At 61.7% G+C, this 230,686-nt stretch carries 173 protein-coding genes and 5 tRNA genes (2 of these 178 cut by a window edge); 78 read left to right on the top strand and 100 right to left on the bottom strand.

The features are described from left to right. The 3 genes from gyrA to KF691_04930 all read right to left on the bottom strand — a co-directional run. On the bottom strand, nt 1-917 hold the 5' end (the start) of the coding sequence (gyrA, locus tag KF691_04940; GenBank protein MBX3388781.1) for a DNA gyrase subunit A. It extends 1,852 nt beyond the left edge of the window; only the first 917 of its 2,769 coding nucleotides appear in the window; its start codon is at nt 915-917; the stop codon falls past the left edge of the window. 233 nt (nt 918-1,150) lie between these two features. After that, nucleotides 1,151-3,025 carry a hypothetical protein gene (locus tag KF691_04935; GenBank protein MBX3388780.1) on the bottom strand — a complete coding sequence of 625 codons (1,875 nt, stop codon included), beginning with the start codon at nt 3,023-3,025 and terminating at the stop codon, nt 1,151-1,153. A 463-nt stretch (nt 3,026-3,488) separates the two neighbouring features. After that, nucleotides 3,489-5,267: a 30S ribosomal protein S1 gene (locus KF691_04930; protein ID MBX3388779.1), complete on the bottom strand. Its 1,779-nt coding sequence runs from the start codon at nt 5,265-5,267 to the stop codon at nt 3,489-3,491. A 338-nt stretch (nt 5,268-5,605) separates the two neighbouring features. Between KF691_04930 and KF691_04925 the strand changes: the two genes are divergently transcribed. Continuing rightward, nucleotides 5,606-6,352 carry a hypothetical protein gene (locus KF691_04925; GenBank protein ID MBX3388778.1) on the top strand — a complete coding sequence of 249 codons (747 nt, stop codon included), beginning with the start codon at nt 5,606-5,608 and terminating at the stop codon, nt 6,350-6,352. Here the strand turns inward: KF691_04925 and KF691_04920 are convergent. Both KF691_04920 and KF691_04915 read right to left on the bottom strand, forming a co-directional pair. Beyond that, on the bottom strand, nt 6,309-7,001 hold the full coding sequence (locus tag KF691_04920) for a hypothetical protein (protein MBX3388777.1): 693 nt from the start codon (nt 6,999-7,001) through the stop codon (nt 6,309-6,311). The two genes, KF691_04925 and KF691_04920, sit on opposite strands and share 44 nt — an antisense overlap. Further along, on the bottom strand, nt 6,998-7,375 hold the full coding sequence (locus KF691_04915) for a hypothetical protein (GenBank protein ID MBX3388776.1): 378 nt from the start codon (nt 7,373-7,375) through the stop codon (nt 6,998-7,000). Before KF691_04915 ends, KF691_04920 begins: the two co-directional genes overlap by 4 nt. A 232-nt stretch (nt 7,376-7,607) precedes the next feature. Between KF691_04915 and KF691_04910 the strand changes: the two genes are divergently transcribed. Beyond that, nucleotides 7,608-8,966, top strand: a complete 1,359-nt coding sequence (locus KF691_04910; GenBank protein MBX3388775.1) for a Glu/Leu/Phe/Val dehydrogenase — start codon at nt 7,608-7,610, stop codon at nt 8,964-8,966. 91 nt (nt 8,967-9,057) lie between these two features. Beyond that, nucleotides 9,058-10,089 carry a M20/M25/M40 family metallo-hydrolase gene (locus tag KF691_04905; GenBank protein ID MBX3388774.1) on the top strand — a complete coding sequence of 344 codons (1,032 nt, stop codon included), beginning with the start codon at nt 9,058-9,060 and terminating at the stop codon, nt 10,087-10,089. On the opposite strand, the gene KF691_04900 is transcribed toward KF691_04905, so the two are convergent. Continuing rightward, nucleotides 10,086-12,587, bottom strand: a complete 2,502-nt coding sequence (locus KF691_04900; GenBank protein ID MBX3388773.1) for a hypothetical protein — start codon at nt 12,585-12,587, stop codon at nt 10,086-10,088. The two genes, KF691_04905 and KF691_04900, sit on opposite strands and share 4 nt — an antisense overlap. 116 nt (nt 12,588-12,703) lie before the next feature. Continuing rightward, nucleotides 12,704-13,519 (bottom strand): SDR family oxidoreductase, encoded by an 816-nt coding sequence (locus KF691_04895; protein ID MBX3388772.1) that lies wholly within the window; start codon nt 13,517-13,519, stop codon nt 12,704-12,706. A 158-nt stretch (nt 13,520-13,677) separates the two neighbouring features. Between KF691_04895 and KF691_04890 the strand changes: the two genes are divergently transcribed. The 5 genes from KF691_04890 (at nt 13,678) to queF (ending at nt 17,779) form a co-directional block, all read left to right on the top strand. Beyond that, nucleotides 13,678-14,319 (top strand): VCBS repeat-containing protein, encoded by a 642-nt coding sequence (locus KF691_04890; GenBank protein MBX3388771.1) that lies wholly within the window; start codon nt 13,678-13,680, stop codon nt 14,317-14,319. Then, the gene (locus KF691_04885) at nt 14,258-15,157 is read left to right on the top strand and encodes a CRTAC1 family protein (protein ID MBX3388770.1); all 900 of its coding nucleotides are present in this window, start codon (nt 14,258-14,260) and stop codon (nt 15,155-15,157) included. The genes KF691_04890 and KF691_04885 overlap by 62 nt, the downstream gene beginning before the upstream one ends. 73 nt (nt 15,158-15,230) lie before the next feature. Further along, nucleotides 15,231-16,283, top strand: a complete 1,053-nt coding sequence (locus KF691_04880) for a deoxyribonuclease IV (GenBank protein ID MBX3388769.1) — start codon at nt 15,231-15,233, stop codon at nt 16,281-16,283. Beyond that, nucleotides 16,280-17,350 carry a tetratricopeptide repeat protein gene (locus KF691_04875; protein ID MBX3388768.1) on the top strand — a complete coding sequence of 357 codons (1,071 nt, stop codon included), beginning with the start codon at nt 16,280-16,282 and terminating at the stop codon, nt 17,348-17,350. Before KF691_04880 ends, KF691_04875 begins: the two co-directional genes overlap by 4 nt. A gap of 48 nt (nt 17,351-17,398) precedes the next feature. After that, on the top strand, nt 17,399-17,779 hold the full coding sequence (gene queF, locus KF691_04870; protein MBX3388767.1) for a preQ(1) synthase: 381 nt from the start codon (nt 17,399-17,401) through the stop codon (nt 17,777-17,779). A 4-nt stretch (nt 17,780-17,783) separates the two neighbouring features. Here queF and KF691_04865 read toward each other — a convergent pair whose 3' ends face one another. The 6 genes from KF691_04865 to KF691_04840 all read right to left on the bottom strand — a co-directional run bounded on the left by KF691_04865 (nt 17,784) and on the right by KF691_04840 (nt 26,272). Then, nucleotides 17,784-19,073, bottom strand: a complete 1,290-nt coding sequence (locus KF691_04865) for an AI-2E family transporter (protein MBX3388766.1) — start codon at nt 19,071-19,073, stop codon at nt 17,784-17,786. A gap of 45 nt (nt 19,074-19,118) precedes the next feature. Continuing rightward, nucleotides 19,119-19,580, bottom strand: a complete 462-nt coding sequence (locus KF691_04860; GenBank protein ID MBX3388765.1) for a hypothetical protein — start codon at nt 19,578-19,580, stop codon at nt 19,119-19,121. Between the two features lie 62 nt (nt 19,581-19,642). After that, the gene (locus KF691_04855; GenBank protein ID MBX3388764.1) at nt 19,643-20,299 is read right to left on the bottom strand and encodes a DNA-3-methyladenine glycosylase; all 657 of its coding nucleotides are present in this window, start codon (nt 20,297-20,299) and stop codon (nt 19,643-19,645) included. A gap of 8 nt (nt 20,300-20,307) precedes the next feature. Then, the gene (gene ccsA, locus KF691_04850; GenBank protein ID MBX3388763.1) at nt 20,308-22,137 is read right to left on the bottom strand and encodes a cytochrome c biogenesis protein CcsA; all 1,830 of its coding nucleotides are present in this window, start codon (nt 22,135-22,137) and stop codon (nt 20,308-20,310) included. Nucleotides 22,138-22,154: 17 nt separating this feature from the next. Continuing rightward, entirely contained in the window at nt 22,155-24,821 is a 2,667-nt protein-coding gene (locus KF691_04845) for a hypothetical protein (GenBank protein ID MBX3388762.1), read from the bottom strand. A gap of 101 nt (nt 24,822-24,922) precedes the next feature. Then, nucleotides 24,923-26,272 carry an amidohydrolase family protein gene (locus KF691_04840; protein ID MBX3388761.1) on the bottom strand — a complete coding sequence of 450 codons (1,350 nt, stop codon included), beginning with the start codon at nt 26,270-26,272 and terminating at the stop codon, nt 24,923-24,925. Between the two features lie 144 nt (nt 26,273-26,416). Here KF691_04840 and KF691_04835 point away from each other — a divergent pair, with 144 nt between their 5' ends. Both KF691_04835 and KF691_04830 read left to right on the top strand, forming a co-directional pair. Then, nucleotides 26,417-27,310 carry an OmpA family protein gene (locus KF691_04835; protein MBX3388760.1) on the top strand — a complete coding sequence of 298 codons (894 nt, stop codon included), beginning with the start codon at nt 26,417-26,419 and terminating at the stop codon, nt 27,308-27,310. Nucleotides 27,311-27,433: 123 nt separating this feature from the next. Continuing rightward, nucleotides 27,434-28,336, top strand: a complete 903-nt coding sequence (locus KF691_04830; protein MBX3388759.1) for an ABC transporter permease — start codon at nt 27,434-27,436, stop codon at nt 28,334-28,336. Between the two features lie 24 nt (nt 28,337-28,360). Here the strand turns inward: KF691_04830 and KF691_04825 are convergent, their stop codons facing one another. The 13 genes from KF691_04825 to KF691_04765 form a co-directional block, all read right to left on the bottom strand. Then, a complete protein-coding gene (locus tag KF691_04825; protein ID MBX3388758.1) occupies nt 28,361-29,128 on the bottom strand; it encodes a hypothetical protein in 768 nt (255 codons plus the stop codon). Between the two features lie 36 nt (nt 29,129-29,164). Beyond that, complete coding sequence (locus KF691_04820) at nt 29,165-29,929, bottom strand: cytochrome C oxidase subunit IV family protein (GenBank protein MBX3388757.1); 765 nt, start codon at nt 29,927-29,929, stop codon at nt 29,165-29,167. A gap of 88 nt (nt 29,930-30,017) precedes the next feature. After that, nucleotides 30,018-30,818: a cytochrome c oxidase subunit 3 gene (locus KF691_04815; protein ID MBX3388756.1), complete on the bottom strand. Its 801-nt coding sequence runs from the start codon at nt 30,816-30,818 to the stop codon at nt 30,018-30,020. Nucleotides 30,819-30,842: 24 nt separating this feature from the next. After that, nucleotides 30,843-32,546, bottom strand: a complete 1,704-nt coding sequence (locus KF691_04810; protein MBX3388755.1) for a cbb3-type cytochrome c oxidase subunit I — start codon at nt 32,544-32,546, stop codon at nt 30,843-30,845. 181 nt (nt 32,547-32,727) lie between these two features. Next, nucleotides 32,728-33,939, bottom strand: a complete 1,212-nt coding sequence (locus tag KF691_04805; protein ID MBX3388754.1) for a hypothetical protein — start codon at nt 33,937-33,939, stop codon at nt 32,728-32,730. Between the two features lie 21 nt (nt 33,940-33,960). Then, a complete protein-coding gene (locus KF691_04800) occupies nt 33,961-34,998 on the bottom strand; it encodes an SCO family protein (GenBank protein ID MBX3388753.1) in 1,038 nt (345 codons plus the stop codon). Between the two features lie 18 nt (nt 34,999-35,016). Beyond that, on the bottom strand, nt 35,017-35,382 hold the full coding sequence (locus KF691_04795) for a hypothetical protein (protein ID MBX3388752.1): 366 nt from the start codon (nt 35,380-35,382) through the stop codon (nt 35,017-35,019). Between the two features lie 107 nt (nt 35,383-35,489). Then, the gene (locus KF691_04790; protein ID MBX3388751.1) at nt 35,490-36,779 is read right to left on the bottom strand and encodes a hypothetical protein; all 1,290 of its coding nucleotides are present in this window, start codon (nt 36,777-36,779) and stop codon (nt 35,490-35,492) included. Continuing rightward, the gene (locus KF691_04785) at nt 36,776-37,612 is read right to left on the bottom strand and encodes a c-type cytochrome (protein MBX3388750.1); all 837 of its coding nucleotides are present in this window, start codon (nt 37,610-37,612) and stop codon (nt 36,776-36,778) included. Before KF691_04785 ends, KF691_04790 begins: the two co-directional genes overlap by 4 nt. Nucleotides 37,613-37,641: 29 nt before the next feature. Then, the gene (locus KF691_04780; protein ID MBX3388749.1) at nt 37,642-38,211 is read right to left on the bottom strand and encodes a DUF3341 domain-containing protein; all 570 of its coding nucleotides are present in this window, start codon (nt 38,209-38,211) and stop codon (nt 37,642-37,644) included. A gap of 3 nt (nt 38,212-38,214) precedes the next feature. Then, nucleotides 38,215-39,717: a polysulfide reductase NrfD gene (nrfD, locus tag KF691_04775; GenBank protein ID MBX3388748.1), complete on the bottom strand. Its 1,503-nt coding sequence runs from the start codon at nt 39,715-39,717 to the stop codon at nt 38,215-38,217. Nucleotides 39,718-39,776: 59 nt separating this feature from the next. Continuing rightward, complete coding sequence (locus tag KF691_04770) at nt 39,777-43,568, bottom strand: TAT-variant-translocated molybdopterin oxidoreductase (protein ID MBX3388747.1); 3,792 nt, start codon at nt 43,566-43,568, stop codon at nt 39,777-39,779. Between the two features lie 55 nt (nt 43,569-43,623). Beyond that, entirely contained in the window at nt 43,624-44,322 is a 699-nt protein-coding gene (locus KF691_04765; protein MBX3388746.1) for a cytochrome c3 family protein, read from the bottom strand. 191 nt (nt 44,323-44,513) lie between these two features. Here KF691_04765 and KF691_04760 point away from each other — a divergent pair, with 191 nt between their 5' ends. From KF691_04760 to KF691_04745, 4 genes are all read left to right on the top strand, one after another. Beyond that, complete coding sequence (locus tag KF691_04760) at nt 44,514-45,932, top strand: COX15/CtaA family protein (protein ID MBX3388745.1); 1,419 nt, start codon at nt 44,514-44,516, stop codon at nt 45,930-45,932. A gap of 120 nt (nt 45,933-46,052) precedes the next feature. Continuing rightward, entirely contained in the window at nt 46,053-47,669 is a 1,617-nt protein-coding gene (locus KF691_04755; GenBank protein MBX3388744.1) for a DUF1800 domain-containing protein, read from the top strand. A gap of 92 nt (nt 47,670-47,761) precedes the next feature. Then, nucleotides 47,762-49,096: a DUF1501 domain-containing protein gene (locus KF691_04750; GenBank protein ID MBX3388743.1), complete on the top strand. Its 1,335-nt coding sequence runs from the start codon at nt 47,762-47,764 to the stop codon at nt 49,094-49,096. Between the two features lie 82 nt (nt 49,097-49,178). Then, nucleotides 49,179-50,159, top strand: a complete 981-nt coding sequence (locus tag KF691_04745; GenBank protein MBX3388742.1) for a hypothetical protein — start codon at nt 49,179-49,181, stop codon at nt 50,157-50,159. Nucleotides 50,160-50,323: 164 nt separating this feature from the next. Here KF691_04745 and KF691_04740 read toward each other — a convergent pair whose 3' ends face one another. The 5 genes from KF691_04740 to KF691_04720 all read right to left on the bottom strand — a co-directional run bounded on the left by KF691_04740 (nt 50,324) and on the right by KF691_04720 (nt 54,741). Beyond that, complete coding sequence (locus KF691_04740) at nt 50,324-51,457, bottom strand: IS5 family transposase (protein ID MBX3388741.1); 1,134 nt, start codon at nt 51,455-51,457, stop codon at nt 50,324-50,326. Nucleotides 51,458-51,522: 65 nt separating this feature from the next. Continuing rightward, nucleotides 51,523-52,008 (bottom strand): hypothetical protein, encoded by a 486-nt coding sequence (locus KF691_04735; protein ID MBX3388740.1) that lies wholly within the window; start codon nt 52,006-52,008, stop codon nt 51,523-51,525. Between the two features lie 42 nt (nt 52,009-52,050). Further along, a complete protein-coding gene (locus KF691_04730) occupies nt 52,051-53,511 on the bottom strand; it encodes a hypothetical protein (GenBank protein MBX3388739.1) in 1,461 nt (486 codons plus the stop codon). Between the two features lie 66 nt (nt 53,512-53,577). After that, on the bottom strand, nt 53,578-54,219 hold the full coding sequence (locus tag KF691_04725; GenBank protein ID MBX3388738.1) for a superoxide dismutase: 642 nt from the start codon (nt 54,217-54,219) through the stop codon (nt 53,578-53,580). A gap of 99 nt (nt 54,220-54,318) precedes the next feature. After that, a complete protein-coding gene (locus KF691_04720; protein ID MBX3388737.1) occupies nt 54,319-54,741 on the bottom strand; it encodes a hypothetical protein in 423 nt (140 codons plus the stop codon). An 85-nt stretch (nt 54,742-54,826) separates the two neighbouring features. Here KF691_04720 and KF691_04715 point away from each other — a divergent pair, with 85 nt between their 5' ends. The 4 genes from KF691_04715 to KF691_04700 all read left to right on the top strand — a co-directional run bounded on the left by KF691_04715 (nt 54,827) and on the right by KF691_04700 (nt 61,295). After that, on the top strand, nt 54,827-56,041 hold the full coding sequence (locus tag KF691_04715; GenBank protein ID MBX3388736.1) for a sigma-70 family RNA polymerase sigma factor: 1,215 nt from the start codon (nt 54,827-54,829) through the stop codon (nt 56,039-56,041). 369 nt (nt 56,042-56,410) lie between these two features. After that, entirely contained in the window at nt 56,411-57,568 is a 1,158-nt protein-coding gene (locus tag KF691_04710) for a PilT/PilU family type 4a pilus ATPase (protein ID MBX3388735.1), read from the top strand. 121 nt (nt 57,569-57,689) lie between these two features. Beyond that, on the top strand, nt 57,690-59,435 hold the full coding sequence (gene tadA, locus KF691_04705; protein ID MBX3388734.1) for a Flp pilus assembly complex ATPase component TadA: 1,746 nt from the start codon (nt 57,690-57,692) through the stop codon (nt 59,433-59,435). A gap of 24 nt (nt 59,436-59,459) precedes the next feature. Continuing rightward, nucleotides 59,460-61,295, top strand: a complete 1,836-nt coding sequence (locus KF691_04700) for a CvpA family protein (GenBank protein ID MBX3388733.1) — start codon at nt 59,460-59,462, stop codon at nt 61,293-61,295. Nucleotides 61,296-61,378: 83 nt separating this feature from the next. Here the strand turns inward: KF691_04700 and rplI are convergent, their stop codons facing one another. From rplI to mutS, 17 genes are all read right to left on the bottom strand, one after another. After that, entirely contained in the window at nt 61,379-62,086 is a 708-nt protein-coding gene (gene rplI / locus KF691_04695; GenBank protein ID MBX3388732.1) for a 50S ribosomal protein L9, read from the bottom strand. 131 nt (nt 62,087-62,217) lie between these two features. Next, nucleotides 62,218-62,706: a single-stranded DNA-binding protein gene (ssb, locus tag KF691_04690; GenBank protein ID MBX3388731.1), complete on the bottom strand. Its 489-nt coding sequence runs from the start codon at nt 62,704-62,706 to the stop codon at nt 62,218-62,220. Nucleotides 62,707-62,800: 94 nt separating this feature from the next. Further along, entirely contained in the window at nt 62,801-63,235 is a 435-nt protein-coding gene (rpsF, locus tag KF691_04685) for a 30S ribosomal protein S6 (GenBank protein MBX3388730.1), read from the bottom strand. Nucleotides 63,236-63,240: 5 nt separating this feature from the next. Further along, a complete protein-coding gene (pth, locus tag KF691_04680) occupies nt 63,241-63,963 on the bottom strand; it encodes an aminoacyl-tRNA hydrolase (GenBank protein MBX3388729.1) in 723 nt (240 codons plus the stop codon). A gap of 5 nt (nt 63,964-63,968) precedes the next feature. Then, nucleotides 63,969-64,745: a 50S ribosomal protein L25 gene (locus KF691_04675; GenBank protein ID MBX3388728.1), complete on the bottom strand. Its 777-nt coding sequence runs from the start codon at nt 64,743-64,745 to the stop codon at nt 63,969-63,971. Nucleotides 64,746-64,792: 47 nt separating this feature from the next. Further along, nucleotides 64,793-65,776: a ribose-phosphate pyrophosphokinase gene (locus KF691_04670; GenBank protein MBX3388727.1), complete on the bottom strand. Its 984-nt coding sequence runs from the start codon at nt 65,774-65,776 to the stop codon at nt 64,793-64,795. Further along, nucleotides 65,773-66,585, bottom strand: a complete 813-nt coding sequence (locus KF691_04665; GenBank protein MBX3388726.1) for an NTP transferase domain-containing protein — start codon at nt 66,583-66,585, stop codon at nt 65,773-65,775. The genes KF691_04670 and KF691_04665 overlap by 4 nt, the downstream gene beginning before the upstream one ends. 43 nt (nt 66,586-66,628) lie before the next feature. Next, nucleotides 66,629-66,699 (bottom strand) — tRNA-Gln (locus tag KF691_04660). 364 nt (nt 66,700-67,063) lie between these two features. After that, nucleotides 67,064-67,336, bottom strand: a complete 273-nt coding sequence (locus KF691_04655) for a DUF3303 family protein (GenBank protein ID MBX3388725.1) — start codon at nt 67,334-67,336, stop codon at nt 67,064-67,066. 66 nt (nt 67,337-67,402) lie between these two features. Then, complete coding sequence (locus KF691_04650) at nt 67,403-68,536, bottom strand: hypothetical protein (GenBank protein ID MBX3388724.1); 1,134 nt, start codon at nt 68,534-68,536, stop codon at nt 67,403-67,405. Between the two features lie 3 nt (nt 68,537-68,539). After that, nucleotides 68,540-71,806, bottom strand: coding sequence for a DEAD/DEAH box helicase (locus KF691_04645; protein ID MBX3388723.1), 3,267 nt, complete (start codon nt 71,804-71,806; stop codon nt 68,540-68,542). Nucleotides 71,807-71,835: 29 nt separating this feature from the next. Then, a tRNA-Lys gene (locus tag KF691_04640) sits at nt 71,836-71,908 on the bottom strand. A 149-nt stretch (nt 71,909-72,057) separates the two neighbouring features. Then, nucleotides 72,058-73,323, bottom strand: a complete 1,266-nt coding sequence (locus KF691_04635; protein ID MBX3388722.1) for a hypothetical protein — start codon at nt 73,321-73,323, stop codon at nt 72,058-72,060. Between the two features lie 73 nt (nt 73,324-73,396). Continuing rightward, nucleotides 73,397-73,470, bottom strand: a tRNA-Val gene (locus KF691_04630). 30 nt (nt 73,471-73,500) lie between these two features. Then, nucleotides 73,501-74,817, bottom strand: coding sequence for an ABC transporter permease (locus KF691_04625; protein ID MBX3388721.1), 1,317 nt, complete (start codon nt 74,815-74,817; stop codon nt 73,501-73,503). Continuing rightward, nucleotides 74,817-75,674, bottom strand: coding sequence for an ABC transporter ATP-binding protein (locus tag KF691_04620; protein ID MBX3388720.1), 858 nt, complete (start codon nt 75,672-75,674; stop codon nt 74,817-74,819). Before KF691_04620 ends, KF691_04625 begins: the two co-directional genes overlap by 1 nt. A 49-nt stretch (nt 75,675-75,723) precedes the next feature. Next, nucleotides 75,724-78,486, bottom strand: a complete 2,763-nt coding sequence (gene mutS / locus KF691_04615; GenBank protein MBX3388719.1) for a DNA mismatch repair protein MutS — start codon at nt 78,484-78,486, stop codon at nt 75,724-75,726. An 88-nt stretch (nt 78,487-78,574) separates the two neighbouring features. Here mutS and glgP point away from each other — a divergent pair, with 88 nt between their 5' ends. Beyond that, a complete protein-coding gene (gene glgP / locus KF691_04610; GenBank protein MBX3388718.1) occupies nt 78,575-80,293 on the top strand; it encodes an alpha-glucan family phosphorylase in 1,719 nt (572 codons plus the stop codon). 17 nt (nt 80,294-80,310) lie between these two features. Here glgP and KF691_04605 read toward each other — a convergent pair whose 3' ends face one another. The 4 genes from KF691_04605 to KF691_04590 form a co-directional block, all read right to left on the bottom strand. Beyond that, nucleotides 80,311-81,105 carry a hypothetical protein gene (locus KF691_04605; protein ID MBX3388717.1) on the bottom strand — a complete coding sequence of 265 codons (795 nt, stop codon included), beginning with the start codon at nt 81,103-81,105 and terminating at the stop codon, nt 80,311-80,313. 1 nt (nt 81,106) lies between these two features. After that, complete coding sequence (locus KF691_04600) at nt 81,107-83,473, bottom strand: protein kinase (protein MBX3388716.1); 2,367 nt, start codon at nt 83,471-83,473, stop codon at nt 81,107-81,109. Between the two features lie 100 nt (nt 83,474-83,573). After that, on the bottom strand, nt 83,574-84,560 hold the full coding sequence (locus tag KF691_04595; GenBank protein MBX3388715.1) for a DUF58 domain-containing protein: 987 nt from the start codon (nt 84,558-84,560) through the stop codon (nt 83,574-83,576). 51 nt (nt 84,561-84,611) lie between these two features. Then, entirely contained in the window at nt 84,612-85,310 is a 699-nt protein-coding gene (locus KF691_04590; GenBank protein MBX3388714.1) for a 3D domain-containing protein, read from the bottom strand. Nucleotides 85,311-85,698: 388 nt separating this feature from the next. On the opposite strand from KF691_04590, the gene KF691_04585 reads away from it, so the two are divergent. From KF691_04585 to infC, 3 genes are all read left to right on the top strand, one after another. Further along, on the top strand, nt 85,699-86,529 hold the full coding sequence (locus tag KF691_04585; GenBank protein MBX3388713.1) for a zinc metalloprotease HtpX: 831 nt from the start codon (nt 85,699-85,701) through the stop codon (nt 86,527-86,529). 329 nt (nt 86,530-86,858) lie between these two features. Beyond that, a complete protein-coding gene (locus KF691_04580; GenBank protein MBX3388712.1) occupies nt 86,859-88,301 on the top strand; it encodes a serine/threonine protein kinase in 1,443 nt (480 codons plus the stop codon). A gap of 250 nt (nt 88,302-88,551) precedes the next feature. Further along, nucleotides 88,552-89,187 (top strand): translation initiation factor IF-3, encoded by a 636-nt coding sequence (gene infC, locus KF691_04575; protein ID MBX3388711.1) that lies wholly within the window; start codon nt 88,552-88,554, stop codon nt 89,185-89,187. A 71-nt stretch (nt 89,188-89,258) separates the two neighbouring features. Here the strand turns inward: infC and KF691_04570 are convergent, their stop codons facing one another. After that, entirely contained in the window at nt 89,259-90,095 is an 837-nt protein-coding gene (locus tag KF691_04570) for a hypothetical protein (protein ID MBX3388710.1), read from the bottom strand. Nucleotides 90,096-90,251: 156 nt separating this feature from the next. On the opposite strand from KF691_04570, the gene KF691_04565 reads away from it, so the two are divergent. Further along, nucleotides 90,252-90,794, top strand: a complete 543-nt coding sequence (locus KF691_04565; GenBank protein ID MBX3388709.1) for a hypothetical protein — start codon at nt 90,252-90,254, stop codon at nt 90,792-90,794. Between the two features lie 11 nt (nt 90,795-90,805). Here KF691_04565 and KF691_04560 read toward each other — a convergent pair whose 3' ends face one another. The 4 genes from KF691_04560 to KF691_04545 form a co-directional block, all read right to left on the bottom strand. Next, complete coding sequence (locus tag KF691_04560; protein ID MBX3388708.1) at nt 90,806-91,108, bottom strand: hypothetical protein; 303 nt, start codon at nt 91,106-91,108, stop codon at nt 90,806-90,808. Nucleotides 91,109-91,337: 229 nt separating this feature from the next. Then, the gene (locus KF691_04555; GenBank protein ID MBX3388707.1) at nt 91,338-91,964 is read right to left on the bottom strand and encodes a Fe(2+)-trafficking protein; all 627 of its coding nucleotides are present in this window, start codon (nt 91,962-91,964) and stop codon (nt 91,338-91,340) included. Nucleotides 91,965-92,002: 38 nt separating this feature from the next. Next, nucleotides 92,003-92,539, bottom strand: a complete 537-nt coding sequence (locus KF691_04550) for a hypothetical protein (GenBank protein ID MBX3388706.1) — start codon at nt 92,537-92,539, stop codon at nt 92,003-92,005. Between the two features lie 127 nt (nt 92,540-92,666). Next, nucleotides 92,667-93,122, bottom strand: coding sequence for a hypothetical protein (locus KF691_04545; GenBank protein MBX3388705.1), 456 nt, complete (start codon nt 93,120-93,122; stop codon nt 92,667-92,669). On the opposite strand from KF691_04545, the gene KF691_04540 reads away from it, so the two are divergent. Next, the gene (locus KF691_04540) at nt 93,121-94,197 is read left to right on the top strand and encodes a dihydroorotate dehydrogenase (protein ID MBX3388704.1); all 1,077 of its coding nucleotides are present in this window, start codon (nt 93,121-93,123) and stop codon (nt 94,195-94,197) included. The genes KF691_04545 and KF691_04540 overlap by 2 nt on opposite strands. Nucleotides 94,198-94,407: 210 nt before the next feature. Here the strand turns inward: KF691_04540 and KF691_04535 are convergent, their stop codons facing one another. After that, a complete protein-coding gene (locus tag KF691_04535; GenBank protein ID MBX3388703.1) occupies nt 94,408-95,220 on the bottom strand; it encodes a 1-acyl-sn-glycerol-3-phosphate acyltransferase in 813 nt (270 codons plus the stop codon). 147 nt (nt 95,221-95,367) lie between these two features. Between KF691_04535 and KF691_04530 the strand changes: the two genes are divergently transcribed. The 8 genes from KF691_04530 to KF691_04495 all read left to right on the top strand — a co-directional run bounded on the left by KF691_04530 (nt 95,368) and on the right by KF691_04495 (nt 105,914). Beyond that, nucleotides 95,368-96,798 carry a replication-associated recombination protein A gene (locus KF691_04530; GenBank protein MBX3388702.1) on the top strand — a complete coding sequence of 477 codons (1,431 nt, stop codon included), beginning with the start codon at nt 95,368-95,370 and terminating at the stop codon, nt 96,796-96,798. Then, nucleotides 96,795-97,391 carry a 5-formyltetrahydrofolate cyclo-ligase gene (locus KF691_04525; protein MBX3388701.1) on the top strand — a complete coding sequence of 199 codons (597 nt, stop codon included), beginning with the start codon at nt 96,795-96,797 and terminating at the stop codon, nt 97,389-97,391. The genes KF691_04530 and KF691_04525 overlap by 4 nt, the downstream gene beginning before the upstream one ends. A gap of 91 nt (nt 97,392-97,482) precedes the next feature. Further along, the gene (locus tag KF691_04520; GenBank protein ID MBX3388700.1) at nt 97,483-98,823 is read left to right on the top strand and encodes a L,D-transpeptidase family protein; all 1,341 of its coding nucleotides are present in this window, start codon (nt 97,483-97,485) and stop codon (nt 98,821-98,823) included. A gap of 105 nt (nt 98,824-98,928) precedes the next feature. Continuing rightward, nucleotides 98,929-99,819 carry a hypothetical protein gene (locus tag KF691_04515; protein ID MBX3388699.1) on the top strand — a complete coding sequence of 297 codons (891 nt, stop codon included), beginning with the start codon at nt 98,929-98,931 and terminating at the stop codon, nt 99,817-99,819. Nucleotides 99,820-100,046: 227 nt separating this feature from the next. Next, a complete protein-coding gene (locus KF691_04510) occupies nt 100,047-102,842 on the top strand; it encodes a DNA gyrase subunit B (protein ID MBX3388698.1) in 2,796 nt (931 codons plus the stop codon). Nucleotides 102,843-102,973: 131 nt separating this feature from the next. Continuing rightward, complete coding sequence (locus tag KF691_04505; protein ID MBX3388697.1) at nt 102,974-104,137, top strand: PilZ domain-containing protein; 1,164 nt, start codon at nt 102,974-102,976, stop codon at nt 104,135-104,137. Nucleotides 104,138-104,264: 127 nt separating this feature from the next. Next, nucleotides 104,265-105,449, top strand: a complete 1,185-nt coding sequence (locus KF691_04500) for a response regulator (protein ID MBX3388696.1) — start codon at nt 104,265-104,267, stop codon at nt 105,447-105,449. Between the two features lie 39 nt (nt 105,450-105,488). Next, nucleotides 105,489-105,914 carry an EVE domain-containing protein gene (locus tag KF691_04495; protein MBX3388695.1) on the top strand — a complete coding sequence of 142 codons (426 nt, stop codon included), beginning with the start codon at nt 105,489-105,491 and terminating at the stop codon, nt 105,912-105,914. Between the two features lie 80 nt (nt 105,915-105,994). Here KF691_04495 and KF691_04490 read toward each other — a convergent pair. The 4 genes from KF691_04490 to lipA form a co-directional block, all read right to left on the bottom strand. Beyond that, nucleotides 105,995-106,068: transfer RNA gene (locus KF691_04490), tRNA-His, on the bottom strand. Between the two features lie 88 nt (nt 106,069-106,156). Then, the gene (locus KF691_04485) at nt 106,157-106,822 is read right to left on the bottom strand and encodes an HD-GYP domain-containing protein (protein ID MBX3388694.1); all 666 of its coding nucleotides are present in this window, start codon (nt 106,820-106,822) and stop codon (nt 106,157-106,159) included. Then, a complete protein-coding gene (locus KF691_04480; GenBank protein ID MBX3388693.1) occupies nt 106,819-108,000 on the bottom strand; it encodes a serine/threonine-protein phosphatase in 1,182 nt (393 codons plus the stop codon). Before KF691_04480 ends, KF691_04485 begins: the two co-directional genes overlap by 4 nt. A 28-nt stretch (nt 108,001-108,028) precedes the next feature. Then, on the bottom strand, nt 108,029-109,120 hold the full coding sequence (lipA, locus tag KF691_04475; GenBank protein ID MBX3388692.1) for a lipoyl synthase: 1,092 nt from the start codon (nt 109,118-109,120) through the stop codon (nt 108,029-108,031). A gap of 289 nt (nt 109,121-109,409) precedes the next feature. Between lipA and KF691_04470 the strand changes: the two genes are divergently transcribed. The 11 genes from KF691_04470 to KF691_04420 all read left to right on the top strand — a co-directional run bounded on the left by KF691_04470 (nt 109,410) and on the right by KF691_04420 (nt 127,102). After that, nucleotides 109,410-111,218 carry a polysaccharide biosynthesis/export family protein gene (locus tag KF691_04470; GenBank protein ID MBX3388691.1) on the top strand — a complete coding sequence of 603 codons (1,809 nt, stop codon included), beginning with the start codon at nt 109,410-109,412 and terminating at the stop codon, nt 111,216-111,218. Between the two features lie 275 nt (nt 111,219-111,493). Beyond that, the gene (locus tag KF691_04465) at nt 111,494-113,368 is read left to right on the top strand and encodes an exosortase/archaeosortase family protein (protein ID MBX3388690.1); all 1,875 of its coding nucleotides are present in this window, start codon (nt 111,494-111,496) and stop codon (nt 113,366-113,368) included. A 70-nt stretch (nt 113,369-113,438) separates the two neighbouring features. Further along, complete coding sequence (locus KF691_04460) at nt 113,439-118,037, top strand: tetratricopeptide repeat protein (protein ID MBX3388689.1); 4,599 nt, start codon at nt 113,439-113,441, stop codon at nt 118,035-118,037. Nucleotides 118,038-118,211: 174 nt separating this feature from the next. After that, on the top strand, nt 118,212-120,446 hold the full coding sequence (locus KF691_04455) for an AAA family ATPase (protein MBX3388688.1): 2,235 nt from the start codon (nt 118,212-118,214) through the stop codon (nt 120,444-120,446). A gap of 15 nt (nt 120,447-120,461) precedes the next feature. Then, nucleotides 120,462-121,505 (top strand): GDP-mannose 4,6-dehydratase, encoded by a 1,044-nt coding sequence (locus KF691_04450; GenBank protein MBX3388687.1) that lies wholly within the window; start codon nt 120,462-120,464, stop codon nt 121,503-121,505. Nucleotides 121,506-121,555: 50 nt separating this feature from the next. Next, the gene (locus tag KF691_04445; GenBank protein ID MBX3388686.1) at nt 121,556-122,956 is read left to right on the top strand and encodes an undecaprenyl/decaprenyl-phosphate alpha-N-acetylglucosaminyl 1-phosphate transferase; all 1,401 of its coding nucleotides are present in this window, start codon (nt 121,556-121,558) and stop codon (nt 122,954-122,956) included. 57 nt (nt 122,957-123,013) lie between these two features. Next, nucleotides 123,014-123,937, top strand: a complete 924-nt coding sequence (locus KF691_04440; protein MBX3388685.1) for a ParA family protein — start codon at nt 123,014-123,016, stop codon at nt 123,935-123,937. Continuing rightward, entirely contained in the window at nt 123,934-124,299 is a 366-nt protein-coding gene (locus KF691_04435) for a VanZ family protein (protein ID MBX3388684.1), read from the top strand. The genes KF691_04440 and KF691_04435 overlap by 4 nt, the downstream gene beginning before the upstream one ends. Beyond that, the gene (gene murJ, locus KF691_04430; protein MBX3388683.1) at nt 124,296-125,996 is read left to right on the top strand and encodes a murein biosynthesis integral membrane protein MurJ; all 1,701 of its coding nucleotides are present in this window, start codon (nt 124,296-124,298) and stop codon (nt 125,994-125,996) included. Before KF691_04435 ends, murJ begins: the two co-directional genes overlap by 4 nt. 80 nt (nt 125,997-126,076) lie before the next feature. Continuing rightward, nucleotides 126,077-126,277 (top strand): hypothetical protein, encoded by a 201-nt coding sequence (locus KF691_04425; GenBank protein MBX3388682.1) that lies wholly within the window; start codon nt 126,077-126,079, stop codon nt 126,275-126,277. A 3-nt stretch (nt 126,278-126,280) separates the two neighbouring features. After that, nucleotides 126,281-127,102: an SDR family oxidoreductase gene (locus tag KF691_04420; GenBank protein ID MBX3388681.1), complete on the top strand. Its 822-nt coding sequence runs from the start codon at nt 126,281-126,283 to the stop codon at nt 127,100-127,102. A gap of 14 nt (nt 127,103-127,116) precedes the next feature. Here KF691_04420 and ispF read toward each other — a convergent pair whose 3' ends face one another. Beyond that, nucleotides 127,117-127,629, bottom strand: coding sequence for a 2-C-methyl-D-erythritol 2,4-cyclodiphosphate synthase (gene ispF, locus KF691_04415; protein MBX3388680.1), 513 nt, complete (start codon nt 127,627-127,629; stop codon nt 127,117-127,119). 139 nt (nt 127,630-127,768) lie between these two features. Between ispF and KF691_04410 the strand changes: the two genes are divergently transcribed. Beyond that, complete coding sequence (locus KF691_04410; protein MBX3388679.1) at nt 127,769-128,314, top strand: hypothetical protein; 546 nt, start codon at nt 127,769-127,771, stop codon at nt 128,312-128,314. A 15-nt stretch (nt 128,315-128,329) separates the two neighbouring features. On the opposite strand, the gene KF691_04405 is transcribed toward KF691_04410, so the two are convergent. Both KF691_04405 and KF691_04400 read right to left on the bottom strand, forming a co-directional pair. Then, nucleotides 128,330-129,883, bottom strand: a complete 1,554-nt coding sequence (locus KF691_04405) for a hypothetical protein (protein MBX3388678.1) — start codon at nt 129,881-129,883, stop codon at nt 128,330-128,332. Nucleotides 129,884-130,083: 200 nt separating this feature from the next. Further along, a complete protein-coding gene (locus KF691_04400; protein ID MBX3388677.1) occupies nt 130,084-132,507 on the bottom strand; it encodes a UvrD-helicase domain-containing protein in 2,424 nt (807 codons plus the stop codon). 180 nt (nt 132,508-132,687) lie between these two features. Between KF691_04400 and KF691_04395 the strand changes: the two genes are divergently transcribed. Beyond that, nucleotides 132,688-133,533, top strand: a complete 846-nt coding sequence (locus KF691_04395; GenBank protein MBX3388676.1) for a hypothetical protein — start codon at nt 132,688-132,690, stop codon at nt 133,531-133,533. 99 nt (nt 133,534-133,632) lie between these two features. Here the strand turns inward: KF691_04395 and KF691_04390 are convergent, their stop codons facing one another. From KF691_04390 to elbB, 3 genes are all read right to left on the bottom strand, one after another. Continuing rightward, complete coding sequence (locus KF691_04390; GenBank protein ID MBX3388675.1) at nt 133,633-134,340, bottom strand: PEP-CTERM sorting domain-containing protein; 708 nt, start codon at nt 134,338-134,340, stop codon at nt 133,633-133,635. A 248-nt stretch (nt 134,341-134,588) separates the two neighbouring features. After that, complete coding sequence (locus KF691_04385) at nt 134,589-136,523, bottom strand: amino acid permease (protein ID MBX3388674.1); 1,935 nt, start codon at nt 136,521-136,523, stop codon at nt 134,589-134,591. 128 nt (nt 136,524-136,651) lie between these two features. Further along, the gene (gene elbB, locus KF691_04380; protein ID MBX3388673.1) at nt 136,652-137,380 is read right to left on the bottom strand and encodes an isoprenoid biosynthesis glyoxalase ElbB; all 729 of its coding nucleotides are present in this window, start codon (nt 137,378-137,380) and stop codon (nt 136,652-136,654) included. Nucleotides 137,381-137,433: 53 nt separating this feature from the next. Here elbB and KF691_04375 point away from each other — a divergent pair, with 53 nt between their 5' ends. Both KF691_04375 and cydB read left to right on the top strand, forming a co-directional pair. Then, the gene (locus KF691_04375) at nt 137,434-138,921 is read left to right on the top strand and encodes a cytochrome ubiquinol oxidase subunit I (GenBank protein MBX3388672.1); all 1,488 of its coding nucleotides are present in this window, start codon (nt 137,434-137,436) and stop codon (nt 138,919-138,921) included. Beyond that, nucleotides 138,921-139,952 carry a cytochrome d ubiquinol oxidase subunit II gene (gene cydB / locus KF691_04370; GenBank protein MBX3388671.1) on the top strand — a complete coding sequence of 344 codons (1,032 nt, stop codon included), beginning with the start codon at nt 138,921-138,923 and terminating at the stop codon, nt 139,950-139,952. The genes KF691_04375 and cydB overlap by 1 nt, the downstream gene beginning before the upstream one ends. Here the strand turns inward: cydB and KF691_04365 are convergent. The 3 genes from KF691_04365 to KF691_04355 all read right to left on the bottom strand — a co-directional run bounded on the left by KF691_04365 (nt 139,949) and on the right by KF691_04355 (nt 142,873). Continuing rightward, complete coding sequence (locus KF691_04365) at nt 139,949-140,701, bottom strand: 1-acyl-sn-glycerol-3-phosphate acyltransferase (protein ID MBX3388670.1); 753 nt, start codon at nt 140,699-140,701, stop codon at nt 139,949-139,951. The genes cydB and KF691_04365 overlap by 4 nt on opposite strands. Before the next feature lie 30 nt (nt 140,702-140,731). After that, nucleotides 140,732-141,613, bottom strand: a complete 882-nt coding sequence (cmk, locus tag KF691_04360; GenBank protein MBX3388669.1) for a (d)CMP kinase — start codon at nt 141,611-141,613, stop codon at nt 140,732-140,734. A 63-nt stretch (nt 141,614-141,676) separates the two neighbouring features. Continuing rightward, nucleotides 141,677-142,873 carry a hypothetical protein gene (locus KF691_04355; GenBank protein ID MBX3388668.1) on the bottom strand — a complete coding sequence of 399 codons (1,197 nt, stop codon included), beginning with the start codon at nt 142,871-142,873 and terminating at the stop codon, nt 141,677-141,679. 367 nt (nt 142,874-143,240) lie between these two features. On the opposite strand from KF691_04355, the gene gcvH reads away from it, so the two are divergent. The 3 genes from gcvH (at nt 143,241) to KF691_04340 (ending at nt 147,199) form a co-directional block, all read left to right on the top strand. Next, nucleotides 143,241-143,624, top strand: a complete 384-nt coding sequence (gene gcvH, locus KF691_04350; GenBank protein ID MBX3388667.1) for a glycine cleavage system protein GcvH — start codon at nt 143,241-143,243, stop codon at nt 143,622-143,624. Nucleotides 143,625-143,715: 91 nt separating this feature from the next. Then, complete coding sequence (locus tag KF691_04345) at nt 143,716-144,450, top strand: ABC transporter ATP-binding protein (GenBank protein ID MBX3388666.1); 735 nt, start codon at nt 143,716-143,718, stop codon at nt 144,448-144,450. Continuing rightward, nucleotides 144,401-147,199 (top strand): ABC transporter permease, encoded by a 2,799-nt coding sequence (locus KF691_04340; GenBank protein MBX3388665.1) that lies wholly within the window; start codon nt 144,401-144,403, stop codon nt 147,197-147,199. Before KF691_04345 ends, KF691_04340 begins: the two co-directional genes overlap by 50 nt. 1 nt (nt 147,200) lies before the next feature. Here KF691_04340 and KF691_04335 read toward each other — a convergent pair whose 3' ends face one another. Beyond that, nucleotides 147,201-147,803 carry a DnaJ domain-containing protein gene (locus KF691_04335; GenBank protein ID MBX3388664.1) on the bottom strand — a complete coding sequence of 201 codons (603 nt, stop codon included), beginning with the start codon at nt 147,801-147,803 and terminating at the stop codon, nt 147,201-147,203. Nucleotides 147,804-147,850: 47 nt separating this feature from the next. On the opposite strand from KF691_04335, the gene KF691_04330 reads away from it, so the two are divergent. From KF691_04330 to KF691_04305, 6 genes are all read left to right on the top strand, one after another. Beyond that, a complete protein-coding gene (locus KF691_04330) occupies nt 147,851-150,175 on the top strand; it encodes an excinuclease ABC subunit UvrB (protein MBX3388663.1) in 2,325 nt (774 codons plus the stop codon). Nucleotides 150,176-150,215: 40 nt separating this feature from the next. After that, a complete protein-coding gene (locus KF691_04325; GenBank protein MBX3388662.1) occupies nt 150,216-150,485 on the top strand; it encodes a hypothetical protein in 270 nt (89 codons plus the stop codon). Nucleotides 150,486-150,576: 91 nt separating this feature from the next. Beyond that, complete coding sequence (gene uvrA / locus KF691_04320) at nt 150,577-153,939, top strand: excinuclease ABC subunit UvrA (protein MBX3388661.1); 3,363 nt, start codon at nt 150,577-150,579, stop codon at nt 153,937-153,939. 90 nt (nt 153,940-154,029) lie between these two features. Further along, nucleotides 154,030-155,043 carry a hypothetical protein gene (locus KF691_04315; GenBank protein MBX3388660.1) on the top strand — a complete coding sequence of 338 codons (1,014 nt, stop codon included), beginning with the start codon at nt 154,030-154,032 and terminating at the stop codon, nt 155,041-155,043. A gap of 1 nt (nt 155,044) precedes the next feature. Then, complete coding sequence (locus KF691_04310) at nt 155,045-155,590, top strand: sigma-70 family RNA polymerase sigma factor (protein ID MBX3388659.1); 546 nt, start codon at nt 155,045-155,047, stop codon at nt 155,588-155,590. Beyond that, nucleotides 155,587-156,030: a zf-HC2 domain-containing protein gene (locus tag KF691_04305; GenBank protein ID MBX3388658.1), complete on the top strand. Its 444-nt coding sequence runs from the start codon at nt 155,587-155,589 to the stop codon at nt 156,028-156,030. Before KF691_04310 ends, KF691_04305 begins: the two co-directional genes overlap by 4 nt. Nucleotides 156,031-156,073: 43 nt before the next feature. On the opposite strand, the gene KF691_04300 is transcribed toward KF691_04305, so the two are convergent. Beyond that, on the bottom strand, nt 156,074-156,445 hold the full coding sequence (locus KF691_04300) for a hypothetical protein (protein ID MBX3388657.1): 372 nt from the start codon (nt 156,443-156,445) through the stop codon (nt 156,074-156,076). 25 nt (nt 156,446-156,470) lie between these two features. Here KF691_04300 and KF691_04295 point away from each other — a divergent pair, with 25 nt between their 5' ends. The 3 genes from KF691_04295 (at nt 156,471) to KF691_04285 (ending at nt 159,320) form a co-directional block, all read left to right on the top strand. After that, a complete protein-coding gene (locus KF691_04295; protein MBX3388656.1) occupies nt 156,471-157,802 on the top strand; it encodes an ABC transporter permease in 1,332 nt (443 codons plus the stop codon). A gap of 228 nt (nt 157,803-158,030) precedes the next feature. Continuing rightward, nucleotides 158,031-158,810, top strand: a complete 780-nt coding sequence (locus KF691_04290; GenBank protein ID MBX3388655.1) for a GTP cyclohydrolase I FolE2 — start codon at nt 158,031-158,033, stop codon at nt 158,808-158,810. Between the two features lie 84 nt (nt 158,811-158,894). Further along, on the top strand, nt 158,895-159,320 hold the full coding sequence (locus KF691_04285; protein MBX3388654.1) for an acyl-CoA thioesterase: 426 nt from the start codon (nt 158,895-158,897) through the stop codon (nt 159,318-159,320). Nucleotides 159,321-159,357: 37 nt separating this feature from the next. Here KF691_04285 and radA read toward each other — a convergent pair whose 3' ends face one another. After that, a complete protein-coding gene (gene radA / locus KF691_04280) occupies nt 159,358-160,806 on the bottom strand; it encodes a DNA repair protein RadA (GenBank protein ID MBX3388653.1) in 1,449 nt (482 codons plus the stop codon). Nucleotides 160,807-160,997: 191 nt separating this feature from the next. Between radA and KF691_04275 the strand changes: the two genes are divergently transcribed. The 3 genes from KF691_04275 (at nt 160,998) to KF691_04265 (ending at nt 167,570) form a co-directional block, all read left to right on the top strand. Continuing rightward, nucleotides 160,998-165,368 (top strand): hypothetical protein, encoded by a 4,371-nt coding sequence (locus KF691_04275; protein MBX3388652.1) that lies wholly within the window; start codon nt 160,998-161,000, stop codon nt 165,366-165,368. Between the two features lie 115 nt (nt 165,369-165,483). Beyond that, complete coding sequence (locus KF691_04270) at nt 165,484-166,599, top strand: LOG family protein (GenBank protein ID MBX3388651.1); 1,116 nt, start codon at nt 165,484-165,486, stop codon at nt 166,597-166,599. A 122-nt stretch (nt 166,600-166,721) separates the two neighbouring features. Then, nucleotides 166,722-167,570 carry a hypothetical protein gene (locus tag KF691_04265; protein MBX3388650.1) on the top strand — a complete coding sequence of 283 codons (849 nt, stop codon included), beginning with the start codon at nt 166,722-166,724 and terminating at the stop codon, nt 167,568-167,570. 13 nt (nt 167,571-167,583) lie between these two features. Here KF691_04265 and KF691_04260 read toward each other — a convergent pair whose 3' ends face one another. Continuing rightward, nucleotides 167,584-168,459, bottom strand: coding sequence for a hypothetical protein (locus tag KF691_04260; protein MBX3388649.1), 876 nt, complete (start codon nt 168,457-168,459; stop codon nt 167,584-167,586). Nucleotides 168,460-168,579: 120 nt separating this feature from the next. Between KF691_04260 and KF691_04255 the strand changes: the two genes are divergently transcribed. Both KF691_04255 and KF691_04250 read left to right on the top strand, forming a co-directional pair. Next, nucleotides 168,580-169,782, top strand: coding sequence for a hypothetical protein (locus KF691_04255; GenBank protein MBX3388648.1), 1,203 nt, complete (start codon nt 168,580-168,582; stop codon nt 169,780-169,782). Then, a complete protein-coding gene (locus KF691_04250) occupies nt 169,779-170,072 on the top strand; it encodes a hypothetical protein (GenBank protein MBX3388647.1) in 294 nt (97 codons plus the stop codon). The genes KF691_04255 and KF691_04250 overlap by 4 nt, the downstream gene beginning before the upstream one ends. Here KF691_04250 and truB read toward each other — a convergent pair. After that, nucleotides 170,069-170,788, bottom strand: a complete 720-nt coding sequence (gene truB, locus KF691_04245) for a tRNA pseudouridine(55) synthase TruB (protein ID MBX3388646.1) — start codon at nt 170,786-170,788, stop codon at nt 170,069-170,071. The genes KF691_04250 and truB overlap by 4 nt on opposite strands. Then, nucleotides 170,785-172,614 carry a glycosyltransferase family 39 protein gene (locus KF691_04240; GenBank protein MBX3388645.1) on the bottom strand — a complete coding sequence of 610 codons (1,830 nt, stop codon included), beginning with the start codon at nt 172,612-172,614 and terminating at the stop codon, nt 170,785-170,787. Before KF691_04240 ends, truB begins: the two co-directional genes overlap by 4 nt. Nucleotides 172,615-172,672: 58 nt before the next feature. Between KF691_04240 and KF691_04235 the strand changes: the two genes are divergently transcribed. The 3 genes from KF691_04235 (at nt 172,673) to KF691_04225 (ending at nt 174,896) form a co-directional block, all read left to right on the top strand. After that, a complete protein-coding gene (locus tag KF691_04235) occupies nt 172,673-173,458 on the top strand; it encodes a phosphatase PAP2 family protein (GenBank protein ID MBX3388644.1) in 786 nt (261 codons plus the stop codon). A 166-nt stretch (nt 173,459-173,624) separates the two neighbouring features. Further along, a tRNA-Ser gene (locus KF691_04230) sits at nt 173,625-173,711 on the top strand. A 207-nt stretch (nt 173,712-173,918) separates the two neighbouring features. Beyond that, the gene (locus tag KF691_04225) at nt 173,919-174,896 is read left to right on the top strand and encodes a type I restriction enzyme HsdR N-terminal domain-containing protein (GenBank protein ID MBX3388643.1); all 978 of its coding nucleotides are present in this window, start codon (nt 173,919-173,921) and stop codon (nt 174,894-174,896) included. Nucleotides 174,897-174,920: 24 nt separating this feature from the next. On the opposite strand, the gene KF691_04220 is transcribed toward KF691_04225, so the two are convergent. From KF691_04220 to KF691_04210, 3 genes are all read right to left on the bottom strand, one after another. Further along, the gene (locus tag KF691_04220) at nt 174,921-176,660 is read right to left on the bottom strand and encodes a recombinase family protein (protein ID MBX3388642.1); all 1,740 of its coding nucleotides are present in this window, start codon (nt 176,658-176,660) and stop codon (nt 174,921-174,923) included. 65 nt (nt 176,661-176,725) lie between these two features. Then, on the bottom strand, nt 176,726-177,229 hold the full coding sequence (locus KF691_04215) for a DUF2924 domain-containing protein (protein ID MBX3388641.1): 504 nt from the start codon (nt 177,227-177,229) through the stop codon (nt 176,726-176,728). Further along, nucleotides 177,226-177,510 (bottom strand): winged helix-turn-helix domain-containing protein, encoded by a 285-nt coding sequence (locus KF691_04210; protein ID MBX3388640.1) that lies wholly within the window; start codon nt 177,508-177,510, stop codon nt 177,226-177,228. Before KF691_04210 ends, KF691_04215 begins: the two co-directional genes overlap by 4 nt. Before the next feature lie 748 nt (nt 177,511-178,258). Here KF691_04210 and KF691_04205 point away from each other — a divergent pair. From KF691_04205 to KF691_04195, 3 genes are all read left to right on the top strand, one after another. Further along, nucleotides 178,259-180,982, top strand: a complete 2,724-nt coding sequence (locus tag KF691_04205; protein MBX3388639.1) for a DEAD/DEAH box helicase — start codon at nt 178,259-178,261, stop codon at nt 180,980-180,982. A gap of 458 nt (nt 180,983-181,440) precedes the next feature. After that, nucleotides 181,441-182,949: a hypothetical protein gene (locus tag KF691_04200; protein MBX3388638.1), complete on the top strand. Its 1,509-nt coding sequence runs from the start codon at nt 181,441-181,443 to the stop codon at nt 182,947-182,949. An 888-nt stretch (nt 182,950-183,837) separates the two neighbouring features. Beyond that, nucleotides 183,838-187,233 (top strand): putative DNA binding domain-containing protein, encoded by a 3,396-nt coding sequence (locus tag KF691_04195; GenBank protein ID MBX3388637.1) that lies wholly within the window; start codon nt 183,838-183,840, stop codon nt 187,231-187,233. A gap of 67 nt (nt 187,234-187,300) precedes the next feature. On the opposite strand, the gene KF691_04190 is transcribed toward KF691_04195, so the two are convergent. From KF691_04190 to KF691_04175, 4 genes are all read right to left on the bottom strand, one after another. Continuing rightward, nucleotides 187,301-188,200, bottom strand: a complete 900-nt coding sequence (locus KF691_04190) for a ParB N-terminal domain-containing protein (protein ID MBX3388636.1) — start codon at nt 188,198-188,200, stop codon at nt 187,301-187,303. 1 nt (nt 188,201) lies between these two features. Continuing rightward, a complete protein-coding gene (locus KF691_04185; GenBank protein MBX3388635.1) occupies nt 188,202-189,092 on the bottom strand; it encodes a ParB/RepB/Spo0J family partition protein in 891 nt (296 codons plus the stop codon). Next, nucleotides 189,089-190,645 carry a recombinase family protein gene (locus tag KF691_04180; protein MBX3388634.1) on the bottom strand — a complete coding sequence of 519 codons (1,557 nt, stop codon included), beginning with the start codon at nt 190,643-190,645 and terminating at the stop codon, nt 189,089-189,091. The genes KF691_04185 and KF691_04180 overlap by 4 nt, the downstream gene beginning before the upstream one ends. Before the next feature lie 111 nt (nt 190,646-190,756). Beyond that, entirely contained in the window at nt 190,757-191,224 is a 468-nt protein-coding gene (locus KF691_04175; protein ID MBX3388633.1) for a winged helix-turn-helix domain-containing protein, read from the bottom strand. A gap of 458 nt (nt 191,225-191,682) precedes the next feature. On the opposite strand from KF691_04175, the gene KF691_04170 reads away from it, so the two are divergent. Beyond that, nucleotides 191,683-192,834: a DUF91 domain-containing protein gene (locus KF691_04170; protein ID MBX3388632.1), complete on the top strand. Its 1,152-nt coding sequence runs from the start codon at nt 191,683-191,685 to the stop codon at nt 192,832-192,834. Between the two features lie 6 nt (nt 192,835-192,840). Here KF691_04170 and terL read toward each other — a convergent pair whose 3' ends face one another. From terL to KF691_04150, 4 genes are all read right to left on the bottom strand, one after another. After that, the gene (terL, locus tag KF691_04165) at nt 192,841-194,616 is read right to left on the bottom strand and encodes a phage terminase large subunit (GenBank protein ID MBX3388631.1); all 1,776 of its coding nucleotides are present in this window, start codon (nt 194,614-194,616) and stop codon (nt 192,841-192,843) included. 51 nt (nt 194,617-194,667) lie between these two features. Beyond that, nucleotides 194,668-195,405: a hypothetical protein gene (locus KF691_04160; protein MBX3388630.1), complete on the bottom strand. Its 738-nt coding sequence runs from the start codon at nt 195,403-195,405 to the stop codon at nt 194,668-194,670. Then, nucleotides 195,402-196,838 carry a DNA modification methylase gene (locus KF691_04155; GenBank protein MBX3388629.1) on the bottom strand — a complete coding sequence of 479 codons (1,437 nt, stop codon included), beginning with the start codon at nt 196,836-196,838 and terminating at the stop codon, nt 195,402-195,404. The genes KF691_04160 and KF691_04155 overlap by 4 nt, the downstream gene beginning before the upstream one ends. 121 nt (nt 196,839-196,959) lie before the next feature. After that, nucleotides 196,960-197,478 carry a hypothetical protein gene (locus KF691_04150; GenBank protein ID MBX3388628.1) on the bottom strand — a complete coding sequence of 173 codons (519 nt, stop codon included), beginning with the start codon at nt 197,476-197,478 and terminating at the stop codon, nt 196,960-196,962. A 236-nt stretch (nt 197,479-197,714) separates the two neighbouring features. Between KF691_04150 and KF691_04145 the strand changes: the two genes are divergently transcribed. The 3 genes from KF691_04145 (at nt 197,715) to KF691_04135 (ending at nt 201,035) form a co-directional block, all read left to right on the top strand. Beyond that, entirely contained in the window at nt 197,715-199,718 is a 2,004-nt protein-coding gene (locus tag KF691_04145; protein ID MBX3388627.1) for a hypothetical protein, read from the top strand. 124 nt (nt 199,719-199,842) lie between these two features. Then, complete coding sequence (locus KF691_04140; protein ID MBX3388626.1) at nt 199,843-200,262, top strand: hypothetical protein; 420 nt, start codon at nt 199,843-199,845, stop codon at nt 200,260-200,262. Next, nucleotides 200,259-201,035 (top strand): glycosyltransferase family 2 protein, encoded by a 777-nt coding sequence (locus KF691_04135; GenBank protein MBX3388625.1) that lies wholly within the window; start codon nt 200,259-200,261, stop codon nt 201,033-201,035. The genes KF691_04140 and KF691_04135 overlap by 4 nt, the downstream gene beginning before the upstream one ends. A gap of 1,210 nt (nt 201,036-202,245) precedes the next feature. On the opposite strand, the gene KF691_04130 is transcribed toward KF691_04135, so the two are convergent. Both KF691_04130 and KF691_04125 read right to left on the bottom strand, forming a co-directional pair. Next, nucleotides 202,246-202,683 carry a barstar family protein gene (locus KF691_04130; GenBank protein MBX3388624.1) on the bottom strand — a complete coding sequence of 146 codons (438 nt, stop codon included), beginning with the start codon at nt 202,681-202,683 and terminating at the stop codon, nt 202,246-202,248. A 2-nt stretch (nt 202,684-202,685) separates the two neighbouring features. Further along, nucleotides 202,686-212,063 (bottom strand): hypothetical protein, encoded by a 9,378-nt coding sequence (locus KF691_04125; GenBank protein ID MBX3388623.1) that lies wholly within the window; start codon nt 212,061-212,063, stop codon nt 202,686-202,688. A 492-nt stretch (nt 212,064-212,555) separates the two neighbouring features. Between KF691_04125 and KF691_04120 the strand changes: the two genes are divergently transcribed. Continuing rightward, the gene (locus KF691_04120; protein ID MBX3388622.1) at nt 212,556-214,457 is read left to right on the top strand and encodes a hypothetical protein; all 1,902 of its coding nucleotides are present in this window, start codon (nt 212,556-212,558) and stop codon (nt 214,455-214,457) included. Between the two features lie 172 nt (nt 214,458-214,629). Here KF691_04120 and KF691_04115 read toward each other — a convergent pair whose 3' ends face one another. The 3 genes from KF691_04115 to KF691_04105 form a co-directional block, all read right to left on the bottom strand. Beyond that, complete coding sequence (locus KF691_04115) at nt 214,630-215,340, bottom strand: hypothetical protein (GenBank protein MBX3388621.1); 711 nt, start codon at nt 215,338-215,340, stop codon at nt 214,630-214,632. A 223-nt stretch (nt 215,341-215,563) separates the two neighbouring features. Beyond that, on the bottom strand, nt 215,564-216,541 hold the full coding sequence (locus tag KF691_04110) for a hypothetical protein (protein MBX3388620.1): 978 nt from the start codon (nt 216,539-216,541) through the stop codon (nt 215,564-215,566). A gap of 86 nt (nt 216,542-216,627) precedes the next feature. Continuing rightward, nucleotides 216,628-217,575 carry a hypothetical protein gene (locus KF691_04105; GenBank protein MBX3388619.1) on the bottom strand — a complete coding sequence of 316 codons (948 nt, stop codon included), beginning with the start codon at nt 217,573-217,575 and terminating at the stop codon, nt 216,628-216,630. A 207-nt stretch (nt 217,576-217,782) separates the two neighbouring features. Here KF691_04105 and KF691_04100 point away from each other — a divergent pair, with 207 nt between their 5' ends. Further along, nucleotides 217,783-218,373 carry a hypothetical protein gene (locus KF691_04100; GenBank protein ID MBX3388618.1) on the top strand — a complete coding sequence of 197 codons (591 nt, stop codon included), beginning with the start codon at nt 217,783-217,785 and terminating at the stop codon, nt 218,371-218,373. Nucleotides 218,374-219,222: 849 nt separating this feature from the next. On the opposite strand, the gene KF691_04095 is transcribed toward KF691_04100, so the two are convergent. Then, nucleotides 219,223-219,660: a hypothetical protein gene (locus tag KF691_04095; GenBank protein ID MBX3388617.1), complete on the bottom strand. Its 438-nt coding sequence runs from the start codon at nt 219,658-219,660 to the stop codon at nt 219,223-219,225. A 186-nt stretch (nt 219,661-219,846) separates the two neighbouring features. Next, complete coding sequence (locus KF691_04090; GenBank protein ID MBX3388616.1) at nt 219,847-220,518, bottom strand: response regulator transcription factor; 672 nt, start codon at nt 220,516-220,518, stop codon at nt 219,847-219,849. A gap of 340 nt (nt 220,519-220,858) precedes the next feature. Between KF691_04090 and KF691_04085 the strand changes: the two genes are divergently transcribed. After that, nucleotides 220,859-222,742 carry a sodium:proton antiporter gene (locus KF691_04085; protein ID MBX3388615.1) on the top strand — a complete coding sequence of 628 codons (1,884 nt, stop codon included), beginning with the start codon at nt 220,859-220,861 and terminating at the stop codon, nt 222,740-222,742. A gap of 52 nt (nt 222,743-222,794) precedes the next feature. On the opposite strand, the gene KF691_04080 is transcribed toward KF691_04085, so the two are convergent. Continuing rightward, a complete protein-coding gene (locus KF691_04080; GenBank protein ID MBX3388614.1) occupies nt 222,795-223,208 on the bottom strand; it encodes a CoA-binding protein in 414 nt (137 codons plus the stop codon). Between the two features lie 66 nt (nt 223,209-223,274). Here KF691_04080 and KF691_04075 point away from each other — a divergent pair, with 66 nt between their 5' ends. Next, nucleotides 223,275-225,602: a copper-translocating P-type ATPase gene (locus tag KF691_04075; GenBank protein MBX3388613.1), complete on the top strand. Its 2,328-nt coding sequence runs from the start codon at nt 223,275-223,277 to the stop codon at nt 225,600-225,602. Between the two features lie 10 nt (nt 225,603-225,612). Here the strand turns inward: KF691_04075 and KF691_04070 are convergent, their stop codons facing one another. The 4 genes from KF691_04070 to KF691_04055 form a co-directional block, all read right to left on the bottom strand. Beyond that, nucleotides 225,613-229,158, bottom strand: coding sequence for a PD40 domain-containing protein (locus KF691_04070; protein MBX3388612.1), 3,546 nt, complete (start codon nt 229,156-229,158; stop codon nt 225,613-225,615). Nucleotides 229,159-229,370: 212 nt separating this feature from the next. Continuing rightward, nucleotides 229,371-229,784: a biopolymer transporter ExbD gene (locus KF691_04065; protein MBX3388611.1), complete on the bottom strand. Its 414-nt coding sequence runs from the start codon at nt 229,782-229,784 to the stop codon at nt 229,371-229,373. A 3-nt stretch (nt 229,785-229,787) separates the two neighbouring features. Next, nucleotides 229,788-230,525 carry a MotA/TolQ/ExbB proton channel family protein gene (locus KF691_04060; protein MBX3388610.1) on the bottom strand — a complete coding sequence of 246 codons (738 nt, stop codon included), beginning with the start codon at nt 230,523-230,525 and terminating at the stop codon, nt 229,788-229,790. 18 nt (nt 230,526-230,543) lie between these two features. Further along, nucleotides 230,544-230,686 carry the 3' end of a tetratricopeptide repeat protein gene (locus tag KF691_04055; GenBank protein MBX3388609.1) on the bottom strand. It continues 3,007 nt past the right edge of the window, so the window shows 143 of its 3,150 coding nt (coding positions 3,008-3,150); its start codon lies beyond the right edge, outside the window; its stop codon occupies nt 230,544-230,546.

The raw sequence follows: 230,686 nt of genomic DNA, 5'->3' as shown, positions 1-230,686 counted from the left end.
CTGTTGTACGGAATCTCGTCGATGACGATCTGAGAGCGCTCGCTCTTGGAATTCTCGCCCCCCAGGCTCTCGATCCGGCAGGTGCCCCGGACGGTGATGCGCCCTCGCCCGGTGGCGTATGCCTCCAGGATGCCGCGACGACCGAGGATGGTGCCTCCCGTTGGAAAATCCGGCCCTTTGATCCCCGCGCGCACAATTTTGCCCGCGCTGTCGGTCACATCCTGCATCAGCTCGAGCAGCGTGACCTCGGGGTTTTCGAGCACGCGGATGATCGAGTCGAAGACTTCGAGCGGATTCTGAGGCGGCAAGCTGGTCGCCATGCCGACCGCGATGCCGATGCCGCCGTTGATGAGGAGCTGCGGGAACTTGCCCGGGAGCACCATCGGCTCCATCAAGCGGTCGTCGTAGTTGGGCTGAAAATCAACCGTGTCGAAGTCGATGTCAGCGAGCATGTCCACGGCCGCGTGGGTCATGCGCGCTTCGGTGTATCGCATCGCGGCCGGCGGATCGCCGTTGATCGAACCGAAGTTTCCCTGGGGATCGATGAGAGGCACACGCATGCGCCACCTCTGAGCCATTCCGACAAGCGTCGGATACACGACCGCTTCACCGTGCGGGTGATAGTCGCCCGATGTGTTGCCGGCGATCTTGGCGCACTTGAGGTGTTTTTTCCCGGGGCGGAGTTTCAGGTCGTTCATCGCAACGAGAATGCGGCGTTGCGAAGGCTTGAGACCGTCGCGGACATCGGGCAAGGCCCGGTCCATGATCGTGCTCATCGCGTAAGTCAGGTACGAATCCTGCAGCTCGCGCTGGATGTCGAGGTCGACTACGCGGCCACCGAGCACTCCGGCCCCTTCGCCCCCGGCGCCGAGCGCGTCCCCATCCGGACTCCGTGAAGCATTCAGATCGTCGGACATCCATACCTCCGAGAAGGGCCGACGCGATCAAAAGTCGGGCGACCATCATCCCTGAAACCCGTCCAACGGACGGGGAAAAGCCAGCATCTATTCTAGTCAAAACCCCCGAAGAAATCCTGCCGGCAGCGAGCCGAAAACCCCTTGTTTTGTAGAGGTTTTTGACAAAATTTTCGCGCCGCAATTTTCAAGTTTTGCGGGATTGGCATCGGCCCCGTTCGCCCCGCTTCTCCCTGTCAATTCCCGCGCTCGGCGCCGTCGACCGCCTGGCAAATTGCCATGAGCGCAAGCGCGCTCGCCTCGCCGCTCATGCGCTGATCCCACATGGAATTTCGAACACCCCATTCGGCGCGAAGCGGATCGACGAACATGGTTCCGTTGTATTCGTCTCCCATCATCTGGCGCACGAACCTGAGACTCGGAACCAGCCGCACGATCTCGGTGGACCGAGCCAATGCCGGAGTCAATCGCTCGTCATTCAGCATCGCGGCGAGCCCGGCAATGACCCGAAGACTCTGCGCCGACGGAAGCGGCGCGCGAGACCCCGTGAACACGATGCCACCCACAAGGTCCTCGCCATCGGGGCCCGCATCCTGCGCCTTCATCACAAACTTGTACGCCAGGTCGCGCCACTGATCGAGCACGGCGCTCGATGCGATCGGGCCCGAAGGCTCCGTCGCCCGCACCGCCAGAACGATCCATGGCATCGCGGTCGCCAGCTTCTCGACAGGAACGGCGCGATAAATCGCGGTCACACCCTGCTTCGCGAGAGCCGCCATGTCTTGCGATGACTCGACTCCGGCCGCCGCCCAAGCCGCAATCGCCGTGACCGACGGCGATCGGACCGGCCCTTCGAGCACGTTCTTCACTTCTTTGCGGGCGGCGCTCTGCGCTTCCTTGGTCTCGGGTTCATCCGATGCCAAGGCCTGAATCGTCAGCAGAAAAGCGGCGGAAGCAACGGATGAAGTTTCGATCCTGCGATTTGGCTGATCGCGTACCGCCAAGTCCCGAACGATCGCGCGTGCGGAATCTCTCGCACGCTTTGAGACATCCGCGCCGAGCACGCCGCCGTCCGCGGCGCGGGCCAGCGCCAGTCCGATCATCGCTTCCTCGGCGACATCCGCGCGCGCCACGCACGCCCCGGAAATCGGTGAGTAGAGCCCGCTGACCAGCGCACCCTTGTCGTGCACGGACACCCGTGAGAGCAAGTGAGTCGTCAGCCCCTCGGCCCAAATCTTCATTGACGCGGCGGAGACCTCCCGCTCGGGGATCACCCTTCCCTGCCTGTACAGAAACACCGGCGCATCCACCGGTGTAATCTGCGCGAGATGCGACACTTCGAAGCGATAGAAGGTCACTTTGCGATCGCGCATCAACTTGGCGGGATCGCTCGCGCTATCGCTGCGAATCCCCACCGCCGGATCTTCCAGAACATAGGCGGCGCACGCCGCAAGCGCGTCTCCGGGCGACTGCCCGCCCGATCCGACGGAACGCTCCATGCCGTGGCCGAATGTCAGCATCATCGAGGGAAACACGACTCGCAGTTTTTCGTGCTCACCCTGGCCGGCCCTCGCCGCCACGCCGTCGATGCCGGCGGGAATCTCGAGGTCCGTGTCGTCGTACGACGAGGGTTGATAGGGAATCAGCGCGCCGGCCGCCTCGAGTGAGATGCAGATCCGCGATGCATTTTCAGGCTTGCTCTTGCCGCCAAAGAATGCGGATGCGTCTTTCATGGCGTCGCGAGCGGCGCGCTCCAAAGCATCCGGTCCTCCCACTTCCACGCTGCGCCCGACGATGCGTCCGCCGAATCGCAGCGTCAGGCAAACGGCGCCGCTCGAATCTCCGACGATCTTGGTTTCGTCGCTCGGCGTGACTTCCCAAGCGTCGATCCACTTGCGGACTTGCGAGAAAGCGTCCATCATCCGCTGCGGCGATGGCGGCAGCAGCAGTTCGGTGGTGAGCTTCGCGACCTTGCGCTCTTCCCCGTCGGGGTGCTTTGGCAAGACATCCTGCCCGCGAGCCAAAGCACACACGGTCAGGACAGCGAAGATCGCACCGAATCGCTCGAGGCTTGTCGCCCGGCGCAAACAGCCGCCGTTGTGTTGTGGCAACAGCGCATCCGGGCTGAAGCCCGAGAATCTTGAAGTTCCGGAAAAAATGGCCGCTGCGTGCGCCGCCGGAGATTCTCGACGCGTAGAGACCATCCGGCACACCCGTTGCATCAAGTTCAATACGTGCTCCGGCAACGGGGCACTGACATTCAAAAACGTGAAGGGAGTCCGAGAGATGAAGCTTCTTCTTTCCATGACCGATAGCCGCCGCAAGATTTCGCTTTTGTTCATTCTCAGCTTTCTCGCGATGTGCTGAACACTGAAGGCCGGCAGCTTTGCCTCAACCGTCCGCCCGCCCTCCGGCGACAACCCCGCCGCCGCTTTGTGACTTTACCTCCGTCGCACGCCTTGTGTTTCGCGATTCTTCCGTGCGACAAAATGAAAAGCCCCGGTCCAGCGACCGGGGCTTGAGGTTTTTTGCGGCCTTGGGTGGCACGGCTCTCCAGAGCCGTGATCGACTCGCTTACTGGAACTTGATCTTGTCCGTGCCCATGGCGTCGTGGCTGTCCATGCCGCCGCGGGTCGGGGATTCCTTCTTGCTGGACTTCTTGGTCGTTTCCTCTTCGGCGCCGCCGCTGGTGTCGCCCCACTGAGCGCGCTTGAGCGACAGACCGATCTTGCGGTCGGCCTTGTCGACGCGGAGGATCTTGACATCCACCTCATCACCGGCCTTGACGACGTCCTGCGGATTCTCAACCTTGTGGTCGGCGAGCTCGGAGATGTGGAGCAGGCCTTCAAGATCGGACTCGAGTTCGACGAACACGCCGAAGTTGGTGATCTTGGTCACCTTGCCCCGGACGACCATGCCCGGCTTGTAGTGTTCGGGGATGGCGGTGAGCCACGGATCTTCGGTGAGCTGCTTCATGCCAAGACCGACGCGCTGCTTCTCGCGATCGACCTCGAGAACGACGCACTTGACGGTGTCGCCCTTCTTGAGCACTTCGTTCGGGTGCGTGACCTTCTTGGTCCACGACATGTCGCTGATGTGAAGCAGGCCGTCGATGCCCGGCTCGATCTCGACGAACGCGCCGTAGTTGGCGAGATTACGAACCTTGCCCTCGATGATCGTGCCCGCCGGATACTTCTCGCCGACGAGCTCCCAGGGGTTGACCTCGGTCTGCTTCATACCGAGGCTGATCTCCTGCTTGTCCTTGTTGATCTCGAGGACAACGACCTCGACTTCCTGGTTCGGGGCCACGATCTCGCTCGGGTGGTTGATCCGGCGGGTCCACGACATCTCGCTGATGTGGACAAGGCCTTCGATGCCGTCCTCGAGCCGCACGAACGCGCCGTACGACATGAGGTTGACGACCGCGCCCTTGATGCGGCTGTTGACCGGATACTTCTTCTCGATCTCTTCCCACGGCGAAGCCTCGCGCTGCTTCATTCCCAGCGCAATCTTCTCTTTCTCGCGGTCGATATTGAGAATTTTGACTTCGACCTTCTGGCCGACCTTCACCATCTCGCTCGGGTGATTGATACGGCCCCACGACATATCGGTGATGTGAAGCAGGCCGTCGATGCCGCCGAGATCCACGAACGCACCGAAGTCGGCGATGTTCTTGACTTCGCCGGTGATAATGTCACCTTCCTTGAGGGTGTCCATCAGGCGCTTCTTCGCCTGGTCGCGCTCTTCTTCGATGAGCTTGCGACGGCTGATGACGATGTTGCGGCGCTCGGTATCGATCTTGAGGATGCTGGCGCGGACCTTGCGGCCGATGTAGTCGCCCACATCGCCGGGGCGGCGCACATCAACCTGCGAGGCGGGGAGGAACACGTTCACGCCGCCGATGTCAACGAGCAGACCGCCCTTGATCTTGCGGGTGACGGCGCCTTCGACCACGTCGCCTTCCTTTGTGGTGTCGAGCAGCTTCTGCCAGGCCATCATGCGATCGGCCTTGCGCTTGCTCAGCTCGATCAGCCCGCCCTCGCCTTCGAGATTCTCAAGCAGCACCTCGAACGTGTCGCCGATCTTCAGCGACTCGAGGTTCTCGAACTCGATCTTGGGAACAAGACCTTCGCTCTTGAGGCCGACTTCGATGACGACATCGTCGCCCGCGAAGCCGATCACCTTGCCCTTGATCAGCTTGCCCGCGGCAAGTCCTTCGATCTGGTCGCTCAGGAACGAGTCCATGTACCCGGACTGTCCGACGGCGGCCTTTTGGCCGTACGCCTCGCGGAACAGCGCTTCCGCCTCCGAGTCAGCCACTTTGAGCGACGCGATCAGGTTTTCATCAATCATGTTTTCTCTTGGTTCCTCGCGGAGCCCGCGTCGCGCCGGTCGAAGCGCACGCGTCGGCACCGAAACCGCAGCCCGGAGAGCCCGCTGAGCGAGCCGTTCGGACCTCGGTCTGCCCCCTCTCGCGGAGAGGAACGGGGGCGGTGAGGGTTCGGCGTCCTGCTGAACTACCGGCTGCCGCGAACATCGCGGCTATCCCGGTGTCGGTCGACCAACCGACAGGGCGAAAGTTTAGGCCGCCTTCGAGTTGAAGACCGAACGGAAGCCCATCTTCACAAAAACCCAAAGATGCCCCGAACGAGCGGCAAACCGCTCGATCTGTTCCCGAGTACATTCACGCAATGGGCCATTCATCTCCGGCAGCGATGCGCTGGACGCCGCAAGGTCGCGTGCTCGTCTTCTTGCTTTCCGCCACTTCGATCTGGTGCCTGCTTTCCGATTTCTACGGCATCATGTCCATGCGCAGCTTCGCGCTCTGGATCATGACGCCGGCGTCGCTCGCGCTCGTCACGCTCGGATTGATTGATTGGCGAGCCTGGAAATCGTCCGCGTCCGAGGAGACCTCATCAACCATGACGGTGACCGCGCCCGGCGCCGGTTCGCTTGCCCGAGCGCTCGTCATCGGTGCGGCAGCGGGCTTTGTCGCGGCGATCGCATACGACATTTTCCGCTTGCCCTTTGTCTTCTCGAAGGCTTGGGGACTCGAAGCGGTCGTGCCGCAGATGAATCTGTTCAAGGTTTTTCCGCGATTCGGCGCGATGCTTCTCGCGCAGCCGCTCGAGCAGGATTCGTACACGCTCGGCACGCACTTGCTCGGCTGGGCGTATCACTTTTCGAACGGCATGACCTTCGGCATCATGTTCATCGCCATGATCGGCGACACTTCTCGCCGCGGCATGGCGTTCACCATCATCGCCGGAGTTGTCATGGCAACAGCCCTCGAAGCCGGGATGCTCTTCAGCCCCTACACCAAGTTCTTCGGGATCCACCTGACCGCAACATTCGTCGTGGTGACGCTCACGGCGCACCTCATCTTCGGCGCAGTCATGGGTTGGGTGACGAAGCAGTGGCAGCCACACCTGGGGTGACTCGTTTCGGATACCACAGGTTTGCCTTGCTCCATTCATCTCGGGCGCGCTGCATCGACATCGGGTGTCCACACTCCGGGCACTGAACCATGTGCTCGCCGATCGGATACAGGCATGCCACGCACACCGCCCCATCATGCTCGAACAGTGCACGCTGAGCGAACCTGACCTTCAATGAGCGCCAGGCGGCCGCCACGAAGAGCAAGAATGCCCCCGAGCATCCCGTGATCAAGAGCCATTTTCCAGACATGACCATCCGACCGAAAAACAACCACAGTGTGAAACAGACGAGCGCGACGTAGTTGACCGCTTGCGCTCTCGCCAGGCAAACGATCCGTCCGGGCGCGGGTTCTGGGTATTCATCAATTGCCAGCCAGCCCAGTTTCTTGCGACAACCACGGCAACGCCTGCTCCGCTCGAAATTGGTCGCCCCGCATGCGCCGCACGCGCACAATCTCTCGGCGGCACCGAAGCGATACGCCAACCAAACGTACCCGGCCAATGCAAATCCCACGGCGAGAACGGCAGTCAAGCCGAAAGCCGGCTTGGGCTCCAACAAAAACAACGAGCCGATCGCCACGATCGCGCCGAACACCAGATAGTGAACGTAGCGATCAATTGGCTTGTGCATGATGCCGCTTTGCTTCACGTCGCCCCTGCCCCCAGCCGCAGCAACACCTGATCCATGTTGTGATCAAACCCCCCTCGCGTCATGACTTCATCCGCCCCTGCCGCCTGAGCCGCCGAGAGCGCATCCCTCGCTACATGCGGCCCGAACGCCAGCACGCGAACATTTCTTTGCCCCTCCGCCACTTCGCCTCTTTGCCCCTTCACTTTCGCAACCATTTGCAACGCCGTCTCCGCGACATCCAGGTCCACAATCAGTGCTTTCACGTCGCTGTCCGCGAGCCTGGCTTCGAGCATTTCCATGGTGCGAACCGGGCGGCACGGAAGCCCAAGCGCATCGGCGGTCGCCTTGATCTTGCTTGCCCAGAGCAGGTCTGCCGCGAGGTAGAGAATCATCACGGAATGAAAGGCCGGTGGCCCAGCGCGCCCGAGCATTTGGAAGCGCTTTCAGTGGGGAAATGCGCAGTGTTTTCAGCGTTGCCGCGCTCTCCAAACCTCCCTCGACAGTGGCCTCCCGCCTCCACTACTATTCAGGCCCGGCCCAGCGGACGCCGTGGGGGTCGCCCGGGCAATCAGTCAGCTCGATGTGCCGACCGCTCCTCCGCCGATTCACCTTGCGGATATATCTATGACCACCCTTGCCAAGCCTCCAGCGACCCCGATGCAAAAACCGAAGAACGTCCCGCCCGCGAGTTACAACTCTCCGATCTTCGATGAGCTTGGCTTTCCGACCGATCCGCACAACCTGTATCGCCAGACCGTCGGCGCGATGCTCTACGCCGCGGAGCTGATGGGTCTGCCCCATCGCGTACAGATCATCCTCGCGCAGCCCAAGACCGAGATCATGGTCCACTTCCCCGTGAAGATGGACGACGGTCACTACCGGCTCTTCAAGGGCTACCGCGTTCAGCACAACAACGCGCTCGGTCCGTACAAGGGCGGTCTCCGCTTCCACCAGGACGTTCATCTCGACGACGTGAAGTCGCTTGCCTTTCTCATGACCATGAAGTGTTCGCTTGTCGGCGTCCCCTTCGGTGGCGGCAAGGGCGGCGTCAAAGTCGACCCGCGTAAGCACAGCAACGCAGAGATGGAGCGCATCGTCCGTCGCTTCACCACCGCCATCGCTCACGGCATCGGACCGGATTACGACATTCCCGCGCCCGACGTCGGATCCAACGCGCAGCACATGGCCTGGATCGCCGACACCTACTCCTTCCTCGCCGACGTCGGTGGCAAGGATCCGTCCGCCGTCATCACCGGAAAGCCGGTGGAATACGGCGGCTCGCTCGGTCGCGAAAAAGCGACCGGACAGGGCGTCGTCGACACGCTGATCGAGATGCTCCCCGAGCTCAATCTCAAGCCCGAGCAGTGCACCTTCAGCGTGCTGGGCTTCGGCAACGTCGGCTCGTGGTCCGGCAAGATCTTCCAGGACAAGGGCGCGAAGATGATCGCGGTTGCCGATCACACCGGCTTCCTGAAGAACGACAAGGGCATCGACGCCCACGATCTCGCCACGTACGTGCAGAAGAAGGGCGGCGTTGGCGGCTACCCGAACGCCACCGCCGTCAGCAAGGAAGAGTTCTACAAGACCAAGGTCGATGTGTTCATCCCCGCCGCACTCGAGCAGATGATCCAGGAAGACGAGGCGAAACTCATCGACGCGATTGTCATCGCCGAAGGCGCCAACGCCCCCACCACCCCGGGCGGCGAGCGCATCCTCACCGAACGCGGCATCGAGGTCCTTCCCGCCATTCTCTGCAACGCCGGCGGCGTCACCGTCTCCTATTTCGAATGGGTCCAGAACAAGACCTATCAGTCCTGGGATCTCGAACACGTCGATCGCGAACTCAACAAGCACATGGTCAAGGCCGCGTCCAAGACCCGCGACGCCCGGCGCAAGTACAACTGCGATCTCCGCTCCGCGGCGTACATCGCGGCATGCGAGCGCCTGAATCAGGCCTACGCCGCCCGCGGCATCTTCCCGTAATCCGTTTCTGCGATCGCTTCACAAGCCCCGCCCCATGCGGGGCTTTTTCTTGCGCCCCGTGCCGCACGCACCTTCAGTATTCTCACGAAACATGCCCCGACCCCGTCTTCAAAAAGTACTCAAAGTTGTCTTGGTGTGCGCCGCGGTCGCGTTTGCGTCGCTCTTCGGGCTGGCAATCTACGGCTACGCCGCGATGATCCGCATGCCCGGTGCTTCCTTTTCGGGTTCGCTTCCGGCTCCGACCGAATCGCAGCGCCAACTCGCGGCCGAACTCCGTGCGACCGTCACGCATCTGGCTTCCGATGTCGGCAAGCGCAGCATCTATCACCCCAAGGAACTCGCCGAAGCGGCGCTCTATCTCAAGCAGCGACTGGAATCTCTCGGTTACACCGTCGTCGATCACTCCTTCCCTTCCAAGGGAATCCTCACGCCCAACCTGGAAGCAACGCTGAAGGGCACTTCGCACCCGGATGAAGTCATCGTTGTCGGCGCACACTACGACACGACGCAGCGTTCCCCCGGCGCCGACGACAACGCGAGCGGCTGCGCCGCTGTTCTGGCCCTCGCGAAGGCCTTCGCGGGCAAGCCCCAACCCCGCACCATCCGCTTCGTCTTCTTTCCCAACGAAGAACTCCCGACCGGCGGCACCCCTGACATGGGAAGCTGGATCTACGCGGAAAAGTGCAAAGCCGCCGGCGACAACATCGTCGCCATGCTCAGCCTCGAATCGATCGGCTACTACACCGACGCCCCGAATTCACAGAAATACCCGCCGCCGCTCTCGAGCCTCTACCCCAGCACCGGCAACTTCGTTGCCTTTGTCTCCCGCTATCACGATCGCGCGCTGGTGAAACAATGCGTCCGCGCGTTCCGCGAGTCCACGCAATTCCCAAGCGAGGGCGCCGCGCTCCCAGAACTCATCCGCGATATCGGCCGCTCCGATCACTACGCCTTCTGGCGATGCGGCTATCCGGCACTCATGGTCACCGACACCGCAAACTTCCGCAACCCCAACTACCACCGTGCGAGCGATACGCCGGACACCATCGACTTCGATCGGTTTGCGCGAGTGACCGAAGGGCTAGTCAAAACTATCGAAAGAATCGCCCGTAATAGCAGCTAGCGATTCATGGTTGGTGACGCTTCCAGCGCACGGCTCGTTTCAATGCCCTTGCCCGATTCTAGTCGCTTGCGCAATTCCTGAAGCTGCTTCACACTTAATTTGTCCTTTGTCTCAGTACTCAGGTCGGCATTGAAAGCTTGGACGAATATTTGCCAGTCAAGATCGTCCACAACGCCGTCGTGGTTGTAGTCACAGCTGCAGCCGATTGGCATTTCCAACTCGTCGCATAGCAAAATGTCGTACGCGCTAGAAAAAACATCGAAGTCCGCCATGGTGACAATTCCGTCACCGTCAAGATCAACCGGTGAGAACACGATTCTCACGGGCTCGGATGCCCATGAGTCACAAAAGCTGGCAAACGTAGCTCGTACCCATCGCACGCCCCACGAGGGCCAGTGCGCTCCAACTCGCAAATGCGATGCGTTCGTTCCCCGCGCTTCTGCTTCAAAACTATCACCCAGATTGCTCACTCCCTCACTGAGCACACTCCAGGGCCCGTCGGAAGAAACGGCCCATTGCCATTCAATTTTGCCGGAGACATCTGAACGCGGCTCGACGAACGCTGATGCGAATCGCAATGCATTGGCGATGTCACCTGAAGATTGCGCGACCAGGCCGAAATGCTCACAAGGTTCTCGATACTCCCAGAGTTGTCCGTCGGTGTCCGCACCGCCTCCGAACAACACGAGTGAACGACGTTGATGGTCGAAAACCATCGCGGACCTAGCCTTTGCCGGAGAAGCAACCGGCACCGCTTCCCAGTATGAACCGTTCCATTGCCAAGTGTCTCCAATCGGTCCACTTCCATCGCGTCCGCCAGAAAGGATGACGGAGCCGCGACCGATATCGAAGGACATCGAGGCGCCGCTTCGAGGTGAGGGGCCTTCCGATGTGCGTATGGTCCAGACGGATCCATTCCAAGTCCACGTGTCTCCAAGAAACGCCGTGAGATTTTCTCCACCGAATAGCACGACCTCACCCCGCAATTCATCGAAAGCCATCGACGCAGCGCGGCGCGCCGAGGGGCCTGCGGTGGCGACGCGGGTCCAACTCGTCCCATTCCATTTCCACGTGTCGCCCTGCAGCGAACTGCCACTCGGCGTCCCCGATCCGCCGAATAGCAACACATACTGGTGAGCAGGGTCAAACGCCATCGCATGGCTCTGCCGGGAAGAAGGTCCGGTCGTCGCTCGCCTTGTCCAAACACCGTCTCCCAACTCATATGTGTCGCCCAAGACAGCGGTCGCCGTTCGGCCCCCAAACAAGACGAGTACTCCCCGGAGGTCATCGAACGCCATCGCATGGGCGGCGCGGGTCGAAACCGATCCAAAGAACGGCCTGCTCCAAAGCAGTCCTTCTTTTGCGAGGCTGTCGTTTTGGAATGTTCCGCTGTCATCCAAGCCCCCGTGGACCACGAGTCGATTCCGCCAGGAGTCGTATGCCGCGGCGAACTGCGTTCGCGGGTCGATAGCTCCGGATCGGACCTGTGTCCAATCCATGCTGGGCGATCTCTCCGACATGACGGAAAGCGCATAGCACTTTTTTTCGCCGCTGGGGACCACAGAAACTGAGCGACCGAAGTCGTAGATCATTTGAGATCGCACCGGCGGGGGGGGGCCAGCTCGCTGATTCCGCCATCGGACGCCATCCCATTCCCACGAATCGGTCGATGTGCCCGATTGGCCGACGAAGAGAATCACCGACCGATCGCGATCAAAGCAGAGCGGCGCGTCGCTTCTGGGCCCAGGTCCAGTTGTGGCTGCAAGCTTCCACCCACTTGGACCGTAGATCCAAGTTTCGGCGGAATTGCCGAGCGCTGTTAATCCGCCATACAGCACGGCGGCACCGTGCCGCGGGTCGAACGCGAAACCCGCCCCACTCCTTGCACTTGGAGCAACTGGCGTCACCATCTGTTTCCAAGAGTTACCGTCAAACTCCCACGTATCGCCAAAGTAATTGGAACTGACAGTTTCACCGCCAAACAGAACGATCACGTCCCGACAAGAGTCATATGTCAAGGCGTGGCGGTGGCGTCCTGAAGGACCTCCCTCGGAAAGCCACTCCCATGACCGCTCTTTCCAGACCCAAGTATCTTGTAGATACGCACCGACAACGACAGCGCCGGGCCCCGAACCCCCGACAGCACTCCCACCAAACAGAACTGACCTCCCTCGTCGTTCGTCAAAGGCCATCGCAGTGTTCCAACGTGGACTCGGACCCGCCCCTTCGAAAGGAATCCACCGGCCGCCGTCCCATTCCCACGTATCCGACCGCAGGTTGTAGCATCCCGTAATCCCGCCAAAAAGAACGGTGACCCCTCTTTTCTGGTCATACACAACGCCAGCGCCTTCTCTCGCGATCGGCGTGGGAACGCTGCTCCAATTGGGTTGTTGTGCGAGCACTTGCACGAATAAGAAAAGTTGCGCAACCGTGACGATGGTGCAATTCCAGCGTGCCGATCTGCAAATTCCGCGAACGCAAGAGCGAATGGTGCGCATGGTTCAGAGCATACCGGTAATTGGTTGTCTTACCAATCCGTGTTATCGGTCGCCGAATGCCTTTGCGCCTTAAAGATGCACGATTGGAAATGCCGCGGCGAACGGTTACTCCCAGGTTACGGATACTCCTGCCGCGTCGGCCTGATCAACACATCGCTGACATGCACATGCGCCGGCTGGCTCACGGCAAACACAATCATCCGCGCGACGTCGGCTGGGCTGAGCATCGGCCCAAATTTCTCCACCATCTGCTTGTACCAATCCGGTGAATACCCCGCGACCGACTGAAACTCGCTCGTCACAAACGCGGGCTCGACAAGTGTCACTCGAATCCCCTTCGGCCCGAGTTCGCGCCGCGTTCCCTCCGCGAGCGTCTGCACCGCCGCCTTCGTGCACGAATAGAAACTCGAGAACGGCGAGACGTGCCTCCCCACCACCGATCCGAGGATCACAATGTCCCGCGGCCGATCCAGCCACTTGCCATCGTGACGGATATCTTTCTCCGCGACCGATTCGAGCAGCCGCTTTCCCGCCGCACGGATCATCCGCGCCGCCGCCGAAATGTTCGTTCGGATCAGATCGTCCCACTGTTTCTCGTCCGATGTGATCGCCGTCCCGCCCAGCCCGCGCCCCGCGTTGATCACGATCAGGTCCGCCTCGCGCTTGGGAGAAATCTCTCCCTTCCCGCCCCCGAACTCATCGCGCGCCAGATCCAGCATCCCCCGGATGACCGCCTCATCCGCACAATCGCCGGCGGCGATTGCAACATCCTCTTCCCCAAGCTCGCGCTGCAGCGCGGCCAGCTTCTCTTTCCGTCGCGCGTTCAGCACGACCGGACACCCGGCCTCCACAAGCGCCCGCGCAGTCGCCTCGCCGATTCCCGACGACGCGCCCGTCACCACCGCGATCCGATTCTTCAGCAATTCAGCCATTGTCGATGGTAGTAAACCGCCGCAGAACTTTGCCATTTCACGCTCATCTTCCGCTGCTCCCCGCGAAACCTCCTCGAGCCGAGCCGGTTCAATGTCGCGGACGGTCTCAAAGTCGTCTTGGTCTCTCGATCGCTCACTTCACATGGGAGCAAGGGGTCATGGTTCAGAAACGGTTTCTTGCCGCGGCAGTTCTTCTTTCCGTCTGCGGCACTGCGCGCGGACAGATCTCGCTCACGTCCGTCGATGCCGGGCATCTCACGTCCGACCACAAAAGCAACGGCGGCGTCAGCATGCTCGATTTCGACGGCGACGGGAACATCGACATCCTGGTCACCGCCGGGTACGACGTCTCCAAAAAGCCCGAGCGCCAAGCCAGCCGTCTCTACTGGGGCGACGGCAAGGGCCGCTTCACCCTCGATGAAAACAACGCCCTCACCGATGCGATCACCTACGGCAGCGGAAGCACCTGGGCCGATTTCGACAACGACGGAATCCTCGATGTCGCCGTTTCGTGCCAACTCAACGCGGGCTGCGTGCTCGCCCGCGGCACTGGAAACCGCGGCTTCGAAATCCTCGACACCTCACCAGTCCACACCGACAAGGGGAACTCGTTCTCTTCCGTCTTCGCCGACATCGATTCGGACGGCGCGCTCGATCTCCTGATCTGCAACAATGCCTATTCGCGCCCCGACGTCAGCTTCTTCTACAAGGGTGACGGCAAAGGTGGATTCCACCCGCGTGACCGGAGAATTCGCGGAACTGAAGTCCTCGACCGGGGGCGCCTACTTCGGCGATTTTGATGGCGACGGCAAGCCCGATTTGTTCATGCCCAACAACAGCGGCAAGCCCGCATTCTTCCGCAACTCGGGCGATTGGAAGCTCGCGCCGAGCACGATCTCCGGGCTCGAACTGAATCCGTTTCCCGTCTCCGGCTCGTGCTGGGTCGATTTCAACAACGACGGCATGCTCGATCTCTCCATGGCGTGTGCGCAAGGTGGAAACGCGCTTCTCTTCAAAAACGTTGGCGGCAGCCTTGAACCCGCGCCGCTCGGCGATGCCGCGCTCTTCTCCACCAACGCCGGCCTCATCCAGTGGGCCGATCTCGATAACGACGGCGACCTTGATTGCATTGTTCCGAATTGGGGCGCCGGTTCGTTTGTTTACGAGAACCTCGGCGACGGCACGTTTCGCCGCGTCTCGGTCCCGGGCTTCACCGATCGCGTGTTTTACACGAGTTCCTGCGCCGTCGCCGACTACGACAACGACGGAAAACTCGATGTGCTCCTGGGTCAATGGCCCGTGCGCCCCGGCGATGGCGAACTCACGCAGCTCTTCCACAACGACAGCACGCAAAGCTCCAATTGGATCAAGGTGAAACTCAAGGGCAACGCTTCCAATCGCGCAGCGATCGGCGCACGCATCACCGCCCGCGCCGGCATCCGCGGCACACAGGTAAGTCAACTTCGCGAGGTCAACGCCGGGAGCGGTTTCCGCAGTCAGTCCGATCTGGTGCAGCACTTTGGTCTGGGAGACGCAGCAAAGGTGACGGAGATCGAGGTGCGCTGGCCTTCGGGAAGGGTCCAAACCATCAGGAATCAGCCGGCAAATCAGGTTGTAGAGATCATCGAGCCTTCCTGAAGGGGGAGATCGATGTCGCGCTCAGAGGTTGGGCACGCCGCTCCTCATCGGCCTCTGCACCTAACCTCTGTTCTTGTTCGGTTCCCATCTCTCCATTTCGGGCTCCATGCATCAGGCGCTGCTCGAAGCCGAGCGCTATGGCATGGACACGGTTCAGGTCTTCACCAAAAACCAGCAGCAGTGGAAGACCAAACCCCTCGAAGCGGACGCAATCAAGAACTGGCTCACCGAACTCAAGCGACTCGGTTGGCGGGACCGCGTCGTCAGCCACGCCGGCTATCTCTCCAACCTCGCGAGCCCGGACAATGAACTCTGGGAAAAGTCCGTCGATCTCATGACTATTGAGATCGAGCGCTGCGAGACGCTCGAGATCCCCATCCTCGTACACCATCCGGGCGCGTACACGACCTCTTCCGCCGCTCAAGGCATCGATCGAATCGCCCGTGCGTATCAGGAACTCTTCAATCGCACGAAAGGATTCCGCACGATCGTCTGTCTCGAAGGAACCGTCGGGGCCGGTTCGCAGCTCGGAGGCACCTTCGAAGAACTCTCCCAGATCCGTGCCGCGGCAATCGAACGATCCGCACCTCCCGAGCGCATCGGCTACTGCCTCGACACCTGCCACCTGCACGCCGCGGGCTATGACATGAGCACTCGTGCTTCCGCCGACGCTGCCATCGAGCAATTCGACAGGATTTGCGGGCTCGCCAACCTTCGCGCCATGCACCTGAACGACTCCAAGGGCAAAGTCGGCTCAAAGCTCGACCGGCACGAGCACCTCGGCCGCGGCACGATCGGCGGCGAACCCACCCCCGTCGGCCTTTCCGCCTCAGGTTTTGCTTCGTTCGTGAACCACTCCAAACTCGCCCGCGTACCCATGATCCTCGAAACCCCCAAGGGAGAGGATGAGAAGGGGCGTTCATGGGATGCAATCAATCTTGCACTACTGCGGTGCTTACGGTCCGGTCAGACCGTTCTCGGGCCGATGAAGGCCGGACCGTCCCGCACGCGCCCCCGAAATAAAAAAACTCTAATCCAAACAAAGTCCGTCAAATCAAGGTCCATATCAAGGTCCATATCAAGGTCCAGAAACCCCCTGAAAAAAGCCGATCCAAGGAAGCCATGACGCCAGGCAACTTCAATCTCTACCACCGGGCCTTCACTCGAATCGTTCTTGCGGGAACCGCCGCGGCATTGACTGGCTGTTCTTCGGGCGGGGGCAGCGCTTCTGGACCCGCAACCAATCAGTCTGAGGCTTCAACATCCGGTCCTATCACAGACATTCCCGACTCCGGCCCGAAGACGCGTGATGCGATTGCATTGGCCTCGTTGCAGAGAGCGGAGGCCCTGGCCAAGTCCGGTATGACGCGTCCGGCCCTCGTCGAATTCGAACGGGCGATTGAAAACAACCCCAGCCTGCCCCAGGCCTACATCGGCGCCGCCGAGATTTATCGCGGACAGGGCGATTATGAATCAGCCTCGGTGCGATACCGGCAGGCCGCGGATCTCATGCCTCAGAATTTCGAGCCCCGCTACAACGAGGGCTTGATGCTCCAGCTTCTGCACCGGCTAACCGAAGCCGTGCGCGCCTACCTCAAGGCGCTTGAAATCAAGCCAAACGATTTCGACGCGAACCTGAACATTGCCACTGCCTATCTCGAAATGAACGAGCCCGGCAGCGGCCTGCCCTACGCCCAGCGCGCCGTGCAGATCAATCCGCGCAGCGGCCCGGCCCACGCCAACCTCGGCTCGATCTACGGCGCACTCAACCGCCACCAGGATGCGGTCAACGAATACCGCCAGGCGCTCGAGCAGGTCGAACTCTCTCCCCCGCTGCTCCTCAACCTTGCCAACAGCCTCGGCAAAGTCGGCCGCTATGACGAGATGGTCAACACGCTGAATCAGGTCATCAAGATTCAGCCTTCCGCCGCGGCATACGAACGCATGGGCTACGCCGAGTTCAAGCTCTACAAGTACGACGAAGCGCTCAAGTACTTCCGCACGTCGGTGGAAATCGATCCAAACTACGCCCCCGGTCACACCGGTGTCGGCGTCTGCCTGCTGAACGAATACGAGTTTTCCAAGCGCCAGAACGATTCGCTCAGGTCCGAGGCGCTCTCCCACCTGCGCACCAGCGTGCAGCTCGATCCGCGCCAGACGCAGGTCATCGACATCATCAATCGCTACCGGTAGTCGGCCGCGGCGAAGTTCGAACAACCGCTGCGCATATCCTCCTGTGATATGCCCGATTCCAAGCTTCTCGAAGCCTTTCAGACCCCTGCCGAATCGCCCTTCGTCATCGAACATGTGAACGAGGAGTTCACGAGCGTCTGCCCCGTCACCGGTCATCCCGATTTCGGCTCGATCACCCTGGTCTATGAGCCCAAGGGCGCCAAATCCGGCGGCACCTGCGTCGAGCTCAAAAGCCTCAAGCTCTACTACCAGTCCTTTCGCAACGAAGGCATCTACTACGAAGCCGTCACCAACAAGATCCGTGACGATCTCGCGGCACTCATGAAGCCCGCGTGGCTGCTTATCCGCACCGATTGGCGCGGCAGGGGCGGCATCCGCTCGCGCATCTTCGCGACGCAAGGCGACGTGCCCAAGCACTGGCTCCGCTGATCCGCTACCGCTTTTCCTCGATCGGGAGGAAGTCGGTCGCGCTTCCCGACGCCCACGCCTTGAAGCGCGGCCAGAACACTTCACGCAGCAGGATCTTGATGCACGCCGCCAGCGGGATCGCGATCAACAGTCCATAGACGCCCATCAACGCGCCGCCCGCAAACGAGGCGAAAACGATCGTCGGAGTCGCCATCCCCGTCGTGTTCCCCTGAATCGTCGGTGTCAGCACGTAGTCGTCGATGAGCTGGCACGACATGTACACGATGATGGGACCGAGCACGATCCACCACCACGTGGACTGCCAGTGCACCGAACTCGGGTCGATCGCCATCGCGATGATGACGATCGGGATCATGAGGGCGTGCACATAAGGCACAATAAAGAGCGCCCCGACCAGCGGCCCGAAAACCAGCGGCGCCGGCGCGCCGATGATCCAGTAGCCGACGGTCGCCCACACGCCCACGATCGCGCAGATGATGATGCGCCCGCGCACGAATCCCGCGATCACCTGATCCATCTTGTGAACCAGGTCGATCACTTTCCACTTTCGCTTCTCGGGGATCAGGCTCTCCCAGAACGCGAGGACTTCTCCCCAGCCGGTACAGAAGAAGTAGAAGAAAAAGGCCGTCAGCGCCGCGCCGAAGACCACGTAAACGAACGAGCGGAGAAAACTCGCCGCGACCGCGAAAACGCTGACGCTGGTCAGCGCCGCCTGCTTGCCGATCTCCTTGGAATTGTCACGCAGCCAGACGAGAACCGATTGGACGAGCCCCGCCGCCTCCGATTCGTGCCCCGAATCCTTGGCTTCGAGGCGCTTCTTGTTCTCCGCAACGAGGAAATCCCTGATCCTGCCCCAGCCCTCGGCGTGCACCCGCTGGTTGAGCTGCTCGTCGTCGGGCGCTTCGACCGAACGCATGAGCAGATCGACATTGCGGGTCGTGGTTTCCGCGAAGCGAACGCCCTGCACGACGGCGAACGTGGCGCCGAGCACGGTCGGCACCACGATGAGAAGCACCGCAAAAAAAACGATCAGGAGAGCGCCGCCCCGACGCGAAGCCATCTTCTTGCGGACCATCCACGCGACCAGCGGCTCGAACAGGTACGCGAGCAGGAGCGCGAGGAGAATCGGGACGGTCACGACGCTCGCCAGATACCCGAGGTACACGACCCCCAGGATCATCAGCACCAGCAGCACGTCGCGCACAGGCTGGATCTGCCAGAGCCGCATCGACTTCCAGTCAGGAGCCGCTGAATCCGGTGCGTCCTTGGCCGATTTTCCGGCGGGTTCATTCACGCTCAAAGACTACCCGGTTTCGGCACGCCACGCGCGAAGCGGCGGTCAATCCCGCGCGACCTCGTGCACGGTCCGAAAGGCCTCGTGGAAATCGAAGACCTGCTCGAAGTCTTCCGGAGAATCATCTTCGGTCTTTCGCATCAGTCCCGCATCGACCATCGCAAAAACAATCTTTCCGAAGTCTTCCGTGCCCTTGATGTTCCAGCGGTGCAGCACAGTCCGCGCCAGAAGCCCGTACCGCTGCAACGCGTAATTCCGCAATCCCAGGCACAGCTGCCGCCCGTTGATGTGTCGGCTCTCTTCCGTCGGAGCCAATTCCTTCGAGTCGTCGCGCAATCCGTGAATCGACTGCACCGTGTGCGAAAGGCCCTCGCTGACAAAGTGGAACGCCTCGGGCGGATAGGGCGCGAGGCTCTTGAGCAGATTCCAGTCAACCTTCAGTGGGTGCGCTTCCTCGCCGGCCTTGGCAGGGGACTTCTTCGGTGAATTCGGCACAGATTCGGACACGTGGTCGCTCCCGGGTGCGAATGGCCGCAACGGCCCTCGCACTTCATTTGATTCGGCAAACTCTACGCCGGTTTGCGATTCTTTGATCCATTTCGATTGCCGGAAACCAAACGCATACCGTCCGGGGGCTTGCTGATATAGACGTTTCCACGCTCCGTCCAGCGCAACAGCCGTTTGGCCCACGCGCCGGCCGAATCGATCCCGACTCGTCTGGAGCGCTCGCTCTTTCTCTGGCCGGCCTCCGCCCGTTCCAGCCATAGCTCGTCGCTCGTGCACAGATCCACGCCATTCAGCCTTCGATCGATCCCGAGCGCTTGGCAAAGCCTTCCCGGCCCGGCGCACAGCAATCGCACCGATTCAACCCCCCGGTTTTTTCTCATGGTTTCGAGCGAATCCGTGTCCGGTTCGAGGGCGCGAAGCAGCACCGCCTGCGGCACTCCCTCCTCCGCGCACACGATGTTCATGCAGAAGTGCATCCCGTACGTGAAGTACACGTACGACGTGCCCGCCTTGGCGTACATCGCTTCGTTCCGCGCCGTCCGCCTCCCGCCGAACGCATGACTCGCACGATCCTCGGACCCGATGTACGCCTCGACTTCCACGATGATCCCGGAGAGCCGCGTTCCGTCGGCAAGCCGGTGCACCAGGCGCGTGCCGATCAGGTCCGGTGCAAGGACAACCGATTCGCGAGCAAAAAAAGATCTTGGAAGGCGCGCCACGTTCGATTTCACGCGTACGCGTGCAGGCCGGGCAATAACAGATTTACGCCGAAGTAGGTCCACAACATGACGAAGAAACCCACCACGCTCAACCACGCCGTGACGAGCCCCTTGTTCTTCCCCGTCGTAAGCCGCACATGGATCACGATGAGATACACAATCCAGGTGATCAGCGCCCAGGTTTCCTTCGGATCAAACGCCCACCACCGTCCCCACGAGTGATCCGCCCACCAGGCGCCGAGCAGAATGCCCACGCCGAGCGTCCAGAACGCCAGTTGCAGCACCGTCATCTGCGCCGTGTCGAGTTCATCGAGCGTCTTCTGCCGCGCGGGGGAGAACTCCGGCGCGGACTCCTGCACGGTAATCGTCGGTCCGTTCGCTGATCCGAGCGCGACCTGCGCGACCACGGTCGCGCCCGAAGCGCCGCGGAACTTCGCCGCGTAGTGCGTCACGAGATAGAACGAACTGACGATAAACCCAAGCGAAATCAGCCCGTAACTCACGAGCACCGTGGTGACGTGGTACTTGAGCAAGATGCTCGTGTTCAAAATCGCCGCTTCCCGCTCGATGCTCTGACCCGGGATCGCAGTCTGGGTCGCCGTGATCAACACCAAAAACCCGACCCCCGCCGCCGCGGCACCGAACAAGTATTGCCGCTTGAACACCAGGATCACAAACCCCACAATCGCCGCGAAGAGCGACAGCCCGGTCATCGACTCGAACTGATTCTGGATGGCAAACCGCTCTGCGATGATGCATCGAGTGATGAATCCGAACGCGTGCATCCCGATCGCCACGACAAGCGTGGCGATTCCAAAGTTGATCAGCCACCGGCGCCCCGTTCCGAAACCCAGAACGAGCGTGAGAAACGAGAGGAAGTACGCCCACATGCCCCATTCGAACGCTCCCGACCTGTTGTACGCCAATTCGAGCGAGCGGCGCGAAGTGGGATACTGCGCCGGGTTGATCTTCGGCAATTCCGAGGCAAGCGTCGCGATCGCGGCATTTGCCTTCGCCGCATCGCGATCGCGCCATGCCTGGCCAAGGCTCGCCGCCGCGGCGCGGACCGGACTCGATGGCGGCAGTTGCGAAACGTGCAGCCACGGCTTCTCAGCCGAATCGGGCGCGACCAGCATCATGTTCGCCTTGCTGAGCCGCCACATCTCGAGCTGCTGATCGAGCCTGTTCAGCGCCTCGCGATACGGCGCTTCGGCCGAATACTCCTCCGCGATCTTGACGCCGAAATCGTTCACCATCCGGGGGCTGATGCGCTGCAGCTTCAACCACCGTTCGGCAACCGCTTCGTCTTTCGGGAATGCCGCTTCGAGAAACGCCCGCCGCAGCGGCAGATAGTCGACCGCGAGCAGTGGCTTGTCGTAGTAGTACGCCGGATCGATGATCAGGTCGAGCAGCGTGAAGATCGGGTCGTATGAAAGCTTCTTTCCCGCGCCGCTCGGCAAGCCCGAAGAATCGACCTTCGCCCCATCGGTCGCAACCACATCGAAATAGCTCCTCTTCCCCGTCAGCTTGAGCACCGTTTCGCGAGCCAGGGTGTCGAAGATCTTCACTCGCCCATCGTGCCAGACCGCGAGCGAACGCAGCGGTTCGAGATCGAGCTTCGATGCAAACGCGTGGTTGTCCGCGATACTCGGCGAGTGTCCGATCGGCTTTGCCTCACCGAACGCGCTCGGCAACTCCGCCGCCTCGCGCGCGATCGGTTCCGCGGCAGGGTGCGCGTTCCCGTCCGGCGCGGTCTGCGCGCTCGCGGTTCGCGCCCCGCACGCCATCGCGGCGCACACGATCAAGGCCGGCCACACGAAGCGAATGACTCGATGCATACGACACCTCTCGCGCACTACGACGCGGCGGATTCAACCGCCGCCGGCTGCTTGCGCACGACGACAACGGTCGGCGCAACCTTGCGACCCGGCGGCACATATTCGCCCTTTGCGATCAATTCCTGGATCTGCCGCTTCTCGCGACGCACCAGATACGGCTTCAGATAGAACGCCCACGGAATTCCCAACCCCATCAGGATTCCCCCGAGCGCGATGATGTGAATCCCGGGATTGTTCCCGACCTGCAAAATCGTGAATCGCGCGCGCGGTGCCGTGATCATCCCGGCGTCCGCCAGCTTCTGCGATTCGCGCCACCCCTCCTGATCCCACGCCGCCTGGCTCATCTTGAATTGGTTCGGATCGAGACCGGTCGCCAGCCGCAGCACCGTATTCGCGATCCACGGTCGGGAATCCGACCAGAGGAACGGCGCCGTCAGCGGCTCGTTCAGGCTGCACGAATGAACGAACGGCATAAAGGTCGACTCCCCGCGCGGTTCGACCTGAATGACCGACTCAAAGTCCCTCGGCGCGCCGCGGTGGTCGTACGCGATCATCTTGAAATCGACGAGCCGCACCGCGAAGTCCCTGAAAACATGACGCAACCGGCCGAACGCGAGTTCGATCTGGCGCCCATCGGGCAGATCGATCCGCTTCGTCGCGCCTTTTTCGGTGCCGATGTATTTCTGGAACGGAAGCCAGACCACGGTGCTCCACGACTTGTCCAGTTGTTTGCCGGCGATCGGCGCCATCGGCGCGAGCGAAACTTCGACGGCAAGCAGCGCTTTATCGTGCGTGCCGACCTGGCGCTTGTCCTGATCTTCTTCAGCAACGGGAACCGGCCTATCCGAGCGCACCGCGTGCGCCCAGCGCTGATCGACTTTCAGGCTCAGATTCGGAAAGAACTCTTTGAGCATCCCGTCCGCAGGAAGATCATCGATGATGCTGACCTTGCCGCCCCGCTGGCGGATGATCGCGCGCGTCTTGGGATCGCCCTTTTCATCGATGCGCTCGTCGAAATACACCTGCACCAAGTTCGCATCGACATATGCGATCCGGATCCCCGGGTCCGCGTCTTTGCGATTCGGTCTCCCGTCCGGCTTGGGAGTGTTCATGATGTCCTGATTCAGTTCGGAGAAACGGTGATACACGTAGCGTGTATACCCGTCTCCATTCGGAGGCTGAACCCGCACCACCGCGACACTGCTCGTCGCGCCCTTGTGCGATTCGGTCACGATCGGAAACGGCGGCTCCGGTGTGAGTTGCTCGACCGTCAACTTGTACCCGCCGATCGAGAACTGTGAACCGACCTGCACGGGAACCACTTTCCGAAGCGGCGCTTCCGCCGGCGTCGCCGAAGGAATCTCGACGATCAGCGCGTGCTCTGTATCCGGCGGCAATTGCACCGACAAATCGCTCCACCGCTGATCGCTCATCCCCGCATCGGGCCCGAGGGTGTACTCGATGCCGAGCACGTCGTTCGCCGCGAGCCGACGCGCCGGCAGGTTCGGAAGGAAATTGAACGAGAACACCGGCTTCTCATTCTTTTTCCCGTCCGCATCCGGCAGGGCGCTGTACAGAAAAACCGAGCGCAGCGGATTGAAGCGAAATCCATCGCGAAAAGAAGTGAGCGAGGCGGGATCAACCTTGCGCCAATCTTCCGCGCTCTCCGCATACGCGCCATATCCGACAACACGAAACTTGATGTCCGCATCGACGATCGCGCTCTGCGGATCCGCCGGCGAATCCGGCACCGCGATGTCGAGCGCCGGCAGCGAGGGCTGCAACTCCCACGGCTTGCGCCGACCCGAAATTTCGAGGATCGATTCGCCTCCGAAAGCCGAAAGGTTGTAGTTGTTGTAGCGCGGCACGCCCTCGATCGGACGCTGGTCGAATCCATCGCCGCCCCAGCTGCGGATCTGCTGAACGTAGAGCGCGACGCGGGTGGAATCGAAGAAGGAATTGACGACCGGACCCGGCGCGGATTTTCCGGGCTCGGACGGGATCGGCTGGCCGGCGAGCAGCAGCGTGTCGCCTTCGCGCTTCAGACCGTTGTAGTAGACGCTGCCCAGCGCGATGAGCACGATACCGGAGTGCACCGTGAGCACACCGATGTTCTTCACATTGAACTCGATTCGCCTGAGCGTTGCGACCACCATGTTCAGCACGAACAGCACGAGGATCACGCGCAGCGGCCACCACCCGTAGAACTCGAGCTCCGACATTTCCATACCCGGAAGCCGGCGGAGCGTGATCGCCTTGTTCGCCTCGATGAATTCCGCGAAGAAGCGCAACCCCGAGCGCGTCACCGGGTCGTAGTGAAGAATCGGCCAGAGCCAACGATACCAAATGAGCGCACCAAGCGCGATCGCGCCGATCACGGCGACCGTCGTCGCGAAGAAGCGCGGCGCGGGGCGAGTTATTGAGGCGCAAACCGGCAGCACGAGCGCTGCACAAAGAATCGCGATCACGGTGATGAGCGTCGCGCCGTAAAAAACCTGAGTAAGCCCGAGCACGAGAATTCCAACCGGAACACTGGCGAGGATTCCGTAACAGGCAACGAGAACCAGAAGCACCACGGCGAGCGGGATCGAAGAGAACGCGCGCAGGAGTGCTTTGGCGGGCCACGCCCAGAAGGGGAAAAACTGATCGTCCCATGCGAGACTTCGTCGCCACTTTGCGCTCATGGAGAACCCTTGCCGCGCATCGGAATCGCGGCCCGAAAGTTTAGGTTTGCGGGGCCCGAATTGTGCGGAAATCGCCGCAAAATCGATGCGAATTCTCTTATCTAGATCACACGCACAATCGAGGATTCTGGAGCGAGCGCCAGCTTCCAGAGATTGCGAGGATCAAGACCCGATTCGCCGACACGGAGTGCGCAGAATCCGGCGATCTCACCACCCCGATTCAGCGTGAAGCGCGAAGGCTCCAGGCCGAGCGCGATCGCCCCGCGCACGGTGAGCATCTCGAGCAGAAGTCCCGGATCGCAGCCGTCGCGCTCAAATAACAACTTCGCATCATCGAGCGGAGAGATTCGGGCCGATGCTCCGGCGGCGTGAGACTCCGGAAGATTGATGATCGAATCGGTTCCGAGGCAGACGTTGATGCCGCACTCGAGCAACCGGCGGTAGCGATGCGGTCCGAAGACTTCGGGAGCATCAAAAAAATCTGACGCGCGCGGGCAGTAGGCGACGTGAATCGGCGCGACTCGATTCGCCGCAGCGAGCAATTCCACATCGTCGTCGGAAAGATCATTCAGGTGGACAAGAAGCATCGGGCTCGCGCGATCCTGAAGAACCGGCGCGAGGTGCGCGACGGGAGAATTGCCCTTCCCGAATTCTTCGAGCAGCGCCGGGTTCCAGAGCCCGAGCGATTCGAGCAACCGGCGCTGCGGGCCCGATGCACGCGCCACAAACTCGCGCTCCTCCGGCGATTCGGCGAGATGCGTCGCGATCGGCAGGCGATCTCTCGCGGCGCGGGCGATCGCATGCCGGTAACCGGCGCGCTGAACCGAATACGGCGCGTGCGGCTGCAAGCCGACCCGCACACGACCGGGCGGCATCGCCGATGCTTTGGCGATGACACCGTCGGCTCGTTCGAGAGCACGCGGGACGGAATCGCCCATCGCGAAGAACTCAACGAACGACACGCCGGCCAGGCCCGAATCGCGGAGCGCGTGAAAGGGCTGGATCGACGCTGCGCCCTGCACGGCACCGGCGATATCCCCCACCGCGGCAACCCCGCCCGCGATCGAAAGCCGGGCGCCCGTCAGAATTGATTCCCGAATCGCCTGGGATTCATCGAGCCGGCTGCTCCGGACCAGATCGACGAATGCCGCGAACCCTGAGCGCGGCTTCGGACCGATGTGCGTCAGGTCGAGATGGGTGTGGGCGTTGACGAACCGTGGCGTGATCACGGAGTCGGCGAGGTTGATCCGGATAGCGCGTGCCGCGGCCGGGTGAAGGTCAATCCGGGGGGGCGCATCCGCGGCGAGAAGGCGGATGCCGGCCGTTGAAACCTCAAAGAGCAGCGAAGCCGGAGCGAGGGCAAGAGGCCGGGGACCGGCGTCAACTGCGCCCGCGGCATCAAGACGGTAAGTACCGGGGGCGAGCGAGTTTGGGATACCCGTTGGATTCATGACAAGCGAGCGCGACTTCCGATACAAAAGGCCGGCGCGGCGAGCCCGTGCCCGGCGAAACAGGATACGATCGCGCAGGACAACTGCCCGGCGTCCAGTCGCTTGACGCAGCGCGTGGGCAATCAATCACGGAGCGATTCTCGAATGTCACTTTTCAGCGGAATCCAGCGCGGTTTTTTGACGGCCCTTCTCGGGCTCGCTTGCCTGACGGCCGGGCTCGGTGGCTGCGTCAATCAGGGCGAATACGACCGCCTGTACGAGACCAATCGCGGGCTGACCGATCGCAACGCGACCCTGCAGCGTGAGCGCGACGATGCGCTCGCGGCGCGGGACCTGACACGCCAGCAACTGGCCAAGACCGAGGCGGCACTTGCCGCTTTGCAGGCCCAGAATGACGAACTGATGCGTCGCATGCGCGAATCCGGCCTTTCGCTAGCCGATCTCGAGGCCCGCTTGAAGGGTCTCTCGGTGGCGATGCTCGATGCCGACACCGACTCGCTGCTCCGCCAGCTCGCCGCCCAATACCCGGATCTGCTCCTGTACGACGACGCTCGCGGCATGCTCCGGTTCGCGTCGGACTTGACCTTTGCTTCGGGTTCGGACGCGATCCAGCCCCAGGCCCAAGCGGCCATCGCGGCCCTCGCCGGCATCCTGAAGAACCCTGTTACGGCAAAGTATGAAGTGATCGTCGTCGGCCATACCGACGCGCAGCGCATCAGCGCCAACACGGCCAAGCGCTTCCCCACAAACGTGCACCTGTCGGCGGGACGCGCGATCAGCGTTCGTTCGGCGCTCGCGAACGACGGCGTCGTTCCGGGCAAGATGCAGGTCGCGGGCTGGGGCGAATTCCGCCCGGCCGTGCCAAATACCCCCAGCGGCAACACCCCCCAGAATCGGCGCGTTGAGATTTACCTGATGCTTCCGAAGAACCCGGCGGACATCACCACGATGAACGAATCGATTCCGATGGATTCGAGCCAGTCGGTGACGCCCGACCGCTCGAGCCCGCCGCCCCGAGCGCCCGACATCAACAAGTAACCGGAATCACCCGGTTCGCGTCATTCGCGACTTCTGGACTCTCAAAACAGACCCCCGCCCCGCACCTGCGGGGCGTTTTCTTTTCCTGCCGGCCGATCACTCTCGCCACTACGCTTGGCGTCGATGAGCGATCCTTCCCTCCAGAGCACGAGCGAATCTTCGACGGTCGGTGTGATCGGCCTCGTCGCCTCGGTCGGTGAGGCGGTGCGGGAAGCGCTCTCTGTGTCGGGCGCCTGGCTGGTGTCGCTGGTTGTCGGCGCGGCCGATTTTTCTCGATTCTGCGGCGCGGTGCTCATGGGCCTTCCGCACTTGCGAACCTGGGCGCGGCGCGACCGGCTCATGCCTCAATTGTTCTTCGTCGGCACAACGTCGATCCCCGTTTTGGCTCTGACCGGCGCGTTCATCGGGATGACGCTTGCGTTCGAGGGATATCCGCAGTTTCGAGCGATCGGCCAGGAAGGCCGCCTGGGCGGAGTCATCAACATCTCGGTGGTGAAGCAGCTCGGGCCGGTGCTCGCCGGAGTCATGCTCGCCGGGCGAGTCGGTTGTTCGCTTGCCGCGGCGCTCGGCTCGATGCGCGTCACCGAGCAGCTCGACGCGATGCGGGCGATGGCGAGCGACCCGATCCGGGTGCTGGTTGTTCCACGCGTTGTCGCGTGCGTGGTGATGATCCCGGCGCTGACGGTCGTGTCGAATCTGTGCGGAGTGCTGGGCGGCCTTCTCGTCACGATCTACTTCTACGGCGCAGACAGGGAGCAGTACTTCTATTACAGTCAGCTGCTTGTGAACTGGTACGAAATCGCGCAGGGGCTCGTCAAGAGCCTGTTCTTCGGCGCCGCGATGGGCATGATCGCCTGCTACAAAGGATTCAATTGCCGTCCGGGAGCCGAGGGTGTTGGCCGGGCGACCACCGAGGCGTTCGTCGCGAGTTTTCTTGCGATCATCCTGCTCGGGCTGGTCATGGCGAAAGTCGGGAACGATATCGGGCAGATCATTTACGGCGGCAGCACGAGCGTTTTCCGTTAGCGCGGAAGATGCGATGCGCTCTCCTCAAACCGCGGCTTTCGAATCGCGCTTCCGACGCGGTGCCGCAATGATTGCGAGCGATGCGAGCAGGATCATCGTGCACCATGCCGCGGCGGGAAGTGTCCACCCGGTTGCGTTGAGCGCATCCATCGTGAAGCGGTTGTTGGGACGCTGGGTCTGCGGCGTCACGGAAGCGGCTGCCTGGAACTGCCAGGTGTCGGGGGGGAGTTGGCCGGGCTTGGGTTCACGATCGGGCTTGCCGGACGGATATGTGTAGCGCTCGTGGATGAGTTTTCCGTTGTCAAACTCGTAGAAGTCGTACGCCCAGCCGGACTTCCAGACGTCCTGCCATTTGCCGGGCTCGGCGCCCTGCATTGGCGAACGCGTGACGATCGCAAGGCGCTCGGGTACTTCGCCGGCGCGCACTTTTTCTTCGAGCATCGGGCCCGTCATGTGGCGAGCTTCGGCGAAGAGCAGCACTCGGAACCAGTCGTTGTGCGCGACGAGATCGGGGAGGTGCGGATTGCCGGGAACCGCCACGCGGAGCCGCAGATTCTCCTGCCCGTACTCGACGTTCACAAACCAATTGGGCGTGCCCGGGTTGATGTCGGTGATGTGGACCGGAACACCCTTGAACTCGAAGTCCCGCTTCACGATCTCTTTGAAGAAGTAGACCTTGCGTTCCTGGAGATTGTGCTCCGCGACGCGTCTCGCCATCGTGTAGACGCTGAGCGCAAGACCGCCGGCGGACAGAACAGCGACCGCGAGCGCGATGCGGCGCGCCAAGTTCACGAGTACTGCTCCTTTCCTGCTGACGTCCTTTGCGAATCAGTGCTGCACGGGCTCGGCAGCCTTGGGCTCGTGTTTTTCGGGCTCGGCGTGACCGGCCGGGGCGTGATCGCCCGCGCCGTGGGCGCCGTGCTCATCGTGCGCGACAGGCGCTTCGGCGCTGAAGAGACCGGCGGTAATGCCGGGACGGTTGATCGAGATGTTGCCGGAAGAGTTCGGAACGATATTCGCGTGCTTGTGCGGGTGCGCGAGGATCGACTTCATCCAGTTGTACTTGTCCACACCGACCTCGGCGATCTTGCGCTCGCGCCAGAACACCACGGGCGCCTGGTTGATGATCGGCGCATCCTTGCCCCATCCGGCGTGAATGCCGCCTATCCCGCCGGCTTCGACCTGGTGCGCCTTGATCGGGTTGATCATGCCGCGGGTGCCGAGATCGAGGAGCGTGAAGAAAAGGAAGAGCGCGAACGCGAGGAGACAGAACAGAAAGACGACGGTGTTGATAGGGTTGCTGTACCTGAGCAGCATGAAGAACATCAGCACGAGCGTGGCCTTGACCGTGGCAATGCTCATCGCCACGATGACGTTGACCCAGCGGGGCAGTTCGTAATGCAGCGCGGATTCGATCCATTTCTCGGCCTGGGCCGCGCCGACCGTGAGCGCCGTGAAGGCGAGCAGGATCACCAGGATCGACTTGAGCGTCATGCCCGAAACGATGTGGTGCGAGTGCTTGGTGTACGCGCCCATGCCGTGCGGATCGAGTTCGTCGAACACTTCGGGGGCGGCTGCGTGCGGGGTGCTCATGCGTCGGTCTCGATTGGAAGGAGTGTCGTGAGCGGACGGAAGGGGTGCGATGGGCTTGGGTGAACAGGCAGACTATCGCGCGCTGGCGTTAGTGGATCAGATACAGCAGAGGGAAGAGGAAGATCCAGATCAGATCGACGAGGTGCCAGTAAAGGCCGGTGTTCTCGACCATGGTGTAGTGGCCGGGGCCGTACGCACGGAAGAACAGAGCGCGCCGGAAACACCACGCGATCAGAGTCATCCCGATCACGACGTGGAGCGCGTGAATGCCGGTGGCGCAGTAGTAAATGCTCCACCAGAGCGGCTCCCAGGCGTCCTCGGAGAACGCGTAGGAGAAGAACTGGCCCGGCGCCTTGCCGCCGTAGCCGGCGACGTGATGGAAGAGACCGCCGAGGGCCTTGCCGTCGACGAGTTCTTTATAGTGTGAGAGTGCCGGATCGAACGCGATGAACCATCCCGAGAGTTTGGGTGTGTACTCGAAGGTGAACTTGATCGCCAGGAACGCCAAGCCGCAGACGAACGTGGTGGCCAGCAGCCACCTGCCCTCGCGCTGACGGTCGAGCTGGAAAGCGCGGATCGACGCTGCCATCGTGTAGGAAGAGATCAGCAGCACAACGGTGTTGAGCGCGCCCCAGCGCCAGTCGAGGTACGACGACCCATTGACGAACGCCTCGGGGAACTTGAAGCGCATGACCGTGTAGCCGCAGAAGAGCCCGGCGAACAGCAGCACTTCCGTCGCGAGAAAGAGCCAGAAGCCCAGCGTGCACGCATCGAACTCTTCATCCGCCGTGCGCCAGTGGTGTCCGGGCAGATACCGCTTCCAGAGAGGCTCGGTACTGCCCTGCACATCTGCGCCCAGCGGATTGGATCTTGAATCGAGTGTGGTCATGCCTGTTTCTCGTGTGGAACCGGGTCAGTGCGCGTTGGCGGGAAGATTCGGGAGGGGATAGTCCTTCGAGCTCCAGTGCGGCGGCACGGTGGTCTCGAAGTCGTACGGTCCGTGCGTCACGATCGGCTCGTGATCGAAGTTGTGCTCGCTCGGCGGGCTGGCGGCCTCCCACTCCAGCGTCAGACCACCCCACGGGTTCGCGGGCGCCTTGCGACCGGCGACCAGCGAGTGGATGAACACGAAGAGGTGGATCAGGAAGCCCAGGAGCAGAACATACGATCCGACCGTGGACCACACGTGCAGCGTGTGGTATTCATCGACGTAGCTCGCGTATCGACGCGGCATGCCCTGCGTTCCGAGGAAGAACTGCGTGAAGAACGTCAGGTTGAAGCCGACAAAGACGGTCCAGGCGCCGACGTTGGCCCAGAACTGGTTGTACATCTTGCCGAACATCTTCGGCCACCAGTGGTGCAGCCCGGCGACGAAGGTGATGATCGTGCCGCCCATCATGACGTAGTGGAAGTGCGCGACGACGAAGTACGAATCGTGCAGGTGGAGGTCGGTCGCCAGTGCGCCGAGGGGCAGGCCGGTGAGCCCGCCGATCGAGAAGAGGAAGAGGAACATCAGCGCGTAAAGCATCGGCGTCGTGAGAGCGATCGAGCCCTTGTAGAGGGTCGCGATCCAGTTGAACACCTTGACGGCCGTCGGAATCGCGACGAGGAAGGTGAGCGCGGAGAAGACGGTGGCGCCGAGTTCGCCGGAGCTGGCGAACATGTGGTGGCCCCAGACCAGGAAGCTGACGAGCGCCACGCCCAGCGACGCGAACGCGACCGCGCGGTACCCGAAGATCTTCTTGTGGGAGTGGACCGGGATGATTTCGCTGATCACGCCGAAGGCGGGCAGGATCATCACGTATACCACCGGGTGGCTGTAGAACCAGAAGAAGTGCTGGTAGAGGACCGGGTCGCCGCCGAGCGACGGATCGAAGATGCCGATCCTGAACATGCGTTCGAAGCAGAGCAGGAGCAGCGTGATTCCGATCACGGGGGTCGCGAGGACCTGGATGATGCTCGTCGAGTACATGGCCCAGATGAACAGGGGCATGTCGAACCAGCCCATGCCGGGCGCCCGCAGCTTGTGCACGGTCACGATGAAGTTCAGGCCGGTCAAAATCGAGCTGAACCCGAGGATGAACGCGCCGAGCACCATCAGCACGACGTTCGCGTGATCGGGATCGGTGGTCGTCGAATACGGCGTGTAGAACGTCCAGCCGGTGTCCACGCCACCGAGAATGATGGAGCAAACCGCAAAGATCGAACCCGTCACGTAGATGTACCAGCTGAGCAGGTTCAGCCTGGGGAAGGCGACGTCCTTGGCGCCCAGCATCAGCGGGATGAAAAAGTTTCCGAGCGAGGCGGGGATGCTCGGGATAATCACCATGAAGACCATGATCGCGCCGTGCAACGTGAACGCGCGGTTGTAGAGCTGGTTGCCGTAATCGACCGAGCCGAGTTTGTTCTCGTCCTTGGGCGGGAGCCATCGCGCAAGGGTTTGGCCGACGATCTCGGTCTTCATGACCGGCTTTCCGTCGGCATCGACGAGCGGTTTGCCTTGCGCGTCCACGGCCTGCACCGTGATCGTGCGCACAGGGTCGAGCAGCTCTGTCCGAACCGCGATCGCCGCGAGCCCTCCCAGGAAGAACATGAACAAAACCGCGACAAGGTACATCACGCCGATCTTCTTGTGATCGACGGTGGTCGCCCAGTCCCACACGGTCGCGAAGAACCCGCCCTTGGGCGTGAGGTAACTCCCCTCGTGGTGGTGGCCGTGGCCCCCGCTCCCTCCGAGTTCGTGTGCTCTGGAATTGTCAATGGTCGTCATAACGTGCCTCGATTCTGATCCCGGCTGCTTACTTCTTCTCGGTGGCGGGTGCTTCGCTCTTGGTCGCGTCGGGCGTTGCCTGAGCGGGAGCGTGCTTGCTGATGCTTCTCATGAACGCGAAGAGGCCCTGCAGGCGGCGCTCGTCGATCTGCGCCGTGGTGTAGATGGGCATGTTGGACGGGTAGCCGTCGACGATCTTTGCCTGCGGCGTGTAGATCGACTCGCGGATGTAGTTGTCGTCGGCCAGGACCGAACCTTGGTTCGTCGGCTGCTGGCTTCCGTAGAGGTCCTTCCAGGTGGGTGCGGCACCCTTGCTGCCGTCGAGCGTGTGGCACGCGCTGCAGCCCTGCGACTGGTAAACGAGCTTGCCGATTTCCTCGGGCGTTTTGCCCTCGATGTTCCACTCCTCGACCTTGGCGAGGTAGTAAGCCATTGGAACCACGCGGATGATGCCGAGCATTTCAGAATGCTGGTCGCCGCAGTATTCGGCGCAGAAGATGAAGTGATCGACGTAGCGGACTTTCTCGCCCTGGGCCGTCACGATGTCGTTGCCCGTGGAGTCCCGCAGCGTGTTCGATTCCGCATCGGGCCCCTTGGCCTGGAACCAGTAGGTCGTGTAGCGGTTGGGGAAGACGTCGAACTTCACGCGGAAGTCGGGCACCCAGAAGGAGTGCATGACGTCCTGGCTGATCATGTTGAGATGAACCGGCACGTCGGCGGGCATGTAGAAGATCGGCACGGGCCGCGCCCCGGGCGAACCGTTCTCGCCGCCGAACTGGGTGCTGTCCGGGCCGATGAGCGTGCGCTCCGGGCTGGATGCGCCGTTCGGGTAGGTCACCGTCCAGTCCCACTTCTTGGCGGTCAGCGTCATCTGGAGCGCATCGCCGGGAGCGACAAGCTTGTCGATGTACACGTGAAAGCCTTCAAGAAAGATGTAGAACAGGAAGAAGCACGGGATGATCGTCCAGATGAGCTCCAGCGGCGTGTTGTGCGAGGGGCTGTACGGCGCGGGGACCCCGGGGCGGCGCCGATACTTCACCACGCAATAGACCATGATCGCCATCAGGAAGATGAACCAGCCGACGCCGATCCAGAAGATCTCCATGAAGAGCTTGTCGGTGAGCTTGGCGTTCTCGTTGACGCCGAAATTCTGAAAGAACCATCGCCAGCCGTTCGCCCACAGCCCTTGCGGGCTTTCGGCGAGCGTGGTGGTCCAGCTGTTTGTCAATGTCTTCAGCACACCGTCACTCCGTAGTCATACTCAGGAAGAGAAGGAAGTCCCTTGCGCCGGGCCGGAGCCGGGCGCGCGAAGCTCCTCTCCGCCGTTCTCAACGATTCGATTGTCCTGAACCGCCCGCCCTTCGCTCCCCGGTTGCGGGCGCTTGCGACGCGCGCGATCGATGAACATCAGCCCCGCGATCAGCGAGCCGACCGCCACGATCGAGACGATCGCGCCGAATTTCATGACGCGCATCGCCTGCAGCGTGTACGCGCCCGCCTTCGGGTCGTACATAAAGCACCAGCTCATCATCAATTCGCTGACACCCTTGGCGATCTTCCCGTCCGATGCTTCGAGCAGCGCCAGCTTCATCTGTTCGGCCAACGCCTTGTCATCGCCCAGGAAGGGCGACAGGTACCGGGAAATCCTCCCGTCGGGCGTGAGAATCATGAAGACCGACGAGTGGGCAAACTGGCCGTTGTCCGCCACCCGATACTTGAATCCGAGCGCGTTGGCGAGTTCGCGGTTTGCGGCGGCCGTCCCGACAAAGAAATTCCAGTTGTCGGCCACCAGCGGATTCATCTTTCCGTTGTCGCCGAGACCTTCCGGGTAGTTGCCGAGAACGTACGACTCCTTCACCTGCATCGCCCGCTTGGCCGTCTCGGTCGAATCGAAACTGAAGTAGGCGACCTTGAAGTCCTTGCCGATTTTGTAGTCGAGCCGGCGAAACGCGCCGGCGAGCTTATCCATCGTTGCGCTGCACACAACCGGGCAGTCGTAATACACCAGCGTGACGAGCACCGGCCGGTGTTTGCCGCCGGAAGCCGCCGTGCCTTTTTCGAGATCGAACAGATCACCGAGCCGGACCTCTTTGCCTTCGGCGCTCGTGAAGCGCAATTCCATCGGAACGAATGCGCCGACCTTCTGGTCGGTGTCGAGCCCGGACGTCGTCGCGCCGGTCGCGGGCGCCACGCCGGACTTTGAGGGGTCGTAGGTCCGCGCGATCTGCGCGGAGGCGCCGCCCGCGATGATCGCGGTGGCGGACACAAGGGCGAGAAGCTGGTGACGCTGTGCGAACACCGAATTCGTTCCAGAAAACTACCGTTGCTGATACCGCTTGACGACCCGATCGATCGCGCGATCGACCGGGATTCGAACCGTCTTGGTCGCCGGATCAACAACGCCGAACGTCGAAAGATCCGTTTCCATCTGGCTCTTCATCACGTTGTAGAGCTGGGCGCCGCCGATCGTCTCGACTCGTGCTTCCTGCACCTGGCGCACGGTGACGTTGAAGTAGAGGACCGTGACGAGAATGAAGACCGCGGTAAAACCGAAGATCACGAGCAGCACCACAAACGTGTTGGTGGTGTTGACGGTCGCGGCGTGCTCGTGCTGCGGAATGCCCTCAGCCAGCGTGTGGTGATGCCACGCGTCAGCGTGTCCGTGTGGTTCGTGGCTCGACATAGAAAAACCTCGCTGCCAGACGTCCAAATGCAATTACTGCCAAACCGGAAAAACTGCTGTCAAACGGAATATTCTAGCCCCAATGGGGTTTCGTAGGAGTTGAAAGACTAGATGTAGTTCTTGTGGGAGATCGCCTCGGGAAGCCTCGGATCACGAAGCGGGATCAAAGCCAAAGACGCCACGCGGCGACTCAGGAAGAAGCCGAGCAGACCGACCATGCCGAGCACCGCGCACAGATCGATCCAGATGCCGCTCAGGGGCGACAGAGCCATGGTTTCGCTCGTTCGCGTCGTGACCATGGGGCGGACGATGTAGAACATGTCGGTGAAGTGGATGAACAGCATCCAGATGGCGACCAACGCGAGTGCCGTGGGCGAACGCTTCACGCCGCGGAAGAGCAGGATGAGGAACGGCACAACAAAGTGTCCGATGGCGAGCAGGAAGAAGACGTATTGCCAGCCGTCGCGCTTGCGGACGAAATACCAGGCCGTTTCTTCGGGAACGTTTGAGTACCAGATGAGGAAGTACTGGCTGAAGGCGATGTAGGCCCAGAACACCGTGAAGGTGAACATGAGCTTGCCGACGTCGTGCAGGTGCTCGGAGGTCACGAGTCCCTCGAGCTTGCCGGCGCGTCGCAGGGGAACGACGATCAGCACGAGGGCCGCGACGCCGCTGAAGGCGGCGGAGGCAAAGTAGTAGACGCCCCACATGGTGCTGAAGAAGCGGAAGTCCATCGACATCAGGAGATCGAACGCGGCAAACGCGGTCGTCAGTGCAAAGGCGAGCATGCCCCAGGCGCTCGTGAAACGAGCCTTGTTGGAGAGCCACTTGTCGCCGTTCTCGTCCTGCTTGCGCGAAAAGCCCGAGAGCTGCATCGCGATGATCGTCCAGACGACGAAGTAGAGTGCGAGGCGGACGAGGAAAAACGTGTTGTTGAGATAGGAATGCTTTTCCTCAAGAATGATGTTGCTCTTGTATTTCTGGCTCATCCAGAGATAGAGCGTGCCATCGCCGAGGAACATGTCGTAGAGCGGGACGATCGACGCGACGATGAGCATCACGGGCGCGAGAACCATGAGGTTCTCGAGTTGGCGGCGCAGGGTGACGGACCATCCCGCGGCAAACAAGTGCATGGCGAGGGTGAAGAACATGCCGCCGAGGCAGATTGCGAGGCAACCCATCGCGGCCATCTGAAGACTGGCGAGCGCGTGAAGCTTGCCTCCCGACATGAATCCGCTGCCGATCGCCGCGCCAAGACCGACAACGGCGACGATGACGAAGAGCGTGGAGAGGCTGCCGCCGCCGCTCATGCGGACGTTGCTGTCGCGCAGCAGATGGTCGTACGAATGATCGTCGTGGAGCACGGTCTCGTGCTCGTGTGCTGCGATGGAACTCACTTGCCACCTCCCTGAGGTTGCGGTGTCGGTTGCTCGGCGGGCGCGGCCGGTGGTGCTGCCGGAGCGAAAGCAGGAATCGCGGCAGCGCGGAGCTTTTCTTCGAGGGCGGGGCGCTCGGATTCGGGAACGTCCGAGAGCGGCACGGCGCGCGATTCCTGGAGCGTTCGGAAGTAGGCGACCACGGCCCACGCCTGCATCTCGTCGAGTGCGTGTCCGTAGGGCGGCATTTTCTGTTCGCCGTTGGTCGTCACGCCGTAGCGCACCGTGTGGAAGATGTAGCCGTCTTTGCCGGTGTACTGCTTCACGTCCTTGTACTTGTCATCGAAGAAATTGGGGAGTGCGTAGGACCAGGCCTGACCGACCATGCCCTTCCCCGAGCCGTCGAATCCGTGGCAGACCGAGCAGTAGATGTTGAACTTGGTTTGTCCGAGCTTGATGAAATCGGGGGTGACCGCGATCGAGGCGGGGATTCTGTCGACGTAGTTGACCGTGCCGTCGGCGTTCATGCCCTTGGTGCCGAAGTACACCTCTTCGCCGTCGCGAAGGAGGGCGACGCGCTGTTCCGCCCACGGCTTGCCCCACGACTGATCGCCCGTGATATCCACGCGCCCGAATGCGACGACGTTCGCGGGTGTTTCACGCATCGTGCGCTTGTTCGCGTAGAACGGGGTCTCGGCCTGCGGTGCCCACTTGGGCTGATCGTCCATGTCGGGGAAGAACTGATGCGGAGGCTTCTCGCTCCGGTCCCCCCGGCAGCCCTGCGCGCCGAGCGCGGCGAGCACTCCCGCGGCGATCGCGAGCGTGCTTCCGGTGATTTTCAGATCGTTGTTCATGTTCATCCGTTGCTCGGTGGATTCGTGAGTCAGTCACCTTCGACCAGATCGATGTTTTTGCCGCCCAGACGTTCGAGCATCGCACGAGTCTGATCCGGATCAAACTTGTCGTCGGCGCTCTCGATGCAGATCGCCAGCGTGTCGTCGCTGCAGGAAAGGAAGCGCTCCTTCCTGAGGAGCGGGTGGTTGTGCCGGGGCAGACCGTTGAACGCGAGCATGCAGATCAGCGCCGAGAAGGCGGTGAAGAGGATGCCGAGTTCGAAGGTGATCGGAACGAAGGGCTCCCATGGGCCGTAGGGTTTTCCCTGAACGACGAGCTGGTAGTTCACGCCGCTCATCCAATACTGCATCAGGAAGCCGAGACCGGCGCCGGCAAGACCGATCAGTGCACAGGCAAGCGGAAGCTTCGTGCGCTTCTGACCCATCGCCTCATCGATGCCGTGAATCGGAAATGGCGCGTACACATCCCACTGCGAGTATCCGGCGTCTCGCACTTTCTCGGCGGCGTGGTAGATATCCGCCGGCGTCGCGAACTCCGCAATCACGCCGTACACGTTTTCGCCGCTCTCGGTGACATAAACCTTGCGTTGCTTCGCCATGGCTTAGTGACCGTCCTTTCCGTGACCGTGTCCACCTTCGGGGTGATGATGCGGACTGGCTTGAGGCAGAACCGCCTTGACTTCGGCCATCGCGAAGACAGGCAGGAAACGGAGGAACAGGAGGAAGAGGGTCAGGAATATGCCGCACGAGCCGACGAAGATGCCGATGTCCACGGCGGTCGGCCAGAACATGCTCCACTCGCCCGGCAGGAACGCGCGGTGAAGGCTCGTGACGATGATCACGAAGCGCTCGAACCACATGCCGATCGTCACGAAGATCGAGACGATGAACACGATGAGCGCACTCTGGCGGCAGAACCGGATCCAGAAGACCTGCGGGCTGACGACGTTGCAAAAGATCATCGTCCAGTACGCCCACGCGTAGGGCCCGCGTGCGCGGACGTTGGTGAACAGGAACGATTCGTACTCGTTCCCGCTGTACCAGGCGATGAAGAATTCCATCGAATAGGCAAAACCGACGATCATGCCGGTCGCCAGGAGCACCTTCGCCATGTTCTCGATATGGCGGAGCGTGATCAGGTCCTTCATGTTGGGGAAGAGCTCACGCGCCGGGATCAGGAGCAGGAGCACCATCGCGAAGCCGCCGAAGATGGCGCCAGCAACGAAATAGGGCGGGAAGATCGTCGTGTGCCAGCCGGGCAGGATCGACGTGGCGAAGTCGAACGAAACGATCGAGTGCACGCTCAACACCAGCGGGGTGCTGATGCCCGCGAGCACAAGATACGCGACTTCGTACCGATGCCAGTGGCGGCTGCTGAAGCGCCACCCCATCGCGAGGAACCCGTACACGTACGCGCGGATTGTGTCGGTCCGCAGCGGCAGGAAGGGAAGCACGCGCGGACCCTCGCCGTTGCGGCGGAGGCGCAAGTCGGCCCGATCGCGGAGCGTCGCGAAATCGGGGATCATGCCCATATACCAGAACAGCAGGGAAACCGTGCCGTATGTGCTGACAGCGAACACGTCCCACAAAAGCGGGCTCTTGAAGTTCGGCCAGATGGCGTTGCTGTTGGGGATCGGCAGGAGGAACCACGCCATCCACTGGCGGCCGATGTGGATGCCGGGGAATGTCGCGGCGCAGATAACCGCGAAGATGGTCATCGCTTCGGCGCTGCGGTTGACCGCCGTGCGCCACTTCTGCTTGAGCAGGCACAAGATCGCCGAGATCAGCGTTCCGGCGTGACCGATACCGATCCAGAAGACGAAGTTGGTGATATCCCAGGCCCAGTCGACCTGGTTGTTGAGACCCCACGCGCCGATGCCGGTGATGATCAGGTAGAGGATGAAGAGCGCACCGATCTGCGCGATGGTGAAGGTCATGCCAAAGACCGGCAGCCACCACTTTCCGGGCGGCTTCTCGGCGTAGCCGCACACGATCTCCGTGATGTCGTGGAACGAGCGGTTGTTGAGAACCAGCGGTGCGCGGACCGCCGGATCATCCACAAGCGATCCATCGCCCGTGCCGGGCGGCACGGGATACGTCGGCAGTTCGCCGCTTGCGAGCCCGGCCAATCGGCGGGCGGCAGCTTCATCGGGATGCAGTGTCGTCACGCGTGACCTCCGCCGCTCAGCACGCTCAGGCTGAGCGCGTAGCCCTTGTCTTCAGATTTCCGGCGGCGATCGAAGAAGGCGTGCTCCTTCGAGCCGGCCGGGGTTTCGTGTTCCGGAGATCCGTGTCCGCCCTCGTGGCCCGCATCGTGCGAACCGTGGAACGGGTGATCCCAGGCGTTCTTGCGCGTCGCATCGACGAGCGCCGGATTCGGGTTGTTCACCCGAAGCAGATGGCTCGTGCGCGGGCGTGTGTTCAGGTAGCCGAGCAGAAGGTACGAACGCCGGCTGCGGCGCGAGTGATGGACGCGGCTCCCCTTGCGCTTGTGGCCTTCGGCATCGGTGTATTCCGTATTGATATCCAGGATGTCGCCGAAGATGATCGAATCGCTCGGGCATGCCTGCTGGCAGGCGACCTGCATGAAACCATCCGGCACGAACTGCAGATCCTGCAAACGCACCTCGATCTTGGCCGAATTGGTGCGCTGGATGCAGTAGGTGCACTTCTCCATGATGCCGCGCATGCGCGTCGTCACGTTGGGGTTCTTCTGCATGCGCGTGATCTGATCGAGCTTGTCGCGCAGGCGGGGCGGGATCAGGTTGGGGTTGATCTTGTTGTGCTCGCCGGAGCCCGTGATGCCGCCACGATCGGGCGCGATCGAATCGATGAGTTCCTGACCAATGTATCCGCCGTTGAACTTGGTGAGGCCGTACTCAAAGAAGTTGAAGCGGCGCACCTTGTACGGGCAGTTGTTGGCGCAGTAGCGCGTGCCGATGCAGCGGTTGTAGGTCATGAAGTTGTGACCCTCATTGCCGTGCACCGTCGCGTTCACCGGGCACACCGTTTCGCACGGCGCGTTCTCGCACTGCACGCACGCCACGGGCTGGTGAAGCATGAACTCGGGCGCGTTGTAGTCGAGTTGGCCCGGATTGGCGTGATCGAAATACGAACCGGCGAAATAGCGATCGACGCGGATCCAGTGCATCTCGCGGCCCTTGGCCACTTCTTTCTTGCCGACCACGGGGATGTTGTTTTCCGCCTGGCAGGCGATCGTGCACGCGCCGCAGCCCGTGCAGGTCGAGAGGTCGATCGTCATCCCCCACTGGTGACGGAGCGCGTAGTCCGGAGGCTGGGGCTTGTCGCTGCGCAGCTTGTCGGGCCAGCCGGGGACTTTGAGATATCCAGGATCGTTCGGATCGACTTCCGCCGCGGAACGCGTGAACGGGTTGATGTAGATCGAGTTGTTGGGCGGCGTGTGCGCGAGGTCCCCGAGCTGCTCGGCGAAGTTGAGCTTGCCCGTGCTGTTGTCGGCGTAAATCGAGTCGTTGTCGGGAACACTCTTGCCGCCGAACTTCTGATATGTCGGCAGATCGACCGCCCGCACGAGCGCCGTACGACCTTCGAGGCTCCAGTGCATCTGCGTGCTGGCGATCGGATGCATCTCGCCGGTGTCTTTGCAGGTGACCGAAGCAAGCCAGTTGCCCGAGTCGCCTCGGATCTGGCCGATGTCGAAACCGACGCCGTCGGCAACAAGACCGCCCTTGCGCCGGCCGTAACCGTTCATGAACAACACCGTGTCGTCGGCGACGCCCGGCAGAATCCACACGACGCACTTCACAGTGCGACCGTTGAACGAGAACTCGGCGACGTGACCCGCCGGGTACTTCTGCTTGGTATACATCGTTTCCGGATCGGTGACAGTCGCGCTGGCCGGAAGAACGCCGAGGCGATCGGCCGTCTTCGGGCTCATCACCGCCGGATTGTCCCAGACCACGGCCGTGCCGTGCTGCGGGAGCTCCTGCAGCCAGGACACGTTGGTGTTGCGGCCGTCGAACATCCAGCTCGTGCGGATCACTGCTTCGAGCGCGCCGCTCGCGGGCTGCTCGATCCTGAATCCGTTCCACGATGTCGCGACGCCCGCAACATCCACCTTCGGAGTCGCGGGCTTGTAGCCCGTGCCGGCGAGCACGCCGTCGTGCAGCGCACGCTTCCACGCCTTTTCGAAATCGCCTCCCGCTTTGACGCTGAGCGCCGATTTCCACGTGCGACGCACGAGCTCGAATCCATCGCGTGGCGTGCCGTCTTCGCGCAGGTCGCCGCTGATAAACGCGAGGAACTCGATCTCGCTCATCGGCGCCTGACCGGAACGATGGCCGTCGGCATCGACCGCCGCGTAGAGCGGAGAAATCATCGGCTGCACCGGCGCGATCACGCCGTCGGTCGAGATCGTGTCGCCCCAGGACTCGAGATAGTGGCAACCGTTGAGATTCCACGTCGCAATCTCGCTCGTTTCGGTCAGTTCGACCGAGAGCGAAACCGCGCCCTCGAGCTTCGAGAAGGCTTCAGTGAAAGCCTTCGAATCGGGCGCGGTGTACGCCGGATTGGCCCCGACGCAGAGCACGCTCTCGTACTTCCCCGCCTTCATCGCTTGCGTCAGCGCGATCATCGCGGCACGCGAGTCGGAAGCGGCCTCCTCCGACATCGGGTTGTACGCGATGCACGTGCAGCCGAGCGCCGAGTTGATCGCGTGGGCGATCGCGTGTGCCGGAGCGGGCAGGTGCGCACCGACGAGAACCATCGTGCCGCCCTTTTTCCCGTGATCGAGCAGGTCCTTGGCGGCTTCTTCGATGAAACGTCGTTCTGAATCGGAAATCGGAACGACTGAAGCGCCGGCGAGGGCGTCGGCCGCGCTGTTGAATGCGCCGCCGGTCTTCGGCAGCACGAATTTGGATAGTTCGACGAGACACGCGAGCACCTTGCTCGGGGTCGCACGAATCCGGTGATCGGCCTGCGCGCCGGTGAGGCAGAATCCGCTCTCGATCATGTAGAGGCGGCTCATCTCGTCGGTCAGCTCTTCAACGCGGCGCGTCGAAGCGAAGTCGCGCGCGTGCACCAGCGCGCGTCCGTCGCCGGTGAGGAAGTCGCGATCGAACGAAACGATGACCTTCGCCTTGGTGAAGTCGATCGCGTCGCACATCGGCGCGCCGAACGCGGCCTTCGAACCCTGTGCCGGTCCGAGATTCTCCGTCGAGTCGTACGCGATCCAAGTCGCCTTGGGCCACTTCTTCAGGATTGAATCACGGATTGAATCACGCGTCGGGCTCGAAACCTTGTCAACGACGATCGCGAGTCCCGCGCCCTGCGTCTTGTCGAACCTGGGGAAGTACTCCTTGCCCCACTTCACAAAGTCGTCCCACGTTGCGACAAGATGCTCGCCCGCGCCGTTATTCCGCTTGCGATTGAAGAAGACCGGCTCTTTGAGGCGGTCGGGGTCGTACAGCGAGAGCACGCTCGCCTGCGCCGCGACGCTGCTGCGCCCGCGGTTGATCGGATGGAGAGGATTTCCCTCGATCTTCGTCGGCCTGCCCTCGTGTGTCTCGACAAGAAGCCCTTCGGCGCCCCCACCCGGCAGCGGCATGCTCGTCGCGTAATACAGCGGCTTACCGGGGATCACATCCTCCGGCGGATGCTGGGAGTAGGGCAGAATCTTGTGATCGGGGCGGCGGCAACCCGGAAGCGTCGCGGCACCGGCGAGCGCGAACGAAGCGCCCATGATCTTCATGAACGTACGGCGCGTTCCGCTCAGGAAGTCCGTCACTCCAGCCGGGAATTCCCGCTCGAGAAAATCGCGGAACTCGCCGGTGTCCGCCACTTCATCGAGGCTGCGCCAAGCGGCCCGTCCGTTGACGGACGTGAGCAGGTTCCGCCGCTCGCGCGACAACTCCTGCTTTCCCTTCTTCTGCTTGGGCCCTTCTTTGGCGGTCGAAGGGCATTGATCGGACTTGCTCATGCGAGGTCCTTGTGACTTCGCGCGGCTGCGTGCCCCGCGCGTTTCGCGAATCAAACTAGTAGTGGCAAGCGCCGCAGCCCTGCGGGGGCTGGCGCGTCAAAGAGTGAACGACATCGCCCGACGTCGGCTGCTGCGTGGAACTCGAGCCGCCGCCGAGCCCTCGATTCTCGAGGAATTTTTCGACCCAGACCAACTGCGTGACACGATCTTTCGGCACCAGCCGGGAGTCCGGATCGCGATGGCAATCAAGACACCAGCTCATCGAGAGCGGCTGCACCTGGTGCACGACCGGCATCGCCGTGATCTGTCCGTGACACGAAAAGCACGAAACTCCCGCGGCAAGGTGCGCATTGTGCGGGAAGTTTCGAACATAGTCCGGCAGCTTGTGAATGCGGCGCCACTCGATCGACTGGTCCTTCGCGTAAGCCTCTCGGACCAGTTGCACGCGCTGCGTTCTCCACGCCGCGAGCCGCTGCTCCGCGTGACATCCGTAGCATGTCGCAACGTTCGGAACGTTGGCTTCCGCGGAGACTTCAACTTTGGTGTGGCAGTAGCGACAGTCCATTCCGAGTCGGCCGGCGTGGAGCTGGTGGCTGAACGCTTCGACCGGCTGGATAGGTTGGTATCCGACGACCCAGAATTTGGGTGTCGCGTAGTACCAGAATCCGCCGATCGCAGTCGCGAGCAGGCCGGCGCCGGCGACCGCTGCGGCGGTTGGGAACGCGTTAAACCATTTGGGAAATAGGACTGACAACTCGTGTCCTCCCACAAATTGGGCTTGTGATAACGATCGCGGGGGAAAAACCTGAACCAAGACCTACCAGCGTAGAATCGTCCTGACCGGCTCTTTTCCGGTAGAACAGCAATTTCTTCGCATTCATCGCGCCTGGTCAAGTCAGGTCCGTTCGGATTGTTTAGTTGAGACTCAGTCTCACTGGAGCATCGATGAACGCCCTTCGCACTTTCCTGCGGCCGAACATTCTGACCGACGCGTTTATTGCCACCGTCGTCGTCTGGTGGACGTGGTTTGTCACGCACCTGCCCTGGTTGGGAATTTCCGAGCAAGTCTCGGTGCCAGCAATACTTGCGGCCTGGCTGCTTGCCCTCATCGTCTGCGCCCGGGTCTTTGGCAGAGAAGGAAGAACCTTGGGCGAGGCAATAGCCGCCTCGGCCGGTGCCGGGTTTTTGAGCGCGCTCCTCGGGTTATTCATCTTGGGCTCGAAATTGGTGGAGCAACCCGTCGCGGGCGCGATGGAACAGGCGTCCCTCAAACCCGGTGCGCTGCTCATGGCGGCCGGCTTTCTCGTTCTCGGAGCGACTCTCGGCTTGGTGGGCGGAGCAATCGGCAAACTGCTCAGTCGGCCGCGGCATCGCGCGATCGATTCTGAAGCAATCCGCCGTCGCTGGCTCGGTCGATTCGGACTCGTGGCGGCGATCGCCGTCGTGCCGCTGCTGATCGTGGGAGGCTTGGTTACGAGCAGCAACTCGGGCATGGCGGTGCCCGACTGGCCCAACACCTATGGCAGCAACATGTTCCTCTATCCGATCGGTCCGCGCGCGGCGCCGTCCGTTTATCTCGAGCACAGCCACCGCTTGTTCGGCGCGCTGATCGGGCTCACGGCGATCGCGCTGTGCGCGCTCGTGTTTTTGCATGAGAAGCGTCCATTTGTGAAGGTGCTTTCGCTTGTTCTCCTGGCGCTCGTGATTTCACAGGGAATACTGGGCGGAATCCGCGTTTTGCAGGGCAGTGTCGAAGCATCGCAGGACGCCAAGTGGTCGCGCGTTTTCCATGGCATTCTCGCCCAGGTCGTATTCTGCCTGTTCGTCGCCATGGCTGTTTTTCTGAGTCCGCTCTACCAGCGAGCCAAGAGCGCCGTCTCGGCAGGAACACTCCGACTCGGCCACACCGGCGTGAAGCCGCGGACGTTTCGGATTTTTTCCGCCGCCGCGATGCACTCGACCATTCTCCAGCTTGTCTTCGGCGCGATCTACCGGCACACCCGTTCGGCGCACGCGCTGTGGACGCACATGGGTTTTTCCGTCCTGGTTGTCATCTTCGTATTGCTGGCGGCGTTTGCGGCCGGCGGCATGCGGACTTCCGATGCGCCGGTTCAGAAGTTCGTGCGCCGGATCGGGTTGCTCGCCGCGGCGTGCGTCGGGCTGCAGTTCCTTCTCGGTTGGCTGACTTTTTACCTGGGCGGAGCCGGGCTGCGGCCGGAATCGATTCCCGAGGTGCTCTTGCGCACATCACATCAAGCAAACGGCGCCTTGTTGCTTGCCATCACGACCATCATGATGCTGTCCGGAAGGGCGCTTTCTCCAAAAGCGGGCAGAGCGCCGGTCGGTTCGGTGGTCGCGGCCTGAACAGCGACCGTTCGATTGATGCGCTGTTATCAGGCCCGCACATGGCCGACACACCCCTGGTGAACCCCGCAATCGGTTCTGGACCGATGCGTTAGGCTGGAGAGGCCCGAGGGAATTCGCATGCCCGATGCACCCAAATCCACAGGCTCAACCGCGGACGATCGTCCCGCAAGGTCACCTTCTGCGGAAGTGCGCTCGCCTTCCAGACCCACGGAAAAGACGATGACCGGTTCGATGTCGCCGATCGCCCCGCGGGATTTCGGGTATGAACAGGCCCGCCATCTCCTTTGGCGCGCGGGGTTCGGCGGGACCCCGGCGCAGATCCAGACTCTTGCGAGCTGGGGACCGACGAAAGCCGTCGAGTACGTGATTGATCCGGCCAACGCGCCGAGCGATACGCCTCGGTCCGATCTCTTCGATCGCAACATACTGCGCGAGCCAACCGCCGAAGAGCGCAAGGCGCAGCAGCAGGCGCGCCAGAAGCAGGATGAGGACGCCCTCGCGAAGATTCGCGTCGAGCAGCAGCGTCGCCAGGGGCAAGATCGCCAGCAGATCGGCGAGGTGCAGCGCTGGTGGCTCAAACGCATGATCGAGACACCCCGGCCGCTCGAGGAGCGCATGGTGCTCTTCTGGCACGGACACTTTGCGACCAGCTATCGCAACATCGAGAACAGTTACCACATGTACTTGCAGAACCAGTTGTTCCGCAAGCACGCGACGGGCAATTTCGGCGACCTTCTCTACGGTGTCATCCGCGATCCGGCGATGCTGAAGTATCTGAACAACGACACGAGCCGCAAGGGCAAGGCGAACGAGAATCTCGCGCGCGAAATCATGGAGTTGTTCAGCCTGGGTATCGGTGGCTACAGCGAGAACGACATCAAAGAAGGAGCGCGCGCGCTCACCGGCTACACCTTCAAAGACGACGAGTTCGTCTACCAGAAGAACAACCACGACGGGGGCGTGAAGACAATTCTGGGTCGAACGGGCACGTTCGATGGCGACGCCTTTGTGAGGATTATTCTCGAGCAGCCCGGAGTTTCGCGCTTCGTCACGCGCAAGCTCTACAGCTTCTTCTGCGCCGAACTGCCGCCGCTCGAGCGCGCGAAGTACGAGGATCTTCCGGCGCCCCAGCAGCAGGCGCTCCGCGATCTCGCTTCCACCTTCGCTTCTTCTCGCTACGAGATCAAGCCGGTTTTGAAGCGGCTCTTCCTGAGCCAGCACTTCTACGACCCGAAGAACATGAACGAGCAGATCAAGGGACCCACGCAGCTCGTGGTCGGCGCGGTCCGTTCGCTCGACACGCCGGTGCGTGATCTCTCGATCCTGAACGATGCGCTCGATCTGATGGGCCAGAATCTGCTTTTCCCGCCGAGCGTGAAGGGATGGGACGGCGGGCGCTCGTGGATCAACACCAGCACGATGTTCGTGCGCCAGAACATCATGGCGTTCCTGCTGACCGGCAAGAAGCCGCGCGGCTACGACGCCAACGCCGACGAAATGAAGTTCGATCCCATGCCGCTGCTCTCAGAGATGGCCAAGGCCAGCCCGGGAAGCGAAAAAGACCCGACCGCGGTATCCGACTACTTGCTGCGGCTAACCATCGGAAACGCGCCGGCACAATCGAAGGAAGCGCTCGAGTCGCTCGCCTCCAAGACCGGCGGCAGCGTCACCCGCGAACTCGTGATCGGTTACCTCCTGTTGATTACCGCGATGCCGGAGTATCAGCTGTGTTGAAATGACCAAAGGGCCAAATGGAACGGGCCGATTCGGACGTTTCTGATTTGGCGCTTTGGCTCTGTGGCCCTTTGGCTCTTTGGAGAATTGACGTGGACCTGCACAACTCACACGCCTTCACCCGCCGCAAGTTCCTGTACGGCGGTCTTACGCTCGCTTCGACCGCGTGGACGATCCCGGCGTTCTTGGGTTCATCCGCGGACGCGATGGCGGGGATGCTCGCCGATGGGCTTTCGAGCACGCCGGGCGTCAACGAAGATCGCATCCTCGTCGTCGTCCAACTCGGCGGCGGCAACGACGGTCTGAACACAGTCGTCCCCTACGGGATGGACGCGTACTACAAAGCTCGCGCGGGCATCGGCATCAAGCCCAACGAAGCGCTCAAACTCTCCGGCGCAGAAGGCGTGGGTTTGCACGCGCGCATGACCGCGCTCAAAGACCTCTACGACAACGGGCTTGCGACCGTCGTGCAGGGCGTTGGATACCCGAACCCCGATCGCTCGCACTTCAAGAGCATGGATATCTGGCAGACCGCCGAGCGCGACGCGACCGGCGACGGCTGGCTCGGACGCTACATCGACAGCGAGTGCTGCGGCTACGGCAAGGGCGAGAGCGGCAAGCCCGACGGCAGCAAGAAACCCGCGGTCGCGATCGAGCCCCCGATCGCAATCGGACGAACAGCGCCGCTCGCTCTGCAGGGGCGTGCAACCAAGCCCGTCAGTTTCGAATCCGCCGATCTTTTCCGCTGGTCGGGCGAAGACATCCACGAGGCGCTGCGCGAGCCATACCACGAACTGAACCGGCGCGGTGTCTCGGCGGAATCGTCCGGCGATACCAACGCCGATTTCCTGATGCGCACCGCGCTCGATGCACAGATCAGCAGCGACAAGATCCGAAAGGCGGTCGCGCAGAAGAGCCTCGTGACGTATCCGGGCAACGAACTCGGCCGCCAGTTGCAGATGGTCGGCGCGATGATCCGCGCGGGGCTCAAGACGCGCGTGTATTACGTCACGCTTGGCGGCTTCGACACGCACAGCGGCCAGGGCGGCGCGCAGGGTCGTCACGGCAATCTGCTCGCGAACTTCTCCGATTCGATCAAGGCTTTCTACGCCGATCTCAAGGCGCAGGGCAACGACTCGCGCGTGCTCACCATGAGCTTCAGCGAGTTTGGCAGGCGTGTCGCGCAGAACGCCAGCGGCGGCACCGATCACGGAACCGCGGCGCCCATGTTCCTCTTCGGCCCGATGGTGCGCTCCGGCGTCATTGGAAATCATCCCTCGCTGACCGACCTCGATCAGGGCGACCTCAAGTATCTCATCGACTTCCGGAGCGTGTACGCGGGCGTGCTCGAGCAGTGGCTGCAGGCGGACAGCAAGAAGGTGCTGGGCGGGACGTACAAGCCGGTGGTGGTTTTGAAAAACGCGTAGCGAACGGCTGCTTTCAAGAAGATTTCATGCGGCTTCCGTCACCGCCATCGATACACTCGCGCGCGGCAACGGGAGTCACTCCATGAACAGATGGATCGTCTTCGGCGCTGCGACTGGCTTCGTGTTCGGTTTGGCGGCGCTTGCCGCACCGGATGGATTCGCGTCGCAGGTGCAGGCGAGCGCTCCCTCGCTCTGGTACCGATTCAATGAGTCGCCGAGTTCGACGACGATCGTCAACCACGGCTCGCTCGGAGCGCCGTACAACGCGACGCCGTTCAGCGGCGTTTTGCTCAACCAACCGACCGCCTCGGGAGATTCCGGCGTCGGCTTCAATGCCGCGACGCAGCCGTACATCGAGTCGAATTCAACTGTTCCCGCGGCCCTTCTCGGCAACCCGACGTTTTCAGTCGAGGCGATCGTTCGCATGGACGGACTCGCTTCGACCTGGGCGCCGATGCTGTTCTGGGGTGGCAACACGACCGGGACAAGCGCCTGGTTTTCCCTCCGCAACAACGACTGGGACATTCTCTACGCCGGCTTCTACAACACCGGGCTTCGCACCGTGCAGCGGATTCAAAAGAACACGTGGTATCACCTCGTGTGGACGCGAAACTCTGCGGGCGGAATCAACGATTCGATGACGGGAACGGCGTACTACATCAACGGCAACCCTGTCGCGATGACTCAGGACGAGCTTCTGCTGGGCCCACTGGTTCCGGCGATTACTTCCAGCAAGTTCCGCATTCAGAAAGCCGGCAACTTCACTCGATTTTTCTCGGGAACGCTCGATGAGCTGGCCCTCTATCAGCGTGTACTCTCACCTTCCGAAGTGCTCTCGCATGCCTCGGCCGTGGGTTGCCCCAACTGCACGGGCGACCTGAATCACGATTGCCTCGTAGAAGACTCGGACTTTGTGATTTTCGCGGCGGCGTACAACCTCCTTGTGTGTGACGATCCCGCGATGCCCGAGGGTTGCCCGTCGGATTTCAATCACGACGGCACTGTGGACGACTCGGACTTCGTCTTGTTCATCGGCGCGTACAACACGTTGTTGTGCGAGTAGCAATTCGTCGTTTGACGGTCTTGGCAATGACGCCCCCCCGGGGCTTCAAGATGGACCTTGTCAGCCGCGAATCGCGCTAGCAGGCTGTTGAACAACGGCCGATTGCCGGCGATTTGAGCACTTCCCCGGCGGCATCGTTCCTGCTGGCTGGTTTCCCGCACCGCTCACGCCGCCAGCAGCTTCCGCATCCGCACCAGGTTGTACGCCGCGGCGGCGAGCTCGAAGCACTGCCCGATCTTCTCGCGTCCCACGTGCCTGGCCCGTCTCATCCCCGCCACCGTCTTGACCCATCCGAAGAACTCCTCCACCAGTTTTCTTCGTCGCTGGCTCTTCTTGAACGCGGCGCTCCGTCGTTCGCCGCGGACGAACCATCTCGCCCAGGTTCCCTCGTCCGCACGCGTGCTCGCCCAGTCGATCTTCCCCTCCTTGATCGCCACGTGCGGCCGGATCCAGCGCTCCTCGAGCGCCAGCAGGAACGCCCCCGCGTCGTACCCCTTGTCCGCACCCAGCGTGGATGGACGCACCCCGTGCCGGCACTCGACATGATCGAGCATCGCCAGCGCGCCGGCACGCTCGGCCGTGCCGTTGGCTTCATCCACCCGCACGCTCATCACCAGCCCGTGCCGGTTCTCGGTGAGCGCATGGCCCGAGTGACAGAGGAACGCTCCCACCCCATTCCCCTTCTTGTAGAGCTTCGCCTCCGGGTCGGTCGTGCTGGCGTGCGTCGCGTTGGTCCGCCGCTCGCCCTTGAAGTCCCCCGATGGGTTGCGTCCCGATGGTCCATCGTCGTCTTTGTCCGACGCCTCGCGTTCGATCCTCTTCAGGCTCTTGAGCGAGGCGTGGCTCTGGATGAGCGAGCCGTCCACCGTGAAGTGCTCGTCGCTGGTCAATCCCGCATCGATCGCCTGCTTCACCACATGCTCGAAGAACTTCCTCGTGATGCCGTGCTCGGCCAGCCGGTCGCGGTTGTGCGTGAAGACCGAGTGGTCGAACACTTCGTCCGATGGCTGCAAATCCAGGAACCAGCGGAAGAGGAGGTCGGTCTTCAGACGCCTGCACAGCTCGCGTTCGGACCGGATGGTGTAGAGACACTGCAGCAGGAGCGCCTTGAGCAGCGTCTCGGGCGGGATGCCCGGCCGCCCGAGGCTGCTGTACGCCGCGGCAAACGTGCGGGTCATCTCCGCGAGCGCCGCGTCCACCATCCGCTTGATCGGCCGCAGCGGATGGCCAGTCTCGATCAAATCTTCGACGTTGAACGTGTGGTAGATCGCCGCCTGCCGACCGGGTGTGCCCTTCATGCCCTCATCTTCGCACGCCGGAAACTTCCGGTTGCGCGGGCTTTGCGGGATTCTTCAACAGCCTGCTAGGCCAGCAATTCTTCTGCTTTTAGTCCCTGCGCCGCGAGATCGGTTCGATGCCCGCATTCCGGACAGAGAACTTCTCCGTTCTCCACAATCAGCCCGAGCAGTGAGTATTGGCAGTTGAGACAGCGCGCGGCGACTATCTGCGTCGAAACGGCCCACCTCAGCCACCGATCGCGGATGTACAGCCCGCAAAGCAATGTTGCGAACACGCACACCCCAACCGCCATCGCGTGCCAAACGTCGAAACTGTTCGATCGAATTTGAACGGCGCGATTCGGGAACAGAACGCTCCGGAGCAGGAAATTCTCGCCGACAAGCAGCGCGATGAGGAGCGTTATGCAGAAAGCCACACCGACAATTGTGTAGAACACGCGCGAAACCCAGAATTTTTCAGAGGCGAACCGAATGAAGTCAACGCATTGGCGATCGTCGAACCGATCCAATTCGGGAAAGGCTCGATAGACCTTGTTCCAGTGAATCCGCACCCGATGCTGTACGAGCGGGCTATCAGGGAGTTCCGATTGAAACTACTTGGCTGGCGGGAACAAGAACTGCAATGCATCCGGCAGCCGGTTCGCCCACGCCGTTTCGTTGTGCACGGCGTCGGGCTGCACCATCACCTTGCTGGCCTGCAGCCCCGAGTGCGTGCTGATGAACGCCTGGAGCGCAATCGCCGACTGCACGTACGCGACGTTGTCCGGGTCGGTCGCGGGCTCCTTTTCGAGTTCGCGGGTGCCGACGCCCACGAACGCGCGCTTCGGCCAGTGCTGCAGTTGCTTGAGCCAGGTATTCCACGCATCGGGGTTCCCCGCGCGCAGAGCCGGACTCTCGAGCAGCGCGAGCCCGAACAGCTCCGGGTGCTGATTGATCGCTTCGAGAGCGATCACCGCGCCGAGCGAGCTGCCCCCCACGCCGACGCGCGACGGATCGGATTCGACCGCAAATAAACTCTGCACCCGCGGAACGACTTCATCCGCAAGCCACGCGATGAACTCGCTGGCGCCCGGCTCGACATTCGGGAGCGCCTTCACCGGCATGTACTCGCGGATTCGCGCGGCGCCCGCGTTCGGAATCCCGACGATCACCAGCGGCTCGATCTTTCCCGCCTTGATCATTTCGCTCGCCGTCTCGTCGACGCGCCATTCATCCGGCACGCCCGAGTGTTTCTGGAACAGGTTCTGTCCGTCGAAGAGGTAGAGAACCGGAAACTTCTTGCCGGCCTTCACGCCCGCCTCGTATCCCGGCGGCAACCACACCGTCAACTCGCGCTGCGCGTTGGCCTGCCCGAACGGCGCGCCCGCGACCTGCATACGCCTGTAGTCGCCCGTGATCTGCTTGGGCGCGTAGGAATCGTTCGCGTCCTCGGGCTTCTTGTAATCCGGCTTCTGGTCGCCCCATCTGGGAACGGTGAATTCGATCACCGGCTTCTCGCCGGGCGCAAGCTTGCTCGCATCGACCAAGGGCAACGCACGGTTTGTCGGGGGCGTCAGATCTTCCTTGAGTTCCTCGAGCTCCCAACTGCCGCGCGTGAACTTGAAGTTGAATTCGCTCCCGCCCGTCCACTTCGGAAACTCGATGCGCCATCGCATGTCGCTCTGCGGAGTCAATTTGAACTTGGTGTCGCCCGCCGACCAGCCGTTGAACGTGCCCGCGATGTAGATCGGGCTGGTGAGGCTTGCAAGTTTCGAAGGGTCATCCACGACGATGACGAACCCCTGGGGCAGGCTCTCGGGCTTCACCATGTCCGCCGCGGCTTCGTTCGCCTTCGCCTCTGCTGCCGCCTCGCGCGTCTCGCCCGTCGCTTTGTGGCCCGCGATCAACTCGCCGATGGCGTTGGCACCGCCCGTCGTGCCCGCGCCCGCCCCGACCCGCGGCACGTGCGCGATCTGTTTGTCGGGATTGGCAACCCCGAGGGCGAAGTAGTACATGAGCGACGCAACGGCGATGATGGGTGTCATGAGGAAGATCGTGAGGAGAAAGCGCTTCATGAGACTTCGCTGCCGAACAACACTTGCGCGACAGCACGGGCCGACATCCTATTGACCCTTCGGCGACTACTTGCCGCCGGCCTTCGTGTAGTTCTCAGCCACCTTCGCCCAGTTCACCACGTTCCACCACGCGGCCATGTAATCCGGGCGCTTGTTCTGGTACTTGAGGTAGTACGCGTGCTCCCACACGTCGAGCCCGAGGATGGGCGTGCCGTCACAGCCCGCGATCGCCTTGCCCATCTGCGGGTTGTCCTGATTCGGCGTCGAGCAGACTTCCAGCTTCCCGCCTGGCATGACACAGAGCCACGCCCAACCGGAGCCGAAGCGCTTCGCACCGGCATCCTGGAATTTCTCTTTGAACGCGCTGAACGAGCCGAACGCGCTGGTGATTGCCGCGGCGAGCGCGCCAGTGGGCTCACCGCCGCCGCCTTTGCCCGCCGGCGCCATGACTTGCCAGAACAGCGAGTGATTCACGTGGCCGCCGGCGTTGTTGCGCACCGCGCCGCGCTTGTCTTCCGGGATGTCTCCGAGCGACTTGATCACGGCGACCGGGTCCATGTCGGCGAACTTGGTGCCTTCGAGTGCCTTGTTCGCGTTATCCACGTACGCCTTGTGGTGCTTGCTGTGATGGATTTCCATGGTCATGGCATCGATGTGGGGTTCGAGAGCGCTTTTGTCGAAGGGCAAAGCGGGAAGGGTGAATGGCATCATGAAACTCCAGAGATTTGCGGATGGTTGAAGTGACGTTGTAGCCACTCTTGTGCCCCGCGGCCCTGCGATAAACGGGTTTTAATACCAAACTAATGCCTAATTTGATTTTACATGTGGATAACATGTCGCATCGCTTGGCAGCGGGCCGAAATTCCTGTAAAATCGGGGTTCCTGCGGCGAAAGCGTGCGGGATCCGGCGGGGATATCGCCGGAACCGGGAAAGAACAGGGAAGCAGAAACCGCATTGGGGCGGGGCGGCAGCGTCGGGGCGTTTTCAAAGGCGTGACGTTTCACGGCGAAGCTCAAGCGAGCGATGCTCGCGAGGGTGTGTGTGTCGGGCGACATTGAACGGGCTCCGGCTTCTCGAAAGAGGAACTTCGGAGAGTTTTGAGGCGTATACAGGGCACTGGCGCGCTGAACAAAGGCGTCATTGTTCTGTGAATTCCGAGAACTCGCGATTTTGGCGGGAACTCGGCGGTCGCGAGCGGAATCCGAAGACTGTGTCGTCTTCGGATTCATGAGGGATGGATGCAAGCCCGGGAGCAGTTGGACCCGGATGGAAACAAGGACGGCCCACGGGCCTCCGTGGGTTAGGAAGGTTGCCATGAAGCAGCTTGGAGAAAAAAGGAGCGTCGGGCCGCTGGAGCAGGTCCGGCGACGCAACCGGGCAGGTGTTTCGGTCGCCGCGACGGCACCGGAAGCACCCAAGGCCGGCAAGCGCGCGGCCAAAGTGGTCGATGCGCTCGCGAAGCCCGCGAGCAAGGCGGTGGTGCGCAAGCGTTTGAGCACCGAGGACGAGCGCCTCCTGGCGACGATCCTTTCGGTCGAGCAGGATTTCATCGACAGCCCCGTCTTCTACGAAGAGGGCGCGTTCGGCAAGATCTACGACGAGGCTCCGGATATCCAGAAGCCCGACACCACCTGGTACCACCCGGTGATGGACGACTTGTCCAGCACGTCGCGCACGCGCACCGTCAAGAGTGCGCAGCAGGTCATCCTCACCGGCGCCGAAGAGCGCGTGCTCTTCCATCAGTTCAACTACGCGCGTTACCGCGTGTGGAAGCTGCAGCAGGAAGTGTGGACCCGCGCTTCGCGTCTGCCCAGCCCCGAGCAGGCCGACGAGATCCTTCGTTGGCACCGCAAGAGCGAGCGCATCCGCGAGCAGATCGCCGAAACGAACCTCGCTCTGGTGCTCGCAATGGCCAAGCGCACACGCATGAGCGAAGTGGACTTCGCCGACCTCGTCAGCGAAGGCAACATGGCTCTGCTCCGCGCCGTCGACAAATTCGATGCGGGGCGTGGCTACAAGTTCAGCACGTACGCCTGCCGCGCCATCCTCAAGGCGTTCAGCCGGCAGGGCATGAAGCTGAGCAAGTACCGCCAGCGATTCCCGACGGACTTTGACCCCAAGCTCGAGAAGTCCAACTTCCTCGAGACAAAGCGGTTCACGTTCGAGAAGGACGCTGCGGAAGAGGTCAAGCGCATCGTCATGGAGAACCGCGCGGAGCTCACCGACGTGGAGCGCACGGTGATCGAGCATCGCTTCGGGCTTGAGCACAAGACCGAGGACGAGAAGCCCATGACCCTTGAACAGGTTGGGCAGATCATCGGCGTCACGAAGGAACGCGTGCGCCAGATCCAGAACAAGGCCATGGAGAAGATCAAGCGCCAGCTCGAGATCAACTTCCTGGGTATGAAGCCGACCGAACTTCCACCCTTGGAAGGCGAGCAGGCCTCGGGAGAGGGCGCGATCGCGGCTCCGCTTTCGCTGGAAGCGGCGGAGCTCAAGTACGCGTTCATGCAGGCTTCGCAAAACTGACCTGCGGCACCGGCCCGTACAGAGTTTTCACACGCCCCGGAGGAATCCGGGGTGTTTTCTTTGCTTGCGCCGCATGGAGCGCGGCGCGCAAGCGATTTCTTCGGAATCGCCGCTTTTTGCAACACCGCGCCCGCCGGAAGCGAATCGAAGCCGTTGGCGGGGGCGGGGAGTCAGTCGAAACCACCGGCTATTTGTGTCGTCCCGCGCCTTCTCGTGGGCGGGCGATGGAGGTATTCTTTGAGCGGCACAACTTCGCACGCGTCGGCTCGCGGGTCCAACGTTCCCGGAAGGGAAGAGGGCTCGCGCCCGAAGGGAGACGGCGGGTCTCACCTTTCGGCCGGCGCCGCTTCACCGGGGAGTCCTTCGCCCATGACCCTTTCCACCGACACCGTGACCGATTCCTCACCAACCGGTCACATCGCTTCGATGCCCGATCAGAAACACGATCCGCACGCGACGCGCTTCGGCAAGTTTCTCCAGGCCGCGATCAAGCTCGAAGCCTCCGACCTGATCATGAAGTCCGATCAGGTGCCGAAGCTTCGCCTCCGCGGCGCGCTCAAGCCGCTCGATTGCGAGCCGGTCTCGCGCGAGGAATTCTGGGAGATCGCAAAGCACATTCTCGACGAGGAGCAGATCGCCGACCTGCACAAGTTCGGCTCGGTCGACTTCGCGTACGACTACGACGCGAAGAACCGATTCCGCGTGAACCTGTTCCAGGCTCGCGGCAAGCTGTCGGTCGCTGCCCGACTCATTACGAGCAAGATCCGCAAATTCGAGGATCTCTATCTGCCGCCGATCATGGCGGAGGTCTCGATGCAGCCCCAGGGCATCGTGCTCCTGTGCGGCGTGACCGGATCGGGCAAATCCACCACGATCGCGTCGATGCTCGACTATGTGAACGAGCGCAAGAGCGTCCACATCGTCACGATCGAAGACCCGATCGAATACATCTTCGAAGACAAGAAAGCGACGATCAACCAGCGCGAGATCGGGCTCGATTGCCTGGATTTCAAGATTGCGCTGCGTGCGCTCGTGCGCGAAAATCCGGACATCGTGCTGGTCGGCGAAATGCGAGACCAGGAAACTTTTGAAGCCGCCCTGCACGCCGCCGAGACCGGACACCTGGTGTTCGGGACGATCCACGCTTCGAGTACGACGCAGACGTTCAGCCGCATCTACGGGCTCTTCGAACAGGAAGAGGTCGATGCGGTGCGCCGAATCCTCGCGTATCAGATGCGGGCGTTTGTTTATCAAAAGCTTCTGCCGACACTCCACCCGGAAATCGCCCGCATCCCGGCGCTCGAGATTCTGGTGAACAACGGCGTCGTCCGAAAGTTCATTCTGGAGGCTCGCGAGGGCGAACTTCGTGAGTACCTCAAGAGCGTGGAAGCCGAGCAGCAGGGGATGGTCGATTTCAACCGTTCGCTGGTGAAGCTGGTCGAGCAGGAATACATCCACCTCCGGGTTGCTCAGGAAACCAGCCCGAACGTCGACGAACTCAACATGATGTTGAAGAAGCTCAAGTGACGGGTTCGAGCAGCGGGCAATTCGTCCCGGCGCGTGTTATCCTTGTCCTCCCCCGACGGTCGCCGTCGATCGGCGGGTACTTTCCGGGTTTCCGGCGGCAAACCGCCGGACGGAGGCCTGCATGGGCTTTGAGACGAACGCTTTGATTCTGACGCTTGCAGACGCCCTCACGCTCGTGAGCTGGTGGAAGCCGGTGCTGTTTCTGTTTCCCCTGCTCGCATGGGCGTGGGCGGTTTCAACCGTGTGCGACAAGCACGCGGCACGCTTTTATCTTGAGCGGGAGATGTGGAACTACATCCACTGCGCCGCGGCGCTCCTGGCGCTCCTCGCCGTGATGTTCATGCCCTCGCTGGGAGAGGGCGGTTCGCTGACGTGGCTCGTCAGTTTCGTTGTGTTCAGCCTCATTCTCGCCAGCAGCGTCGTGGCGTACGTCGTCGTCGCGAACCGCGACGAACGTGTGCCCGAAGGCGGCAAAGTCTCCTTCGAACTTTCCAAGATCGCCAGCCTCACCGAGGGAATGGGGAAAAAGAAAGTCAAAGGGAAGGCGGGTACGTCGGTTCTCACGTTCCGCAGGATCGACAAGTCGGCGGTGGACATCCCCGCGACCGACTCGCCGGATTTCGAGGTCAGGCTGGCGGGCGAAGCGATTGTGATGAAGGCGCTCGATATCCGTTCGGCGCGCATCGAAATCGTGCCGGGCTCGAAAGAGTCGTACCAGACCGTTTTCAATGTGGACGGGGTCAAAGTGCCGGGCGAGACGATGCCCGCGGCGGCGGGGATCAAACTGATCGATTTCTGGAAATCCGCCGCGAAGCTCGATGTCGCGGACCGTCGCAAGAAACAGTCCGCCGATCTCACCGTGGAGCGCGGCGCGACGAAGAACAAGCTTCACATCGAAACCTCGGGCGGGCAATCGGGCCAGAAACTCACGATTCTGATCGATCCCGAAGCGCAGGTGCGCAAGACTCCGGAGCAGATCGGATGGACACCTGAGCAGATCGAGATCGTGCGCGCCTGGTCCACCACGCGCGGCGGCGTCGTCTTGCTCAGCGCCCCGCCGCAAGGCGGGCTCACGACCGCGTTGTACACGGTCATGAAAATGCACGACGCGTATACCAACAACGTGCAGACGGTGGAAATTGAAATCGAGGACGCGCTCGAGGGCATCCGGCAGAACAAATGGGACGCGATGTCGGAAGGCCCCGACTACGCAACGCTCGTGCGCTCGATTCTGCGGCGCGACCCCGACATTGTCGGCGTCGCGAGCGTCCCCGACCCGCAGACGGCGAAGGAGATCGTCAAGGCCGATCCCGACAAGTGCCGCGTCTACGCGGGGCTGAACGCGGACAGCGCCATCGGCGCGATTCAGACGTGGGTTCGGCTGATCGGCGACGCCGACGTCGCGGCGAAGACGATTCAGGGGGTCATGTCGGAGAAGCTGCTCCGCAAACTGTGCATCAACTGCAAGCAGGCGTACCAGCCGTCGCCCGACGTGCTCAAGAAACTCGGCCTTCCGCCGGACAGGGTGAAGCAGTTGTTCAAAAAGGGCGGCGAGGTTCTGGTGAAGAACAAGCCGGAGACGTGCCCTGTCTGTCAGGGATCGGGCTATCTGCAGCGCGACGGCGCGTTCGAGGTCTTCAACATCGACGAATCGGCGCGGGAAATGATCCGCTCTCAGAACTGGGCGGGGCTCAAAGCCGAATTGCGCAAGGGCGGCCTGCCTTCGATACAACAGGCCGCACTGCGAAAAGCCATCGACGGCGTCACGAGCGTCGAAGAGGTGCTTCGCATCACCGCCGACGGCACCAAATCCGCGGCTCCCGGTGCGCAGCCGGCGACCAAGCAACCCGCCAAACCCAAGGCCTGATCTGATCCGTTCGGAGGTTTTCGCATGATCATGAATGTTCTCGCCATCGCGATTCTCGGGGGCGTCGCCTACGCCTGGGGCGCCCGAGGCGGTTTTTCCTCGCTGCTGAATTGCATGTGCGTCGTGTTCGCGGGCGCAATCGCCTTCGGGCTGTGGGAGCCGATCGCGACGTGGCTGATCGGCTCGGCGGGAACCCGCGGCATGAGTTCGCTGCTCGCGGACATCGCGTGGGGCGCAGGACTCGCGATCCCGTTCTTCCTTGCTTTGCTCGTCTTCCGGGCGGTCACGGATTCACTCATCAGGAAGAATCTGAAATTCTCGCCCACCAGCGACTGGATCGTGGGCTCTCTCTTCGGCGTCGTTTCCGGGGTGATCGTGTCGGGCATCTGTGTTCTCACGCTTTCGGGAATGCGGATCGGCTCCAGCGCTTGGGGCTATGAAGCAATCTCGAGCGACGCCGCAGGCAACGTCCAGCGCGGCTCGTCGCTTTGGGTGCCGACCGATCGGCTGACGAGCGGTCTCTACTCACGCCTCAGCCGCGGCTCGTTTTCAAGCCCGGAGCCGCTGGCGGTTTGGAATCCGGATCCGGCGGTCTTTGAAGCGAGCGCGCGCGCGAGTTACCTGGACGGAACGGCGCGAACTTCGCTCGAGCGGAAAGACTTCGACATCATCGGCCGGTACGTGCTCGATCCGGCGAAGTTGAAGGCGCCCGAAGCATCGCCCAAGACTGGAGCGGCCCCACAGGGAGACGCCAACGACCTGCGGGCTGACGGCTTCGATCGCACACCCCAAGGTGTCAAACTGTTTAACGGCGAAGCCCCAGGCAAAGATGCGAAGCTGCACGGTGTGATCGTCAAGTTCCGCGCGGGAGCCAAGGAGCGAACCAGCGGACAGGTCATCATCGGCAACGGGCAGGTTTATCTTCTGACCGAGGACAGCGCGGGCGAGACGCACTTTGTGTTTCCTAATGCCGTGGTCAGCAAGGCCGAAGCGGGCAAAACCGCCATCGCACGCTTCCGATACGACGCAAAGGGGACATTCCTCGCCTCGCTCGGGGGTGATTCGGAATCGAACTGGGCCTTTGAATTCATGGTGCCCGCGGACCAGACCCCGATTGCGATCGTCGTGAAGGGAACGCGCGTGCGCTTCGATCCTGCCGACGAGAAGCTCAAGCCTGTGGAATTCGAAAGCCGCCAGAAGCGCGATTCGCTGATCGCCGCCGGCCAGCTCACTTCGGGCAAGTCTCAGAAGCCTCTGGATGAGAGCAAAGCGGTCACTGTCACTCTGGGAGGGACCGACCCGAATTCCACCGGCGTTTCTCCGACCAATCAGATCGGGCTGGTTCTGCAGGATGGCACCCTCGGATCGAGCATCACGGTCACAAACGGACGAATCGTCAGCGGCACAACTTTGCTCTCACCGAAGGACACGCAGAACCGAGGCGTGGATCAGAACCTCCGCGTCGATCGATTCGCACCGCCCGATCAGGTCGCGCTTCTCATGGTTGACGCGGGATACGAGCGGGGCGAGGCAGGGTTGACCGGCTCTGCGGCGCGCGAGGCAGCGATCGACACTTCGGTTCCCGCGTCGCCGTTCGTGATTGATTCCAATGGCATCCGCTACGACGCGGTTGGATTCGTTTATCAGGATCCGCAGGAAGTGCGAATCCGCTACATCATCGGTGAGCCAATCCAGTCGGTGTCGGGCGACTTGCCCAGCGTTTCTCGCAGCCGCCCGGATCAGAAACTCAAGCTCATCTTCGCACCAAGCAAGGGAACCGAAATCGTCGGCTGGGGAGTCGGCAATAAGCTGATCGCCAAGTTCATTCCGCCGGTCAAAATGGATATTGAGCAGCGCTAAGAGTCGCGTTGAAAACCTGATGTGAAAAAAAGGCCCCCGATGCCGGGGGCCTTTTCATTGCACAAACTGTTTGAACCCCCGGCTTACTTGGCCTTCGCGGCCTTCTTTCCTTCTTTCGCTTCGACCTTGGCGGGCTTGGCAGCCTCCGCTTTCGGCGCCTTCTCGCTGCTCCCGAATCCGGTCTTGGGCTTTTCGGCCTTGGCGTCGTCGCCGGCTTCGTCCTTCTTGCCCTTCTTCTTTCCTTCGGGCTTGGATTCGACCGCCGCGGCGTCGGCCGGCGTCGCGTGCGCCGATGCTGCGGCCTCGCTGGGCTGGTCTTTCTTCAGGTCGAGCGGGCGATCCGACACAACCCAGAGCTTGATGGTTGCGTCCAGATCGCTGTCGAGTTTGATGTGAACGTCGTAGCTGTCGATGCGCTTGATCGACTGCGTGAGCCGGACGTCGCGCGGCTTGACCGCGTGCCCCATCTTGTTGAGCTCGCCCGAGATGTCCTGCTGCGAGATCGCCCCGTACAGGATGCCCTGATCGTTGCAGGATCGCGTGAGATGCACCTCGACGCCCTCGAGCTTCTCGCTAAGCGCTTCGCGCTGCTTGCGCTGTTCCGCGAGCATTTTTTCCGCCTCGGCCCGCTTGGCGGAGAGCGCTTTGATCTTCTCTTCGCTCGGCTGAGTCGCAAGATTGCGAGGGAGAAGGAAGTTCCGGGCGTAGCCGGTACGCACGTTCACCACATCGCCCACGATGCCGAGGGCTTCAACGTTGTCTGTCAGAAGAAGTTTGACGTTCTTGTTCATGCCGCTGTCCTTTCGCCCGGTGACCCGGGTGGAGTTAGGAGCAGGACGCGACAACAAGCCGGAACTGCCCCAACGCGAAATCTGAAATTGTCATGCCCGGTTCGGGCCGAATGCCGCGCCGGGCCTGAATACTAGAACGGAATGTCGTCGTCGCCCATCGGCGCTGCATTCTGCGCCGGCCGGCCGGGAGCTCGGGTGTTCACTTGCGGCTGACTGTCGTCATCCGAGTACGACGCACTCCCACCCCCACCACCCCCACCACCCCCACCACCCCCGCTCGCTTTGCTGTCCACGAATTGGAAGCTCTCGACGACGACCTTCAGCTTTGATTGCTTCTTGCCCGTGTCCTTGTCGTCCCACTGATCAAGCTTCAAGCGACCTTCGATAAACACAGGGCGGCCTTTCGAGAGGTACTTCGCCATGATTTCCGCGGTTTTCCCCCAGGCTTCGCAGTCGATGAAGGTGACCTCCTCGCGCTTCTCGCCGCTCGCGGTCGTGTAGTTTCGGTTCACCGCGAGGCCGACGTTGGCGACCTGCGATCCGCTGCCTCCGACGGCGCGAAGCTCGACATTGCGCGTCAGATTCCCCATCAACAAAACTCGGTTGTAGCTTCCAGCCATGTGATTACTCCCCGTTTCCGTGCGGAGCCCGCACGGGCCGTTTGGATCATACTAGGATTCGGCCCGATCCGCAAGCCCGATTCGGGCGGCAGAATTAGGCAGGTTCGCCTTCCGCTGCGGCAGCGACCGGCTCAGCAGTCGGCTCGGAAGTCTGCGGCTTTTCGGCCCGCATCTTGGCTTCGAGTTCGAGCTCGCGCCGGCCATCGGCGGCCTGCATCTGCTCGACGGTCATGTGGTCGGCGCGGATGAGCAAGTGACGCAGGAGCTTTTCCGAGAGATTGCAATCGCGATCGAAGCCGAGCATCGACTCGTTGGGAGCCTTGAAGTACACGAGGATGTACGTGCCGCGCTTCTGGCCGGCGATCTCGTAGGCAAGACGGCGATCATCCCACTTGCGCATCGCGATGATCTCGGCCTGCGCGCGCTGGAAGATCTCGTTGAGGTGGGCCACGCAACCCGCGAGGTCCGCCGCGGTCGACTGGCCGAACAGGAACATGGCTTCGTACTGATAGATTCGCTTGCCGGGCATGTGAGTCACTCCACTTTCTGAGATGAGGCCTGTGATGAGGCTGGTGATGGGTTCTGATTTGAGGCCGCGCCCGGCGCGGGTTTCGCGCCGTCGGGGCCGACTTTGCCTGCCTGTCGCGCGCGGTGCGCCTCGGCGTTTCCGTTGAATTCGTTCATTGCCGCCGCGAGGCCGCGCCGAACGAAAGTTTCCGATGCCTTGGCGGCACGATCGAAGGCCGGTTGCATGTCCGACCACTCGTCATCCGCGAACTTGGAGAGGACGTAGTCCGCCTGATCCCAATTCGCGGGCTTCCCGCCGGAAGGACGCTCGCCGACACCGACACGGACGCGTGGGTAGAGACCGTTGCCGAGCGCCTGGTCGATGCTGGAGAGCCCGTTGTGCCCGCCCGTTCCACCCGCTTCGCGGATGCGGATCGACCCTACCGGGAGGTAGAAATCGTCGACAACCACAAGCAGATCGGTCGCGGGTTGAAGCTTGAAGAAGCGAATCGCCTCGCTCACCGCTCGTCCGGAAAGGTTCATGAAGGTCATGGGCTTCATGAACACGCATTTTTCCGAACCGATGTCGGCCTCCACGGTCATCGCCTGGAATCGCGATTTGGGAATCGCGCCCCCCCCCACACCCTTGGCGTGCGTGTCGGCAAGGCGGTCCAAGACCACGAACCCGGCGTTGTGCCGCGTTTTGGCGTATTCGGGACCGGGATTGCCGAGGCCGACGATGAGCTTCATGTCGATTACTTCTTGGGTGCTCCAGCGGCGGGCTTGGCGTCCTTGGCAGGAGCAGCAGCCTTCGCACCGGCGGCAGCGGGCGCAGCGCCCTTGGCGGGTGCAGCACCCTTGGCAGCGGCAGCGCCTTCTTCGCCCTCGGCCTTCTTGGCAGTAAGGACCTCGGGCTCCGCCGGTCCGCCTTCGGCGGCGGTCGCTTCGCCGACAACGATTTCCTGCTGGATCACGATCTGCGCGACGATCGCGTGCGAGTCGGTGATCATCTTGATGCTCTCGCTGGGCAGCTTGACCTGCGAGGCGCTGATCTGCTGATCGACATCGAGTTCGTCGATGCGGACTTCCAGGAACTCGGGCAGCTCGGTGACCAAACATTCGACAACGACTTCGTTTGTCGGGTGCATCAGGATCGCGCCGGCGGTCTTGAGTCCTTTCGCCTCACCGATGAGGTGGATCGGAACACGGGTGCGGATGCGCTCGTTGAGATCAACGCGGGCAAAGTCGGCGTGAACGATGTTCGTGCCGAGGTGATCGAACTGGAGATCCTTGAGCAGGACGACCTGGCCGCCGTCCTTCTCCTTCGAGCCGTCGAAGCCGAGGCGGAAGATCTTCTCGCCCTTGGTGAAGTGGCTGATTGCTTCTTTGAAGTCGAGGGTGATCGCGACAGGGTCCTGCTTGTGTCCGTAAACAATGGCCGGCAATTGGCCGCTTGAACGGATGCGCTGGCAGTAGCGGCTTCCGGTCTTGTCGCGATTCTGGGCTTTGAGGAGGGGGGCTTTCTGGAGCATTTCTCGATCCTTTCTGATCTATCGCACTGGTCCTGCTTGTGTTTGGTTTATCTCTTGGTTCCGGCGTTCTTCTGGAAGAGCGCGGAAACCGACTGGTTGTTGTGAATCCGGTTGATCGCCTCGCCCAGCAGTTTGCTGACGCAGAGTTCGACCAGTTTTCCCTTGAGCGCATCGCTTCGATCGACTTGCGAGATGGTGTTCGTCACCACCACCTTTGAAATCTGATCGGACGAGAGGCGCTCGATCGCTGGGCCGACGAGCACGCCGTGGGTTGCGGCGGCGATCACCTGCTTGGCGCCGCGGCTCATCACGAGCTTGGCCGCTTCGATTACCGTGCCCGCGGTCGAGATCATGTCGTCGAACATCAGCACCGTCTTGCCTTCGACCGAACCGATGAGGTTGCCGGTGACGACGGTCGAGCCGCTGAGGCGGCGCTTGTTGATGATCGCGAGATCGCCGCCGAGCAGGTTGGCCATTCCTTCGGACACTTTGACATTGCCGACGTCGGGGCTCACGAGGCAAAGGTCGCCCAGTTCCTTGCGGATTCCGGCGAAATATTCGAGGAAGACCGGCGTCGCGGAAAGGTGATCGACCGGCAGGTCGAAGAAGCCCTGGATCTGCGCCGCGTGAAGATCGACCGCGAGCACGCGATCGGCTCCCGCCGCGGTGATGAGATTCGCGACGAGCTTCGCGGTGATCGGGACGCGGCCCTCGTCCTTGCGGTCCTGTCGGGCGTATCCGAAATACGGCGTGACGACAGTGACGCGTGCCGCGGAAGCGCGCCGCAAACAGTCGACGAAGGTCAGCAGCTCCATCAGGTTGTCGTTGACAGGAGCGCACGTCGAGATGACGACGTAGCAGTCGCGTCCGCGGACATCTTCTTCGAGCTTGACGAGCAACTCTCCGTCGGGGAAGACCACTGTGTGCGACGCGCCCAGATCCATCTTGAGATGGGCGCACATGCGCTCGGCGAGCACGCGGCTGGAGCGGCCCGCGAAAATCTTGAGATCGCCGTTCGCGCCGTGATTCATCGATGTGCTCCACTCGCGAGGGGTTGCGTCGGCTGTGACGGCTTGATCGCGGGGCGGCTGCGATAGATCGCGTCCACTTTCGCGAGGTCTTCAAGCGTGTTGATGCTGAGGACGTCTTCGGGCGGCACGGCCTCGATGACTTCGACGGTCTTCACTTCGTTGAGCAAAAGGCTCAGCGTGTCGGTCAGATAGAACTCGCCGCTGACTGGGTTGCGCGTCACACCTTTGAGCGCCCGGAAAAGATCGGCGGTGTTGAAGCAGTAGTACGACGGGTTGACTTCCTTGATCGCGAGCTGCTCGGGCGTGCAGTTCTTCTGCTCGACGATCGCCTTGAAGCGGCCGTCGCTGTCACGCCAGATGCGCCCGTAACCGGTTGCATCGTCGAGCACTGCGGTGGCGAGCGTCGCGCTCGCGTGCTTTTCGCGATGGCGCTTCAGGACTTTTTCGAGGGTCGCGAGGCGGATGAGCGGGCCGTCGCCGCAGAGCACAAACGTGTCGCCGGGATACCCAGCGCTCTTGAAAATCTCTTCGGCGCACTGCACGGCGTGGCCCGTACCAAACTGCGGCTCCTGCACCGCGAATTCAATGTCGTAACCCTTGAGCGCCGCACGCACGTCTTCCTGTTTGTATCCGACCACGGCGACGATGCGCTTGCAGCCCGCCGCGAGGCACGCATCCACAACGGCGCACACCATGGGCCGTCCGCCCACAGGATGCACGACCTTGGGCAGATCGCTCTTCATCCGCGTGCCTTTTCCGGCGGCGAGGATGATGGCGGAAGGAGCGGAGTTGTTGGATGAATTGCTCATCGTTGTGCTGGCAGCGCCCGAAGCGCAAGCCCGAAAAGGGAAGCTGGGCGACAAGGATTCGAACCTTGACAAACAGAACCAAAATCTGCTGTGCTACCGTTACACCATCGCCCAGAAATTCGCTTGCTGCGGTCTGGTGGTGTGACTCCCGACAAAGACTCCTTGCATGCTCACCGGCTCGTTTGAGCCGGAGACGACCAGCGGACGGACCATTCGCGGTCCCGTCCCCGGCGAGAAAATCGCAAGGTGCGGAAGCCGCGGCAACATTGCCCGAAGCGAGCTTCGGGTCGGGAGCTGGACTTTCCATCAGCCGCGATGGGAAAGCCCCGAACCGCGCCTCGGCCTTGTTCCGGTTTCCCGGCTGGCGTCCGTCACGGTCGGCTCCAAAGTGAGGAGAAGTCTAGGGAGCGCGGCCCATCTGGGTCCAACCCCCGAAGCAGATTGAAGTCCAGTTCGGGTCCGGTCAGGCCGGCCCAGATCAGGCCGTGGATTCCTTTGTTTTCCAGTACTCGGCCGACGTCACGACCGGGATGACCTCGAAATCGACGAGATCGGACCAATGGCCGATCCACTCGTCAATCTGGGCCCGGCTCGGAGACTCCATGACCTGGAAGCACTTGCCGCTGGCGGGTTCGAGCCAACTTCCGTGATACTTGACGCCGTCCGGCATCATCCTGCCCCGAGACTTGAATCGCGCCCCCACTTCGTCTGCCTTGCCGGACTTGAAGAGCTCGAGGACCATGAAGAGCATCGGGCAGCTACGGTGCCTGTCAATGCGGAGTTCGACCGGCCCGCATTCGCAATCCAAGACCGACGCTCAGGGTTGTTCGCCCGATTGATCCGCGGCAGCGGATAGCGGCTGCCCGCGCTCTTCGCGGATCGCGGCCTCACTGATCACTTCGTAGCAGGAAGCCAAGAGCCCGACGAGCGGGAAGGCCGAAGGCGCATCGCCGCCGCTTTTGGCGGCGCCCGTCAAAGGACTCGGGCCGAGTCGGCGAAGAAGTGGATGACTCACAGGCGGCGGTTCGATCGGGGCTTCGAGCTCCTGAACACCCGCGGGCAATTCCCAGAAGTCGCGCGTCGCCTCGAACTCAACTTGTCCGGCGTCGGACACTCCCGGCACTCGTCCTGCATAGACCGACGGATTGGTCTTCGAAGAATTCGCGATTGCGCGGCTGTGACGCAATCGCTCGAGCAACTCCTGGCCGTCGAGCCCGCGGAGTTTGAACATCACGAACGGATCGCCCGAAAGTCTCTGCGCAAGGAGATACGCGGCGCATGCGCCGTGCTTGCACCAGAGGACCGGGCCCGGGGCTTCGCCCGCGGCTTTCTTTGCGTTTCGTGCGCGGTCGTCGGCCTGAAAATCGGCGCACGTGCACGAGAAAGTCACTTCCGATGCCTCGGTCGGAAACAACTTCAAGCCGAGAGGAACAAAGACATCTTCGATGTTGGAAGGCAGATCTCCCGCGAGCAACTTTGCCGCGTAGACCGCCTGATCGGTCATGACGCCGACTACCTTTTCCCACTGCTCAGCGCTCAGCGGTTCGATATGCAACTTTGCCTGATAGGGACGCTCGGCGCGGCCCTGCACGCTCGCAACAAGCGACGCGGGCTCGACGATAAGAGTCTTGGTTTGTCCGAGCGACGCGTACTCGAGTCCATCGACGGCGCGCTTTCCGGGCGCTGCCTGCTCGATGATGCGCACCCAGCGCTGCGCCGCCCAACTCTCGGACCAGAGAGAAGCCTGCTCGGCACTTGTGATCTTGATTCCGCCGCGCACGCGACGAGGTTTCAAGGGAAGCGGCTTGGGCGCGCGGGTGAACGGCTGCGGACGAGGCGTCTGCAGCGACGGCGGCACGCCCGGGCGAAGTGGCTGGCCGGGCGTCACGGGCGCGCCGGGTGAGGCGGGGCGCTGCGGCGGCGTCGATCCGGAGTTGGGGACTGTGGACATCGGTTACACCTCGTCCACAATGGCGTCGTTGCGGAGCGTCAGAAGCTCGCGCAGCTGCGATGTATCGAGTTCGGTGAGCCAGCGCTCCCCCGACCCGATGATGTTCTCGGCCAATTCGGTCTTGGATTCGATCATCTGATCGATGCGCTCCTCAAGCGTGCCACGGACCACGAATTTGTGCACCTGCACGGTGCGTGTCTGACCGATGCGGTACGCCCGGTCGGTCGCCTGGTTCTCGACTGCGGGGTTCCACCAGCGATCAAAGTGAAAAACATGGCTCGCGGCGGTGAGATTGAGGCCGACGCCGCCGGCCTTGAGGCTGATAAGCAGGATCGGGTTCTTGCCGTCGGCGCGCTGGAAATCTTCGACAATCTGTACGCGGTCCTTCTGCGTCGTGCCGCCGTGCAGGAAGAGCACCTCGCGGTCGAGGTGATGACGCAGCATCGCGCTGAGCAGGTTGCCCATCTGGCGGAACTGGGTGAAGACGATCGCCTGATCGCCCTCCGCCAGCACTTCGTCGAGCATCTCGATGAGGCGAATGCACTTGCCGCTGCGGTCCATCGCAGGCGGTTTGAGGCTTCCGTCTTGCCAGTCCTTGAGAAGCTGAGTCGGGTGATTGCAGATCTGCTTAAGTTTGATGAGCGCCGAGAGAACCAGACCGCGGCGCTGGATGCCCTCGCTCCGCTCGACTTCGGTGAGCATGCGCTGCACGCACTGCTCGTAAAGCGTCGCCTGCTCGCTGGTGAGCGGGCAGTATTCCTTGCTCTCGACTTTTTCCGGCAAATCAGCGACAACAGTCGGATCGCTCTTGAGGCGTCGGAGAATGAACGGCCGCACGAGCCCCTTGAGTTGCTCGAGCTTGGCGCGGTCTCGGTAGCGTTCGATCCCGACGGCGAAGCGCTGCCGGAAACTCCCCGCGGAGCCAAGATACCCGGGGTTCAGAAAGTCCATGATCGACCACAGCTCGCTCAAGCGGTTTTCGACCGGCGTGCCCGTCAGTGCGACGCGCCGATCCGCGGCAATCGATCGAACGGCCTGACTCTGCTTCGCGCCCGGGTTCTTGATGTACTGCGCTTCGTCGAGCACGAGTCGCCCCCACTGCACCTTGCCGAGCAGCTCCTTGTCGCGGTGCGCGAGCGAATAGGTCGTGATCACCATGTCGCTGGCGCGTGCCTTCTCGACAAACGCTTCTTCGTTCAGCCGATCGGCGCCGTGATGGGTGAGCACGGTCAGTTCGGGGCAGAACCGCGCGGTCTCGTGCATCCAGTTTCCGACGACCGACATGGGCACAACCAGCAGCGTCGGCTGCATGACGGGTCGGGGCGAACCCGGAGGCGCCGCGGCGATCGCCGCGTTCATCTGCTCGCGCTCGAACGCCATGAGCGCGAGCAACTGAATTGTTTTTCCCAAACCCATGTCATCGGCCAGGCAAAGGCCCAGGCCGATACGCTCGAGAAACGCCATCCACGAAACGCCTCGAACCTGATATGGGCGGAGCGTGCCATGAAAGCGCTCGGGCGGTTTGATGGTTTCGAGCTGGCGCGTCGCGGCCTCGGCGTTCATGAGCGCCGCGACCCAGCCGGTCGCTTCGAGGCCGGTGATCTGGACGCCCGTCTCGCGCGGATCGCTGCCGTAGGCGATGCGGAGCGCATCGGCGACTTTCATCTCGCCGCCCGGATTCTCGCGCACGAACTTGATCGCGCTCTGTACATCCTCGGGGCGCACCTCGATCCAGCGGCCATTGACCTTGACCAGCGGGCTCTTGCGGGAAGCCAGCTTCTCGAATTCCGAAAGCGAGAGGGTGGTATCCCCGAGCGCGATCTCCCAGCGGTATCGAACCAGCGCTCCCATTCCCAGAGTCGGAGCGGAGGCGGTGCTCGACGTCCCCGAACTCTGGCCCATCACTTCGGACATCGAATCGCTGTCGAGACGGAGGCGAACACCGAGTTTGGCGAGAGGTGAATCCCACCAATCGGGCGTCTGGACGCCGAAACCCTGTTCCTGAAGCACGGGCGCGAATTCGCGGAGAAACTGATACGCCTGTCGCGTCGAGAGTTCGACGCTTACCGGCTCGGAGTCTTCGAGCGCTTTTTCCAGGCGGTTGTAGATCCGGCTCGCTCGGCCGAGTTCACCCAGCAGGAGTTCCTGAGGCGAATCGATGCGTTTCCCCTCGATCGTCATCGAGTCACTGGTCAGCGCCCACAGATCCGTCGCATCGACGACGAGCGCCGGGCGATCGACGCTCTGCACGTGGAACGTGAGCGCCCACTGCGCATCGTCCTCGCCTTCCTCGGGGATCGGCTCGTTGAGCTTGAGCATCAACCGCCACGCCGAACTGGCTCCGCGTTCTTCAAGTCCACCGATCCACTGACGCACACGGCGCGCGAGCTCCTGGCCCCGGACATTCGTCGCCGGAACGGAGTTACTCCCCGCAAGAAGAGCCTGCAGCCACGCCACGTGAAGGTCGGTCGAAGCGTCTTTCTCGCCGACCGACGAATAGAAGTCTTCGCGCGTCAGCGTGGCGCGGCACTGCGCATCGAGCACGCGCCACAGAAAATCCTCCACGATCGGCCAAGGCTGGTGATCGAACGAATCGACACCGGCTCGCGCGATCGCCGGCATGCCGCGCACGAGCGCCGCGACCCGCTCGGCGGTTTTTTCATCGCTCAGCCAGGGCTGCCAGAGTCCTCGGAAATCTCCGGCGCCGCCGATACCGTGCTGTGAAACCATCGGAACAAACCGCTGCTGCGCCAGCAGACTGCGCACAAGCCGCGTCGCGGCACCGAAGAACACCACCGATGCGCCGATGAGATCTGTCTTCTCGCCGTTCGCCGTTCCGTTTTCTCGCGGCGTTTCGTCCAGCAGCGAATCGAGCGCAACCGGCGCGAGCAGCGGGCTGACCGCAATCGACGGCACGGCGATGGTCTCGAGCTTGAGCAGGCCCTCGGCGCGATGCCCCATGGCGCGTGCCAGATGTGAGCTGGGCTGAACACTTCCGGCAAAGCTCGGGAGGGCGAGTTTGATGACCGATGCCGGAACGGCCTCCTCAGCGAACGCCGATCCAAGGCGCGAGCGGATTGCACTCAGATCGAGCGCGAGCGGATGCCCCCCTGTGACACCTTGAGAAAGACTGGAAATCTTTTCGCCGTCTTCGCCCCAGATGTGAAGCATCGGGCCGGCGGAGGCCTCCGTTTGTCCTGCCGTCCATGCCGCGTGAAATACGTGGAGCAACCCTTCTCCTTCCGACGCCGCGCGAGCGAGTCGAAGCACATCCGTGTCGCGCTCCTTCGTCGGAGCAATGAGGGCGCAGGGACTCGAACCCTGGACCTACGGCTTAAAAGGCCGCTGCTCTACCAACTGAGCTACGCCCTCGATTGATTCGGGGTAAGTTTCCCCGCCTGTCCCGATGGAACCTGCGCGGCAATGCCGTACGTGTCCGGTTCGGGGCCAAGAGGTAATGGTACGCGTCAGCCCGCGAATTGGGAATTGCGGCGGATCAGAAAACCGGCAAATGCGGCCCGCTACCGGGCCTGCCGCGTCGCCGGGAGCAAGGAAAAAAGCATCTCGGCGTTCCTGGCGCTCGCTCCCTTGTTGGCGAGCACCGCTTCGCGGGTACATTTAGAAAGTTGTTCCCGATCGTTTGGGTCGCCCAGGAGACCCGCGAGCACACGGGAAAGATCACCGGGCTGAACGATCCGAATGGCTCCCGCACGATCGAGCGTTTGGACGACGTTCTGAAAATCTCCGTAGCGCGGGCCGATGACCAGCGGTTTGCCCAGCGCCGCGGGCTCGAGCGGATCGGACCCGAAGAGATTGAAGAACGAGCGCCCGATGACGACGACATCAGCGAGAGAATACGCGAGACGGAGTTCTCCGATAGTGTCAAGGAGGAACCGGTCGCGACCCGGCGCGGGAGGCTTGCTGTTCTTCGTCGCGGAGCGTCGCACGCAATTCGGGAGCGCCGCAGCGGCTTCGTCGAAACGCTCGGGTTTGCGAGGCGCGCAAAGCAATTGCGCTCCGCCCGGGCACGCGTGATGGAGCAGTTCTTCTTCCCCCGGCCCGGTGCTTCCCGCGACGATGAGCGGACGGTTGCGATCGATCCCGAATTCGGCCGCGAGTTTCTCGGCGCCTGGAATCGGCGCGCCCGGAGTCTCGGGCACCGCCGCGGCGTCCCACTTCATCGTACCGGTGACGCGAATGCGATCCTGCGGCACGCCCATCTGCGAAAATCGTGCCGCGTAATCTTCGTCCTGCACGGCAACCTGCGCGAGGCGAGAGAATGTCGGACCGATCACTGGCTTGAGCTTGCGATACCCCTTGAAAGATCGCTCGCTCAGGCGACCGTTGATGACGGCGACTGGGATATGCCGCCTCGTGCATTCCTTGATGAAGTTCGGCCAGACCTCGAGTTCGACGAGCGCGACCGCATCGGGGCGGACCGCATCGAGAAAGCGCCGGACGCTCGAAGACAAATCGATCGGATATCGGAGCACCGTCGCGTACTTGGAAAAGAGTTCCTTCGCGCGGGCGAGACCCGTGTCGGTCCCGACCGTCACAACGATGTCGACGCCCGCTCCGTTCGAAGAAGCAGTGAGCAACGGAAGCAAGTGGCGAAGCGCGTTCACTTCACCGACCGAAACCGCGTGAATCATCAAGCGCGGCAGCTTCTTCGGAGGAAGCGATTCAACATGGCCGAACCGCTCTTTCCAACCGGAGCGCTGCTTGCGCAATAGCCACGGAGACGCGATTGCCCCGCCGGTGATGTAAAAGAGATCGATCGCGTTCACTTTGGCGACACAGGAGCAGTTCTAGTGCCCGGCTTTTCTAGCGCCCGATGCCTAGTGCCGAGTGCCTCATCAATGGGCAGGCAGGGACTCGAACCCTGGACCTCTCGCGTGTAAAGCGAATGCTCTAGCCAACTGAGCTACCCGCCCGAACGGACAAGTTTACGTCGGGCCGATCCGCTATTCCCGCATCGCCCTGCGGAAGAACAGCGATCCGAGCACAAAGCCGCCAATGGCGACGCCGGCGAGCACGATCAGAGGCAAAGTCATTCCTTCCAGGCCCGTGCCGCGCCACGTCGCACACTCGATCGCATCAACCGACCACTTGAACGGGCTCGCCATACTCACCGGCTTCATGAACGCCGGCATGAAAAACACCGGCAACGTGCCGCCCCCGATCAGCGCCATGATCAGGATCACGCTGCGGCCGAAGCCCGCAGAACCCTCGCCCGAGCGCCCGAGCACGGCAAGGAACATCATCACGCCCACGAACGCGCACGCCGAAAAGACGGTCGCGAGCACGAGCAGCGGCGGATTGGGCAGCGCCACGTGAAAGAACATCGCGAAAATCCCGATCAGCAGCCACTGCACGAGCATGCACGACCAGAAACCGGCGATCGCCTTCCCCCCGATGATGTGCCAGCGCGTGAGCGGTGCGCAGCGCAGCCGCAGGAGCGTGCCGCGCTGCCGATCGCGCGCGAGCGTCGAAACAAACGCGGTCACGCAGCCCATGAGCCCCCACACGATCCCCTGAGGCAGCGACACCTCGTACGCGTTCGTCGGTAGATTGCGCTGCCTCCGAATGTCCTTGATGTCCAACTGCATCGGGCTGAAACCGGACATCGAATTCTCGCTGATGGCGGGCTTGCCGTCCTCACCGGGCTTGTTCGCATCGTTCACGAACGTCTCGACGTTCTGAAAGAGCGTCCCGAACATGAGCTTGCGCGAGAGATCGACGTCCTTCGACTTCGCGATCATGTCGCGCGCCTGCTGCAATTGCTTTTTCAAGCGATCGAGCTGCGAGAACGACTTTGCCATCATCATGAAGCTCTGTTCCATGAGCCTTCCCTGCAACAGCCCGTTCTCGCCCGATTTGGATGGGTCGATCAGCACCGGAACTTCCGGCCCCTTGCCGCTGGCAAACAGATTCTCAAACCCCTTCTCGAATCCCTGAGGCACGACGACACAAGCGGACACCTTTCCCTCGCGGACAAGCTTCTCACCAGCTATCTCCGAGTCCGCGAGCGTGACGTTGAACCCATCCATCTTCTGAAGATTGCTGACGAAGTCCGAGGCGAGCGCCCCCTTGTCGAGCTGCGCCACAGCGATCTCGATTTTCCCTTTCTTCGCATCGCCGCCGAAAACCAGCCCGAAAAAGATCGCAAAGATGATTGGAAACACGAACGTGAAGAACGCCGCGGCACGATCGCGCAGCAAGAGTCTCACGTCGGTCCACGCGATCGCCCACATCGCTTTGATTCCGGCGGTCACGCCCATCAGTCGCGCAGGCTCCTTCCCGTCAGATTCAGAAAGACGCTTTCAAGATTTGGCCGTTCGATGTGGATGCCGGTCACCGGCTCCGCCGCCGGCGCGCCCGCGAGCACGCCGGAAATTTCACGCAGCGGCGCATCGGTCTCGATCTGCTCGTGCTTGTCCGAGCGCTCGATGCGGACGATGCTCCGTCCCCCGTGCGCGCAGACAAGCTCATCCACGGCGCCGACGCAGAGCAATTTTCCTTTATCGATAATCCCCACGCGGTCGCAGAGTTTCTGCGCCTCTTCCATGTAGTGCGTGGTGTAGATGATCGTCTTGCCTGCTCGCGCCAGCTCACGCACGGTATCGAGAATGTTGTTGCGGCTCTGCGGATCGACTCCGGCGGTCGGCTCATCAAGGAGCAGAATCGGCGGTTCGTGAATCAGTGCCGCGGCAAGGTTGAGCCGCCGCTTCATGCCGCCGGAGTACGTTCCGGCCCGATCGGTTGCTCGAGGCAGCAAGCCGACCAGATCGAGCACGCGATGAACGCGATCACTCAGTTGGGGCCCGCCAAGCCCGTAGAGCCGGCCGAACACCGACAAGTTCTCCGCGCCCGAGAGTTCGTCATAGATCGCGAGCGACTGCGGCGCGACGCCCAGGTGAGCACGCGCGCTTTCCTGCGTGGGCGAACCCGCACCCTCGATCTCGACGCTTCCGGAATCGGGGGTGATCAAACCGACGCACATGCCGATCGTCGTGCTCTTGCCGGCGCCGTTGGGACCGAGCAACCCGAAGACTTCACCCCTTCGCACTTCGAGCGAAACATCGTCGACGGCGATCAGATTGCCGTACGACTTTCGGAGATTGGTGAGCCGGAGCACGCCGGATTATCGCACGCTCGGCACAACGCGGATACGTTTTCGCGCCGGATCACTTGCTCGCCGAGGTTTTTTCGACCGACTGCTGAAGCCGCCGGAGCGCATCAAACGCCTGCATCGGGCTCATCGAATCGAGCTTCAACTCGCGGAGTTCGCCGACGGCCGGATGATGCAGATACTCGGTGAAAAGCGCGAGCTGTCCGTTCGAGGCGGAAGCAGAAACGGCCCCCTTCGCGCTCGCCATCGTTTCGCCCAGCCCGTGATGCACGGCGAAACTCGCCAGAACCTCCCGCGCACGCCCCACCACCGACTGAGGCAGGCCCGCCAGCCTCGCGACGTGGATGCCGTAGGACTGATCGGTCTTTCCGGGCAGGATTCGATGAAGGAAGATGATCTGCGTCTCTCCGCCCGGGCTCGAATCCGAATCGAGCGGCCACTCGCGCACCGCCACGTGCAGATTGCGGATCCGCCCGGACATGCCCAGATCATCGCGTTCCGCCAGGTCGGTCAGTTCGTGGTAGTGCGTCGCGAAGAGGGTGCGGCAGCCCTTGTTTCCAAGGAATTCGGTGATCGCCCACGCGAGCGAAAGGCCGTCGAGCGTGCTCGTGCCGCGCCCGATTTCGTCCAGAATGACAAGCGACTTCGGTGTCGCGTGATGCAGAATGTTCGCCGTCTCCGTCATCTCGACCATGAAGGTCGATTGGCCGGCGTGGAGCGCGTCGTCGGCGCCGATGCGTGTGAAGATCCGATCGCAGAGTCCGATCGTCGCACGTGCCGCCGGCACGAAGCTGCCCGCGTGCGCGAGCAGCGTGATCAGGGCGACCTGCCGGATGAACGTGCTCTTGCCCGCCATGTTCGGCCCAGTGATGAGCGCCATCGCCGGCGCTTCGGCGGCGCCGATCTCGACGTCGTTGGGAACAAAGTCGCGCCCGAGCGAGCGCTCCAGCACCGGATGCCGCCCGTCGTGGATTACCAGCGTGCCTTCATCGCTCATTTCGGGGCGCACCCACCCGGCGCGCACCGCATGTTCCGCAAAGCCGAGCAAGACATCGACTTCCGCGATCGCGTCGGCGTATACGGCAAGTGCGGCGAGCTTCGCGGCGACCGACGCGCACATCGAGTCAAACAATTCCCGCTCGCGCGCGAGCGCTCTCGTTTCGGCCGTGCTCACCTTGCGCTCGAATTCGTGCAGCTCGGGCGTGATGTAGCGCTCGGCGTTCTTCAGCGTCTGCTTTCGAGTGAACGCGGCGGGCGCCTGCTTGGCCTGCGATGTCGTCAACTCGATGTAGTATCCGAAGATTTTGTTGTATCCGACTTTGAGGCCGGGGAGCGAGTGCTCGCGGAGCAAGCGTTCCTGATACTCGACCAGCCACGTGCCCGCATCCTTCTGAAGCGAGCGTGCCTCATCAAGCTCCGCATCGACACCGTCTTTGATAAGCCCGCCTTCGCGCAGGTGCCCCGGAACTTCATCGTTGCAACTCGCGACGATTTGCTTCCCGATTTGAGCAAGCACTTCCCCAACCCGCGCGAGTGAGTCGGCGCTCTGGGCAAGTGCCGGCACCGAGCTGATCCGTTCCAGCGCCGCCGGACCGCGGCAGATCCCTTTCGCGAGCGCGACCAGATCCCGAGGCGTCGCACGCGCGAGCGCCACCCGCCCCGCGATCCGCGCGACGTCGGGCTGTTCCGAAAGCAATTCACGAAGTTCGCCGCTCAGCCGTCGATCTTCGCACAATGCCGCCACGGCGCCGTGCCTTTTCTCGATCACTTCGCGCCGGCACGCCGGGCGGCACAGCCACTCTCGCAGCAGGCGTTTGCCCATCGCCGTGCGGCAAACGCCTCCTGATGGTCCGGTGAGAAACACGCCAAGCAAGGAACCTTCGAGCCCGCCCTCGGAACCCCCGGGCGCCGCGCGGATGACACGCTCGATCTCGAGCGCTCGCAAGCTCACCGCATCCACAATCATCGAGTCGCCCGGCAGATCCAGCGTCGGCGGACGCAGGTGAGAAAGCGTGCCCCGGCCCGTTGATTGCTTTCCATCCTCTGCGCCGGGTGTCTGCGTTTCCAGTAGATACCGAAGAATCGCGCCCGCCGCGCAGACCGCCGGATCGTCATCGCGGACTCCGTAACCCGCGAGAGACTTCACTTTGAAGTGACCGGTGATTGCGCCCCGAGCCTCTTCCATGCGGAACTGCCACGAAGGCCGCGGCGTGCCGCTGATTCCAAGCGCCGCCAGACACTGCTTCACGCGCGGCGGAATCGCTCCGTCGGCGGTCGCCGCGTAGAGCAACTCGCGCACGCTCCGCCGCATGAGTTCGTCGATGATCGCAGCGCCGCCCGCCTGGCCGCTCGCGTGCACAAGACTGAATTGGCCGGTGGATGCATCCACAACGGCGATCGCGGCATCCGAATCGTCTCCGCTCCCGACAAAGAAAATCGACGCGAGTTTGATCGCGGCGCCGTCGTCGAGCAGCGGCCCGTCCACGAGCGTTCCCGGCGTCAGCACGCGCGTCACGTCGCGCTGGATCACGCCCTTGGCGTTTTCCGCGAGTTCCGTTTGCTCGCAGACCGCGACGCGAAACCCCTTGTCGATCAACTTCTTGAGATACGTCTCAAGCTGATGATGAGGCACGCCCGCCATCGGCACACCCGCGGTCCGCTGCGTCAGCGTGAGCCCGATCGCCTTGCTCACGGCAACCGCATCATCGTCGAACATCTCGTAGAAATCGCCGATGCGAAACAACAAAACACAGCCTTCGTGCCGCTTCTTGAAGCGGTAATACTGCTGCATCGCGGGCGTTTCACGAGGGTCGGGCATACGTCGGGATGGTCCGGGTTTCCGAGCATACGCGATCGCGTCGGCCCGGCGAAGCGGTACACTTCGCCCTTTCCGGCACGGAGGCCACATGCCAGAGACAGCTCGCGTCGCGTATTTTTCGATGGAAGTCGGGGTCGACCCCAAGGTTCCGACCTATTCCGGAGGCCTCGGAGTCCTCGCCGGGGATCTGCTCCGGTCCGCCGCTGATCTCGCCCTGCCGGTCGTGGGAATCACACTCCTGCATCGGGCCGGCTACTTCGATCAGACCATTGACTCGACCGGCGTGCAGAGGGAAGCTCCCGTTCGCTGGAATCCCGCCGATCGATTGGAACTCCAGCAGCCGCGTGTGGTTGTGAAGCTCAACGGGCGCAAGGTCACGGTGCAGGCCTGGAAGTACACCGTCAAGCCGACTCACCCCAAAGGGGCGGAAATTCCGGTCTATTTTCTCGACACCGATGTGCCGGACAACGAGCCCGAAGATCGGCAAATCACCGACGCGCTCTACGGCGGCGATCAACGCCACCGCCTCACGCAGGAAGGGCTGCTCGGAATCGCCGGGATCTACATGCTCAGGGCGCTCGGGTGCGCCGACATCCAAACCTACCACATGAACGAAGGGCACGGCGCGCTCGTCACCGTTGAACTGCTCGCGGAGTATTCGTACAAGCGAAAGACAACTCCCGCCGACCCGGAAGTGATCGCCGCGACCAGGAGGGCGTGCGCGTTCACCACACACACACCCGTCGCGGCGGGCCACGACCAATTCCCCCTCGATATGGTCTTCGAAGTGCTCGGCGAACAGTCGGCGATTCACGAGGGAGCTCCGTACGTCCAGAATCACCAACTGAACATGACGCGCCTTGCGCTCTACTACAGCCGCTTTACCAGCGCGGTCGCGCGCCGGCACGCCGAAGTCAGCCGCGAGATGTTCCCGGGCGCCCGAATCGATTACGTCACCAACGGGATCCACGCCCCGACATGGGCCTCGCCCGAGATTCAGGCGATTCTCGACAAGCATTGCCCCGACTGGCGCGCCGACTACCGGGCCATCCGCCGCGCGCTCTTCGCTCCCGACGACGCAATCGCTTCGGCGCACGCCGCGGCAAAGCGCCGACTCATCGAACTCGTGAATAGGCAGACCGGCGCGAAAATGAAGGAAGATGTCTTCACCATCGGCTTTGCGCGACGTGCAACCGGGTATAAGCGCGCCGACCTCCTCGTTTCCGACCTCGATCGCCTTCGGTTCATTGTGTCGAAGGCCGGAGCGATCCAGATCATTTATGCGGGCAAAGCGCATCCAAAGGATTTCCAGGGAAAGGAAATCATCCAGCGGATCGTCGAGCGCCTGCGAGAACTCGCCCCCGGAATCCAGGGCGTTTTCATCCAAAACTACGACATCACGCTTGCCAAGCATCTCGTCAGCGGAGTCGATCTCTGGCTGAACAATCCCGTCATTCCGCTCGAGGCGTCGGGGACCAGCGGCATGAAGGCGGCGCTCAACGGCGTACCGAGCCTCTCGACCGCCGATGGATGGTGGCTCGAGGGCTGTGTCGAAGGCGTCACCGGATGGACCATCGGCCGCGATTCATTCGAGGTGAACGCTGTGGCACACGCGGCGACTCCTCCCGAAGAAGACGCGGCTTCGATCTACAAACACCTCGAAAACGATATCCTTCCGATGTACTACCACGATCGCGCGATGTGGACACAGGTGATGCGACATGCCATCGCGCTCAACGGCAGCCAGTTCAACAGCAATCGGCCTATGAGCGAGTACGCGGAGCTGGCGTATCGACTCGGCAAGTAAGTCCGGAGCTTGCGCGATTACGGCGTTTGCTGGAGTATCCAGTTGGCGTAGGCCAACAAGTCATCGCAGGCAGCGCTGTTTTCCAGTACCCCTTGCGCCGGCAGCGTCGCATCATTTTGGTAGCGAACGCAGTCGCCAACTGCAAAAGCCCTCGGGCGCTGATTCGATTCCGGGAAGAAAACCTCCACCGGGTTTTCCGCATCAGCAGCGATGACCTTCAGCAGCCAACTCGTCGAAGTGGCCTCGATGGCGAAGGTGGTTCCGGCCGACGCGACCGTCGCTTTTTTGACGCCGATGATCGGAGCGGTGCCGTTGAGGACCGCCGTTCCTTCGTCGGGCATCACCAAGCCCATCTCGTTCGTGTCTTCATCGAGCGGCTTGGGCTGCTCTTCCGGGATCGATTTCGGCTTGGCCTCGTAGGGGCGCTTCAGCATACGAGGACGAGGATTGAAATTCACCAAATTCCCGTTGCTCTGCCGTCCTGTCACTCGCACGAAGTACTGCGACGAAGGCTGGTTTTTCGCGGTCCGATTCGCCTTGAAACGGGTGACCTGGCGCTGGTACCCGGGATCTTCTCCGCGCGTAACTTTGGATATCCAGTAGCTCCCGTCCGGCGTGATGCTGACGACGCCGTCGGGGCTCTCCGCGGTCCACGCGCCGGTGTTGAAGCTCGGGTCAACGTGTTCGGGAGCTTCGGCGTTCTGCGCCTGCGCACTCGCCACTTCGCAGCTCCAGAGCGCCGCCCCCGCTGCCGCCAGGGCCAGCCCACCGAGCAGCGCGCGACCCAAAGCCACGTGTTTCCCGCTTTCCATGTCAACTACTCCTCAGCAGGCCGCGCGTAGACCGACGCCGATCATGCGTCACCATCAGCGCAAACCCGCAGCCCAACCACCCGGCCGCGATCCCGGGAAGAGGATTCCAATAGATCCCTCCCGTTCGCAACATCAAAACGCTAACACATATGGCGATCAGCGTCAATGTTCCAATCAGCACAATCGCGCGCCATGTGCTCGAAAACCAGAAGCCGGCGCACGCGCCCACAAGCGCCAGGCCCGCTCCGACGAGCCACACAACGCTCGTGTTCGGAATATCGATCATCTTTTCGCGCAACAATTGCTGGATCGTCGCCGCGTTCGTCCAGACGCCGGGCACGCTCAGCCCCTTCGGAGATTCCTGGATATCGCCACCGGCGTCTGAAGCGTTCCCGATCACCGCGAGCCGCCCCGAAAACTCGCGTTGCAGATCGCCGTCCGACATCGCGAAAAACTTCTGCATCGAAATCGTGCAATCTTCGAGCGCGCCGATCGGGAGCGGCACGATCGTTGCCGGTATGACATCTCCGATCTCGATCCCGCGCGCCGGATCCGCAACGTCGGGGTGCTGTAGCCCCGAGAATCGCAGCCGATCCGGCGAGCGCAGGGTCGCGCGTCTCTGGGTCCCCGGTTTGAAGTAGCGAACCTCCGCGATGTCATCCCGAATCGCGATGGCGACTTCTGCCGCGGGTTCCCGCCACGCCGCGAACCCCAGCAGAGAGAACCCGGGAACGATTTCCTTTTCCGGGCGCACAAGGGCCAGATCCATCGCCCAATGCTCGCCAACAAATCCGCCTGTCGGGGGAGCGGACCACGCCGAAGCCGCGAATTCGGGCGCGATCGCCACCTCGCCCTCATCCGAAAAAGACCACGACGGGCTCGCAAGCACGACACCGACGCCCTTGTTTCTCAGTTCGTGAATCGACTCGAGCAGCGGCTTGTCAAACGGAGTTGGACGCAGAAACATCACGTCGATCGCTACCGCACGAGGAGTGCTCGCCGCCAGTTTCTTCAAGACTTCGGCATGGAGGAGCCGCACAGACTTGATGTCGCCGTTCGAGACCCCTTCGACGTGCTGCCGGGTCGCGATCGCTTCAAAGTCGGTCTCGTTGTCGATCGCGATCACGCGGACATCCCGGAGCGACGGCAGCATTCCCTCCGCCGGCGCCGCCTTCACCACCAGGTTCGAATACCACCGCGCGACCCCCGACCAGTTGCTGATTGCGGGGAACACCAGAAACATCGAGATGAGAAGCGCCCCACCGACGCACATCGCAAACGCCGCGAGCGGCTGGCGTGCCGAGAATCTCCCGATCGCCCTGCGCGCCAGCTCCAATCTTCCGATCCGGGTGGCCCGGATCGGGTCGCCCGAGAGAAACGCCTCCAGATCCGCTCGCAACTCTCCGATTGACTGGTAACGCTCGAGCGGCGCCTTCTGCAGGCACTTGAGAATGATCGTTTCGAGATCGCCCTGCAATCGCCGATCCAGCGTCCGCGGCAGCGCGGGTGTCGTCTCGAACAGCGCGCGCTCGAGATTCTGGCGATCCAGCCCGCGCGGCACCGCCAGCGGCAGCCTTCCGGTGCACAACTGATAGAGAATCACACCGATCGAATAAACGTCCGACCGGTTGTCAACCTGGCCGTGGCCGAGTTGTTCCGGCGCCATGTAGCTCGGCGTGCCGACGATTTGACCGTGCGAAGTGATCGTCCGCGAGCCGTCGCCCAGGAGCTTGGCGATTCCAAAGTCGATGATCTTGATCCGCGACCCGTCTTCGGCCGGCTCGCCTTGGTTCGGATTCACGAGAATGTTCGATGGCTTTAGATCTCGGTGCACCACACCCGCATCGTGCGCGTGCTCGAGCGCTCCGCACACTTCGATCATCACCCGCAGCTTTGTCTCGAGATCAACGTCGGATCGCTCGGCGAATTCTTGGAGCGTGACGCTCCCGACCACCAGCTCCATCGAGAGAAACGGAACAATCGATGCGTCGTGCCCGTCCGGACGGTACACCCCGGTATCAAAGACCTGAGCGATCCCGGGATGCCGCAGCCTTGCAAGCGCCCTCGCCTCCGCTTCGAAGCGCGCGAGCGCTTCGTTGCTCACCGCGCCGGGCTGCATGAGCTTGAGAGCGACGCGCCGTTGGAGCGCCTCCTGCTCGGCCTCATACACCAAGCCCATTCCGCCCGCGCCGATCAGGCGGATAATCCGATAGCCCGCGATCTGGACCGGCATCATGAAGGGCACGTGGGCGCGCGCCGCCGAAGGAGCGAACTCCGATGGCGCCTGCGGCACCGGCGAGTCGATCGGCGAGGTCGGGGCCTCGCCCTCGGTTCTCCGGGTCGGGTTGTTCGCTTCGGACTGATCCACGGCGCCCCCTGTCCGAACACTCTACAGGGAATCCGGATTCGCCGCCGACCGACGCTTTTCATTCGCGGATGAATCCTCTCGGCACATGCAATCAAGCTTTTCAGCGCATCATCCCGCCCCGCCGAAGCGAATCGATCACCAACCGATCGATCGGTGTATCTGTCGGCACGAGAAAGTGCGCGACGCCGCGCGAGCGACACGCCCCTCGACAATCGGCCACGAACCGGGCAAACTTCTCGCGATAGCGTGCGATCGCCGCAGGAGAAACTGTCACCTCGAGGCCGCGCGCCGATTCGATGTCGGTCAATCGAAGATCGCCAGTCAGCCCGAGCGTGGCGCCCTGCGTCGGATCGATCTCAGATGGTGATAAAACCTGCAGGCAATACGCATCGAGCGCGCCATATTCCGCGGCACCGAGGGAGGCAATCCCGCCCGCGATTCCGTCTGGGGCCAGCAAATCCGAAATCAGAACGACGATGCCCCGCCCCGCGAGTCGCGCCGCGATAGCGCGGATGTCCGCGTTGAAGTCCGGCGCCCGCGTGGCCGATCCGGCTTTCAGCGATTCGATCAGGAACTCCGAAATCCGACGCAGACTGGTACGCCCCCGAACCGGCCGAATCCCGTGTCTGGGTGCGGCGCCGCCAAACGTCGCGACCGACACTCTGTTGTTCTTGACCAGTCCGACATAGGCGAGCGCCATCGCCAAACGGTGCGTGTAGAGCGCCTTGCTCGGAATCTCTGCCTCACCGGCTCGTGGCGGCTCCGCACCGGCGCCCATCGAGGCCGACGCGTCGAGAATCAGATGCAGCGCGAGATCTTCCTCTTCGCGAAAGAGCTTGATGATCAGCCGCTCGAATCGCCCGTAGATGTTCCAGTCGACGTGCCGCAGGTCATCGCCCGCGACATAAGGGCGAAAATCATCGAACTCAACGCTCCGACCCCGTCGCTTGCTCCGACGCTCGCCCGGCAACTTCCCCGCAAACACCCGGCGGCTGAAGATGTCCAAGCGGTCGATCTTCGCGGCCAAACCGGGAGGAAGCAATTCCTCGAGATTGCGGGGCGGCGAGATCGCGGGCGTGATCAGCACGCCGCAACCCTACGCGAACCATCGCAACAAATTCGGCAGGTACAAATCCGCTTATCGCTTCTTTCGCGGATTCTCGCGAGGAAGCCCGTCCGCGTAGTCCCACACCGTCACCTTGATCTTGCGCACGCCCCACTTGCGAGCCTCTTCGTGGGTGGGAAACAGCACGTCGAGCCTGTTGCCCTTGATCGCACCGCCGCAATCGAGGACCGGCACCACATTCCCGGCGTCGTATCCCGGGATCGTGAGGAGCGCTCCGTACGGCAGCAGCTTCGGATCGGCCGCGACGAGCTTGGTGCCGTTCGTCGAAACGTGGTGCAGCGTGGCGGTCATGCCATCGGCAAATGAACCGCACGAACGCCCGTCCGGGCTGTACGCCGTCACGACCATCTCGATCGTCCGGGCCGCGCGGACCGGGCGGCCGTCAAAAAAACGCGTGCCCGCAGGGAAAATCTTGGTGGCCGGATGAGCCTCGGCGCGCCGATCCGTCGCACGATCGTCGGAAACTTGATTTTTTTGGGGCGACTCCGCGCGCTGCTGGGACGGGAGCGGGCCCGAAGGTGCGTCCGCGTTGATCACTTCGATCGCGGCGAGCGGCTGCGCCGAGCGAGCTTCCTTCGCCAGCACCGCCGAATACGCGGTCAGTCCAAGCAACGAAACCGCGGCAGCCGCCGAAATCCCAAACCGCAGCGCAATTCGCCAACCCTGTACGCGCCAAGGAGATAGCGTCCGGACATCCGTTCGAGTCTTCACTTCTTCGATTCCTTGGGGCATCCAGCCCCAGACCGTTGTCGCGCGCTCCACGCGACCCGCGGATGTCCGTCGAAACTCGTGAGTGGTCACAAGCCTCGCCGCAGCAGGTTGAAGGATACCCCACCTTCAATTTCGATGCGAATAGTTACCGGACGTGACGCAAAGTCGGAGTGACGACCGATCGAATGCACCGGTACGGTCGTTCCAACCGTCAAATTGGCAGCGTTTTGTTAGGAAAACCCTCCGCGGAGGGCATCTCCGAGTCGCCGCCACACCGGAAAATCACTTCAGGCCCGCTGGCGGCTTCGCCCGAGAACCGGCGAAATGGCAAGCCGTATGCACAGTGTCATAACACGCGCACGAGAAGTGCGCGAGCAGGAGGCATGACTTGGTTCGATTCGCCAACAACTTCAAGACTGCGGTTCTTCTCGGCGGGTTGATGGGGCTCTTTCTGTTTGTGGGTAGTTTCTACGGGCAGCAGGGACTCACGATCGCGCTGATCTTCGGCCTGATCACGAATTTCGGCGCATGGTTCTTTTCGGACAAGATCGCGATCGCTTCGATGCAGGGGAGGGAAGTCACGCGCGAGAATGGAGGCGAGCTCTATCCCATGGTGGAAGATCTCAGCCGTCGAGCCGGGCTGCCGATGCCCCGCGTGTACATCTGCCCGCACGACGCGCCCAACGCATTCGCGACCGGGCGAAGCCCGAGCAAAGCCGCCGTCGCGGTCACCCAGGGCGCGCTGCAGCTGCTCAATCGCGATGAACTGGCGGGCGTGATCGGACACGAACTGGCGCACATCAAGAACCGCGATACGCTCACAAGCACCATTGCGGCAACGATTTCTGGTGTTCTCGCGTTTGTGGCGCAGTGGGGTTTTCTGCTCGGCGGACGAGGCCGGGAAGGAACCAACCCGCTGCTTGCGTTCCTTGCCATCATTCTCGCCGCCGTCGGCGCTGCGCTCATCAAGGCGATGATCAGCCGGAGCCGCGAGTTCGTCGCCGACCACGATGGCGCGCTGATCGCCGGCTCGCCGCGCGGTCTGATCGCGGCACTCCAAAAGCTCGATGCGTACAGCCAGCGGATCCCGATGCGGAATCCCAACCCGGCGCAGAACAGCATGTTCATCGTCGAGCCGCTCGTCGGCAATTCGCTCCTCAATCTCTTTGCAAGCCATCCTCCGACCGAAGCGCGAGTTGCCGCCTTGTCCCGGATGTAACGGCCCGCAAGGAACCACTGAAAAGGCCACCGACCCGGGGTCCGCCGCCGGAAACCGAACGCTCTCCGATTGCGTATGGCATCAATAGAGAGGCCCGAGGACGCCTCTTCATCGTGGCGGAATGGTCGCAGCTTTTTGCCCCGGCGCGATGGGCGGAGTCTCGCGACATGATGTCGAATTTTGATCCAAATCGCAGGGAACCGGCAGGTCGGCCAATTCCCGCTATTCTTCCGGCCGATAACCCGGTTATTCGCCGAGAAACGTTGAGCCGGGATGCGTTGACTACGAATGGTCATGCGGCGACCTCGAATGGACATGGACGACATTCTGTGACCGACAATTCCGGTTCCATCCCTCTCAAGCCCGACGCGGGAGATACCAACCCGCTTAGCGGCAGCCGCGCCGGCTCGTCCGGCGACACCGCGCGTATGGGCTCCAAGGCAGGTGATCCCGGGGCGACCCCTCACTTGGTCGCGAAAGACCCAGGCCCGGCGCCGTCCGTGCAGTCGATCGAGAGCGACCTCCAGGAAGTTGCCAAGGGCGGCACAAATGTCGACACGCTCGTGGCGCGCATGGTCGTCGATGCGGGACTCGCGACTTCCGAAGAAGTCGAGCACTGTCTCGCGATGGTGCGCCAGAACCAGTCGGAAGAGCAGAACCAGGCGTCGCTCATGCACGTGCTGGTCAACAACCGCTACGCGACGGAGCGCCAGCTCGCGCGTCTCAAGCAGCAGCTCGAAGCCGAGCGGAGCGGACAGAAGATCGCCGGCTACAAGTTCCTCGGCAAGCTCGGCGCGGGCGCGATGGCGACTGTGCACAAGGCCAAGCAGCTCAGCCTCGATCGTGTCGTCGCGATCAAGATCCTGCCCCGCAAGTTCAGCAGCAACCCGCAGTTCATCGAGCGCTTTTACGCCGAGGGCCGCGCCGCGGCGGCGCTCAATCACCCGAACATCGTTCAGGCCTACGACGTCGGCAAGTCGGGCGAGTTCCACTACTTCGTCATGGAGTTTGTCGACGGGCGCACCGTGTTCGACGACATCGTCAAGCACAAGCGCTACCCCGAGGGCGAAGCGATCGATGTCATCATCCAGATCGCCGAGGCGCTCCAGCACGCGCACGAAAAAGGCCTGATCCACCGCGACGTCAAGCCCAAGAACATCATGATCACGCGCGAGGGCGTCGCGAAACTGGCCGACATGGGCCTCGCCCGCGCGATGAACGACAAAGAAATGGCCGAGGCCGAAGCGGGCAAAGCGTTCGGCACGCCGTACTACATCAGCCCCGAGCAGATCCGGGGCGAAGTGAACATCACCGCCGCGGCGGACATCTATTCGCTCGGCGCCACGCTCTATCACATGGTCGCGGGAACCGTGCCGTTCGACGGCAAGAACCCGTCGGCCGTGATGCACAAACATCTGAAGTCCGAGCTCGTTCCGCCCGACCACGTGAACCCCAAACTCAGCGCGGGCATCTCCGAGATCATCGAGATGATGATGGCCAAGGACCCGCGCACACGGTACAAGTCGTGCAAGGATCTGCTCATCGATCTGCGCGCGGTGCGACGCAAGGAGTCGCCTCCGCTGGCGCACAAGGATGTCCTGCCGCAGGAAGACATCTCGGCGCTCGTCGAAGCCGAGCACGCGGCCGAAGCGTTCATCCCCCAAGATCGCATGTCGGCGCGCCGGACGCCGAACCCGTATCTGGTGCTCGGGCTCATCGTCAGCCTCGTCGTGAGTGTGGGCTTCAACATCATTTTGCTCATGCGCGGATGAGCCGATTTCTCCCTGAAATACCGCTCATTTCGCGCAATCCGGACGTTCGGACGTTGCTTCCGAGGCCGTGATCTGTTAGGATTCCGGGCCAGAGGAAGTTGCGTTTGTTTTTTTAGAAGCGGCGTGCAAGATCGGGAGTGTTTCCCGGTTGTCAGCACGACCGGCGCCAACTTTACCAGGAGGGTTTCCCATCGCATTCGGTCGATTCAGTCGCGACAGCGGTCCGGTCATCCGGACACGTGTGAATTTCATGATCCGCTTCTCGCCCATCCGCGTGATCGGGCCGGAAGAAGAGCAGTTGGGAGTACTCGAAACTCCTGATGCGCTCAAACGAGCGCAGGAACTCGGGCTCGACCTCGTCGAGATCTCGCCCGATGCACGCCCGCCGGTGTGCAAAATCATGGACTATGGCAAGTACAAGTACGAGCTTTCGCAGAAAGCTCGGAAGACGCGGGCCGCATCCAAGTCCACCGAAATGAAGGAAGTGCGCCTCGGCCGCTCGGTCAAGATCGGCGAGCACGATATTCAGATCCGCATCGAGCAAAGCCGGCGTTTCCTGATCGACGGCCACAAGGTGATGGTGACGCAGAAGTTCAAGGGTCGCGAGATCGCTCACCGCGACCTCGGCCTTCAGAATCTGCGCCAGGTTGCCGATGCGCTCGCCGACGTGTGCAAGATCGAACAGACGCCGCGCTGGATGGGCAAGCAGGCGAGCATCATCGTCGCGCCCGATCGCGTAAAGATCGATGCGCTCAAGCGCAAGCTCGAGAAGGAAAAGGCCGCGGCGATCGCACGCGGTGAAAAAGTCAAAGAAGAAAAGAGCATGGAAGAACTCGAAGCCCAGGTCGCGGCACAGAACGCGCAGGACGATCACGACGAAGATTGAGTTTGCTTCGCAATCAGCACAAGAAAAAGCCCCGGACTCGGGGCTTTTTCGTTTCTCAGAGTATGAGTCGCTTACGAGCCGCCCCCGCCGCGACGGCCACCGCCCGGTCCGCCGCGGCCAGCGCCCGGCATCGCCTCTTCGAGCTTGGTGAGCTGCTCCTTGTTGAGGATCGGCTTCATCGCATCGATGAGTTTCTGCCGTCCCTCTTGTGCCGCGGCACGCATGCCCTCGCGGTCCGGCTGGCCGCCCTCGGCATCGCGGTTCGCCTGCATTTCACGCATCTTCGCCTGCGCCGCGGCATTCGAAATCGCGTATTCCTCGATCGCGTTCAGACCAGTCTGGTTTGCCGCGGACTCGAGCTTGAAGGTCGAGAACACATCGACGACGCTGTCCCACTGGCGGCTGAAGAGACCGAGCGAAGGCATGACCTTGGCGGTCGCATCGGCGCCGATCGCCGTCGTGAGCGCCTGCTGAAGTTTCTCGCGTTCGGAAGCGTTCACTTCTTCAATCTTCTTCATCATGTCGCGCATCATCTCGGGGTTCGGCCCCTCGTCGCGCGCCTTCTGCATCATCTCTTCGCGCGTCTTGTCGCCGATCGCGCGCTGGCTTTCACGCGCCGCGACGTACGCCGCCACCGTCGCTTTGGTCTGTTCGGCGTTGAGTCCGACACGGGAAGCAACGCCGGTCGCTTCCGCGTTCCATGCCGCCGCCGCACGCTCCGGGCTCAGCTGGCGCGCGCCCATGCCACCCATTCCGCCCCCACCCTGACGCGGGCCACCCTCGCCGGGTCCGCGTTGGCCGGGCCCGCGCTGACCGGGGCCTTGCTCGGGTTTCTGATCCTGCGCCAGCGCGCCCATCGAGAGCACGCTCGCCGCGATGCCGCATACGACCATCCTGCCGTACTTCATTGATTCTCTCCGTAGAGGATTTTCCATCACTTCGACCCACCAAGAACGCGGGGACCGAACCAGTATTGCAGATCGAGCGCTGTAGGTGGCCGGCCCCGGGGGTAGACTGGCAGCCTTTTTACACTCGCGCCCCCGCCACGCCCTTCTGGAGGTTCCATGCTTTCGATCGCGACTGCCGTTTGCCTTTCGCTCGCCTCGCTCGCCGGTCCTGGCGATTCATCCGTTTCACTCGCCCGCGCCGAGCAGCCGGCGCAGGAGGGTCAGCGCCCCCGTCAACCGGGAGGACCGGAAGGGCGGCCTCAAGGCGAGCGCCGGATCAGCGTCGAGGGCGCCATGAAGATCATGGGCCGAAACCTCGAAAGGCTCGAGCCGCAGATCGGCGATGTCTCGAAGAAAGACGAAAACCTGACGCTGATCAACGAGATGGAGCGGGGATGCATCATCGCAAAGGGTCTTCCCGTGCCGAACGATATTTTGGCGAAGGCGGCAGATGACGCGGCGAAGGAAAAAATGAAACGCGACTACCGCACCGACCTGCTTTCGGTGCTGAAGACACTGATCAGCCTCGAAGAGGCGGTCGCCGCGGGAAAGACCGAAGAAGCAAAGTCGCTGCTGCAGGAAGCGATCAAGCAAGGCAATCTCGGACACCAAGCGCTTGGTGTCAACGATGAAAAAGATGATCCGTTTGCGCCCAAGTAGTTCGCGACGGTCTACTCGAATTCATCCTCTGAGTCTTCGCTCGGCGCACCGTTCTGCAATAGAAGCCTCCACGCTTCTGCCGCGGCGGGTCCGCGCTCGGTGAACGTGCCGCTTTCGGCCTTCTTGATGATCGCCTCGATCTCGGCGCGGCTGAACATCCAGTTCAGGCCGCCGTGGCCAGGACCGCGCACGCGCGATGCCTTGCGGATCGCATCGAACGTCTTCGAGGAGATGTCCGCGGCATCGAGCAACTGCTGCTTGCTGAACGCTTCAGGATCGTGGTCGTTGGGGCGATGAGATTGGCCGCGGCGCATGGGCGAAGCGTATGAGCGAGTCGGGGCGGGACGTCGGGGAATGGAGAGAACGCGGAGTGCGCCGAGTGAGCGGAGTGGCGCGGAGGGAAAGGCGAGAATGGCATAAACAACGCGATGGAGGTCGGAACAGAGGACGACGTTCAGGTACGAGCACCCGAACTCATTTCTGAGTTCCGACTCCGCGAACCTCCGCCAACTCTGCGTGCTCCGCGTTCTCTTCGCTTTGGGCTTACGCCTTTGCCGCCAACTCACGCAGCAGCGCCTCGTCGATCCCGAGATACTCGCGCATGTGCTGGTCGTACGTCTCGGCGTGATCGTCGCGTGAGAGATCCAGCCGGAGTTCGTTGATGACTTTGGTTCCCTGACCGATCCACTCGCGCCAGGTTTCGGCCGAGATGTTCTCGAAGATCCAGTTCCCGACCGGCCCCTTGAACGGCGGGCGCGGGAGTTTGCTGCCCGGGCGACCGGTTCTCTTACACACGAACGTGCCTTCGGGCATCGCGGCTTCGGCCTTCGCGCCCGCGACTTCCGGCGGCGTTTCGCCGAGCTGCTTGAGCAAGTCGCCGATAGCTTTCTTCGGCATGAAGTCGCCGCGCTGCGCCGCGACGGTGTAGCCCTCTTTCAGGACTTCGGTCGCGAGCGGCTTGTCATTGCAGGCGATGAACTCGGCGCCGGCGAGCTGATAGGCCTTTGACATGTCCTTGTTGATTCGGAAACAGCGGACGTAGCTCTCGGCGGCGTCGCGGTGACGACCTGCCTGGGCGTAGGCGTTGCCGAGGGAGTAGTGCGCCATGTCGTTGGTCGGATCGGCCTGGACCATGTTCTCGAACTGGGCGATGCGCTGGGCGATGTCCATACCGGAGGGTACGCGCGACGCGGCAATGCATTCGCCCATCACTTGGTCGCTTCACGCCAGATCAGAGCGATCACCATGAAGGGAAACATCAAAGCAAACGCTGTCACTCCCGCAGCGAAACCGTTCTCAAGTACTGCCGCGGTCGTCCATGCGATCCGCCTGCCGCGGGGGACGCGCTCGCCGATGCGATTCCACGTCCGCGCGGCGCCCGTAATGGAAGCCGCGACGACTCCGATGACGCCCGCACCAAAAACAAAGAGTGGGATCCCAGCGGCATATTCGCCCCGCAAACCGAACATGGTCGACATGGCCAAGGTTTGCGGGATAGCGACGCACAGAACGGGAACGCGCCAAAAAAAGACCTTGGGAATCAGGCAATCCTCAGACCGAACTGATTTGCCGCACTCGGGGCAGACAACTGGATCGCCGTCGCGCTTGAACTGCTCGCGCAGGTCGTATCCGCAATGTGGACAGACTCGTTCGCTCACCGGAGTCTGATGATACGTTTTCGTCGCGACGAACTTGTTGTTCACAACTTCAGTTGCTTTCGTCGCGATGGCGACCCGCCTGGGCATAGGCGTTGCCGAGTGAAGGCTGCTCCATGTCGATGAGCAGACGGACCTAACCCATGTTTTCGGATTGGGTGATCCGAGGCAAGACCTCCCGGCCTCGAGGCACCGCATAGACAAAGACCATTTGGATTCACGAAGCCAAGATCAATGCCACGATACCCACGGTTGCCGCCACCATACAGATTGCCCACACAAGCATCGAGCGAAAGGCGACCGCCCGACAGAAGCTGGACCAATAGCCCGGGCGCGACCGATACTCGCGCATTCGGAGAAAACTCATGGTCGCGATGAGAAACATCGGACCGAGAAACGCAACGAACACTCCGAACGGCGAGTCCATCACCGAGGGGATCAACCACGCAACGATGCCAATCGCAGCGGCAAGCCCGACCGGAGCCAGGATGTCGCTCCGTCGAACGCGCAAGACGAGATGACGGGGCTTCAGAAGGTTGCGTGCCGTCGACCGAAGTCCGCACTCGGGACAGACAACAAGATCGCCGCCGCGATCGACGAGCGCGGTCAACCCATACTGGCAAACCGGACACGTCACCTCGCGCACGGAGTCATGATACGGTTGGTCGTCCATGAGCAAACCAATCGCAATTTCAATCGCGATCGCAGGGATGGAATTGCGATCGCCCCTCGTCCTCGCCGCCGGCACCTGCGGCTATGTCGATGAACTTGCGGAAGTAACGGACCTCTCCCCGACGGGCGGTATTGGCGCGATCGTGACGAAGTCGATCACGCGCGAGCCGCGCGAAGGGAACGCGACATGGCGGATCATCGAGCACCGCGCGGGCATGATGAACGCGATCGGACTGGCGAATGTGGGGCTTGAGCGGTTCAAGAGCGAGATCGTGCCGAGGATTGAAGAGTTTGCGGGAGTTTCAGCTGGCGGAAGACACTCCCTTCCCCCAACCCCCTCCCTCAGGGAGGGGGCTTCGGAAAAGCCGATCATCATCGGGTCGATTTCGGGGTTCAGCGTGGATGACTACGTCGCGGTCGCGGCGGCGATGGATGAAGTTGCCGCGATTCCGGCGGTCGAAGTGAACGTCAGTTGCCCGAACGTCAAGCACGGGTGCGAATTCGGTGCGGAGCCCGGGCTGCTGCGCGAGTTGATCTCCGCGATTCGTCCGGTGCTGAAGAAGACGCGGCTGTTCGTCAAGATTTCTCCGGCTGTGATGGGATATGCGACGAAAAGAGAGTCCGGCGTCGTCGCGATCTGCCGCGGAGCGATCGAGAGCGGCGCGGGACCTGCGGGCCCGAATCAGCGGCCGGGCGCCGACGCGATGGTGATTGCGAACACGGTTCCGGCGATGACAATCGACGTGCGCACGCGCGAGCCGCGGCTGTCGAACGTCACGGGAGGCTTGAGCGGGCCCGCGATTCACCCGATCGCGGTGAAGCTGGTGCACGATGCGTACCGCGGCATCTGCAAACAGACTCAGACTCCGATCGTGGGGCTTGGCGGCGTGATGAATTGGGAGGATGCCGCGGAATTTGTGCTGGCCGGCGCGAGCGCGATCGGCATCGGCACGGCTCTATTTGTGGACCCACGCGCGCCCAAGAAGATCGCGCAGGGATTGAGCAGGTGGGTCTCGGATCAGGGAGCAACGAATATTTCCGAGTTGGTCGGCGCGGTGAAATTACCGGCGCGCTAGTCCGCGTTCGCCGAATCTCGCACAGAGCGCCGGACCCGACGATTGGAATTTCACCACAGAGTCACAGAGGACACAAAGAACAAAGAAGAAGGGTGAAATCCAGAGCGGTGATCAGAGCGGCGACGGGCACCAAATTGACGGCCAGAATTCGCAGATCGCTCTGCGGCGAACACCTGATTTCGCAGCGATGGCACGGATGATCCAGCAGATTCATGCCGCGTTTCGGGCGGAGCGGACTTCGGATACCGGGACCGTGGCCGTGCTGATGCCATCGCATGTGCCGGCCTTTGAGGTTCGTTCCGGTTTGGGTCCGCGCGGATTCAAAGGCCAGCCCGACCACTCTTCATAGCGGCGCTGCAGGTCCTGAACAATCTCGCTCGCGCTCAGCCCAGATTTTGAATAGTCGATGATCGGGAACGCACGGACTCGCGCCCGCCCGAAGCGCCACAGGCTCGCCCACGCCGGTTCGACCTGTGGTGTTCCTTCGATCAGGATCGGCAACACGCGCGCGCCGGTTTTCTTGACGAGCAGGCCGACACCCGGCTGGAATGGCATGATCTGGCGCGCCGGCCGCTCGAGCCCGCCCTCGGGGAAGATGCCCAGAACGCCACCGGAAACGACGTGGCGCATCGCTTCGCGGATCGCAGTCGTGTCGCGCGCACCGAGATCGACGCCGATCACATTCGCCCACTCCCAGAACCACTGCAGACTCTCGATTTGCATCGAGCGCGCCATGATCCAGCGGATCTCGAAGCGGCAAAGGCTCTGAAGAATCGGAATATCCGCGCCCGCGGTGTGATTGGAAACCACGATGAGCGGACCCGCGTGGATCTGGTTCGGAATGTATTGACGCCCCTCCACCCGCACCCGCTGAACGACTCGAGCGTACAGGCGCATAAGGCCAACGAGCAGACCTGCCATCGGATCGCGGCGGTCATTTTGCAGCAGCGTGGCGCTTCCCCAGGCGAGAAGGCCGAGCACCGCCGCGACGAGAATGCAGAACCAGATCAGTGTGAAGGCCACGTGAAGCGATGCTAGCCTTTGCAAACTTGCGTTGTCGAGTGGCGGCAGCGAACAGTTTTGAATGGTCTGCAGATGTTTGGGTGCGGACGCGGGGGTGTACACTCGCGCGCTGCAGGATTTCGCAGCGAACGAAAGGATCGGTTCGCGATGGATCGCGGCGATTTATGGGCAGGACAGCGCGAGCAGAGCCGCCGGGCAGTTGAGCCCCTTGCGGTGCGGATGCGCCCTCGCACGCTCGAAGAATTCGCCGGGCAGCAGCACATCCTGGGACCGGGCAAGCTTCTCCGGCGCATGCTCGAGGCCGACGTCATTACGTCGCTCATCCTCCACGGTCCTCCCGGAACGGGCAAAACCACGCTCGCGGAACTGATCGCGCAGTTCACCAAGCGCCACTTCGAGCGCGAGAACGCCTCGAGCGTCGGCGTGAAACGAATCCGCGAGATTCTCGACGAAGCGGCGATCCGCCTCGAACGCAGCGGCCGGCGCACCGTCCTGTTTCTCGATGAGATCCACCGCTTTACCAAGCCGCAGCAGGATGTGCTCCTCGCCGATGTCGAGCGCGGCATTCTCACGCTCGTCGGCGCGACCACCGAGAACCCGCTCTTTGCCGTGAACAGCGCGCTCGTCAGCCGCAGCACGCTCTTCAGGCTCGAGCCGCTCACCGAGGACGACATCGTGGGCGTGCTCCGGCGCGCGATCGCCGACCCGGAGCGCGGCTACGGCAAACTCGAACTCCGCGTGGACGATGAGGCGCTGCGAGTCTGGGCGACCAAGTGCGACGGCGATGCGAGGCGGGCTTTGACCGCGCTGGAAGTGGCGGTTGTTTCAGAAGGTGCCAAGGTGTCAAGGTTTCAAGGTGTCGAGGGGCAGGTTTCCGTTCCCTTGTCACCCCGACACCTTGACACCTCGACACCTCTCCGAATCGACCGTGCCGCCGCCGAGGACAGCATCCAGCAAAAGGCCGCGGTCTACGACGGCACGGGCGACGAGCACTACAACACCATCAGCGCGTTCATCAAGAGCGTGCGGGGAAGCGATCCGGACGCCGCGATCTACTGGCTTGCGCGGATGCTCGATGCCGGAGAAGACCCGCGATTCATCGCACGCCGCCTTGCGATCCTCGCGAGCGAAGACATCGGCAACGCCGATCCGCGCGGCATCATGGTGGCGCAGAGCGCGTGGGAACTGCTCGAACGCATCGGCATGCCCGAAGGGCGCATCATCCTCGCGCAGGCGACGACCTATCTCGCGCTCGCGCCCAAGAGCAACGCGAGTTATGTCGCGATCGATGAAGCGCTCGCAGATGTGAAGGAAGGTCGCACGATCGCAGTGCCGGTGCACCTGCGCGATGGGAATGCCGCGCCGCCGGCGCCCGGCGCCGGCCCCGCAAACGGGACCGGCTATCGCTACAGCCACGCCGATTCGGGCGCGATCAACGATCAGGATTACCTGGGCGTCGAGAAGATTTACTACCGCCCCACCGATCGCGGGCTGGAGAAGGCGCTCGGAGACCGACTCGAAGAGCTCCGGCGCCTTCGGCGCGAAGGCCGCCTCCCCCGGCGCGAGGGAGAGTCATGACCGGCGAACTCGTCGCGGAAAAGCAGGCGGCACGCGCCGAACTCCGCGCCCTGTGGCGAGCCTTGCCCGCACATGAACTCGCATCGGTTTCCGATGGCGTCGTACGCCAACTCCAAAGCCTCCCAGAATGGAAAGCAGCGACGCGAATCCTGCTTTATTCCCCGATGCCGGTAGAGATCGATATTTCCACGCTTGCAACCGAGGCGCTCCACGCCACCAAAACAGTCTGCGTGCCTCGAACCGATTGGAGCGCCGGTCTGCTACACCCGGTCGTGGTCACAGACTGGAGCGATGCCGACCGCGGCAAGCGGGACCCTTCGCGCCCTTTGGTGCCGGTGCCGGTGGAGAGTGCCGAGAGGCTCGACCCGCGTTCGCTCGATCTGGTCATCGTCCCCGGCCTGGGATTTGACACCCGGGGGAATCGCCTCGGGAGGGGAGCGGGTTTCTATGATCGATTCCTGCTGGAGAATTCACTGGGTGCAAGGGCCTGCGGCCTGATCCCCGAACGCATGCTCCGGCAGAAGATTCCCGCCGGCGCGATGGATGCGCCGGTTTCGATGATCGTGACCGAATCACGCGTAATCCGGATTTGACCGTCCTGATTGTGCCGGAGCGGCCTCGCGAGTCGATAGTGGCCTGATTCCGCGGGCTCTTCCGCGCGGTGTGTGTGCATGGAGGTTGTACATGGCTCTTCCGTCTCAAACCGAGCGTCAAACCGAAATCGGTCGTTCATATGTGTACAGCCGCCGCACCCAGACCGCGGCCAATGGCACCCGGCTCGTTCTGATCATCGCCGCAACCCTTGTGCTCGCCGCGGGCGTTGTTTGGGGGATGCTGACCGTCGTCACCCGCCGCTCTTCGACCGGCACACTCCCGTCCGGTGACGGCAAGTCCGACGTCGCACGCTCCGTAACCCCGTCCAAACCCGCATCCTCCCCGTCGCTCGCGGCCCTGACGCCTTCGAACGATCCGGCCCACTCTCCGAAAGACCTCACTCCGGCGGGCGTCTCGAATCAGACGCCACTGCGGACCGATGCGCCGATCGTTCCACCGGGCGCGTCTTCGACCACTCCCGGCGCTTCGACATCGCCTGTCGTCATTCCGTCTTCCACGCCGACGCTCGATCCGTCGGGGCGACCGACGCCAGTGGACGTCACCCGGCCCGATCTCTCTCCCGATCCGGCACCGACGAAGTCAACCGTGACCGCTCCGGAACAGAACACGTCGCTCGCACCGACCGGCAGCACCAGCGAAGTTGCGGAGCAGATACAGGCGGCCGAACAGCGTGCCGCGGCGGGCGACTTGGTCCAGGCGCGCGCTCTTTTCAACAAGGCGCTGCACAATCCCAACGCCGTGCGCGAAGACCAGGAGCGCATCCGCCAGAAGATGACGGCCATCAACGCCGATCTGCTCTTTTCCTCCAAGGTTTTTCCGGGCGACCCGATGACCGAGACCTATATCGTGAAGGGCGGCGACAACCTGATCAAGATCACGCGGAACCGTGAGGTGGCGACCGACTGGCGCCTCATCGAACGCATCAACGGGATCAAGGGCAACACGCTCCGCATCGGCCAGAAACTCAAACTCGTGCGCGGGCCCTTCCATGCGATCGTCCACAAGGGGGACTACAGGCTCGATCTCTTCCAAGGCTCACCCGATGTTCCCGACTCGTGGACGTACATCCGCTCGTTCAAGGTCGGGCTTGGTACAGGCAACAGCACACCGATCGGCAACTTTGTGGTAAAGCCGCGCAGCAAGCTGGTGAACCCGTACTGGGTAAACCCGCAGACCGGGCAAAAGTTCAGCGCCGACGATCCCAAGAACCCGATCGGCGAATACTGGATGGGGATTGAGGGCGTCGGCGACAGCAAGACGATCACCGGTTACGGCCTCCACGGCACGATCGAGCCGGACTCGATCGGGCAGCAGAAGTCGATGGGTTGCGTGCGACTGGGCGACGATGACATCAAGCTGCTCTACGAGATGCTGGTCGAACAGATCAGCGATGTGAAGATCGTGCCGTAGTTCGCTCGGCGAATACATCTTTTCGTGCTGGGCCGGGATTCGCTCGACGACGTACGCGCATGGTAAACTGAAGCGTCGATTCCCAAGAACTCCGGGAGGATCGCGATGGCCCTGTTCCGAAAAAGCGGCGAGTTACTCAAACAGAGCTTCGCAGTCCTTCGCCAGGACAAGCAGCTGCTCATCTTCCCGATTCTGAGCACCATCGCCTGTGTCGCGGTCCTGATTTCCTTCGCGGCGCCGTTCTTGTTTGCCGCGATCGCGGGTGACTTCGCGCAGCGTCACGAGCAGCGGGAGATCAGCGCCGGCATGAAAGCGATCGGCTTCGGGCTCACGTTCCTTTTCTACTTCATCAACTACACAATCGTCGTGTTCTTCAACACCGCTCTGGTTTCGTGCGCCATGGAGCGGTTCAACGGGCGGGCGTCGACGGTTTCAGACGGGCTTCGCGCCGCGGTTTCGCTGCTGCCGCAGATTCTCGGCTGGGCTTTGCTCTCGGCAACGGTGGGAACCATCCTTCGCGCGATCGAGGAACGCGTCGGTTTCGTGGGCAAGTTGATCACGGCGCTGGTCGGCGCCGCGTGGAGCATCGCGACGTACTTCGTGGTTCCGGTGCTCGTTGTCGAGAAAGTCGGACCGGTCGACGCGGTGAAGCGCTCGGTCGAAGTGCTCTCGAAGAACTGGGGACAGGCGCTCGTCAGCAACGTCGGCCTCGGGCTGATCAACGTCGGGCTTTTTCTGCTTTGCGTGCTCCCGGTCGCGATCGGCGGCGCATTGAGTGTTTCGATTCAGCACTGGATTCCGGTTGCCATCGGTGCGTTCTTCACCGTGCTGCTTCTGATTGTTTTTTCGCTCGTCACGAGCGCGATGCGGATGATTCTGGTGGCGGCGTTGTACCGTTTCGCGGCCGACGGGAGCGTGCCGCCGGGGTTTGTCGAGAGCGATCTACGCCGCGCGTTTGCGCCCAAGAAATCCCCCGCGAACGAAACGACGAATTGAGGCCGAGAGCAGCCCCGGCGGAAGACGCCGAAGTCCTCTCAAAACCGCCTGTTTTTCAGGGCTTTTCTCAGCTCAAGAATTGGCCGTTTTTCCGCCGATTTTGCGGGCGCTCGCCTATCATTGGTGATCAAGTTTTCTGCCCATTGTTTGTGTTTTGATCGGATTGGATTTCGGAGTGGTTTTGCGATTCGCACGCCGCTTGCGCGGCAGGAGATTCAGGCTTCGCAATGACCCGCGCCCGACCCAATTCCGCCGCTCCGCGCGCCGTCGATGCCGACGACGTGCACATCGAGGTGAAACCCGTGACCCAAGCTTCTCCGAGCGCCCCCACGCCGAATCCGACCGCTTCGACACCCCCGGGCGCGACCAGCGGCAAGTACGGCGCCGAGCAGATTCAGGTGCTCGAAGGACTCGAGGCGGTGCGCAAGCGACCGGGCATGTACATCGGCGGCACCGGCATCAACGCGCTGCATCACCTCGTGTACGAAGTCGTTGACAATTCCATCGACGAAGCAATGGCCGGCCACGCAACCTTCGTCAGCGTCACGATCCAGCCCGACGGTTCCTGCCAGGTCATCGACGACGGGCGCGGCATCCCGACCGATCCGATGAAGCACGACGACCCGAACCTCAACGGCAAACCCGCGATCGAGGTCGTGCTCACCAAGCTGCACGCCGGCGGAAAGTTTCAGCAGGAAGGCAGCGCGTACAAGGTCTCCGGCGGCCTGCACGGAGTCGGCGTCTCGTGCGTCAACGCGCTCAGCGAATACCTCGACGCCGAGGTCTATCGCGACGGCAAGATCTACGCGATCGGCTTCGAGCAGGGACACGTCACCACGAAGCTGCACGAAGTCGGAAAGATCCCGCCCAATTCCACGCGCGTCCGCGGGACAACCGTGACGTTCCGCCCCGATCCCACGATCTTCCCCGACACCACATTCAATTACGAAACGCTCGCCACGCGATCCCGTGAACTCGCCTATCTGAATCCCGGCGTGACGATCAAACTGATCGATGAACGGGTAGGGCCGGACGGAAAGGTTCGTACCGAGACTTTCCGTGCCGAGAACGGCCTGCTCGAATATGTGCAGTACCTCATGACCGGAAAGAACGCCGTCGCGTCGCCGGTCTATCTCCGTCGCGAAGATCCGGAGCAGACTCTTGTCTGCGAAGTCGCGATGCAGTATCACGACGGATACAACGAGACTCTTCTCAGCTTCGCGAACAACATCAACAACGTCGACGGGGGCACACACGCCCAGGGGTTCAAGGTCGCGCTCACCCGCACCATGAATTCCTACGCAAAGAAAGCCGGGATTATCAAGGACAAGGACCCGGTGCCGAGCGGCGAAGACCTGCGGGAAGGCCTTGTCGCGATCATCAGCGTCAAGCTCCCCAGCCCCACTTTCAACAACCAGCCGAAGGAAAAGCTCCTCAATCCCGAGATCGAAACATTCGTCTCGCAAGCCGTGGGCGAAGCGCTCGAGAGCTGGATGGAAGAGCATCCGCAGGAGGCCAAGCGACTCTGCCTCAAAGGAATTGTGGCAGCGCAGGCACGCGAGGCCGCCCGCAAGGCTCGCGAGCTCACGCGCCGAAAAACCGCGCTCGACAGCGGCAGCATGCCCCACAAGCTCCGCGACTGCAAGACGCGGAACGTGGACGAGGCCGAGATCTTCATCGTCGAAGGTGATTCGGCAGGCGGCAGCGCGACCCAGGGTCGCAACGTCGAAACGCAGGCGATCTTGCCGCTGAAGGGCAAGATCCTCAACGTCGAAAAGGCCCGGATCGACAAGATCCTCGGCTTCGAGGAAATCCGCACGCTGATCGCGGCGCTGCGCGTCGGCATCGGCAACGAACTCGACCTGAGCAAGCTGCGCTACGGCAAGATCATCATCATGACCGACGCCGACGTGGACGGCAGCCACATCCGCACGCTCCTGCTGACGTTCTTCTTCCGCCAGATGCCCGAACTCGTGCGCAAAGGACACATCTACATCGCTCAGCCGCCTCTTTATCAGGTCTCCAAAGGACACGGCAAAGCCAAGCGCGCCTGGTACGTTCTCAATGAAAAAACGCTCGACGACTCTCTGACCAATCTGGGCCTCGAGACCGCTGTGCTGGTCGTGCGAGACATACTCAACGCAGCTCCCGGACGCGAAGCCGCCGAGATCGCTCGCATTGAGGGCGACAAACTCAAACGCGTTGTCTTCCTCCTCAGCCGGCTCGATGAACTTGTCACCATCGCCGAGCGCCGCGGCGTGAAGTTCGTCGACCTCCTTTCCGCCCGTTCGAAAGACCCCTCCGGCAAGGGGCGGCTGCCCGCCCGTCGAGTGAGCTGGCGCAACGGCGACGAGTACGCGTGGACCGAAGAACAGGCGCTCGAGGTCGTCGCGAGGCACAAGCTCAGGCTCGCCGACTCCGGCTCGACCGAAGCGGGCACCACATCTGGTTCCAGTTCCGGGATCACGGGCGAGAACGTCGCCGTGGTGCGCGAACTCCACGAGAATCGCGAACTCGACCGCATCTTCCTGGATCTGGGCGGTCTCGGGCTCTCGATCGATGACTTTGCGCTGGTTCGAGAGGAATCCGCGGCGGGAGAAAAAATGCCGGCGAAGTTCGCTTGGGTTATGACCGGCGACCTTCCTCCCGTGCCCGAAGCGACGGACTCCGCGATGGACGACGACGCCGAAGGATCTGCCGAAACGGGAACTGTGAAGGCAGCCATCGCGCCGCGCAACTCACGCGTGATCGAAGCGAGCAACCTTCTCGAGATTCTCGCGTCGCTTCACGAGCTCGGGCGGCGCGGGCTCGAGATCAAGCGGTTCAAGGGTCTGGGCGAAATGGACGCCGAGCAATTGTGGGAAACCACGATGGACGCCACCAAGCGGGTCCTGCTGCGGGTCAATTGGGACATGGCCAGCAACGCCGACGCGATGTTCTCGGTCCTGATGGGCGAGGAAGTCGAACCCCGCCGCAAATTCATCGAGGACCACGCTCTGGAAGTCAAGAACCTCGACGTTTGAAGCCGGTTGCCGTTTTTCCCGGGCGATGGCGTGCGGTCTGTAGGGACGCGACGATTGTTGCCTTGCTCCGGGCCGTTCGCCTCGTTCATCGCGCCTCACGATGCTCCCGATAAAGAGAGTCGGGGGTATCGATGGCGGAACTCAAGGGCCGAGACAGCACCAAACAGAGCGTCGGACGCATCAACACGCTCGGCCTGAGCATCGCGGATCTTGCTGCGCTGCTCAAGCGGCTGGATGAAGCCGATCAGGCGGCGTCCGCGAAACAGCGGCGATTCAAGCGCCGCCAGTTCCGCCTCGCGTCCCTCGAAATGGAAGTCCATCACGCCGGAAGCGTTCCGACCAAATTGAGCGTCGTCTGCCGCAACATCTCCAGCGGCGGCGCCGCCCTCTTGCACAATTCATTCCTTCATCTCGGAACGAAAGTCGTGCTCAATTTCCGCAACGCGGCGCGGGGCAGCGTCTCCGTCTGCGGCAAGGTCGCCCACTGCGCTCATGTCCGCTCGCTCATCCACCAACTCGGGATCAGATTCGATCAGCCGATCAAGCCATCCGAGTTCCTTCAACTCGATCCGCTCGACGACTGGTTCACCCTCGAGAACGTGAAGGACGAGGAGATGCGCGGCTGCATCGTGCTCGCCGGCACCAGCGACATGGAGAGCAAGCTTGTCCAGAGCTACCTCAAGGGAACCGACGTGCGTCTGCGCTGCGCGCGCGATCAAGCGACCGCGATGGCGCAGGCGGCGGACGGCGCGGACCTCATCATCCTCGATCCCGATCAGAAAAAAATTGATCTCGGACCGTTCCTTGATGCCGCGGCGGAAGCCGGGCTCTCCACTCCGATACTCGTCGTCACGGCGCGCGGCCCCGACGAGCGTCGGAAAATCCTGAACGAGCTCTCACCCGCCGCGGTGCTCGCCAAGCCGCTCACGCGGGATGTCTTCGCGCGGGCAATCGGTGAATTCCTGATCATCGGCCGGTCCGCCGCCTCGACAGTGAGTTCGATGCTGCAGGACGATGAGAAGAGCTCGATGCTGCCCGAGTTCGTCCGCAGTCTCAACGCATCGGCCAGCGATTTGCGCGAACTGCTCGCCAGGAGCGAACTCGACGCGACCCAGGCAGTCTGTTCCCAGATTGCCTCCGCGGCGCCCGCGATGGGCTTCGCCGGAATCGGCTCGTTGGCCGAACAAGCCGTCCGCTCACTCACGCAGACCCGCTCGGTGGAATCCTCCAAGGCCGTCCTTCAGAGAGTGATCGGCGCGTGCGAGAGCGCGCAGGCGACGCGCCGCACGGGCTGATCGCCGCGCTTCCCGGACCTGTCTTCGACTCCACCGCGCTAAGACTTTCCGGGAGCCTCAATTCATGCCCGTTCGCGACCGATCCATGCACGCACACTTCCGAAGCGGAGCGAAGAGGGAACAGGGCATGGACATTCGAGAGGGAACTGCGTCGTTGGGCAATCAGGGTGGGTGGCCCGAGGACTCGATCGGCGGACGGCGCAACACGCTCGGGCTCGATCTCAGCGCAGTCCGCGCTCTTTCATCACGCCTCGATTCATCCGACGGTCAACGCCCCGCGGAGCTCAAACGCGACTTTGTTCGTTGGCCCTTCCATCGTGAGCGAATTCGCATCCAGATCGATCAGCCGGGCGGAACCCAGTTGCTCCTGAAGCTCGCGTGCAGAAACCTCTCCAGAGGCGGCATCTCGCTCTTTCACAACGCTTTTCTTCACGAGCGAGGCCGATGCGTGCTCTGGCTGCCTCATCCCGCGCGTGGTGAAGTCGGCGTCTTCGGGAGCCTTGTGCGCTGCAAGCACCGGGGCGGGATGATCCACGAACTGGGTGTTCGCTTTGACCGGCCGATCGAAGCGAAGGAATACGTTTCTCTGGACGCCGGCGCCGAGATCTACAGTCAGGAACGCGTCTGCCCCGAGCGACTCTCGGGCTCTCTGCTCGTCGTCGATCCCGACGAACAGGAGCTGCGCCTCATCCGACACTTCACTCGAGAAACCAAGATCCGGGTGAGGAGCTGCGCCACGCAGACCGAGGCGCTCGCCGCGCTGCGCGAGCCGGCGGACCTGGTGCTCGTCGCGCTCAACCTGCCCGACGGAAACGCCGCCGAATTCATCTCGGCCGTGCGTGCCGTGGGCGTCCGCACGCCAATCCTCATCATCACCCCCGATATTTCGCGCCACTCCCGGATTGCGGCGCGGGCCACGGCCGCGGAAGGGGTGCTCGGGAAGCCCCTGAGCTGTGACCGGTTGCTCCGCGCGCTCTCCGAATTCATGGACGACGTGTCCGGAACAGGAACGGGCGCTTCGGTCACGACCATCTCGAAAGATGATCCCGCCGCAGAAGTCGTGCCCGAGTTCATCGCGCAGGTGCGGGCCGCCGCGGAACAGTTCCGAACCGCGATCCAGCGCGACGACGCGTCCGAATGCGAGCAACTATGCCTCATGATCGCCGGCGCCGCGCCGGTCCTGGGCTTCAGCGCGATGGTGCCGCCCGTCGAGCGTGCGCTCCAAATGCTCGCTTGGACCAGAAGCGCCAAGGAATCCGCCGTCGCACTCGCGGATGTGATCGCGGCGTGCGAACGCGCCAAGGCTGCCTGACCATCTCCCGACCCTCGCTAGCATGACGCGGAGCCCGCCATGGCAACATTTCTTCTCAAGTCCGAGCCCGGTGAATACTCGTATTCCGACCTCGAGCGCGACAAGCGCACGGCATGGACCGGAATCACCAATCCGGCGGCACTCAAGGCACTCCGCAGCGCTCGCGCGGGCGACGAAGCGTTCTTCTACCACACCGGCGATGAGAAGGCGATCGTCGGCCTCGCCAGGATCGTGAAGGGCGCCTATCCGGATCCGAAGAAACCGGGCAACACCGCCGCCGGCGAGACAAAGTTTCCGATCGTGGATCTCGCCCCGCTCCGCCCCGCCAAGGTTCATCTACCCCTCGCCACGATCAGGGAGGACAAACGGCTTTCTGAACTCGGCCTCGTCAAGCAGACCCGTCTGAGCGCGATGATCGTGCCTCCGAATCTGGACTCGCTGCTGCGGAAGCTTTGCGGGCTGTGACGTGTTTCTGCGGGTCGAGCGGACGCCTCCAACCCGCGGCCTCTTCCGAAATCCGGCGTCCAATATCCCGCATCAAAAAGGGTGGCCAACGGGACTCGAACCCGCGACCCCGAGGATCACAACCTCGTGCTCTAACCAACTGAGCTATGGCCACCATCTCGACCCGGCCAGGTTCTGCACCTGCGTCGGGCGGGGAGAAGGATACGAGCGCAACCCGCGTTCGTCTCGGAACGGGGAATATCTCATTTCTTTGGCGAGGAACGCGCCCGTGACACGGTGAGCCCGCTGAGTGCCGGAACTTCCGCCGCGTCATTGAAATACTCGAGGATCCACGCAAGCCCGCCCGTGCGATAGAGGTCGACAAACATCTCGACCGTGCCCGGGCAGTATCGGTTGCCGATCCCCTTCTGCAATTCGGTGATCGCGCGTTCCGCCGCACCCTCTCCCGTGTCCCGCCGGTACGGACGCAAACTGGTCATCGCATCGAACGAATCGATCACGGCGAAGTAGCGCGCCGCGACCGGGATCTCTTCGCCCGCGAGCCCGTCCGGATATCCCAAACCGTCGAACCGTTCGTGATGCGACCGCACAAGGTCGAGAACCACGGAGTCGGATTCGCCCATGCGCAGCAGCCGCTCGTGGCCGAGCGTCGTGTGCGTCTTCATGATCTCGAACTCGGCGTCGGTCAACTTTCCCGGCTTCTGCAGAATGCCCGACGGAATCTCGATCTTGCCGATGTCGTGCAGGGCCGCCGCAACTGTCAGACGCTCGAGCAGATCAGGATTCGCGCCTGCTTTCTCGCCCAGCGCGCGTGTATACAAAACCACACGCCACGTATGCGCCGCCGTGCTCATGTCCTTCGCTTCGAGAAGGCCGACAAGCGCCTGGATGATCTCGGGTGACATCAAGCCGGTGAGGGTACGCGTTTAGGATGTTCGACATCCGAGGGCCGCTTGATCCTGATCAGAAGCAGAGACTGATCATCCGCAGCGGGCCCGAATTCCCGGACCCGCCGGAGTACTCGGTCGTACACATCATGGAGCGGGGCACCGGCCGCGACCTCGCCGCGGATCAGCTCGTTTGCAGCCGCAAGACCGAATTCGCGATCGGAACTGTCCCGCACCTCCACAAGTCCGTCGCTGAAGATGGCGACCACATCTCCGGGCCGGACAGCCGCCCTTCCGAACGTGAAGTCGATCGGGTGGTCCAGCCCGAGCGGGAGATGCTCGTTCTCGAGTTCACGGCTTGCGCCGGAGTCGGACAGAACACACAGGATTGGCAGATGACCGGCCAGCGCGTATTGGATCTGCCCTTCACCGATCCTCACGCACGCGAGCGTCGCAAACATGCCGGGCTTGGTGAGATCACAGAGCACGCGATTCACGTCCGTGAGAATCGCTCCCAAATCACCGCCGGCGAGCAGCCGAGTCCGGATGCTTGCTTTCAGCATCCCCATCACGATGCCCGCCCCCACTCCGTGCCCGGAGACATCGGCGAGAAACAAGTCGAACTCCCCGCTCTCCTCGCGCACGACCAGGTCGATCAGATCGCCGCCCATTTCACTCGACGGTTCCGATCGCGCATACACCTCGACTCGATCGGTCGCGACCTCGAGCGCCGGCACGATCGATTCGTGCATCAACCTTGCCACATCGAGTTCGGCCCGGGATCTCGCCCCCACCCGCTCGAACCGCCGAATTACGGTCACGAGGATGATGTAGCCCGCAACGATCGATGCAACACCGGCCACGATGTAGACAAAGCGATGCGAAGCCGCGGCGGCTTCGGGTACGAACATGGGAATCCCCAGGCTGGAGGCGCCGATACTCAGCCCCCAGGGCACGAAAAACGACCCCGGAGCCACCAGCGCCAGCCATGCGTATCGGCGGAACACAAACGCCGCGGCCCACCCGATCGAAGTGAACCCACCGACGAGTCCCGAGATCACCACAAAGGTCGGTGAGAACGGGCGCTGCGGCACGGTCATCAGGAAAACCGGCATCGGTGCAAAAACAAAAAAGATGCCGACAAAGAGAAGCCGCCAGCTCGCGCCCTGAAGTCTCCCGGATTGGATGATTCCCGACATCGGCGCTCATACTACCGAAAGCGGGTACTCATTCGGTCTCGGCCGCACGACCATCGGATGCTCGCGTCCCGAGAATGTCCGTGAGCACATCGGCCTGATGATCAGCGTGGTAGCTGCTCCGCACCAGCGGCCCGCTCTCAACAACCTTGAAACCGCGCTTCAGGCCCTCTTCCTTGAACATCGCGAACGTATCTGGGTGCACCCAGCGATCCATCGGGAGGTGATTGCGCGTCGGCTGCAGGTACTGACCGATCGTGAGAATGTCGCACGCGCCCGACCGCGTCCCGGTTCCCGCGATCACCTCGTCCATCAGATTCAGGATTTCCTCGTCGCGCTCACCGATGCCCACCATCACACCGGTCTTCGCCACGCCGCCCTGTTCTTTCACGCGCCTGAGCAACTCAACCGAACGATCAAACTTCGCGCTCGGCCGGACAGCGGGGTACATCCGCCGAACCGACTCGAGATTGTGATTGATGATGTGAGGCTTCGCATCGATCACCATCTGGAGCGCCGCCCAATTGCCCTCAAAGTCGGGAATCAGAACTTCGACGCTCATCGCGGGGCATGCCTCGCGTGTGCGGATGATGGTCTCCGCCCAAATGCCGGCGCCGCCGTCGGAAAGTTCGTCGCGATTCACGCTCGTGATCACGACGTGCTTGAGCCCCATCAACGCGAGACTCTCCGCAACTCTGCGCGGCTCGTCGCGATCGACGGTTGCCGGACGGCCCGTCTTGACGTTGCAAAAGCCGCACGCGCGGGTGCAGGTATCTCCGAGGATCATGATCGTCGCCACGCCGCGGGCCCAGCATTCCCCCATATTCGGGCAGCCGGCCTCTTCGCAAACCGTGTGCAACTTGTGATCCGACATGATGTTGCGCAAACGGTTGTAACCCGGGCCGCCCGGTACCTTCGCCTTGAGCCATGGTGGTTTGCGCTTGACCTGCAGCTGCTCGGGAGCCGTGCCTTGATTGTTCAGAATCAGCCCCGAGAGGCTGACCAGAGGCTGATCGATCCTCCGAAGCGGATCGCCCCCGGCGGGGCGAGGGTGCCTTGCCAGCGTCTTGGCGAGCGTTTCGGGGGTCATCCCCGGCGGCAGCATTCCATTGGGAGAGGCCATTGCGAATCACACTCTAGGGATAGCGGCACACTCGTTGCGAGGGGGCGACCGGCGAAAAGCCGCAGCTTCTGCGCGAACCTTTATCCCGCAGCAAGCGAAGGTCCGATCAAAAGCCTTCGGGGAATGAACCGAAGGATGCGTTGCACCCGATGCAGGACGGTGGGAAACGGCACATTTCTGCCCCTGTGGCCCCCAGAGAAACGTTTGACAACCGCCTGACGAGTGATACGGTGCGGACTTGCGGTCCAGAACCCAGAGAGAGCGACCGATGCCGAGCCAGGAGCCGAGTTTGAATCCGACAGACGCAACAACCTCTACCCACCTAGGCCCCGGACGGCTCTTCCAACGTTCGGTTGCAAGACTCCTCGCCGTCGCGGGCGCTGCCGCCGGCGTGGCGATGGTCGGATGCGAATCGGACTCGTTCATCGACCCCAGCGTGCTCGGCCGCTGGGAACACACCCCGACAAAGGTACCGGTGCTGGAGCGAATCGCCAGCATCGAAGACGCCAAGGGCGACCTCGTCGAGCACAGCGCTCCCACGCCCGAAGATCTGTACGCCGACCCGCGCGACTATCGCGTAGGCCCCGGAGACGCGCTCCGCATCGAAATCTGGGACTTCGTGCAGAGCGGCACCCCACCGGAGCTGTTCGAGCGCGTCGTCGATCCGGTCGGCATGATCGAATTGCCGCAGCTCGGTCGTCTCTTTGTTTCAGGCAAGTCGGTCGAGCAGGTGCGCGACACCATCGCCGACGGCATGAAGAAATACATCGCCGATCCGCTCGTCGGCGTGGACATCCGTGAGCTGCGCCAGCAGACCTTCACCGTGATCGGCGCGATCGAACGTCCCGGCCCGTACTTCATTCCCTCGATCGACTACAAGCTCATCGAGGCGATCACGGCCGGCGGGCGCATCGACGACAAGACCAAAGAAATCTTCGTGATCCGCCAGGTCCAGCTGGACGAGCGTGCCATGAGCCCGCGCGATACGCGCCGGTCGCCGCTTCCCGGTTCGGGCCCGAGCCGACCGGTCAATAACGGCGAATCGCCGCAAACAGTCGAACCGCCAAAGAGCGGCGAATCGCTGATCGACCTGATCGATCAGCTTTCGCAGCCGGGTGAGAAGCCGCCCGCAACACAGCCCGGCGCTCCGGCGCCGAAGCCGCCGGGCGAGCCGCCGGTCCAGATGCCGGACACTCCCGCTCCTGGCTCGAACCCGCCTCCAAACCCGGCATCGCCAAGCCCGACGCCCCCGCCTCAGCCCGCTCCCGAATCAACAAAGCCACCCGCACCCAAGCCGCAGGAACCCGCGGCGCCGCCGGTCGATCTCCCTTCTCCGGGAATGATGAGCGGATACACGTCGGGCCCGGTTCTCGCACGAAGAGAGAGCCGATTCGGCGACGAACCCAGCTCCGGGCGTGGTTCGAGCCCGACCATCGATCTCCCCGATCCGACTCGCTCGGCTCAACCGGCACAAAGCTCGTCTGCACCGCAGAGCTCGTGGGTTTTCATTGACGGGAAGTGGGTGCAGCTCGCGACGACTCCGACGGGTCAGCCGCGCGACAAGAAAGACCTGCCGACGGAGCAGCGCCGCGTGGTCGCGCAGCGCATCATCCGAATCCCGTTCCAGCAGCTGATGGAAGGCGACACGAGCCTGAACATTGTGGTCCGTCCCGGCGACATCATCCGCGTGCCCTCGATGCCCCGAGGCGAGGTCTATATCGCGGGCCAGGTGAACCGGCCGGGCGTGTACAACCTTTCCGATACGGGCCGTTTGACGCTTTTGCGCGCGGTGTCTTCTGCTTCGGGCGGGCTGTCAAACCTCGCGATTCCTGAGCGCGTCGATCTCATTCGCGTGGTGGGCGACGGTCAGCAGGCGATGGTTCGACTGGACATGCGCGCGATCGCCGAGGGCACGCAGCCGGATGTCTACCTGAAGGCCGACGACATGGTCAACGTCGGCACTAATTTCTGGGCATTCCCGTTGGCGGTCATCCGAAACGGATTCCGGGCCAACTACGGCTTCGGCCTTGTGATCGACCGCAACTTCGGGTCGGATATCTTCGGCGTGCCGCCCGAATCTCAGAACTTCTTTAACTAACCGTTTGCGGACAATGCAAACCTCTGCGATTCCCCGATTCGGCGTGGAACAGTCGTTTCATCCGCCAAAACCTTCGCCTCTCGCATGAAATCGGCCGTTTTGATCTGAACCCGATCCGCGTCGGATTTCGTACGGGTACTGCCGAACCGCCGGCCGATCGTTGTTTGGATTCCCGGGCTTTATGCCGGGGCCGAAGTGGTCGATCAGCCAAGAATCATTTCCTGATTCAAACATTGGCTAGTTTCCGGACGGTTTCACACCGAGGACCCGCAGAGTTGACGACTGTTTCGCAAAGCGTGCCCTCCGCTTCTCATCTCTCGGAAAGGGGTCCGGGAGCGGGACTGCGCGCCGGCGGAACGCCGGAAGAACGCGTCGCGGGGCTCTTTACGCCGCCGCAGATCGTCCTTTCCCTGCTGCTGGTGATCGGCGTCGGTTTTCTGTTCTGGCACTGGCTGCTGAGGCAACACTGGATGTCGCTCGGAGCGCCGAGCGACTGGGGACACGCCTATGTCGTCCCGTTCATCAGCCTCTATCTGCTTTGGCGCGAGCGCGACTCGATCGTTCGAACCCGGGCGACAACTTTCTGGCCGGGAGTGCTGCCATTCCTGCTGGGAATCGGCGCCTATTTCGTTTCGGTCGTCGTGATCAAAAACCACATGATCCAGGGGCTGTCGATCGTGCTCTCGATCGCGGGCCTCGCACTCTGGCTGACAGGTCCGAAGCTGTTCCGGATTCTTTTCCTCCCGATCGCCTATCTCGTGTTCGCGATCACCATCGCGGACCGGCTCATGATCGCGATCACATTTCAGTTGCAATTGATCGCGAGCCAGGGCGCGGGCTTTTTGCTGAGCATGCTCGGCCCGATCATGGGTTTCGCCGTCGAGGTCGAGGGCAACACGCTTCACGTCACACCCAAGGGCGGCGCATCGATCCCCCTGAATGTCGCGGAGGCCTGCTCGGGAATGCGGATGGTCATCGCGTTCATCGCGCTCGCGGGCGCCGTGGCACTGATCTCGGCGAAGCACTGGTGGCAGCGAGTGGCGGTCATCGCGCTTGCTCTTCCCGTCGCGATTCTGATGAACGTCATCCGCGTCGCGGTGCTGGGCGTCGCGAGCACGTTCGACGGCGAACTGGCAAAGGGCGATGCGCACATGATGATCGGCACCCTGCTGCTGCTCCCCGGCCTGCTTCTATTCCTGGGGATCGTTTGGGCGCTCGCAAAGATCGTCGAAGAAACGCCGGACCGGGCGATCGACCGGCCCGAAATCGAAACCAGAGGTTGGGCCGCCCTGCGCCGCCCATCTTACATGCTCTCGCTTTTCATCATGGTGATCTGCGGCGCGAGCATGACGGCCGGGATTCACTACGCCGGAATCCATCTTCGAAAGAAAGAGATTCAGGCGCCCGGAAATCGTGCGCTGATCTCCCTGCCCACCGAAACCCCGACGTGGAAGCAGATCGGCACCGACAAGCTCGAGTCGGCGGAAGTCGAAGAAACACTCGGCACCAAGAACTACATCACCCGATCTTTCATCCGCAAAGACCGCAAGGCCGGTGAGCCGCCGATGGAATTGCAACTTCACGCGGCGTACTACACAGGCGGAGTCGACACGGTTCCCCACATTCCGGAGCGGTGCTACGTCGGTGGCGGCATGACGGCGCTGCGCACGGAGAATGTGCCGCTGAAACTCGACCCGACTGTCTGGTCGCTGCACCCGGGAGTGGAGAACGCCGAAAAGCGCGGCATCTACCGCCAGCGCGTACCGAACTGGTCGCCCGACGGCGCGGGTTCGAGCGTCACGCTTCCGCGCGAGCCCGATTCGCTGAGGCTTCGCGTCACCGAATTCGCCGGCGCTTCGAACCTGACGGGACCGAAGATCTACGCCGGCTACCTGTTCATCGCCAACGGCGGCCACGTGAGCAGCGCCGAGGAAGTGCGCCTGCTGGCGTTTGATCTGCGCAGCGACTACGCGTACTACCTGAAAGTTCAGTTTACAAGCCGGACGGTTCAGAGCCCGGAAGAACTCGCCGAGCAGGCCTCGAGCCTGATGGGTGAGCTCCTGCCCGAGATCATGCGCTGCGTGCCGGACTGGGTGGAAGTCGAAGCCGGGAGATACCCGGCGAAGGAAGAGAGCAAGAATGCGTCGTGACAGCGGGGGCATCTAGCTCCCGAGGCCGTCGGCGCACTTCTTATTCATCGATCGAAACGGAGCCTTCTTCATGGCCGCGAAAGTCAACACCAAGTTTGTCGCAATCCTTGTGGGCGCTCTTGTACTCCTCGCCGGCGGCGTGGGTGCGGCGGCCTACATGGTGATGTTCAAGTCCGCAGCCGATCTCGCCAAGCAGGGCGATGCGTTGATGGCGGCGGGGAAGCCAACGGAAGCCGAGAAGGTGTACGGCAAAGCGGTCAACAAGGACGCCACTAATCTCACCTACCTCCGCAAATGGAAGGAATCGCTCGAAGAACTCGCGCCGCAGACTCAGACGCTCTTTGACGCAAAGTATCCGCAGTACACGCTGGTGCGCAAGAAGATCGCGGACCTTCAGCGGACCGACGTGCAGGCCCACAAGGACCACCTTGACGTGTACCTGCAGACAATGGAGAACGCCGGGTACAACCGGCAATTCGCGGAATCGCTCGCCCAGTCGGCAACAGACGCCCTCGCGCAGTTCGGGGACGCGAAGGAAGGAGACAGCGAGTCCCTGCGTCGCTATCGCGCTCTGGCGAACCTTCGCATCCTGACCGAATCGAAAAACCTCAAAGACTCGGAAATCGAAGCGATCAAAGCCGATTTCGAGGCTGCGTTGAAGGCCGATCCCGCCGACGTGGACAGCGTGGTCGGGCTGCACAACTGGTACGTGTACAAGGCGGATTTCGCGCTGAACAACCAGCAGCGTCCCGACGAGGCGGTGGAGTGGGCGGAAAAAGGACGCAACGTTGTCCGCGAATTCCGCTCGAAGGATCCGAAGGAACCTCGGACCGCGATGCTCGAGCTCGGCTGGATGCTGGCAGATGCAAAGCGCCAGGCATACGCCCTGAACAAGATGGAAGACCGCAAAGCGATCGCGGAACAACTCCGGGTCAATGCGGCAAAGAAACTCGATGAAGTCGCGGCGATCTTCAACGCGATGGACCCCAAGCAGATCGAAGCCTCGACTCTCTCGCAGTTCGCTTATCTCGAAATGCAACTCGATGACTCGGGCAAACTGCCACGCAGCCGCGCCGTGCTGGAGAAAGCGCTCGCGGCGCAGCCGGAAAACGCGGCGCTCCTGATCAGCAAGTCGGAGGCGGACGCGATCGCCCGGGACTATGACAACGCGATCGTGACGCTCCAGAAAGTGCGTGATCTCCCCAACCCCAAACTCGGGGTCGCAGGCCGTCTGCTCTGGTACCGCAAGGGCGACGCGCTCTTCCGGCAGGCCGCGCTGACGCTCAAGGCGCTCGAAACCGCGACCGACCCCGATCCCGCGAAAGAAAAGAAGCTGAAGGCCGACTGGCTCGAGAAGGCCAAGGCCAAGCGCACGGAACTCGCGAAGATCGAACCCGAAGGCTCGATGCGCATGCTCTTCGTGGACGGCAAGATCAAGCTCGCTCAGGAGGATTTCGGCGGCGCGCAGCAGCTGCTCCTGAGCTATCTCAATTTGGTGAACGATTCCGACTCGGAGGCCCTGGTCGCCGCGGCGAACGCTTCGTTCAGGTTGAATCAGCCGGGCAAGTCGCGCGAACTCCTCACCAAGGCTCTCCAGATCAACGGCGCGAACGTGCAGGCGATGGTGATGCTCGCCGAGGTCGAGTTGCGCCTGCGGAACACGACCGACGCGCTCGAAATGTACAAGCGTGCCGAGCAGTTCCTCCCGGACAACGAAGCGATCCGCGCCAGGCGAAAGGCCGTCGAATTGGAGCTCGGGCAGGGCACGACCGACGATCCCGTGGCGATGGTGCTCGCCGAAGCGAAGAAGCGCAAGGACCTGGGCGACGACAAGGGCGCCGCGCAGGTTCTCCAGCAGGGCGCGGAAAAATACAACTACGACGCGCGCATCACCCAGCTGATCGTCGCGCAGAAAGCCAACGCCAACGACGTCGAGGGCGCCAAGGCCACGATCCGCAAGGCGCTCGAAGTCAACCCCAACGAAGATCAGAAGAAGAACCTTCGTTCCGCCCTCGACATTCTGGACAGCGCCGACCCGACGATCGCCAGGATCAAAGCGATCGAGCTCGCTCCGAATCTCTCGGATGTTGATCGAAAAGTCATGCAACTGACGGTGTACTCGAACGGAAACGACAAGTACAAGGACGAGGCACAGGCGCTCGCGGTCGAACTCGAGCAGAAGTATCCGGACGAACCCATCGTCATGGAGACGCTGTTCCTCCGCGCGCTGCGCGATCGGAATATGGATGTGGCCCAGCAGATCGCCGAGAAAGCGATCGCCCGCAACGTCGACAAATACGACGGCGCCACGTTCAAGGCCCGCCTGCTCACGGCGCAGGGACGGCGTGGCGAGGCCATCGCGAGCCTCGTGCAGGCGTCGCAGCGATACAACTTCAACGTCGAGGCCTGGCGCGTCCTTTCGGCCTTACAGGTAGAGGACGGCAAAGCGACGGACGCCGCGGCAAGCATGCAAAGGGCACTGACGCTGCGCCCGGATGACGAAACCTCGATTCTCCAGTACGCGGCGACGCTCCAGGCCGCCGGTAAGCCCGACGATGCGTTGCGGCTGATGCAGGACAAGGCCAAGCTTTTGCCCGACTCGATGGCGATCCGCGATGAATGGCTGCGTCTCGAAGGTATGTACGGCGACAGGGAGGCAACCCTCGCCGAGCGCCAGCGAGACCTCGCCCGCGTCCCGGACAATCGCGCTTATCAGGTTCAGGCCGCGGCGCTCTACACCGACCTGCGCCGCTGGGACGACGCGCGCAAGCAGATCGACGCCGTACGGAAGTCGCAGGACGGACTGGACATTGTGATCATCGACGCAACGTGGAGCGCCGATCAGAGCGATCTCGTCACCGCCGAAAAGACAATGCGTGATTACGCGACGAAAGTGAAAGAAGGCGCAGACGGAAACGATCGCGCGGGCGAGGCGCTCGTGTCACTCGCGCGATTCATGGTCGCCCGGGGACGCCTCGATCGCGCCGTCGCGGCGCTCGAAGAAGCAAAGCCGCTCCAGGATCCCAAGCGATTGCAGGCGGATCGCATGCTCGCCGAGCTCTACCTCGACATGGCCGAGACCGACAAGGCGATCGCGGCTCTCCGCGGCATCTTGGATGCCTCGAAGGATTCGCCCGACGACACCGTGCGTCTGCGACTCGCGGAGGCCCTGATTCAGTCCCGGCGCTTCGACGAAGCCGAGAAAGAATTGACGCTCCTGAGCAAGGAGGGTCAGGAAGGGCCCGTCGCCATGCTGCTCCGCTCCGATGCGGCGATGGGACGAGGCAACCAGAAGGCGGCGATGGAGACTCTCGACAGAGCGGTCACGGCGTTCTCCAATAACGCGGGCGTGTTCCTGAAGCGCGCTCAAGCATCGATCGAAGCCAAAGGAAACGTGGCCGACATTCTCGCGGACCTCGATCAGGCACTCAAGCTCGATCCCCGCCTCTGGCAGGCGCACCAGCTCCGTGCCGTGATCTTCCAGTCGCAGGGCAGAAAAGCGGAAGTGGTCAATGAGATCAGGGCGATCCTGCGGATCGATCCGTCGCAGGACGAGATTCTGGGGCTTGGAATCCGCATGCTGTGCGCGGACGATCGCGATGACGAAGCGGTCGCCCTGGCAGAAGACGTCGCCAAGCGCCGCGGCGCGCCGGGCACGCTCTACGCCAATGTCGGCGACCTGTTCGACATGATCGGACGGGGCAATCGCGCGCTGGCGTTCTACCGCACCGCGATGAACACCGACTCGCGCACGGCGCACGTGGTCCGCTATGTGAACGCGCTCTTGGCGCAGAAGCCGCCGAATACCACCGAGGCGGAAAATGCGCTCAAGAAGGTTCAGGACCGGATCGCCAGGGATCCGGAATTGCTCCTCGCCCGTGCAGGCGTGCGGCGGTCGCTCAATCAGATTCCGGACGCGAGAAGGGACGTTGCCGCGTCCATGAAACTGCTCCCGGAGAATCAGCCCGAGGCAATGCAGACGTGGTTCCAGACCGGTTACCGGTTGCTCGGCCCCAAGGAATTCGGTGCAACGCTCGACGGGATGGCGAAGGAAGGGGGCAATCCGGACTGGATCGCGTTCTTCCGCGCCCGAATCCTGGCGGACGACGCCGCCACCCGCACCGCCGGGCTGGATGCTATCAAGCGCGTCGCAGAATCGACCGCCAACCCGGGCCTCGCCTCCCTCGCGTCACGCGAGTATTCCGGACGGCTTTACCTCGCCGGTGATTTCGAGGGCGCCGCCGTCGCGATGAAAGCGATCATCGCGAAGGATCCAGACGACGCCGACACCCTGAACAACCTTGCCTACCTCCTGGGCAAGGACCTCAACCGACCGACTGAGGGTATTGAGTACGCGCAGAAAGCTGTCGACCTGAAACCCAAGAGTCCGGAAGTTCTCGACACGCTCGGGTTGCTCTTGCTGCAAACGGATAAACTGCCCGAAGCGCAGAAAGTGCTGGACCGGGCCATCGCGATCGCGGCCTCACCCTCCACGCAGGTCGCCATTCTGCTTCACCTGTGCGAACTTCAGCTCCGCCAGGGCAACCGAGACGAGGCAAAGGCGTCCTTCGGGAAGGCCCGCACGCTCTTCCAACAGGTGCAGGGTCTTACGCAAGAACAGCAAAAACAAGACCTCGCAAGGCTCGAAAAGATGCTGGAGACCCCTTGAGGCTCAGGATTTCCCGTCCTTAGCCGATCTATATGTCGCGGCAACGTCCGTTCGCACGAACACCGCGTGCGCGTGGATCGAACCGCCTGACGGGGAAGTTCCCGATACCGGAATCCCTATCAGAACACGATCGTCTCTTGAAATGAACTTGATCGAGATGAACAAGGTGACACCATGACGACGCCTCCGACCGGTTCGAACACACCCCAAGGACCCAGCGGCCCGAGGCCCCCATCGGGCGGCGCGCCCTCGGGCGGCGCCGGCGGCGTCACGATCGATCCCATCAAGTTGTTGATGAAGTACAAGTACATTCTCGCCGGCGCAGCCGGCGTGGGTATGGTGCTCGGGGTCGTCGCGTACATCCTGCTCCTGAAGTTCCGCCCGGTGTGGACGAGCTCGGCCGTCTTCGAGGCCTTCACCCCCACCGCCAACATCGTGAGCCCGACCGGCGTGGGCACGATGGAAAGCCAGAACGAAATCGAGCGCTTCATGCTGACGCAGGCTCGCCAGATGACGCGCGAAGATGTGCTCATGCGCGTCGCGACAGATCCGCGACTGATTCGCGAGGCACAGTCATGGGCGAGCCAGTTCGAAGAGGGCGGCAAACTTGACACCACCGCCGCGGTCAAGGAGCTTCAGGACAAAGTCGCGCGGACACGCATTATCCCGGGCACCAGGCTGATCGAACTCTCGGCGTCCTGCCGCTGGAAGGAAGACTCCACGGCGCTCGCCAAGCTTCTGCGCGAGGCGTACATGACCGAATTGCGCCGTGTCGCGGGCAGCAGCACGCTGACGCAGCGCGATCAGATCCAGGCGCAGCTCGAAAAATTCAACATCGAGCTCCGCGACCTGCAGACACGCCGCGACGCGTTGCTGCGCGACGCCAACGTGACTTCGAGCAGCGAACAGGGCAGCGAGACCATGCAGCGCCTGTACATCCTGAACACGCAGATCCTGGATGTGCAGAACCAGATCCAGCTTCGTCGCGTCATGATCAAGCAGCTCCAGGATCAGCTCGACAATCCCGCGGGTATCCAGTACACCGACCAGATCAAGAGCGAGGTGGAAGAAGACCCGCTCATCATTCACATCAAGCAGGGGATTCAGTCGGCCGAGTCGGAGCTCAAGGGCATGCTCATGCGGGGAATGACGCGTGAACACCGCGAGTACAAGCGCACCGATTCGGTGCTCCAGGGCATGAACCAGAACCTGATCGCCGAGCGCGAAGCGCTCATGCGCAAGCGTTTCGACAGCAACCTCGAGCAGATGAAGATCATGCTCCAGTCGCTTGAGAACCAGGAACGCGAAATGACCAAGGACCGCGACACCATCAGCGAGAAACAGCAGGTGGCGGCGCGCACGCTCGCGCAGGTGAAGGACATCGAAGAGAAGATTCAGAACATCCAGCGGTCGATCGCGTCGTTCACGGAGGATCAGCGCAAGATGGCGATGCTGGCGGAACTCCCCACGAGCAACCGCGTCGTTGTCGCGAGCGAAGAGAGACTCCCGCGTGAAGTCTCTTCGCCGAAACTGTCAGTCGTGCTGCCGGCATCGATGCTGGGCGTCGTCGGGCTGGTGACGGCGCTGATTCTCGCGATCGAGCTGATGGACAGCCGCGTCAAGGGGCCCGCGGACATCGCGCTCATGCCCAGAATGCGTCTGCTCGGCTGGATCCCGGACTCATCCGAAGATCCTTCGGGCGCGGGCGCGATCGAAACAACTTTCCGCGATCGGCCGCGCGGCGTCATCGCCGAGAACTACCGCCAGTTGCGCTCCGTGCTCGCCAAGCGCCTCGTCCAGGCCGGTCACAAGTCGCTGGTCGTCATCGGCGGCATGCCCGGTTCGGGTTCGACCAGCGTCATGTGCAACATGGGCCTCGCCTGGGCCGCGGCAGACAAGAAAGTCCTGCTCATCGACGCGAACTTCCGGCGACCCGGGATGCACAGAGTCTTCGCGCTGCGCGAGACGCCGGGTCTCGCCGACGTCTTGACAGGCACCCCCGTCGAGGACGCGATCCAGCACACCAGCGACGCCCGCCTCGACGTGCTGAGCGCCGGCACGCGCGAGAAGCGCGTGTTCGAGATGTTCAGCGGGGAGCGCCTGAGCCAGTTGCTCGCCGAATTCAAGGCCAAGTACGACCTTGTTTTGATCGATGTCGCACCGGCGCTCGTGGCCAGCGACGGCCTCGCAATCGCGAATCGCGCAGACGCGAGCTGTCTCGTCGTTCGTGCGATGGGCGAGAAACGCGGGCTCGTCGGGCGCCTCCGGAACGACCTGAGCGAGGCCCGCGGAGAGTTCCTCGGGGTCGTGGTCAATGCGGTCAAGCCTTCCGCGGGCGGCTACATCCGCGGCAACATGCGCGCCACGCACGAGTACCAGAATCCGGGCGAGGCGACCGCCGCCGCGTAGCCTCGGGCCGTTCTCATGCCCGAGCCCAGACCATCCGATTCCCGCCCGCGGCGCTCGCTGATCACGGGCGGCGCCGGCTTCATCGGTTCGCACCTGACCGAGCGGCTCCTCGCGCGAGGAGACCGGGTCACCGTCATCGACAATCTTTCCACGGGGCGCGCGACCAACGTGCGCGAGCATCCAAGCCTCCGATTCATCGAAGCAAATCTGAGCGACGAGCTTTCGGCGCTCGGATCGGGCGAAGTGTTCGATGAGATTTATCATCTGGCCGCGGCCGTTGGCGTCGGTCTGGTCATGAAAGATCCGATCAGCGCCGTGCGCACCAACATCGAGCAGACGATCGCGCTGCTGGATTTCGCTGCGAGCCGCTCCGCGCCGGGCGCGACCGCGCGCGGAATCCCCACGCTGATCGCGAGCAGCTCAGAGGTGTACGGAAAGAGCGCCAAGTCGCCCTACAGCGAATCCGACGACGTGACCTACGGGCCGACAAGCGTGTCGCGCTGGTGCTACGCCTACAGCAAGGGCATCGACGAGTATCTTGCGCTCAGCTACGCAAAGCAGCGCGGATTGGGCGTCGTCGTCGCTCGGTTTTTCAACACGGTCGGCGCACGCCAGGTCGGCGACTACGGAATGGTTCTGCCCAGGTTCGTGAGCGCGGCGCTCGCCGGAAAACCGTTGAAGGTGCATGGCGAAGGAAAGCAGTCGCGCTGTTTCTGCGATATCTCGGATGTGATCGACGCGTTGCCGAAATTGCTTTCTTTGCCGGGCCGCAGGGGCGAGGTGTTCAACATCGGTTCGGATCGTTCGATCACCATCCGGGAACTTGCCGAACTGGTGATTCGGGAAACCGGATCTCGTTCGGAGATCGAGTTCGTTCCCTATAGTGAGGCGTATCCGTCGGGCTTCGAAGACCTGGCCGATCGCCGACCGGATTTGACGAAGATTCGGAACGCGATCGGGTTCTCGCCGAGAAAGACCCTTGAGCAGACCATCCGGGACGTGGCCGGTTGGCTCTCGAGTTCGGCCGCGGACGGCATGCGCGAAGGACGTGAGAGGTGAACAGGGCGCCAGAGCGAACCGGGTGCGCGTGTCGGACGATTCGGGCAACCATGCCCTGGGTTGTCGCATGGTGCGCCGCGACACCGGTTCAATTTGCCTTTGGGCAGGATGCCGGTGCGACAACCTCCGAACTCGAAAAGGGTTCGAGGTGGGAAATCTTCAACGGCTATGCGTGGATCATGGCCATCGCATTCGTCGTGACGCTGTTCACGACTCCGCTCATGCGGAAGCTGGCAATCGCTTTCGGCGTGATCGATCGGCCGAGCGAAAATCGGAAAGTTCACCGCATGCCCGTCGCCTATCTCGGCGGCGTCGCCGTCTTCCTCGGCATACTCGCCGCGATCCTCTACAGCTACGCCTCGATGGGCTGGGCGGGGCTTGTGGAATACCACTCTTCGACGCACGTTTCCGAGCCCGAGCAGCGAATCGTCCCGCTCTTTGTGCTCTTTGGAATGACCGTCGTCGTCGTCGTCGGTCTGCTCGACGACGTGTGGGGGCTCGCGCCCCGCGTAAAAATCGGCGGGCTTTTGTTCGCCGCGGCTCTTCTTGCCATTGACGACATCGGGGCTCGCGTCGCGGCGCAGGTGCTCTCGCCGCTCGGCACGTTGCTCGGCAACCCGAGCTTGGTCTTCACCATCCCGTTGCCGTTTCACTTGCTCGGCGCGGAGAGCGCCGGGATTCACTTCGACCTTGTCTACTGGGTCGGAACGGCGATCATCGGGTTCTTTGTGCTCGGCGCCTGCAATGCGACCAACCTGATCGACGGGTTGGACGGATTGCTGACGGGAACGACCGCGATTTCGGCCGCGGGATTGCTGATAATCTCGCTCGGACTTGCCGCGGCAGACGATGGCGTGCGCGACACCCAGCGGCTGGTATTGTGCATGGCGCTGCTCGGTGCATGCCTCGGATTCCTCCCGCACAACTTCAACCCGGCAACGATCTTTCTCGGTGATGCGGGATCTCTGCTGCTCGGCTACACAACCATCGTGATCATCCTGACGCTCGGCGCCACCGATAAAACCCACCTGATGATGGCGGGGCTGATCGTCTTCGCCGTGCCGCTGATCGATACGTGCCTGGCGATTGTCCGTCGAAAAATGGCCGGACAAAGCATTTCGAGCGCGGACAGCGACCACCTGCATCACATGCTGAAGCGGTCGCTCGGCGTGAAGGGCGCTGTGCTCGTGCTCTACGCGATATCGGCGAGCTTCGCAACGCTCGGCGTGCTGGTGAGCATGGGCCGGGCTCGCGTGGTCTACATCATCGCGCTCATGCTCGCTTCCTTCATCGGGGTGACCGCGATCAAAATCGCCCGGCGCAAATTCATCGAGCAGCAGGCCATCGATTCCGAGGCCCGCAGGGCGACCCAGACGATCATCCTCAACCAGCCGCCCCCTCCGAGCGGCCCGCCCGTGGGCGTGGCCGGCGAAGCCGCTTCCGCCAGATAGCACCCCTCAAATCAATTGTTTCCGACGCGCGGATTCTGCCGATTCGTATACTCGGTCATGAACGATTCGGATCCAATTTCTCCCGCCAGGCCCCGCTGCGTCGCGCTGATGAATCAGAAGGGCGGAGTGGGCAAAACCACGACGACCGTGAATCTCGCCGCGGCGATCGCCCAGGCCGGATTTCGCACGCTCGTGATCGATCTGGATCCGCAGGCACATGCGACACTCGGGCTTGGTCTCGACTCCGCTGAAGGGCGATCGATTTATGACCTGATGCACGATCCGGCCGGGGCAGTTTCCGCGGCAAGAGATATCGCGACGAATCTTTCGGCGCTCGCCAGTCACACAGACCTCGCCGCGACGGAAACCGAGCTTGCCTCGGCGGAGGACCGGCTGGAAAGGCTCAAAGCCGTGATCGGTGCGTTTTCGGGCAAGGTCGACTTTGTTCTGATCGATTGCCCGCCATCGCTCGGGCTGCTCACGCTCAACGCGCTGAATGCCGCGGACGAGGTATTGATCCCGATGCAGGCGCACTTTCTGGCGTTGCAAGGCGTCGGAAAACTGCTCGAGACAGTGAAGCTTCTGGCGAGCGGACCTCAGGCATTGAACCCGAATCTGCGTGTGGCGGGAGTGGTGCTCTGCATGCACGACGCGGGAAGCACCCACACGCGCGAAGTCGTCGCCGACCTCGACGCATTCTTTGAGAGCGGGCGAACGAACGACGTCCCGTGGAAGGACGCCAAGGTGTTCCGTCCGGCCATCCGGCGGAACATCAAGCTGGCCGAGAGCCCCAGCTTTGGCAAAACGATCTTTGACTACGCACCGCAGGCGAGCGGCGCGGAAGACTATCGCGCCCTCGCGGATGCGTACCTCGCGGATCGGCGCCTCGCGGCGGAAACACGTGAAGACCCCCCGCTGGTGGTGACGAGGGCCGCAAGTATCGGGGAACCCGTCGCGGACAGCACTGGCGCGAGCGCATGAACCGATTCCGGTTGCCGCGGCCGGTGTTTGCGCTCTATGCGCTCCTGCTCTTTGCGGGAACACATTGGCCCAACCTGCAAATCCAGGGTCCGGTTGAACGGAGCGACCTTTGGGTTCATCTCGGCGCGTTCGGAACATGGGCGGCGCTCGCGACGGCGTGCGGGTTCTTCGGTCCCGTTTTTTCGAATCGGAATCTGCTTCTGACCTGCCTTCTCGCGATGGGGTACGCGTGCATCGATGAAGGCCTGCAATCGATCCCCGCGCTCGGGCGAACGTGTGCCTGGGACGACCTTGGATTCAACATGATCGGGATCGCGATCACGATCGCCGGGATGTGGGTGGTTGGGCGGCTGAGCCGATGAATCAGCCCGTGATGACAGTCCCGACGACAGACGCGAACAGGCCGCAAGACCCCGGCGCGGGACACGCCAATCCCACCGACCGTCCGCACGATTCGCACGCGCTCGGAGGGATTCTCGCGGCGGCGATCCGGATCGTCGCGAGCCTCACGCTCGTCTCGCGGTTAACCGGATTGGTGCGCGACATCCTGACAGCGGGCCTGTTCGGGGACACCGGAATCGGCTCGGCGTTCAATGCCGCGTTCCAGGTGCCCAACATCTTCCGCAGACTCTTCGGCGAGGGCGCGCTCTCCGCGGCGTTTCTTCCCGAGTACACCAGGCAACGTCAGGATTCGGCGGAGGTGGCGGATCAGCTGGCGTCGCTCACGCTGCGCGCACTCACGCTGACCACCGCGCTGATCGTGCTGGTAGTCGAAGTGGCGCTCATGGTCGTGCTCATCGTGGCGCGCAACGACCCGGACAGGGTGCTGTCCATCAGGCTGATGATGCTCATGCTGCCCATGATGCCCATGGTGTGCACAACCGCGATCCTGGGCGGTGTTCTCCAGAGTCACGGGAAGTTCGGGCCGCCCGCCGCGGCGCCGGTGATTCTCAACCTGATGATGATCGGCGCGGCGTTGGTGCCCTTCTTTTGGAAAGGCATTCCGAAAGAGACATCGGCGTATCTGGTGGGCGTCGCGGCGGTGATCGCGAGCGTGCTGCAGATCGTGTGGTCGATGCTCGCGCTGAGGGGGCTCGTGCGATGGACGAAGATCACTTCCGCGGCGAGTGAATCGGCACGTCGGGTGCTGAAGCGGTTCGTGCCGGTGCTGCTGGGGCTCGGCACGCTGCAACTCAACACGATGATGGACACGCTGATCGCGATGTGGCCGATCTGGTTCGGCGCGACGATGTTCGGCTTCGCCGTCACGCTCGACGAATCATCCAACTCGATTCTTTCGTACACGTCGCGGCTCTATCAGTTTCCGCTCGGGGTTTTCGGGATCGCGGTCGCCACAGCTGTTTTCCCGCTGCTCTCGAGAACCGCGGGTCACTCGGTCGCGTTCGTCGACGTGCTCCGGCGGGGTGTTCGATTGTCGCTGTTCATCGGGATCCCGGCGAGCATCGGGCTGGTCGCAGTGCGCGAAGACCTGGTGCACACGATGTTCTGGAAGTTCTCGCGCGAGGGGCTCGAGCGCTCGGCCCTGGTCGTTGCGTGCTACGCGCCCGCGGTCTGGGCGTACTCGCTGAATCACGTGCTGACGCGCGCCTTCTATGCGCGGGGCGACACGGTGACTCCGATGCGCGTCGCGATGGCGATGGTGGCGGCGAACCTCTCGCTGAACCTGATCCTGATCTGGTACCTGCGCGAAGCGGGTCTCGCGCTCTCCACCGGCACATGCGCGATGCTCCAGGCGCTGGTCGTGTGCTGGGCGGCGAAACGAAAGCTCGACGCGAATGTCTTTGATCGCTCGACGGTGGTTGGCGCCACGAAAGTCTTCGCCGTCGCGTTGCTCATGGGCGCGTGCGTGTGGGCGGTCATTTCGCTGTGGCCCGCGCCCGCGACTTGGCGCCAGCACTTCGCACGGCTGAGCGTCGCAACTCTCGTCGGTGGCATGAGTTACATTGCCCTGGCGTTCGTGTTCGGCCTCGAGGAGCTTCGTTGGCTCGTGCGCCGCGCACCCGCCGGAGTGAAAATGGAATCGATGATGGCGGAGTAGGAGCGGCGCGGGTACTTCGGAATCTGTGTACGCTTGAGCGCGGTCGATCGCATCGCCGCAGAAAAACACGGAGTTCTGGAATGAATTCGCGCACAAAGAAGATTGCTCGTGTCGTCACGCTCGCTCTTTCGGCTCTTTCTCTCGCCACGCTGGCTGCGTGCAACACGGTCTCCGGGCTTGGCACGGACATCGAACAAACCAGCGACAACACCAAGAAGGCGTTTGGCGGCACGCCGGATCCGGCGCCGGGCCAGACCAAACAGGGCGACACGCAGAAGTAAGCCGTGGCGAAGATCGACCTCACCGGTCGGACGATCGCGATCACCGGCGCAAGCTCCGGCATCGGACGCGCGACGGCGTTGCTTTGCGCGCGTGAAAAAATGAACGTCGTCGTCGGCGCGCGGCGCGAAGACCGGCTGCGCTCGCTCGTCGACGAGATCGCATCCGCCGGCGGGCGCGCATCGTACGTCGTGATGAACGTCAGGACGCCCGGTGACAACCGGCGCCTGATCGATGCGGCGACCAAAGAATTCGGCTCGCTGTACAGCGTGTTCTCGAACGCGGGGTACGGCGTCGAACGCAAGGTGATGGACTGCTCGCGCGAGAACCTCGCCGATATCTTCGACACCAATTTCTGGTCGAGCCTTGAACTGTGCCAGCTCGGCGCGCGGCACATGCTCGACGCCAACGCCGGTCCCGACAGGGGGCATGTGCTGCTCTGCTCGAGCTGCGTCAGCAAGATCGGGCTTCCGAATTTCGCGGCGTATTCGGGCACCAAGGCGCTGCAGGACCACTTCGGCCGCGCGATGCGCATCGAGCTCGCCGACGCGGGCGTTCATGTTTCGACGGTACACCCGATCGGCACGCGTACTGAGTTCTTCGATATGGCGCGCGAACTCTCGGGAGGGAAACGAACGAGCATTCAGACGCCCGAGTCGTTCAAACAGCCGGCGGAAACGGTTGCGAAAGCGATCGTCCGCTGCCTGAAGAAGCCGCGCGGAGAGGTGTGGACGAGTTTGCCGATGCGCACGGCCCTCTCGCTCGTCACGCTCATGCCGCGGCTGGCGGATCGGATTCTGACCCGCAGAATGCGCGGGCGGCAATAGGCGCGAAGCCCGCGTCACTGACGGACGAGCAGAGCAACCGCGTGAACTTCGATTGCGCGAGACTCGCCCACGGCGTCCACTTTTTCGTGCGTTTTTCCCTTGATGCCGACGCGCGAAACATCGACATCGAGCGCCGCGGCGACGCACGACCGCATTTCGTGCTTGTGCGGGCTGACCTTCGGCTTCTCGAGAATCACCGTCGCATCAACGTTCACGACGGTCCAACCCAGGTCTCGCACCTTCGCGGCGGCTTCGCGAAGAAAAGTCTTTGAGTCTTGCGAATGGTGTTTCGGGTCGCTGTCCGGGTAAAGCTGCCCGATGTCAGGAAGTCCTGCGGCGGACAGCAGGGCGTCTGTAATGGCATGCAAGAGAGCGTCGCCGTCGCTATGGGCCACCGGCCCCTTCTCGGAGGCGAGCCTGACGCCACCGACGATCAGTGGACGGCCTGCTCCGGCCGGAGCGACCGGCTCGAGCCGATGGAGGTCGTATCCGTGCCCGATCCTGAACGATTCCGCGAGGTTTTGCATCAGGATTGAGTCTATCCGTTTGAATCCGACCTTTTTCCGAACGATCTTGAAGACAAGTCACGCCGAACAGTCTGGGAGCCGATACATTCTGGGACGCTCGGCGGCAAGACCAAAGCCCCGCCCGAGCCGGAGAATTTCAATGCACCTTGGCCGCGCTGGCGCCGTCGCGACATCTCTCGCACTTCTCACTTTTTCGGGCTGCAACGTGTACCGTCCGGGCGGCTCGATGCGCTCGAACGACACGTTTACGTTCATATCGAACGAGTACTACCCGGTGACGGTCACCATCGTGGATGTGCGGACGAACGAACCGATCTGGACCGCGGACGTGCCCGTCGCCAAGCAGTTGACGCTGCGTTTCCACGAGGCGCAGTTCCCGGACAACCCGGCGAACCCTGATTCGCTGCAGTGGCGGTTCTTCGAGCGACCGACGCGAGCGGGCGAACTGAACAGCGTCATGGCTTGCCCGGACAAGTATTCACGCCGCATGGACGTCACGATCCGCAAGACGCCGGAATACGCCACGGGCAGCGACCCGCGCGTCGAACACGCGGGCCAGACGGCAAGCGCCGTTCACGTCACGCCGGGAACTCCCGTGACTGCGCCGGCTCCTCAGCCGACTTCCCCGGGACCGGAGGGGAATGCTCCTGCAACCAAGCCCGAGCCCGCGGCGACAAACCCATAACCTCGCGGCGCGCGATCACCACGAGTATTTGACGGTGTAGCGAATCTTCCCTTCCTGCCCCGGATCGAGCGTGAGCGGGAACTGGATCGTGCGTGAATCGGTCTTTTCGTACTTCTGCGTCGCGCCGCTGATTTCCCAGTTCGCCCACCGATACAAACGCTCGCGAACGATCACGTTCGTCTTGACGTCCTTGCGGTTTCGAACGCTGACCTCGATGGTTTCTTCCATGGTGCGCCGCGCGCTATCGACCTTGAAGTCGACCTGTTTGCGCTCCCCCACCACGTCGAAGGCGGCGCCGAGCTTGAGCAGCACCGACTCGTCCTTAGGCGTGTGATTCAGGATGTCTTCGCCGATGAACTCGGCCATGTCGTCCGCGACGCGTCCGCTCTTCGCCGGGTCGAGCTGGCTTACCCGGACCCCGCCCGCGGGCATCGGGATTCCGAGGCCCGATTCCTTGGTGTTCTTGAAGCGGAGGTAGACCTCCACGGTTGTCCGGCCCTGCGCCCCGAAGCCCGCATCGGTCATCGGGCCGCCGTAGTCGCCCGCGTCGATCGCGAGACCGTCGTATACGAGGATTTTATCGCAGGGCACTTTGAGCACCGCCGGGAACAACTCGATCTGCTTCGTGGAGTTGTCCGGAAGAGTTGTCGTGCGACCGAGCGTGTAGAGGTGATATTCGAAGAATGCCTTTTGCTCGAAGCCGTCCGAACGGTCGGCGAGCATGCTCATTTCCCGTCGCGCGGCGTACGGGCTCGGGCGCGGCTGGATGCGGTTCACGCGCCCGGCGATCAGTTTCAGCGTCGCTTCGGGATAGCTCGCCCCAGACTGATTGACGATGCTGACCCAGGCGGAGAGATCGAGCGTGCCGCTGTTGTTGTCCTTTCCGGGCGTGAAGAGCGCGTTGTAATCGGCCCACCAGGTCATACCCGCGGTTTCGTAGGTGATGCGTGCGTTGTGCGCGCCGGGCTGCTGAGTCTCGACTTGCCAAAGCAGAGTCGGCCGGGTGAGGAGCCCTTGGGGCAGCGTCGGCAATTCGAAATTCGTCGCGTTTCCGATGAGTTGGATCTGTCCGGTACTGTCGCGCAAAACGATCGTTCCGGCGGTGCTGAGGAGCGTGCCGCTGGTGTACCTGAGTTGATCGCCGGCGGGCGAACCGACCTTGATCTCTTTATCGATGTATTTCTCGAGCAGTTTCTCGCGGCCGATCAGGTCGAACTGAAAATTCTGCTCGAGGACGCGGGTCATACTCGGCGCGGTCAACGACTGAAACGTCACCGTGGTCGGCTCGATGAGCGCGGCAACATCGGTCACTCGAACATCGTTCAGCCCGTTCTTCAACTCTAAATTCAGGAACTGGCGCACGGTTGCGAATCCCTGCACGATGTTGGAGATGTTCGACCAGCCGCCGCTGTAACGAGCCTGCGCGAGCGCATCGCGCGGCACGCCCTGTCCGGGACTGAGCGTGCTGTAGATCGTGACCACCGCACCCTGTGTTTGGTCCTGGGCGAGAACGCTGCCGGCGAGAGAGGAAAGTACCAAGGCACCGACGAGAGCGCGAATCGGCTTCATGCGAGACTCCTGAATGGGGCCTGGTCAGAATACAGCGCACCAAGATCGAAGCGGGTTCGATGCGATTGCCGGGGGCTCGAAAGAGAACACGGAGTACGCGGAGAAGGCGGAGTCGCGCGGAGTGGAAAGGGGATTCTGTTCAGATACAAGTTCGGGATGGCGGGTTCGGATTCATAAGACCTCGAACGACTCAGAAGCGTTCACTTCACGCGGGTCAGGCGGGCGTACTCGAGCACAAGCGTCTTTGTTCCAACGCCACGGAAACGGATCGTCGCGCGGGCGTTGGCGCCGGAGGTGATATTGATCACTTCTCCTTCCCCGAACTGCGGGTGACGCACAACGCTGCCGACAGGGAACGGCGAGCTCTTTGATCCGAGCTTGCCTGTGCCACTCCACGCGAGCTTGGCCCGCTTCGAGTCTTTCGCTGCGAATTCGTCTTCGGGCTCGAATCGTGTGCCCCCGCCCTCGCCACGCTCGATGAAGTCTTCGAGCCCGCCGAGCGCATCCGCCTGATCGCTGATGAGCACGGAATCTTTCGGGAGCTCTTCGAGAAAGCGACTCGGTATCGTGCGCTCTGGGATGCCGCGCATAGTTCGATACCGGCTGCTGGTGAGATGCAGCCGGCGCATGGCGCGGGTGATGCCGACGAAACAGAGCCGGCGTTCTTCTTCAAGCTGTTCCTGTGATTCGCGGGCGCGGCTGTGTGGCAATTGCCCCTCTTCGAGTCCGATGATCGCAACGGCCTTGAATTCGAGCCCTTTCGCGGCGTGCAACGTCATGAGCGTGATCGCACCCTGCGCGGGATCGACCGCATCGGCGTCGGCGACGAGCGCGATCGACTCGAGATAGGCGCGAAGGAGCGCGAGCAGAGGCGGAGTCTGATCGCTCGGGCGGGCGAGGCCGTCGGCGTTCTCTGCCGCGGGATCGGCCATGGCGTCGAATTCCATCTCGAACTGGCGGGCGGAGCTGACGAGTTCGTCGAGGTTGTCGAGGCGTTCGAGATCGGCGTCGCTGCCGCTGGCCTTGGCCTGGGTGCGGTACATGGCTTCGAGGCCGGACTCGCGGATGATGCGAGAGACGAGGTCGGCGAGGCCGGTGGGAACCTGCGCGCCCATGAACGTGCCGCCGCCGGTCCAATCGTCGAGCATCTGGACGAACTTTCCGACTGCCGCGGCACCACGGCCGGCGACCTCGGAGAGCGCGAACGAATCGCGCATGATTTCAAGCACTGGGCGGCCCTGGGCTCCGGCGGCGTCCTCGATTTTTCCGAACGTGGTCGAGCCGATCCCTCGCGTCGGAGTGTTCACAATGCGCGAGAGCGACACACCGTCGTTGGGATTGGCGACAACACGCAGATAGGCGATGGCGTTCTTGACTTCTTCGCGTTCGTAGAACGCGGTGCCGCGCGCGATGGTGTAGGGGATTGCCGCGGCACGCAGAGCATCTTCCATCACGCGGCTGAGCGAATTGGTTCTGTAGAAAATGGCCATCTCGCGCCAGGCGATGGCGCTGGGCGAATCTTCGCGCTCGTCCTTGACGCTCTTGAGCCAATCAACGACGAGCGCCGCCTCGTGGTTTTCGTCGCGTGCGAGGGTCACCTCGACACGCTCACCCCCGACGCGCGAGGTGAACAGGTCTTTGTGCTTGCGCTTGATGTTGTTGCGGATGAGGGTGTCGGCGGCTTTGAGAATCGGCGCGGTCGAGCGGAAGTTCTCGCCGAGCATGATGACTTTCGTGCCCGGATAGCTCTGCTCGAACTCGAGAATGTTGGCGATGTCGGCGCCGCGCCAGCCGTAGATCGCCTGATCGGGATCACCGACGACGCAGATGTTGGGCGGGTGGCCCTCTTCGTTCTTGCCGGCGATGAGGGAGGCGATTACGAACTGCGCGTGGTTGGTGTCCTGGTATTCGTCGATAAGGAGATAGCGCCAGCGTTCGTTGCACTCGCGCCGGACTTCCTCGTTGCCCTTGAGCAGTTTGGCGGTGAGAACGAGCAGATCATCGAAGTCCACCGCGCCGGCGAGCTTGAGCGCCTTCTGGTAACCCTGGAAAATCTTCGCGACGGTGCGTGAATAGAAGTCGTGGGACCGCGCGGCATATTCATCGGCATCGAGCAGATCGTTCTTCGCCGTGGAAATCGCCGAGAGCACGCTGCGCGGAGGCCAGTTGCTGGTGGAGAGCTGCAGATCGGCGATCACACGCTTTGCGAGCGACGCCTGGTCGGAGGAATCGTAAATCGAGAACTCCGGCTTCAAACCCGCGGCTTCGGCGTAGCGCCGGAGCAATCTTGCGCACAAGGAGTGGAATGTCGTGACGGTCAGGCCCCGCGTGAGCTTTGGATCGTGCCCGAGCACGACCATGACGCGTTCGCGCATTTCCGCCGCGGCCTTGTTGGTGAAGGTAACGGCGAGAATCGACCAGGGCGGAACGCCCTGATGGATGAGATAGGCGATGCGCCTCGTGATGACGCGGGTTTTTCCCGAGCCCGCGCCGGCCAGCACCAGTAGCGGGCCCTCGGTCGTCTGCACGGCTTTTTGCTGCGCGGCTGTCAGACCTTTGAGAAGCTCTCCGGCTTCTCCCTCCAATGTCTCTTCGCCTTGGCTGGGGATCTCTTCCTGCAACACGCGGGCTCCTTCCCGTTGGCACCAGCGTAGTGACAAACCGGTGATGGGGCAAAGCAGTGGACCCGAGCCGGTCGCGATCGCCGCACTTGGAGGAGGAGGCCAGGCCCGCTTGATACCGTCACTAGAATCAATTCGGAGCCGGCCGAGCAACTCGGTTGGCATGTGGAGAGGAGAATCCCGATGAGTCTTTGCCGCACAGCCATGGCAGCAATCGCGGGCAGCATTCTGTCGATCGGATCGCATGCTCAGACTGTGGTGTTTTTCAATGACTTCGATGGATCGCTGCCCTCGGAGATTTCTCCTGGAGTCGCGGCTTTGACCGGCGTTCAGGGGTACGCGGGATTAGGACCCGTCGGCAACCAGTTCGGCGGCAGTTTTCTCCGGAGCCCGACGGGCAACGTCGTCTCGATCACGCTGACCGGTCTGCCGACGCACACCGCAATCAACATCGATTTTTTGTTCGCCGCGATCGACTCGCTGGACGGCACGGGCACGTTTCCTGAAGGCGATTTCCTGCGTGTCGACGTGGATTCGGTGACGATCTTTCGCGAGTCGTTCGCGAACGCGACGGCGTCGCAGGATCAAACGTACGTGCCACCGCCCGGCGTCGAGCTGGCGCATCGTGTCGATCTTGGGTTTTCCGGACCGGGAAGTTACTTCACCGACAGCGCGTACAACATGTATCTTGAGCCGCGATTCCACAACATCCCGCACGGCGCTTCGAGCGTGCGGATCGATTTTGTGATCGAAGGGCCGGGGATTCAGCCTCTGGATGACGAATCGTGGGCGATGGACAATCTCCGTATTTCGGCAGGAGAAGTCGATCCGTGCCCCGCCGACTTCAACGACGACGGGTTGGTCGATGACTCGGATTTTCTCGCGTTCGTCGTCGGCTACAACATTCTCGATTGTGCGGACCCGTCGATGCCCGCGGGATGCCCGGCGGACATCAACGGCGATGGATTCGTCGACGATTCGGATTTCATTCTCTTTGTTGCCGCGTACAACGAACTGATTTGCCCATAGATGAGCGGGCCACCGTGCGGATTGCGAGGGTGGGCCAGTCCGCGCGCAAGAAAAAGCCCGGGAGAACCCGGGCTTTCGAAGCGAGCAAGGTTGCCGCGATCAGGCGCGACGGCGACGAACGCAGGCAACTGCGCCGAGGCCGACCAGAGCGAGCGCACCGGGAGTAGGAACGGTCTGGATGATCCCCGTTCCGTCGGTGCCGAAGAGCAGCTTGACGTTGGCGATCTGCGCTTCGGTGAAGCCAGCCACGCCGCTGAAGGTGAACGTCATCGAGTTCTGGATGAACGGATACTGCGACCCGCCGAAGGAGACGTTGCTCCCATCGAACGTGCCGGCGGCGACGATGCCGTAGTTCGGAGCGGCGTTCCCGAGTGAGATTGACCCACCGTTGAACCAGCCGTTGAACCCGGTCGTTGCGACACCGTACTGATGGTCCGCGGTGGAATTGATCGCCGCGGTCCAGGAACCGGCCAGCGAGGGTGCCGCAGCGCTGGTCGTCTTGCTGGTCCAATAGGTGCTGCCGCCCGTCAACGCGGTGCTTGTCAGCACAAGCGTCGTTGAGCCGGAGCTGAAATTAAAGGTCACGCCGGTCAGGGCGTTGCCCTGGGCCGTCGTGCGCGGCGCCGTCGTATTGGTCAGGACGATCGTGAGCGTGTCGCCGGCGATGGTAAACATCGCCGAGCCGGATGCTGTCGCGCCGACTTCCGGATTCACGCCGCTACCTGAAAAGATCACGCTGGCCTGTGCCATCGAGGTCACAGCCAAACCTGCCGCGAACGCGGCAATAGCCAATCGGTAATTCTGCATTTCTCTTGCTCCCTCTTCCCTTCTAATGAATCGGAGGGCGGAAACCTCCGGAGGCTCGCGCCTCAGTCTTTACATTACATATCCCGATGTCGAGGAGCAACAGGTTCCGCGCAAATAACCGGGAAGGGCAAAAAAATGAGGCGAATACCCCATTCATTGCCAAGCAGGCGATTCGGAACCACGTGTTTATGGGACGCCGATTGCAATGAAGATTGCCACATCTTGGCGCAGGCGGCTGGCGTGCATGCTCAGGATTCCTGGTCTTCCCTGAACGTCTCGACTTCCTTCGCGGAGCCGTTCGCGGGCTTCACTTCCTCCGCGTGTTCGAACGGGCCGGGAGCGCGCGTGAGTAGGGAAACGCCTTCGGGCAGGTTTTCGGCAACGCGGGCGACCACGTCGCCGACAACCGCGCGGCTGAAGGGCGTACGCTGGCTCTTACCCATGATGAGCGTGTCGCAGCCGAACGTAACGGTGTAGTCGAGAATCTCGCTCACAACGTCGCTGCTTGTCACGTAAATCGGAACGAACGGAATGTTGGATTCGCGTGCAAGGACCGCGGCTGTCCCGAGCGCGGCCTGCGCCTCCGGATCGTCTTCGATCTGCGGCACCTGTCCGGGAACCACATCCATCAGTCGTAGCGTGCGGACGTAAATCGCAAAGAGCGTTGCTTTGCGGCGTTTGGCCATGTCGACCGCGTACGCCGCCTGATCTCTTCCGCGGGCGGCGAGCATCAGGCGAGGACCCGGGCCCGGCACCACGGGCTGATCCTTGATCTGCGCAAGCCAGCCGAGGCTGGGTTCCGGGAGCGGGCTTGCGGCGATGAGCCTCGCGCGGGTGCGGACGACGAGTCGCGTGATAAGCACGGCGGAGACGATGATGCCGGCGAAGATGGTGGCGTTGGGCTTGGCGACGACGATGGTGAGACCGATCGTTCCCATGAGCGCGGCGAGAGACCAGAGCCCGATGCGCTCGTACTTTCCGATGTCGAGCGACCTGTTCGCGGCGCACGAGAACAGATTGATAGTGATCGCGCCGACGACGCCGATGGCGTAGAGCTCTCCGAGCGCCTTGACGTCGGCCTCGAGCATCAGCAGCACAGCGGGCGCGGCGCAGGCGATGATCAGCGGCGCCCATGGCACGCCGGAGTAGTTCAGGCGTGTGGCGAACCGGGGCAGCTCGCCGTCCTTTGCCAGTGAATACTGCACGGACACCATCGCCATGACCGCCGTGTTGACCGCGCTCAAGAGGAGCATCCCGAAAACGATGCCCGTGATGACGCCGAAGACCTTGCCGGCACCATCGCCAAACTGCCTCGCGGCGGTTTCGGTCGCGACCATTTTCATTGCCGTGTCGCGGTATTCCTTCACCTCCGCCGGCACGTTTTCGGGTGCGATTCGCTCGTTGATCTCGTAGCGGACCCAATCGGGCTCGACGCGATCGCGCAGCCCCGGCATGGCGCTCAGAGCGATCCCGAAGATGAGATTGAGAAGGACGACCTCGCAGAGCACAGGCCAGATCGTGCGCTTGGCGGTCTTGGCGACGGGCGCTTTCATCAGGCCCGTCATGTTGGCGACTGCTTCGAGCCCCGAGAGCGCGAGCACGATGCGCACGAGCGATTCCCACATCTGCCAGGGGGAGGTCTGTCCGCCCTCGTGGAGCGTGACGCGCGACAATCCAGACTTCAGCCACGGCAGGCAGAGGATCGCGATGATGGCGGACAGGCTGATGGAGGCGATCGCGATGAAGAGGGCCATCCGGCCGGCGCTGCGGGCGCCGAGCCAGTTCACAACGCCGATGAGAAAGATTGTGGCGACGGAGATGATCACCACCTTGGACGAGCCGACGCCGAGATAGTGAAAGGCCTCGATTCCCGAGAGCGCCGCCGTGACGATGTAATCGCAGAGCAGAAGCGTGGCGCCGAGAACAGCGAGTGTCGGGCTGAGCCTGCGTGCGGCGGAGTAGACGCCGCCGCCGTCGGGGAAGCAGCGGCAGACCACGGTGTACGCCCAGGCGACCGCCGCCATGATGAGCGACATCGCGGCGAGATAGAGCACCGATGCGTGCGCCGTGTAGTAGAAGGCCAGTCCAAGGACGTAGAGGCGGCTCGTCCCCCAATCGCCGAAGAGCAACGGCCCGGCGTGATACCACCTCAGGTTGCGGGGACGATTTTCAGAAACGAGCATTCGGAAGACTCAGAAACAGCCTTTGGACCGGGTGAGAGAGTAGCGGATGATGGATGGCGACACCAATACGGCGGGCGATTGGCGGGTTGCCGGGGGGCGGGAGCGCCGGAGTGCCGGGACTCGTGGAGCTACGAACGCTTTTCGAGCAGCCTTGCGACCTCGTCGATCATTGCTCCGATTCCGATGAACACCCCGTTGGGTCCGGTGTCGCACATATAAGCCGGCGTGGTCACGATCTTGTTTTCCGGATCGACGTGCGCCTGCGTGACTTCTTTCGGAGCATGCCTCGCACCCATTTTGGCGATAGCGCCGGCGGCTCCGGCGTCACTGCCGATGGTCACCTCGCACCCGGGCCCACCCGCGGCGCTTCCAAGAACTTTGGCCGCGAGCACGGGGGCAATACAGGCAAAGGCCATCGGCTTGCCGGCATTGTGAAAGGCCTTGATTGCCTTGGCGACGTCGGGATTCACCGAGCAATCGACGCCGTCTTTCGCGAAGGTGAAGAGATTCTTTGCGGCGCCGTTGCCGCCGGGAAACGCGAGCGCGTCGAATTCACGCGCGTCGAGCCGAGAGAGAGGTGAAATCTCGCCTCGTGCGATCCGGGCCGCCTCGACGAGCATGTTGCGTTTCTCACCGGTCGGCTTGCCGGTGAGATGATCGACGACTTCCGCCTGCGGCAGATCCGGCGCAAAGCAGCGGTAGTTCAGGCCGTGCCGATCCAGATGGATCAGGACGGAGACGGATTCGTGGATTTCGCTTCCATCGGCGCGGCCGCTGCCGCAGAGAATGACGGCGACTTTCTTGCCCTGCATGACGGAATGCTCCGCGGCGACGGTTTCGGGTGAAAACTCGCACACGCTTGCAAAACATGATAAGACAGACGGCGTCGATCCGCGACGGGAGTGCACCCATGAATGTCGAAACCCTCTCCCGTATTCAGTTTGCGATGACGATCATGTTTCACTATCTGTTCCCGCCCCTTTCGATCGGGCTGGGCGTGCTCATGGTGTTCATGGAGGGCATGTACCTCAGGACCAAGGACCCCCAGTATCACGCGATGACAAAGTTCTGGAGCCGGATTTTCGCGGCGAACTTTGCCATGGGCGTTGCGACCGGAATCGTCATGGAGTTTCAGTTCGGAACGAATTGGGCGAATTACTCGCGGTACGTCGGAGATGTGTTCGGCAGCGCGCTCGCGGCGGAGGGAATCTTCGCGTTCTTTCTTGAATCGGGGTTTCTTGCGGTGCTGGTGTTCGGCTGGAACCGCGTCTCGGCGAAGATGCACTTCTTCGCGACGTGCATGGTGTCGCTCGGCTCGATCTTCTCGGCGATCTGGATCGTGATCGCGAATTCGTGGATGCAGACGCCGGCTGGACACATGATCGATCCGGTCGAAAACCGCGCGGTGATCACGGATTTCTGGGCGTTGGTGTTCAATCCGTCCAGCATGATCCGGCTGTTTCACGTGCTGATGGGCGCGTTTATTCTCGGCGCGTTTTTCGTGATGAGCATCACCGCGTTCTACATCCTGAAGAACCGGCACCACGACTTTGCGCGAAAGGGATTCAAGATCGCGCTGCTGTTCGGTGCGGCGTGCAGTCTCATTATGCTCTTCTCCGGCGATCTGCAGGCGCGAGAGGTGGGGTTTCATCAGCCGGTGAAGCTTGCGGCCTTTGAAGGCATCTTCAAGACCGAGCCGGGACCAACCGGCATGTACCTCGCCGGGTGGCCCGATACGGAACGCGAGGTTGTGTACGGCGTGAAAGTGCCGTATCTGCTGACGTTCTTGATGTACCGGGATTTCAAGACGCCGGTGAGCGGGCTTGACCGATTCCAGCCGGACGTGCGGCCTCCGGTGAAGATCCCGTTCCTGACGTATCACGTCATGATCGGGCTCGGAACGGCGTTCGCCGCGCTGACGTTGCTCGGGGTGTTCTTCCTGTGGAAGGGAACTCTCTTTGAAAAGCGCTGGCTGATGTGGATCTTTGTCTTTGCCGTGCTGGGCGCGTACGTCGCGAATCAAGCGGGATGGGTCTCGGCCGAAGTCGGGCGCCAGCCGTTTGTCGTCTATCCCGAAGTAAAGCAACTCGCAGACGGAAACTTCGAGATGACGGGCGGCCTGCGCACGGTCGAGGGACTGTCCAATCGCAAGGTCGTGGTCGCCGACCAGGTGCTGGCATCGATCGTTCTCTTTTCTCTGGTCTACGCGCTGTTGTTCGCCGTCTTTGTCTTTGTGCTCAATACCAAGATTCAGCACGGCCCGGATGCGCCGCAAGAGCCTCGGACCGCGCCCTCGGACGGCAAGGGATTCCTTCAAGCCGCGGCGACCCTCGTGGATCGTCAGGGGAAGACTCTCGCGTCCAATGAGAACGAGAACCGCACGCCGGAGGCCCACTGATGCAACCGACCACCCTCCAGCTCCTGTGGTTTGTCCTGCTCGGCGTTCTGCTCGCCGGGTATGCGATTCTCGACGGATTCGATCTGGGCGTGGGGATCCTTCATCCGCTGGCACGCGACGATCGCGAGCGCCGGATCATGATGAATTCGATCGGGCCGCTCTGGGACGGTAACGAAGTCTGGCTGGTCGTTTTCGGTGGAGCGCTGTTTGCCGCCTTCCCCAAGGCCTATGCCGCGGCATTCTCGGGTCTCTATCTCGCGTTCATGCTGCTGCTGTTTTGCCTGATTTTCCGCGGCGTGTCGATGGAGTTTCGAAGCAAGCGTCCCGAGAAGCCGTGGCGGCGGTTCTGGGATTTTTCGTTCTTTGCGTCGAGCACGCTGGCGACATTTCTCTTCGGTGTCGCGGTCGGAAACTCGATGCACGGATTGCCGCTCGGACCGGACGGAGATTTCACCGATACGGTGCGGCTGGTTCAGATGCTGCACCCGTTCCCGGTGTGCGTCGGGCTCTTTGCGGTGTGCGCCTTCGCGCTGCACGGGGCGGTCTATTTGAACCTGAAGACCGAGGGAGAACTTCACAATCGCATCCGGCGCTGGATGTGGACGTGTTTCTGGTGTTTCCTCGCGATGTACGCCGTCGTTTCGGTGTATGCGATCCTGGAAATCCCGCGTGCCACGGCGAGCTTCCGGAACTATCCGTGGGCGTGGATCATCGTGATCCTCAACATCCTGGCCATCGCCAATATCCCGCGTTCGCTCTATCTCGATCGGCCGCTACGGGCATTTCTCACGTCCGCGTGCGTGATCGCGGCATTCACATTCCTTTTCGGGCTGGCGCTTTTTCCGAACCTGATTGTCTCCTCGGTCTCTCCGGACAACGACCTGTCGATCTCGCGCGCCGCATCGACCGAAAAGACGCTCGGCATCATGGCGACTATCGCGGCGATGGGAATCCCGTTTGTTCTCGCGTACACCGCCGTGATCTATTGGGTGTTCCGTGGGAAAGTTGTGCTGCACGAGGATTCGTACTAACACGGTGTTGACGGAACACCCTCACCGTCCCGGTCACCCGGTCCGCGCGGCGGATAGGAATTGCCCGAAGACTTCCGCATGCATGCTCTGGTCTGGAGCCGAAGCTCGTTGACCTCTCTCGCGATTCGATCGAGCGCCGCCTGCGCGCCGTCCTTTTCGAGTTCCTCGTAGGGGATCGGCTTGCCGTAGGTCACGGCGACGCGATGGCCGATGAGCCTGGGAAATATGGAATCCGGCCCCCAAGCGTTGAAGCAACCGTCGACTGCCGCAGGCACGACCGGGCACTTCGCCCGCTTCATCAGCAGCGCAACGCCGCGCTTGAAGGGTTTCTGGCCCCCGTCCTCAGTGCGAGACCCCTCCGGAAAGATGAGGACCGCGTGCCCTTCGCGGAGGCGTTTCAGGATTTCGCGGATCGCCCCGGCGTCGCCCGCTTCGTCGTTGATCGGCACCGAATTCAGAGCGCTGATCAGCCACGCGAAGGGTTTGAAATGAAAGAGCCCTATGCGTGCGACGAAACTCAGGTGTCTCTGTCGCACGAACGAACCGATCAGCGGCGGATCGAGAAAGCTCTGATGATTTGCCGCGATGAGCAGCGGACCGGTGGCGGGAACATTCTTTGAGCCGCGCACGCGCACGCGGTAGAACAGGATAAACACCGACGCACAGAATGCGCTCAGAAATTCATAGAGCAAAACCTTGCCGAGCGTTCCGCCCGGGCGCCGGGATTCCAGAATCGACTTCAGACCCATCGGGGTCGAGGATAGCGGGAAAGATCGTGGTCAGCGTCCCACGACCGCCAGCACATTTCGATGCAGGGTGCTCACAACCTGATCGAAGGACATGTCGGATGTGTCGATGCAGATGGCATCCTTCGGGCAGATGAGCGGACCGTCGGCCCGCGTGGAATCCCGTTTGTCCCGATCGAGAATCTCGGATGTAATCGCACCCAGGTCCGCCGCCTGACCCGACGCGATCAATTGCTCGGCGCGCCGGCGTGCGCGCACGTCCGGCGAGGCGTCGAGATAGAACTTCACGGCGGCATCCGGGAACACGATGGAGCCCTGATCGCGCCCTTCGGTGACGAGACGCGGATGCTGCTGGGCGATGATGCGCTGCTTGCGCACCATGTGCTCGCGCAACTCCCGAATGGTTGCGATAGGCGAGACGATTTCGGCGACTTCGGCGGACCGGATGCGATGGTCGATGGGCTTGCCGAACGCGAGGATGGTCGGCGGATCCTTCGTCCAGTCAAAGTGCAGGTCGGCCTTGGTCGTTTCCCGGACGACGCCCTGGAAATCAGACGCGGGGATGCCGAAGTCGATCGCGATGGCCGCGGCGGCACGGTACATCGCACCGGTGTCGAGGAAGTCCAGTCCGAGCGCCTTTGCCAGCGATCGCGCGACCGACGACTTGCCGGTTCCGGCAGGGCCGTCGATGGTGATCACAATCCGTTGTTCGCGCGGAAGTCTTGGCATGGGACCGGCGTCGGAAGGAACGCGGTCTAGCGTAGCGACCGCGCCATCGCGATCGCACACAATGCGCTCCATGTCGGAGATCACTTCGATCTCGGAGCGAGAGACTTCGACAACTTCCATGAGTTCGAAGGGAAGGTCCTGCCGGTTCGGCGACGATTGAGGGTCCGAAGTCGGTGTGGGCGACATGACGGTCCTCCTTGCGCGTTCTCGTGCGCTGACCAACCGTCCGCGCCCGACTCACGTCGGGCGTTACGCGGACATCGCCGCGTGATCCAGTGCGGCGCGGAGCACCCTCTGACTCTTCCGGATTCCCAGTGTAACGTCTCCGCCCCCCCGGTAGTCAACCGCGATTGTCGAATCGAATCCGACCGAGGCGACCGCGTGCACCATTTTGAAGAGGTCGTACGACTTATGAAGCGGCAGCGGTTCCTGAGGGGGCGGGGGCTCCTCCCCTTCGCCCTTGAAGATGTCTGCTATCAAATCTTCGAGCGAGGCGTCGTCGAGTTCCTCGATTTCCCCGTCATCATCGTCCTCCGCCGCGTCGGAAAGGATTTCCGGCTTGGCGCCCTTCGGGTCGGCCTTGGACTTCGTTGATTTTGCCGTTTCCGCGGCCTTCTGCGATTCCTTGCCCTTTTTCTTTGCCTTTGCGCCCTCCGCCTGCTCAACGGACGGTTCCGGAGATCGCGCGGATTGCTTCACGCTCTTCCCGTTTCCTCCCGGCAATTCCTCATCGTCGTCTTCCTTGGCCAGTCGGGGCGCCTTCCTCGCGGGCGGTTTGGGGTGCGCCGCACCGGGAAGCGGGTCTGCAAAGTCGGTCGTCGAAGCGAGCACGACGCTCGCATACGGCGTGATCCGGCGCAGAAAAGTCACGGCTCCCTCCACCGATCCCGTTGACTCCACCGCAAACTGAAAGTCCGGGAGCGTTCCGATCCTGAAGCCCCCCACTTTCTTGATCATGTCGGTGACGCGTTCGGCGCGGGCCGTGAGCCCTTTCATCGGGCTCACAAGCAGATTCAGCTCGAGCCGCTCCGCCCGATCCACGATTTTTCGAAGCCGAGGCCAGACCGCTTGCAAAGCGGAATCCGAGTCGTCTGCGCTGATGCGGAGTGCCGCGGCGGTACACGAGAGAATCTGAGCCGCCTCGATCACACGCAGCATGCGATTGATGGCGGCCTCGGTTGTTTGTGGATCGTTCGTGGCCAGTTTTTGCGGTTCGGTCTCTATCAGCAGCAGGCATGGGCATCCTGCACGATCCGCCCGCTCCCGAAGCTGCTCAAGCTTTCTCCTGTCCGCCCCGGCCAGGAGGTCGGTAGAAAGATTGAGTCCGCCTAGGCCGAGCACCTCGCGGGTGTACTGCGGCAGATCCGACAATTGCAGCGTTGGCTGGTTCCCGGAGGAGGGAAGCAGCTGCGACCGCAAGCACGATGCATTGAGAGTGAGAAGCATGTGTCGTCAGAGACGACTGTAGCGTTATCGCCCGCAATGCAGATTCGAGGGGATTCGGATGCTCTCCGGGGCGGCGCCGGCCCCGATTCCCGGCAAAGACGGTCGCCACCGCTAAGCGACGACCGTCCGGAGGGGAAAAAGGTAACGACTTCAAAATACCGCCGAAGATGAAATTCGTCAAATGAACCTTTTGGTCGGTGGTCGGAGGAACCCGACTTTTCGGGTTTTCAAGTCAACGATTCGATGGGCGGCTAGCATCGGGACACTCGTGATTTGCCGATTCGAACGGCCGATTCGAGGCGAAAACAGCCCCAGTCTTTATGGGACCTCCGGACTCTTGCTGAATTTCTAACGACGAGGTAAATCGATGGCATCCCCGACCGACCGGAAGTATTCGGAATCGCACGAGTGGCACAAAGTGGATGGGGACACGCTGACCCTGGGGATCAGCCGTTTCGCGGTCGATGCCCTGACCGACATCACCTATGTCCAGATGAAAAAAGTCGGCACGAAGTTCAAGGCCGGCGACGTAGTCGGAGAGGTCGAAAGCGTCAAAACGACCAGCGACATCTACAGCTTCGTGGCGGGCGAAGTGACCGAAGTGAACATTGCACTCGGCGACAACCCGGGCCTCATCAACGAGGATCCGTACGGAAAGGGTTGGCTTCTCAAAGCCAAGATCAGCGATCCCGCCGGCCTTGCCAAGCTCATGGATAGCGCGGCGTACGACAAGGCGCACCCGGCTTCCTGAGTCCGAAACGAATCAGAACAGCGAGCACCGAAGGCGCGGCTTCTCCCGGTTCTCTCCACCGCTTCGTACTTCGTTCCCACTTTCACACCCCATGATTTCCTGCACCAACGTCCGCAAGTCGTACCAGATCGGTAACGGGCGGGTCGAGGCGCTGCGTGGCGTGGATATGCGGATCAACGAGCCCGGGTTCTACGCGATCATGGGTCGCTCGGGCAGCGGCAAGTCCACGCTGCTTCATTTGCTCGCAGCGCTCGATAAGCCGGATGAAGGCGAGATTCTGATCAGTGGGCAGCGCATCGACTCACTCTCGGAACAGGAAGCGACACTTTTCCGGCGCACGAAAATCGGCATTGTCTTTCAGCAGTTCAATCTGATCCCGACGATGACCGCCGTCGAGAACGCGGAGTTGCCGGCGATCCTGGCCGGCGCAACCCCCGAGTCGGCGCGCGCGCGGGCCGCGCAACTTCTGACGAGGCTCGGGCTTTCCGATCGCCTCGATCACCGACCCGATGCGCTCTCCGGCGGAGAGCAGCAGCGCGTCGCGATCGCCCGTGCTCTGCATTTTTCTCCGGGTCTGCTTCTTGCCGACGAACCGACAGGAAATCTGGATTCGGTCAGCAGCGAAAGCCTGTGGAATCTGCTTTCAGAGATCGCCCGCGAGCAGAGCATCAGCATCGTGATGGTGACGCACGAGCCCGCCGCGGCGGCGCATTGCCGCGAGATCTTTGTTGTCGCCGACGGCAGAGTGACCGACCGCATCTCAACGGAGGGACTGGATGAGAGCGCCGTGGCGGCTCGCTATCAGCAGTCTGTGGCAACGGCGTAGCCGCAGCATCCTGCTGCTGCTGGTCGTGGCGCTCTCGGCGGCGCTGGTATGTGCCGTGGCGACCGCGATGGCGAGCGTGACCGAATCGCTGCGCTCCCGGATGATTGGAGTTGTCGGGGGCAGCGATCTCCAGATCAGTGGCGCCGGAAGCGCAAAGCGCCTCGATTCGGTACTTCTCGATTCTGTCCGGGGCTGGATCGAAGTTGACGAGGCGAGTGGACGGCTTCGCGCGGCCGCAGCACTGCGCATCGTGCGACCGACGTGGCTCGAAGCGGACAAGGGCGGTGTGCAATCCTGGCCCAGGTCGATGCGCTCCAACGCCGTAAACACGTACATCGAGAGTTTTCGCCCGGGTTTCGATGACAAATATCGGCCGGTGGAGCTTGCGGAAGGGCGCATGCCCCAACGCGACGACGAGATCGCGATTGACCACACCGTCCTCGATCGGCTGCGAGGGATCGAGCCACGAACGGATCGGCGCAGCGGTACGCTTTCGGCCCTGATATCCGGAACGCCGGCGACCGTGCCCGAGGGTTCGATTCCAGAGGGAGCGCTCGGACCCTTCTCTGCATCGAGTGCCGAAGAGGCAGAGAAACTGAAAGAGAAACACCAGGCGCGAATCGGAGACACAATCGATCTGGTCCGTGCCGGAAAGCCGGATCTCAAGTTGCGGATCGTCGGGCTCGCGCCCCACGGGATGCTGGGCGGCCGGCCCCGCGCGTGGATGACACCCGGGGCGCTCGCCGAAGCGACGGACCAGCAAGGGCAATTCAGCGAGATCGAGATTGCGCTCAAGCCCGGGTTTGATCCGCAGACGGTCACGGAACAGCGGCGTGCACAACTGCCACCGGATGTCATTCTCCAGCCGACGGCGAAGGTGACGACAAACCTGGAGAAGAACCTGGAGGCGAACAACATCGGACTGGTGATTGCATCGACGCTCGCCTTTCTGTCCGCGGCATTCATCATCTTGACCGGAATGACAACCGGCGTGATCGAGCGCCAGCGCGAACTCGCCATTCTCCGTTGCATCGGGGCATCTCGAGGCCAGATCGCGGGCAGCCAGATTCTCTCTGGCCTGCTTCTAGGAATGACGGGTTCGCTTCTCGGAGTTCCGATCGGGGTTGGGCTGGCGAGCGCCGTGATCTGGTGGTTCAAGGCCGATCTCAAAATCGAACTGGCGTTTCCGTATCTGGGGATTGCGGTTGGCCTGGCGGGGTCGGTTATTGCGGGGCTGGCAGGCGCGGCATTCCCCGCGTGGCGTGCCGCGCGGATGGAACCGTTGAAAGCGCTCTCGGCCCGAGCGGAAGTGCCGCGGAATTCTTCGATTCTCTGGACCCTGATAGCCGGACTGTTGCTCATCGGAATTCACTTTGCGGTTGTGACCTTCATCACGAACCCCGACGCGCTCTTCTTCTGCTACGTGCTGCTCGGTTTGCCGTGCATGTTCGTTGGCTACTTCCTGCTTGGGGTGCCCGCCGTCGCAAGCGTCATGCGGCTTTTTGGTCCACTGATCAGCACTGCGCTGGGTGTCCCCCGCATTCTGCTTGAACGCAGTGTCCGGCGCACGCCCTACCGACACGGCCTGACCGCAGGAGCGCTGATGGCCGGGCTGGCGATGATGGTTGCGCTGTGGACACAAGGCGGCGCCTTCGCGAGAGACTGGCTCGGGCGGATCCAATTTCCGGATGCGTTCGTCACCGGCATTGCGCTTTCGGACGCGAGCGTGGAGAAATTGCGCTCCATGCCCGAAGTCACGGGCGCGAGCCCGCTCTCGCTGGTGCGCGCCAACATCGCTTCCGAAGGAATGTCGGGGCTTGGCGTCGGTGCGGTCCAGCCATTGAAGACCGCGTTCATTGGCTTTGATCCGGATTCGTTCTTCCGCCTGATGAACGTGACATGGGTGCAGGGTGACCAGGAAACTGCGATCAAAAAGCTCAATGAAGGCGACTCCATCATTGTCGCGCGAGAGTTTCTCACGTCGAGGGGGCTTGGAGTCGGGAAGAAAGTCCGAGTCTCCTACCTGAATCACTCCCACGAATTCGAGATCGTGGGCGTCGTCACGAGCCCGGGACTCGATATCGTCAGCAATTTTTTCGATCTGGGCGACATGTATGTGGATCAAGCGGTGAGCGCGGTCTTCGGCTCGCGCAGAGCTCTCCGCGACTACCTGCTCGGAGGCAATGAACCCCCGACTCAGATCATCTCGATGTCGCTGGCCAAAGGCACGGACGATGCAGAGGTGACGGCAAAGATCCGGCGCGAGTTGTACGACTACGGGGTGCTCGATGTCGGAACGGGCAGGTTCTTCAAGCAACTCATCGAGGGCGCGATAGGCCGCAGCCTCTACATCGTTTCGGCGATCGCCATCATGTCGATGCTTGTCGCCTCGCTCGGCGTCGCCAACCTGATCGTCGCGGCGATCGAAAGCCGGCGATTCGAGTTTGGTGTGCTCAGGGCCGTGGGCGCGACGCGCGGCATGATCTGCCGCCTTGTTCTGGCCGAAGCCGTCGTCGTCGCGCTTGCGGCGTGCGTCATCGGCGTCTGCATGGGAATCCAGGGCTCGTACGGGGGCGTCCGCCTCAATGCCGCCATCATGGGAATCGAGATCTTTCTCCGGCCCCAGCCGCTGCCGATCCTCGTCGGGTGTGCGATCCTGATCGCGCTGACGCTGCTCGCGGCAACGCCCGCCGTGCTGGCGCTCGGGCGCAATCAGCCCCGCGAGTTGCTCGCGGCCATGAAGGGATGATCTACGCCGCCGTCAGGATCTGGTCGTACCGGCGCCTGAGGCTCTCGTCGCGCAGCACCATATAGCTTTTGCTGATCCGCGCAAAACGTCTCGAAGAATCTTCGTCGGGAGAATGGTCGGGGTGGAATTGACGCGCCAGACGCCGGTAAGCCGCACGGATCTGCTCGAGCGTCGCCTCGCGCGGCACGCCGAGGACTGCGTAGAGATCTTCCACTTCCATGCTGGTCGGCAGCATCTCGCGCCCGGATGCACAGCGATCGAGCAGACGCTCGAGGTCGGTACGCGTGCGCGAATCGGCATCGAAGAAATGCAGACCGATATTCCACAGATCCTTGTCGATCTTGCGTGTCCACGCGACACGTGAGAGCACGAAGACACGCGCGCCGTCGCAAGCGATCGCGATCTCGAAGACGTGGCCGGCTCGCACGCTCGGTTCGGAACGCGTCACGACACGCGCCCCGTCGATCGAAAGATCGACCACGCTTCCGAGAACCGAATCGGTCAGTCGCGTGTCGTATCGCTTCCCTGAGCGCGACACCCGCGGGCGCTCCGGGGCCGGCGCTTCGACCTTCGCACGCTTGAGCTTGTTCTTGATCCACCGCATGCTCGCAACATCGTCCGCCGGAAGAGGTGAGCAAACCCCCTGTTTCAATGGAATCGCCGACAAAGCGTTATGACCGGATCGTGCGGGAATTGACGCGGAGTTCTCGGGCTTTGGAGACCGAGCTTCGCACCGGGATACGCTCGGTCGTGCCGCTCAAGACCTTCCAGGTTGTCGCACCCTTCAAACCAACCGGCGATCAGCCGGCGGCAATTCGTCAGTTGACCGAGGGGCTCCGGAATGGCCGCCCCGCTGTGTGTCTTCTCGGTGCAACCGGAACCGGCAAGACGTTCACGATGGCGAACGTCATCGCCAATCTCGGCAAGCCGACGCTCATCATCAGCCACAACAAGACTCTTGCAGCGCAGCTCTACGAGGAGCTTCGCGGGTTCCTCCCCCACAACAGCGTCAACTACTTCGTCAGTTACTACGACTACTACCAGCCCGAGGCGTACATCCCGCAGCGCGACATCTACATCGAAAAAGACTCGTCGCGCAATGACGATCTCGATCAGCTGCGTCTGGCTGCCACGAGCAGCATCCTCAGCCGGCGAGACACCGTGGTCGTGGCATCGGTTTCGTGCATCTTCGGGCTGGGCAGCCCGGAGGCCTATGGCGAAAAAGTCTTAACGATCACGAAGGGGTCCCGCGTCGATCGACGCGAGTTCCTGCTCGGGCTGACGGCGATGCAATATGGACGGAGCGAGATCGAGTTCAAGCGCGCCCAGTTCCGCGTGCGGGGAGATGCGATCGAGATCTGGCCCGCGTACGAGAAATACGCCGTGCGCGTCGAGCTTTTCGGCGACGAAATCGATCGCGTCGATCTCGTCAACCCGACCTCGGGCGAGGTGCTCGCCGAGGAGCGACAGTTCTTCCTCTTCCCGGCGGTTCACTACGTGATGCCCGAGGAGCAGATGCAGGGCGCGCTCGCGGCGATCCGCGCCGAACTCGATGCGCGTGTGCTCGAACTCCGCTCGCAGGGCAAGTTGCTCGAAGCGCAGCGTCTCATCAGCCGCACCAAGTACGACCTCGAGATGCTCGAAGAAACCGGCATCTGCCAGGGAATCGAGAACTACTCGCGGTTCATGGACGGACGCCAGCGGGGCGAGCGCCCGTACACGCTGATGGATTACTTCGACTTCGCGCCTCCCGCGGGAAAGGAGGCGGCGTTCCGGGGCCCGCGCGGAGTCCGCGAAGCGCGCGAAGGGACTCCCGAGCGCATGGAAGTTTCGCGCCGACCAAACTTTCGCGATTGGCTCTTGATCATCGACGAATCGCACGTGACTCTGCCTCAGATCCGAGCGATGTACAACGGAGATCAGGCGCGAAAGACCGTGCTTGTCGAGCACGGGTTCCGGCTTCCGAGCGCGCTCGACAACCGGCCGCTCCGATTCGAGGAATTCGAATCGATCGTGCCGCAGATTGCTTTCGTCAGCGCGACACCGGGACCCTACGAACTCGAGCGCACCTCGGGTGAAGTTGCCGAACAGGTCATCCGACCGACCGGGCTGCTCGACCCCATCATCGACGTGAAGCCGGCGCAAGGACAGGTGCCCGATCTGATCGCGCGCTGCGAAGAGCGCGTCGCCAAGGGAGAACGCGTGCTGGTGACGGCGCTCACCAAGCGTCTGTGCGAAGACCTGACAAGCTATCTCGATCAAAAAGGTCTGCGTGTCCGCTACCTGCATAGCGAAGTGGAAACGCTCGAACGCGTCGCGATCCTCACGGATTTGCGCCTCGGCGAATTCGATGTTCTGGTCGGCGTCAATCTGCTGCGCGAAGGGCTCGATCTGCCGGAAGTCTCGCTTGTCTGTATTCTCGACGCGGACAAAGAAGGGTTCCTGCGCTCGCCGACAAGCCTGATCCAGCAGATGGGACGCGCGGCACGAAACGTCAACGCACTCGTCATCATGTACGCCGACAAGATGACACCCGCGATGCAGGCCGCGATCACAGAAACCGAGCGCCGGCGCGCCAAGCAGGTTGCGTACAACAAACAGCACGGGATCACGCCCGAAACAATCAAGAAGGAAATCCGGCGCGGGCTCGAGATCTCGCTCAAGGGCCGCAAGCAGGCGCGCGATGCCGTCCGCGAACGCGAACCCGACTACGAGATTTCCGAGTTGCTCGTGACGATCCGCGCGGAAATGGTGGAAGCCGCGCAGAAGCTCGATTTCGAAGCCGCGGCGATCCTGCGCGATCAACTCAAGTCGCTCGAGCAGCGGCTGGAGCGAGCGAACAAGTCCGGAGGCTCCACGCGCGTGCGCCGGTCGGAATTGAGCGAGCAGGCGGAGGCGAAGGCACGCAAGCGCCCCGGCATGCCCGGTGTCAAGATCACGCGGGCGATGCGGAAAAAAGGCGGGGCCGGTGATTGACCTAGACCGACCCGGGAATCGCGTCGCCTTATGATTTAGTGTGGAACCACTGCCCGCACAATCGGATTCACGCAAGCCCCCGCGCGATCGGAACGGTTTTCTCTATCGCCTCAGCATCTATTGCATCGGCGTGGCAATCGGCTTCTTGATTCTGGGAATGTTCCGTACCAAGAGCGCGGCGGAAGCACAGCGGCGTGCCGCGGCACAAGCGGCGTTGGAAGCCGAGTACGGCAGTCCCAACGAAGTGGCCACGGACAAGCAAGTCGCGAAGCCCGCTCAGGACGCTGCGGGGCCGGAAACGCCCCGGTAAGAATTCAGAATTTTGACTCCAAACAGGCGATCTGAACGAATCCCGAACGGGAGTCGCTTACAGTCTATTCGTGCCCGAGGAGAGAAGGAAAGTGCCCGCCCCACCCCCACCCCCGCCCCCGCCCCCACCCTCAACCAGTGCGACCGAGCCGGACCGCGCGCACCCCAAGTCGCGGCGAGAGCTCTCGCGCGTCGTCGAAGTCAAAGCCGCCAGCGACAACGGACTGAAGCGATCGAGCGCGTACGAGAACCGCGTCATCCACGTGCGCGGGGCACGCGAGCACAATCTCAAAAACATCGATGTCACGATTCCGCGCGACAAGCTTGTCGTGATCACGGGCCTCTCGGGCAGCGGCAAGAGCAGCCTCGCGTTCGACACCATCTTCGCCGAGGGACAGCGCAAGTACATGGAGTCGCTCTCCGCGTACGCGCGCCAGTTCCTCGAGCAGCTCAAGAAGCCGGACGTTGACGAGGTCGAAGGCGTCCCCCCCACCATCGCCATCGAGCAGCGGAGCGCGAGCAGCAACCCGCGATCGACGGTCGCCACAACGACCGAGATTTACGATTACCTCCGCCTCCTCTTCGCCCGGTGCGGCACGCCCCACTCCTGGGCCCCCACCAAAGCGCGCAAGGACGGAGCCGTGCTCGAGCGCTCGGGGCGCGTGATCAGTGCGATGGGAAGCAGCCAGATCGTGGACGCCATCATGGCGCGCACGGGCGAACTTTCCACCAAGGAAAAGCCGGCCCGATTCATGATCCTCGCGCCCATCGTGCGCGGCAAGAAGGGATTCCATCGCGAGGTGCTCGAAGACCTGGTGAAGCAGGGGTGGGCGCGGGCACGCATCAACGGGAAGCTGCTCGAACTCCGCGATGTGCTCAAGGACCCGGGCGAGAACCCGCTGAAGCTCGGGCGCTTCGAGAAGCACAGCATCGACGCGGTGATCGACCGCATCTCGTTCGGCGCCGAAGCACGTCAGCGCGTCGCGGAATCGGTCGAGGCGGCGCTCCGCGTCGCCGAGGGTACGGCCGTTGTCTCGATCGAGGATGCATCCGGCAATTGGAAAGACGCGACGTATTCGACGCGCTTTTCCGATCCCGATCACCCCCAAGTTGCGCTCGAAGAACTCGAGCCGCGCCTGTTCTCGTTCAACTCGCCGCAGGGTGCGTGCAAAGTCTGCTCGGGCCTGGGCACGCTGCTTGAGCTCGACGAAACGCTTGTGATGCCGAACGAATCGAAATCGCTTGCCGAGGGCGCGATCGAGGCGTACGCAAAGAACATGGCCGTGCGTGCCTGGTTCCAGCGCGGGCTGAAGAAGTTCTGCAAGGCGTTCGGAGTCGATTACAACGCGCCGATCTCGACCTATTCCAAGGATCAGCGCCAGATGCTGTTCTACGGATACGCGGGCGACCCGGCGAGCGGCAAAGTCTCGAAACTCAAGATCGGCAGCCGCGGCCACTGGCAGGGTGTCATCCCCGAGCTCACCGAATGGTGGGGAAAAACCAAGAACCCGACAGTCAAAGAGTGGCTCGGACAGTTCATCTCGACCAAAGAGTGCGAAGAGTGTCGCGGCGATCGGCTGCGTCTCGAAGCGCTGCACGTGCTGCTCACGAGCGCGCACAAAGCGGACACGGCAAAGGCTTTTTCCAAGACCGTGATCGGACGTCCGAAGAACGACGGGACGATGCTCAACATCGCGGAATTCTCGCGGCTCAACATCCTCGATGCGCTCGAATACATCGGTCAGATCAAACTCACCCGCGAGCAGCAGGAAATCGCCGAGCCGATCCTGAAAGAGATCAACAACCGCCTGCGCTTCCTGACCGGCGTCGGCCTCGAGTATCTCTCGCTTGATCGAAAAACCGCCACGCTTTCCGGCGGCGAGGCGCAGCGCATCCGGCTCGCGACCCAGGTCGGCAGCGGCCTCGTCGGCGCCTGCTACGTTCTCGACGAACCGACGATCGGTCTTCATCAGCGCGACAACGACCGGCTCATCAAGACGCTGCGCCACCTTGCGGACATCGGAAATACTGTGCTCGTCGTCGAACACGATGAAGACATGATCCGTGCCGCGGACCACGTGCTGGATGTCGGACCCGGGCCTGGCGTTCACGGGGGCAGAATCGTCGCTCAGGGAACCGTCAAGGAGATCTGTGCCGCGCCGCAGTCGCTCACGGGCGACTATCTCTCCGGGCGCAAGCACATCCCCGTCCCCAAAGCGCGGCGAAAACTCGACACCAAGAACACAATTTCCGTCAAAGGCGCCACGCACAACAACCTCAAGAAGATCGATGTCTCCGTGCCGACCGGCGGGCTGGTTTGCGTCACGGGCGTCAGCGGCAGCGGCAAGTCCACGCTCGTCAACGACATTCTTCTGGTTTCCGCAAACAACCAGTTACTCGGCCGGCGGGACAAGCCAGGCGCGCACGCATCGTTCAAATGGCCGAAGACCCTCGACCGAGTGATCGAGGTCGATCAATCGCCAATCGGCCGCACGCCGCGCTCGAACCCCGCGACGTACGTCGGCATCTTCGACGACATCCGCAAGGTTTTCGTCGCGACCAAGGAAGCCAAGATCCGCGGCTACAAACCCGGCCGCTTCTCGTTCAACGTGCGCGGCGACAACGGCGGCGGACGCTGCGAAGCGTGCGAAGGCCAGGGGCTCAAAAAGATCGAGATGCACTTCCTCCCGGACGTGTTCGTCGAGTGCGAGGTCTGCCGCGGCAAGCGCTACAACCGCGAGACGCTCGAGATCCTGTACCGGGGCAAGTCGATCGCGGACGTACTCGACATGACGATCGAGCAGTCGCTTTCGTTCTTCGAGAATCACCCCAAGATTCTCCGCTTCCTCAAGTGCCTGCACGACGTCGGCCTCGATTACATCACGCTCGGCCAGCCCAGCACCCAGTTGTCCGGAGGCGAAGCCCAGCGCATCAAGCTGGCGACCGAACTCGGAAAAACGTTTGGCGCGCTCGAACAGGCCGAGATCATCGCGGCCGGAAGCCCGTCCCCCGATGGAAAGGGTTTGGGGAAGGCTGACTCGGACGCCGTTTCCGCCGACTCCGAATCCGACTCCGACGCCCTCGAAGAACTGGCCAACGCCAAAAAAGGAAGAGGCAAAAAATCAAAGTGGGCGGAGCGTTTCGAGGCGATGCGTTCCCGTGCCGCGAACCCCTACGGCAAAACTCTCTACGTCCTCGACGAGCCCACCACCGGCCTGCACTTCGAAGACATCCGCAAGCTTGTACATGTCTTCGATCGGCTTGCCGCGGCGGGCCACACGCTGGTCGTCATCGAGCACAATCTCGACGTAATCAAGTGCGCCGATTGGCTCATCGATCTCGGCCCCGAGGGCGGCGCCAAAGGCGGATCGATCGTGGCTCAGGGGACGCCCGAACAGGTTGCGAGCGTGCGCGAGAGTTACACGGGTCAGTACCTCAAAGGCATGCTCAAATAGCGCCGCAAGTTGGCGAGAATCTCGTTTCATCTCGTCATCCGAATCGCTTTGAGGTCGTTCTTCTGAAGGCCACTACTTCAAGGAGAACCCATGCGATATTTCACCACAGCATCACTACTCACCGCCGCGGCACTCACCCTCACCGGTTGTCTTGAACGCGAGGAACGGATCACCGTGAAACCAGATGGCTCGGCAAGCATCACCGTCCACATCACGGGCGACAAAGCCGATTTCGAAAAGGGGGACGCGATGCCGTCCGCCGCAGGAGGGTGGAAGCTCACCGAGACTCCGGACCCGTCGAAACCCGATCAGATTGATGTCTCCGCGACGCACTCGTTCGCCGCGGGCGAACTCCCCAGTACCTTCGCCACCACACCAGAAGCCCAGTCCATTTCGCTCCGGTTCCCGACCGAGGTCTGGATCGAGGACCGACCCGACGGGCGCTACTACCAGTTCCGGCGCGTCTACCAGAAGCGTGTCGATGCACCGTACACATTGGCGCGCCGTGAAATGCAGCGCGACCCCAAAACCGCCAAGCTGCTCGACACGCCCCCGGAACAGCTGACCGATGCGCAGCGCACAAAGCTGATCGACGAGTTCAAAGCGTCCGAAATCGAGAAGCAACACCAGTTCATTCTCGCCGGGATGGCCGCGATCCCGGATCAGCCGCAGGACACGGGACTCCGCATCCTTGCCGCGGCAAGCGCGGGCGCGAATTCGCTCGATACCAAAGCAGCGCTCAATTTGCTCGCCGAGCCCCCCAGCAAGGCGCGCGATGCGACGATCGAAAAAACCGCGAACGACTTCTTTGCAAACGTCAAGCAGGCGATCGATGAGGCGATCGAGAACGAACACCTCGCGCCGGACATCAAGAGCGCCTTTCTCAAGGCTATGGCACACGAAAGAGCCGATCGCGAGGTCACCGAAGACCTGAGCGACGAGAGCTTCAAGGTTGAGCTTTTGTTGCCCGGAGAAGTCGTCATCAGCAACGGGAAGACCAACGGCTCTGGTGTATCTTGGTCTTTCGACGGCTACGCGCTGATGGATCGGGATCAGATCCTCATGGCGACCAGCCGCGTCCGCTCAACCGCCGGTTCGAAGTGAGATGTCTACTCCCGCACCCATTCTCAGGATCACCTCTGCCCCGGCAGTTGCCGAAGCGCCGCTGCCGCCGGCTCGGTGCGCCGAGAAGGATCGCCCGCTGGTGCTCGCGTGGGCGCGAGCCCACGGGATTCGCGGAGACCGCTGCGACGATGTGGCACAGGAAGCATTCTTAAGGCTCGTCAATTCTTCGGCTGTCTTTCCATGCCGCGCCGCTCAGGTAGCGTGGCTCCGGCGCGTGACTTCCAATCTCTGCGTCGATTTCCTGAGACTGACTCGGCCGCTCGATCTCTCCTCGGAGCTGGCGGCGCCGAGATCTTCCGCATCGATCAGCCCCGACGAACGACGCGCGCTGACAACCGCGATCCAAGCTCTCACCGAGATGCAGCGTTTGGTCCTGGTCGCCAAAGCGGTGGAAGAACTCACGTTTGCCGCGCTCGCGGACGAACTCGGCATCTCGATCCCGACCGCAAAGACGCACTACCGGCGCGCGATCGAGGCGCTGCGTCTTCGCCTGCACGAATTCGATCTTCAGGAGCAATCACCATGACAACCGACTCACCGATGTCGTGCGCCCAGGTCGATGAACTTCTGCCGGAATACTCCACCGGCGAGCTCGATCCATCCGCATCGCGCGCGATCGAAGAACACACCAGAACGTGCGAAGCGTGCGCGCGAGAGATCGCCGGTTGGACCCGCGCGGGCGGGCTGGTCCGCAGAGCGGCAACGGAAGAAGAGCCGGTTCGAATCGCCTCCCCTATGCGCCGATCTGCGTTTCCGCCCTTTGCCCGCCCGCTGGCGCTCGCCGCAAGTCTGGCGCTCGCGTTCGGACTTGGAATCTTCGCGGGGCGCTCCGGATCGACTCCGGCCCCGCAGTTGGCGGCGGAGACTCGCGAGTCGATCGCAAGCAGGTATCGAGAGGTCGCCGCGGCATCCCCCGGGTCGAGTTCACTGGGGCTCGCGCTTATGAGCATCGCCCGCAGAAACTGAAACGCACAGAGTGCATCGAGATTTGGTGGGCGCTCTGCCGCGGCTAAACCGCCCGCCTGAGCATCGAATCGAGCTTCGGGACGATCCGCCGCGCGAGCGAAAGGTCGAATCGGCCCGGAAGACAATCACCATGCGCCTGTCGCATCGGCCGGCACGCGGCTCCATCGGCCATCGCATTCAGGAGTGTTTCCAGCACCTGTTCTGTCGTGACGCTCGGAGCCTGCGTGCCGCCACACCAGTAATTGTGATCGACCCACGAAAGGGTGACCTCGTGTTCGCTCTCGCCGGCCTCATCGCCCGCGAGCACGACGCGATAACTCCAGCCGCGGGCTGTCTCCCGCTCTTCCATCACACGAAATTTGCGGACAATCCCGCTCACGATCTGCCCAGTATCGGCCGGATCACGCGACAGCACAAGCCCGATTCCGTACGATCATGCCGTGATTTTTCTTTTGGAGACTATTCACCTCGGCCTCACAAACCTGCGGCTGCACCTGCTCCGCTCGTTTTTGACCGCGCTGGGCATCATCCTGGGTGTCGCCGCGGTGATCGCGATGGTCTCGCTCGGCGAAGGCTCCAAACGCCAGGCTCTTCTGCAGATCGAGCAGCTCGGCGCGAAGAACATCATCCTCCGGTCGCAGCGCCCGGCGGAGAGCCAGGCGAACCAGAACCGAAACTCCAATAACTGGATCAGCCGCTACGGCCTGCGCCGCGACGATTTCGAGGTGATTCAGAGCAACTTCCCTGATGCCGAATCGATCGTTCCGCTCAAGGAAGTCGGCAGCAAGATGTCGAGAGGCGCGCTTTCCCGTACCAGCCAGGCCTTTGGCACGACCCCGGATCTCTGTGACATCGCGAATCTGCACGTCGCACGCGGCCGGTATCTGACCGAGGGAGACCTGAGAAACAACGCCATGGTTTGCGTTGTCGGGTCGGAAGTTGCCACCCAGCTTTTCCGCTTCGATGATCCGATCGGCGACACACTCCGCATCGATTCCAAGGCGTTCACCGTGGTCGGGGTGTTGGCTCCGATCGGTCTCGCCGGCGGCGCCGGTTCCGCCCTCGTCGGACGCGATCTCAATCTCGATGTCCATATTCCCATTACAACCGCGCGCTCGGTGATGGGTGACATGGTCTTCCGAGGCGGCGGCGGCTCGTTCCAGAACAGCCAGGTTGAGATCTCCGAAATCTATGTCGCCAGCCCCGATCGAGAGCGGGTCTTGCCTGATTCAAAGCGTCTGAAGCGCATTATCGATTCGCGCCACGCCGATTCTGCTGATGTCTCGATGATCGTGCCGTACGAACTTCTGGAGAACGCGAAGAAGAGCCAGCTGACCTGGAATCTGGTGCTCGGCTTCATCGCCGGAATCTCGCTGCTTGTCGGCGGCATCGGCATCATGAACATCATGCTCGCGACCGTGACCGAGCGCACCCGCGAGATCGGCATCCGCCGCGCGCTCGGCGCAACACGCCGGGCAATCCTGTATCAATTTCTTGTGGAGACGTCGGTGCTCTCCACCGGCGGCGGACTTCTCGGAGTCGCGCTCGGCATCGGAAGCAGCTGGTTCATCCAATGGATCGCGCCGCGCCTGCCCCAAATGCCGGTCGTGGGCCAGTATTTCAGTCAATCGGTCAGCCTGCCGACTTACGTCACCCTCGGCTCGGTGATCCTCGCATTCGGCGTCGCCGTCGCCGTCGGGCTGATCTTTGGGATCTATCCCGCCCGGCGTGCCGCCGCGCAAGACCCGATCGTCGCGCTGCGTCACGATTGATCGAGGCCTTCCTTTCAGCTTTGACGAATGCGAATCAGAATCGTCGGCCCGACGGCGAGCCCGAAAACCGCGCCAAATCCGGCGAATCCGGTCCCGCGCGCGCAACGAAAACCGCATAGCGGAATCCTACTATTCAGCCAGGAAGTAACGATCGTGTCCAAATCAACCAAGAACTCCACTCCCAGCCCGGTTGTCGTGCACGCGAAGGAATCGGTGCGCCCCGAGGCCATGGTCGATGTGCAGGCCTCGCGCGATCAGCGCAACGTCGCGATCGATCGAGTGGGCGTCAAGGAAGTCGTATATCCCATCCGCCTGCGCGAGCCCGACGGGGGAGAGCAGACGACGGTCGCAAATATCAACATGTATGTTTCGCTGCCCCACTACAAGAAGGGCACGCACATGAGCCGCTTTCTGGAGGTGCTCAACGACCACACCTCGGAGCCGCTCACGCCGGATCGCATCCCGAAGCTGACCCGCGCGATCTGTGAGCGGCTTGGCGCCGAGGACGCGCACTTCGAAGCTCGCTTCACGTACTTCATCAAGAAGCTTGCTCCGGTGACAGGGCAGCCGGGATTGATGAACTTCAAAGTGAGCTTCGAGTGCAGCGCCAACCACGTTGATGATTTCGTCATGGGTGTCTCGGCGCCGGCGACCAGCCTCTGCCCCTGCTCCAAGGAAATCTCCGAATACGGCGCGCACAACCAGAGGTGCGAGATCGAGGCGAAAGTGAGGTTCAACGGAAACCTCTGGATCGAAGAACTCGTGAAGCACCTCGAGGCCGCGGCGAGCAGCCCTGTCTACGCCGTGCTGAAACGCCCCGACGAGAAATATGTCACCGAAAAGGCATTCGAGAATCCCAAGTTTGTTGAGGACATCGTGCGCGATCTTGCGGTGAGTCTGAACAAGGACGATCGCATCACCTGGTACCAGATCAACTCCGAGAATTTCGAATCGATCCACAGCCACAACGCGTACGCACAGATCACTCGCGACAAGCGGAAAGCGTAAGTCCAGATCCTGAGTCCTAATGTCCTCGGGCCTGCTTCACTCGATTCCGACCCGGGGCGCGAAACTCTCGGACCCAAGGTTTCCATGACTCAACCCTCCGCTTCCGGTTCTTCAACCGTCCTTGTCCGGTACTGCGAGTGCGACCCCATGGGTGTCGCGCATCACGCCTCCTACATCCCGTGGCTCGAGATCGGACGCACCGACCTGCTCCGCGAGACAGGAATCTCGTACAAAACTCTCGAAGAACGCGGCGTCTTCCTCGTCATCGTGAAACTCGAGGTCAAATACCGGCGACCTGTGCTCTACGACGACACCGTTGAGATTCGCACGAAGTGGGTCGGCGGCAGCCGCATCAAGATCGAGCACGAATACGAAGTCGTTGTTGTCCGACGCGAGAGCGCCAAAGAATCTCTCCCGCTTACCGCGGCGGTCGGCGCGACGACTCTTGCGTGCGTCAATCACGAAGGCCGTCCGATGGAACTGCCCGACTGGCTCGTCACGCGAACTTAATTGCTTCGATCGCGCCTCGCCGACTTCCTCTCGCTACTCATCCGAGCTGCTCGATTGCCTGATCCACGTTCTTCACCTGAACCAACTCGAGCCTTGCGTTCTTTGGCGCATGAATGCCGATCGACTTCGCCATCAAAGCACGCTTGAAGCCCAGCCGCGCCGCTTCCAGCAATCTCGCATCGATCTGCGAAGCCCCCCGAATCTCACCCCCGAGCCCCACCTCTCCGATCGCGCACGTCGCCGGATCGATGGCCTTGCGCGTCTGCGCGGAGGCGATCGCGAGCAGGAGCGCAAGATCGCTCGCCGGATCGACCACCCTCAATCCTCCGACGCTGCTCGCAAAGATGTCCCGGTCCGCGAGCCGCAAACCGGCGTGCTGCTCGAGCACGGCGATCAGCATCGCGAGGCGGTTGGAGTCCAGCCCGCTCGCCTTGCGCTTCGCGGCACCAAGAAACCCGGTAGCGGTCAGTGCCTGTATCTCGATCAGCACGCACCGCGAACCAGACATCACCGGGCAGACCACGCTCCCGATCCGCGGCTCGGTACCCGAAACCGGCGAAACGCCGGCGCTGTCCGGAATCTCGCGAAGTCCGTCCCCGGTCATCTCGAACAACCCGATCTCCAGCGTTGTGCCGAACCGATTCTTCACGGCGCGCACGACGCGATGCTGGTGGTATCGCTCGCCTTCGAAACTGATGACAGTGTCTACAAGATGCTCAAGCAGGCGAGGCCCCGCCAATTGCCCGTCCTTCGTCACGTGCCCGACCAGCATCACGGCGATGCCGCTCTTTTTTGCGAGATAGACCAGTTCCGAAGCGCAGCGGCGCAGCTGCGTGATACTCCCCGGTGCCGCCGGCACATCGCTCCGGTAAATCATTTGTATGGAATCGATAACCAGAACCCGCGGCATGACACGCCGCGCCTGCTCCACGATCCGGGCAAGATTCGTGTCGCTCAGAAGGAACAATTCCTTCTCGCTCTGCGAACCGAGTCGGACTGCGCGTTGCCTCACCTGCGAGGCGGACTCTTCGCTCGAGACGTAGAGAACCCGAGTGCCGTGACGTGCCATGCTTGCCGCGGCCTGCAACAACAGTGTGCTCTTGCCGATTCCCGGTTCCCCGCCCACCAAGACCGCCGATCCTGGCACAACACCCGCGTTCTCGCTCGATGCCGCCGAAGCTCGCGATTTTCCAAGAACCCGATCCAGTTCATGAATCCCGGAACTCATCCGCTCAACGTTTGCCTCATCGTCCGCGATATCGTGAATCGGCCGGGCGTGCGCGCCCGATTCAACTTCGGCGCCCTTTGGTTCGGTGAGTTCTGTCCACGCGCCGACCAGCGCCGCCTGAGGATCCCTTGCCGCGTTTGGATCGTGCGACGCCTCTTCGAGGCTGTCCCACGTCCCGCAATCGGGGCATTTGCCAAGCCAGCGGTTCTGCACAGCGCCGCACGAGCGACAAACAAAGAGTGTCTTGAGTTTGGCCACGAAACCAATGTAGCGTCTCGCAAGGGCGCTCCCAAGCCGCGGCCTTGTTCCAAATCTGTAGATACGCCTTTGGCACGCAAAAATCCGGCGCTACCCCGGGCTATTTGCTGACGCGTGACGCATGCCGCGCCCTCGCCGCGCCGTTTTCGATGTAAAATACCTGTCCGCGCGGGCAAGGTCGTCCGCACTTCATGACCACTCAGAATTCTGCCAAACCCAGAAAGCGCCGCGTCCGTCGGCTCTTCATTGCGCTCGCGTGGCTCGTCGGGGTTTCCCTGGGCTTCTACTACGCGCTGACGCAGGGCTTCCTGGGTCGGTGGATCATCGAATCTATTTTGTCGAATCGAGTTCGCGCCATCGCCACGCTCGAAGGCATCCACATTCACAAGAGCGGACGAACAGATCTCTTTGGCTTGAAATTCCGCGTGCCCGATGTTCCCGGTAAGCCCGGGACCTTTTTCGAGTCCAAACGCCTCGAAGTCGATCTCGATACCTCGAATTGGCGCAAGGGCGAGATCGGACTCCAAGCCGTTGCCGCCGACGGAATCGTCGCTCGGATCTGCCAGAATGCCGAAACCGATGCGGTGAATATCCAGAGTTGGCGTCCCCCAACAGGAGGCGGCGTCGGAAGATTACCTCGCGTGGTCGTTCGGTCGGGCACCATCGAGTTCGGTGAAAATCGCGGCACCGATCTCACGATCTTGAAGTCGTTCGATGTGCGGGGCGAGGTCGTGCCGGAAGGACCGGACTCGGTCACAATCAACTTCAAAGAAATCCGCAAGGGGCCCGATCAGACTGAATCTCTCGGGATGGCGGTTGGAGGCAGGATTGATCCATTCGGCGTCGAACTGGTCCTGACCAACGTCTCCCTCAGCGATTGGCCCGCCGAATCGGTCCCCAGCAGGTTGCGCCCGATCTTCCAGGAACTCGCGCTCTCGGGCGAGATCTCGCGAACTCGCCTGCAATACTCGTTCCGGCAGGATTCTTCGTCCTCGCCCGAAGATTCGATCAACGGCGTCGCCGCAACGCTCGAGTTCAACAACCTCGGTGTTTCCCTTCCCGGGATCAGCGAGCAACAGTCGATCGTCGCGCACATCCCCTCCAACACGCTCGAACCGACCGACCCGCATCACCTGATGCGCGTCGCGGCGGACCGGGGAACGATCACCTTCGTCGCGGGGCGCACCGAAGCGAGGCTCAGCGGCAGTGTGGAGGGCGTGCCCTATTCCGTCCAGGCGATCTACCGCGGAACGACGACACAATCGCCGTTCGAAGCGGTGTTCACGCTCGGAGAATTCGACCTGCAAAAGGATTCTCCGATACTGCGATTCGCGACACCACTGGTGCTCGAGCGCCTCGCCGATTTTGGAAACCCCACCGGCAAAGTGAAGGGCCAGATCATTCTGTCGCGCGCCGCGGATCAGGAAATCCAGTATCGCGGTGAAGTGCGGATGCGCGACGGCGTCGCGGCGTTCCACCGCTTCCCGTACGAGTTTCAGAAGCTGCGTGCCTGGGTCAACTTCACCCGCGACGAAGTTGTCATCCAACGCATCGAAGGCGAAGCGCCCAACGGCGCGTCCATCGTCGCCGACGGTCGCATCGCGCCGCCGGTCGAGGATGCCTCGGTGCTCGTCAACGTCCGGGCGGAAAACGTACCCATTGATCAGAAAGTCGAAGAAGCGCTCGGCCCGAAACGCTCCAAACTCATCCGCCGCGTTTTTAACCGGGAAAAATACGACGAACTTGTTGCAAGGGGAGACATCCGTCCGCCACCGGGCGACAGCTCCGCTATCCCCGACGCAGACGAGCCGGACGCGCCGCCGATCTTTGAACTCGGAGGTCGGGCGTCCATCGGCGTGGTGGTGACGCGCGACCTTGGTCCGTCGGAAGATCCCTGGCACGATACCGTCACTGTCGATATCGCGCACGCCGGCTTGCTGCCAGAGAAATTTCCGTACCCGCTCGTGGGCGACAACGTGCGCGCGGTCATCACCGACGGTCTGCTGCACCTCGACAATGTCGAACTGCATGGCCTCCGCGGCGGCACGGCCCGCGTAACGGCGGATCTCGACGCCACGCGCCGCCCGGATGACGAGCCCGAACCGGATCCGACGATCCGGGTGGAAGCGTCCGACTTCATGATCGATGGCTTGCTCGTGCAGGCGTTGCCCGACAAAAATGACGGCAGAAAATCGGCTCGCTCCATCGTCTCCGCGCTCGGCCTCACCGGCTCCATCGATGCGCTCGCGATCATCGCCCCGAAATCCGGGCAGGACCTCGGCGTGCGAGTCGAAATCACGCCCCGAACGCTCGAAGCCGTGCCACGGTTGAAAGTTCCGGCGATTCCGCTCGAGAACACGCCGCTTGCCGGAGAGGTTGTGCTTCGGGACTTGTCCGGCAAAATCGTCTCGGACGACGACCTCCTGCAGCTTGATTTGAAGGGCGTTGCCGCACGCGATGCAGTGGATCAAGGTGCGGACGGACTCCCACCCGGCTCTCCGTTTGTGCTTCGTGCCGATGCCGATGTCACCGGAAGTCGATCATCCGAAGTCACGTTTCAGTGCGATCGCCTCGACCTCAGCCTCCCGCTCGAGGGTGTTCTGGCGATCGTGGCGCCGTCCTCCGCCATCACTCTCAGCGAGATGCGCGAGACCTATCAGCCGGTCGGGCTGCTCGACCTGAACGTGAAGGCAAACGTCACACCCGATCGGACCGACGCCACCATCGATCTGGCATCGATCAGTTCCGCTCGCATCACGCTTCCGGCTATTCCCGGCGCCGCCGACAGCACCGAAATCGCCGTGTCCGGTTCTTCCGGAAGCATCCGCGTAATACCCGGCGAAGGTGGCAAGCCCACCTCGATCGAGTTCTCGGATTTCCGCGCCGACGTATCGAGCGGAGACGCTCCCGACGGCACTGTGCACGCCAGCGGCGTGACGGCGTTGCTGCACGGTTCGCTCGCGCACCCCGCAGGACGCGAGAGTTCTCTGAATCTGAATTGGAGCAACGCCCAGATCGGTTCGCCGCTCTGCCGCTGGATCGGCGCGACCATGCTGGGCGAACTGGCGGGCGATCTTCATGCCCGCCACGATCCACAAGGACCGTTCGATCTCACCTTTCGGGTGCTGCCCGGTGGGGACCAACCCAGCATCCGGGGTGAACTCCGCCCACGCTCGCTCCGACTCACGATGAGCGACGGCGTTGTCGACTTTCCTCGAATCGATGGCGTTGCACGCTTCGATCGAACGTCCGTCTCTTTTCAGGACGCTGTTCTCGATGCCGAAAAGTGGAAAGTCGCGGTAAGCGGCGACTGGAAGCGCCACGATTCCGGGCGCAGCAACGGATCGGTTCATCTCGCGATAGACAGCCTCGGCATCCCGGCGGATCTCGTCGCCGCGGCACCCGCAGGGATTTGCGACGCACTGCGCGATCTGAAGGTCGATGCGACCGGCGCGGTGCGCATCCCCACTCTCGATGTCCAAGCCTGGTGGGACTCGAGCCCGGGCGAAGATTCAAATGGTCGGCCCGATCGCCTCAAAGCGGTGGGCAAGCTCGAGATCGAGGGCGGAAGCGCCGACGTCGGCGTCGATGTGACGCAGGCCGATGGCAACGTTGAGTTCGAGGCGTTCCGCGAGGGTCGCGATGCCCTGCTTCGATACGACCTCTCGGGCCGCTTTGATCAGCTTCGACTCGCCGGGGTTCAGGTCACCGAAGGTCGTGTTCGCGTCGTCAGCGGCGAGAAGTCGGGAGAGACTTTCGTTCCGCTCGTCTCGGGCGATTGTCACGGCGGCAGGATCAGCGGCCAGGCTTCGGTGTTCCCTACCGGCGGCGACACGAGCGGCACAGAACGGGATTTTGATGTTCGACTCGCCTTGTCCGGAGTCACGCTCGGCCCGCTCATCGAAGACTTGCGCCAAAAACTCGCAAGCGAAGGAGCGGAATCCTCCGGATCTACCCAGGCTTCAAGCGGCAGCGCAACCGCCGACTCCGCCTCGCGCAGCACAGCCCGTCTCGATGTCGGTGTGTCGCTCACCGGCACGCTCGGAAAGCCCGAAACCCGGCGCGGTCGCGGCACCGCTTCGGCCGGCCAGGGAACACTTGTGAGCTTGCCGCTGGTCATCCGGCTCGTCGAGGCGAGCAACCTGATGCTGCCTCTGGGCGAACCGCTGGACTTGCTCCAGGCCTCGTTCTTTGTTCAGGGCCGCACGGTGTCGTTCGAAGAGCTGTCGATCTTCTCCGCCAGCGTGGAGTTTCTGGGCTTCGGAACGCTGACGTGGCCGGGGATGGAACTCGACATGATTTTCACGCACAAAGCCACGCACCGCATCCCGATCGTCGGGCACGTGCTCGAAGGGTTGCGGAACGAACTCGTCACCACGACCGTGGGCGGCACGCTCTCGAATCCGAGCTTTGGCGTGTCATCGATGCGGGGGGTTCGTAGCGTTCTCGGGCAGATTTTCGGCGGATCGCCCGACGAGCAGGACCGACGCATGCGCGAGCTCGAACGCCGCGGCCGGCGGGGGAGCGAGCGAGTTCGCGTCGCGCCAACGGGCCCGCGATAAGGGTCAATTCAGGACCGTCCCCATCGCCCGAGCCGGGCGCGCCAAGAATAGAGGTTCCCTCCGGTCCCCCCGGGGAAATTACGATTCGCTACAGCACACAAGAGAGAAATTTGAAGTGGACCCTCAAAAAAACAATCTAAACGTTGAACTCACAGGCCTTGTTGACACCGCGACTTCAGCTCCGTCAGGCAAGAACAGGCTGACCAGCACGACGACCGAAGACCCGGTCGTCGGAGAATTGGTTGACCAGATTCTCGAAGCGGTCGGAGGCAAGCCCGGCACCCCCGAGTACCGGCTCGTGCGCGACCTGCTCGTGACCGGAAGCAAGCTCCTTCCCGACGGTCGCCACACCGGCGAGCTCAAATTGATCACGGCCGCCGTGAAGGAGATGCGCTACGCCTATCGCGTCTTTGCCCGATACGCCGACCCGCACAAGATCACGATCTTCGGAAGCGCGCGGACACCCGAGAATCACCCGGACTACAAGGCCGCGGTCGAATTCAGCAAACTTATGAGCAACGCTGGCTGGATGGCCATCACCGGAGCCGGTGACGGCATCATGAAAGCCGGGCACGAGGGACCGGGAAGAGCCGGTTCATTCGGCGTCGCCATCCGGCTTCCCTTCGAGCAGCAGACAAACACGGTGATCGCGGGCGACGAAAAGCTCATTCACTTCCGATATTTCTTCACGCGCAAGCTGATGTTCATCAGCCAGGCCGAGGGAGTGGCGCTCTTTCCGGGCGGCTTCGGAACGATGGACGAAGCGTACGAAACGCTGACGCTCGTTCAGACCGGGAAAGCCGCTCCGATGCCGATCGTCTGCATCGAGGGCGAAGGCGGAACCTATTGGAAGAGTTGGGACGCCTGGGTCAAATCGGACCTGCTCAAGAGCGGCTGGATCAGCCAGGAAGACTTGAGCCTGTACTACATCGCGAAGGATCCGACCGACGCCATGAATCATGTGCTCGCGTTCTACCGCAACTATCACTCTTCGCGCTACGTCAAGGATGACCTTGTCATCCGCATGCGGCGACCCCTTTCCGCGAAGCAGGTCTCCGAACTCAACGGCGAATTCAAGGTTCTGATCCGCGAGGGTGAGATTTCGCAGCGGGGCGCCTTCGAAACAGAGACCGATGCGAGAGAACTGCCCCGTCTGGTTTTCACTCATACAAAGCACAAGATGGGCGTCGTCCGCAAACTGATCGACCGCATCAACGAAATGGGTGGCTGAAGCGCCGCCGGCGTCGCGGCCATTCGCTTGCCAAGGAAACGCGGCCCTCCTTGTCCATGAGGCAACCAATCTGTTCGGCCTTCGCCCTGCTCGTCGCTCTGTTCGCAGGCGGCTGTGCTTCAATGCCCACAGAGTCGAAACCGATTCCGATTGCGGAGCAGAACGCCGCCGACGGACTCGAGCTTCGTCTGTGGCCGATCGAAGACACGCCGGGGTCGCTCGCCCGCACCCTGGCACCGTACGAGCGAACAGAATCTCCCATCGACGGTCGCACGCTGCAGCGCCTCAAAGAGTCGGGATTGCGTGCGCTGGTGGTTCCGACCGATCAACTCGATTCGATCGCCGCCAGCCTGAAGATGCGCGGGACAATCGAAACGCAGGCCTCGCGCGATCGCTCGGAATGGAGCATCTTTGTCGCGAGCAAGGGCTGGCAGAGCTACGCCACCATCCGCTCCGCCGACGGGAATCTCGTGCTCGGTGGCGGGCAACTCCGACTGTTGGGCCGTGCGTGGGTCGCTCCCGGTCCGTTCGAGGGCGAAAAAACGCCCGCCGTGCTTCGCGTCGAATTGCTCGGTCGCCACGTCGAGGAAAAGGACACCGCGTCGAGGATTGAAGATGCGCTTCGGCCTCAACTTCGCCGCCCGATCGACGAAGACGGCTTGCCCTTGAACTCGCTGAAAGCTTCCTTTGAACTGACACGAGGGCAAAGCCTTTTGCTCATCCCCGAATACCCGGACACCAATTGGGCCAAGGACGCCCGCCTTCCCAACTACATCGAGCTAGAACCGGAAAAAGGGGCCGAAGCAGCCGAGGCCGATCAAGTCGCCCGAGGTGTCGGTCCGATCGCGCCGGATGTGCCCACGCTGGGGCATGCCCTTCTCTCGGATGCTCTTTTCGGGCTGAGGCCCAAGCGCCGTGCGATCCTTGTTCTGGTGCCTCGGCTGCCCCCGGAGTTCAGGCTCTTTCGCTAGCGCCGGCTCCCGCTCAGGCGGCCGCCGCCAGTTGGTCTTTGACCATTCCCGAGACCCACGAGAGTCCCCACGGCACGCCGAGGAACATGCCCGCGATCCAGTCCATCGGGATGAGTCTTCCCACCGGCAACAGATCGCCGGTGATTGCCGCACTCGCCAATCCCGAACCCTGCATGAATATCGTCACGATGGGCGCCAAGATTGCGGTGAGCATGACTCCGACATAAGGCGCGAGCGAAGGCTTGGAATCGATGCCAGCAATGACCAGCCCGCCGGCGCAACCTGCGCCGATTCCTGCGAGCACACCTGCGAATACGCACTGCCCTTTCAGAAGCGAGATCGAGCCGAGCGCACAACCAAATGCCGCGCCTATGAGAGCGGCTGCGACGCCCAAAAGCCCGCGGTAGTCCCGGACGAGCGCCTTCAGTCCCTCGAGAAGCCCCGTACGCACTTCTGTCAGCGCGACGGCGTTCTCGTCGGCATCGATCGGGCGCGGCTTCTGCACGAGTGTGACGACCCAGAGCACGGGAATTGTCAAGATGGCCGCCTCGATCGCCATCATCCAAGCCGACGTCACCGGCGAAGAACTCTCTCGAAAAATCATCTCTGCGCGGCCCGAGCGACAGGCAACCCAGACCAGCGTGAATCCGGCACAAGCCATGCCCATCGGACGCGTCACCGTTTTCGAGCCGAACATGCCGACAACCGCCGCGATGGCAAGCGCGCCAAGACTGAGAGCGATTCCGAAGAGCGGCGCCTTGCTCGTCAGGGCCGTCGCCTCGCCGGAGCCCGCCGGCGACCGCAGCATCGCCGGCAATAGCCCGGCCACCGGCCCAAGGATCAGAACGGCCAGAACCAGACTCACCCACTCGAAAATAGCCTTTCGCATGACAGGATCATCGGCCCGAAAGGGGGCCGGGGCAAGAGCAGCAGCGGCGCGTTAGCATCTTCAGACGCAAGGACGCTCACTCTCGGCCCCCCGACGGTCGACTGCTCACAAGGAATCTGCATGAACAAGCCACCCACGGTCCAGAACGGCGCCACTCGGATGAGCCGGCCCGTCGCGCTTGCCGATCTCACCGAAGACCTCCTCTGGCCCAAACTGCTCCGAGTCCCGGCGCTCGCGCTACGACCCGCGAGCATTACGATCGGGTTCTTCGGGCTTCTTGCCGCCAGCCTCATCGGCGACCTCACCAAGCTGTGGCAGCCAAGCCGCGATCCTTCACTCGGGACGATTCTCAGCGACGAGATCGAACGCGGCGCTTCGGGCTTCTGGCGCGAGGGAATGCGGGGAATCCAGAGCGCGGACGGCGCCGCGTGGCAGAACGCCTTCGAAGCGGTCGTGCGTATCCCGCGCGTCCTGTGGGATTACTTCTCGTGGGGTTCGCTCATCGGCATCCTTTCAATCGCCGTGCTCCTCATTGCCGGCGGTGCAATTGCGAGAATCGCCGCGTGCGACTTCGCGCACGGCGTACGCATCTCCTGGGTCGAAGCTCTCGGCTTCTCACTCAAGAGGTGGCACTCTCTTCTGCTCTGCTTCGCCGGTCCCCTCCTCATCGCGGCTCTGGTTTGGCTCGCGATCGCCGCCTCCGGCTGGGCTCTCTTTTCGTTCGCGTGGACGCAGATCATCGGCGCCGTGCTCTTCGTCCTTGCGCTCCTCGGTGCGACGCTCGCCGTCGCGCTGATCGTCCTCACCGTCCTCGGTTCGCCCCTCCTTGTTCCTGCTGTTGCCTGCGAGGACGCGGATGCGATCGAAGCCATGCAGCGCGCATTCGCCTACGTTCCCGCTCGTCCTCTCCGCTACGCGCTCTATGTCATCCTGACCGTGATGGTCGGGATGCTCGCAGTCGCCGCGGCAGTCGCTGTCTCGTCGGGAATCACTTCCTTCGCGGTCGCCGCCGCGAGCGCATGGGCCAAACAGCCTCCCCGCCTTTTTTCCGATCCTCTGGCAACTCCGTCCGGCGCCGCCGAATGGTTCCTGCGGCTCTGGATCGGGCTCCCGCTACTGATCGCCGCGGCGTACGCCTTCAGCGTGATCTTTTCCGGCTGCACCATAATCTATCTGCTCCTCCGGCGAGTCGTCGATGGCCAGGCAATTTCTGACATCTGGGTCCCGGGAGTTGTCCCCGGCACCGCGATGCCGTCCGATCCGAGCGCCGGAGCGAATCCCGTTGATGCCGCGGCATCGCGCGAAGCGGACGACGAAGATTGAACCAGACCCGCGAGCCGAACCCGAGATTGCGGGCTCTCGCGGGCCTGCTCGCCGAGCACTCGGTTCCAAACGTCTTTGTGGTTCATCGAGGCACGCGCCGCGAGCTGCACGCGCGTGCGACAGACCTGCCGCACGAACTCGAATCGATCGTTCGCGATGACGGCGTGTTGGAAATCCCGGCGCTGCAAGCCTCTATTCTTTTTTCGGGCGGAAACGTGCGCTGCGTCTGCGCCAACACCGAACTCTCGATCGCAATTCTCAAAGCGCTCGCCGTCCAAGAGCAAACCTAAGGGAGAGGCGCTAGGTGTTCCTGCGTCAAGACTTGCGGCAACTGATCGAGCGTGCGCGCCATCCCGATTTCGTACGCGCCGACACGCGTCCGGCGCAGCGATGCGAGCAGCCCTCCGCAGCGGAGAGATTTTCCCAAGTCCCGTGCCAGACTCCGAATGTACACGCCCTTGCCGCAGCGGACATGAATCTCTGCCAGCGGCCAGTGGTACGAGGTCATGTTGATCGCGTGAATCCGGACGGGGCGCGGCGCGAGCGGCGCGTGCGTTCCTTCGCGCGCCAGCTTGTACGCCCGCTCTCCCCCCACTTTCATCGCCGAGAACTGCGGTGGCAACTGCATGATGTCGCCGTGAAAAGCCTCGAGTGCGTGTTCGACCGTTTCGCGGTCCGGAACTGCCTCGATTTGCACGTTTGACACTTCACCGCCGAGATCGTCGCTCGTCGAAGTGCGCGACAAGTCCACCGTCGCCGAATATTCCTTCTCCGTCGCCATCAGTTCGCCGACCGCGCGCGTCGCCTTGCCGACCAGCACCACCAGAACACCCGTTGCCAGCGGATCGAGCGTGCCCGCGTGCCCGACTTTGATGCGCTTGGGTGCGCCGCCCCGCCGGAGCCGCGCCCGAATGATGGCGCACACGTCCATCGAGGTGAATCCTTCTCGCTTGTCGACGACGAGAAGCCCGAACGGGGTTGGAAGATGTTGCGAGACGTTGGTCATCGAACGCTCTCGCCAACCTGACTCGATCCCTTTTCCGGCGGCACGACCAACACCGTCTCGCACCGTCCCTTGGCAATATTCAATCCGCGCAGGATGATCGCGCGATTCCGCTCATCAGCGCTCGGTTCCTCACGCCCGCTCACAATCCGTACTCTCGGCCCCGCCACCGAGTTGTCCTCTTTCTGAATACGCCCGCGCGTCAGGAATATCAGGCTGTCTTCGGTGTACCCGCTCATCGTCACCGGTAAATCCACGCCCTGCGCGCCGCTCGCCTTCACAACCCGGGTCGGCAGCATGAGCGCCACCGGTGCGACCGCGCCGAGCAGCAACCCAAAGCCGATGATCGCCGCGCCCGCCGCGAAGCAGATCGAATCAACCGCTCGCATCCGCTCAAGCCGCCGACCCGCTGCGAAGAAAAGCACCAGCATGAAGACGATCGGCACGACCAACCACCAGCTTGTGCGGGGCGATGTCTCCCCCGCCAGGTTGCTTGCCCACCAGCCAAGTTGTCCCCACCAGGACGGTGAGAGCGCCAGTGCGCCGAGTGCGATCAGGACGACGAGCCCGGTACCGAACCAGAATCGCGTCAGATGCAGGAAGGCGCCCGCCGGCTTCGTTTCTCCGCTCGCCGCGAGATCGACAAGCCACGCCGCCGCGAGTATGCACATCGCCGGGTACAACGGAAGTGTGTAATGAGGAAGCTTCGTGCTGATCGCTTCGTAGACAATCCAGCTCGGAACGATCCACGCCAGCAGGAACGCGTCGCGCGGTCGCGCGATGCACGATTGCCGCAGCCGCTCGCGCCAGCCCGCCCGCATTCTTCCATCGCCGCCTGGACGCGTCGATTTCCCGAACGAACCGATCGCACCGGGAATCCCGAGTGAAATCGGCCAGAGCAGGAAAAACAACAGCAGCAGGTGATACCCTGGCGGCCCCCAGTGCCCCTCTTTCCCCTCGATGCTCCGCCCGATCGTTTCGTTCCAAATTGTGTTCCAGTAGTTCTCAAAGCCCACTCGCGCCGCAACCGCGTAAACCCACGGGCCGACCACGAGCGCCACGATCACCACCCCGAGCAACGGACGCAAAGCCAGAAGCCATCGCCATTCGCGGCGTGCGAAGCTCCACGCGAGCGCGGTCAGAGCAGCGATCATCGGCGCAATCGGCCCCTTCGCCAGCACGCTCAGCCCGATCAATACCCAGAACAACGCAACCATCGGCAGCGATCTCGCGCCCCTCACGATCCGCCAGAGCGCCCATTGCGTGAGAACCACACAAAGCAGCAGCAGTTGATCCGCCCGGGCCTGATGCGCATCGAGAATGACGACCGGACTGAGGGCCAATCCGATCGCCGCGACAAACGCCGTCGTTCTTCCCGTCATCGAGAGCGCCATCCGCCACGTCGCCGCGACCGCCCCGATTGCACACAGCACGCCCGGAATTCGATACATCCAGATCGCATCGAACTTCGAATCACCCCCGGAAAACACCGCGGCACTCGCGGCTTGCAACCAGTAGACAAGCGGCGGCTTGTTCAATCTCGGACGATCCTGCACATACGGAACAGCCAGCCCCCCGCCGTGCCGCGCCGAATCCCGCGCACCTTCCGGCAGCGCGACGCTCTCGAACATCTGCCGGCTGGCCTGCGCGAAGCGAGCCTCGTCGCGATCGATCGGCGGAATCGTGAACAAGCCCGGGATGTACGCCGCGAGGCACAACAACAAAATCAACGGCAGCGACCACGTAGATTCCGCGATCCGACGAAAGATGGACGGCGCGCCCGATTCGAGCGCGTGCGGAGTGCGGAGCAGATCACCGGCGGAATCCAAGCGTGAATTGGAAGGCCGCCCGTGCAAGGTGTCAAGCGCCCTGCAACAATCCGGAGCGATGGAACCCGCGGAGCGCGCGCATCACAGCGCAACAACCCCCGATTTTCCGCCGATTTCCCCTCGGGCTCGCCTCGGCACGCCTTCTTCCGGCCCCGGCTACTGGCCCGTGTTGCCCATCGCGATCGGCCTCTGCCTCATCCCGCTCGACGGCGCGGTGCGCGGGTGGGTCTACTCCCATCGGACCGGCGGCGATCTGCGCCGCGAGCTTGAGTTTCTCCAACAGTTCGGCGCGATCAGCAGCATCGTCATCCTCATGATCGCCTTCGTGATCCTCGATTCGCGCCCGCGCGAGTGGAAACGCGCACGCATCTTCGACTGGATCGTCGCGGCATGCGCCACCGGCATCACCGGACACCTGCTCAAAATCTTCATCGGCCGCCCGCGCCCGCTCTTCGACGATCCGATGCACATCCTCGGCCCCGTCGGAAAATACCCTGTCGAACTCAAGGACGGCAGCCTTGCTCTCATCCACGCCTGGGATTACAGCAGCGGCGTCGCCAGCGATCTGTGGTCCATGCCGAGCAGCCACGCGCTCGCCGCCGCATCGCTCGCGGTCGCCCTCACGATCCTGTATCCAAGGCTGCGTTGGTTGTGCGTCGGCTTGGTGATCGTGGTGTGCATCGCGCGCGTCGTGCTCGGCGCACACTACCCCAGCGACGTGTTCGTCGGCGCCGGGATCGGCTGGTGGGTGGCCTCCGTCGCGATGAGATCGCGCTGGGGTTCGCGGCTCGTTGCACGCCTCGTTCCCAGCGCAGCGGTCGCAACCGCTTCGGCGGCGGCGTAGTCTCAACGCGATTTCAATGCGACAGAGCGAAGACGATGCTTTACCGCGAATGCCGCGTCGCAGAACATCGCTTTTGCGCGAATGCCGCATCGATCGTGAGCCGGATGAAGTGAACGCAGCCGTTCGGACGCCGGGCGAATACCGCCCTAAACTCCCGCCCTTCTCCGGAGAGGTGTCCGAGCGGCTGAAGGAGCAGCACTGGAAATGCTGTATACGCGCAAGTGTATCGGGGGTTCGAATCCCCCCCTCTCCGCTTTGATCTTTGAAGCACCCGCGAGGTGCATCGTCTATCGGTGGATTGTCGCGAAACCACGCGTGTAATGCGTGGTTTTTTGTTTGCTCAGACGATTGGCGTTTTGGGTGGGGCCGGATATGTCGCACTTTGGAGACGAGCGTCTAAAGGGCAACATATGGAAGTGCATTCGTTTAGCACGCTTCTATTTCACGGTAACATGCCGATATGGACGACGACGAGTTCGATTTCAGAGCCGCGCTGCAGGAAGTTGTAAACGAGTGCCGCAGAATCGGCTACAACCCCATTGGGTTTATGGGCATGGTCACCAGTTCAAATGCGTTTGAAGCGGTACGAACGCTTCTTGCGAAACGGGAACCATCTGAGGGATTTACGACACTGTGGGGAAAGAAACGGTTAGATCTCACGGTAGAAGCGATCGTGCTCAAGCCCGAATGGCGCAGTTTTTTCACGCCATCAGAGCGCGACACCGCACGGCGTCGATTGGCTGCTGCCCAATATCGAGCCCCTTGGGACGATGACGAACAGCCTGTGATTGACAATGCTCAGATTGAATCGCTTTTGAAGGAACTGGTTGCATCCAAGGGTGACAGGAGCGCGGGCAAACGGATTCGCACCCAGCTGCGAAAGCTTGGTTACCACGGCGGCCTGCGTTCCAGGGATATCAATATCGAGCGAGGAGGTGGGCACGCAGTAGTCCCGAATGCGACGAGCGTGACCGCCGTGCCGACGATCTTGCCCCCGGTTTCAAATCCCGAAGGGCTCCTGGCGCGAATTCGGTCTGTTGCTGGCCTTCCCGAACGGAATCACGAGGATGTCGTAAAGGACTTTCTTGTAGCTCTTGGATTTCGGGCAGATTCGATCGTTTTTCAGCAAGGCCGGATCGATCTATGCGTGCTTACGCAAGACCGGAAGACGGCAGCAATATTCGAAGTAAAAAGAACGATCGCGGTGGAATCGGAACGCACGAGCGCTCGACGGCAAGGCATGGACTACGCCATGCAAACTGGCGCCCTGATTGTCGTTGTTACTGACGGCGATCGATACGAGATCTATGACCGACGCAAAGGCCATGAATACGAAACGATGCTGAGCGGTAAGTTCCAGCTATCCGCGTATCGAGAAGCGGATACGGCGTTTCTCGATCTACTCCGTCCGGAGCAGCTGTGCAGCACGCGAATGTAGCGTGGAAATGTTGTCGAAACGGGATTAACGACTTTCGAGCATCTGTGCCTGGCGGCGCCAGTCAAGCTGCTGGGCTATTCCACTCACCTCGCTCAATTGCAAAGTCTGCCGAACTGCCCCCGTCAAGATGGCCTTGAGTGCGGCGGGGCCGAGCCGCGTGAGGTGGAGAAGATTGTGCACTCGGGAAGCACTCAGCCTTTCGCCACGCGCGATGTCCCGCACCGACTTGCCATTCTCGATGATTTCCCGCAGCCAGAAGAAAGCTTGTCCAATCGCGCGAACCAAGTGTTCCCTCGGCAACGGTTGTCCTGCCACATCGGCCTGCACGACAAGCTCGCGTCCATCCGGTGCCAGCAACATACGGCGGCCATCAAGTTTCTTGATTTGAACGGACAGACGCAGGATGGTCACACCCTCTCGGCGATTCACCTCCGGCTTGATTGGACAGATCGGCATTAAAGTTCTTGGTTGCTGTAGCAACATGTCCTTTCGCAAGATCGCAGAAGGTTCCTCTGCGTGCGTTCCACTCTTCCTCTCGTTGATTTGGATCTCGAGATGATCGGGTGCAACCACAACCTCTCGAATCACTTCTCGGATGAAGTGGTCTCGCTTTTCAGGCGTGAGGCTGCTCCAGTTTGCCGAGTGCTTTTCCGCAATGAAGTTCATCACTACGGCGCGCACCAATTCATCGATGTGAGCCGCATTTAGTGATCCGATAGGGCATGAGCGGTATCCCTGCCTTATCGCCTGCTGGCTGACGTAGTAACGAACGAGCCGCGTTTGATTTTCCTTCTTGGACATTCCCTTTGATGCACGCCGCACGCTTGTCGGGCTCATCGCATGACCCGCGTGTGTTCTGAGCAAGCCCTTCAGTAGGTGTGTATGCGTCCACCGATGACGAACATCGCGATTAGCGATTTCCATTTTGGATTGAACGGCATCCCATGTTCGACGATCGACGATTGCCTCGTGCAGGCCATCCCACACTTCCGTGTTGCCCTGACGAGTGTGCGTGATCTTGCCCAGGTAAACCGGATTCGTCAGGACACGATAAATGTATTTAGCCGTCAGTGAGCGCCCGCCGTGCCATCGCCCCTTTGAACTCTGCCACTTCCTGGTGGCGTGCCCTTTCGCGTTCAATCGCTCGGCAATTCCAACCAACTCGCCTGATTCGATGTATTGCTGATAGATCGTCCGAACCAGCGTGGCTTCGCTCGGAACAACCCACAGCCGCCGTTCCTCTTCCTTTTTGGGCAGGCGATATCCCAGCGGCGGCTGACCACAGACCCAAATTCCCTTCTTCTTGGTCGCTGCAATCTTGTCGCGGATGCGTTCTCCCGATACTTCCCGTTCGAACTGCGCGAAGGACAACAGCATGTTGAGCGTAAGCCGTCCCATGGAAGTGGTCGTATTGAATTGCTGCGTGACCGAAACAAAGCTCACGTGGTGCTCGTCAAAGATCTGCATCAGCCGCGCAAAATCGGCGAGCGATCGCGACAGCCGATCGACCTTGTACACCAAAACGACATCCACACGGCGAGCACGAATATCTTCCAGGAGTTTCTGGAGTCCCGGCCGTTCCGTGCTGCCGCCGGAATAGCCTCCGTCGTCATACTGCCCGTTGACCGCAATCCAGCCTTGATGCTTCTGACTGCGAATGTAGTCATGCCCGGCCTCTCGCTGAGCGTCCAACGAGTTGAAGGCTTGTTCCAGACCTTCCTCACTCGACTTGCGCGTGTAGACCGCGCATCGCACAATGGTCATTCTAACTCCTTTGCTTGAAGCGCTGACGAGTCGTTTCCGGGTGGCCAGCGCCAATCGCGGACCCGTTATGCGGCACGACTCCTTCGCCGCAATCCGAAGAACCGAGGGCCAGACCAGTGCGTGCCAGTGATTGCCATAGCAATTTGACTTAAGCTGGCAAACTCTCGCTCACGAAACCGGAATCCGCGTTCGAGCACGACGACCTCATAAGTGACGCCGCGCCACTTCCGAAGCAACCGTGTGCCTTGCTTGAGTTGGATAGGGGATTCATGCCGACGGATGACCGACTTTGTGCCCAGTCGCCTTTCTCTGCCGCGCTGTTCTTCCGGTTGAGCTCGACTCTGCACGCTGCGCATGGCCGCATCCAAGAGTCGTTTGGTTAAGGGATCGAATCCACCCCGCTGCTTCTCCTGAAGCCGCCACGCGATTTCTCGAACCAGCAATCTTCTCTGAGACGGTGGCTTCGACTGACTGAAATGGCGAGCCCAAACTTTGCACAACTCGGAAAATGACATCGAGGGGAGTATCGCCAGGTCAACTGCGTGCTTTGTTGTCTTGGCAGACTTCACCGCTTCGACTCCGTCTTTTTCGAATATCCTTTCTTATTCGCGTCAACTGCCAGTGTGAATTTTCCAGGAGAAACGCGGCGGAAACGCGACTCAGAACGGCGGATCTTTATCTCGCGAATGATCGCGGAGTACAGCGTCGCATCCGGAGTTTTTCCGCCTGCGCTTTTCCAAAGGCCCGCCTTCTCCATTCGCTCGATCAGGATTTTTACGCTCATGCCAGTCACTGCGTCTCGCTTTGCAAGACGACCGAGAACTTCGGCCGCGGCATCGAGGGCGCTCATGCGAGGCTGGGAGCTGGCTCTAGCAATTGCCGCGATGTTCAATGGCGCTTGAGCACGGGGCGGGGCAACCGACACGGTAATGCGTCCACGGCGGGGCTTCTTGGTCGATGCGCTAGTCGTCTGCTTTCTAGATGTCATGACGCGGCTCCTTCGCATCGCCCCGAGTCGCTGGTGACGCCAAATTGGGCGTCTTTTCAAGTCCGGCAAGTCGTCAACGATGCAACCAACATGAGGGCAAGGACCGAGTCGTATTGCAAGGCAATTACGTCGATTTCGCTCGATTGCCGTCACCGTGCGCGCACGCCGCCATTGAAAGTCGCATGAATAGATCGAATCAAGGTCATTAAGGGCAGGGATCACTTTCGCTGGCAACTACATGGTGCATATCCCGGCCGCGACCGCCGGGAATAACTTTGCTGCAGCTGTCCGACCGCCAGCAAAGGGCTCGAATTGCACGGACTGCCTTGAGCCGTCACGGAGCGGACAAATCCCGTACTATGAAAGCAAATCAATCCCTGGTCGGCGTCCGGCCGAGGGCCGTTGAACGCTGGAACCGAGAGGATCGTGTGGGCAACACTATTGCATCTCAGTACGGACTCGAAGCCAATCAGGGGGACGCATGAACCCGGGCTCGATTGTTCGATGCCGCAACCGAGAGTGGGTCCTTCTTCCAAGTGACCAACCCGAATCCTGCCTTTTGCGCCCGCTCACGGGGGCCACAGATGAGGTGGTCGCGGTCCATCGACAGTTGACAGAACTGGTGCCCCACACCTTTGACGAGGAACGAGTTCGATCAGCAACCTTTCCGCTCCCTTCGGTCGACGATCTGTCCGACGCCGCCGGCGCTCAACTCCTGTGGCAGGCCGCGCGGCTAACCCTGCGCGAGGGCGCCACTCCATTCCGGTGCCTCGGTCGAATCTCCATTCGGCCACGCATTTACCAGCTTGTCCCCCTGTTGATGGCGCTGCGGATGGCCCCGGTGCGGCTGCTAATCGCCGACGACGTGGGTATCGGCAAAACCATCGAAGCCTTGCTGATTGCCCGAGAGATGCTGGAGCGTGGCGAGATCAAGAGGATCTGCATCCTCTGCCCACCGTACCTCTGCGAGCAGTGGCAAAAGGAGCTTGCTGAAAAGTTCAACCTCGACGCCGTGGTGATTCGCTCGGGCACAGTCGGACAACTGGAGCGCCGAAAGGTCGGACAAGCAAGCATCTACAAGCACTATGCCATACAGGTCGCCAGCATCGACTTTGTCAAGACAGAGCGCAACCGCCATCTCTTCCTACTGGACTGTCCCGACTTCGTCATCGTGGACGAAGCCCATGGCTCGGCGGTCGCTGACAATGGCAGCGAATCTCAGCACCAGCGGCATGCGCTCGTGCAAGAGCTCGCAGCGAGGTCTGACCAGCACCTCGTTCTGCTGACAGCCACCCCTCACAGCGGCGTGGAGAGCGCGTTTCGCTCACTGCTGTCTCTGTTGAAGCCGGAGTTCGCCGATTTCGACACCACTTCCATGAACGAAGCCCAGCGCATCGAGCTCGCGCGGCACTTTGTTCAGCGGACGCGACGAGACATCGAGAGCGACTGGGAGGGATCGCATTGCTTCCCAAAGCGGGAGCCGAAGGACGAGACATACAGGCTTTCACCGAAGTACCGGGACCTCTTCGGCAAGACGTACGACTTCTGCTGTGAACTCGTGAAATCTGGAGGTTCTTTGGGGGAACGCCATCAGCGCGTCCGGTATTGGGGCGCCCTCGCGCTCCTGCGGTGTGTGATGTCGAGCCCGGCGGCGGCGTTGGCGGCGCTCGAATCGCGGCACGACAACGTCGCGGAGTCAGACGATGAAGCTGACTTCCGGCCATTCGTGTTCGAATCGAGCGAAGACCGCACCGATGACGAACAGCCCGCACCACCGGTCCAAGCGACCGAGGCGACCCTGGCTGAAGCAGAACGGCGGCGGCTGCGCGACCTGGCGAGGCTTGCGCAATCGCTTCACGGGTCTGACGGCGACACAAAGCTCACCGAATGTGCCAACCTGCTAGTGAAGCTCCTCAAGGACGGGTTCAATCCGATCGTCTGGTGTCGGTACATCGCCACTGCTGAGTATTTGGCCGCGGGATTGAGCAAACGCCTGGAACGATCCGTGCCTGGGGTTCGTGTCGTCGCTGTCACCGGTCGTATGACCGACGACGAGCGAATGACCATCATCCAGGAAGTCGAGTCGTATCCGCGCCATGTACTCGTGGCCACCGATTGCTTGAGCGAGGGCGTCAACCTCCAGCAGGGCTTCAATGCCGTTCTCCACTACGACCTCCCTTGGAATCCAAACCGGCTCGAACAACGCGAGGGCCGGGTGGATCGATATGGCCAACCGTCGAGAACGGTGCGTTCCATTCGATTCTTCAGCTCGGACAATCCCGTGGACGGTGTCGTCCTCGATGTCTTGCTCAACAAGGCGACGGAGATCCATCGGACTCTGGGTACCCACGTTCCTGTGCCAGAAGAGAGCGAAACGGTCACCCAGGCAGTGCTCAGTGCGCTCTTCCTGCGCGGCCGTGCGGCCGACGCCGATCAGCCTCTGCTCGACTTCGGAAACGCAAGCCCGGATGTGACGAGCCTGCACCATCGGTGGGAGCGTGATGCGGAGCGCGAGCGAGTTAACCGAACGCGGTTCGCTCAGCGGGCGCTTAAGCCTGCGGAAGTGCGCCAAGAGCTCGATCGAACTGATGCCGTGCTCGGCGATCCGGCCGCCGTACGAGAGTTCGTCCTCGCAGCGGCGCAACGGATCGGGATGAACGTGATGGCCGAGAAGCGAGCCGACGTGTTCCGCATCCCGGTTAGCGATGCAGCAACCGCTAGCGTTCCTGCCGCCGTGCGCTTCGCGTTGCCACCTAACAGAGCTGGCCACTGGCTCGTCACGTTTAGCTCCCCGAATGACAGTGACACGGAGTACCTCGGGAGGAACCATCGATTTGTGGCGACGCTCGCACGGTACCTCATGGAGGAGGCCCTGACCAAGGCTGGCAAGGCGGTCGCCGCCCGGTGCGGAGTCATCCGCACGAAGGCCGTTTCCAGATTGACCACGATCGCGCTCCTCCGCGTTCGTTACCTGGTGAACCAACCGGACCGCGTGCCTTTGCTCGCTGAGGAGGTCGTCGTGGAGGGGTTCACTGCCACGACCAGGGGCGCGACCTGGCTCGAGGATGGCGCGGCACTGGCACTGCTTGCTGACGCGAAGCCCGATGCCAACGTGGCGATGAACGAGAAGCGGACACTCATAGCTACCGCCCTCGAATCCTGGCCGCCCCTCAACACACAGGTCCAGACACGAATCGATGCCCGGGCATCAGAGTTGGAGCGCGGCCACAAACGTGTACGTCAGGCGGTCTCGATGAAAGTCCGCGATCTCAAGGTCAGCCCGCAGCTCCCGCCGGATCTGCTCGGGGTTCTGGTGATGCAGCCGGTGGTGTAACTGATGGCGACACACCCTTCCATCCGGATCGAAGGTGGCCTACTCGGCCCCGACCTGCTAGACAGGCTCACCTCCGGTGACTTGCCGGGTCAGCGGGTGGCCGACTTTGGCATCGAGGGGAAGCGCAACCTAACGGATGAGATTGCCACCGCATTCGCGGACGCCCGTGCGATGTGGGGGGTGTTCCAGAATCGCCTCTCCCGCCTGGACGACTCCGACATCGGCACCACCGTCACTCGCGATGCCTGGATGATCCCGTTCCTCGGCCTGCTCGGATACGAACCACGGTACAACGCCCGTGCCCTTGACGTTGACGGCTTGTCGTTCGCCGTCTCCCACCGCGCCGGCGAGCCCGAGGATGCCCCGCCCATCCACATCGTGGGCGCACGGCAAGAACTCGGGCGCGTGGCCGCCTCCGCGAGGCCATCCGCGATGTGGTCAGCCACTGCATCTACGGAGTGGACCGCAACCCGCTCGCCGTGGATCTGTGCCGCGTGGCGCTCTGGCTGGAGAGCCACGCCGAGGGGCGGCCGCTCACCTTCCTCGATCACCGCATTCGGTGCGGCGACTCGCTCATCGGGGTATTCGATCTTGACGTGCTCAAGCAGGGGATTCCCGACAAGGCCTTTGAACCCCTGGAGGGCGACGACAAGGCCGCGGCCCGTGCAGCCGCGAAACGCAACCGCGGGGAGCGCGACCGGCCCGGGCTCTACCAGATGGACGCCGTGGAGTCGCTCAAGCGCCTCGGCGGGCACGCGCGCCAGGTGGATGCCATCGAGGATGACTCGCCGGAGTTGATCAGGCGCAAGCGCGACGCGTTCTCGGCGACCAGGGCTTCACCGGTGGCTGTCTCGCTCCGACGCCTGTGCAACCTATGGACCGCCGCGTTCTTTCAGCCGCTGACCACCACAGCCGGAACTGCCCCGCCAATCACAACCGGGGCTATCCATGACCTCGCGGCCGGGGGCGGGCGATCGGGCAGCGTCACGCATCAGACCATCGGCATGGCCGAGGGCCTCGCGGCGACGGAGCGTTTCTTCCACTGGCCACTTGAGTTCCCGGAGGTCTTTGAGGACGGCGGATTCGACGTCATGCTCTCGAACCCCCCCTGGGAGCGGGTGAAGCTCCAGGAGCAGGAGTTCTTCGCGGCCCGCGACAACCGCATCGCCACGGCGCCCAACAAGGCAGCGCGGTCGGCGCTCATTAAGCGCCTGCCGCAGGAGAATCCATTTCTGCATTCGGAGTTCACTGCCGCGATGCGCGGGGCCGAGGGGGCGAGCCTCTTCCTGCGGCACAGCGGGCGCTATCCGTTCTGCGGGCGCGGAGACATCAACACGTATGCCGTCTTTGCGGAGCTCAACCGTAACTTGACCGCGCCCGGCGGCCGCGCGGGCATTATCGTGCCCACGGGCATCGCTACGGACGATACCACAAAGTTGTACTTCGGCGACCTTGTTCAGACGCGGACGCTGGCGAGCCTATTCAGTTTCGAGAATGAGGAGTTCGTGTTCCCGGCGGTCCACCACGCTGCCAAGTTCTGTCTTCTGACAACTTGCGGTCAGGCAAAGCTGGTAAGCCGGGCAGAGTTCGTCTTTTTGGCCAGACGCGTGCGTCACCTATATGACGTCGCGCGGCGATTCACGCAGGGCGCGGAGGACATTCGGCTGCTCTCGCCAAACACCTTGACTTGCAAGATCCTTCGTACGGTACGGGATGCAGCGATTGTGCGCGCCATCCACGAGCGACTGCCTGTGCTGGACAACGAAGGTTTAGGACCTCGTGGCAATCCCTGGTCGCTGTCAGTTCGGCGCGTGCTAGACATGAACAAGGCATCCACTCTTAGACTATGTACAGAATCCAGAGACCGCCGGGCAGGTTCCCAGGGAAAAGGCGGCTTGACCGTTTTACCGTCGGCTTCGACGTACCCCAAATCGCCAGCGAAGTCCGCAAGGTCATGGGCGGTGTAGACCAGTTCCAGCACGCGCGGGGCGATCCAGTCCATCAGTTCAACCGAGCCGTTCCACGGGCAAGGAGCTCGGAAAGTGGAGGGATGAACTGTCGGAATCTGCCGGAGTATGTAGTCAGAGAGGTGATTGCCACCGATCGACTGTCGCGAGAGGTAATCAAAGATGACCGAGTTCAATTCTGCAAGAAGTAGCGAAGCATCGATGGCTCGTTGATCCGAGTCGATGAAGCCGATTCTGATGGTGAAATCAGTGCCGCTTCGCGGCAGGATTGTGGCGGTTGTCGTTCGTTCAAGACCAGAGGATGTAATGTCTCGCCATGCAAGGAGCCACTGGCATGGCCAGCGACCACGAAGCGCATCCTCTACGTCCTGCGCGCCAATCCAGTAGTATGGCAACGTGGCAAAGGTGGGGTCTCGGTGCTCCTGATCTCCTACTTCCGGCAGCTTGCCCTGTCTGAGTTGTGCTGCAGTCTGACCTTCGTAGGTGCCGAACCGATGATCGAACTGGTGGAACATCTTCCCCTCGAACACGGGCTGGCTGTGCTGCGCATCTCACGGACTCCCGGTCTGACATCGAACGGCGGTTCCTTGAGGCCCTCGCATCAGGCCGACATCGGCTTCCGGACGAGGCGCAGAAAGCCATTGAGAACCCTCGATGCCTGCCGGATTTCTTCTACACCCCCAATGTGTGCGTGTTCTGTGATGGAGCTGTACATGACGGTGCAGTTCAAACTCAACGCGACCAATCTGTACGAAGGGAGCTGGAGAGTCGCGGATATAGAGTTGTATCGATCCGGTACGATCGAGAACTAGCCGCGCAGTTGGCAGAGCATCCTGACCTCTTTGGATGACTTCGGAGGGGCTGGAAGGCGGAAAGGCAGACGCGCAGATGGCCCAGTCTCATTCCAAGCGCCCCTCACCGCGGGAGGTATTCAACGATCCCGCCAAGCACATTACGTTTCTTTGTGCGCCCACGGACGATCAGTTCGAGGGCCAGCATTTCGACCGAAAGGAGGCTGGTCGCCCGGGGCAGAGTCGAGGCGACGTCAAGAAGGAGTTGGAGGGCACGAAGGAGCTGGTGCGTAAAACGCTGTCCGCGTTCAGCAACGTGAACCAAGAGGGTGGAGTTCTGGTGCTTGGAATCGCGATCGATGGGCAGATTGTCGGGCTTGACCATCTCGATGAGGACGCTCACAACAGCCTATCCAACCCCTCTCAGTTATTGAAGAACCATCACATTGAAGTGAAGCTCCACCAACTTCCTGATCGTGACGGTGTTGCTCGCGATGTCCTGATTTACTACGCGGGGTATGTCGACAACGCCATTTGCGAAACCGCTGGCCGCGATGCGCGGTTCTGGCTCCGCCAGGGAAAGCAGTCGATTCTGGGAGACGATTCGGCCCGCGATCGAATCAAAGCGACGAAGCGCATTGTCGACTTTGAGCGCCGGTTCTGCGACCCATTCGTCGAGTCTGCCGTCGACGCGGGCGTTCTGAAGGAGTACCGATCGGAATGCCTCAAGCAAGGGTCGTTTTCCGGAAACGACAGTGAATTGCTGGCGAACCTTGGTGCCGTCGGCCAGGATGACAAGGGCAAGTTCTTCACGAACGCTGGGATGCTGTTCTTCGGTGCTAACCCAGAGCGAGTGCTGCCCGCACGAAATATCCGGCTGATCCGTTTTGATGCTGCGATGGCCGACCACGAGCGCAGGGGCCTACCCACGTTCGATCGCACCTTCGCTGGCAGCACGACGCAGCAATTGCGATCTCTGCGTTCCTTCTTTCGAGAGTCAGGGTTTTTCCGCACGTTTCAGGTTCGGCGCCCAGAGGGTGGGTTTCGAGATGTTCCCGAATTCCCCCAGATCGCCGTTGATGAGGCAATCGTGAACGCTGTCGCTCACCGTGACTACGCGATCGCAGAACCAATCATCTGCGAAACGTATCGGGATGCATTCGTTGTTCGAAATCCGGGGCGATTGAAGCAGCGAGGGAAGGACCTGCCTGAGTCGTTTAGCCTCGGCGACACGCGGTTGGAATCTGTACGAAACAATCCAATGCTCCTAACGTGGCTTCAGACCGTGCGGGACCCGGAGGGGGCTGCATATGTCCAGGTGCTCAGCGAGGGCACGCTCAGAATGCGAGACGAGATGGCTCGCGCGAGCCTCCCACCACCGGAGTACCGGTTGGGGCACGCCGACACTGAGGTGCGACTGTTCAATGACATCGCCCGCAGGGAAGTCGAATACCGGCACGAACAAGTCCCAGTGGCGGACGAGTACGCTAACCTATTCGCGCTACAGATAGTGTCTGAAGGCGGGGCGCCCTCAGATGCATCACCCATACGCGAACGTCGCGACGAATTGTTCAGCACGCTGCGAGATAGCCTTCGTGGCCACGAGTGGCATGTGGATCGAATGGCGCACGGGCGCATCGTGGCGCACAGGCGAGGTGCCGACTACGCCGATGTCCCAGAGGTCGTTCGGAGTCATGTCCGGTTCTTTCCGGCGTTCAGCTTTAGATTCCGAGACTACGGCGACCAGTTGTATCTTTGCCTGGACTACGAGCTCCAGATCAAGAATGTCCTATCGGTTCAGCCGTTACTGCAGTACTTCAGCGCAGACGAGCTCGGCGGCCTGCGTGCAACGGTCAAGTGGAACGGGTGGCACTCCGCACGAATCAAGAGCATCGATGCGGGTTTAGTTACGGTCACGATGGATGAGTTTGAGAACGTCGAGAAGAGCCTCGGGACAGCAGATGTGATTCCGAATCTCCCGATGCGCCACATCGATCGACTGCTCCGTCGGGTGGCTCCGAGGTTTGACCTGCACAAGGTGAAGAAAACGCTCAGTTTGGCCAATCAGCCCGATGCCTCTCGGGTTCGCGCCGAGCGCACTCAAGCGGCGGCGAGTGCGCTGGCTGAGACGGTGTTTCCGCTTCAGTTTGGAGCGAACCGACTTCAACTCGTCACCGAACCCAAGGGGCTCGCGCGGCGAGGTTCAACCGATACGTCGCTCGCAGTGTTTCGCTTGACTGAGCCGAAAGTGCTCTTTCACGGAGATCAGCAGACGCCCGACATCCGGGACGGCATCACGCGATTCGGCTCTTATGCGCACGAACCGACTCAACTGGAGCTGGTGCCCATCTGTACCCAGGACAGCCGCGACCGCATGGCTGCGCTCATCGAGCGTCTGAAGGTGGGCAAGTACAAGTACAAGGGTTCAGAGCGTACGTTTGGAGCCAGATTTGGTTACCACACCGTCGTCACCACGGCATCAATCCAGGAGATGGTTGCCGAATGTGGACGGCTGCTCGAGGAGCACCCAACCTGGGCGGGTGATTCCAAACGTCAGCGTCTCTTTCTCATCGAAGCCCCCGAGGCAGGATTCAGTACCGACGACGAGGGATCGCCCTACTACGCAATGAAGCGACGTCTCTTGGAGGCCGGTATCCCGTGCCAGATGGTTGACACACCGACCTTGATCAACCCGGACTGGAAAGATCTGAACCTGGCGCTCAACATCGCGGCAAAGTGCGGCGTGACGCCTTGGGTCCTTCCGGACGCAATTCCTGACGCCGACTTCTTCATCGGGCTTTCGTACACGCAGAGCGAACGTGGCCCTGGGGAAAGGCTCATGGGATACGCCAACGTGTTCAATTCTTACGGCAAATGGGAGTTCTACTCCGCAAACACGGAGGCTTTCGGATTTGACCAACGGGAGCAACACATGGCTCGCCTGGTGGCGGCCACGATGAAGCGGCTAAGCCTGTCGGATTCGCCGCACATCCATTTCCACTACACGAAGAAATTCTCGCGATCGGAGCGTTTTGCGCTCCTCCGCGCGGCCCGATCGGTTCGACCGAATGGCACGTACTCCTTCGTGTGGATCAACCTCGACCATGGCCTTCGCTTCTACGACCGAAGGCCGGAGACGGATGGCTCGATTGCGAGAGGCTCCTACGTGGTGGGCGCCCCGAATCAGATCTACGTCTCTACAACCGGCTTCAACCCCTACCGCAAATCCCTGGGTACACCCCTAGTCCTGGAGGTGAACGTGCGAACAGAGCCGCCGGAAGGAAAGCCGTTCTCGCGTCCCGACCTACGTGCTTTGGCTGTACAGATCCTCAGTCTCACAAAGTTAAACTGGGGTTCAACAGACTCGCTTTGTGCCGAACCGATCACGACAAAATATGCGGGCGCCATCGCCTATCTGACGGCAGCTTTCCTACGCCAAGGAGGCCAATTCCGGCTTCATCCGGTACTTGAGCAAACGCCGTGGTTCATCTGACGGTCAAAGCGATCTAGCCTATCGGATCACCATGCAGGAGCGATCTCGGGCCGAGCCGGTCAAAGGCTTAATAGGCGCCGCGGAGATCTGTCGCGTCTACGAGCTTTTGAAACTCCCCCAGGATGTCCGGGCATCGCTGAGACAGGTATTTCACGACGCCCGCGTTGTCGAGCAGTTTTCGCAGGTATGCGACCGCCAGCACGAGGTTGAGTGTGTTCTTCCCGTGCGACTCCTCGATCAAGAGGAAGTCCTTTCCTAACAGTTCCATTTCCCGTTCCATCCGCGAGAGATCCTCGGGCTTCATGCCGGGCAGTACCTTGGTTTTTTCGGCGCCGACAAGGTCCTTCTCTGGCGTCGCCGCGATCAAACACATGGCGTAGTCGGTCGAGAAGTTGTTCGCAGCGATCATCAATTCCGCCATCTCGATCTGGCGCATCGGAGACGCACGTTTTATCTCCCGCAACCCCTTTGCGGTGACATTCTTGTCCTTGAGAAGCACCACTGCTTCGGGGCAAATCCCGGTGAGCAAGTCCCGCTTGTTTCGGATCGCCTTTGCATCAACGCTAAGAGTGGAGGCGATACGTTCCTCCGAAACTCCGTTCTCCAGCGCACGCATGATCATGAAGTGCTCCTGGATCGGGGCCATGCGGTTCACTTTGTGGTTGTAGGTGAACGCTTCGTCGTCCTTGGCGATCAAACAGAAGGCATCCGTGCGCCCGAGTTCTTTTAGGACATCCAAGCGGAAATGCCCGTCCAGAAGCGTAAATCGGCGCTCGTCGGCGCTGGATGCCTCCTGCGGGTAAACGATTAACGGCTCGATCAATCCAATCTCCCGGATCGACGCGAAGAGTCTGAGATACTGCTGTCCCTTCCGCATCTCAGGACGCACCGTACGAACGGGAAGAATCTGTCCGATCGGGACCATCACGCCGTTCGGATCAAACGCCATCTGGACAGCCTCTGGCATGTCAACCTCCGTTCCGACCGATCTGATCCGCGAGGAACTGCGGCAATGTCACTAACTTCGCCGACTGGAGAATCGCCACAAATTCCCGGTCTGCGAAGAGTTGTTTGAGAGCGCTTGCAACGAAGAGGAGGCGGGTTTCGCAGACTTTTGCCTTGTGCACGAGCAACCGCTGCTTGGCACTCTCCCGCTTGTACGCCTGCATGAGCGTGTCGCTATTCAGCAGTTTCTTGGGATTCTTTCGGCCTGCGTACCTCATCGACTTGCCGACAACACGCCGCACCTCGATTAGCCGGCGTGCTTTCAGCAGTTGCTTCCCCCGGAGACTCTTTGATTCATAAGCCTCCGCGAGCGCTCGTTGGACCTCCTGATCTTCCGATGTCGCGATCGTGACGGCAATGTTGATGGGGATCTGGCCGCCCTCCACTGCTTCGATCAGCCGAGTCTCGCCCTGCTTCAACAGACGGAGGATTCCCTTCACATACGACTGATTCAGGTCAGTCTTTTGGGCAATCTCGGCGATGCTGTACCCGCGTTCCTTCAGATTCCCAATTTCCCGGAGCATCTCGACCGAGGTCTGACGTCGACGGGCGAGATTCTCGGCAAGACTCATGAGTAACAAGTCCTCCCGAGATGCATCGATTACGAGCGCCGGCACCGTGGTATCGCCGAGTTGCCGGCATGCCTCAAGCCGCCCCTGACCGCAAACTAACTCATAAAGAGACTTGCCATCGCGTGATCCCCGTTGGACCACAGTGATCGGCTTCTTGAGACCAAGGCTCGAAATGTTGGTCACGATCTGCCTGAACTTCACCTTTCCCCGCTCGCGAGGATTCATGATCGTGATCTGATCAATCGGGATACGTACGACGTTTATGTCTCGATGGTCGATCACGCGGCACCCTCGATCTGAATGATCTTGGCCATCCCAAAGAAGAATTCGAGGGATTCAAACCGAAACGTGTCGATCGATGCACCGTTGAATTCCGCAAGCCGAAGCTCGGGCATCTCCAAGTCCATGGCGGGGAGCAAGTAGTAGTCGGTGGGCTGTTCGTTGTCCGAGTCCATTCGAGCCACGATGTGGATGTCTGTAACTTGTTCTTGCGGAACGCGAAATCGCCACCGGAACGATCCGTTGGGGGTGGTCCTACAGCGCGCAAGATAGAGCGACGCGCTGTAAAGTCCGTTGATGACGAAAACGTCCGACGTCTCATCTTTCTGCACCGTCGCGCCCATCGTCTGCAGGTCCTGAATCATGTCCCCGAGGAGCCGCGGATGTGTTTGGTTGAGATGCCGATTGATCTCGAGGTATTCAAAGTTCCGCTCCGGGACATAGCCAGCCAAGCGGTAGGCGTTGATGAGACTTCCAAAGCGGCTGCGGTAGACAGAACTTGACGGCATTCCGTCGGTTTCATCAATCAAGGCGCCGGTGAGTTCGGGGTGGACGGCGAGCAACGTCCTCAAGCGAGCAAGCATCTCATCGTTTGTGAAATGTCGATTGCGCTCCTGGATGATGCCGCGCGCCATGAAAAACAACTCGGCATCGATGATGCCTTGGAACGCGCCATCGCAACGTACCCACATATCCGGCGGATTTGCAACCCTCTTTTTCTTGAGCTTGAAGGACATGCGGTTGTAGACGTTGTTTCCGATGTACTTTTCGTTGGCCAGAATCTGGTGAACCATGCTCCGGGTCCATAGGCGCTCGCACCCCGACGCGATGCCGGCAGTGTTGAGAGCGTCCGCGATCATCCGTTCGGTCTTGTTGTGCTTCACGAACTGCTCGTAGATCGAACGGACAACGTCGATTTCGTCCTCGGGTCCGGGCACCAATTTGACTCGGTCGGTCTGAAGACTTTTCTGCTCTCCGCGCTTGAGCAATCCCTTGGACGCGCCCGTCACATCAAGCAACATCCGACGAAGTCCATATCCGGCCGGCCCACCCTGCCGATAGCCGAGCTGGATGAGCCTGCACTGGCCTTTGAAGACCTTGTTCGAGAGCTCCCTGCTGTACTCACCCGCCATCGCACGCTTGACCCCCTTGATGATGGTTGACACGGGGCTGCCGTCGTTTGCGAATTGCTCCATGCAATACTCGACATGGATGCCCATTCGTTTACAGGCGTACTCGTAGTACGCGCTTTCGTCGGAGTCTTGGAATCGGCCCCAACGGCTGACGTCGTAGACGAGTATCGCTTTGTACTCAGCCCGACCATTCTGGACATCGTCAAGCATCTGACGAAGCGACTCGCGCCCCTCGATGCGAAGCCCGCTCTTCCCATCATCTGCATAGGTTTTCACGATCTCGTACCCGCGCGACTTGGCGTAGTCGGCGATCGCATCGCGCTGGTTTTCGGTGGAGTATTGCTGGTGCTCCGTCGACATCCGGACGTATTGCGCTGCCCTCACTCTTGGCCGGTCGGGCTCGCTGTTCGCAATCAGTGTCATCGGCGGCTCCACAATTCAATGGATGTCGTGTACGTCCAATCAGCCGATGACCGTACCGCTCTCGTCCGGATCACCTGTTCAACAGCGATCCAACCGCTGTTGAATTTCTGTTCAACGAACGACCAGCTCTCTTTGCAGTATGAGTCCATAGTGATGGGGGTTTCTGCCGTCGATCATGTCGGCGAGGTCGGCCATACGCGCGTCGCGGAGCTTGGAACGAAGACCACACACAGTGCTCCGAACCGTGGAAGCGGTTCGGGTCGCGGCCCAAAGCTCGTCCAACAGTCGATCTGTGGAGACGTACTCATTCGGCCGTCGGGACAACCGTTCCAGGACGCGGAACCCCATGGTGTAGCCGAGAAAGCAGGACCGCTGATTCCAGCGGACCGTATAAGTAGATCGATCCAAGCGAAAAACCATGTCGCGGTCTTCAATGACGACGGCGCGAGGGGGTGGTGGAGGCGTAGGAAGCTGGTCGATGAGGTCGCTCAGCTCGTCGACATGAGCAAGCACCACGACAACACTGGCACGCAATGCAGCGGCGATCTTGAGAATCCGTTCGGTTTGGGCGGTGCTCATGCCAACCTCTGAGAATGGCCAGAACAGGCTGGTGTGGGACGACGACGACGTCCTAACGGGAAGCCCAAACCCCCTTGACTCTGCGTTGGTGACCGCCCTCCTATAGACTGGAACTCGGCGGGATTCGTGCGGACGTGTGGTCCGACGTAATTCCACCTTGGTAAGGAGAATCTGCCCTCCACGGTCCGCTCACCGATTCGAGCGTGCCGACATCCTGACGACGCGTGAGCGTTCGATGCTGTCTCACAGGAAACCGCCAGCCTGGGCTTCCGGCCCTTGTATCCGCATGGCAGCACATCGGACCGCGCCCCCGCAAGGGGGCGTCGGCCGAGTGCTGTGCTATGCGCCCCCTGGCGGGGGCCCTGTGAGCAGGCTTGGTTCGGCGCCCTCTTTTTTCGCGCCAATCAATCCGCCTCGCTCGCTCCTGCCGCTTCCGAGAGAGGGCATGGGGATATCGCATGGCGCTTTATCAGATCAAAAACGACGAGTTGGTCCCGGTGAGCGAAACAACCTTCGCCGAGCAGGGAATCCGTGAGCGCGAGCATCTCCAACAAATGCTGCTCAAATCAATCGACCTTGTTGCACCCGGCACAATGGTGATCACGCAGGAGTTCGATGAATGGGATGGCAGCAAGCGGCGCACCGACATCCTTTGTATCGACAAGGATGCCAACCTCGTCGTGGTCGAACTCAAGCGCAACGACGACGGTGGCCACATGGAGCTCCAGTCGCTTCGGTACGCCGCGATGGTTTCGCAGATGACGTTCGAGCAGCTCGTGGATATCCACGGGCGGCACCTTGCCAAGCACGGCGGGAATGCCTCGGATGCCGAAGCTGCCATCCTCGATTTTCTCGGTTGGGACCAGCCCGACGAAGAACGGTTCGGTAACGACGTCCGGATCGTGCTTGTCTCCAAGGACTTTTCTCAGGAAATCACCACCACAGCTCTCTGGCTCAATGAACGCGATCTCGACATTCGTTGCGTGCGAATGCGCCCGCACGAGCTCGATGGCCGCATCGTTGTCAACATCGAGCAGTGTCTGCCGTTGCCGTCGGCCGAGCAGTACCAGATCAAAGTGCGAGCGAAGTCGATCACCCGGCGCGAATCGCTTCGTGCGGCGGGCGAGCCGACCGGATATTGGTTCGTCAACGTCGGCGATCATTTCGAGAACGCCGGCCGCTCGTGGGATGACTGCAAGAAGTACGGATACCTCAGCGCCGGGGGTGGACCTCGCTGGATCGGGGCCATTCGACGGCTGCCGGTTGGCGAACACGTTTTCGCGTACGCCAGCGGCAGCGGCTATGTCGGTTACGGCCGGATTACCGCGGAAGCGGTTCCGCAAAAGGATTTCGTAGTGCCGAGCATGCAACGGAAGCTCATCGAGCTGCCGCTCCATGCCAAGCCGAATCCAAAGACACTCGACAATCTCGAAATCTGCGATTGGTGTGTAGGGGTGGAATGGCGCTCGACACGCGACCGAACCGATGGAGTCTTGCCCCAGCTTGCCCATCGCAACACTGCGTGCCAGATCAAGCAACCGGACTTGGTACGGCAGTTGCTTGACGTCTTCGCGCCCGACGAGACAACTCGTTCCGCCGGTGCCAAGTAGAGCTCGCTAGCCCACGTATACAAATGGTGCAGATGTCCGGACCGCCCGCACCGCCATTTCGAGCGCGTCTGGGCCGTCATCATGAGCCCCCAGCGGGAACTGCCGCAACTGCTCGATCAGCAGCAGCTGCCTCCTCGAAAACATCAAATGGCCCTGACTGATCAGCGGCTCGAGCGCCATGATCCTGGCGCGCTTGTCCGTGCTATTTGTCACTGACGTCACCGGGAGCGACGTACCCGACTCTCTTGCGCGGGCTTTGAGTTGTTCCACGAGCAACTGCTGGAAGCCGTTCGCTTCCACATGGAAGTACCCGTACCGGTACAGCTTGGCGCGATCGATGATTCTCGCGATCGTGCGATCCGGCGTGCAGATTTCCAGCGAGGCATCAAGGACATAGATCAACTGGCTGTTGGTTGGCCGAAGAAGCGTGATGACGGCCGAGTAGTCCCCGCGTCCGCTCCGGCTTCCCACACTGGGATCGCACGCGCCCGCGATTCGGCACTTGCCCTTGAAGCGCTCGTACAGATCCGCCGCCGTCGGAAACTCCTTGTCCCAGTAACGAATGTTTTCCTCGCGGAAGATGCACTGCTCCGGATCAACGGGCTGGTTCTGCTTCTCGGATTGAAAGCTCGTACGTCCTTCTCGCACGCGCATCGTCATAAGCGAGTGATAGTCCTCGAGCTCTGGCCAAAGAACCCGTGTGCCTTCGAGCATTGCGCTCTGATTTTGCTCAAAGTATCGAGCGGCAGCAGCGGGCCCGGAGCGACTATCTGGAGTCGGGAGCGGAGACATTTCGCTTGGTTGGCTTACCGGAGGCTGAGGAGCCTGAGCGACCGACTTGCCCGCGGGTGAAGTCGTCCCGTGGGTGGCCGGCTGCTCGGGGGGGAATTGCTCTCGTCCTGAGTAGATCGCCTCCCATGTTTCCCAGAGTTCGCCGTGCACACTCCACTCTTCGACCGCTTGATACAGACGCCGCTGCCAACCATTGATCGGTTGACTTCCGGGCAGGCCAACGAGAGATGCAAGCAGCGAGTCGTGATGCAGGATCGTCCCCACCACGACCACATTCGTCTCGGGATTGCCCAGCTTGAGCAGCGTGCTGTCGAACCACTGCCGGAGCTTGGCGCGGCTTTCGGCGGTCTGGACCAGGGAGTGGTCTTCCAAATCGTCCGTGATGATGAGGCTGGGCCGATGCTGACGCTGCCGGAGACCGCGCATCCGCTGATGCGCGCCCAGCGCCCGCACCGCCGTGTTGTTGGGGAGGACGATCTGGTTGTCCCGAAACGGTTTAGGACCCTTTGCCGTCCCCAAAGGACCGCAGACTTCGGGAAAGTCCCGCTGGAGCAACGGGTTATTGAGTAGCTCGTCCTTAATATGCCGGAGCATCTGGATCGCCTGCTCGCTCGACGCCGACACGATCACGGTCATCGGCTCGACCTGATGCAGCGCGGCCCAAAGGACATACGCCAACCCCACCACCGTCGTCTTCGCATGGCCACGCGGCGCGGCCACCGCTGCTCGCTGTCCGCGCTTGGTTTTCAAACTGTCGAGGAGCTGGAAGAGCTCTCGATGCATCCGGGACGGCGCGAACTTGAAGTGGTGACGAAGATAGACTGCCGCGAAGGCGGCTGGAGAGTGCTCCGCCACCCTGCGACGTTGCTGAGAAAGCAGTTCTTCCGCGCGGCGGCCGGTCCGCGCCGCGACCAACCGAAGCTGGGCGACTCCAAAATCAGTGCGAGCGGGCCATGCCGATGCAGTCCCGTCCGCCTCCGCGGTATTCATGTCTTCCTTCCGTGAATTCGTTGCGCGATTCCCTCGTCCTTGCTGGGCCCATCACGAGTGGGTTGGCCTCGATGGTTCTGACGTGAGAGGCTGCTGGTACGAAGAACTGTCGACCACCCGTTGTTTCACATCCGCGACGCGCTCGGCGAGCAGCGCGTTGCTGGAGAGCGCCTGCAATTTTTCGATATCCGGCACAAGGCTGATGAGGCTCGGATCCTGCTGCACCACCGCGACCAACTGGTTGATCTCGAGGTTGAGGTCGAGGTTGTTCGGACCATCCGGATCGCCCCGAAGAGAGACCTCTGTTCGCCGCAAGGCGCTCGGCAAGTACCCGAGCGACTGCAGTCGATCAACCATGTGGCACCGGATGTCGAAGCAGCTCTTCTCCGCGGAAATTCGATCCCCCGGTGTAGCCGTTGGATCACGCGTGGCTCTGCGAATGCGGAAGATCGCCTGTTCCGCCTCGGCGTACAGATCGCCAGCAATCCGATCCGCGAACTTGGGGTCCGGCTTGAGCGCATGCGAGTCCCGAATCTCGCGGCGGTCGCGCTCGATGGTTCGATCGCTGCACTTGAGCAGGTGGGCCATCTCGGAGTTCGACAACGCCTCGCCGATCAGGTGCACCACGCAGAGGCGCCGCTCGGCCGCGCCGAGCGTCTTCGGGTCGAGGTCGTGCACTTTGATCCGCTGGAGGATTTCCATGGCTGAATATTGCTCGCCATCCGAACCGTCGTTGGTTGATCGCGACGGCTGATCCGACTCAGGACCTGATTCCGATCGAGAGCTCATGCCGCCTCCTTTCCGGAGGACCGGTCCGAAGGCGACTTCTTGTCACTCTGGTGACTGCCCGCTTCCCGCACAGTCGAGGGCTTTTCGCGTCCTCGCGGGTGCGATCCTTCCGCGACCGATTGCGGTATCGCATACTTGCGTGCGATCTCCGGCGCGACAGCGGCCCGACCGGCAAAGGCGATGAACCGCCGCACGATCAGGTCGCAGTAGACCGGACTGATCTCGATGGCACGGCAGCGCCGCTTGAGTTTCTGGGCCGCGATGATCTGCGTGCCCGAACCCGCGAACGGCTCGTAACAGATCTCGCCAGCGCGGGTGTGCTGCAGCATCGGGATCTCGAACACTTCGAGCGGCTTGGGAGTCGGATGATCGGGCCGATCTTCGCCGCGCGCAATCGTGTCGATCTGCCAGACGCTCGACGCGTTTGGCGCGTCTTTATTACGAGGAGGCCGTTTCCCTTCGAGCCAGCCGTAGAAACATGGTTCGTGCTGCCACCCATAGTGCGATCGCGTCAGAATCGGGCGATTCTTTGCCCAGATGATCTGCTGATGCACGAAGGCCCCCGCCGCTTTCCACTCCGCTTCCAACATCGCCTGGCGGCGAGAAGCGTGCCAGCAATACCATGCGGCGTTCGTCGCAATCGCATGCTCGACCGCTGTCGCGATGAACCGCTGGTACAGATCGGCGTTGGCCTTCGCATCATCCCAGGTCAAACCGTAACTGCCCGACCAGTCCTTGTTCTTCTTCGCCGGAGCTCGCTTCTTCCCGGGATGATTGGTGCCGTCATAGTCGACCAAATAGGGCGGATCGGTCGCGAACAGGATCGCGCGATCGTCTCCCATGAGCCGCTGGACGTCGGCGGGTTTCGTGCAATCGCCGCAGAGGAGTACATGCTGCAGCCGCGGGTCATTGCCGAGCACGATCAGGTCGCCCGGCTTGGTCACGGTCTTGCCGACTTTCCTGATCCGTTCAAGCTCGGCGTCGACTTTGAAATCCGAGTCATTTCCGTTGAAACTCTGGCGATCGAGAAACTCGGCGATAATGGCGTCGGCCTCGACTTGCGCAAAACCGGTCAGATCCAGATCGAGCGACGATTCCTTGGTCAGTTCATCCAGTAGCGCCGCCAGCTTGTCCTGATCCCACTCCCCCTGAATCTTGTTGAGCGCGAGGTTGAGAGCCTTCTCCTTTTCGAGAGGCAGGTCGACCACGGACACTTCGACAGTCTTGGCCCCCTCGGCCATCAGCACAGCGAAACGCTGGTGACCACCCACGAGGTTGCCCGTTCGCTTGTTCCAGATCAACGGCTCGACGAGGCCGAATTCGCTGATGCTTCGACGGAGTTTCTCAAACTCTGGATCGCCCGGCGCGAGCGCCTTGCGTGGGTTGTACGGGGCAGGGTTGATACGGTTGATGGACAAGCGCAGAAGCTTCATGACGACCTCCAATTGGTTCGTCACAAATATCGCTTCTCGCCGTCACAAAGCCCATTCCCTAGGCGTGACGTTGGTGTGATGCCTGCTACGGCTGGGACGCGTCGTAAACAGGCAATCGCGATTAGATCGCAAAATCCGGTGGTGGTTGATCGATCCTGTAATAACCCCGCCTGGCGCGAAATCCCACCATTCCAGGCCGTACCTTGCGAAGCGAGTACACAAGCCGTCGAACGCTTTCGGAGCTTCTGCCATCACCCATTTTCTTTGCCAATTCCTTTGCCAGCAAGGCGCTCCCGCGAAGCAATTCCCAGATTTGGAGCTGCTTTTCTGATAACAATTGCGATCCTGATGAACCACGATCAGAAGTTTCCGATTTCGCCTTCGGCTTGGGTGACGGCGCTTCGGAAGAGGTCCGGCTTTCAGCAGGTTGGCTCCCAGCCGACCATCTTCGCGATCGGACCGGCCCCGCAACAACGTCAAACCCTGCCTCTATTCCAGCGTTGAGCCGCGACCACACTGACCGAGTCACTTTTTCGATTTTTTCGCAGAACTGGTAGAAGCGATCAACCGCTCCCGCGATAACCCCAAGAGCCGTGCCAAGATCAAAAACACGATCGCTATTCGCAGCAGAACCGTCCATGGATTCTCCTCCCAACCGATTGCTTCTGTAGAAGACGTTCTTTTCTTGTCCCGTACCCGTCTTGACTTGGCGAATCTTATGGTGCATACTCCGGGCGTTGTGCAGGGACTGTGGCCTCACCATGGGCCGATTTCCAGAACGACTCGCACGTGACTCGTTCAGCCCGCACAGCACTGCCGCGTAAAAACGCAGCAGGCAACTGGCATTCATTCCCGCTCGGAGGGAAGGTGGAAGTCATGTCACACCGTTTCATCAAACCAGTCGAACCCAAAGACCCCGCTCCAGCGGACGAGGAAGCGATTTCGATTTTCTCGGATGCCGGATGGGGCGACGACTCCCACTGGCTCGGGCCGCTTGCTACTCAAACTTTTGGGGTTGCGGAAGCGATCAAGACACCCATGAGCAATTCTGCTCGGGAGAATCTTGAGGATGTTGCTCGATCAAGACAAGAGGCGGGTGACCACGATCGCGACCGAGGTTTACTGCTGGTATTCGTGCGTTTGTGTGAATTCTCGCGTGACAAACATTCACACCGGATCCAAACGCCATCGGAACTGGAGAAGTGGCGGCAAATCGCGGCCGAGTTTCGCAAGGATCGCGCGCACGCGAAGGGAGCCGACTTTGAAGCCACCTTGGTGCGTTCAGGCTGGCCGATTCACTACAAAGAAGAACGCCACAGCTGGCTCGTGGAATACGCACGCGGCTTGATCGAGCAAAGGCCGCAACGACCGTCCCATGAAATACCGGCCATTGTGTGGCTGATGAATGTCCTCGCCGACGGCGCTTTACTCGATCTCACCAAAGTCATTGACGAGGGCGCGGTGGCAGCCGCCGGCGTTGCTCGTTCGCGACCAAGTCCGCGAGAACCGATGCAACTCCGTGTTCCGGAAAGGCCTGATTTCCAGCTTGGCGGGATGGACAATCCACGTTCACTTTTGACTTGGATCATGGCATTGGGCCCCCGAGCGGCATCCTTATTTTTTCCAGTGTTCCAGCGTTGGAAGAACGACGAATACGCCGGGGCGATGGCGCTCGGCGTGCGTCACCTCCTGGAAACGTGGCTTCTTCATGTGGCAGGACATCAAACATACTTTCGTGACGGCGGCAACGCACTTGCGACCGCGACACGCCCCTATTTCGACCTGCTGCATCAACACTGCTCCGGCCGCAAACCCGAAGACGTCTCACCCGCCCGCCACGCATGGTTGTGGTTCGCCAATTGCACATTGAGCGCGGACCCGAACACGGCAAAGGCCGTGCCGAATGAAGTGCGTGAAACCGTACTTCGAGCGGCGAACGAGGACATCGCACGTGTTCGCAAGCTTCTTGTGCAAGCACGCCCTCGCCCGGTGATCGGAGAGGACAGGGAGCTCGTGGTACGGGCATTCGCCAAGACGGGGAAACCATTACCTCCGCTTGCTGCAAGCGATCTATGCCAAGGCCACGGACGCTTGCTCCCTGCCGACGCCGAAGGGCCAGTAGAAGAAAAGCAGCGTACCCCTTGGGAAGAGTTCGAATGGGAAAAAGATCACTTGCAAGTTTGCCTGAGTCTCCTCTTTGAATTTGGCGGCATTTGGCGTGGCCTCAAGCCCATGCTTCTGGCCTGGCGGTCCTTGCAAACGCCCGGTGTCGCCCGCGACCTTCGATATTGGCGAGAGCCGGATCACGAGCCTCCACCGTCACCGTGGTCTGATCTCTTCGCGTGGCCCATCAATCTCTTCCATGCCTATGTGAGCCGCGAACAAGCACAGGATCCCGCGCTGAATCGTCTCAGGGGAGAACTCGCCTCTTTCTGCTTGGAGCGACTCGTTGACCGATGGTCTCCATCAGAGCGGGAATCCGCAACGCGTGAGAATCGAGCACGCTCCAACGAAGACATGCTCGAACGTTCTCCCGCATGGCGATATTGCCTTATCCGCGCTGTCGCCTCGTTGGGAGTGAATCCGGAAGGCAAAGGGCATCGTGTTCTACACGTTGCGGCAGAAATCGATCCCGAGCCCGAAGTGCGTGAAGCCGCAAATCACTGCTATCAGCAAATGCGGCGAAATGCCGGATTGCCCGAAGACGTATCGCCTCGGCGAGCAATCATGTCCGCGCTCTGGTGGATTCGCCAAGCGCATCTTCTTGGGCTGGAATTCCGGCCCGATCCTGACGGTGCGCAGCGCACGAGGATCAAGGAACTTGCACGAACCAAGGAGCATGTGCGGGCCGCCGGGCCTGCAACCCCCGAACGAATGTGATCACGACTGATCATGCGACCGTGGCGAGGAATTCCTCGCTCTTGCCCGCCTGAGGGCGTCGCGCGAACCCGTCAGACCGACCGGCTTTGCCGGGAGGTCACACCAATGACTGAGGAGTTTGCACATGAACGAACGCGAAGAACAACAAATCCGTTGCGCGCTGACCGGGCTCAAGATCGTGCTCGTCGGCGGTGATCCACGTCCGATGTTGATCGAGAACATCCAAGCGAATCTCGGCCTTCAGAAAGCAGTCCACTGCCCGACACGCAAGACCGATGCCTCTTCGTGGCGGTTCCTGCCCAAGCTGCATATTTCCGGCCTTGCACTTGTGGTGTGCGCCCGCGGCCTGACCCGCACGCAACACGGAGTCGACCTTCACGCACTTTGCCGGGAATCCCGTATTCCTCTTCTGGATTGCCACCGACTTCCACATCCGAACGCGCTCGTAGCGGCGATCGTCAGGGCACGATTGACACCCGCCGTATTAGCGCGCTGCGCCCAGCTCACATCTTGCGTTGCTGAGGTGATTGGGGGTGCGGCATGAGTTGGATCTGGACCATCCCAATCAAGATCAGAGCCTCGCAACTGCTCCGCCCGCCGCTGCTTTGTTTGGAGCATACCCGAGCGATTATCCCCACATTCCAAGACTGGGACGCGGCGAGGACCACAATCGATTCGATCCTGGCGTGTCGGGCCCGACCTGCAGAAATCGTGCTTGTCAATGACAACATCGAGTCCAATCGGCCAACCTGGGTCGATCGCTATCCGATCATCGTCGTTGACTACCCCGGCAATTGCGGCCCGTCATTTGCGCGAAATATGGGTGCTCGCGCCCGCACTGTGACTCCGATCGACTGGCTCTATTTTACCGACACGGGATGCGGGCGAGACACGGCTTTCTTTTCCGAACTCGTTGAAGCCAGCATGACGATGCCGCGAACCACCGTTGCCGTCGCGGCGCCGGTCGTTGGAACTGCCGAATCCGGCATTGACAGCCCTATCAACCGCTACATGACCGAAGAAGCCATTCTGAATCCGCCTCGCGATGACCAGGGTCCCCAGGCAATCGTTACCGCCAACGCGATAGTCAGCGCGGCAGCGTTCCATGCAATCGGCGGTTTCGACACGAGCTATCCGTTTGCAGCCGGCGAAGACCTCGATCTCGGGGTACGACTGCGCCGGTTCGGCCCTATCGGTTGGGCCGAGCGCGCCGCGGTCAACCATCACTTCATCGAATCAGAGGAAGATTTCCGCCGCCGCTTCACACGATACGGCGCTGGTACAGCGCACCTTGAACGCACCCTAGCAGGCTGTTGAAAAACTCCAACCAGTCGCAATTTCGAACCGCCATCTACCCTCGCGACCCGGGTCTGAGGGCCAGAAAGTTGTCTGCAATGCGTCGGCGCAGTAGGCACAATCAGAATTTCAACAGCCTGCTAGCGCTCCCAACTCTCCGTGTCGGACAAATTGTGGCCAAGGACCCGGCTCTGCAAGAACTCGCGAACATCCAAGTCGAGGTCATGCGGAGGGGATACGACTCGCACCTCGAACGCCTCAATTCCGACGCAGCAAACGCCCGTGCAAAGCGATGAGCCCTGCCATCACTTTTTTCGACCACCCAAGCATCAACGAGCGCCGCGCGAACTCCCCAAAGTCGCTTTTCAATCTCTCCCGAAGGAAGAGCCTGACGATACTACCTTAGTTTCCAACGTTCCTTGACCCAGGCGGCATACCCATGCCGGGCTTTCAGTTTCGCGCATGTTTGACGACTGCGTCGGCGGCGTGTCCAAGCGATACGAGCGGAGCTGAACTTGACGACTTCCGCTCGGTCGTCCCAAGGTCCGAGAAGATGGATTACGCCGGGTGCGCCCTTCTGCGACACATCCCGGCTTCGCTCCGGCCCGACCCCTGCGTGATCCGCGGCGATCGTCGGATCGGCGTGGCGAGTCGGAAATCCGGTGGGGCAGCACGAACATATTTAGACGTCGGAGTTTGAGAAGTTGAAGCGAAAGGGGAATCGTGGAGAAGCGTTGACGGAAAGGGAGCGAGAAGAGGAGGATGCGGGGGAGACGAGGCCCCTCCTCGCCGCACCCACTCCAACCCCCACCTCTTTTCGCAGGCCCCAGCGACAAAGGGGGTCCAGTCGGCCACGCGCGATCAAGTTCCTGCAGGAGCTACCTCACCCTGAGACGCAGCGGAGGAAGCAGTCCCACGGGATGAAAGAGCATTTGGCGAAGCATGAGCCTTGCCATACCCACTAGTTTCCTTCCCGTTGGCGCAGCTTCGAATTCGTCCCTGGGATGCATCTCAGCTTCGGGTTAATTGGCATTTCCGAAAGTCGGAAGCTAGTGACTGCTGTTGCAAATGCAGACGCTGTGTCGAAGCCTCCATCCAGATTCTTTCTCGTGGAATCAGTTGTCCACTCATCACGCATCATGTCACTGGAAACTTTGGGGCTCAGCTCACCGCATTCGGTCGCCACTCATTAGGACGATTCGACATATCAACTTTTGGCAGTATTCTCAAATTAAGAAATTCCAGAATTTGTTCCAAAAAGAAGAACCAAGCATTGCACTGCTTCGTATCCGCTAGCTCCCGCGTCGATTTTATGCATAGTATTCACAATCGAAACAAAGTGTCTGATATCAGACTGTTCTAAACAACTCGACAAATGGCCAAAGTTTGTCAGCAACGCAGCCGCATTAGGGTCAATAGCGATTGCAGATTCACGCAAACAATCTGAAAATGAATCCCAGTTCATGTGAAAATAATTGGGGAATACAAAGAGATCGCTGCATTGACTCCAAAGATCGTCCCTATTTTGAACACCAGCGCAATCGAGTGTCTTAACCAACCGAAATCCAGCGGCGCGAAGATGCTGCGTCACGACCTTTGGGTCTGCCGGACTGCAAGCAAATGTCCCTGGAATGCGCTCGTGAATCTCCTTCCAATTAATGTATTGCATGTTCACATTGGATAGAAATTTTGATAGTGATCGGGAGTATAATAGGCGTTTCCGGATAGGCTGTCAATCACGATGCGCTCGGCATCACGAGAACCTGTTAGCGGTTTCGGATTGACATCGAACTCGCGATATTGCCCTCCCTGAGGTAGCAAGCCTTCTCGATTCTGAAATACTCTTCCCCCTGGATAACCCTGCAAGGGTCTTCCTCCATTGTTCCGAATGGCTTCAAGAGTTTCGAGTGCTCGACTGGGGACTAGCGATGGCGGAATTGAGCCGCCGGAGTACATCGCCGATCGCATGAAATTGGAGGCGAGTCCGCCGGTAGCTGCGAAAAGACCGGAAATCGCACCATCATTCAATGCCCGCCAGTGATCAATGGGACCGCCAGTCACGCCTTGAGCCATTTCGCTCGCAGCCACTCCGCCAGTAAAACCGGAAATCATCAACTTCGCGAGGAGGCCCGAGGCAGAAGCGAAGAATGCCGATTGCGAAAGAGCTCCGTACATTAGTCCGAAAGCGCCACCGCCAAAGGCTCCGCTGAGCGCGCCGACGGCGGTGCCGCGAACAAACCCAACTTGTGGATTCGCAAGACCTGCTAGTCCCCCAATTCCTCCATTAAGCAATGCTCCAGCGAGCATCCCGCGTACGCCCGCTGAAGCTCCGAGGTCCGCGAGGAATGACAGGCCGAGCGGATCTCTTCCTGAGACTGGCCTGAAACGCAGGTATCCGGACAGATTCAATCCGTCATCTGTACGCTGGATTAGAGAAAGCGCCGGATGTTGGCTTGGCGCACTTCCGTAAAAAGAAAGTTGCGTCGTTCGTAACCCACTTGCATTCGGATCACTCTGCAACCACCGGCCTCGCTGGATGTCGAGCGTCCGGTTACGGGCGTACGCGAGCAGCTTTGCACCCGGCTCCAGCCTTTGGGTCTCGAAGAACTGCCAGTCTCCTGAACCCTCTTCTTCTTCGTCAACCCAAGTCAAACTTGCTGAGTCCAGACGATCGACCGCAAGCGTCTTGTGGCCGAAGACCATGGCCGGATGCGGCGAAATGAGGTCGTACGTCAGCACGTCGCCGTACGGGGAGTACGTCCATTGCCCCGCAACGGCCGCGATCGACATGCCGCTGAGGTTGTTGGTGATTCCGACGATCGAGACCACGTCACCCTGTGCGTCGGTCAGGATGGACCAGAGCTTGCCCTGCGGCCCCGTGGTCGTCGATTGCGACCCGGTCGCATATGGATCGATCTGGCAAAGAAGTTCATCAACCCCATTGTCTCCGGGCCCCCAGATGTATTGCGCGCGCAGGAAGACGCTGATGTTCGGGAGCGTTCCCGATTGGCCGCTGCCGCCGTGCCCACCGCGCTGGTCGTTCTCGCTGGACATCGTGGCGACGCGGTTGCCGTCCTGATCGGCGAGAATCGGATCGGTCACGATCTCCTGGATGCGGCGAACGCCGTCGTAAATAAACCTCTCCGATCGCGTGAACGAGGCGACGGTTCCTTCATCGCCATTCTCGTTCCCCAAGAACTCCCAACCTTCGGGCGCGACGACCGGAGAACTGGTTCGCGCCAGCCTGCCAACGCCGTCGTACGTGAAGTGCTTGACGAGTTTTCCGATCGACGGCCATTCGCACGTGGACGGATAGCTCGAAGGAGGAGTGGCATCCTGTCCACTCAGGCGCTTGGGGACACCATATTCATCAATGCGGAAATAACTGAGCGTTCCCTTTTCGTGGACCGAGCACAAACGATTCCACGCGTCGTATTGGTAGTAGTACTTGTCGTCCAACACCAGATTGCCGCAGGGATCGGTGCGGTGTAGTTGCTGCTTGAACTCGCCTCCGCCAAAGTCATGGATCTGGTTGATCGCGTTTGGCTGGGCGCTGATCATCGCCTCGCCTGTGGTTGCCGAATGGAGCACGCCCGTCGCGACCAAATGTGCTTCCCACACCTTGCGATCTTCAAAGTCTCCGCCCTCGTCAAAGACCACACGGTGTCCCGCATTAAAACCATAACTTCCAACGGGCGGAACTTCGCCGCCAATCGGAGGCGATCCCGGCCCGCCCGGCACACCGGGGTGCGGCGGCAGGGGGAGTTCGTCCCAAGAGCAAAGGTCGAACAGTTTGTTTTCGAGCGCGCCAACGCCTGCCCAATTGCCAAGCTTGTCGAGCAACCATCTTTCAGATCGGATTGTCGGATAAGCGTCACCACCGGAAACGATTTCGTCGGACGCGTTCAGTGTGCCACTGAGTGACGAAGTCAGGCGATCAAGGTTGTCGTAGGTAAACCGGCGTGAACGGTTGTTGACTCCACTTTGAGCGGGCTGCGAGATAGCCGAAGCGCCCGTTCCCCAAGTGGCGGCACCGGATGCCTGTTGCGTGAGCTTCTCGTAGAGCCGATTGCCCGCGGCGTCGTATTCGTGCTCGCCGCGCCAGAGCGTGGTGCTCGCGGTGTTGACATAGTGCAAATCACGGACGCGCCCGAACGAATCGAGCGCGGGCAGGGCATTGGACGGGGGAGTGCTCCCGCCGAAGTTGGTCCAAAGCCCGGGAGAAGTGGAACTGCCACCAAGACTCAACGAAGCGCGTCGGCCGGTTCCGGTGTATCCGAAGCTCGCGATGTGCGTCGCTCCCATCGAGATCGACGAGATTCTCTTTGTGGTGGCGTCGGCGGAGCCTCCCGCACCGTAGGCAAAGTTGAGCACCCGGATTCCGGCGACGGCGGTGCTTCCTGTCCCCGCAAACTCGGGATAGGTCATTGACACGAGGTGCTCGGCACCGGAAGACGATGGGTCAGCGGACACATACTGCCGCGAATACTCGACAACGGGCACGCCCTCGTCTCCCCATGTTGTTCCGTGGGCTTGGCATTCCTTGAGCAGATTGCCGCGTTCGTCGTATTCGTATTTGGTGTCGGTGATGATCGTCCAGCTGCTGCGGTCTTTGCGCGCCGTCACCCGCGTCGTGTTGCCGCGGCTGTCGTACTCATATGAAATGAAGCCGATCCGATCGACCGGGGTGAGGTCATCGCCGAAGGCCACCGGCGGCGAAAGCTCGGGTAAATAGCCTCGCGCGGCGGATGCAAGGGGGTAGATGTTTTTGGCGCACTTTCCGCTCGCGGGGTAGTCGGTCGGCGGCGTTGCCGTGACGGGATAGTGCCAGATCTCGACTTCCTTCAGACGGCGCTGGTCATCGTAGAAATACCGCATCGCGAGCCGACGCCGATCGACGCGTTCGGCGATCTGACCATCGGCGTAGTAGCGATAGGCAAAGTCGGGTCGGTCGTACCTGAACTCTCCCAGGCCCGCGATCACGTCAGGGAGGAGACCGCTCTCGCTCGGTGTTGGCGCGACCGCTCCGCCGAAGGGCTTCATCGAGCCGTTGTTGATCTCGCTCCCGGGATTGGTTGAGAGCATCGCTCCGACCAGAGAATTGTCGCGAGAAATCCAGGAAAGCGTCGGCTCTCCGGTCTCGGAATCTGTTGTTTCGGCAACGATTTCGGCGCCGTATATCGCGCCTTGGGTCTGCCACCTTTCGTCGGCGCCGGTCGTCGAGTTTTCCGTCATCGGTGAGCAAATGCTGACCGTGCGACCAAGCCAGTAACCATACTTTGTACGCCGCTTAATGCCTCCTGTACCCGCATCGTCGGTCTGCACAAAGAGGCGTCCTTTCGCGTCATATTCCATGCGCGTGAAGGTGTACGTAACATCTTCGGCCGCGGCGCCGAAGTTCCTTTGCGTCGCCGTGCCCACCTTGTTGCCGGCGCGGTCGTAGCGGTGGACAGTGAGAGGTACGTTGGCGGGGACGCCGCTTCGATCGACGGCCCAACTCGAAGCACTCTCCACGCCCGGCACGGACAATTCGGGGCGCGCGCTCGGAGCGGATGCGCGCGCTGAGAGCCTGGATGCGAGTGTCGGAGCTCCCGACGGGGTGACAAACGTCCCGCTGGACGACGATGTCGTGTTTCCGGTTCCGTAATTCGCCGTCGCGATCAGGCGTTTCGACGGGTCGTACCAACTCTCCGTCAAATGGCAGACCGCGTTCGCCAGGCTGAGCGCGGCATTCCCTGAGGGGGTCGAAGAAGCCGAGTCACCGCCCGGCATGATTCGCTCCCAATTTGCAGTCAGGATCACGTTGCCGTCCGCGTCGTAACCGTACTCGGTCCGAGCCAGTTCGAACGTGAGATCGAGCGAGCCGCTGATCGACCGTGGAAGAATGGAACGCTCCGAAATGGTGCGACCGAGATTGTCCAGCGTCGTGATTTGGATTGGTGACGAAGGGCGCTGCGCGAAAACCTCGCGCCCGCCTGGACCATAGCCGAAGCGTTCCGACATGTAATCGCTTGAACCCTGATAACCTGTGCTTCCTGCCGCGCGGACGCGATAGGTCCGACGCTCCTTGACGGCGCCGTCGGCGTCGTACTGGGTTTCGACAAGGGAGAGCGGCTTTTTGGCGAGAATGCTCGATATCGCCGGGATCGGATTCGGATCGCCGCTGATCGGTAATCGCTTCGAGGGATCGACGGAATCTAGGAACGTTGGATCTTGCTCCTCTGCACCGAATGACGCTTCAATGACGGGCCGACTCGCGTGGTCCAGATACGTCAAGCGGGTGGTAAGCCGAGTGCGAGTCGGTTCCGGTTCTGGCATTCCTTCAGAACGCTGGACCCAGTTAGATGTCGCTGGCCCGAACACATCCACGCGTACCGGGCGCATGCGCCAGTCGTATCGAGTCTGAGTGAGATGCCCCTCGGGATCATCTTCCGGTGCGGGTCCGAACGGCGCAAGATTTGTCGAGTTCCAACCGCGCGAAGGCGTATTGAGATAACTCCAAGTCTTTGTTGGAAGGGTGGCGTTCGTGAAGTCGCTTCCAAACTCGACACGGCTCCGCAGAATCATGTCCATTCCGGTGCGCGTCGGCGCGTGCCACACGTTGTCGTCCCAGTCGTCATCTTGGCTGCCGGCATAGGTGCGGACCAAATACCCGCGAGCGTCGCGGATCTTCATCGACGCATTGCCGTCCATCTCCTTGACGCGGATGCGATCACCGACATTCGTGATTTCCGCCATCGCGGCCTTGGTTCCGTCCCAGTTGAGATCCGTGTCCGCAACTGTCGCGACGCGACCGGACGAGTCATAGGTCAGTTCGATGGGCGGCTTGATTTCAAAGTTGGTGTACGACGTAAGCGAAGCCAGATCGACCGAGCCGTTGAACCAAATCTGGCGTATGCGAATCAGGCGTTTCTCGGCCTTGGTGTGCGATTCGCCGAACGGGATCCCGATGGGCCCGCTGCCGGTTCCGAACATCAGAACCTCGCGGTATTCCATGTCGAATTTTCCGTAATCCTCGATGGTGCACAACGAGCCCGTCTTGTACACCGAACCGCTCTGCTGCTCCAAATCGTTGAGGCGAAAGATTCGGGTGATCGACTTCCCACCGTTGATGTTCTCGGTATCGGGAATCGTGAATCTGCGCCGGGCAAAGACGCGCCCGTTGGGAAAATGAGTTTCTTGCGGCACGTCTTCCACCTCGTCGTACACGTAGTAGGTGCGAAGTTCCTGGGGGGGCGTTCCACCACCGATCCGGTTGAGCCCCGACGGAAGCAGATCGACATCGGCTTGTGGGATGACGAGCGCCGGATTGACGTGCGTGCTTTTATCGACGTCCGACCAGGTTTCTGTCGGCCGTCCTCGCCAATCGTCGTACTTGAAGTAAGTGAGTTGGACACGGACATTCGGATCGCTGGAACTCGACGGAATGCTGTCGAAGTCCGGCACTGTGGCCGACACCGACCAGACCGGCAGCCCCGAGGGGCCGGTGACTTCGAACGACACGTCGTAGTACTTTGAGTTTGGCTGATTCGGATCGGGTCGGTGGGGCGGCGAGACCGACTTGGTGCTGATCTTGGTGTAGTAGCCGGTTTGAGAGTCCTTGTCCTTGGTGGTGATGGAGCGGGACAAAATCGCTCCGGACTCCGAAGGAGCGGATGGATACGAAGTAACAGGCGTGGTGAGCTGGCTTACTGCGGTGACAAGGGTCGGATCTGTCGGGTCATAGAACGTCCGTGATTGATAGTAAACGGTGGAAAAGTCTCCGCTGGTGTTCGAATCGCCGTTGCAGATTCCCGTTGCAACGGGTTTGATGCGCTCTCCCCAGGAAAAGCCCGAAGCTTCCGGCGTTTCGGCAATCGCTGCGCCGGGCGTGACATCGTCATAGGCAAAGACATGGACAAGGCCTTTGTCCACGAGATTGCCGGTGCCCGCGGCAATCGCAGCGGCGGCATAGCCGACGGATTTCTTGCCGACCAAGAATCGTTCGGTGAGGAAAGGCTTGCGAGCTGCTTCGCGCTCGGTCGTGCTCTTTCCAAGCCCTTGCAAGATCTCGTCACCCGTCTTATATACCCACTTTTCGGTGAGCCCCATGTCGCCGCCTTCGGTGAAGCGGTCGCCATGGAGGAAATAGTCTTTCTTCCAAAGGACGTTACCCTGCGGATTGATGCCGAAGATCTGGCGGCTGGTAGATTTGGAAAAGAACGAGTGATACGTCCCGGTCGCGCCGGTGAGCGTGAGGTCATTCGCACCGGTCTTGAGCGAGTTGTAATCGGGGAACTCGTCCACGATCACGATCCAGCGGGCTTTTGTGTAATCCGTTGGATAGGCTGAAACATTTCCGGCAAGTACCGCGGGAGAGAGGCCGTCATTCCAACTCAAGGAAAACTCTGGAAAGTCATAAAGATTCTCAAACGGGTAGGCTTGCCAGTAATAGGGTGTGTGAAAAACCGATCGCATCGGTTTCGTGCCGACGGTGCCAGGCCATGCTGTCACAATCTGCTCACCGCTCGTGACTCCGGGAATGGCGGCGAATCGCGTAATCCGATAGAACCTTCTTTTGCCGGACGGATCGGTGTACGATAGAGCTCCGACTGTGCCGGTAGCCGAATCTGTGCACCATCCGTTGTCGGCCGGAAGCATCGATGTGCCGGTGTCCTCGAGCAGCTTGCTGGTGAGAATTTGTCCAAAATAACCGCCCGGCGAACCGGCTACGGTTCCGTCATTGCAGGCGTTTCGAAAGTAATAGGTCGCGCCTTGACGCAGCGATGAAGAAAATTTCTCGTTGTCAAAGATCACGCTGGACGGCCAAGACTCTTCCTCCCAGCGAAGCATGGAAAGCGATTGCAATTCGGCTTCGTGACTCGAGTTGTCCGCCCAGGACGATGCGCTCGCGTCTTCTTTTAGCGTCTTGACGACACGCTGCACATCATCATCGTCAAGCATCACCGACAACCACGGCGTAAAGCGAGACTCCCCGAGTGGTTGATACATGAAGCACTTGTTGCGACCGGGCGCATCGGTCACAATTGACGTGGAAGGCGTATTGGGCGTTCGCTGCTCAACCTGAGCGCGCATGAGTTGTGCGGGAGATTCAATGAAATAGGTCGACGGTCCGGTCGTCGCAAAGTTGTTGTTGATGGTGTAGTAGTACCTGCAGCGGTATTTCCAATCGCGGAGCGCTGCACGAGCGGTCGCGTTTGGATAGGCGACTGCTGTCGTGTCCGGCCAGTAGATCGTGTCCGGAAGCTCGTTGGCGATGTACTTCTCGATCATGTCGCCGTTTTGATTGAGATACTGGCGCGCTTCCGCCGGAGGCAGTACCACTTCGGCCTCGTTGGGTGATCGCACGAGCGTCACGTCATGAGTAGGCACGTCGCCTTCATACACGTAGATTGTGTCGAGAACCGAATCGCCCCAGCAGCGTTTCTCGTCGTCCGTGAGGTTGTCCCATGCGGAGAAACCCGGAACATTCCACTGGGACTTGGTGGGAATGAGCCGGTACGTGTACAAGAGCGTCCATCGGGTGACACCGTCCGCGGTTTTTAAGCGAATCTCGCGAATCTGTCCCTTCTGGTTGACGTTTTGAAGAATAGTTGAGGAGACTTTCGGGCCGGTACTCTGATCGCCTTCAGTTGGACGATTCTGCGTGAAAGAGTCGTTGCCGGTTTCGATCAGCGGCGTGTATTTGATCTCGGCGCGGTTGCCGAATTTGTCGCGGATTGCGGTCACGAGCGCGTAGTAGGGAGCTCCAATTCCCCGGCCATTCTGAATCGGACCATCCGGCTCGGAGGGAATGGCGGCATCGGTCCACTTGATCGGCTTCGATTTCCAGGGCGAGTGATACGCCAAGGCGGCTTCCCAAAACCCGGCCGCCAAACCTCCTTCGTTCGAGCCCATTCCGAGTGGAAGAAGCGGACGCTCGTGCATGTTCGTCAGCAACTCGCCGGTATGAACGCCATCGGCCCACAGCCACTTGTATTCCCACTTCGGCAGATCCTGCCAAACGGGAGTGAACTCATAGACGATTTCACCCTCAAACAGCGAGACCTCGAACTTATCCGGGAAGCGGCTCCATTGGCCCGCGTTCGGAGTTTCGTTGTCGCTGGATAGTGTGCGCCGGACCGGGCCGCCGCTTTCGTTCGAATGCTTGCGACCTTCGCCATCGTCGCGGCTCGCGTTCAGCTTTGCCCGAAATCTCGGAGAGCATTCATAAAAGCCATGCTGCTCGTCGTCGCCGCTGCTGGTCGTGGGAACCCAATCAAAGGAAATAGAGTGGAACGCATCCTGCCAGAATTTACAACGAGGTTGACCCGTTCTTCCAACTTCGTCCGGGAGCGTGGAATCGACGAGCAAGATGGGATTCTCGCTCATCATCCATCCCGCGCCGACCCAGTCCCACCAGCGCGTGCGGTACGGCGAGACTGTAATTGTTCCGGGCTCCGAAGGGCGATAGCTCAGGGTGCGATCTGCGGAGTGGCTTCGGATCAGGCGGAACTGGCTGCCGCCCAGCGGCAAAGTCAAATCTTCGAATTGAACAAACGGAACTCCAGTAACAAGATCAACGTGCTGGTCGATAGTTGGTCTTGACAACCCGTTCCACGACGTCGAATCGCCCGCAATCGTGCGAGGTAGAAGAGGAAGCGTATCTTCCGCCAGCGTTGAACCCGGGGTCATGAAATCCCCAGGTTGCGTGGACTCCATCAATCCGAGGTTGAACGGGAAACAATCGTTCAGCAAATCCGGCATCAAATGAGTTGCCAGCGCTCCCCATATGTCACTCTGATCGCCAAAAATGCCATCCCCCGAGCCTGTGTATTGAGCCCATCCTCGGCTCCAACCGCCATAACGGTGCTCGGTCGTGTTGGTCGAGGAGAGATCTCGGCCGGATTCTGCCACCGACCATCCGTTGCCGGGGATCTCAATCCACCGGGTGGGCTCCGTCGCCGTCGCCGTCTGCACCATCGCTGCAAGGACCGCGATGGTTGACTTGACGCGGAACGAGGATTTCTTACCCGGAACGCTCACTCTGACAACAGTTTGCTGCCGCATCGGATGGTCTCCCGGAATTTACACTCATTGGCTGCGATGGTTTACCCAAAGGATGAACGCGCGTCAAACGACCGACGGGCGATAAGTGAGTTATCCACAGTTATCCGGCATTGGCAGCACGAGGTGTCCGCGTCCTAATACAAACTGAGTAATTCGTCCTCGCGAGACTTGACGCACGTGCAGTGCTTTCGTAATCGAACCACCGACGATCTTGATTCCCTGTATTTTTGTACATCGGATCCATACTTTGGCAATCGCTTTGTGACAGCGGTGGGCGCTCTTGCATTGCCCGAATGTACGATTGGTCGGCAAGCCTTTGGCATTGGCTTCCGACTTCAGTATTCGAAGCCGGGGCCCCAGAAGACGCTTTGGTTTGAGGAACCTTTCGCCGATTTCCTGTAGACTCGTGACCGTATGATCGCTTTCAATTTCCAAAGGGTCGCCCGCCGTAGTCCACATTTCGCAGTCGCGGCAGTATCACTTCTAGCACCAATGACCGCGTCAATCGCAGGCTTCTTGGCCGCATCGCCTCGCGTCTCCCTCCCCGAGCAAGTCGATCTCTCCGGTCTCGTCATTCTCACGGCGAACACGCTCGAGATCCCGCTCGAATTCGATCCCGCGATTCTCAAGCCATCAGGATCCGGCGCGAGCAGCACCGTGACGCTGCGCGGCGTGAGCGACGTCACGCCGGACGAACTCTGGGCGCTGACGAATCAGGTGCTCGCTTCGCGGCAGCTTGCGCTTGTTCGCAGCCCGAACGCGCACGTGCTCTCAATTGTCAAACTCGCTGATGCGCCGAACGCATCGGGTGTGCAGATCGCAACGGTTCAACCGGATACATCGCTCCGCCCCGGATTCGTGCAGCAAATCATCCGCCCCAAGTTTCGCTCCGCGAAGGATCTTGCCGAGGCGATTAAACCATTTCTGACGAAGAACGTCGGCACCGCCACACCGGTCGGCGATTCGGGTCTTCTGCTCATTAGCGATCTGGCCTCACGTGTCGAAGAAGCGAAGAAGCTCCTCGACACACTCGATGTGCCGCGCGAAGACATCTCTCCGCTGGTCGTTGAGGCGAGGAATATCCCTGCCACGGCGTTGCAATCAGCGGTCACGCAACTCGCCGCGAAGCGGGACGCGGTCTCGGGCGACAAGCTCCGCGGCGAACTGACGATTGCGCCCGATGGCAAGTCACTCTTACTTGTTGCGCCCGCGGAGACGCGCGACTCGTGGCTCAAGTTGATTGCCGCGCTCGACCAGCGCGAGGAGGTCATCACCCGCGACTACACACCCAAGGTGTTCAGTGCGAAGGAAGTTGCCAATCTCATTGAGCAGACAATCCGCGAGAAAACCATGAACGCCCCGGCAGCCGCTCCTTCCGCGCAATCTGCGGATGATCGCCTGCGCGTCGTCACAGATGAGTTGACGGGAACACTGATCGTCACAGCTACGCCCACTCAGCACGAGCGCATCGTCGCGTTGCTGGCGCGGCTCGATGCGACTCCGCAGTCCGCGGCACGACCGGTTCGAGCCTTCCCGGTGCGCAATCGACCCGTCAAGGAAGTTCTCCAAACACTGCAGTCGCTCATCGCTGCGGGCGCTCTCGACACTTCATCGGTGGTGGATGCATCGGGGCAGGGTGCTGCTGCGGCTTCGATCCGCGATGCGGGCGCACAGCGAACATCGCGTTCCGATGATCCCTCGCAAGGGAGCGTGATTCCGGTAGGATGCCTTCCCACCGCTCGTGGATCCGAAACTCTTCTGGAAAGCGCAGGCCCGGATCGCCGGATGGTCCACGCGCATCACCAGCAAACAGGCACTCGACGCGCTGCGCCCGCTTTTAGCAAAGCACGGCAAACTCTCGGCCCAGATCATCAACGACGCCAAGGGCGTCCCGGGGAGCGTCTTCTACGAACACCGATTCGGCGGCCTGAATGCCGTGTACGCGCTGCTGCACTATCGCCCGAAGAGGGACTGCAGCCACCTGCGCGGCTACGGCGCCCGCAAGCAGCGGATTCGTCGACTGCGTCCCGAATGGGCCGATCAAATCCGAGCACGGGGCGCGGTGGTCGAGCAAGATTCCGAAACGACATTCCGAGTCAACGGCAACCTTCGGGTCGAAATGCTCTTGTGCTTTCGAGGCATGGAAGATGGCCGACCTCACTGGGTCGCCCAGACGCACACGATGCCCCGCCCGGACATCGTGCTGATCGCGTGCCTCCAAGAAGACGGCGAGACCATCGGGCGGTACGTCCTCATGCGCGGCGGCACCTGCTGTTACAAGGTCGGAGTCAAGCCGCGTACGCGCAAGTTGATGGTTTCAGAATCGCTGGCGCCGCTTCTGGACTACATCGCCTCCAGGCCCACCGATCTCGAAGAACGCCTTGGCTCGCCTAGACGTTATCTCGTGAAGCGGGATGTACGCGCCGATCGCATCGCGAATAGACGTGTCAAACGCAACACCTGAGGAGACTTCAGCCGACAAAAGGTGATAGATCGGCAGGATGGGCGAGCTACGCGAATCCGGAATGAAAACTTTGTCGCGTTCGAGGAGCGCCCACGAGTCAGGTCAATCCGATCTCGGCCTGCCATCCGCTTCGAGAACGATTTCCTCGATGCTCGCATACCGAGTGGCGCGCTCGCGCCAAGCCAGCCTGTCTTGGGTCGACATTCTGGAGAATGCGGCGCGAGCTTCAGCCCATTTCTTTACGGCAGGCTCCCCCATTCGCTCGCTGATTTCCGTTTCGCTGAAAAAGCTTCCGGTGCACTCCATCGCGTACGCCGATTCGATATCGACAAACTCCTCCGCCATGTGCCGCACCATCGCATTGAATAAGCGATTGAATTCCTTTGTTCGCCGACGCGGCGGAAGCGTGTGCATCCTTTCCTCTTCCTCCGGCGATGCCGTCCGAGGTTGGCCGGGTGGATCTGCATCGACCTCGTCCTGTTCGTCGGGTTCGATGTAGGCATCACGAAGGCTGCCGAGCCGCCATCCGTGGTGGATCCAATCACGAATTGAATCCGGAATGCAAGCGATGGGAAGGCCGCTGCTGATCAACGATGAATCAGCGAGGAACAGCTTCCGGTCAACGTCCCACACCACGTCTTTGAGCGTGAACCCCAAGGGCTCCGGGCAGTCGTCGAATTCCTTGCTGAACACTCGGAGACCTTCGAAGGCCGGAAACGGGAGTTCGATCTCGCGTGTCACGATAATGCCAGCACCGTCTTCGGTCATTGGCGGCACGAAGTAGAGGTGGAGGTCGAGATGCAGCTTGTACATGACTTGCCTCTCCGATGTGGAGCGTCAGAATCGCGACTTCAGCTTCGTGGTGCAGAGCTTGTACGCGAGTTGATGCACTGCGTGCTCGGTCCCCACTCCCCATTTTTTCACCCCCTTTGTCGGGATCACCCTGGCCGCCATGCGGTAAATCACTGTTGACACAGAAGATACGCGATCACGCCCGGCGTGATCTCCGACAAAACCGCCATTCCTTTGCGGCTTTTCAGCGGAGAATCCTACCCCTATCCACGTTCTTACACCGCTTTGAACTTTCACGCTTACCGTGCGAGTGCAAGCCCCGGATGATTGAATGGCGATCCTCTGCCACGAGGGGGCTTTGTGCAAGCAGCATTTTTAGGGCATCCCAATTCATCCCCGACGAAAGCAGATGATCGAGACCTAGCGACAAGAACGGAGCCTGCGGATTCATGAATCGCGAGATTGCGTGCACGGCTTTTCCCTCGGCATCGCCAGTTTCATTGCCGACATCCGCGTTGACGTGCCCTTCGCCCAATATTTTCGCTGAATCGTGGAGAATGGATTGCAGCGGTGCCGTCCTGGCTGCTTCGCGTTCGAGGCGTTCGATATCGCTTAGTCGTGGCAGAAAATCGTCAACCCATTTTGCGACTCCTTTTTCGATTCCGTCCGCCGACAAACTGGCGAGATATTGGTCAATATCCTCCTTCTTGATTTCCAGTTTCACCGTTACCCGCTTCATCTCCTTCTCCGCAGCCGGGCCGAGAGTTTGACTTTGTATTTGTGTCTTTTCAGCCTCTTCTTTCATTCCGGCTTGCAGAAACAGCTTTCGTGCGTCATTCAAGAAGATCATCGCCGACAACGCGTCTCCCATCGCAGCACGTCGAACATGCTGCCTTGCAAGGGCGGCAAGCACCTGTTTACTCTTGTTGTTCAGTCCTTTGCGGCGGTAGTAATTCAGCAGATCGCCGGCGACGCGTTCGCTTGACTTTGGGCTCGCATCCCACTCGCTTCCGGGTGCGACCATGGCGGCGACTCTCGCTTCAAGGCTTTCGACTACGGCCATTTCGATATCTGGATCGAGCTTTGGCCCCCCCTTCTCCGGCAATAGAACGCCGAAAGCAAATGAGAATGTGCCGGGTTCCTCGTCATTCGCGGTTTTCTTTTCGTAGTCAAGAATGGCGTCAACGACGAGCTTCGCCCGCTGCTTGTCCTTGATCTTCAACGACAACGCCATAGCACGTCGTAGGTTTTGCTCCGTATCTCCCCACACAGAACCGGAATCGATTTTTGACGCGGCTACATACGAATCTATGGCCAGCTTCGCGAATTCAACGTCGGTTCCTTTCCGTGCATCCCCAACAATTGCTCCGAAATCCCATACCAAATCGGCGTACCTAACCACTTGTTCCATTCGAGAGCCCAAAACCACTCTCCTTTTTCGGCTTGGTCACGCCGCATAATCACCTTGAAAAAGCCATTGGCAGAGACGACGATGGCTCGCACCGGAACGTCCAGCGCCCTCTTTTGAATCTCCATCAGTTGGGGATTTCCCCAATCGTTGATGTGGGTGTAGCCGAAAAATTGAAAGTGATGTTCGGGCAGAATCCTGGTTGTTCCGCGAATCGTCGGATCAGCGGTAGTAGTCAGCGAAAAGAGTGCTTGGATCTGGCAAAACGCAAGGTTCTTGACGTAGTTGGCTGCGGGCTGCGGCGGCGCGACTAGCCCAAACTTCATCGACATTCCGCTTCCTTTAGCCGCGATGGACAACGACGAATGAGAGTCCTGAACGAGTTTCTTTTCGACAGGGTGCGTGTCCTTTGCCCCTTTCCTCCGGGCAGAAGCGTCAACGGCCGCATCCGAACGGGCCGGACTATTGAATAAGGTCACACTGGATAGATGCCGCTCCAGGTTGGATTTGTGGCCGTTGCACTCCTTGCATGCCCGGAAGATAAAGTTGAATTCTTTGCCCGTTACAAACGAGCCTTCCGGGCCAAATTCTCTTGCGATGAGATGCTCTTTGTCTGAGGCGAGGGATTCGTCACCTACCAATCGACCGCAATAAAGGCACTCTTGGTTGGATTTTTCTAGCGAGCGGTGCCACCACACCACAGGTTGATCGGGTCGAAACCGAAAAACGGGTTGCGGCGGGGTGGAACCGGCATCAGATTCACCAATCATGAGCCATTTTTGCCTGTAGACGCCAGAATTGTCCAGCACAAGAGATTCTTTACGGAATCGCCAGCTCGGGATCGCCATCGGGCCTCACACCTGCGGCCCGATGGCGAGCACGAGCGTTCTTCGCTCCTCCCCGCCGCCAGACGGGTTGAGCCGGAGGGCCTCTCCGAGCAATCTCAGTGCGGTTGAGCATCGCCCGCAATGCCCTGCGGGCGATCACTTCGCTGCCAGAATGTTTCGATACCGCACGGGACCAGCAGGTGCGAAAAATATTTTTGCACCCCTCGCGTGCCCAAAGTCTTCGAATTGCAATCAAAGGTTGTTATTGCCATCTCTATGATAACTCTTCTGGACTACCTGTACTACAACAAGCTCACTCCGAAAGACCTTCAAAAGGCTATCGGCGAGAAGTATGTGAAAAACATCTTGCGTTGGTGCCGCCACGAGCGAAAGCCACGCAAAGACAAAATTGAAATGATCCGAGCGTGGACAGACGGTGAGGTAACGGCAATCGATTTCGAGGAAGCGGCTGTTCCACGATCCGCCGTCATGATCACCCTTCCGAGCGGCAAGAAGTGGATGGTGACACCGTTTTCGGATGACGACGACGATCTGGATGCGGCGTATGAGGCCAGCCGGTTCGAAATGCTCGAACCCTACAGCCCGCAAGTGATGGATGCGATCCGAACGCTGGGTCATCGTGTGCGGATTCGCTCGAAGGACAGTTTTTTTCTGTACGGAAGACCATCAGACGTCCGGCGTGTGGTAGTGGCGGCGAATCGAATGCGGATACCTCGCGGCCAATTACCAATCCGCTATCCCGGCGTAAACGGAGCCCGGCTATCGGATTGGGCGACAAAGCGAAACGCAATGCCATAGGTGTGGATTCGGCGCCGCGTGCCGGAGCAAACCGCTAGCAGGCTGTTGAAATTCTGATTGTGCCTACTGCGCCGACGCATTGCAGACAACTTTCTGGCCCTCAGACCCGGGTCGCGAGGGTAGATGGCGGTTCGAAATTGCGACTGGTTGGAGTTTTTCAACAGCCTGCTAGCCCTCTGCTCGCTACCCATTCATGAAAGGATGAGCATGACAGAATCGTCGCGTGGACGACATGCCGTTGCCCACGCATCGGCATCGCAATTGATCCGCTTGCTTGCGAAGATCGAAGTCGACCGATTCTTGCGAGAGAACGCCGACCGAGCATGCAACAAAATCAGGCAACCAGTCGGACTCCCTCGCCCCTCTGTTTCACAATCCCCCCTTCCTCCCTTCGGACGAAGAGGGGGGCGATTGTCAGTGAACGTCGGCCGCGATCTGATCGCTCGCCACGAGCGCCCCCACCCCCGCGCACCCGTCTCCGACGTCATCAGGGACTCACGGGTGCCACTCCGCCGAAATGCGACACCCGAATCACCGAATCCCCTCACCGACTCTCTCACCCTCTGCCCCAATTTCCCCTTCTTTCCCGCAACCCCGAAAACACGGATTGGCCCCGACTCCCGAAGAGCGAAAGCTTCGCAGGCGGACCTTCGTCTTCCGTGAAAGATTCCTAAAGTCGTCCTGAGAATTCCGGTTTTTTGGTCCGAATCGCCCGCTCATTGGTTGGGACCGCGTTCGGCCGCGGCACACGCGAGCTTCATTCGATCGCGCGAAACTCCACCCCAACGCGACGCGCCTCTACGCGACGAACAGCAAAGAACTTGCCTCCGGAAACCGCCGCAAGCTCCATCAAGACCGCGACCGCGACCGATCATCGCCGGATCGGTCCTGTCCGGGCGCCGCTCTCTCCCGATCCGGCGCGGGTGCTTTTCCCGCCTGAACGGCGACCGTGCATCGATCTGATTCCGATTCGATTTCGATTTCCAGCGCCGATCCGGCCGACCGGCTCGCGATCCCGATGAAAATCAGTTGCACGGCGGATTCACGCGTCAGCTCCTTGTCCCCGCGGATGCGCGGCGCGCGTCTTCCGACGATGACCGTGCGGATGTCACCGCACTGTTCGCCTTCTTCCGTGCGCAACTCCGCGACAATTTCGCGGACCAGGTCGCGTACGTCGAGAATCTGGACAACGTGGTCCCGACTTCCGTCCGCGGATGGCGATAGCAGACACAAGCTCTCCAAGAGGCGCGCGAGGTGTTTTCCCTCGCCGCGGATGGATTCGGTCAAGTTGCCCAACGCTCCGGCTCCGCGCTCATCGCGCCTGTCGGGCTTGCAGAATGGTCACGGCGAGAAACGATCGAAACTCATGGGCGATGCGCCCGGTCAACCGGCTCTTCCGCCGCAGCGAATCGATCGGGCTTTGAAAGCCCCTCCGTTCCGACCCGCGGCTCGGTGCAGGGCTTCGCCGGCGGATTAGAGCGATCCGAAGCGATAGCCGACTCCTCGAACCGTGTGTATCAGTTGGGTGGGGAAACCGTAATCGCACTTGCGGCGCAGCGACGCGACGTACACATCAATGAGGTTGCTGTCTTCTTCAAGCATCTGTCCCCAGACTCGTTCCGCGATCTGCCCGCGCGCGAGCGGGCGATTGGGATTGCGCATGAACACCTCGAGAAGCGCCGACTCCCGGTTCGAAAGCTGGATCTCTTTATCCGCTCGCACCGCCTGGCGCGAATAGATATCCAGCTTGAGATCGTCGAACCTGAGATACCGGCTTGCACCCGCGTCGCCACGCCGCATCAGCGCGCGAAACCGAGCGACAAGCTCGTCAAGATCAAACGGCTTGGTGACGCAGTCATCCGCGCCCGCGTCCAATCCACGGATTTTGTCTTGGACGCCGCTCAACCCTGTCAGCATCAGTATCTTTGATTGCACACCCCGCCTGCGCAGGTTCCTGCACACCTCAATCCCCGACCGATCCGGCAACATCACATCCACCACGGCGATGTCGTAGTTCCCGCTCGAGGCGAGTTCTTCGCCTTCGACGCCGGACGCCGCCACGTCCGTGGGAAACCCCGCTGCAACCAAGCCGCCCGTCAAAGCGGTCGAGATTTTCTCGTTGTCCTCGACTAAGAGCACCCGCATGGATCACTTCTCCATTAAGGTTTTCTCTTCGATTGCGGCTCAGACACCCCGCCGCGTTCCTTGAAACGGAACACTTCATTCTAAGCCAATCGGCAATTCATCGAAACCCCCGCATGGAGCGATCACCTCATTTCCAAACTGAAAAGGCAGTCATTCTCGGAAGCCTCCTCCCCACGGGAGCCTCACGGCGCGAATCCTGCACGTTTCCCCTATTCGGACGACCGTTGCCCCCTCCGGGATCGCAAAAGAGCAGAGGAAACCCAAAGCTCTTTGCCCCCAAGGCACGCCATCCGTTACTCTTGTGCCCCGACCCCAACCGTTTCCCGAAAGAACCGCCCGCTTGACCAATTCGAACGCCGCCCAATCAATCGCGCTCGCCCTCGGCGTCAGCGCCATCGTCAGCGTGTTCTGCCGCCGCATGCGCATCCCCGCGCTCCTGCCGCTCCTGGTGACGGGTGTGGCGCTCGGAACTTCCGGACTGGAACTCGTGGACGGCGCCTCCCTCGGGGGCGCGCTCACCGGCTTCATCACCGTCGCGATCGGCCTCCTTATTTTCGAGGGCGCGCTGCATCTCAACCGCGAAGAGCTCGCTCGGGCCCCGCGCGCCGTCTGGGGACTGCTCACCATCGGCGCCGCCATCACCTGGGCCGGTGCTTCGGCCGCCGCGCACTTTTTCCTGGGCATGTCGACGCCCATCGCGGTCCTGCTCGGCGCTTCGCTCATCGTGACCGGGCCGACCGTCGTCCAGCCGATCCTTCGACTGATGAAAGTCAGCCCGCGCCTGCACGCCGTGCTCGGCGCCGAAGCGGTGCTCGTCGATCCGATCGGAGTCGTCGTCACCATCGCCGTGCTCGATGTTCTCCGCCTCTACTTCCTCCACGGATTCCTGCAGGGTTCAGAATCAAAGCTCGCAAGCGAAGGTATGTGGGTCTTCTTTCGCCCGCTGGTCGGCGGCGCGGGAATCGGAATCATCATGGGGCTTGTCGGGCGGGGTTTCATGGCGATCATCGGCCGATCCGCCAAGCCCGAGCCTCAACTCGTCAACCTCACCGCCGTCGGCGTGTGCATGACCTGCGTCGGAATCGGAGAGGCGATCACCCCCGAAGGCGGTCTGGCCGCCGTCACCATCTGCGGCATCATGATGGCACGTGCCCGCATACTCGGCGCCACCGAACTAAGAGCGTTCAAGGAACTCCTCGCGGTCATGCTCGTCGGGACGCTCTTCGTGCTTCTCGCCTCGCGATTTGATGTTTCCCGGCTCGCTTCGCTCACCTGGAAAGAAGGCGCGTTCGTGCTCGCGCTGCTCTTTCTCGTCCGCCCCATTGCGGCCTTTGCGTCAACCTGGGGATCCAAGCTGGATATGCGCGAACGCGTGTTCGCCGCGACGTTCGCGCCCCGCGGCATCGTCGCGCTCTCGGTCATCGCCGTCGCATCCGACGAGCTCGGGCGCGCGATCCAGGCCGGCGGAAGCGGCCTCGATCCTTCGGTGCTGTCCCAAACCCTGGGAGATATCAAACAGCTCGATCTTGTCATGTTCGTCACGATCGCCGGAACCGTTCTGCTCGCCAGCGTCTTTTCTCCCGCGCTCGCGTGGGCCCTGGGGCTTCGCGCCGGCGAAGGCGGAACGGTCATGCTCGTCGGTGCTCACCCGATGAGCGTCGCGCTCGCCAAGCAACTCGCGTCGAACCAGATTCCTGTCCGCATCGTCGACAGCAGCGAAGAAAGCATCGACATCGCCGCAACCGAAGGTGTCGAGGGGATCATCGGCGACGCGACCGACTTCCGCTGGCTCGATGATTTCGGAAGCCCGCACGACGTCGGATGGGTCATCGCATGGACCGGAAACCACGATGTCGATCAGATGGCGGCCCGCTGGGCGGAAGACCGCCTCGGTAAAGGACACACTGCCATCTGGTCGGCGAAGCGCGCCCGCGGCGCGCTCGAGGCCGTCGATATCAGCGCCGGCGAGCCGCTGGCTGAGGCCGTCGCCAAGTTCGAACGCGAAAAGCGCACCTGCGCGACCGCCAAGGAGGCCGGCGCGCTGCTCCGCGTCATCGGCTGGATCATCAACGCGCGATTCACGCTGAACGTGCCGACCTCAAAAGCCCTTCGAGCGCCCGAGAGCGCCCTCTTCGTCGGAATTAGTGACAAAAACGGTGAGGGTGCCGTTCTTGTTCCCGACGAATCCAGAGAGCACGCACGGAGCGAACCGCCTTCCAAGTAGCGCTTGCTGCCCGCTTCTCGCCGGTGCGCTGCTTCAATCCGCAGGCCCGGTCCTACCGCTCGCGAAACCCCAGCACCACAAGCACGCAGGCGCCCGAAGCAATCACGTTCATGCCCGATTCTTGCGCCTGCCCAATCGCCTTCGCGCTCTCCGCGCCCGGCTGCATCCAGATGTGCTTGATCCCAAGTTCGCCCGCCTCTTCAACGATTCGCTCGGTTACCGGCGGCGGCGTAATGATCGAAACCGCGTGCACCCGCTCGGGAATCGACCGAAGGTTCGCGAAGGTGCGCAGACCTTCAATCTCTGCCGCGGATGGATTGACAGGAATCGCGACTCGGCCATTCTGCAAGTAACAGCGCAGCACCTTGTTGCCGTACTTCGCGCGATCGGCCGACGCGCCAACCACCGCGAATGGCGACCCCGACAGAAACCCCTCGATCCGTGATTGAAGATCGCTCGTGCTCATCGGAGGTTGCGAACACCTCATGCTATCCCGGCAGTCTGCTCTAGAATCTCTGATGGAACACGCACGATGATGCGTCCTTCAAATCCACGCCCAGAGCCTCTTGAGCGCTGCGATCTCCACATCGGCGGAATGTCCTGCGCGTCGTGCGCCTCCACCATCGAAAAGCAATTATCGCGCACGCCCGGCGTGTCGAGCGCCAGCGTGAACTTCGCGACCAAGACCGCGACGGTGCACTTCGAGACCGCAAAGACCGACCGCTCCACCCTGATCAAACGCGTCGAAGACGTGGGCTACACCGCGCACGCTTCTCACGATGCCATGGAAATGGGCGCCGGTGAACACGCCTCGCACCACATGAGCCATGATGTACACGCTCACGCGCATGGGTCACCGCTCGCCGATTCCGAAGAGCGGACCCTGCGCCGCCGTGTCGTCGTCGGCGTCGTCCTCGCCGCGCCCGTCTTCATCATCGCGATGTCGCACGGCGCCATCCCATGGCTCCGCGGCACATGGACCTCCTGGTTCCAGCTCGTGCTCACGACCGCCGTGATGGTCTACTGCGCCGCGCCCATCTTTCGATCAACCTGGCGCTCCGCAAGGCATTTCCACGCCAACATGGACACGCTCGTCGCTCTCGGAACCGGCGCCGCATACCTCTACTCGCTTGTCGCCACCATTTGGCCCGGTGCGGTGTCCGTCGGCGCACACGCTGAACATGGACCACCCGTCTATTTCGAAGCCGCCGCGGTCGTCATCGTCCTCATCCTTCTCGGCAAGCTGCTCGAAGCCCGCGCCACCGGCAAAACTGCGCAGGCAATCAAAGGCCTCATTCAACTCCAACCCGCCACCGCACGCGTTCTTCGAGGCGCGGGGCAAGAGGAACAAATGATCCCGGTCGGCAACGTGGCCGTCGGAGATCGCGTGCGCATCCGTCCCGGAGAGCGCGTACCGGTCGATGGCCGGATCGAAGAGGGCGAATCATCGATCGATGAATCCATGCTGACGGGCGAGAGCGTTCCCGTGGACAAGCACGCCGGTAGCGACGTCTTCGGCGGCACGCTCAACACGACCGGCGCGCTCACCGTCGTCGCATCCAAGGTCGGTGCCGATACGGCGCTCCAGCAGATCGTGACGCTCGTCCGTGAAGCACAAGGAACCAAGGCTCCGATCGCCCGCCTCGCCGATCGCGTCAGCGGCATCTTCGTCCCCATTGTGCTCCTGATCGCCGCTGCGACGTTCATCACATGGATGTTCTTCGCTCCGGGGGAGAACCGGCTCCCATTTTCTCTTGTTGCAGCGGTCTCCGTTCTCGTCATCGCATGCCCGTGTGCTCTCGGACTCGCCACTCCGACCGCGATCATGGTCGGAACCGGCCGCGGCGCCGAACGCGGCATCCTCATCCGCAGCGGCGAAGCACTCGAACGCGCCTCGAGCATACAGGCTCTTGTCATTGACAAGACCGGCACGCTGACCCGTGGGAAACCCGCTCTTTCCGCCGTGTTCCCCGCCTCGGGCTTCTCCGAGAACGAAATCCTCCATGCCGCCGCGTCCGCCGAATCCCGCAGCGAGCACCCGCTTGCCGGCGCGATCGTCGATGCCGCAAGGGCGCGGGCCATCACTCTCGCGCAGCCGATCGGATTCCGCGCACTTGTCGGAATGGGCGCTTCAGCCGATGTTGGCGGCAAGGCCGTTCTCGTGGGCAAGGTGGAGCTGCTCCGCCAACGTGGCATCGACACTTCCAACTCGCCGGACACCGCCGCCCTCGAAGCAGAGGGAAACACCGTCGTGTTCGTCGCCATCGGCACGCAACTCGCCGGAGCGATCGCGGTCTCCGACGTCATTCGGCCCGAAGCACGCGATGCGGTCTCTTCGCTCCGCAATCTTCAGATCCGCTCGATCATGATGACCGGCGACAACCGCAGAACCGCGGAGTCTGTCGCCAAACAGACCGGTGTCGACGACGTGCTCGCCGAGGTCAAACCGGATGAGAAGGCCGCAAAGATCGCTTCGCTCCAGTCTCAAGGACTCTCGGTCGGAATGGTCGGGGACGGGGTCAACGATGCGCCCGCCCTCGCCCGTGCCGATGTCGGCATGGCCATGGGCAGCGGTACCGATGTCGCCATGGAATCGGCTTCCATCACGCTTCTGCGCTCCGATCTGCGCGCAATCCCCGAAGCGATCGCTCTCTCGCGCGCCACCCTCCGAACCATCCGTCAGAATCTTTTCTGGGCGTTCGCGTACAACGTCGTCGGAATACCGATCGCCGCCGGCGTGCTCTATCCGTGGACCGGCTGGCTTCTTTCGCCGATGATCGCGGGCGCCGCCATGGCGTTCAGCAGCATCTCGGTTGTGCTCAACAGCTTGCGTCTAGCGCGCATGCCGATCCACGACTAGGCCGCACCGTTTACTTCGCCTTGTACCTGTAGTAGACCTCAAGGCTCAGCGTGCACACGGCCGTCTGGTAGAGCCGCCCGCCGAGTCTCGACCATTCATCCTGCGGATCCCAGCTCCCCGCCGCGCCGCCATCGCGCCGCTGATGCTCAACCAGGATCGGCGACAGCTGCCGATTCCACTTCTCCCACGCCTCCCCCTGCTGCTGAAAGAGCGCGAGTGTCGCGTAATACCAGTGATACGTCGGCGCGGCTCCGTCCCACTTCGGCGGCTCGCTCAGGATGAACTCCGCCGACTCCCTCATCCGCGCTTCATCGCGTGAATGCCCCAGAATCTGCTGCACGAACATCGCCTCCGCCGTCATCGCCGCGCTCGGCGCTTCTCCGCGCCGATACGAGTATCTTCCCCCGCTGCTCGCGCTCTCCAGCCACTTGCCCGCCGCATCGAACACGTCCCGCGGCACAGCAATCCCCGCCCGCCGCGCGCTCTCCACCGTCATCACCAGCCACCCAAGCACCGACGTATCTTCTTCCCTCTTCGGTCCTCCGTTCGCCGCCGTGTTCAGCACAAAGTTCACCGCGCGCCGCGCCGGCCCCGTCAACCTCTGATCCTTCGTCATCGCCAGCGCCTCGCAGAGCGCCACCGTGCTCAGCGTCTGCCCGTACATCGTCTCGCCGCGCCGCAAGTCCCCCGACGGCTCCTGCCGCTCGATCAACCACCGCAGCGCCCGCACAATATTCTCCCGATACGGCCCATCCGCCATGTGCGTGTGCCCCGCCCCGAGATAACACAACAGCACGATCCCCGTCATCGCCGCATCAGCATCGATCTCCGCCGGCGCGCCGCACTCGCCGCAGTGTGCATCAAACTTTTTCCCCGACCATCTTCCATCCGCCTCCTGATGCTTCGCGAACCACTCGAGCGCCGTCCCCACCGCGCGCTCCGTCTCCGCCGATCCGCCCATCTTCGCGAGCATCTCCCCGCGCGATTCCGGATTCCGTTGCTCCTGCGTATCGATCGGCTTCACCGGCTCCGCGATCTCCGCGGGCAAACGCGCATCGCCAAAGCTCAGCGCCCCGAGCGCGCTCGAATCAACCGCCGTGCCGCCAACTCCCGCTATCTCGCGCGGCTCGCTCGCGCCCCCGAAGCCCTCCATCTTCAATCGTTCCGCACTCACTCCGCCGTTCCCAACCGGCAGCGCCATCACCGGCGCTTCGATCTTCGCCCCGACTCCCGCGCTCATCGCAGGCCCGCGCGCAAGTTCACCCAAGCTCGCACTTCCTCTCTCTTCTCCAGTCATCTTCGCGCCGCCCGCCTGCGGCAGTCGCGCACCCACCACGCTCTCGGCTCGACCCAGTCGCTCCGAATTCATCGCGACGCCCGGCTCGCTCGATTCGCCCGCCGCAACATCCACACTCGCTCGCGGAATCGCAGGCAGCGCTCCCCCGCTGTTGCTCGCCGGCAACGCAAGCTCCGTCCTCCGCGGCAATGCGCTCATCCCACCCGTCGTCGGTGCCGCGAGCACACCGCTCGGCGCATTCGTCGGTCCGCCGACACCCGCGGGCCCACTCGCTTCTGTCATCGTCATCACTTTCGCGCTCGGCAACGCCGCGCTCGCACCCACGCTCGCCGCTGGCAGCGCACTCGCCGATTCACTCCGCGCGCTCACATCCGAATTCGATTCACTCGCGCTCACCGCCGGCGACTTGAGCGACAGCTCCTCAGCACCAGTCCCGCCCGCAACCTCGCTCCGCGGCATCGCAAGCTCCGGCGCTCGAATCGCGAGCGACGGCGTCACGCTCGGAGCCGGCGACAGTTCCACTCGCTCCGCCGCCGCGCTCGCTTCCTTCCTCACATCTCCTTGCACCGTCCGCGGCATCGCCGCATCCACTCGCACCGCATCTTCCCGCGAAAGCTCCACTGTCTTGACCGGCCCACTCGATGATTCGGTCGCCGTCTCATTCCGCGTCGCCATCTTCTCCGTCACCGGAGCAAGCGGCGCGGGCAATTCCACGATCTTCGGCCCCGCAATCTCGACCGCCGGTGTCAAATCCGCCGCGATCATCGAGAGTGTCGGCATCGGCAGAGTCGTTTGCGTTGCCGGCGCGCCGAGCTGGCCCGACACTTGCCCGCCAAAGTCTCCCGCCTCGCCGGCCGAAGCGAGCACCACGCGCGTCCCGCCGCCCGATCGCATCGCATCCGCGATCCCGCTCCCAACTTTCCAAACCGCAAGCCCCGCCGTGATCGCCGCATGAATCAAGAGTGAAATCAACAGACACTGCGCAAGCAGGCTCAATCTTCCCAGCCGCTTCCGCCAGATCTCGTTCCGCAACATCCAAATCAATAACGCCAACGGAATCAGCGCCAGCAGCAACGCCGCAAACCACGGCAACATCGGCACAATGAAATTCCACAATCTCGCCAGCCGATCCGACGCCTCCGTCTCCACAAAGACTTCACGCGAGGCCGTGCTCCAAAGCGAGTACCGACGCTCGCCGTTCGATTTGTGCGCCGGCGACCGCACCGTCAGGCCCTGTTCCGCTTCCTTGTTCGCTTCTTCTTTGGACTGTGGGTCGCTCGAAGCACGCTCCACCGCGCCTTCCCGCCGCGCGCGATCCGAACTGAAATACAACCGGAATCCATCCGCACTCAGCCCCGCATCGAGGTCGTTGTCCGCCGAGTTCACCGCGTCGCCGAGATTCTCCGCAGCGCCGATGCGATCCGCGAACACTCTGCTCCGATACAGATCAAATCCGCCGAGCCCGCCCGGCCGGTCCGACGCGAAGTACAAAAAGTCCCCGACCGGGCTCATCGCCGGCGCGCCTTCATCAAACTCCGTGTTCAATCCCTCAACGGCGGCCGCGCCCTCCCACGCACCATCCAAGAGCATGCGCGCCCGGTACAGGTCATAGTCGTGCCGCTCGCGCTTCTCACGGATCGTCGCCGGCCATCCATCGGCATCCCGCACGCTCTCACCCGGCCGCCGCCGATTCGATGCAAAGTAGAGCGTCTTCCCATCCGGCGAAAGCGCCGGACCGTACTCGTTCGCTTCGGAATTCACCGAAGCACCGAGATTCGTCGCCGCTCCCCACTGCCCATCGACCTGTTTCGACACCCAAAGGTCATATCCGCCGAGTCCACCCGCTCGATCGGAATAGAAATAGAGCGCTGTCCCATCGCGCGACAATTCCGGACCGAGCTCGTCGCTCTCCGTGTTCACCGCGTCGATCGGCCTGGCCTCACCCCACCCGCTCGGCGACCACCGCGACTCGAACAAATCCGCGTTGCTTCCCGCGCGCCGGCGCACGAACACCATCGTCAAACCATCCGAGCTCACCTTCGGCTCATACTGATCCGCTTCGCTCATCCCCGCGACCGGCCGCGCCGGCAGCCACAAAATCCGCCGAATCGGTGCGCCCGCCGCCGCTGCCTTGATCTCGTTGCCGTTCGTCCAATACCGCTCCGGCACGATCGCGAGCAAGCCGACCGCAATCACCAGCGCCGCGATCACCCCCGCGCCGTACCACACCGAACTCTTTGTCACAGCAAACCTCTTCATTTCATGCACCGTCCGGAACTTCGGGCTTCGACTCCATCTCTCCTCCTCCTCGCAACTCCGCTCTCTCCGCGCACTCCGCGTTCTCCCCATCTATCCCTCTCTTCTCCGCCGACGGTCCCCCCTCTTCCGACCGTGCGATCCGGCCGCTCTTCCCGCCTTCCATCAGTTCCCCTCCGCGTAACTCCGCGTACTCCGCGTTCTCTCCATCTCCTCTACTTCAACGGGATCGTCTCCAGATACGGCTGCTGCGCCCCCGCCCCCTTGCACACATCAAGCACGTGCGCCACGCTCGCGTACGAAGCGCTCCGATCGCCCCGCACGTTCACCTTCTGCTCCGGATTGGTCTCGAGCGCTTTCCGCAACAACTGCGACAGCGCCGCATCATCCATCTCTTTCCCGCCGACGAACGCCTTCCCCTCGGCGTTCACATTGATCACGATGTCGCGCAGCGCCGCCGTGATCGGGCCCGACGCCGCCGCCTGCGGCAGCGCAATCCTCATCTCCCGCTCCGCCTGCACCATGCTCGTCGCGATCAGAAAGAAAATCAGCAGGTTGAACAGCACATCCACCATCGGAACAAAGTCGATGTGCAGGTCCGCGCTCGTCTCCGCGTTCTTGATGAGCATCCCTTATCCCTCCGCGAGCACCAGATCGCCGTCGAGCGACGCTTCCTTCGGCGTCGCGACCGACACCACTTCTTCCGGCTCTTCGCCGTCCCGCCACGCCTGCACGCCCGCATCAAGCTGCGCCGCCGCGCGATCGATCCTGCTCAGGATCACGTGATACGCGATCAGCGTCGGGATCGCGATGATCAATCCCGCCGCCGTCGCGGTCCAGGCCTCGTAAATCCCCTGTGCCAGCCGCTCCGTCTTTCCCAGCGATTCGCCCGACGCCGCGATCACCGTAAACGTCCGGATCATCCCCACCACCGTTCCGAGTAGCCCAAGCATCGTCGCCACCTGGGGCAAGACCGAAAGCAATCGCATCCGGTGCTTCAGCTTCTGCACCTCGCGCTCGCCCGCCTCCGATGTCAATTTGTCCTGAACCTCTCGCGTCTCGTGCCTCGCCCGAATCGCGGCATGCAGCACCTTCGCCAGCGGGCTCGGGTCCGCCGCACACGTCGCGAGCGCCTGCCGCGGATGCCGACGCAACCCCTTCAGCGACGCCTGCAACCCGAGCGGCGCAATCCGCCCCGACCGCGTCACGATCAATCGCTCAACAATCAGCGTGACCGCGACGAGCGAGCACAGCCCCAGCGGCACCATCGACCAGCCGCCCTTCATCACGAGATCCAGCACAGTCGAAACCAGCGACCCGCCGCCCGCCGTCTGTTGCAACAACACGTGCGATTCAACAAACAGGTTCATCGAATCTCCTTCCAGAAATCAGCGATCAACACCCGACTCCGTTTTCGATGCGCTCCCCGCCGCCGAGACGGCAGGAATCTCTTTCGCCAGCGCCGCCCAGCGCGTCTCGGGAAATCGCTTCACCACTTCCTCGAACTGCGCCGAAGCTTCTTTCTCTCTCC

The organism is Phycisphaeraceae bacterium, assembly GCA_019636555.1.
Lineage (GTDB): Bacteria > Planctomycetota > Phycisphaerae > Phycisphaerales > UBA1924 > JAFEBO01.
Note: the sequence above shows the minus strand (reverse complement) of the source record. Positions and strands in the feature narration are given on the sequence as shown.

Bases quoted from the DNA above. Each gene is read 5' to 3' on its own strand.
- KF691_04930 (MBX3388779.1), bottom strand. From the start codon at position 5,267: ATGATTGATGAAAACCTGATCGCGTCGCTCAAAGTGGCTGACTCGGAG.
- KF691_04925 (MBX3388778.1), top strand. From the start codon at position 5,606: ATGGGCCATTCATCTCCGGCAGCGATGCGCTGGACGCCGCAAGGTCGC.
- KF691_04915 (MBX3388776.1), bottom strand. From the start codon at position 7,375: ATGATTCTCTACCTCGCGGCAGACCTGCTCTGGGCAAGCAAGATCAAG.
- KF691_04910 (MBX3388775.1), top strand. From the start codon at position 7,608: ATGACCACCCTTGCCAAGCCTCCAGCGACCCCGATGCAAAAACCGAAG.
- KF691_04905 (MBX3388774.1), top strand. From the start codon at position 9,058: ATGCCCCGACCCCGTCTTCAAAAAGTACTCAAAGTTGTCTTGGTGTGC.
- KF691_04900 (MBX3388773.1), bottom strand. From the start codon at position 12,587: ATGCGCACCATTCGCTCTTGCGTTCGCGGAATTTGCAGATCGGCACGC.
- KF691_04895 (MBX3388772.1), bottom strand. From the start codon at position 13,519: ATGGCTGAATTGCTGAAGAATCGGATCGCGGTGGTGACGGGCGCGTCG.
- KF691_04890 (MBX3388771.1), top strand. From the start codon at position 13,678: ATGGTTCAGAAACGGTTTCTTGCCGCGGCAGTTCTTCTTTCCGTCTGC.
- KF691_04875 (MBX3388768.1), top strand. From the start codon at position 16,280: ATGACGCCAGGCAACTTCAATCTCTACCACCGGGCCTTCACTCGAATC.
- queF (MBX3388767.1), top strand. From the start codon at position 17,399: ATGCCCGATTCCAAGCTTCTCGAAGCCTTTCAGACCCCTGCCGAATCG.
- ccsA (MBX3388763.1), bottom strand. From the start codon at position 22,137: ATGCATCGAGTCATTCGCTTCGTGTGGCCGGCCTTGATCGTGTGCGCC.
- KF691_04845 (MBX3388762.1), bottom strand. From the start codon at position 24,821: ATGAGCGCAAAGTGGCGACGAAGTCTCGCATGGGACGATCAGTTTTTC.
- KF691_04840 (MBX3388761.1), bottom strand. From the start codon at position 26,272: ATGAATCCAACGGGTATCCCAAACTCGCTCGCCCCCGGTACTTACCGT.
- KF691_04835 (MBX3388760.1), top strand. From the start codon at position 26,417: ATGTCACTTTTCAGCGGAATCCAGCGCGGTTTTTTGACGGCCCTTCTC.
- KF691_04830 (MBX3388759.1), top strand. From the start codon at position 27,434: ATGAGCGATCCTTCCCTCCAGAGCACGAGCGAATCTTCGACGGTCGGT.
- KF691_04820 (MBX3388757.1), bottom strand. From the start codon at position 29,929: ATGAGCACCCCGCACGCAGCCGCCCCCGAAGTGTTCGACGAACTCGAT.
- KF691_04815 (MBX3388756.1), bottom strand. From the start codon at position 30,818: ATGACCACACTCGATTCAAGATCCAATCCGCTGGGCGCAGATGTGCAG.
- KF691_04810 (MBX3388755.1), bottom strand. From the start codon at position 32,546: ATGTACCTTGTCGCGGTTTTGTTCATGTTCTTCCTGGGAGGGCTCGCG.
- KF691_04795 (MBX3388752.1), bottom strand. From the start codon at position 35,382: ATGTCGAGCCACGAACCACACGGACACGCTGACGCGTGGCATCACCAC.
- KF691_04785 (MBX3388750.1), bottom strand. From the start codon at position 37,612: ATGAACAACGATCTGAAAATCACCGGAAGCACGCTCGCGATCGCCGCG.
- KF691_04780 (MBX3388749.1), bottom strand. From the start codon at position 38,211: ATGGCGAAGCAACGCAAGGTTTATGTCACCGAGAGCGGCGAAAACGTG.
- KF691_04770 (MBX3388747.1), bottom strand. From the start codon at position 43,568: ATGAGCAAGTCCGATCAATGCCCTTCGACCGCCAAAGAAGGGCCCAAG.
- KF691_04760 (MBX3388745.1), top strand. From the start codon at position 44,514: ATGAACGCCCTTCGCACTTTCCTGCGGCCGAACATTCTGACCGACGCG.
- KF691_04755 (MBX3388744.1), top strand. From the start codon at position 46,053: ATGCCCGATGCACCCAAATCCACAGGCTCAACCGCGGACGATCGTCCC.
- KF691_04745 (MBX3388742.1), top strand. From the start codon at position 49,179: ATGAACAGATGGATCGTCTTCGGCGCTGCGACTGGCTTCGTGTTCGGT.
- KF691_04740 (MBX3388741.1), bottom strand. From the start codon at position 51,457: ATGAAGGGCACACCCGGTCGGCAGGCGGCGATCTACCACACGTTCAAC.
- KF691_04730 (MBX3388739.1), bottom strand. From the start codon at position 53,511: ATGAAGCGCTTTCTCCTCACGATCTTCCTCATGACACCCATCATCGCC.
- KF691_04725 (MBX3388738.1), bottom strand. From the start codon at position 54,219: ATGCCATTCACCCTTCCCGCTTTGCCCTTCGACAAAAGCGCTCTCGAA.
- KF691_04720 (MBX3388737.1), bottom strand. From the start codon at position 54,741: ATGAATCCGAAGACGACACAGTCTTCGGATTCCGCTCGCGACCGCCGA.
- KF691_04715 (MBX3388736.1), top strand. From the start codon at position 54,827: ATGAAGCAGCTTGGAGAAAAAAGGAGCGTCGGGCCGCTGGAGCAGGTC.
- KF691_04710 (MBX3388735.1), top strand. From the start codon at position 56,411: ATGACCCTTTCCACCGACACCGTGACCGATTCCTCACCAACCGGTCAC.
- tadA (MBX3388734.1), top strand. From the start codon at position 57,690: ATGGGCTTTGAGACGAACGCTTTGATTCTGACGCTTGCAGACGCCCTC.
- KF691_04700 (MBX3388733.1), top strand. From the start codon at position 59,460: ATGATCATGAATGTTCTCGCCATCGCGATTCTCGGGGGCGTCGCCTAC.
- rplI (MBX3388732.1), bottom strand. From the start codon at position 62,086: ATGAACAAGAACGTCAAACTTCTTCTGACAGACAACGTTGAAGCCCTC.
- ssb (MBX3388731.1), bottom strand. From the start codon at position 62,706: ATGGCTGGAAGCTACAACCGAGTTTTGTTGATGGGGAATCTGACGCGC.
- rpsF (MBX3388730.1), bottom strand. From the start codon at position 63,235: ATGCCCGGCAAGCGAATCTATCAGTACGAAGCCATGTTCCTGTTCGGC.
- pth (MBX3388729.1), bottom strand. From the start codon at position 63,963: ATGAAGCTCATCGTCGGCCTCGGCAATCCCGGTCCCGAATACGCCAAA.
- KF691_04675 (MBX3388728.1), bottom strand. From the start codon at position 64,745: ATGCTCCAGAAAGCCCCCCTCCTCAAAGCCCAGAATCGCGACAAGACC.
- KF691_04670 (MBX3388727.1), bottom strand. From the start codon at position 65,776: ATGAATCACGGCGCGAACGGCGATCTCAAGATTTTCGCGGGCCGCTCC.
- KF691_04665 (MBX3388726.1), bottom strand. From the start codon at position 66,585: ATGAGCAATTCATCCAACAACTCCGCTCCTTCCGCCATCATCCTCGCC.
- KF691_04655 (MBX3388725.1), bottom strand. From the start codon at position 67,336: ATGCTCTTCATGGTCCTCGAGCTCTTCAAGTCCGGCAAGGCAGACGAA.
- KF691_04650 (MBX3388724.1), bottom strand. From the start codon at position 68,536: ATGTCCACAGTCCCCAACTCCGGATCGACGCCGCCGCAGCGCCCCGCC.
- KF691_04625 (MBX3388721.1), bottom strand. From the start codon at position 74,817: ATGGGCGTGACCGCCGGAATCAAAGCGATGTGGGCGATCGCGTGGACC.
- mutS (MBX3388719.1), bottom strand. From the start codon at position 78,486: ATGCCCGACCCTCGTGAAACGCCCGCGATGCAGCAGTATTACCGCTTC.
- glgP (MBX3388718.1), top strand. From the start codon at position 78,575: ATGCCAGAGACAGCTCGCGTCGCGTATTTTTCGATGGAAGTCGGGGTC.
- KF691_04605 (MBX3388717.1), bottom strand. From the start codon at position 81,105: ATGGAAAGCGGGAAACACGTGGCTTTGGGTCGCGCGCTGCTCGGTGGG.
- infC (MBX3388711.1), top strand. From the start codon at position 88,552: ATGATCCGCTTCTCGCCCATCCGCGTGATCGGGCCGGAAGAAGAGCAG.
- KF691_04570 (MBX3388710.1), bottom strand. From the start codon at position 90,095: ATGAAGTACGGCAGGATGGTCGTATGCGGCATCGCGGCGAGCGTGCTC.
- KF691_04565 (MBX3388709.1), top strand. From the start codon at position 90,252: ATGCTTTCGATCGCGACTGCCGTTTGCCTTTCGCTCGCCTCGCTCGCC.
- KF691_04560 (MBX3388708.1), bottom strand. From the start codon at position 91,108: ATGCGCCGCGGCCAATCTCATCGCCCCAACGACCACGATCCTGAAGCG.
- KF691_04555 (MBX3388707.1), bottom strand. From the start codon at position 91,964: ATGGACATCGCCCAGCGCATCGCCCAGTTCGAGAACATGGTCCAGGCC.
- KF691_04550 (MBX3388706.1), bottom strand. From the start codon at position 92,539: ATGCCCAGGCGGGTCGCCATCGCGACGAAAGCAACTGAAGTTGTGAAC.
- KF691_04540 (MBX3388704.1), top strand. From the start codon at position 93,121: ATGAGCAAACCAATCGCAATTTCAATCGCGATCGCAGGGATGGAATTG.
- KF691_04545 (MBX3388705.1), bottom strand. From the start codon at position 93,122: ATGGACGACCAACCGTATCATGACTCCGTGCGCGAGGTGACGTGTCCG.
- KF691_04530 (MBX3388702.1), top strand. From the start codon at position 95,368: ATGGATCGCGGCGATTTATGGGCAGGACAGCGCGAGCAGAGCCGCCGG.
- KF691_04525 (MBX3388701.1), top strand. From the start codon at position 96,795: ATGACCGGCGAACTCGTCGCGGAAAAGCAGGCGGCACGCGCCGAACTC.
- KF691_04520 (MBX3388700.1), top strand. From the start codon at position 97,483: ATGGCTCTTCCGTCTCAAACCGAGCGTCAAACCGAAATCGGTCGTTCA.
- KF691_04515 (MBX3388699.1), top strand. From the start codon at position 98,929: ATGGCCCTGTTCCGAAAAAGCGGCGAGTTACTCAAACAGAGCTTCGCA.
- KF691_04510 (MBX3388698.1), top strand. From the start codon at position 100,047: ATGACCCGCGCCCGACCCAATTCCGCCGCTCCGCGCGCCGTCGATGCC.
- KF691_04505 (MBX3388697.1), top strand. From the start codon at position 102,974: ATGGCGGAACTCAAGGGCCGAGACAGCACCAAACAGAGCGTCGGACGC.
- KF691_04500 (MBX3388696.1), top strand. From the start codon at position 104,265: ATGGACATTCGAGAGGGAACTGCGTCGTTGGGCAATCAGGGTGGGTGG.
- KF691_04495 (MBX3388695.1), top strand. From the start codon at position 105,489: ATGGCAACATTTCTTCTCAAGTCCGAGCCCGGTGAATACTCGTATTCC.
- KF691_04480 (MBX3388693.1), bottom strand. From the start codon at position 108,000: ATGTCGGGAATCATCCAATCCGGGAGACTTCAGGGCGCGAGCTGGCGG.
- lipA (MBX3388692.1), bottom strand. From the start codon at position 109,120: ATGGCCTCTCCCAATGGAATGCTGCCGCCGGGGATGACCCCCGAAACG.
- KF691_04460 (MBX3388689.1), top strand. From the start codon at position 113,439: ATGGCCGCGAAAGTCAACACCAAGTTTGTCGCAATCCTTGTGGGCGCT.
- KF691_04455 (MBX3388688.1), top strand. From the start codon at position 118,212: ATGACGACGCCTCCGACCGGTTCGAACACACCCCAAGGACCCAGCGGC.
- KF691_04450 (MBX3388687.1), top strand. From the start codon at position 120,462: ATGCCCGAGCCCAGACCATCCGATTCCCGCCCGCGGCGCTCGCTGATC.
- KF691_04445 (MBX3388686.1), top strand. From the start codon at position 121,556: ATGCCCTGGGTTGTCGCATGGTGCGCCGCGACACCGGTTCAATTTGCC.
- KF691_04440 (MBX3388685.1), top strand. From the start codon at position 123,014: ATGAACGATTCGGATCCAATTTCTCCCGCCAGGCCCCGCTGCGTCGCG.
- KF691_04435 (MBX3388684.1), top strand. From the start codon at position 123,934: ATGAACCGATTCCGGTTGCCGCGGCCGGTGTTTGCGCTCTATGCGCTC.
- murJ (MBX3388683.1), top strand. From the start codon at position 124,296: ATGAATCAGCCCGTGATGACAGTCCCGACGACAGACGCGAACAGGCCG.
- KF691_04425 (MBX3388682.1), top strand. From the start codon at position 126,077: ATGAATTCGCGCACAAAGAAGATTGCTCGTGTCGTCACGCTCGCTCTT.
- ispF (MBX3388680.1), bottom strand. From the start codon at position 127,629: ATGCAAAACCTCGCGGAATCGTTCAGGATCGGGCACGGATACGACCTC.
- KF691_04410 (MBX3388679.1), top strand. From the start codon at position 127,769: ATGCACCTTGGCCGCGCTGGCGCCGTCGCGACATCTCTCGCACTTCTC.
- KF691_04405 (MBX3388678.1), bottom strand. From the start codon at position 129,883: ATGAAGCCGATTCGCGCTCTCGTCGGTGCCTTGGTACTTTCCTCTCTC.
- KF691_04395 (MBX3388676.1), top strand. From the start codon at position 132,688: ATGAGTCTTTGCCGCACAGCCATGGCAGCAATCGCGGGCAGCATTCTG.
- KF691_04390 (MBX3388675.1), bottom strand. From the start codon at position 134,340: ATGCAGAATTACCGATTGGCTATTGCCGCGTTCGCGGCAGGTTTGGCT.
- KF691_04385 (MBX3388674.1), bottom strand. From the start codon at position 136,523: ATGCTCGTTTCTGAAAATCGTCCCCGCAACCTGAGGTGGTATCACGCC.
- KF691_04375 (MBX3388672.1), top strand. From the start codon at position 137,434: ATGAATGTCGAAACCCTCTCCCGTATTCAGTTTGCGATGACGATCATG.
- cydB (MBX3388671.1), top strand. From the start codon at position 138,921: ATGCAACCGACCACCCTCCAGCTCCTGTGGTTTGTCCTGCTCGGCGTT.
- KF691_04365 (MBX3388670.1), bottom strand. From the start codon at position 140,701: ATGGGTCTGAAGTCGATTCTGGAATCCCGGCGCCCGGGCGGAACGCTC.
- cmk (MBX3388669.1), bottom strand. From the start codon at position 141,613: ATGTCGCCCACACCGACTTCGGACCCTCAATCGTCGCCGAACCGGCAG.
- KF691_04355 (MBX3388668.1), bottom strand. From the start codon at position 142,873: ATGCTTCTCACTCTCAATGCATCGTGCTTGCGGTCGCAGCTGCTTCCC.
- gcvH (MBX3388667.1), top strand. From the start codon at position 143,241: ATGGCATCCCCGACCGACCGGAAGTATTCGGAATCGCACGAGTGGCAC.
- KF691_04345 (MBX3388666.1), top strand. From the start codon at position 143,716: ATGATTTCCTGCACCAACGTCCGCAAGTCGTACCAGATCGGTAACGGG.
- KF691_04340 (MBX3388665.1), top strand. From the start codon at position 144,401: ATGAGAGCGCCGTGGCGGCTCGCTATCAGCAGTCTGTGGCAACGGCGT.
- KF691_04335 (MBX3388664.1), bottom strand. From the start codon at position 147,803: ATGCGGTGGATCAAGAACAAGCTCAAGCGTGCGAAGGTCGAAGCGCCG.
- KF691_04330 (MBX3388663.1), top strand. From the start codon at position 147,851: ATGGAATCGCCGACAAAGCGTTATGACCGGATCGTGCGGGAATTGACG.
- KF691_04315 (MBX3388660.1), top strand. From the start codon at position 154,030: ATGCGATATTTCACCACAGCATCACTACTCACCGCCGCGGCACTCACC.
- KF691_04310 (MBX3388659.1), top strand. From the start codon at position 155,045: ATGTCTACTCCCGCACCCATTCTCAGGATCACCTCTGCCCCGGCAGTT.
- KF691_04305 (MBX3388658.1), top strand. From the start codon at position 155,587: ATGACAACCGACTCACCGATGTCGTGCGCCCAGGTCGATGAACTTCTG.
- KF691_04290 (MBX3388655.1), top strand. From the start codon at position 158,031: ATGGTCGATGTGCAGGCCTCGCGCGATCAGCGCAACGTCGCGATCGAT.
- KF691_04285 (MBX3388654.1), top strand. From the start codon at position 158,895: ATGACTCAACCCTCCGCTTCCGGTTCTTCAACCGTCCTTGTCCGGTAC.
- KF691_04275 (MBX3388652.1), top strand. From the start codon at position 160,998: ATGACCACTCAGAATTCTGCCAAACCCAGAAAGCGCCGCGTCCGTCGG.
- KF691_04265 (MBX3388650.1), top strand. From the start codon at position 166,722: ATGCCCACAGAGTCGAAACCGATTCCGATTGCGGAGCAGAACGCCGCC.
- KF691_04260 (MBX3388649.1), bottom strand. From the start codon at position 168,459: ATGCGAAAGGCTATTTTCGAGTGGGTGAGTCTGGTTCTGGCCGTTCTG.
- KF691_04255 (MBX3388648.1), top strand. From the start codon at position 168,580: ATGAACAAGCCACCCACGGTCCAGAACGGCGCCACTCGGATGAGCCGG.
- truB (MBX3388646.1), bottom strand. From the start codon at position 170,788: ATGACCAACGTCTCGCAACATCTTCCAACCCCGTTCGGGCTTCTCGTC.
- KF691_04235 (MBX3388644.1), top strand. From the start codon at position 172,673: ATGGAACCCGCGGAGCGCGCGCATCACAGCGCAACAACCCCCGATTTT.
- KF691_04225 (MBX3388643.1), top strand. From the start codon at position 173,919: ATGGACGACGACGAGTTCGATTTCAGAGCCGCGCTGCAGGAAGTTGTA.
- KF691_04220 (MBX3388642.1), bottom strand. From the start codon at position 176,660: ATGACCATTGTGCGATGCGCGGTCTACACGCGCAAGTCGAGTGAGGAA.
- KF691_04210 (MBX3388640.1), bottom strand. From the start codon at position 177,510: ATGAGCGCCCTCGATGCCGCGGCCGAAGTTCTCGGTCGTCTTGCAAAG.
- KF691_04195 (MBX3388637.1), top strand. From the start codon at position 183,838: ATGGCCCAGTCTCATTCCAAGCGCCCCTCACCGCGGGAGGTATTCAAC.
- KF691_04190 (MBX3388636.1), bottom strand. From the start codon at position 188,200: ATGCCAGAGGCTGTCCAGATGGCGTTTGATCCGAACGGCGTGATGGTC.
- KF691_04180 (MBX3388634.1), bottom strand. From the start codon at position 190,645: ATGACACTGATTGCGAACAGCGAGCCCGACCGGCCAAGAGTGAGGGCA.
- KF691_04175 (MBX3388633.1), bottom strand. From the start codon at position 191,224: ATGAGCACCGCCCAAACCGAACGGATTCTCAAGATCGCCGCTGCATTG.
- KF691_04170 (MBX3388632.1), top strand. From the start codon at position 191,683: ATGGCGCTTTATCAGATCAAAAACGACGAGTTGGTCCCGGTGAGCGAA.
- terL (MBX3388631.1), bottom strand. From the start codon at position 194,616: ATGAATACCGCGGAGGCGGACGGGACTGCATCGGCATGGCCCGCTCGC.
- KF691_04160 (MBX3388630.1), bottom strand. From the start codon at position 195,405: ATGAGCTCTCGATCGGAATCAGGTCCTGAGTCGGATCAGCCGTCGCGA.
- KF691_04155 (MBX3388629.1), bottom strand. From the start codon at position 196,838: ATGAAGCTTCTGCGCTTGTCCATCAACCGTATCAACCCTGCCCCGTAC.
- KF691_04150 (MBX3388628.1), bottom strand. From the start codon at position 197,478: ATGGACGGTTCTGCTGCGAATAGCGATCGTGTTTTTGATCTTGGCACG.
- KF691_04145 (MBX3388627.1), top strand. From the start codon at position 197,715: ATGTCACACCGTTTCATCAAACCAGTCGAACCCAAAGACCCCGCTCCA.
- KF691_04140 (MBX3388626.1), top strand. From the start codon at position 199,843: ATGAACGAACGCGAAGAACAACAAATCCGTTGCGCGCTGACCGGGCTC.
- KF691_04135 (MBX3388625.1), top strand. From the start codon at position 200,259: ATGAGTTGGATCTGGACCATCCCAATCAAGATCAGAGCCTCGCAACTG.
- KF691_04130 (MBX3388624.1), bottom strand. From the start codon at position 202,683: ATGCAATACATTAATTGGAAGGAGATTCACGAGCGCATTCCAGGGACA.
- KF691_04125 (MBX3388623.1), bottom strand. From the start codon at position 212,063: ATGCGGCAGCAAACTGTTGTCAGAGTGAGCGTTCCGGGTAAGAAATCC.
- KF691_04120 (MBX3388622.1), top strand. From the start codon at position 212,556: ATGACCGCGTCAATCGCAGGCTTCTTGGCCGCATCGCCTCGCGTCTCC.
- KF691_04115 (MBX3388621.1), bottom strand. From the start codon at position 215,340: ATGTACAAGCTGCATCTCGACCTCCACCTCTACTTCGTGCCGCCAATG.
- KF691_04105 (MBX3388619.1), bottom strand. From the start codon at position 217,575: ATGGCGATCCCGAGCTGGCGATTCCGTAAAGAATCTCTTGTGCTGGAC.
- KF691_04090 (MBX3388616.1), bottom strand. From the start codon at position 220,518: ATGCGGGTGCTCTTAGTCGAGGACAACGAGAAAATCTCGACCGCTTTG.
- KF691_04080 (MBX3388614.1), bottom strand. From the start codon at position 223,208: ATGAGCACGAGCGATCTTCAATCACGGATCGAGGGGTTTCTGTCGGGG.
- KF691_04075 (MBX3388613.1), top strand. From the start codon at position 223,275: ATGATGCGTCCTTCAAATCCACGCCCAGAGCCTCTTGAGCGCTGCGAT.
- KF691_04070 (MBX3388612.1), bottom strand. From the start codon at position 229,158: ATGAAGAGGTTTGCTGTGACAAAGAGTTCGGTGTGGTACGGCGCGGGG.
- KF691_04065 (MBX3388611.1), bottom strand. From the start codon at position 229,784: ATGCTCATCAAGAACGCGGAGACGAGCGCGGACCTGCACATCGACTTT.
- KF691_04060 (MBX3388610.1), bottom strand. From the start codon at position 230,525: ATGAACCTGTTTGTTGAATCGCACGTGTTGTTGCAACAGACGGCGGGC.